Source organism: Mesorhizobium sp. M8A.F.Ca.ET.161.01.1.1 (assembly GCF_004792105.1).
GTDB lineage: Bacteria > Pseudomonadota > Alphaproteobacteria > Rhizobiales > Rhizobiaceae > Mesorhizobium.
On record NZ_SRTD01000003.1, the window covers coordinates 408,793 to 584,294 of the forward strand.

Below are 175,502 nucleotides of genomic sequence, written 5' to 3' on the forward strand. Positions count from 1 at the left end.
CGAGCGCGCCGAACGGCTCGTCGAGCAGCAACATGTCGCGTTCCTGCACGACAGTACGCAGCAGCGCCGCGCGCTGCCGCATGCCGCCTGAAAGCTGCGCCGGAAAATGCCGCTCGAAGCCGGCAAGCCCAAACTCGGCAAACAGCGGCGCGACACGCGTCCGCGCCGCCTTGCGGCCGAGGCCCTGCACCTCGAGCCCGAGCGTCGTGTTATCGAGGATGCGCCGCCACGGCATCAGCGCGTCCCGCTGCGGCATGAAGGCGAAATGCCTGCCATGATCGTCGAGCGGCGCGCCGTCGAAAAACATCTCACCCTCGCCATGCTCGGCGCCGGTCAGAAGCTGGAACAGCGTCGACTTGCCGGCACCCGAAGGCCCAAGGATCGAGACGAATTCGCTGGCATCCACGCGCAGCGAAATGTCGGCGAGCACTTCGAGCCCGCCAAAGGCCTTGCGCATATGCCGCAATTCGAGCCGGCTCATGCTTGCGGGCCTTTTCGGGCGGCTCGCCTGCCAGCGGCTCTTTCCCAGGGCATGGCAAGTCGTTGCAGCACCACCGTCAGCCCGAACAGGACGAGGGTAAGGGCGGCGCTGACGCCGACGGCGGCGAGCACCAGGTCGGGACGGAAATTGTTTTTGGCGTTGAGCATGTAGATGCCCAGCCCTTTGGCCGCGCCCGCATATTCGGCGAAGATGGCGCCGACGACGGCATAGGTGATGGAGATCCTGAGGCCAGCGAAGAAATAAGGCAGCGCCGAAGGCAACCGTGCCAGGATGAAGACCCGCCAGCGCCCTGCTCCCATGGCGCGCAGCATCTGCCCGATCTCGACCTCGGTAGCCTCGTAGCCCTGCACCAGGGCCACCAGCATCGGGAAGAAGGTGACCAGTGCCACCAGCATGATCTTGGGCGTCAGCCCGAAACCGAACCACAGCACCACCAATGGCGCGATGGCGACCAGCGGCAAGGTCTGGCTGACTATGAAGACAGGAAACAGCGCGCGCCGCAAAGGCTGGAAGAAGTCGACCAGCATCGACAGCGCGAAGGCGGCGCTGAGCGAGCAGGCAAAACCGATCAGCGTGGCGCGGATGGTGGGAATGGCGTTGTCGAGCAGCGCGTCACGATTGAGCATCGCCTGTTCGAAGACGCGCGAGGGCGCCGGCAGAACCGTCGGCTTGATGCCGGAATGGTTTGCGTAGAGTTCCCACGCCACGAGCACCAGGCCGATCGATATCACGGCCGGCGCTGCCTGGGCGAGGAAGCCCGCGAGCTGACGCGGGTTGAATGACGATGAAGCCACGAGAGGATGACCTTGACGGCGTTCGCGCGTCGGCGCGAACGGTTCAGACGGCAGTGGGACTGTTGGCCGAAACCGTGACGTCGAGGGTTACGTGGCCGGCGCCCGGTCCGAAGCGGCAGAAGGCTTCGTCGAGCGCCGAGAAGATCGCGCCAGCATCGCCGCGCAGCTTGGTGCAGAAATTCTTGGAGCGATCATAGACGCCAGACTGCTTCAGGAAATCGATGCAGCCATAGATCTCGTCCATGTGGTCGTCCGTGCCCATCACATAGAGCGAGAACTGCGCCGCCGCTGGCTGCCCAGTGGCGGGCGCGCCGCGCACGGCGGAAATGGCGGCTTGCTTGCGCGGGCCGAGTGGCCCGGCAGGTCCGCCAAACGTGTCGGAGCGGCAGATCGGATCGTCCGGCTCACCTGGGCAACCACGCGAAATGGTCGCCGACAGCACGCAATGCTTACCGCTGCCAGACGCAGCCACGAAAAGGTCGCGCAGCGCCGGGAATAGCACCTCGGGGGGCCCGACCAGCAAGGTCGAGATGTCGTCGGTCTCGATCCTGAGCTTGTCGCGATACGGATCGAGCGCGCCGAGCGCACCCAGGATGACGCCGACAAAATCGTCGGCCATGGGATATAGGGAAACCTGTGCGCCTGAAAACATCGCCCGCCTCGCTCCGCTGGTATTACCCAGATCAGCTTCTAGGGTCTGTGGGCTTGCCGCCCCCGTCTCAGCCCCGACCGTACGGAGCACCCCTGTGGATGGCGGCGTTAAAGCACCATTCGATCGGTTGGGGAAGCTGTTTTTTCAGCAAGCTGCGCCAAAAGCATTGCGCCAGCGCAGGCGCAACCGGGTGTTGACGGCCCGGAAATTTGTCTCGATCCGGGCGCAGCCAACAGCCCGACCATCACGCCGGGCGACATGAAATTCCAACGCGGACCAGAATTGCCCGACCAGCACGCGGACGGATGCCAATGGCAGGGCGACCGCGCCGACCGTGAACGACAAGAACTGCGGTAAGTAGTTTTCGCAGCAGGAAAAGCGCGGACGCAAGTTCCGCCATGCGCATTGGCTTCACTATCCGCCACGACCGGCCGGCGGTACCTCTGGCGCCGATTCGCTGGCTACTTTGCCAAACACTCTTATTTCGGGGCACGGTTTTCCGGCTTTTGGCCGTGCGAATGCGGCGTGGATTTTCATCAACCGTTTGAGCAGGCGGCCATAGGTGAGGTATCGAACCCGGCCATTGGCAAGATCGAACTCCACCCTCCCCCATCGCCTGACCGGCCTCTTTCCAGTTGCCGGACCCAGTCGCGCGATCTGAAAGGCCAACCGGACCTCGCGGCCGGCAACGTCCAGATAGATACCGGGATTACCGCCCAGGACGTGCCACAATCGGGCAACGTGCTCGATCGACATGTCGGATGAAATCGCCATGTGGTCCCGCTCAAGTCGCGCCCAGACGAAATCACCGGTTGGCTGCCGCGTCCCGGACACCAAATCCTTGCAATAGGCTGGCGCCACCTCGCGCACCAACGCGCGCATCGCGGTCGCCACGCTGTCGGCCACATCCCGCCGCGTTGCCCAGTGTGCTTCGCAGAACGGCACCTGTCCGAGGATGTCGCCGTCATCGAAATTGGCGGACATCTTGTGCAATGTCACGCCGCCATGAACGGCATGCTGGCCGTCCGCGGCCAGGCGATGGAGAGGATGCGGACCCCGGTAGTTGGGCAGCAGCGCCGGATGAAAATTAAGCCCGCCCTTGGGAAAGAGGCCGAGCAGTTGTTGTGGGATCAAGGTCGGGAAAGCGTAGCAGATCAGTACATCCGCGGCGATCTCAGGCAATTGCCGGCCAAGCTCATCCCAGTCGTAAGGCCGGCCGAATTCGATCAACTTTACCGGCGTGTTGCCGAGATAGCGCCTGAGCAGAAGCTGGCGCCTCAGCCGGCGTCGAAAATTGCCAATGCTGAAGCCTCTGGATGGGCGCTGAAAGCCAGGCACGATGATCGCGCCAATACGATTTCCCGCCTCGACCCACCCGGAAAGCAGGGGCCCGGTGTAAGCAGAAACATCCAGGATGAAAACTGCATTGAGCTGCCGGGCGCCGGCCACAGGCTCGGAAGAAATCATCTTTTCAGATCCGGCGGGGCAAGACATCGCCCGGCAATCCGAGCACCGTAACGAACCGGTCCAGTCACTACCAAAAGACCGGCCGAGCCGTCAGCCTGGTTTGGGAGAAAGCGGTCCTGCCGCGGCGACACTTGGGAGCCTTTCCCGCTTCACCAACACACGCTTCTCGTAGAGCTTCCTCATGCTCCCCCTGAAACCAATCAACCCGCGTAGTTGGTCAGCAACGCCGCGCACTGTCAACCGCCGGGCGGTGGTTAACAGCCGCTATTATAAGGGCTTGCGGCAATGGCGGGCGCTTATACCCACCCGCCGCAAAGACTGATCCGCGAGCCTTATGAAACAGCCTTTTCACGAACCGGCAGTTTCCAACCTGGCCTGACGAAATGGCAGGTGTAGCCGTTCGGATACTTCTCCAGATAATCCTGGTGCTCGGGCTCGGCCTCCCAGAACGCTCCCGCCGGAGCGAGCTCGGTGACAACCTTGCCGGGCCACAGGCCAGAGGCATCGACATCGGCGATGGTGTCCTCCGCCACACGCTTCTGCTCCTCACTGGTGTAGTAGATTGCCGAGCGATAGCTCATGCCGACATCGTTGCCCTGGCGGTTGCGCGTCGTCGGATCGTGGATCTGGAAGAAGAATTCCAGAAGCTGGCGGAAGCTGATTTTCGCCGGATCGAAGCTGATCTCGATGGCTTCGGCATGCGTGCCATGATTGCGATAGGTGGCATTCGGCACGTCGCCGCCGCTGTAGCCGACACGCGTGGCGAGGACGCCCGGCATGCGCCGGATCAGATCCTGCATGCCCCAGAAACAGCCGCCGGCAAGCACTGCACGTTCGCTCGAAGTCGTCATGTAACGTCTCCTCAAAAGGCAATTCCGGGAAAACTGTAGCGGCTTTCTCCGGGGAATTGCGCGACAACAAATTTGGATAGTCCCATAAATGGGCATTGTCGCCTGGTTCGTCCAGTCGGATGAGCGGCCATCCGGCTATACCGCTGAAATTCGCCCCCTAAGGAACTGGGGGCACCTCAGTTGCGCGGATGCCGTGTCCGGCTGCTGGCGGCGACCGGCAGATATCGGATACCAGGCGGAATGGCCGCAAAACTGATCGCCACAGGCGGCGCCTCGCGCGACCAGTTGAAAAGAACGGTCTTGACCGGAACGTTGTCCAACCATGCCCGCAGCTGCGACGGCACGTGAGGACCCGACCAAACCATCAGCATGCCATGGTCGCGCAATCGCTGCCTCGTGATCCAGGGTGCGAACCGCATATCGAGATCGGTGAAGATCGACGGCTTGTCATAGGCGTTGAGGCCCGCCAGCATGGCAAGATTGGTATCGCCGCCGACAATGTCGAGCCGGCCGGGCACCGCGGCGTGCCACACCGCCTCGGCCTCGTCCGAGATCGGCCGCGCCGGCCAGCAGACGGCGTCCATCCGCCCGCGCACATTGCAATCCGTCCAGCGGATGGCCGCATAGGCCCCCGACATGGCCACGATGCATATGAAGGCGCAGATCGCCAACCTTCGCATCTCGGGGGCACCGAGCCGGTGACCGAGAAAGGCGAGCGCGACGACGCCGACGAGATTGTACATCGGCGCGCCCCAGGCCTCGCCGGTGCCGGTGAACAAAGAGGCGACCATGATCAGCGTCGCCGGCCCAAGTCCCATCCAGGTGAGATAGACCAGCTTACCGCGCTCGACGGGGTCCTGCGGAGCCGACGTACGCCGCAGCAGCCCTGATATCGCCAGCACCAGGAGGAAGCCGGAAAACCCGGCCAGCTGGACACCGATATAGTAGAGGCGCGCACGGTGCTCGGTTACCCAGGCATCGCGGCCGGCGAAATAGGTCAACGGCAGGAAATCGATACGGTAGAGTGCGATGGCCAACGGCGCGGCGACCGCGAGACAAACCGCCAGGCCAAGCCACGGCCAGGGCGTCGCTAGCCGGCTGCGCGCGCGCGCGTCGGACAGCAGCCAGAGAGCGCCGAAGGCAAGCAGCAGGCCGGTGGAAAACTTGGCATAAAGCCCGACGCCCGACACCAGTCCGAGCGCCAGCCACCAGCCTGGCCCGCCACCGCGGCCGGCGCGCCACAGCAGCCAGCAGATCGCGGCCCAGAACGGCATCTGCGCATAGTCGTGATTGAATTGCGGCGTCGGCCAGCCGAAGAAATAGACCGATGGCATCAAAAGCACGGCGGCCAGCGCGCGGCGTTGTCCGAGCATGTCGCGGGCCAGCAGATAGACCAGGACGAACGTGGCCGAGATCGTCAGTTGGGCCAGCAGATATTGCGGCCAGCGGAACGATCCGGTCAGGAGATGGCTGGCCTCGAGCAGCCAGCCGGGGAGCTGCGGGTGCTTGTAGGTCAAAAGCACCCATTCGCGGCCCCACATGAAGCCTTCCACGACATCGCCGGGCGGTGCGGGATCGATGAGTGTTGGCACCACGGTCCAGCACAGCGTCTGCACCAGACACAAAAGTGCCAGCAAACCCCAGGGGTGCCGAAGCAGGGCGGACCAGAACGACGACGAGTCCAGCGCCACGGCAGGCAGCCCTGCCGGCACCCAACGATCGATGGAGTCGTCAATTCCCGCCATGCGCGGCTTAAACCACATTGCCCGGTTTGCCGAACAGCCCCAACGTCAAAGCTTACAAAAAAGTATACATGCCGGTCATTGCAAGACCAAGATTGAGCGGGAAGTTCGGCGTCCCGTTGCCCTTACCGGGCAGAACAGCCCGCACACCTGATCCCCCTTGAAAATCCCGGATATTCGATGCGTCATCCGCATGCCGTCATCCACCACCGCGCGCTCGACTTCTGGCTGGCGCGCGCGGCGGTCCTCGTCATCATCTGCCTGCAGCTTCTGGTCATCAACAATCTTTCATTCGGTCCCCGGTGGCTGGCGCCGGCGCTGGAGGCCGCCCTGCTCGCGCCGCTGTCCGTGGCCACCGCCTGGACGCAGGCCGCCACCCAGAAAGCGGTCGAGGAGGAGCACTGGTATCTGGTCGGACGGTTTCGCGTCATGATCCGCCGGACGGCCCTGGTGATGACCGGCGTCGTCAGCGTCATGAATTGCGGTTCGCTGGTGCTCCTGGTGCGTGCCTTGCTGGCTGGCCATGCCGGCTCCAGCGGCCAGACGCTGCTGGTCGACGCGCTCAACATCTGGGTCACCAACGTGATCGTCTTTGCCTTGTGGTTCTGGAGCACCGACCGGGGCGGGCCGCCGACCTGCGGCCTGGTCAAACGCGCCCATGCCGATTTCCTGTTTCCGCAAATGACCCTGAATGATCGCGAGATCCGCGACTGGCTGCCCGGCTTCGTCGACTATTTCTTCCTCGCCTTCACCAATGCGACGGCGTTTTCACCAACCGACACATTGCCGCTTTCCCGGCGCGCCAAGCTTTTGATGATGGCGGAGGCGATGATCTCGCTGCTGACGATCGCGCTGGTCGCGGCCCGCGCCGTCAACATCCTGGCCTAAGGCAGGTCTACCGAAGTAACCCGGCTTTGGAGCACGCCATGCATGAAAAATCCGAAGATGCGCGTTAGGCCCAGAAACACCAATAGCCCGCCCCGGCGAACCGGAGCGGGCTATTGGTTGTGTGCGATGGCTGTCGCTAGTCCAATGGCATTGCATCGCAGGCGGGCAATCCGCCGCCGTCAATCGGCGCCGAGATCCCGTTCAAAGACCACCTGGTCGCACAACGGAATGCCGTTCACGAGCAGGCCTTCGGGATAACCGGTCGATGGCCCGAACGCATCCCGAACGATGCGGTACATCCGAAAGCCCTGCCGCTGGTAGAGCCGGAACTCCTCGAACCATGCCAGCAGCGTCGAGAACACCTTGAAGCGGCCGCTCTGCATGCGGTCGAGCATCTCCATCAGCCCGGCCTCGACCGAGACCGAGCCATCTGGAAAACGCGCATGGCCGGGCAGCATGTTCAGCCCATGCGCGGCATATTGCCTGGCGAGTGCCGTGCCCGCCCCTTCCAGCGTCTCGCGGCGGCCGTCGCGCGGCCAGGCGAAGGGCAGCCATTCGCCCCAGGGTTTCAAGGTCAGCGCCTGCATGGCCGGCGTCTGCTGCGAGGCTCTGGCGGCCTTGGTGACATAGACGACATCGGCCTCCGTATCCCAGGCGAGCTCGACAGCGGCCGAAGGATGGTCCCAGCCGAAATCGAGCGCGCCGATACGCGGCCAGTAGCGCGGCAGCCGGAACGGCTCGCAGGCAATCAGCGCCTCGGCCACCGGGAAGATGCGGCCGGAACCCAGCACCGGAATGCCCCGAGCGCGGGCCTCGCGCTCATGCTCGGGATAGGCGGCGACGATCGCCGCGCGTTCCCCGGGCGAATAATGCGCGGCATCGTCGATGGTCATGAAGGTGACGTGACGGGACATGAGGGCTGTCCTTGGAAAGCTTGGTTTCCTCGCCCCGCGCGAAGCGGGGGGAGAGGTGGCTCGGCGAAGCCGAGACGGAGAGGGGCATGGCGCCGACCTGGTTAAGCGGGCGCCCCACGAAGCCCCTCTCCGACCGCTGCGCGGCCACCTCTCCCGCGCTTTGCGGGGGCGAGGAACCCAAGTCCTGAGCGGACCCGGCCGGGTCCCCGCTGCTCTGCAGCGTCCCGGCGTTCGCCGGCCTTTCATCGTGCCACCGGCACGATGAATTCGCTTACGCGAACCGGCTGCTCACCCCATCCGCTCCACCTCCCCCGCCGACAAAAACAGCAGCACCACATCGCTCATGCCGAGCAGCGGCGTGAAGGTGACGATGGTGATGCCGCCGGTGGCGTTGGTGCGGGTCAGGCCCTCGGAATAGATGTCGAGCGGCGGTTCCTCGTCGAACCAGACGCCGTGCAGCGTCTCGCCCTGCCATTTCTCGCGGCCTTTCTCGAAGCTCTTGAACGACAACACGCTCTCGCCGGCCTGTCGGTCGCCGCCGCCGCCATGGCGCACCACGACGCTGTCGAGCGCACCGGGCGCGCCGCGTCCCATGATGGCGTCGGCGATCGCGTCGGCCGGGATCATGCCGGTGCCCCATGCCGCCTGCTGCTGCGGCGGGCCGACCAGCACGCGCTGCGGGTTGTCGCGCGTGCCCTCGCCGGTGACGCCGGCGGCCCACAGCCGCACCGGCGTGTCGAAAACCTTGCCTTGCCACCACTGGGGATAGCGGCCGGTGAGGTGCATGGCCCATTCGGCGCCGCCTGCTCTGGTCTTGCCGAGCTGGTTGCCGGCCATGAACAGCCGCTCGCGATTGGTCGCGCCGGCCGCGTGAAACTCGGCCTGGCGCTGATACGGTTTGTACGCCGCCAACTGGTTGGCGCGGCGCCGGCGGTCAAGTTCCGCCAGCAGCGCCAGATATTCCGTCTTCGCGGCGATCGGCGGGGTCGTCGAGGAACGGCCTGAGGACGGTTTCGAGGCTGCGGATTCGGCTGCGGATCTCTTCATCGCTCAGCGTGTCCAGTTGGTTGATGGCGACATCGATGTCCTTGGGCAGCACCGAAAGCACGATCTTCAGATACTGGTCGGGCTTGTCGGCCCGCACCTCGGCCAGGACGCCGGCGCCATGCGCCCGGAAATCGGCCCGCACGGCGGCGAGAAAATCGTCGCCCAGCGTCTTCTTCGTCCGCTTCGGGCGGGGCGCCTTCGCGGCTGCCGGGCTGGCGGCGGCTTTGCGCCTCGCCGGCCTTGCCTTGCGGCGCTTCGGCGCGACGTCGGTTTCGTCAGCCATCGGCCTACCCCAAGGCATCGCCGGTCGCCGCTTTGGACGGCTCCGATCTGCTTCGCCGGACCGCCTTCTTCGAGCGAACGGTCTTCTTCCCGGCCCGCTTGCCACGCTTGGGCCTTGCGGCAGGTTTTGCCGCCTCGGCCCGCGCCTTGAGCTTCGCCATGGCGAGGCCGACAGCGCGGCTGTCGATGCCGGCCCGCGGAAAACAAAACCCACCGCTGGCGTCTCGCACCATCCCGATCAGCACGCCGGGCGCCACCGCCTCGACACGGCCGAGCCGCGCCTGCGGCGCCACGCCGTCGAATTCGCCGATGGCGCTGACGACCTCAAGGCCGTCATCGCCGGTGATGATGGTGGCATAGCGGGGCATGGGATTTCTCGCATCTCGCGGAGGTAGCGCTCTACGGCGCCCCCCTCTCTCCTGCCGGACATCTCCCCCACGAGGGGGGAGATTAAGCACTCGCCGGCTTTCGCCAATTTCCAACGTCTTATGGAGTGGCGGAGCGCCAAAGCTGCCGATCTCCCTCCATGTGGGGGAGATGTCCGGCAGGACAGAGGGGGCGCTGTCCCGCCAGCATTCAGATTTGCAATCGCAGCGGCGTTCCTGGCATGGCGCCAAAAAACAAAACCCGCCTCGGCGGCGGGTCGTTGGCGCAAATCAGCACCATGGACAAATATGTAGCATGGCTGCCCTCACCCGGTCAACGAGCTTCTAGGAAAAAATTCATATTTTGCTGGAAGGGGCATGACCGCGGCCCTGACATTCATCAGGCTTTTCAACAGCCGGCTCCTGTGAAATCATCAGCGGCAGCTCATGGAATGATTCCCGTCGCACGGCCTTTTAGGAGAGGACGATGGACAGACCAGCCATGGCATCCGTCTTTAGGATGCGGCACGCTCCGGCCACGGTTTCCGGTGTGCGCAGCACTGGCCAGGGCCAGGCGGATCCGATCATCCGGGTGCACTCGCTTGGCGAAGCGATCCGCTTCGTCGCCCACGCTTACCCCAACTACGACATCAGCACCGTCGCCATAGACTGCGGCGACCCCTCGATCCCGCGCCTCGGCAGCCTCGAGGTCAAGGCGGTGTGGCGCGAATATGGCGAGCGCCTGACGCAGGAATAGACGCGTCCGGCCGGCCAGCGTCCTGGGATCGGAAACGCTGCTGACGCGTTTCCACTGCGATCAATGGAGGGAGCAGTCCATGAACGTCGCCAACCTGCAACTCGAAGGCCTGCTGATGGCCGTCGCCTCGATCAACCACGTCCTGGTCAAGAAGGGCGTGCTGACAGCGGAGGAGATCGACATTGCCCTGCGCAAGGCCGAGGCCTCCGAAACCGGCGAGGAGCGATCAGGAGGCATGTCGGCGTCGAGCCGCGACGCCGTCAACTTCCCGATCCGGCTGCTGGAACTCGCCAACCAGTGCCAGCCGGAGGCGGACATGCCGTCCTTCTCGAAGCTGGCCCGCATGGCCGGCCAGATGAAGGAGCCCTACAACGACCAGATGTAAGGTCCTCTTCGCGCCTTGCCGGGCGGGCTGTTAAGCCCTGCCCCGGGCGGGCTCCTAGGCCCTGCCCCGGCGGGCTCCTAATCCCTGCCCCGGGCGGGCTGCTAAGCCCTGCCCGGCCATCCCAGGTTCAGCGCCAGAATCCTCCCCGGTCCATGGACCGCCGCGAACAGCAGCCCGGCCAGGAATGAAAAATGGTCGACGAAGAAGCCGAATTCGGCCTGGTTGCCTGACCAGTGGCTGGGTCCGTGGAAGGCAAAGGCCAGGAACAGCACATAGGCGGCGGCGACCAGGGCGGCCTGCGTGAAGAAGGCGCCGCTCAGCAGACACAGCACCAGCGCAACCTCCAGGATCGCCGCGCACCAGGCGAGGAAGAGCGGGAACGGGAAACCGGCGGCCGCGATATAGCCCGCCGTGGCCTCCATGCCCATGAATTTGAAGGTCACCGCCATCAGGAAGACGGCGGCGAAGATCAGCCGGGCAACGAGGAGGGCCGCGGTCTGCCACGGCGATTGTGCGATTTGCGACGACATGGTTGTTCTCCAGCTTCATCAGCCCCAAGGACGCGCCGCCACGCGCGGATCCGACATGGGCCAGCGATTTTTCATGAGTCGGCGATTTTTTTCTCTCCGATTTCGGAGCACGCGCAGGGCGCCGGTCGTCAGCCGCCACAACATGCGCCGGGCGTTGACGAACAATTAACGATCCTGAAACTTGTCCGTAACCGGCAACGTGATATTGTTAGCTGGGGCTAATGCATGGCGTGTCCTGTGCAGCGATTTTGGGGTGGGTCGAGTTTTGGGCGCAAGCGTCAGGTTGGGGACGAAGTCCTATCTGGTCGAGTCAGCGGTGTTGGAGTGCGATGGCTGCGGCGGCACCGGGCAGGTTTTCCAGTGCCCGCGCTGGACGAATTCAAACGGCCTTTGCTGTCCCGCCGGCACGCATTACCGCGGCTGCCCCGGCGCCAGCGCGCCCTGCGCCGAATGCGGCGCGACTGACGGCCACGGCGCCGACCCGGCCTTTCCATCGGCCTGAATCGGGGCCGGCGGCAAGCGCCCGGCGGTCGCCGCCATCCGCCATGGAACCAGCATGACCGATCCGTGTTATGTCTGACCGCGACATCTAGACGTCCGCGCAACCATGCGGCTTACAGAAAGTGAGGCCAGCCATGCCCGACGACAAATCGAAGACGAAGCAGGACCGCAAGCTGGTCTCGAGCGAGGAGACCTATGAGGTCGCCGCCTTCGCGCGCAAATACGGCATTCCGCAGAGCGAGGCGCAGACCATCATCAAGCGCTATGGCCCCTCGCGCAAGAAGCTCGACAACCACATGGCCGCGCGCGGATAGAAGAACGCGGCCCGCAAGGCGGCAACCATTTCACCTGGATGGCGTTGAAGATTGCTGCGGGCCGCGTCAACCGGGCCCGGCGGTACGGTGAACAGGATGTCTTTTTCCCGGTTCATCCTGGCCAACGAAATGGCAGACGAGCATCTGTCCCGCCCGGCCCGTGGCATGCCAAACTGACGAAGTATCGGCTGCACAGCCGTATGGCTGACAGCCAGGGTGGCGAAAACGGAGGGCCGCAACCATGTCCGAGACAACACGCAGGACCGGTAGCTGCCTGTGCGGCGGCGTGCATTTCGTCGTCACCGGCAAGCCGTCGCGGGTTGGCCTTTGCCACTGCAAGGACTGCCGCAAGGCGAGCGGTTCGGTCTATTCCGCCTTTGCCATCTGGCCGCGCGATGCCTTCGAGACATCGGGCGAAGTGGCCAGCTACGGCACACGCAGCTTTTGCCCGACCTGCGGCAGCCGCGTCGCCTGGGTCGACGACAACGAGGCCGAGGTGATGCTCGGCAGTCTCGACGTCGCGCCGACGGACCTTGAACCGCAATATGAATTGTGGACCGGCCGGCGCGAAACCTGGCTGCATGCCTTGCCCGACGCCGAGCAGTTCGAGCATGACCGGCCGCTGGCAGAGGGCGCGGATCTGCCAGCGCCGAGAGCCTTGTCGGACGCCGTCGCGAGCGATTGAGCGCAAGCTTGAAAATTGATCGTCCGGACCTGGAACCCTGCCCTGTCGGCCACGTTATCCGGCGCTTCCTCTGTGCATGTCGGCTCGCCCCCGGTTTTGACCGCCATGCGATTCATGGAGACGACCGTTGAACGACAAGATGTTTCCCCGACCGATCCGCCTGAAATTCGCCCCGGAACGGGAGCGCGTGGTGCGCAGCGCCTGGGAAGGTCTGGAATGCCTTGGTGACTGGCCGGCCGGCCGGGGCCGGCGGTACCGGGCGGCACTGCGCAGCTGCCGCGATGCCCTGGATGGCTGGACGCCGCCGGAAAAGGCGATGCGGGCGATGATCGACGCCGCGCGTGAAGCGCGCATCCTCCAATAGCGGGAAAACCAATGGCCGATTTGATGCTGTCGACACCGCTGCGGGTCAAGCCGCATGGATCGGACACGATCCGTGAGGTGGCCACGCTCCAGGACGCCAGTGAAATCCTCATCGACTGGCCGCATGCCAAGCGCGGCCCTTTCTACCAGGCCGCGCGCGAGAAGATCGAGGCGGCGCTAACCAACAATGAAGGCGCGGCACAGGCACAGGAGGCCTTTACCGCGCTGTGCGATCACGCCGGCCTTCTGGTCCGATAGGCCAAGGCAATGCCCAAACAAAAAGCAGGCGAACTCGCCTGCTTTTTTTGGACTCATTTTCGATCATTGGGTGGGCAGATCGCCGTTGACGATCGGGTGGGAACTCTCGAAGCCGAAGCTCTTCGGCGCCATCAGCATCAGGACGATCACAACAGCAATAGAGGCAAGCAACGTAGCGGTGACGGCAATATCTCTCACGATCCCATCCTTCTCAGGTCCGTCTTGTCATAGAAACGTTTCCTGGTTCGCGAGGTTCCGCTGCAGGCACTGCAATGTCGTCTAACCAACTCTACTGCTTCGGCGGCTGGGGCGGCACTTCGCCAGGCTTGATTACCGGTGTGTTGCCTTCATCGGGCGCCGGCGCGGCCATGCCTTGGTCGCCGGTAGCCGGCGGCTTCAACACGCCGCCGCAATCACTGAGCTTTTCGCTCAGGTCGCCGCTGCCGGACTGCTGCTTGCCGCCTTGATCCGTCTGCACCCGGCATTTGTCGCCCTGCTGGTTCGGTATCTGCTGAGCCGTCTGTGCCGCGGCCGGCATCGCCACGGCCAGCATCGTGGCGCATGATGCTATGGCGAGAGCTTTCATCTCGGCCTCCTTCGTTGAACAGCCGCCCGCGGCGGCCTTCCCTTCACTGGGACAACGCCCGTCGGCCCGAAAGGTTGGCCCAATGGGTTGGCGAAGAGGGCCTGCCTCTGGGGCCGAAGCGGCTGTCTGTCGCCCTCACTCCAAGGCCGGCCCTGGGTTCGAGGCAAGTGCAGCAGCCCTGCCACGATCAGCACGATCAGCATGGCGAACCCGGCCAGAGGCCAAGGCCGCGGGCGACGCCGATCGCGCCGGCGAGCCACCTTCGCGGCGCAAAGAGCCGGCGCTTGCACAAAAGGCGCTGCAACCAACTCCATTCTCCAGCCGTTGCCTGTGCCGGAGGCCAGCCATGTTCGAGCATTTCCAGCCTATCGACGTCGACATCGGGGACGTCAGCATCTTCGTGCGCCGCTCCGGTGGCGGACCGGCGGTGCTTTTGCTGCACGGCTTTCCGCAGACCCATCTGATGTGGCGCGACGTTGCGCCGGCGCTCGCCGAACGTTTCACCGTCATCTGCGCCGACCTGCGCGGCTATGGCCGCAGCACCTGCCCGGCATCGAGCGCCGATCACGCGCCCTATGCCAAGCGGGCCATGGCATCCGACATGGTGGCGATGATGGCGGAACTCGGCTTTACCAGCTTCATGGTCGCCGGCCATGATCGCGGCGGGCGTGTCGCCTACCGCCTGGCGCTCGACCATCCCGGCCCTATCAAAAAACTCGCCGTGCTCGACATCGTGCCCACGGCCGATGCCTGGGACCGGGCCGATGCCCGGCTGGCGCTCGGCTACTGGCCGTGGTCCCTGCTGGCGCAGCCCGCGCCCTTGCCGGAAAAGATCCTGGCGGGCGCCCCAGACGCCATCGTCGACAATGCGCTGGGCGGCTGGGGTTCATCGCCCGATGTCTTTCCAGCCGGCATCCGCCGGGCCTATGTCGATGCCTTGCGCGACCCCGCCCACATCCACGCGATCTGCGAGGAATACCGGGCGGCGGCAACGCTCGACCGCGAACACGACCGGGCGGACAAAGCCGCCGGCCGGCGCATCGCCTGCCCGGTGCTGGCACTGTGGAGCGGGCAAGGCGCGCTGGCCCAATGGTATGCCGGCGAAGGCGGACCGCTGGCGTTATGGCGGAACTGGGCTGATGACGTGCGTGGCCGCGCGATGTCAGGCGGGCACTTCTTCCCCGAGGAAATGCCCGGGCAAACGGCTGGCGCGCTGATCGATTTCTTCGGCGAGGTCAAGGCCGGTGCCGGTTAGCCACCGCCCCGGTTAGCCACTGCCAGTCACCTCGGATCAGCCGACTGATTGCTCCGCTGTATCGTCGCCGTCGGGTTCACCAGGCCGGAAAGGATCGGATCTTCGCGGACACTCCTCGAAACGATGGTCGCGGCCGCCGCAGAAGGAACAGCACATCGCCTCACGGCCCTCGTTTCCGGGCCACCATTGCGGTGTCTCGTAGGGTTTCCTGCCGTCCATGCCCAGCAATGCGCGACGCCCGATTTGGTTGCGCGGAACCCAACAGACACGAAAGCGGTTGTGTGCGACAATGCAAGCGGCCATTCCAGCGCCAATCCGGACCGGCCGCATGTGCAATTCAGTCAAACCAAAGAGAACCCTCATGTCCGCTCGCGTTCTGACCTTGTTGATGGCCATCGGCGCCGTGCTCGCGACGACCGGCCTGGCCGATGCCCGTCCCGACAGCCGCTCCATGAGTTGCGGCGAGATTCGCGCCATGATCCAGAGCCATCGCGCCGTGGTGCTGACCACCGGCCGCAACACCTATGACCGCTATGTCAGGCAGTTCGGCAACGAGTGCGACTGGCCTGACGTCCCGATGTCGGCCTATATCCCGTCCCGCGACGGTACCTGCCCGGTCCATCGCTGCCAGGACCCGGGCGTCGATTTCCCGAATTGACGGCCGGTGGTCCGAATTGACGGCAAGCCGCAAGGACGCCATAACGTCCCGCCTTTCCCGCTTCGTCTAATGGTAGGACAGCGCCCTTTGAAGGCGTGAATCGTGGTTCGAGCCCATGAGCGGGAACCAAACAATGACTTAGATGCAATTTTTGACGTATCGTCGAATATGCATCGATCCCCCGAAGGCCGCCACAGATGGCCTTTTGGGAACTTCCTCGACACGACGACGTTGCGCCTTTTTCCAACGAAGGAGGTTGTCATGGACTGGAATCGCGTCGAGGGAAACTGGAAGCAAGTGAAGGGCAAGGTCAAAGAACAGTGGGGAAAACTCACCGACGATGATCTCGATCGCATCGCCGGCAAACGCGATCAGCTCGAAGGCAAGATCCAGGAGCGCTACGGCATCGAAAAGGATCGCGCCCGTCGGGATATCGATGACTGGTATAGCAGGCAGGGCTGGTAGGAAAGGCACCGTGAATCCAGCCTTCGTCTTCGGCATGCACAGGACTCGCGCAACCTTCCCCGGCCTCCAAAAGCGATGGCCCGCGCCACCCAACTCTGACGCGGGCCGACCAAAGGTCTTGGAGGGACGTTGGTCAGCAGTCGACCCCGGCTGCCGATGATTCAATCAGCGTGCGCTAAAATAGTTCCAACTTTCGAAACTCCATACTCATGCAACAAAGCCTGGCAAACCACGTCGTCACCATCTGGAGACTAAGCCGCGGCCAGCCGGCCGACCAACGCGATTTGCGTCAGCTCTTCTGGCTCGAAAAGCCAGGCCACGAGCCGTTGGCCAGCGTTATTGAATTTCCTTGCCTTAAATGAAAGGCCCGCCGCGTGGCCCCCCGCGACGGGCCCTGGGCGTGGCTACATCCTAAAGAATCGACCACGATATCATTAACGCCCGCCTCCAAAGAATGTTCCAGGCATGAAAAAGCCCGCCGGGCGAAACCGGCGGGAAGAGACAGAAGTGCTAGGGATCTACCCAGCATAGGGTCAACGGGTGGCGGCAGGGTTGGTTGCGGACGGGAAATGACGCGGCCAATGTCGCGCAAGGACACCTCCTTTCGGATGACTTCGTTCTTATTCGAAGGCGGGGCATAGTCGGCCCAGCCCGGCAGGACCCCGTGGCCCCCCACAGGTACCGGCCGGCTAGGCTCGGCGCTCCCCTCCAAACTCCGGCGCCGAGCCGCCGCATTCCCGGCCCCCCGATCATACGAACCGCGAAGCGTAAAACTGTAGCCCGCCAGCGGAGCACTCGGCCAAGACCGCCAGTCAGTCTTTGCTACTGTTCCTCCGCCGATCGATCGCGCCATAATCAGGGATGCAGGTGAAGAACACCGGCCGCTGACCCCTGCCTGCACGCTTGCACAGATCGCACCGGAACACTTTCACCAAGTCGTTATGCATGGCGCCGTGGTCGAGCCCCAGGCGGGCGCCCAGCGCTTGCAAGTCGATCTGGAGGGAATGATTGCACATCGGATGCCCGCAGGTGACGTAGAACGTCTCGCGGTTGCGAATGGCATCGGCAATGGTTTTGGACATGGTGCGGCCTCAGATTGCAGAAATCGCCGCGCGAGGAATATATTCCTATCGATTGACTTGGCAAGGGCGGAGCCGGTGGCCGTCAACAACGTTCTGACGCATGCTCAAGAAAATCTCTTTGCCTCGGCCTTCATGTCGCCGCCTCCTCGGCTGACGCAAACATTCCTCCGTGGATCAACCGCCACGCAAGCCTCCGGCTCATGGGCCAATCAGGGAACAACTTCCATCCCGCGCGAGTTGTTGAGCCGGGAGGACGCGGATCATGATAAGGTGGCCATTGTCATGCAACACATCGATGACACCAAAAAGCTGGTTGACCGCTTGGATGAAACGGAGCGTCGCATCAAGGAAACTCAGGAAGTCATCGAGGGGAACCGTCGGCTTATAGAGAGGTCCCGTGAAATTCTTTCCAATGTAGCGAGCGCTGCAGCGCTTCGCGGCTTAGGCTAGTATCTGGACCTGAGAGAGAGTCCGCGCTGAGGCGGGGATAATCCAGCACACGGCATTTGTGCTGAGCATCGTAAGCCGCCGGGAGGAACTCCAGCTTGGCCCGGCTGCCGGTAGTCCTTAAAACCCCCGTGACGACATGCGATCGGGGATGTGGTTCGAGTCGATGAACGGGAACCAGGCAGAAAACCGCAAGCGAACTCTCTGAACGGAATCAGGCCGGATCGCTTCAGATCCGCTACCGATCGGCCAATCGGGATACAGGTAGGATATCGGCCGGTGCCCTGCCTGCTAGGACCGCTCGCACCGGAAAATCCAAGTCATCGTGCCTCCGTAGTCCAGCCCCAGGCGGGCGCCTGGGGCCTTGGATGAACAATTCAGAATGGCAGGAGGACGGCGACTTCCGCCCTGGACCCCGTCGCGATTGACGGCCAGTTAACGTTACGTTAACTTTAATTTAGATTACACTAAAATAGGTGACTCTAATGAAAATGGCTCTCGTTTGCCTGGCGCTTGTCCTCGCCGGTTCAAGTGTCGCTGCGGCGCACGAAAAGAAGGCAAAAGTCACTGCTGCGAACACATGCGCTGGTCTATCGATCAAGGCGGCAGTGGCGGCAAAATTGGACTGCACCGCAACCGGAACAGCAACGTCGACCCAGACCGACGCAGCGAATACCAAGCCGCGCCTCGGGTACCAGAACGCTTGGACGATATCCTCGTTTGGCCTTTGATGTTCCGGCGTTTGGTCTACCCAAAGGCGCGGACCGGGCCGGGCCTTTAAGCGCGGTCGCATCCCTGGCCAAGCAGTTTCGATTACAGCCGTCGAATACCTTTGGAAGAAGCGCAGCCGAATGCCCACGGGGCGGTGCTCGATCCCCGGCATGAAACCTTGCGGCCCGTTGCACGTTGTCGGCCAACAGGAGAGTTTCATGGACCCGGCAACCGCGGCGGTAATGATCATGCTTTCATGCAACGCATCGCTCTGCCGGCCCATGGAGTCGCAGCCCGTCGCCTATTCCTCGCTCGAGGAATGCCAAGCGGCCCTTGCAGTCAGATTGGCACCGTGGCCGGGCGGCGAAATGGTCGGCCGATGCAAGCAGGTCGACCGGACGGCGACCGGCTCGATTCCCCCGGAAGGCTATGCCGCGGTTCAAGTCACGCGTGGGATGGGCCGCGATGCGGTCACCACCAACTACTTCGTTCCGAGAGCCAACTAGAAGCCTGGAAGCCGTCGGACCGCCTGTTGGCCGCCAGGCGGACATCGGGCAGGTCTCTCGGGGTTTTGCCCCGGCCCTCCTGAAACCATTTCACGGACCCCGCGTTGACGACCGGGCACCGCCAGCCACAGGAGACATTCCATGACCGTCAATTGCCGCATATCCATCGACAACCGGCCGGACGCCACCAACGCCACCTTCCAGGCCGTGCCGCGCATTGGAGAGAGTGTTTCCCTGTCGGTCGACGGAAGCCCGCAGGATTTGCGGGTCTCGCGTGTCGTGCATGTGCCCAACGGCGGCCTGGAAGGCGCCGCGATCATCGTCGAGGTGACGACCAACATCGTCTAGGCCTTGTTTTGCCGGGAGATGCCGGGCCGAGCCTCACGCGACAGTGATCGGCTGATATGAAACCTCGCGCGGCCACGCGCGTTCCATGCGCAACATGGTCGAGGTTCCAATGCAAACCGCGTGGTTCTCCAAGCCCGTCGTGGTTTCGGTCGGCGTCACCGGAGCCACCCGCAACCTATCCAACACACAACAGGCCATCGAACTCCTCACGACACATTGGCGCGATGCCGGCAGCCTGAAACATCAGTCGGCGCTACGCCCTGCCGTCGCGCCACGAGTGGCGACGTTTCCCCGGATATCGCGAGGGAGGCCTTTGTCGAGGCCGCGCGCGAGGCGCATGTCCTGGTCGAATAGGCTCCAGGCCCCGCAACCCGGCCTGATTTCGCGCCCAGCCACCGCTCACGCTCGTTACCACCGTTCACAATTCCGTGATTGACGGAACCTCCTGAAACCACAGGCGTTTTTCTTCCGGCGTTTGTTCAGGCAACATCAGGAGGCGTTTATGCGCATCATGAACCTCGTCACCCTCGCCCTTATCATCCTTGGTGGTCTCAACTGGCTGGCCATGGGCGTAACGAGCTATGACGTGATCGGCACGGCCCTTGGAGGAGCCACCTTGGCCCGCCTCGCCTATACGGTCATCGGTCTTGCCGCCATATGGCAGCTCATGCCGGGCTTCCAGAGCTTCACGGTTGGCGAAGTCGATGCCGAAAGGCATATCCATCATCATCCGTGACCGGTAAAACGGGCGGCGGGGTCCCCCGCCGCCGCACCATGACGGCTATTTTTACGCGCACCTGCCCGGCGGCAACCAAGCTTCCTCGTTCAGGATCGAACGGACAACCTATTGAAATCTCGAATCTAAATACCCAAACCCGCCGCATCGGCGATGGGCTCGGTACCGGCTTGCGCCACGATGATGGAGGCCAGGGGCGCGCTCAATCGCCATTTCAAATGGCCAGGCGACCGTTCCAGAACGGCTGAGCCACCCAGCGACTGCGGCGCCACACGCTGCAGCACGACGGTGCCGAACCCCTTACGCGTGGTCTCGTCGCGCCGGTCGCCAGGACGAGGCTTCGATGTCTCCTCCCAGGTCAATTGGAATTCACGCTCGCCCAAGGCGCTAGAGCCTATCGTCCAGGTGATCTCGACCCGGCCGGCATCACTGGACAGGGCGCCATATTTGGACGAGTTCGTGCCGAGCTCGTGGAAAGCCATGCCGAGGTTCTGCACCGCGTTCGACTGCAGCGTCAGGACCGGCCCGGAAAGCAGGATCTGCTCCTCGCGGCCGAAGGGCTTCAGATGCTCCTGGATCAGGTCGAAGAGGCTCGCTCCCGCCCACTCCGAGGTGACGAGCAGATCATGCGAGCGCGACAGCGCCATGATGCGGGCGCGTATCAGTTCCTCGAACTCTTGCGGGTCGCTCGAGCGCTTGCTCGTCTCCCTGACCATCGACAGGATGACCGCGAACTGGTTCTTGACGCGATGGTTGACCTCGCGCATCAACAGCCTGATGCGGCGCTCGCTCTCCTTGGCGGCGGAGATGTCGCGGGCGATCTGCGAAGCGCCGATGATCTCGCCTACGCCGTTCCTGACTGGCGAAACCGTCAGCGAAACGGCAATGAGCGAGCCATCCTTGCGCCTTCTGGTCGTCTCATAGCTCGCCACGCGATCGCCGCTGCGAACCCGGCTGATGATCTCCGTCTCTTCGCCCTTGAGGTGATCGGGTATCAGCATGAGGATGGACTGCCCCACCGCTTCCTCGGGGCTGTAGCCGAACATGCGTTCAGCAGCGAGGTTCCAGCTTGTGATGACGCTGGTCAGATCCTTGCTGATGATCGCATCGAAAGAGGAATCGACAATCGCCGCCAGCCGCGCATCGGCGCTCGCGCCCAATCGTCCCTTGTCTTCAACATCACTCATCGCCGCCAGGAATTCCGTCATGGCCACCTAACTAGCCCGCAAACCAATCGAGGCAATCGCCCCCCTGACGGAATTAAGGAATCCGCAGCTCCCGGCTTACTCAGCTGTCCCGCCGTTTGGCCTTCTGCCATCGACCTCGGGCGCCAGCACGCCGAATTCCTGCGATTTGGTCCCTTGCCCGGCGGCGAGGAAGCCATCGGAGGCCAGACCCCGGCGCAATAGTTCCCTGACCGCGGCGGAGCGGCTCGGCATGCGCTTTTCGAAGCGCCAGTTTTCCAGGGCCATCAATTCGTCAACGGTGAGCATGATCTGCAGCCGTTCCGGACGTTCCAGGTCAGCCATCTAAGCTTCCTCGCTGGAGCTGAGAATGTGTCGAGTTAGTATCTACCTCGTTCAGCTAACAAATAGGGTTTGCCTCATAATGCGTCAAGTGCCGCCAGTGGGGGAACGGCGCATCTAACCCATGATGAGAATAAGACGTCGGACCCCCACTTGCATCACTATACTAACTTGTTGATTTTATTCAAGTATTTTTGAGAATTCGCTTGTCATCCGCGCCCACCTGGCGCATGCTGCGACATGGATAGAAACAAGCCCTCCAAGGGAGGTTTAAATGCGGTACGAATACTCTTCGCGGTTGCTGGACGACGTCAATTCGGCGGTCCAGAGGGCCTTTGAGATGGCAGGCATCGTCAACATCAGCGCGGTGGCGGAACAGATCAGGGTGCGAAACCTGGCCGAGAATGTCGCCCTCGAGGATGTCGAATACCTTGCCCTGCACGCTGCCCAGGTGCTTGGCGCGGCAATCGAATTCGACGCTCTGGGCAACGGCTTGGCTGCGAGTGGGAACGGGCTCGTCGACAATGGCGAGGAGAGTGCGGTCATGCCGTTCGATCTTCCTCGGTCAGCCTCGATGCAATAGTCAAAAAAGCCTGCGGACCGCCACGGCTCCAAGCGCAGTGGAACAAGTCCGGTCTCTGGAGGTTACTGCATCGCCCGACGGAGGAGAATGTTGTGAAGACCCTGCGCAGTCTGCTTGCCGAACTGTCTTCCAACTGGCTCCGGCGCCGCAAGGTTCAGGCACCGGTCGCTGGAAATCCGGTCAAACCTGTTTCCCGCCTTCCCCACCAGACCGCGAAGATGCGGCCAGCCCACAAGCCCAAGCCGCCCTCCTCCCGCGACGTTGCTTCAAATATGTAAACGACCGCGAAACCCCTACACACTTTTCCGGGAATTGCCCTAGCTCGCAGCGGTGGCCGAGGCCTTTCTTGGGGTGGCCCGCTGACGCCGCATGCGGCGTTTGGCAACGAGCTTCAGGGCGACCGGCGGCTCGTTCGACAGTGCGCCCACCACTGCATCCATCATGCCATGCGCCACGAAATCCGCGTTGATGTCCTGGGCCAGTTTGACGGCTGCGTCCTTGTCCTCATTTCCGGTCTCCGACCAGAACACGATTCCCACCCGCAGCGCTGCCTTCGTACGCTTTAGCCGGCGAACCAGAAACCGGGCGTGCTTGATGGAATCCGCGTTCAGGAAGCCAACCACGACCGTGTCGACGGTGTCGAGTTCGAGGCGGCGAATACCTCCCGGTTCCATGTCTGCAAAGCCTGCCTTCGAGACCGTCGTGCCCTGGACTTCCAGGACCTGGGCCAGCATGGCTGCTGCGGCGTCGTCAAGCTCGCCACGCCCGCCAGCGCAAAGCACCGACATATCCGTGCCGTCGGGCAGATCGGCCTCCTCCTCGCCGGCGGTCTCACCGTCGTCGCTCGCCTCCGCGGCCACGAACGTGCCATCCTCCTCATCCGCTTCCTCCTGCGCACTTTCGTCGAGGTTTGCCACCAGCGCCTGCGCACTGGCCGCCAACTGCCGCCTTTGCTGATCGCCCATGACACCGCGCGCACGGTCCTGCTCGCCCAGCAGAAGTGCGGGAATAGCCACCTTGTCGTAGAAATCGACCAGGTATTTCTCTTCCAGCATCTCTTCGGCGTGGTCCGTGGCCTCGTCCGGATCACCGGCGAGCAGACGCTGGTAGAGGCGCGCATGGGGTTCGAGCACGGGCTCGTTGCCGAAGAGCACGTCGAGGAACTCGAACTGCGGCACGTGCCTGCCCAGCACCACCAGGCACACGGTGAGCGGTGTTGACAAGACCAGCCCAAGCGGCCCCCAGAGCCACGTCCAGAAGATGGCCGCTACGATGATCGCGAGGGATGACAGCCCGGTTCGCGAACCATAAAGCCAGGGTTCGACGACATTGCCGGTAACCAGTTCCATCACCACGAACAGGGCGGCTGTCCACAGCACGAGCGACCAGCCTGGCGCCACGGCCAGCGCCAGGAACAGCGGCAGCAGCATGCCTATGGCAGGCCCGATGTAAGGAACAAACCGCAGGGCTAGCGCGAGCAATCCCCATAGCAAGGCATTTGGAATGCCGAGGATCCACAACCCGATCGCTATCGGTATCGCGTACAAAATGTTGACGACCAGTTGCATCAGCAGGTACCGGCCAACACGCTTGCCGGCATCCTGAAGCGCCTCGGTGGTGCGGTGAAGGTCGCCATAACCGACAAGCCGGATGAAGCGGTCGCGCAAGTCCTCTCGCTCGAGCAGCATGAAGATGACGACCACGATGATCAGCCCGGCCGATCCGAGCGGGCTGATCAGCGGCCCGACTATGTTCTGCAGGACCTCCAGCGGCCTTTCGCGCGAGACGATCTCGACCGGCACCGGCTCACGCGGCGGCTTTTCCGGGGTGGCGGCCGGCGGCGACGTCTCCTGCCTGTCGATCTCCTGGCCGACACGTTCGACAACCTTGCCCAACCTGGCAATGATCCCTCCGCCGACTCCGGTCTCCTTGAGCGAGCGGATCTTGGTCAGGATGTTGGTCTGGTAGACCGGGATATTCTGCGCCAGTTCGCTGACCTGCGTGGCGACAATGAAGCTGAACAGGGCAAGTGCGGCGAACGCCCCCAAAACGCTGACGATGACGGCGGCAATCCGGGGAATACCGGCCCGTTTGAGCGCGGACACAAGAGGGGCGAGCGCGAAAGTCAGCAACAGCGCGATTGCTATCGGCAGGAAAACCTCACGCCCAAAATAGAGCGCCGCCACCGTGGTGACGATGGTGGCCACGTTGGGCAATGACGTTCGAGGGTGTGGGGCGGCGGGCGAAAGAATATCCTCCAATCCATGAGACGGCGATGCCATCCCGTTTCGACGATTGGCCGCCATTCCCTGTCCCTCCTGCCGGCTCCATGATCGGGCATATAGAGCCGGCGTACAACATTAGCCAGAGGTGGAACACACGTCGTTCAAGGCGCAGTTTATCCGGCGTGGCGACCGTGCTGAAAGGGCGCACCGGCCTTCCGACTGGCTGCCTGCCCGGATCGGATCAGCGCACGCCGTGCCGCGCCAGCGCGTGCTCGATCAGCGCGTCGATGACCTCCGCGTAGCCGATGCCGATCGCCGCCAGCGCCTTGGCGTACATCGAAATGTCGGTGAAGCCGGGCAGCGTGTTGACCTCGTTGACCAGCAGGGAGCCGTCGGCGCGCAGGAAGAAGTCGACGCGCGCCATGGCCTCGCAGCCCAGCGCCTTGAAGGCTTGCCCAGCCATGTCCCTCGCTCTGTCGGCGATCGCGGCGGGGACGTCGGCGGGCACTTTGACCACCGCGCCGTCGGCATCGAGATATTTGGCCTCATAGGTGTAGAAGCCATGCTTGCCGGCCGGGATGATCTCGCCCGGCAGCGAAACCGTGAGCGAGCCGCCTGCCCGTTGCAACACCGAGCACTCGATCTCGCGGCCTTCGACGAACTCCTCGATCAGCACCTTGCCGTCGTAGCGGAAAGCCGTTTCGACGGCCGCTTCAAAGCCATCCCCGTCGTTCACCTTGCTCACCCCGAAGGACGAGCCCTGGCGTGCCGGCTTGGCGAAGAAAGGCAGCCCAAGCGCCCCGGCGATCTCCTGGAACGAACCGACATCACCTCTATGCACGGTGACCGAGCGGGCGACGGCAAGGCCGGCCTCGCGCATGAGCCGCTTGGCGACGTCCTTGTCCATGGCGGCGGCGGAAGCCAGAATGCCGCAGCCGACATAGGCGACATCGGCGACTTCCGCATAGCCCTGCACCGAGCCGTCCTCGCCGAAGGGACCGTGCAGCACGGGAAAGACGACATCGACAGGCGTAAGGTCAGCCCGTATTCCCTCGTGCGACGCCGGGATCAGCCGGCCCTTGCCGCCGGGCAGCAGGGCGACCTCCACGCCGTCCTCCGACACCGGAGCCCCTGCCCCATCGCCGCCAGCCTCGGACGAGGATTGCAGCAGCCACCTGCCCTCCCGGGAAATGGCGATCGGCACCACCTCGTAGCGCGTCCGGTCGATCGCCTTCAGCACGTTGGCCGCCGACAGCCGCGACACGTCGTGCTCGGCCGAGCGCCCGCCATAGAGGATGGCAACCCTGATCTTTCCGGTCATCGAAATCCCTCAACTGTCGAAAATCAAATGGCGACGGCAATGCCGCGATTGGCGAAGAAACGATCGAAATCGCCTGGCGCCAACACTGCGTTTGCCTGTGTGGCGCTGGTATGGCCGGATGGGTTGTGAAAGCGAAAACCCTCATCCGACGCGGCGGTGACCAGAACCAGGTGTCCGCCCTTCGATGGCGGCTCGCGCTCGGGCCAGCGGATCGAACTGCTGACCGAAGCGATGAAGTAGCGCGACCGGGCGAGGATCGCTGGAATGTCCGCCGTCGCGACATTGGTCATCACCTCGGCCTCGAGGCCGAATTCCTGCTTCACGAAGGCAACGAAAGGCGCGTAGATCAGCCCCTTGATCGAGCCTTCATTGACGACATAGCCGCCATATCCGGTGCACCGTCTTGCCAGTTCGATCGTCGGCACGATCTGGCCACGCGTCGCCAGGATCATCTTGAGACACGCCATGCCGCAGACATTGGCGGCCCAGACCGCGTATTCGTCGCGCGTGGCGGCACCCGATCCCTGCCATAGCGGATCCCGCCGCAACGCGGCCTCGGCGCCATCGGCGAGCACCGCCAGCGTCATGTCGGGCGTCTCCCACTGACTGAAAAACGGCACGGCTTCAGGCAGTGGACTCATGCGGATTCCTCGGGTAGCCAATCCATCTCGTATACGAGAATACGAGATGGATGAAAAGCCGCTCGGACCCCGTCGAATTTGCTCGGGGGCGTCGCGGGGCGCCGTCTAATCAACCTTCGTCCAGCCGAAGACCAGCCAGGCGTATTTCGATTTTTCGTCGGGTTCGGCGGTGTAGGTCATCTGGATGTCGCCGCCCTTGGCGTAGATATCGAGCCTGGGCGCCGTGTCCAGCTCGAGCCATAGCGAACTCTTGCTGAAGGACCAGGTTCCGCACCAGACGCAGGAACCCGATGTCGGGTCGCCGGGCTGATGGAAATTGTAGCGGCCATCCGCCGTGATCTCCAGATAATCGAACGCGCCGTAAAACGCGGTCACCGTCTGCTGGAACTCATTTGCGGCGGCTTCCTGTTCCGGCGTGGGCGCATCCTTCATGTCGCGCGGCGGCCGGGTGGTGGCGCCGCTGAGTTGCCATTTGCCGACAAAGTCCTTCTGGGTCGGAAGATATTCCTCCTGAGCCTGCGCCGAAGATATATGAGTCATTGGTAATATGAATGGTGCGACCATGCCCAAAATCGCAAGCAACGGCGCGGCGACCCGGATCGCCTTGGTTGATTTTTGCATGAAAATTGTTTCTCCACGGTGGGCAAGAGATGTTCTGTTCGGGATGTTGTTGAGAAAGGCGGCGCGCATTGCTTCAACGCCGATTCCCGTCCGCCTTTTTCGGTTAGCACCGCAGCCACCGATCTGGCAACGCAAGGCAGCGATCGGTAGTGGGCCGGTTTGGTTCTACGACTACAAAAGATTCGTAAAGCCGCCGCCGCGGGTGTAGTGTGCCTTGTCGTCCGCACCAACCCAGGCAAACGGACGCTTGAAAGTCAACTCAGGTGCTTTCGCCCGACGAGGGAGGAGAGCGCCATGGCTTTCTCAAAATTCACCAGCATGTTCACGTCCGACGATCTGGACCTTCTCCAGAAGGTGTTCGACCAGCTGTGCCGAGAGCGCCGTCTGGCCCTCAAGGACAAGGATCAGAGAGACCAGCTGGCGCGCGAAGTCATGGAAGCTTTCGAAGGTGGCTTCACCGAGGAAACCGAGTTGTGGCAGTCGCTTTCGAAGCGACGCACCGCCCAAGCGTGAGCGGCGGGACGCGATTGCCTCCAGTCATGCAGCCAATTGCGATGCGATCACGGCCGCGCTTTCAGCCGTGCCGCCGGCTCACTTCGTATTGACCACCGAAGCGGGCCGGTAAGTGTCCATGGTCGCGCCGTTGCGGTCCTCGTCGAAGAGGGAGTCGCTGCCGAAGCTGGCGCGCAGGCCGATGACGACCTTGTTTGCCCTGAGGTCCTGGGTGGACGTTTCGAACTTCCTCCGTTCGAATTCATAGCGTCCGAACACCGCCCAGGGCGTCTCGTCGAACCGGTACATGGCCTGGACGGCCGCACCGACCACGTCCTCGTTGGTGCCGTCGTAGTCGGTTCGGTTGAAGTCGAGTTCCGCATCGAGGCGAAAGTTCTTGCGGACGAAATAACGCGCCACGGCGCGCACGCCCCACTGGTCGCCGTGAAAGTCGCTGATGGTGAGCTGGCCGACACTGGCCTGGCCATAGAGGGTCAGGTTGCCGAGATAGAGTTGTGCTTCCGGGCCGACAGCATAATTGTTCACGGTGACGCCGCTTTCGCCGACCGATGTGTAGGCGGCGAAGATGCCGGCGGCAAAACGGTCGGGATCGCGGTAGAAGCCATGGATCGCACCGCGCGTTTCATCCAGCGCGTCGTAGTGGCCCCATATGCGGTCGTAAGTCAGGTCGCCCTGCAAATTCCAGCGCTGTGCAAACGGGATGTTGACGCGCAGGGCACCGCCGCCGGCCCGCGTCGTGTAATCGTCGCCGACGAAGCGCAGTCCGCCGAGATAGAGTTCGCCATAACCGGAAATACGCGGCGCCACCGCCGTCTCGGTGGCAAGCGGCTGCAGGATATCCGCCGCGCGAGCCGATGTCGCAACGATCAGCGACGCGAGGCAGATGGAAAAGCGATGCATTTGGAGCCCTCGAATACGAATTTCCGACGCTGCGCCAGCGGCGAAAGATAAGCACTGTTCAGAATTTGTAGGCGATGCCGAGCCGGATATCGTTCGTCTTCAGGTCGATCTCATCATGCAAGGGAACCCCGCTGGGAACCGCGATGCGTGTCGAGGGGTGGCGGCCGAAATCGGCAAAGCGGTATTCGCCCCGAACCAGCCAATTGTCGGTGACGGCGTATTCGGCACCCGCGCCCAGCGTGTAACCGCTGACGGTGTCCTCGACATCGGCATAGGCGGCTCCGCCTGGAAGGGCGACCGTAGTGTGCTTGTACTTCGCCATCGCCAGGCCGCCGGTGACGAAGGGAAGCCAGCGATCCATCGCATAGCCGGCCCGCAGGCGAACCGATCCGACTGCCTCCAGTTCGAGCACGCCGCCGAAGCCGGGATCGTCGACGCCAGCCGCCCGATAGAGTGTGGTGTCCTTGACGCTGGCAAAGCTGTAGTCGCCCTCGATGCCGAGGACCAGGCCGCCGTCGAACTGCTTGTCATAGCCGGCATAGAGACCGCCGAAACCGCCGGACGGGCCGTAGCCCCAGCCGTAGTCGTCGAAGGCCCCTGGCGCGAAAGTCTGCCCGACCCTGGCGTTCCCCCAGGCATATCCGGCCTGCGCGCCGACATAGCCGCCGGACCAGCTGTAGCTGGCAGCCACGGGCAAGGTTTGAGTGGCGTCGGCGGCGAACGCCATGCCGGCTGGCACCGCTGCAAGGATCGTTGCCAGAAGAATCGTTTTCATTGTTTGCCGCCCCAAAAGATGCCGTGTCCCGCCCGGGAAAATACTCCGGGCGGATCAGCTGTCCGAGCCACCCGTTTTGCATTGTTCGCCAGCAGCGTCTTGGGCTGAGCCGCACCGCAATTGTCCTGGAAAGCACCGTGGTATTTGCCCCGCCGATGTGGCCGTTGCGCATCAGCCGGGCGCCACAGGCAAAACCCCGGCGCGGGACGCCGGGATTTTGTTCGATCCGGCCGATCAGAATTTGTAGCTGAGCCCAACCCGGATATCGTGCGTCTGGAGATCGACTTTCGTTTCCGTTGGAAAGCCAGCGGCTACCGAGAGTTGCTGGCTGCCGAAGTCGGAGTAGCGATATTCGGCCCGCGCGATCCATCTGTCGGTGAAGGCATGCTCGATGCCGGCGCCAACGGTCCAACCGACATGGCTGTCGTCGTGAAGCGTGATTTCGCCGGCGGCGCCGCCGGCGCTGACCGCTATCAATTCGTACTTGGCCGCGGCCACGCCGGCAGTGATGTAGGGCAAGGTCGTGTCGAACGCATAGCCGGCCCGCAGCCGCGCCGAGCCCGACCATTTGAGTTCGCTCTTGAGCAGCGTGTTGACGCCACCGCCACCGGCGGCGATCGGCGTCAATCCGACTATGTTGCTGTAGGCAATGTCCGCCTCGGCGCCGATCACGAATTGGCTCTCCATCTGGTAATTGGCGCCGATATGGATGCCGCCGATAAAACCGTCCGGGTCGAGGGACGCGTTGAGGTCGGAGGCTCCGCCGAGGCCGCCGCCGGCGATGAAGAGATTGGACTTTCCGGCGCTCGATCGATGTGTCGGGTATCCCACGGGGGATCGCTGTCGGAGACGCTACCTAGCGCTACTTGGCGTCGAGCCGAAGCGGCGGCGGAAACAGCGATTGAAATAGGAGACGTCGGAAAAGCCGCTCAACAGCGCGATCTCGCTGACCCGCATGCGGTCGTTGCGCCGGTCGCGCAGCATGCGATGGGCTCTCTGCAGGCGCAGTTCGAGAATATGCTCGGCGAAACTGGAGCCCGTCTCCTGCAAGAGATCATGCACGTAGCGCGCGGAAAGCCGTAACTGCTGGGCGATGTGCTGGGCCGAGATGCCGGGATCGGCGAAGTTGTCCCGCATCTTCTGCAGGATGGCCTGCAGCCTTGCCGCGCGCAAGCCGCGCACGCCCGCCAGCTCGGCGATCTCGCCCTTGGCGCCTGTCGCCAGCCCGATCAGGTCGACGATCGTCTCGGTGGCGTGGGCGACGAGATCGGGCGAGACCAACGCCGGTCCCGCTTCCAGGAAGCCGCAATAGCGCTTGAGCATGTCGAGCGCTTCATTGTCGGCGCCGATGGTCAGCGCCAGGCGATCCTCGACATGGGCGAAGGCATTTTCCAGGATTTCGCGGGGCACCACGACATTGGTCCAGACATTGTGGTCGCCGCCGGTCATTTCCAGCGCTTCCGAAGCCGAGACCAGCGCGCCTTCGCCCCTGCCGATGCTGTAGTCGCGGCCGGTCTGCACGCCGCTCAGCCTGGTGTCGCCATCGTTGACCAGCAGCAGATAGCCGTCGCGACCGTCATCGGCGATGTTGCGTGTCTTGCGGCTGGCATGCCTGATCGTTCCGGCCATCCGCCCGAGCACCAGCGGCCCGATGGCGGTGGCTTCGATATCCGCCTGGAAAGGCACGTTCGCGGAGATGGCGTATTCGACCGACCATATCTCCGCGACGTGGATGTCCTGCCAGAGCGCGAAGCGCGCGCGGTCGTCGAGATGCGGCGGCAGGTCGACCGACGAGAAGACATTCTTTTTCAACGAGCAACCGGCCTTTCCCGCGCACGCGTCCTCCCTGAAGCCGCACCGTATGGGACCGATTTGCCTCCTGTCCAGAGGCGGCGCTATCCATGCCCTGCAGGACAATTTCAGTGCGGCACAGGTCAAGAATCGGAGCGGATTCGCCAGCGCGGGGCTCGAATTTCCAAATACCCGGAAAAATGCGGCGCGGAATCACCCGCATCGCTCGGCGCTGTGGCCGGCCGAGTGCCCTTACCTAGAATGTGATCTTCACGGAAGCCGCACTGCGGTTGGCCGGGCCGTGGTGGACGGCCTCGATGTTGTTGCCGTCGGGGTCGAGCACGAAGGCGGCATAGTAGCCGGGATGATAGGGCCGCTCGCCCGGCGCGCCATTGTCCGTGCCGCCGGCCGCCAGCCCGGCTTTGTGGAAGGCATCGACCATGGCGTGATCCCTGGCCTGGAAGGCCAGATGATGACGGCCGGTCAGCTTTCCCTGTGCGGCCCGGCTGTCGGCGCTGGAGATGAACAATTCGTCGGCCCAGAAATAATCCTCGCCGGTGCCGCCGATCGGGACACCGAGCACCTGGAAGACCGCTTCGTAGAAGCGCCGGCTGGCGGGGAGATCCCGCACCACGAGCTGGAGGTGGTCGATGAGCCGGCCGCGATGCAATTCCTGTGTTTCCATGAAAGCTCCTCCTCGCAAGGTCTCGAATTTAGGTCCGGGCGGCAGGGCGTCAACGCGCGGCACGTGCATCTGCTGACAACCAGCGACAAATCTTCGGGCGCGATGGAACCATTCGGCTGACGGCGAGTTTGGGGGCGCGGCGGGAGGACTTGCGATTGGATTGTTTTCAGAAGCTTGAAGCGCTGATCGACAGCGCCGATGCCGACGGCATCGAGGAAGCGAACGCATTGCTGCGCCGGTTCAAGGATAGGTCCGAACAGACGACGCGGGCCATCGATGAGTTCATGCTGGACTTCAAGACGTTGGTCTTCGTCGTCGAGACCGGCGTAGAGGGTTTCCAAAAGCCGATCCGCAAGCTCGCCCGCGCCAGGCTTGCGAAGCTCAAATATCTGGTGAACGTGCCGGCGTAGGCGCCGGGCGCGGGCCTAGCTCTTGAGCAGCGCCGCCAGCCGTGGAATGCCCTCGGTCACGGCGCGGCGATTGGCCAGCGTGAAGGACAGCCGCAGCGTGTTGCGCCCGGTGCCGTCGGCATAAAAGGCATTGCCGGGCACGAAGGCGACCCGCGCCTCCTTCACCGACCGCGCAAGGAGTTCGGTGGCGTCGGCGCCTTCCGGCAGCGTCACCCAGACGAACATGCCGCCTTCCGGGCGGCTCCAGGTCACGCCCTCCGGCATGTTGGCTTCCAGCGCGCCGAGCAGCCCGTCGCGGCGCTCGCGATAGGCGCCGATCAGCTTGTCCACCTGGCCGTCGAACACGGATTCAGCGACGCGGTGCATGACCATCTGGTTGACCGACGGGCTGTGCAGGTCGGAGGCCTGCTTCATCAGCACCAGCTTCTCGATCACGCGGCGCGGCGCGCAGACCCAGCCGACGCGCATGCCCGGCGACAGGATCTTCGAGAACGAGCCGCAATAGAGCGTGCGTGCCTTATCGATGCCGCCGGAGCGCGCGCAGTCCAGTGCCAGGATCGGCGGCACGCCTTCGCCGTCATAACGCAGCGCCCGGTAGGCAGCGTCCTCGATGACGGCGATGTCGAGCTCGCCGGCAAGGTCGAGCACGGCCTCGCGCTGCTTTCGGTCCAGCGTGTTGCCGGTCGGATTGGCGAAGTCGGGCACCAGATAGGCGAACTTCACACGCCCGCCATTGGCGGCGGCAGCGGCGCGATAGGCCGCCGGCGTCATGTTGCCGCCTTCGGGGCGCAGCCGGTCGTAGCGTGGCTCATAGGCGTTGAAGGCCTGCAGCGCACCGAGATAGGTCGGCCATGTCACCAGCGCCGTATCGCCCGGCGACAAGAACAGCTTGCCGAGATAATCCAGCGCCTGCTGCGAGCCGGAGGTGATGAAGATGTTGGCCTCGTCGCACGCGATGCCGAGCTTGCCCATCTGTCCGGCGAGCCACTTCCGCAGCGGCAGATAGCCTTCCGAGACCTGATACTGCAGCGCCGCCCCGGCTTCCGCCCCGCCCAGCACATCGGCATAGGCATCGCGGATGGCATCGGCCGGAAACAGCGAGGGATCCGGAATGCCGCCGGCGAAGGAGATGATGTCGGGCTGGTCGAGCAGTTTCAGCAGCTCGCGGATTTCCGACGCCTTCATGCGCGACGAGCGCGAAGCCAACAGGTTCAAAAGGGTCAAGTCACGCCTCCCCGGACGTTTCGAATATAGGTCAACTTAGCTGACCTATATCGGATCTTGCCGGCAAATTGAATAGAGCCTGAAACAATTCCCGCATGCGCCAGTCGCAAGGAGGCCTAAAGGCTCTTCTTGTAACCAATATGGCTGGCGGTGAAGCCGAGCCCTTCATAGAAGCGGTGCGCATCCGCCCGGCCCTTGTCGGTCGTGAGTTGGACAAGGCCGCAGCCGCGCGCCCGGCATTGCCCGATCGCCCATTCGAACATCTTCTTGCCGATGCCGCCGGAGCGCCTGCCGCCGGCAACGCGAACCGCCTCGATCTGCCCGCGCCACGCGCCCTTGCGCGAGAGCCCGGCAAGGAAGGTAATCTGCAAGGTACCGATCACCGCCGCGCCGTCCACGGCCACCGCCAGCAGCTGGTTTGGATCGGCGTCGATGGCGTTGAAGGCATCGACATAGCCTTGCGCCAGCGGCAACGAGGCATCTTCGCGGCTCGCTCCCAGCGGATCATCGGCGAGCATGGCGACGATGGCCGGCAGGTCGGAGGCTTGCGCCTTGCGGAATTGGATGTTGGTCATGGCGGATGAGATACGGCTAGCCGTCACCGGCGGCAAGGTTCGGCTCCCCTTCCCCCTTCGTGGGGATGTTCCGGCTTGGCAACATGCTTCTCACGACAATGGGCTAGTGGCAGGCTGACATCAGATGTTAGGATGGTGAGGCACCTTCGAAGGTTAGCCTAAGCTATCCCATCTTCGTCATCCTAGGGCGAAGCAGGAGCGCAGCTCCGTCGCGGAGACCCTAGGATCCATGCCGGGACGCCTGCAACGACCAAAGCGGGGCAGGACACAACGCTACCACCCAGTGCCGCGGAACAACTCGAACCATTCCGGATTTGCTTTTTCGATCAGTTCGATCTTCCATTGTCGCGACCAGCGTTTTAGCGATTTCTCGCGCTGAATGGCATCGGTGATGTCGAAATATTCTTCATACCAGACCAGTCGCTGCACACCATATCGACTTGTGAAATACGAGCCTTTGCCGGACTTGTGCTCGGGCATGCGGCGACCGAGATCGTTCGTGACGCCGATATAGATGGTGCCACCCTCCTGGCTCGCGGTCATGTAGACATAGCCGGTCATAAGTTAAGGCTATCGGGTAACGCGTCGGGAGAACATCCTGGTTCCGCTGTGTTCCTCGGCGAACGTCACGGCATGGATCCTAGGGTCTGCGCTGCGTCGCTTCGCTCCTTGCTCCGCCCTAGGATGACGACGGTACGGATGCTCAGCCCAATTGTAGCTGCCACAGCCGCCGCACAGTATCACCAATCAATCCCCATCGGCAGGCTTGGCCTTGCCGCACTGCGCCAGCACCTTGCCGATGGCCGCGCTCGACCCCTTCAGGGGAAAGCTGATATCGCCATATTTGGCCGCGCTGACCGACACATCTCCCTTCGAGCGCAGCAGGTCGAGCAGCGGGTCGGCTTTCGCCAGATCGACCACGAAATAATTGTACATGGCCTCCAGCTGCAGCGTCTTGGTCACCGTCTTGCCATCGGCCTTGAAGTCGAACTCGCCGCTGATGCCCGGCTCCAGTTGCTGGCCGCTGTCGCCCAGATCGTAGCTCAGCATCGGATTGTCGAAACAGGTCAGCATCAGATGCGCGTCGCCTTTCGGCCCGCCGCAGACGGAGGCGGTCAGCAGGCTGCCGCCCTCGTCTTCCTCCATCTTGGCGCTCCAGCCGCAGGACGCGGCAAGAACCGGCTGCACGCCGAGCAATGCCGTCAAGGCGCCAGCGGCAACGAGATATCTTCTCATGACTTCCCCCTCCGGGCATTTGCAGCACCCGCCGGCAGCATATAGGAAAAGCCGTTGAATGGCATTGCCGTCCGGCAAGGCCGCGCGCCTTGGAGAGAGCGGTGTCGAGAGCCTGTGTTCGCCTGTGTCTTCTGACCGCCGCCCTGGTGGCCTTGCCGCTCGCCGCCCATGCCGAATGGAAGCCGGTCGAGAAGGTCGAGACCTATGCCATTTCAGGCCAGTCCGGACCGGAGCTCTACCGCTCGATCGGCGAGAATGGGCCGAATGTCGGCGTCGGCCGCGCTATCGCCCACACCAATTTCAAGCTGACCTGGACCAGGGATTATCAGCCGCGTGCCGGAGCCTGCGTGCTGGTCTCGGCCAAGCCCAGGCTCATCATCACCTACACCTTGCCCAGCCCTTCCTCGCCGCTGCCTTCAGCCATCCAGAAGAACTGGGAGGTTTTCCTCGCCGGGGTCAGCGCCCACGAAAAGGTGCATGGCGCGACCATTGTCGACATGGTGCGCAAGATCGAGGCGGTGACAGTCGGCCTGACCGTCGCGGATGACCCCAAATGCAGCAAAATCCGGGCCGAGATGACCAGACGCCTGGCCGCGCTCTCGCAGGCGCAGCGCCAGGCAAGCCGCGATTTCGACCGCGTCGAACTCGGCCAGGGCGGCAATCTGCAGAAGCTTATCCTTGCGCTGGTGAATGGCGGCTGAGAACGGCCACCGCGCCACACGGCGCGGCGGCATGACCGCGGTCCGCTCTACCGGCTCAGGTCCAGCGCCTCGCTCAGATCCCCCATCGGCGGTTCGCCATTGGCGGCCAGCGCCTTGTCGCGGGCGACGATGCCGGTCAGCACCGGCAGGTCGTAGCGCGCGGTGATGAAGCGCAGGATCGACGTCGTGTCGTACTGGGTGTGGTCTACCGTGCCCATCCTCGCATAGGGCGAGACGATGAAGGCCGGGATGCGGTTGCCCGGGCCCCAGCGGTCGGCCTTGGGCGGCGCGACGTGATCCCAGAAGCCGCCATTCTCGTCATAGGTGACGACCACCAGCATGTTGCCCCATTGCGGGCTCTTCTCCAGATGCGCGACGACGTCGGCCAGATGCTGGTCGCCGCTCGCCACGTCGGCATAGCCGCCATGTTCATTGAGATTGCCTTGCGGCTTGTAGAAACTCACCGAGGGCAGCTTGCCGTCGTCGATCGCCTTGATGAACTCGGCGCCATCCAGGCCACCGTCCCGCAGATGCTCGGCCCGCGCGGCGGTGCCGGGTGCGTAAGCGGCGAAATAGTTGAAGGGCTGGTGGTGGTACTGGAAGTTCGGCACCGGAGTGGCGTTCTTGCCGTCCAGCGTTGCCTGCCAGGCGCCGCTATACCAGGCCCAGTCGACGCCCTTCAGCGACAGGAGATCGCCGATGGTGATGTCGTGCTGCGGCGGCAGCGTGGTCGGCGCGGTCGGGTCGGCCAGCGCCTTGTCGCCGCCCTCGGCCGGTTTGTTGGCGCTCGGCTGATAGGGCGGCTGCATGGTGTTGACGGCATGGAAATCGGGCGTGATGGCGCCGTCATTGACGAATTTCGGCACGCCGCCAAGGGCCGAGGCCGGCGAATTGTCGGCGACCTTCAAGGTCGTGCCGTCGGCCTCGACGACAGCGATTTGCGCCTTCACCGGGCTGGTGTCGGCATGCGGATAGACCGGCGTACAGGCGCAGGCGAGCTGGAAATGGTTGAGGAAGGAGCCGCCGAAGGCGCCCTGGAAGAAATTGTCGGCCAGCACGTATTTCTTCGCCACCTGCCACATCGGCAGGCTCGAGCCGTCATAGTGGCCCATGACGAGGCCGCCGGAATCGGCCCAGGCGACGAATTTGTCGTTCTTCCCGCCGTCGATCTGCATCTGCTCCTGGTAGAAGCGGTGCCACAAGTCGTGGGTGATGACGTTGGTTCCCTCATGGAAGCCCCTGGGATCGTCAATGGCGAAGGCGGCGTTGGCGAGATGCGCGGTCTCGGACTCCGTCACCACGGGCGTGACGCCCTTGCCGGTCAGCCCGCCCCAGGCCGGCGGCAATTCGGTCAGCGGCTTGCCGTCGCGGTCGAGCTGGCGCGCCTGGTCGGCCGAGACATTGGCCAGGCCATTGGCGCCGGGGAAGCCGCCATAGAGATTATCGAAGCTGCGGTTTTCGGCATAGATGACGACGACGGTGTCGATCTTGTCGAAGCCGGGAGGGGCGGCATGGGCGGCCGCCAGGGGAAGCAGGGCCGAACCGGCCAGACCGAAGGAAGTGAAGAGCTTGAGCCTCGTCATGGGAAGACCTCGTGGCTTGACTGTGGCTAGAGGGGTGCGGGAACCATAGGGCAGCTAACGTGGCTGCCTTGTCACCTTTGTGACAGCCGCCGCCACGGCGAACACGGTTTCGTGAGCACTGGAGCCGGTCATCAATCCGTTGCACTGCGTTCTTATTGCCGGGCCAAAGCGGACCATGCCCCATGACCAGAAGACGATGGAAAATTCGGGCGATCGCCATTGCCGCGATCTCGACCTTTGGCCTTGCCGCGCCCGCGAATTCGGCGGGGCCGGATGGCTTCCATCCCGGCCCACTGTCGCGCGCCGAAGCCTTCGCGCGCGCCAAGGCGCTGACCGCCTTGGGGCGAAAAATGTTCTTCGACCCCTCGCTCTCGGCCTCGGGCAAGCAGGCCTGCTCGTCCTGTCATGATCCTAGCCATGCTTTCGGGCCGGCCTCGGCCACGCCGGTCGAAATGGGCGGGCCAAACCTCGACCAGCCCGGCATGCGCGCCGTGCCATCGCTGCGTTATCTCCAGGCCGCGCCCGCCTTCACCGAGCATTTCCATGATTCCGAGGACGAGGGCGACGAGAGCGTCGACAACGGTCCGACCGGCGGCTTGACCTGGGACGGCCGCGCCGACCACGGCAAGGACCAGGCGAAAATCCCCCTGCTCTCGCCCTTCGAGATGGGCAACAAGGACGCCGGGGCCGTCACCGCCGCCTTGCGCAAGTCGGCCCATGCCGGCGAGTTCAAGACGGTGTTCGGGCAGGATGTCTTCAACCATCCCAACGATGCCTTCGACGCCGCCGCCGAGGCGCTCGGCACGTTCGAGCAGAGCGCGGCCGATTTCTATCCCTATTCCAGCCGCTACGACGCCTTCCTCGCCGGCAAGGCGACGTTGTCGACGCAGGAGCTGCATGGTCGCGCTCTGTTCGAGGACGAGAAAAAAGGCAATTGCGCCAGTTGCCACCTCAGCGAACCCGCCAATGACGGCGAGCCGCCGCAATTCACCGATTTCGGCCTGATCGCCATCGCCGTACCGCGCAACCCGGCAATCACGGCCAACACCGACCCAGCCTATGCCGATCTCGGCCTGTGCGGCCCGCTGCGCACCAATTTTCGCGGCCGCACCGACTATTGCGGCCTGTTCAAGACGCCGACGCTGCGCAACGTCGCGCTGCGCAAGAGCTTCTTCCACAATGGCGAGTTCCACACGCTGCGCGACGCCGTCGCCTTCTACGCCAGCCGCGACACCGACCCCGGCCACTGGTACCCGAAAAACGCCGACGGCACGATCGATAAATATGACGATTTGCCAAAGGCTTACTGGCCGAACTTGAATCAGGACCCGCCCTTCGAAGGCAGGAGACCTGGCGGCAAGCCGGCGCTGACGGATGCCGAGATAGACGACATTGTCGCGTTCCTGCAGACGCTGACGGATGCAGACCAGGTGGCAGCGAAATAACCTGAGACGCGGCGGGACAGCGCCCCCCTCTGTCCTGCCGGACATCTCCCCCACGAGGGGGGAGATCAGCTTTGATTGCGGCTCTCGCCCATTGTTTCAACGTTCCAAAAAAGGGCGCGGGGCGCCAACACTGCAATCTCCCCCCTTGTAGGGGAGATGTCCGGCAGGACAGAGGGGCGCGCGAAGGAACACGACGCCCCTTAATATGTCACAGCGCCCGGATAACGCCCCCATCCACGCGGATACTCTGCCCCGTAATATAGCCCGCCCCTTCCGACGCCAGGAAAGCGATGGTCGCGGCGACCTCCTCCGATGTGCCATAGCGCTGCATCGGCACGTTGTCGCGGCGCTCTTCCGTGGCCGGCAGGCTGTCGATCCAGCCGGGCAGCACATTGTTCATGCGCACATTGTCGGCCGCATAGGTGTTGGAGAAGATCTTGGTGTAGGCGGCAAGGCCGGCGCGGAACACGGCCGAGGTCGGGAACATCGCGTTCGGCTCGGCCACCCAGGCGGTCGAGATGTTGATGATGGCGCCGCCCTTCTGCTTGATCATCTGCGGCGCCACGATGCGCACCGGCCGGATGACGTTCATCAGGTAGACGTCCATGCCGGTGTGCCACTGCTCGTCCGTGATCTCCAGGATCGGTGCGCGCGGCCCATGGCCGCCGCTGTTAACCAGCACGTCGATGCGCCCAAAGCGCTCCAGCGTCAGGTCGGCGAGCCGCTGCAGGTCGTCATTCGACTGGTTTGAGCCGGTGACGCCGAGCCCTCCCAGGTCCTTGGCCAGCGCCTCGCCCTTGCCCGACGAGGACAGTATGGCGACCTTGAACCCGTCCGCCGCCAGCCGCTTGGCCGCCGCCGCCCCCATGCCGCTGCCGCCGGCAACGATGACGGCTACTTTTTCTACACTCATTGGATTTTCCTCTTCGGGTTGGCGGGAGCCGCAAACGGTGTCTTCGGGATCCGAGCGCTGACATAGCTGGTTTTTCCACGCGGTTCGAACCAGAATGCCTGAAATCAACCAGTAGAAAAACTCCTGCATGCCCGAAGCCTTCCTGAGCCTGCCCCCACTGAATGCGCTGCGCGCCTTCGAGGCCTCGGCGCGCCATCTCAACTTCCGCATCGCCGCCGAGGAGTTGAACGTCACCCAAGGAGCGGTCGCTCAGCACGTTCGCGGACTGGAGGCCGATCTCGGCACGAAACTGTTCGAGCGGCTGCCACGCGGCCTGGCGCTGACCGATGAGGGCCGCGCCTATGTGCCCAACATCCGCCGCGCCTTCGACCTGATCTCGGAGGCGACCCTGCTGTTGCGCCCCGAACCGGCGCGGCTGACGATCAGCGTGACCCCGAGCTTCGCCACCAAATGGCTGATCCCCAGGCTTCAGGATTTCATGGCGGACAATCCGCTGGTCGACCTGCGCGTGCTGGCCAGCGAAAGCCTGTCGAGCTTCCAGGCCGACGGCGTCGACATCGCGGTGCGGCAAGGCCGCGCCCCCTTTGGCCCCGGCCTGATCGTCGACCTGCTGTTCCCCCAGCAGATCATCGCCGTCTGCAGTCCGGCCCTGCTGACGGCCGGCGCAAGCGAAATCGCGGCGGCCGAAATCCAGCATCACGTGCTGCTGCACGACGCGCACAAACTGTGGCCGGAGTTCATGGAAAAGGCGGTCGGCCTGAAGATGACGACCGAGTTGAAACGCATGCGCTTCAACCAGACGGGGCTCGCCATCGACGCGGCCGTCGCCGGCCAGGGCATAGCGCTGGCCAGCCGCTTCCTCGTCGCAGCCGACCTCGCCGCCGGCCGGCTGATCCAGCCGGTGCGTGGCGAGATGCGCGGCACGCAGGATTTCTATGTCGTCATGCCGAGAAAGCAGCGCCATCCCGAACCGACGCAGGCCGTGCGGCAGTGGCTGCTGGATGCGGGGGAACGGGCGTTGTCGTGAGGTCGACGCCGGTCTGCAACGGCAGCAAGGCGTCCGGCTTCATATTGCCGATCAAGTCGCCTTGATCCGGATAGGCGAAGCCGCCGATCCTATCTCACCGTCTCCGGTGCTCGTTACTTGACAACTTTCAGAGGCCGATGACGCTGAGCAATCAAGGCCAGACGATAGTCGATATTGTCGACCGGGGCGCCGCGCTCCTTTGCTTCAAGCAGTCGTTTCCGGGCGTCCCCGAATCTGAGCATGCGCTTTTCATACAAGACGGCCAACGCCAGCCTGTGAGACCACTCAGCCGGCTCCATGTCGATCGCTTGCAGCAAGGCCTTCTCCGAATCGTCGTACCGATCGGTCATTTCGCGGAGAAAGATGCCATATTGATTGTACGCAAAAGCCGAAATGCCGCTCAGACCGAATAGCTTGTCGAAAGTCTTCTGAGTCTCTGCTGGCGTATCTGTTTCGAAGGCCATCAGCGCCACAAGATTCTCCCAAACCTTGACATAGTCCGGCTTGAGCTCAATCGCCCTTATATATGCTGCCTTGGCGTCACCAAAGCGGTTCAGATGATGGTGGTGAAGAAAGCCGAGGTTGAACCACGACCAGGCATCGTTAGGGTCGAGATCAACACAACGTTGCGCAAGACGTTCGGCCTCTTGATAGCGGCCGAAACGACGACGTAGCAATCCTGACAACTTCCCTATGGGCCAGCTATAGTGGGGGTCGATTTCGATTGCGTGGCGATAGGCGTCCTCGGCCGCGAAATAGTTCCCGACCGCGTCGAGCATCCAGCCGAAGGATGCCCAGGCAACATCCGCCTTTTCAGTAGTTCCGTCTAGGCGGCATTGCTTGAATGAGTGATAGCTCGCTTCCGCCAGTTCGCGCGCCGAGTGCCCGAGGCGATGTGTGTCAGCGACGCAATCCCATATTGTCGCGTCGCGTGGGTGAGCCACTACTCCACGCTGCAACATGGCCAGCGCCCGCGGTGCCTCCCCATTTTCTCGCATATATCCGGCAAGCCATACGCAATCTTGCGCAGTATGCTCTTCGCCCTCCGCGCGCGTGATGCACTCGTTGCAGAACTCCGAAAGATCGAACTCTTTGAATTGTTTCGCGAAGAAAATGCTTGTTGACGCACTTTGATGCGCATCGATTTTCCATCGCTCATACAAGCCGATGATGGGTTCCCGTCTAATTCCATAAACCCAGGAAAATTCATCGACCATTTGCCAAAGCCGGTCCCTGTCGGACACCGCATCAACTGCTCGCAGAAGCAGAGCAACGGCGGTGTCTACATTGCCTTCCCAGGCCTCCAGATTGATCAACTCCTCCCAAGCTGCATAGCTGGACGGATCGCGGTCGATGCTTTCGGCTAGCACCTCGCGTGATTGGAATTGAAGTACGAAAGGTTGGTCAGTAGTCATCGGTCGCTGCTGGATCATTACCGACAATACCGATGTCGGACTGAAGCTGGACAATAGACGGCATATCTACAATTGCCAGCCCGTAGGAGCAGTGCAACAAGCCGATTACCTCGATCTTGCTACCCCTCCACCGTCTCCAGCACGCTGAGCAGCGTGCCTTCCATGTCGGGCTCGTCGCCGGAGCAGACGCACAGCATCTCCGCGTCGCCCTCGCCGACCGAGAGGTAGGCATGGCCCATGGTGGAATCGATGTAGACGCTCTCGCCCGCCTTCAGCCGCACCGGCGCGTACTGGTCGGTATGCAACTCGATCTCGCCCTTGAGCACGATCAGGAATTCCTCGCCGGCGTGCCTGGTCAGCGGGCCGAACTCTTCGGGCGTTCGGGCGCGCGCATAGGCGTGGATCGGCACCATGCGCTTGCGCACCAGGTCGGTGGCCAGATACCGGTAGTCGTAGTTGCGGGTCAGCTGGCGCAGCGTGTTGGATTGCGAGGTTACCGACCGGCGGGTGCGCGCCGCCGGTTGCTTGCGGTCGCCGCTGAGCAGTTCCGTTACATTGATGCCGAGCCCCTCGCAGATCTGCAGCAGCTTGTCGTAGCTCAGCGACATCTGGTCGTTCTCGACCTTGGACAGCGTCGACACCGCGACGCCGGTGAGAGTGCTGACCTCCTGCAAGGTCCACCCATGTCTCTTTCTCAAAGAACGCAGACAATCACCGAGGTTCGGTTGCTCCGACATTGTCAGCTCCATGGCGCGGCGGTCGGGCCGTTTGTCCGCCCTAGGTAGTCGAACTCCCGACCGCCATCAACAACACCAACAATTTTCTTATACGCTAAATATTGACTGGATACGAAATTATTTTTACGACTGGAGGATGCGGTCGAACTCTCCCGGAAAGATCATCGTCATCGGTGGCGGCATTGCCGGCCTCTCGCTTGCCGCCGAGATGGCGGACACGGCCGAAGTCACCGTCATCGAACGCGAACCGCATCTCGGCTACCATGCCAGCGGCCGCTCCGCCGCCCTGTTCAGCGAGACCTATGGCAACCGCCTGGTGCGCGCGCTGACGCTGGCCAGCCGGCAGGCAATAGCCGACGGCGGCTTCGCCGCCCATCGGCGCGGCGCATTGCATGTCGGCTGGACGGGTGACGACGCTGCCATCGACCGGCTGGCCGGCGAATTGCAGGCGCTGGTGCCCAGCGTGCGCCGCCTGTCGGCGGCCGAGCTTCACGCGCTGGTCCCGGTCATAGCCAGGGAAGCCACCTGCGGCGGCGTTTACGAGCCGGACGCGGTGGATGTCGACACGGGCAAGATGCTGGCGGCAAGCGCCTCGGCGCTGAAGGCCGGCGGCGGCATCATCCGCACCGGCGAGGAAGTCCGCGCCATCTCGCCCGACGGCCGCGGCCTGCGGGTGGAAACGTGCGCCGGCGTCTACTCGGCCGACATCGTCGTCAACGCCGCCGGCGCCTGGGTCGATGTCGTCGCCGGCCTGGCCGGTCTTTCCGGCCTCGGCTTCCAGCCGAAACGGCGCACCGCCTTCCTGTTCGATGCGCCCGCCGGCGCGGACATATCCAACTGGCCGCTGGTGGTCGACCTGCACGAACAGTTCTATTTCAAGCCCGATGCCGGCAGGCTGATCGGCTCGCTTGCCGACGAGACCGATTCAGAGCCTTGCGACGCCTGGCCGGAAGACATCGACGTCGCCACCGCCGTCGACCGCATCGAGCAGGCGACATCAATGCGCATCGGCCGTCCATCGACGCCATGGGCGGGGCTGCGCACCTTCGCGCCCGACCGCACGCCGGTCGCCGGGTTCGACCCCCGCCTGCCCGGCTTCTTCTGGCTCGGCGGCCAGGGCGGCTACGGTTTTCAGGTGTCGCTGACACTGGCCAGGATGAGCGCGGCGCTGATACGCGGCGAGCCCCTGCCCGCGGATGTCACGGCACTCGGCGTCGCCGCCGCAGCGCTGGCGCCCGACCGCTTCCTTACCCCGGCGGCGACGCCATGAAGTTCCTTCCCTCAACCCGAATGTGCCATCAGGAGCGTTTGCGATGAAATCCCTGCGCGCAGTGCTTGCCTCATCCCTTCTGGCCCCATCCCTTCTGGCCTCGACCCTTCTGGCCTCGTCCGTCCTTCTCGGCGGGCAGGCCTATGCCAAGACCCTGGTCTATTGCTCGGAAGCCAATCCCGAGACCTTCAACCCGGCGATCGGCATCGCCGATTCCACCATGGACGCAGCCGCCAAGACGATCTTCAACCGGCTGGTCGAGTTCAAGCCGGGCACGACGGAGGTGGGTCCGGCGTTGGCCGAAAGCTGGGATGTTTCGCCCGATGGCAAGACCTACACCTTCCATCTCAGGCACGGCGTGAAATTCCAGTCGAACGAGCATTTCACGCCCTCGCGCGACTTCAACGCGGACGACGTGCTCTACACCTTCAACCGCCAGCGCGACGCCAACAATCCCTACCACAAGCTCGGCGGCGGCGCTTACGAGTACTTCAACGCACTGGGCATGGGCACGCTGATCGACAAGATAGACAAGGTCGACGATCACACGGTGCGCTTCACGCTGACCGCTCCCAACGTCACCTTCCTGGCCGGGCTGGCGCTCGACTATCTCTCCATCCTGTCGCTGGAGCAGACGCAAAAGATGGTCGCGGCCGGCACGCCCGAACTGATCGACAGCATGCCGGTCGGCACCGGCCCGTTCGTGCTTCAGGCCTATGTGCCCGACAGCCAGGTCCGCTACGCCGCCAACAAGGATTACTGGCGCGGCGCGCCGAAGATCGACACGCTGGTCTTCGCCGTCACGCCCGAGCCGACCACCCGCGTCGAGCGCATCAAGGCCAATGAATGCCAGGTCGCCGCGCCGCCGCCGCCAAGCGCGGTCGCCGATCTGCGCGGCGACCCCGACATCACGGTGCTCGACCTCAAGGGCCAGAACATCGGCATCCTCGGCTTCAACGTCGAACACCAGCCGCTGGGCGACGTGCGCGTGCGCATGGCCTTGGCAAAGGCCATCGACCGCAAGGCGATCGTCGAAGCGGTCTATGCCGGCGCCGGCACCGTAGCCGGCAGCGTCGTGCCGCCGGCGCAGCTCGGCGCCGTCACCGATGCCGGCATCGACTATGATCCCGATGGCGCCAAGAAGCTGCTGAAGGAAGCCGGCCACGAAAACGGCCTCAAGATCAGCCTGTGGGCGATGCCGGTGTCGCGCCCCTACAACCCCAACGCCAAGCGCATGGCCGAGATGATTCAGGCCGACTGGGCAAAGGTCGGCGTGCACTCGGAGATCGTCAGCTTCGAATGGGGCGAATATCTCAAGCGCACCGCGGCGGGCGAACAGGACACGTTCCTGCTCGGCGGCAGCAGCGACAATGGCGACCCCGACAACATGCTGAGCTATCTCCTGTCCTGCGACGGCGTGAAGGGCGGCTCCAACCGCTCGCGCTGGTGCGACAAGGATTTCGAAAAACTGCTGGACGAAGGCCGCGTCGCCGCCGACCCGAAAGAACGCGCCGCGATCTACGGCAAGGCGCAGGCGATCCTCAAGGCCGACGTGCCGGTGGCGCCGATCGCCCATTCGATGGTGGCGATCCCGATCCGCAAGAGCGTGCTGAATTATGTGCTCGACCCGTTCGGCCGGCAGAATTTCGCCGCCGTCGATATGGCGGAATAGAGCGGAGCGCCGCCCTTCCCTTCTCCCCTTGTGGGAGAAGGTGGCCTCGCGAAGCGAGGTCGGATGAGGGGTGCTCCAGGGAACGCCAACGCCTCACTCCGTCACGCACCCCTCATCCGTCTCGGCGCTGCGCGCCGATCCACCTTCTCCCACAAGGGGAGAAGGAAAAAGGAAAGCGAGACATCCATGACAAAGAACCTGACCTCCCTCCTCGACCGCTACCTCGCCGATGGCGCTGTAGGCGCCTCGCTGGCCTATGCGCGAAATGGAGAGACACCAACCGCCCTCACCGCCGGCCTCGCCGACCGCGCGCATGGCACCCCTGTCAATTCAGACCAGCTGTTCAAGATCGGCAGTTGCACCAAGACCTTCGTCGCCGCCGCCCTGGTCAAGCTCACCGAGACCGGCAAGCTCGACCTTGGCGCGCCGATCTCCTCCTGGTTCGCGGACCTGCCCGGCGCCAAAGACATTTCGGTGCGCCAGCTGATCAACCATCGCAGCGGCCTGCCGGAATTCGAATATTACATTCCGATGGACCCGACCCGGCAATGGACGCCGCGACAGCTGGTCGACATCGCCTTCGCCTCCGACAAGCAGAAGGCGCCGGGCGGACCCGCCGTCTACAACAACACCGGCTATGTCTTGGCCGGCATGGTGATCGAGGCCGTCACCGGCCAGCCGCTGGGCGCCTATGTCAGAAGCGCGATCCTTGACCCGCTTGGCCTGAAGAACACCTGGTCGCCGGCGACCGAACCCTTCCCGGAAACATCGATGGTGCGCGGCTATTACCACCGGCCGCCGCCGGCGCCGAACGCGCCCACCGACATCGCCTCGGGCGGCGAGATGTGGCGCATGGACGGCGTGCTGCCCTATTCCGACGAACTGCAGGACTCTTCGGATTCCTTCCCGTTCGGCGCCGCCTATGGCTGCGGCGACATGGTGTCGACGCCATCCGACATGGTGGGCTTCATGCGGGGCCTGTTCTGCGGCAAGCTGTTGTATCAGCCCTTCTTCGCCGAGATGTTCGAACACCGCGTGCCAGCGAGTTTTCCAGGCACGCGCATGCGCGAGACGGGTGCCGGCATGTTCCAGAGTACCTATGCCGACCGTGCCTTCTATGGACATCAGGGCAGCATTCCAGGCTATGTCGCCGTCATGCTGCACGATCCCGAGACGGACCTCACCATCGCCATGACCAGCAATGTCGGCTCCGGCAATCGCCTCTCCTTCCAGGCCAGCGGCCTGCATCCGGTCGTCGATCAGGCGATCCGCATCATTCTCGACTGACCGCGTTCAGCCGCCCTGCCCGGACGATGGATCGGGCAGGCCCGGCAGCATCTGGCTCAGCACCCGGTCGCGAAGGAAGACGTGATGGAAGATGGCGGCGGCCGCGTGCAGGCCGGCGAGCCACATGATGATATCGCCGAGCGTGCCGTGGATCTCGGTCAGCGGAGCGCCCCAGGTGCCGGAAAACGGACCGATCGCTCCCAGCCCATAGACAGTGACCGGATGGCCGCCGAACAAGGCGCCGATCATGGCTGTCGCCGGAACCGCGAACAGCAGCGCATAGAGCGCCCAATGCGTTGCCTTGGAGGCGACCTCCATCCAGGCCGGCATGACCGGAGCATCGGGAATGCGATCGAAGCGGCGCCAGATCAGGCGAATGGCCAGCAAGCAGAAAACGGCGAAGCCGAGCGACTCGTGCAGCAACAGCGTCGATGCCCTGGCCGCTGAATAGACCCGCTCCGGAGGGCCACCCGCGGAGACCAGGAAGGCAATGAGCACCAGCAGTGCCGTCAGCCAATGAAATGCCTGGGCGAGGCGTCCATAGCGGGTTGTCGTACCGGATAGCGACATGCGAGAGCTCCAAAGCTGTTTGACATCTCCCATCGCCCTCGAATGTGGCCTTATTTCATCTGTCCTCAAATGACATGGGTTGCCGCGGAGCTGGCGGTGTTGTGTTCGCTGGCGGCTGCCTGAGGCGAGGTCCTAGCCTTGCTCCGTCCAGATCAGGCGCAGCAGGCGAAGCAGCGTTGCCCGCTCCTTGGCTGTCAGCCGATGCAGGAAGCGGTCTTCGTGCCGGCGAACCTGTTGCCGCCATCCGGGCATCGCCTTGCGTGCGGCCGCTGTCAGAGTCAGCACCTGTACGCGCTTGTCGTCGGCATGGTCGTCGCGCTCGACCAGCCCCCGCCCCTCGAGTTCGGCGAGCAGCGGCGCCATGTTGGCGCTCTTCATGCCGAGCTGGCGGCAAAGTTCCGCGGCACGGATGCCGGGTTGTTCGTCGATCAGCGCCAGCATGCCGTAGGTGACCGGGCGCAGCGCCGCATCGGCCAGTTCGACCGCGAAATCACTCAAGGCCAAGGTCGAGGCACGCCTGAGATTGTAGCCGATCTGCGCATCGAGCGCGTCTTCGGCCATCGCCCCCGGCTCACCAGGATCGGGGCGCGCGCTGGGATCGGTGTGAATCTCATCCATGTTGAACCGATCGCCGCGATCAAAGTCCTTGTCAAGCAGAAAAGACTATGCGACATAGCAAATATATAGCTATGCATCATAGCAATTTCCGCATGTGAAATCCATGGGAGGACACTGACCATGACCGAAGAGCCCGTTGCCTTCGATGTCGAGAACGGCATCGCCTGGGTGCGATTCAACCGGCCGGACAAGCGCAATTGCATGAACCCGCCGCTCAACCGGCGAATGATGGAGGTTCTGGACGCGCTCGAATTCCGCGACGATGTCGGCGTGCTCGTGCTGTCGGGCGAAGGCAGCGCCTGGTCGGCGGGAATGGACCTCAAGGAGTATTTCCGCGAGACCGAAGCCAAGGGCCTCGGCGCCATCCGCAAGGCGCAGTCCGAAGCCTATGGCTGGTGGCGGCGCCTGCGCTGGTATGGCAAGCCGACCATCGCCATGGTCAATGGCTGGTGTTTCGGCGGCGGCTATGGTCCGCTCTTCGCCTGCGATCTCGCCTTTGCTGCCGACGAGGCGCAATTCGCTTTGTCCGAGATCAACTGGGGCATCCTGCCCGGCGGCGGCGCCACCAAGGTGGTGGTCGATCTCCTGTCGATGCGCGACGCCATGTATCACGCGCTGACCGGCGAACTCATCGACGGCAGGAAAGCCGCCGCCTGGAAGCTGGTCAATGAAAGCCTGCCGCTGGCCGAGTTGAAGACGCGTGTCACCGAGGTTGCGAACGTCCTTTTGAAAAAGAACCCGATTGCCCTGAAGGCGACCAAGGACGCCATCCGCCGCGTCGCCGAAATGACCTATGACAATGCCGAGGATTATCTCGTGCGGGCGCAGGAAGCGGCCAACTTCCATGACAATGACGGCCGCAAGGAAGGCATCCGCCAGTTCATCGACGAGAAGAGCTACAAACCGGGTCTTGGCGCCTACGACAAGGCCAGATGACGCAATAAACCATCGACGCAATCTGGGAGGAGATGCGAATGCCGGCCTGGACGACATCGGATCCCGTGGCCTTGCACGCCGGGACGCAGCCGGATCGTCTTGCCTGCGTCGACCTGGCATCCGGCCGGCGCTGGACTTATGCGGTGCTCGACCGGGCCATCCAGCGCGCCGTCGGCGTCCTCGAAACCGCCTGGGGCATCGAACAGGGGCAACGGATCGCCACGCTTGCCCGCAACAGCGCCGACCTGCTTATCCTGCAGCAGGCCGCGATGCGGCTCGGCGCCGTCTTCGTGCCGCTCAACTGGCGCCTCGCCGGCGCCGAACGGCAGGCGATCCTGGCCGATTGCGGCCCGGTGTTGCTGCTGCATGACGCGCCACTCGAAATGGCGTTGCCGGTAGGCTGCCTGTCGGTCGAAGTCGCGGCCTTCGCAAGGGCGGTCGAGGCCCAGGCACCTGCGCCGCGCCGTCCCTTGCCGGACAGCGATGCACCGTCGATCATCCTCTACACGTCGGGCACCTCGGGCCGCCCGAAAGGCGTCGTCGTCACGGAGCGCAACGCGTTGGCCACTGCGGTCAATTTCGGCGTGCTCGGGCGCGTCGGCCATGCCAGCGTCTTCCTCTGCGATGCGCCAATGTTCCATGTCATCGGCCTCATCACCAATCTGCGCCCGCCTTTGCTGCAGGGCGGCACGGTGCTGATCTCGCCCGCTTTCGATGCCGGCGCAACCAATCGCCGCCTGGCCGATCCGGCGCTCGGCGTCACCCACTATTTCTGCGTGCCGCAAATGGCCAGGATGCTGCGTGAACACCCCGACTTCGCGCCGGCGCGCTGGACGTCCCTCACAGCCATCTTCACCGGCGGCGCGCCGAACCCGGCCATCGATATCAATTGGTGGCTGGGGCAAGGCGTCCGCATGGTCGATGGCTTCGGCATGACGGAAGCCGGCACCGTGCTTGGCATGCCGGTCGAGGCCGAGCGGATCGCCCGCAAGGCCGGCTCGGCCGGCCTGCCGGCGCCGACGATCGGTCTTCGCATCGTCGACGACGATGGGCAAGACGTCGCCGCCGGCGAGCCGGGCGAGATATGGCTGTCCGGCCCCTCGATCACGCCGGGCTACTGGAACCGGCCGGAAGAGACGGCGCGCGCCTTCACCAGCGATGGCTGGTTGCGCACCGGCGACATCGCGCGGCGCGATGACGAAGGCTTCGTCACCCTCGTGGACCGCCGCAAGGACATGTTCATCTCCGGTGGTGAGAACGTCTATCCCATGGAAATCGAGATGGTGCTGCTCGACCATCCCGATATCGCCGAAGCCGCCGTGATCGGCGTCGCCGACGAGCGCTGGGGCGAAGTCGGCCGCGCCTTCGTCGTGGTCAAATCCGGTCGGGTCCTGGATTCGGCCGCTCTGGCAAGTCACTGCGCCGCCCACATCGCCCGTTACAAGGTGCCGAAGGAGTTCTTGCCCGCCGAGGCGCTGCCGCGCACCGCGTCCGGCAAGATCCAGAAACACGTTTTGCGTGCGTGGACTGCACCAGACGGCCAGCAAGTCTGAGGCGGGCCGCGGTTCAGCTTAACTCGTGGAGCGGAAGATTGCGGCGGCCGCGGCCACGATCTGCGCATTGTCCTTCGCCACCGTTCCGTCGGTCAGCGTCTTGCCGTCCTCCAGCCCGACCCGTGTCGACCAGCGCTTTTGCCGCGCAAGCTCCACGAACGGCCAGGCAGTGCCGTCGACGCCGTGCAGCAGGATCGGCCGCCGCACCCCGGCGCGCTCGAGCACGGCGGCGATGCCGTGCGCCTCATCGAGGGCCGTGGGCAGGTCCGGTATGTCGATCTCGATCAGGATGCGCAGCACGCGGCCATGATCGGCCAGCGCCACGAAGCGCTCGGCATCTTCCGTGGTGGCAAGCCCCGCCTCGATGCCGACGCCCTGCCCGCGCAACAACTCCATCACATCGGGTGCGTCGGCTTCCGAGAGATTTACTGAGGCGTAGTCGGGCAGTTCGCGCCAGGCCGCGATCGCCGCGCGGGTCCGCGCCACATCGTTCTCGATCCAGGCGCCGGTCGACACGCCTATCAATGTGCCCGGACAGGCCTGGCGCACGGCAAGGACCGTCATATCCACCGCCGCCAGGCTTTCGCGCCCGTCGGCGCCCCGCGGATGGATGTGCAGTTCGGCCGCACCCGCGGCAACGCAGGCCGCCGCATCGCCGGCCATCGCTTGCGCCGTCAGCGGCAGGCTGGGATGGAAATCGCGCGGACGCGCGCCGTTGATGCAGGCTTGGACGATCATCGATTTCACCTCGGACAAAAGAGCGCAGTCTAGCCACGCCGCCACACCGCGCAAAGCCGCGGCGCCGCCACTCCTGACACGGCGGCGCCATCGCCGCGCGGCATTTGCCAGCATTTGAATTAAAAGCGCCTGTGGATATTTACCCCACCTTGCGCCAGGCCGGCCAAAATACATTAGGGCGGGATCATGGAGGGACCATTGACCAGCGATTTTTCAGCCGCCCGGCTCCATCTCGAACGCGCCTACCACTATCTGCGCGGCAATGACGAGGCGAGCCGTTCGACATGCGAGGCCCTCGACCTGTTGATCGAGACCGTGGCGGAAGCACAGCACAGGAAGCCGGAACCGGGGGTACTGGAATTTTCGCGAGTGGCGGCGCGCCGGCTCGGCTGAACAGAACGCGTCGCGCTGAACGGGTCTGCGCGCATCAAGTCTTCGTCTTCACGCATGTCGCTATCCAGGTCGCTTTTGGAGCGACATGCGTTTTGTCCATCAGGACGCCATGCGTCTCGATGCGCCGCCGGCCATTCGCGCCGCCCGCGCCACGATCCGCTCCAGCGGTTCGGGCCGGTGCAGCAGAAATCCCTGGCCGAACTCGACGCCCATGTCATCCAGCATGGCCACCGTGTCCTGCCGCTCGATCTTCTCGGCGACGACTGCGCAACCGAGGCTGCGGGCAATGCTGGTGATGGCCAGCACGATCTCGCGGTCGAAGCGGCTTTCCGTGACGTGCTCGATGAAGGAGCCGTCGATCTTGATGGCATCGACCGGAAAGCGCCTGAGATATTCGAACGAGCTCATGCCGGCGCCGAAATCGTCGAGGCTGACCCTGCAGTGCCGCTCGCGCGCCTTGCGCACGAAGGTTTCTGCGGCATCGAAATTGGTGACGGCGGCGGTTTCGGTGATTTCGAAGCCGATGCCCGAATGGGGCGCCCCGGTTTCCTCGATGATGCTGTCGACGAAGTCCCATAGTCCCGGATCGCTCAGCGTCTGCGCCGACAGGTTGAAGCCGAGCGTGATCGCGCCGGATTTCATCGCCGCGCCGTGCCGCGACAGCGCGGTGCGGATGATCCAGCGATCGAGCCGCGCGGCAATGCCGAAGCGCTCCGCGGCCGGTATGAACTCGCCGGGCGGGATCAGCCGACCGTCCTTTCCGGCAAGCCGCGCCAGCACCTCGACATGGCGGTTCTCTTCCCAGGGCCTGCCCAGCCGGTGGATCTCCTGGCCGAACAGCTTCAGCCTGCCATCCTCCATGGCGTCCACCGTGTCGGCGGCGAGCCGTGCCGCGTTGAGGCCGCCCGAGCCGGAGACGGCATCGGTCGAAAACAGGGCGAAGCGATCGCGCCCGGCGGCCTTGGCCGCGTAGCAGGCATCGTCGGCGCAGGCCAGCGCGTCGGCCACCGTGGTGACGCGGTCGCGGACGATGGCGATGCCGATGCTGGCGGCCAGCCGGCGTGAGGTCGCGGCAACGCCGAGATCGGCGTCGCGCACGGCCGCCAGGATGGCGCCGGCCAGCCGCTCGGCCTGCACGGCGTCGCAATCGGGCACCATCAGCGCGAACTCGTCGCCGCCGAGCCGCGCCGCATGCGCCGATGGCGGCAGGCAGCGGCCAATGCCCGCGGCGACGCTCTTCAGCGCCAGATCGCCGGCGGCATGGCCGGCGAAATCGTTGAGCGCCTTGAAGTAGTCGAGGTCGATGTAGAACACCGCAAGCGGCACGCCCGTGGCGATATGGTCGGCGAGCAGCCTGTCGAAGGCGGCGCGGTTCCACAAGCCGGTCAGCGCGTCATGGCGGGCGGCGAAGGCAAGCTCCTGTTCGCGCAGCTTGTCCTCGGTGATGTCGCGCACCGTGCCGAGAACCAGGCCGGCCGCGCCCGCCGCGGCAACGAAGCGCACCAGCGACTCGACATGGCGGATGGCGCCGTCGCGCCTGATGATGCGGTATTGCGAGGCGGTAACCTTGTCCGAGCCGGGCGTCGGCAAATGCGCCTGCTCGGTGGCTTCCTTGTCGTCGGGATGCAGATAGGTATGCCAGAGGCCGCCCGACACTTCGTCGGTGTCGGCAACGAGGCCGAATATGTCCCGCGTGCGGGCGTCCCAATAGCTCTTGTTGGTGGCCATGTCATAGTGCCAGATACCGGTGCCGCTGGCGGCGAGCGCCAGGCGGAAGCGCACATTGACCTGTTCGAGCGCGGCCTCGGCCGCCTTCTGCTTCGAGATGTCGGTCTGCACGCCCATCAGCCTGAGCGGCTTGCCGTCGACGTCGCGCTCGACGATGCCGCCGCGGTCGAGCACCCATATCCAATGGCCCTGTTTGTGCTTGAGCCTGAGTTCGGTTTCGATGGCGTCGGTCAGCCCGGCAATGTGGCGGTCGCCGCTGGCCAGCGCCCGCTCGCGGTCGTCGGGATGGGTCAGTTGCAGCCACAGGTCGCTGGTGTTGGCGAGTTCATCCTCGCCGTAACCCAGCATTCGCGCCCAGGTCGCCGAATAGAAGCTGTCGCCGGTGCGAAGATTCCAGTCCCAGACGCCAAGATGGGCGCTCTCCAGGGCCTTGGCCCAGAACGCTCCGTTGCGATTTTTCCTGCCCTGACGAGCCATTGTCCGTTTCGCCTGCCCCATCCCGCGGGGCAATCTGCGGCAAAACCAGAGAAGAAAGCGTTACTTGTCGCGCAAGGCGGCGGAGGTGCGCCGCCATGACCGGCCGTTGCTGCTCTGCGCCTTTCGATTGGCCGGCAAGATCCGGAGTTCTGCGCGCGTCGGGTCGTCCTAGGGATGGCTGGGGATCATCGACACAGGTGATCTCCAAACCAGACAAGAAGAGGACCTCCCTATGACCAAGCAGGAAGACAACAAGGCCGTCGTCGTCAGATGGTTCACCGACTTCTGGGGTGAAACCTGCGACCTCTCAGTCGTCGACGCCGTCGCCGCGCCCGACATGCTGCTGAAATATTCGCTGCACGAGCCGCGCCGCGGCCGCGACGACATCAAGGCCTTCATGACCGATTTCCGTGCCGCTTTCCCGGATCTCAACTTCTGGGCGACCGCCGATCTCATCGCCGAGGGCGACTATGTCGTCGGCCAGTGGGAGGGCGGCGGCACGCATACCGGCCCGGCCTTCAGCGATTTCCTCACCGGTTCGCTGCCCGCCGCCACCGGCCGCGCCATGCGTTTCACCGGCACCACGGTGCTGAAGGTGATCGACGGCAGGATCGTCGAGGAAATCGGCCTCGACGACGGCGTCGCCGCCCTCACCCAGCTCGGCCTGATCAAGGCCGCCTGAGAGCCTCATGCAATTCGAGAGTTCGGCCAGGCGGCGTTGGCGCCGCCTGGCCGTGCCGTTTACTGGCTCGGTGCCATCACGTGCTCGCATGACACTTTCGGGTTCATGTCGGCGAAGGTGCCGGTCGGGTTGCCTTTCCAGGCCCAGACATGCAGTTCGTAGAATTCACCCAGGCCATAGCGGTTGGGCGCGCTGTTGAAGTTGAACAGCTGTCCCTCGAGCGACGCCGGCCCCTTCGAGGTGATGTATTCGACCGCCACCAGCTTCAGCGTGCCGTCGGCCATCGGCTCGTACATCACCGCTTCGGGACGGGCGATATCGATCTTGTCGTCCTTCAGATACCCGCCATTGACATAGTGGATGCCCATGGCGCCGCCGGTGATGCCGCTGGCGCAGGGAATGGGCGCATAGCCTTCCGCCGTCGCGGCGTTGACGTCGAGAAACCGGCTGTTGGCTGCCCGCACCTTTTCGGCCAGCGGATTGGCGTCCGGCGCGCCCGCCGCCTCCTGATGCGCCTGTGCGAAGGTCGTGCAGACAGCCAGCACGGCCCCCGCCATGAGAAGCCCGCTGCGAAAGTTTGACTTCATATCCATTCCATTCCTGTTGAAAAAGCACGGCTGGCCGGCCGCCGGCAATACGGCGGCGCGACAGGCAAGCGCCGTGGCTGTTGTTGCGTGGAGATCCCGAAAACGCGGCGAATGCCGGTCATCCCTTCGGCAGGTACGGGATCGTTCCGGCCAGATCGGTGTCGTCGATCAGCTGGAAACGGCTGTCGCTGCCGTCCTGGCGGGCCGAAACGAAAGGCGCATAGGCCGGATCGCTGGTGAAGGCGCGCGCCGCGGCTTCCGACGGGAACGCCATCAGGGCGATCAGCGTCGTGTCGAGCGGCATGCCTTCGAGCGTCGTCACATTGCCGCTTCGCGACAGATATTTGCCGCCATGCTTGTGGACGAGGTCGTGCACCGAGGCGGCGTAGGCCGGGACCCACTTCGGGTCCTTCATCTTGATGTCCGCGATAACGTAAGCAGTCATTGTGGTCTCCTGGTTGCGGCGCACAGGGGTATCCCGTGCACCGGCCAAAGGGCTCGCATGGCAGGGCCAGCGCCAGCCAGTCCGCGATCTGTACCGGGCCGGTACAGTTTCTGTACTCGCCGCTTCAATCACGAAGGACTAATGTTGGCCGCAGGTTCGAGGGAGAGGCACAGTCATGACCCAGCACGGATACAAACAGTTCTGCCCGCTATCGATGGCCGCCGAAGTGCTGTGCACCCGCTGGACGATGGTGCTGATGCGCGAGCTCGTGGCGGGATCGACCCGCTTCAACGACCTGCGCCGCGGCGTGCCGAAAATGTCGCCGACCCTTCTGTCGCAACGGCTGAAGGAGCTAGAGTTGGCGGGGATCGTCGAGCGCAAGGAGGTCCAGGGAGAGAAAGGGATCTTCGACTACCGGCTGACCGAGGCCGGCCGCGATCTGCGCCCGGTCGTCGAGGCGATGGGGTTCTGGGGCCAGAAATGGGTCGAGTCCCGGCTGTCGCTGAAGAATCTCGATCCGTCGCTGCTGATGTGGGACATGCGGCGCAATTTGAACCCCTCGCCGCTGCCGGAAGGACGCACGGTGATACAATTTCTGTATCAGGAACTCCCCGCCTCCAAACGCTCCTGGTGGCTGATCGTCGAAAAGCACGGCGAGGTCGACCTGTGCTGGTACGATCCGGGCTTCGACGTCGACCTCTATGTCTCGACCGACCTGCACACGATGACGGCGATCTGGATGGGATTGCTCACCGTCGAGAAGGCCGGCGCGAAGGTCGTCCTGACCGGCGACCAGGCCATCGGCAGGCAGATGCAGACCTGGCTCGGCCTCAGCCCCTTCGCGGTGGAGCCCAAGCGCGCGGCGTAGGACAGCGAGGCTCATCGACCGCGATCTGCGCCGTTTGGCAGGAAACGGGTGGCGAGGCGGCCTTTTGGCGGCTTCTATGCGCTTATGTTCATCACCCTGACCAAACATCTGCAACCCGCGCCACTGCCGGTGGACGACGATCCGCGCTGGGCGCGCATCGTGGCGCGCGACAAGTCGGCCGATGGCGCATTCTGGTATTCGGTGGCCACGACCGGCGTCTATTGCCGGCCGTCCTGTCCGTCCCGGCGCGCCAACCCCGCCAATGTCCAGTTGCACGACACGTTACACCAGGCGAAGGCGACAGGCTTTCGCCCATGCCGGCGCTGCAATCCGGACGGCCCTTCGCTCGAGGCCGCCAACGTCGCGATGGTCGCCGATGCCTGCCGCAGGATCGAGGCGAGCGAGGAGGAACCCTCGCTCGCCGAACTGGCCGATGCCGCCGGCCGCAGCCCCGGCTATTTCCACCGCGTTTTCAAGGCGGTCACCGGGCTGACGCCGAAAGAGTATGCAGCGGCCCGCCGTGCCGCCCGGGTCCGCCAGGGGCTGGAAGACGGCGTCAGCGTGACATCGGCGATCTACGATGCGGGCTTCAATTCGAGCGGGCGTTTCTACGAAAAGTCGACCGGCATGCTCGGCATGACGCCGACGCGCTATCGCGCCGGCGGCGCCAACGAAGAGATCCGCTTCGCCGTCGGCGAAACTTCGCTCGGCACAATCCTGGTCGCATCGAGCCGCAAGGGCGTCGCCTCCATCCTGCTCGGCCAGGATCCCGACGCGCTGGTGCGCGACCTGCAGGACCGTTTCCCCAAGGCGCGGCTGGTCGGCGGCGACGGCGACTACGAGGCTCTGGTCGCCCGCGTCGTCGGCTTCGTCGAGACGCCGGCGCTCGGTCTCGACCTGCCGCTCGACGTGCGCGGCACCGCGTTCCAGCAGCGCGTCTGGCAGGCCTTGCGGGACATCCCGGCCGGCCACACCGTTTCCTATGCCGAGATCGCGCGGCGTGTCGGCGCGCCGAAGGCGACCCGCGCCATCGCCGCCGCCTGCGCGGCCAACGCCCTTGCGGTCGCTATTCCCTGCCACCGCGTGATCAGGAAGGACGGCGCCCTGTCGGGCTATGCCTGGGGCGCGGAGCGCAAACGCGCGCTGCTCGACCGCGAGGCCGGCGGGACGGCGACGACCTACCGGTCCTCGCGGGCCTGACGAGGATTCGGCAATGCGCGCGATGGCCAGGTCTCCCACCACCGGTGCCAACAGCCAGATCGCCAACGGCGCTGCCGTCAGAGAGGACGCGAAGGCGCTGGTCATGGCCGCCATCGGCGAACTGGTCCACGGAGGCAAGGCTGAGTGGAACCGCACCGCCACCGGCGAGATCGAGCTGCGGCTGTTATCAGGCGAGGTGTTCTTGCTCGGCGAGGCCTGCGTCACACGTGTCGCCTAGTACACCTCAGCACTCTACGGCGCCCCCCTCTGTCCTGCCGGACATCTCCCCCACAAGGGGGGAGATCGGCAGTTTTGGCGCCCCGCTCATTCTTGCAACGTTGGAAATTGGCGAAGGCGATGATGACATCCAATCTCCCCCCTCGTGGGGGAGATGTCCGGCAGGGGGGCGCCGTAGAGCACCTGCCTCCGCGTCCTCAGGCGCCCGAGATTTGAATTTGAAAGCAAGCATCGGAGTGAGGAACATCCGGCCCGTGGCTAGGGTTCAGGCACACAGAAGGAGTGAAGGCAATGAACCACATGCAGACCCATATGCCGGCGACGGCCGCCAGCGCCGCCCTCGACACCATCACCTATGCCATCGGCCAGTCCGCGCTTGGACGCATCCTCGTGGCGCGCAGCCTCATCGGCGTCTGCGCCATCCTGATCGGTTTCGACGCCAATACGCTGGAACAGGACCTCGCCAACCGCTTCCCCGGCAGGATGCAGCTTGAAGACGAGGCCGGCTTGCGCGGCGATCTCGCGGCGATTGCGCGCTTCATCGAAATGCCCGGCGCCGGCCTCGACCTGCCGCTCGACATGCGCCACGGCACGCCCTTCCAGCAGCGCGTGTGGGAGGCGCTGCGCACCATTCCGTGCGGCGCCAAGGTCACCTACACCGCCCTTGCCCGGCGCCTCGGCATGCCGGACGGCGCCCGCGCCGTGGCGACGGCCTGTGCCGCCAACCCCATCGCGCTCGGCATTCCCTGCCACCGCGTGCTGCGCGCCGACGGCTCGCTGTCCGGCTACCGCTGGGGGACCGAACGCAAGCGCGCCTTGCTGGAGCGGGAGGCCGCGATATGAACGCCGACGCCAGGGTTGCCCCATCGCTGGTCGAAGCCGCCGAGACACGAATCGCCGCCTACGACTGGCCGGCGCTCACCACCGAGCTCGACGGCTTCGGCTGCGCGGTGATGGAAAAGCTGCTCTCACCCGAAGAGTGCCGGCAACTCGCCGGCCTCTACCCCCAGGAGCAGCATTTCCGCAGCCACATCCACATGGCCAGGCACGGCTTCGGCAAGGGCGAATACCGCTATTTCCGCTATCCCCTGCCCGACCTGATCGGCGGCCTGCGCGGCGCGCTCTATCCCAGGCTGGCCGAGGTCGCCAACCGGTGGAACGAGCGCATGGGGATCGCCATGCGCTACCCCGCCACGCATGCCGCGTTCCTCGACCAGTGCCATGCCGCCGGCCAGGTCAGGCCGACGCCGCTTTTGCTGCAATATGTGCCCGGCGACTTCAACTGCCTGCACCAGGACCTCTATGGCGACCTCGCCTTCCCGCTGCAGGTGGCGATCCTGCTTTCAGAGCCCGGCGAGGATTTCACCGGCGGCGAATTCGCGCTGACCGAACAGCGGCCGCGCATGCAGAGCCGGGTCGAAGTGGTGCCCTTGCGCCAGGGTGATGCGGTGGCCTTCGCCGTCCACAACCGGCCGGTGCAGGGCACGAAAGGCAATTACCGCGTCAATTTGCGCCACGGCGTCAGCCGGCTGCGCTCAGGCATGCGCCACACGGTCGGCATTATCTTCCACGATGCCAGGTGAATGCCGGCCTCATGCTTCCCAATAGGGCGGGTCGCCGAACACATCGCGCAGCCATGCGGTGAGCGCACGCAGCTTGGCGGATCCGCGCCGGTCCTCGGGAAAGGCCATGTAGATGCTGGCTCCTTCCGGCTCGGCGCCGACATCGACGCTCACCAGCCGCCCGTCGGCGATTTCCGCCTGGATGAAATAGGCGGGAAGCAGGGCCAGGCCGAGGCCGGCAAGCGCGGCATCGCGCATCAGGATCCCGTTGTTGACGCGCAACGTGGTCTGAGAGCGGACAGTCATCAGCCGCCGTGAAACCTTGAACCGCCAGTCGGCGGCGCCCCGGATCGAATAGATGATGCCCTTGTGGCGTTTCAGGTCCTCGACGGTCTCGGGCCGCCCGAATGTCTCGAGATAGTCCGGCGCGGCCACCAGGAAGCGCCGGCTGGAAGCCAGCTTCCTGACGATGACGGGGCCGTCGTCGACCACTGGCCCGTGACGCAAAATGGCGTCGTAGCCGTCGGCCACTATGCTGACGAAGCGGTCGTCGAGATCGAGCGTCAGCTCAATCCCCGGATGCTTGGCCAGGAAGCCATACAGCGCCGGGCCGAGATGCAGGATTCCGAAACTGGTCGGCGCCGCTATTCTGAGCGGCCCGGCGAGTTCACCGCGGCGCTCGGCGATCTCGGCGCTGGCATCGGCCACCTCCTGCATGATGCGCTTGGCGCGTTCATAGAAACTTCGTCCTGTCTCGGTGATGGAAAGCTTGCGCGTCGTGCGGTCCAGCAGCTTCGTGCCGAGGCCGCGTTCGAGTTCCGACAGCCGCTCGCTGATGACGGATTTCGACAGCGCCATGCGCCGGGCCGCTTCGGTGATCGAACCGGATTCCGCCACGGCGACAAAGGCGGCGGCGGCTTCGAGCTTCAGCATTGTTCGGCTTTCCCGAATTCACAATCAGGCGACCGTCGCCTAACGAAATCAAGGGCATGGTGTCATAGTTCACAAAACCGCGATACCGCGGTGATAGAACAAAATCTCCAGGAGTGCTTACATGTTTCGTCCTTTGGTCATCGTGCTCGGCTTGTTGGCAATGAGCGTTCCGGCCTCAGCCCGCGTGGTCGCCTTTCCTGCCAGCTTCAAGACGCAGACGATCAAGACCAACGGCACCAGCCTGCACGTCCGCGTCGGCGGTAAGGGTCCGGCGATCGTGATGCTGCATGGCTTCGCCGATACCGGCGACATGTGGGCGCCGGCAGCGATTGCGTTGATGAAGGATCACACGGTGATCGTGCCGGACCTGCGCGGCATGGGCCTTTCGGCGCATCCCGACGACGGCTACACCAAGAAGAACCAGGCGGTCGACATCGCCGGCGTGATGGACGCGCTGAAGATCGACAAGGCCGAGCTGGTAACGCACGACATCGGCAACATGGTCGGCTATGCGCTGGCCGCGCAATATCCGAAGCGCATCGCCAAATGGGTCGTCATCGACGCGCCGCTGCCGGGTATAGGCGACTGGGACAAGATCAAGCAGAGCCCGCTGCTGTGGCACTTCAACTTCCGAGGCCCCGACATGGAGCGGCTGGTCGCGGGTCGCGAGCGCATCTACCTCGACCGCTTCTACAACGAACTGTCGGCCGACCCGAAGAAGATCGACGAGGCGACGCGCGCCCACTACGCAAAACTCTATGCACGGCCGCATGCCATGCATGACGCCTTCGAGCAGTTCAAGGCATTCGACCAGGACGCCATCGACAACCAGGCGATGCTGGCCAGCGGCGGCAAGCTGTCCATGCCCGTGCTCGCCGCGGGTGCGGAAAAATCGGCCGGCACCAGCCAGGCCGACATCCTGCGTCTCGTCGCCACGGACGTGACCGGAGCCGTCGTGCCCGCATCGGGCCATTGGATCATGGAGGAAAACCCCGATGCCACCGTCAAGCTGATCACGGATTTCCTCTCCAGGTAACGGCCTAGCGGGTCACTCCGTCGGCGGCGATCATGTCCAGTATCCACGGGCAGGCATAATAGTCTGCGATGCGGTCGATCGCCCCACCGGTCGCATGGATTCGCACCAGATAGGCCGGCCGCCAGACCTCGCCATATTGCCTGTCGACGACCAGCATGATCTCCCCTTCGATCGTGCCTGGCCGCATGCGCCAGGGCAGCTCGCTGCGCTCATATTCGACGAAGTAGGGCGAGCGGGAGAGCAGGCCGTTATAGCAGTCCGAGACCCGCAGCCGCGCATCGGCGCTGGTCAGCGCCCGCACCCCGTCCCAGTCCCTGGCATTGAAGAGCGCGACATAGCGGTCAAGCAGCCGCTCCAGTTCCGGGTTATGTGGTGGCACCGCGACCGGTTGCGCGGGCAAGGCGGCGAGCTTGGCGCGGCCGCGATTGAGCGCCGACTTGACGCCGCCCGATGTCGAGCCGACCAAATCGGCGATCTCGTCCAGCGAATGGTCGAAGACATCCTTGAGCAGCACGCAGGCGCGCTCCTTCGGCGGCAGATGCACGACCAGCCGCTCGATGGCGCGGCCGGCGCCCGGACCGGCCGGCTCGACCGGCAGCACGATATCGTCGCCGGCATAGAAGGCTTCGGCCGCGTGCCGCGTGCGGCGATTGCGGATGAAGTCGATGCACCTGTTATGCGCGATGCGAAACAGCCACGGCCGCAGCGCCTGCGCATCGTCGAGCAGCTCGATCTTGCGATAGGCCTCGAACAGCGCCTCCTGCATGATGTCCTCGCCATCCAGCGCCGAGCCGGTCATGCGCGCGCAATAGCGATGCAACCTGGCGCGCAGATGCGAAACCGTCTCCAGGAACGCGGCATAGCGCAGGTCGAACACGCGGTCGGGCTCAGGCCAGGCCCGCATGGCTTGCGTCGTCTCGGGGGTTTTGCGGATCTGCTGGTTCATCGCGGCACATAGGTCAGGGTCACCACGCCGTTGGCGAAACGATGCGTGCCGACAAGATCGAGATCGACCGGTCCGACATCGTCGAAGGCGCGCTTGCCGTGCCCGACCCATGTTGGCACGATCGACAGATGATACTCGTCCACCAGCCCCGCGCCAAGCAAGGTGCGGTCGAGCTGCGACACCCCATATTTCAGGATGTCGCCGCCCGGTTGCCGCTTGATCGCGGCGAGCGCTTGCACAACGTCACCATCAAGCAAGGTGGCATTCCACGACACCGTCTTCAGCGTCGTCGAGGCGACCAGCTTCTTCAGGCCGTTGATGCGGTCCATGTAGGGGCTATCCCTGATGTCTGGCCAGCGTGCGAAGAACATCTCGTAGGTGACGCGGCCAAGCAGGAAGAACTCGACGTTCGAAAGCGCCTGCAAGGCATGGTCCACATTCTCCCCGACGAAGAACGGCGAGGCCCATGTCATGGGTCCCTCGATGACGCCATCCAGCGAGACGAAACTCGACACGATCAGCCGCCGCATGATCACGCCGCCTTTTCGCTGGTCTTCTCACCGGCTGCCGGCAGCCCCAGTCTCGGCCGTACCCAGGCGGCGAAGCGGGCAATGGCATCATCGGCTTCCGGCGCCCGCCCGGCCATCATCTGGAAGGAGTGCAGCATGCCGTCGAAGACGTCGAGCCGGGTCTCGACGCCTGCCTGTCTCGCCCGCTCGGCGAACATGCGGCTTTCGTCGACAAGCGTCTCGTCGGCGCCGGCCTGCAGGAAGACGGGTGGAAAGCCGGAGAGATCGGCGTAGAGCGCGCTGACCTCGGGATCGCGCCGATCGGCATCGCCGATGAAGTTGGCCGCCAGCCAGTCGACGCCAGCCTTGGCGAAGGCCGGATCTTTTTCGCGGTTGGTCTCGTAGCTGGCGGCGGTCATCGCCATGTCGAACCAGCCGGAGATGATCAGCGTGGCGACGGGCAGCGGCCGCCCCTGCGCGCGCAGCCGCTGCAGGACGCCATAGGTCAGCACCGCGCCGCAGGAGTCGCCGGCGATCACGATCCGCCGGGTGTCGAAGCCCTGGTCGACAAGCCAGTTCCAGGCTGCCATCGCGGCCTCGAGCTGGGCCGGATGCTTGGCCTGATGCGCCAGCGGATAATCGTAGACCAGCGCCCGGCAGCCGACGGCCTTGGCGAGATGGCCGACCAGCTTGCGGTGGGTGTAGATCGAGCCGCCGATGAAGCCGCCGCCATGCGCATAAAACAGCACCCGCTGCTCGTCGGCGCCCTTGGGCACGACCCACATCGCCGGCACGCCGCCAGCATCGACCTCGATATAGTCAACGCCGCGCGGCTCGCCGGTCAGCGCCGTCCAATGGACATCGTTGTGGTCGATGATCGCCTGCGGGCTGGTCAGCTTGCCCGCATTGGCCGCGATCGCCGCGTAATGGTTCCTGTTTGCCTCGCTCTCGATGCTCGCCATGATATTCTCCTGGGGTTGCGGATCGCGGAAGGCGCGACCTTCGAAGGCAGAGACGTACGGGCAGGCAAAAAGGATACGTGGTGGCGGGCGCTTTTTTGCCGACGCGCTCAGCCGCCAAACATCGCGGCATGCCGCCGGGCGAATTCGACGAACGGCGTCGGCCGCACGCCGAACATCTCATGCGTGGCCAGATGCACCCGCGATTTCGGCCGCCGCCGCCGCTCCGCCAGTTGCTCGTCGAGCGCATCGGCGAAGTCGGCAGGGACGCCGGCGGCCAGCAGATTGCGCCGGCGCTCCTGCGGGCTGATATCGACATAGCGGACCGGCTTGCCGATCCCTTGCGAAATCCGCGCCGCGATGTCGCTCATGGTCAGCGCCTCGGGTCCGGTCATGTCGAGGCTCTCGCCTTCGTGGCCGCCATCGCGCAGCAGCCGGACGGCGACCTTGGCGATGTCCTCGACATCGACCGGCGACAGTTCGGTATCGCCGAGCGCGAGATAAAAAGCGCCTTCCGTGGCAATGGTCGGCGCGTCGCGCAGATAGACCTGCATGAACTGGCTGGGGCGCAGGTGAGTCCACGCCATGCCGGCTCCCTCCAGATAGCGCTCGACCTCCTCATGCATGCGCGTGAAGCGGAACTTGGTCGCGTCATAGCCGATGTTGGATTCGGCACCGGAAAACTTCACCACATGCGTGACGCCGGCCTGCTTGCAGGCGTCGATGAAACGACACTGCGTCTCGACCATGTCTTGCGCGGCGGTCGAAATCATCAGCACGCGATCGATGCCGTCGAGTGCCGCGCCAAGCGTCTCCGCCCGGCGCATATCGCCCTCGATCAGGTCGACGCCGGCAAGTCCGCCGAGCCCTGCCGCGAATGCCCGGTCCAGATCGCGAACCAGCGCCCGCACTTGATACTTCCGCCGTGCGAACTCGCGCACGATTGCCTTGCCGTTCAGGCCGGTGGCGCCTGTCACCAGGATCATGGTCTGTCTCTCCATTCAGCATCGATGCGGCCGCCCTTTCGACGACCGCATCTTGAAGACGAAGAGAAGCGGGCAAAGGATTCCGGCCAAACGTCTTTTTTATCGGGGCGAGGCCAGTATGCGCCGGATCAGCCTGCCTGCGCGTAGCGGCTGACCACCATGCCGCAGGCATAGGCCTTCGAGCCGAGCAGCCGCAGGTTTCGGAACCCGCCCTCGTCGAAGATACGGCGGCCGGCGCCCAGCACGGCAGGATTGACGAACAGCTGGAACTCGTCGACCAGCCCGGCCGCGATCAGCGCCGACGCAAAGCCGGCGCCGCCGAAGACGGCCATGTCGCCGCCCTCGCCCGCCTTCAGCGCGTTGACCTCGCGCGGCAGGTCGCCGCTCACCACCGTCGTGCGCTCCCAACGCGAGGCTTCGAGCCTGTCGCTCGGCACCACCTTGCGCGCTTCGACGATGCGCCGGGCGAAAGCATAGAAGGGATCGGCCGGATATTTCCTCGCCGCATTGCCCCAATGGGTGAGATAGCCCTCCTCGGCCATCTTGCGGCTGAGCAGGATGGTGTCGATGCCGGCGAACACGGCGTTGAAATCCTGTTTCAGCTCGGCGTCCCAACCATTGTCGTCGCCCCACTCCCAGAGCTGCCACGGGTGATCGGCGTCGGCGCCGACGAAACCGTCGACCGACATCTGCATCTGCAGGATGAGCTTTTTCATCGGGTGTCCTCATCAGATTTGCCTAAGGATGGTTTACTTTCGGAACCATTTGACCTGTCGGGAAAAATGATGTCAATAGTAAAGTGATTTAAAATTGGAACCATAGGGATGTCGACGCGCGAACGATCCGCTTGCCCGATCAACCTGTCGCTGGAACTGCTCGGCGACCGCTGGACGCTGCTCATCATCCGCGACCTGATCTTCGCCGGCAAAAGGCATTTCCGCGAGTTCCTTCAATCCGATGAAGGCATCTCCTCGCGCACCCTGGCGGAGCGGCTGCAGACACTGCAGGACGAAGGCATCCTTACCCGCAGCGACGACCCGAGCCACGGATTGAAGGCAATCTACCGGCTGACCGAGGCCGGTATCGACCTCTTGCCGGTGCTTGCCACGCTCGGCGCCTGGGGCAGCAAGCACCGCAACGCCGATGACAAGCTGGCCCGTATCGCCGAGGAACTGGCTGCCGGCGGCGAGCCGGCGCTGGAACGGATGAAGGTGGCACTGCGGGCAGAGCATATGGTGTAGGCGGGAGCGCTGTTCTAAGGGCGAAGCAGCTTCCTTGAAAGTCGGCGCCGCGGGTCGCCGGCGGAGCCGCCGCCCTTTCTCCCCGTCACTATACGGGGAGAAATGCCCGGCAGGGCAATGAGGGCAGCACTGCCGCCTGGGTAGCCAGTCGAAGCATTTGAACTAGGTCACACTCCCCAACGAGATGCCTCCACAACCTGCCTCCCGATTGACAATGGTCCACTTTTGTTCTCTATATGTTCCGGTCTATCAGCAATCGCGGATGAGCGGAACAGGATGGAAACAACGGCCACCATCCTGCATGCCGATCTCGACGCCTTCTATGCCTCGGTCGAGCAGTTGCTCGACCCCACGCTGCGCGGCAAGCCGATCGCGGTCGGCGGCGGCGTGGTGCTCGCTGCCTCCTATGAGGCGCGTGCCTTCGGCGTGCGCGGCGGCATGCCGGGGCGCAAGGCGCGCGAGCTTTGCCCGCAATTGATCTTCGTCGGCGGCAATTTCAGCGACTACCAGCGGCTGGGCGACGCGGCGATCAAGGTGCTCGACGATTTCACGCCGGTGGTCGAGCGCATCTCCATCGACGAGGCCTTTGCCGATGTCGCCGGCTGCACGCATCTGTTCGGCTCGCCGCGAGAGATCGCCACGGTGATCCGCCGCCGTGTGCGGGCAGAACTCGGCCTGCCGATCTCGATCGGCGTGGCGCGCACCAAGCACTTGGCCAAGATCGCCTCGCAGGTCGCAAAGCCCGACGGGCTGGTGGTGGTCGACCCCGGCACCGAGCTTGCCTTCCTGCACGATTTGCCGGTCTCGCTGATGTGGGGCGTCGGGCCGGCAACCAGGGCGCGGTTGGCCGAGATCGGCGTCGAGACCATCGGCGAACTGGCCCGCACCCACAGCGGCGCGCTGACGCGGCTGCTCGGCCCCGCCGCCGGCGACAAGCTCGCGGCCCTGGCGTGGAACCGCGACCCGCGCAAGCTGGAGACGAAGCGCCGGGCGCATTCTGCCGGCGCGCAATCGGCGCTTGGGCAAAAGCCGGCCGTGGCGCGGGTGATCGTGCCGACACTGCTGCATCTGGCCGACCGCGTCGCCAGCCGGCTGCGCGCCAAGAACCGCCCCGGCCGCACGGTGACGGTGCGCGTGCGCTTCGCCGATCTCAGCGCCGTCACCCGCTCGATCACGCTGGAACAGCCGATCTCGGCAACGATCATGCTGGCCGAGATCGCGACGGACCTGGTGCGCGGCGTGCTCGCTGACCATCCACGGGAGAAAACCATCTCGCTGCTGGCGATCTCGGTCTCGCATCTGGAAGAGAGCGCCGAGCTGCAGCTCGACCTGCCGCTCGGCCTTGCCGACGAAAAGCGCCGCCCCGGCAGCCGAAAGGGCCTCGCCCGTTTCGGCGCCGACCGCGCCGTCGACAAGATCCGCGAGCGCTTCGGCAAACAGGCGGTCGGCTACGGCACGGTGGCGCTGGAGGCGGCGCGATCAGTGCCGGACGAATTCAGGAAGTTGGCGGAAAAGGAACTGTGAGCGGAGAAGCCCTCCCGTCGCTCACGCCTTGCGGATCAACGTGCCGAACCAGGCGGCGCCGCGGTCACGGCCGACAGCAGCTCGCGCTTCACCAGCACCGGCTTTTGATAGGTCTTCCTCACGGCAATTCCCCCACATCCAGGCGTCTGGCGGCAACTAGCATCCGGCAGGCACCGCTTGTCAAGAAGAGGCGAAATTGGCTAGCGGGGCAGTTTGCAGATCGCGAAAATGGTTGCAATGATCGAAGCGAAGGGAGCGGCGGCGCCGACTGTCGAGATCTAATAAAAGAGGGTTGCCGTGTGACCATCCTTGACAAGGCAAAGCAATGGGCAAGGGCCATCAAGCGTGATGTGGTCGCCTTGTGGCTGGCCGCCCGCGATCCCCGCGTTCCCTGGTACGCCAAGGTTGCCGCCGGCGTGGTCGCCGCCTACGCGCTCAGTCCTATCGATCTGATACCCGATTTCATTCCCGTCCTCGGATATTTGGACGATCTGATCATCGTACCGCTCGGCATCCTGCTTGCGGTGAAGTTGATCCCCGCCGCTTTGATGGCTGAGTTTCGCGCGGAAGCCATTCGCCGATCCAGGCCGACCAGCCGCGGCGGTCTGGCATTCATCGTTGGAAGTTGGGTTCTGATGGCCGCCGCGCTCATCTGGTTGTTCTGGCCAGATCGCTCGGCCTAGATTTCAGGCCCGGCGTTTCTCATTGCCCCGGCAGCCCCACGTCAAAGCCGCGCGGTGCCGAAAATCCGATCCCAGAAAATCGACGTCACGCCGAAATTGGCGTTCTCGTCGACATGGTGATGCACCGCGTGGCGGCGCTTCAGCATGTAGAGATAGCTCGGATGGGTCGGATGCCAATGATGGATCATGTGGTGGACGCTGATGTACCAGAGGTAGCCCAGCATCAGACCGCAGCTCACCGCGCTGGCGGTCGCGAAATCCGAGACCATCCAGACAGGCAGGAATGCCACCAGCGCATGAACGCCGAGGCTGAGCCATGTGGGCGTGCCCACCGGGCTGCGCTCCTCGATATGGTGACGGTCGTGCAGGTCCCGGATCCAGGGAACGTGGTGCAGCACGAAGCGATGCAGGACGTATTCGATCAGCGTCCACAGGCCAAGGCAGATCAGCGCCGTGCCGATCCAGTCCGGCGCGCCTTCCTCTCCGGCCTCGATCAGCCCGGCCACGCCCAATACGGCGATCACCAGCGGATAGACCACGAAGTCGCTATAGTAGCCGATCAGACCCAGCTGCATTCGGACGAATCACCTGACTTTCGACGCCGCCCCAAAAGCGATGCTATCAGATTGCCGGACTCGCGCATGAGGTGCAATCCGGATGCGCCTGACATAGCGTCGCAATTTCCCGGTGCAAGATCGGCAGTGATCAACGCAGGATCGGCCGACTTCGCACCAGCGCCGCAAACGGACATGCAAACATGGCAAAACGCAGCGCCGGCCTGCTGATCTATCGCCGCAGCGGTGGTGACATCGAGGTGCTGCTGGTGCATCCCGGCGGCCCGTTCTGGGCGAAGAAGGACGATGGCGCCTGGTCGATCCCGAAGGGTCTCGTCGACCAGGGCGAGGACGAGTTGGCGGCGGCGCGACGCGAGACCGGGGAAGAGCTCGGCACGAAGGTCGAAGGCCCCTTCGCGCGTCTTGGCGACTACCGGCAACCGGGCGGCAAGATCGTCTCGGCCTGGTCCGTCGAGGCCGACATCGATGCCGCCGTCATCAGGAGCAACACCTTCACAATGGAATGGCCGCCGCGATCCGGATCGATGAAGGAATTCCCGGAGGTCGACAGAGCCGGCTGGTTCACATTGGCCGAGGCCGAGGTGAAGATTTTGCAGGGCCAGCGCCCGATGCTGTCGGATCTGGCGGGGCAACTGGGCGTGGCATGATCGCCGACGGCAAAGCTGCCAATCTCCCCCAAGAGGGGAAGATGGCCGGCAGGCCAGAGGGGGGCGCTGTCCCGCCAACGTCTCGGTCAATCAGGTATGTCCGTCGGAGGCTTGCGTGAAAGAGGATCATACCGATAGGCAGTGATCCTTGGCGGCCCCTCTGCCCTGCCGGGCATCTCCCCACGAGGGGGAGATTGGCTGTCATCCCCCAAACCGCGCCGCCGTCCACGCCCCGCTGGCCGCGTTCGACTCCACGGCGGCGGCGACGAACTTCACGCCGCGCGCGCCGTCGACCACGTCGGGCACCTGTGCCGCGCGCGCCGGATCGACCGCGCCTCCCGAACGGTGGGCGCGGATGATGTCTGCGGCGTCGCGGTAGAAATTGGCGAAGGCCTCGATATAGCCCTCCGGATGCGCCGCCGGCATGCGCGACACGCGGCGGGCTTCCGCCGTCGAGCCATGGCCGCCGCGCACCAGCGTGCGGGTTTCCTCGCCATGGACGGAAAAGCGCAGTTCCTCCGGCCGCGTGCCCGACCATTCGAGCCCGGCTCTGTCGCCATAGATGCGCACGGAGAGGTCGTTGTAGTGGCCGGGCGACGTCTGGCTGGCCAGGATCGTGCCGCGCGCGCCGTCGGTCCAGCGCACCAGCACATGCGCATTGTCGTCGAGCCGGCGCCCCGGCACGGCGGTGAACAGGTCCGCCGAGACCGAGTCGGCCTCGCGGCCGGAGATGAAGCTTGCCAGGTTGAAGGCGTGCACGCCGATATCGGCCAGCACCGCCGACTGCCCTGCCCTCGCCGGATCGGTGCGCCATTCCGCCTGCTTCTGGCCGTCGGCATCGATCGGCTTGGTCAGCCAGTCCTGGATATAGGCGCCATGCACAGACACGATCCGGCCGAGTTCGCCCGCCATCACCATCTCGCGCGCCTGGCGCACCATGGCGTAGCCGGTGTTGTTGAGGGTGACGACGAAGCGGCGCTTTTTCGCGCGCGCCAGCGCCACCAGCGCTCGCGCGTCATCAAGCGTCGTCGACAGCGGCTTGTCGCAGATCACGTCGATGCCGGCTTCGAGAAAGGCGGTGGCGATCGGCGCGTGCAGATGGTTGGGCGTGACGATGACGACCGCCTCGATGCCATCCGGCCGCGCGGCCTCCGCCTTGGCCATGGCGCGATAATCGGCATAGCTGCGATCCGGCGCGATGCCGATTTCGGCGGCCGAGGCGGCGGCATTGTCCGGATCGGACGACAGCGCGCCGGCGACCAGCGCGATCTGGTCGTCAAGCCGCATGGCCAGCCGATGCACCGCGCCGATGAAGGCGTTGCGGCCGCCGCCGACCATGCCCACCCTCAAGCGCGTGCCCGCCGACCCGTCCGATGTTGCGTAGACCATGTTTCCTCCTCCACCTATCACTTCGTCATCCTGGGGCGGAGCAAGGAGCGCAGCGACGCGGCGCAGACCCCAGGATCCATGCCGTGGCTTCAAGGCGTTGCGACGGTGCAGAATCTTCTGATTCCGCCGCGTTCCTCGGCAACTGTCACGGCATGGATCCCTTGGGCTGCGGAGCAGCTCCAGGGGTCTCCGCGACGGAGCTTCGCTCCTGCTTCGCCCTGGGATGACGACGTTGGAAGGACTTACCGAGCCCCCCTACCACCCTCGAACAGGATTTCCAATTTCCATATTGTAAAACGATCGTATCGCGCTAGCCTGAATTCATGAGCGGGGCGAGAAAACCATCCGGACGATCCAATGCCGACGAGGCGGCGACGCGCAAGCGCGGGCGTTCGCTGGCGGCCCTTGGCTATATACAGCCGCAGACCTATGAAGAGCTGCGCGCGGTGCTGTCCTCCGGCACGGTGCATTTTCCGAAGCGCCTGCGCCAGGTGGCGATCTTCCTGTGGCAGCATCCGAGCGAGGTCGCGCTCGGCACCATCGCCCAAGTGGCGGCACAGGCCGGCGTGCAGCCCTCGACGCTGGTGCGCTTCGCGCAGATCTTCGGATATTCGGGCTTTTCCGATTTCCAGGGCCTGTTCAAGGACCACGTCAAGGGATCCTGGCCGGAAGGCCGTGGCGAGCAGCGCGCCGAGGCCGAGCCTAACGCCGCCATGCATTTCCTGCGCGGCATGGTCGGCGCCTCGCTGGCCTCGCTCGGCCGCATCGAAAGCGGCTTCGATGTCGAAAGCTTCGAGAAGATGTTGGCGACGCTGGCCGACGCCGACCTGATCTACGTCATCGGCTCCAAGCGCGCCTTCCCCGTCACCACCTATCTGTCGCTGACGCTTTCGCAGCAAGGCGTGCGCAACGTGCTGGTCGACAATGTCGGCTCGACCGCGCTCGACCAGGTCGGCTGTATCGGCAGGCAGGATGCGGTGCTGGCGGTATCCTTCAGCCCCTATAATTCGATCACGCCCGACCTCGTCGCGGTGGCGCACGAACGCGGCGCCCGCATCGTCACCATCACCGACAGCACCTTCTCGCCGCTGATCCGGCTCTCGGACAGCTGGCTGGAGGTGGTGGAATCCGACTTCGCCGGTTTCCGCTCGCTGGCCGCGTCGCTCGCCGTCGGCATGGCGCTGGTCCAAGGCGTCGCGGCAAAGCGCGGCAAGTGAATATTGGAGGTTTTGATGGAGAGTTTCGACTTGTGACGGCGACCATAAATTATCGACGCCCGCGCCGCCCCTCATCGCCCTGCCGGGCACTTCTCCCCGTATAGTGACGGGGAGAAGGGGCTGGCCTCAGCGCTGGCACCCCCTTTGCAACATTGGTGATTGGCGAAATCGGTGACGACAGCGCCCCTCTCCCCGTCACTATACGGGGAGAGGATGCCGGCAGGCAGGTGAGGGGCGGCGCAGACTTTAGGATGTCATCTGATGAACCGCCACTGGCACAATTGACTACCGGGAATTATCGTTCCATATTTTGAAAAATAGAAACTTTGTTCCGGGAGGAGGAATGGAGATCAGGCTCGAAGGCAAGGTGATATTGGTCACCGGGTCGACGCAAGGCATCGGCCGTGCCATCGCCGAGACCCTGGCGCGCTCCGGCGCGGCCGGGCTGCTGGTCACCGGCCGCGAGAAGACGCGTGGCGATGCGGTCGCGGCGGAGCTTTCGCGGCTGGGCACGCCGACACTCTTCGTCGCCGCGGACCTCGGAGACCCGGAAACTCCGGCCCTTTTGGCGCAGGCCTGCATCGAGCGCTTCGGTCGCATCGACGGCCTGGTCAACGCCGCCGGCCTCACCGACCGCGCGTCCTTCCTCGACGCCAGCCCCGAAGACTGGGCGGCGCTGTTCGCCGTCAATGCGCGCGCGCCGTTCTTCCTGATGCAGGCGGCGATTGCCGACATGCGGAAACGCGGCCAGGGGGGCGCGATCGTCAACATCCTGTCGATCAACGCCCATTGCGGCTCACCCGAGCTTGCCGTCTATTCCGCCACTAAGGGCGCGCTGGCGACGCTCACCAAGAACGCCGCCAACGCCCACCGCTTCGACCGCATCCGCGTCAACGGCATCAATGTCGGCTGGACCGACACGCCGGCCGAGCGTGTGATGCAGGCGCAGACGCTCGGTCATGGCCCGGGCTGGCTTGACGCCGCCAACGCCGCCCAGCCCTTTGGCCGGCTGCTCAGGCCGGACGATATCGCCAACCTCGCCGTCTTCCTGCTTTCCGACGCGGCCGGGCCGATGACCGGGGCGGTGATCGACCAGGAGCAGTCGGTGATCGGGGCGAACCGGTGAACGCCATCGAAACGCTTGGGCCTGGCCTGCTGGAGCGGCTTCCCGCCGCCGTGCAAAAGCCGACCTACGACCGCGCATCGCTGTCACCCGGCATGGCCCATCTCGGCGTCGGTGCCTTCCACCGCTGCCACCAGGCCGAATACACCGACGACCTGCTCTCGCTGAAGTTCGACCGCTGGGGCATTGTCGGCATCAACATCCGCCCGCCGGCGCTCGCCGACACCCTTGGCCGGCAAGGCGGCCTCTACACAAGGCTGATCCGCGAGAACGACCATGTCGAGGCGCGCATCATCGGCAGCATCGTGAAGGTGGTCGACAGCCAGGACAGCGCCGCACCGGCGCTCGCGGTGCTCGCCTCGCCCGACATCGAACTGGTGACGATGACGGTGACGGAAAAAGGCTATTGCCATATCCCGTCGACGGGCGCGCTCGATCTCGGCCATCCCGACATCGTCCATGATCTCGCCAATCCGGAAGCGCCACGCAGCCTGCCCGGCATCCTGGCGCTGGCGCTGGAGCAGCGCAGGGCCACGCATGGCCGCAAGCTGACACTGCTCTCCTGCGACAACATTCCGACCAACGGCGTCATCCTGGAAAATGTCGTGCGGAGCTTTGCCGAACGGCGTGGCAATGGGCTTGCCGACTGGATTGCGGCCAATGCCGCCTTCCCCTCCGCCATGGTCGACCGCATCGCGCCGGCTGTGTCGCCGGATGATCTCGACAGCGTCGAACAATGGTTCGGCTATCGCGATGGGGCCGTTGCGGTGGGCGAGCCGTTCCGGCAGTGGGTGATCGAGCAGAAATTCGCCGGCCGCATGCCGCGCTGGGACCTGGCCGGCGCGACCTTCGTTGACGATGTCACGCCGTTCGAGCATCTCAAGATGCGGGTGCTGAACGGGGCGCAAACGACGCTCGCCACGCTCGGCGTGCTAGCGGGGCTCGAACACACATTCGATGCCATCGCCGACCCGCTGCTGTCGGTCTTCGTCAGGAGCATGCTGGTCGAGGAGACGCTTCCGACACTGACGCCGGTGCCCGGCATGGAGCCGTTGGCTTATGTCGAGCAGAGCCTTGGCCGGCTGAAGAACACAGCGATCCGCCATCGCAACCACCAGATCGCTACCGATGGATCGCAAAAGATCGTCCAGCGCCTGCTCAACCCGATCCGCGACCGGCTGAGCCAAGGCGCCAGCATCGGCCTGCTGTCGGTGCCGGTCGCCGGCTGGATGGCCTATCTCATCCTGGCCTCGGCGCGCTTCGGCAAACGCTGGCCGGTGTCGGATCCCTATGCCGGCAGGATCGCAGCGATCGCCGACGAAAGCGGACGCGATGCGCCGGCGCTGGCTTCCGCCATCCTGGCCATCGACACGATTTTCGACCCCGGCCTTGCCGCTGACGAGACGTTTCGCAAGACGGTGACTTCAGTGCTGGGCGAACTGCTTTCGGACGATCCGATGGCGGCCGTTCGACACAGTCTGGAGCAAGACGGGGTCGCGAGGTTGAAACGATCCAAACAATCGGCATTATAGGCATCGATCGCGGGTTCGCGGTCAGGGGAGGCATGATGAAACTTGGACTGCTCACCGCACCATTCGCGGAGACTCCGCTCGGCGAGGTCGCCGGCTGGGCAAGCTCCGTCGGCTTCGAGGCGCTGGAGATCGCCTGCTGGCCGAAAACCTCCGGCGCCACCCGCCGCTATGCTGGCACCAGCCATATCGACGCCGCCGGCACCTCGGCCTCGCAGGCGAAAGAGATTGCCGCTTCGCTGGCGGAAAAGAACATGTCCATCTCCGGCCTCGGCTACTACCCCAACCCGCTGCATCCCGATCCCGCCCACCGCGAGGCGGTCATCGGCCATCTGAAGAAGGTGATCGTGCTGGCCGCCAATATGGGCGTGCCGGTCGTCAACACCTTCTGCGGCGGCGATGCCTCCAAAACCGTCGATGTCAACTGGCAGGATGCGCTGAAAGTCTGGCCCGGGATCGTCGCCCATGCACGCGACCACGGGGTGAAGCTTGCCTTCGAGAACTGCCCGATGATCTTCAGCTATGACGAATGGCCGGGCGGGCACAACATCGCCTATTCGCCGCAAGTCTGGCGCCGCATCCTGGAGAGCTGGGGCGGCGATGTCGGCATGAATTTCGACCCCTCGCACCTGGTCTGGCAGATGATCGACCAGGCCCGCTTCATCAGGGAATTCGGCCCCTACATGCTGCATGTCCACGCCAAGGACCTGATGATTGATCATGATGGTTTGTACGAGCGCGGAATCCTTTCGGCCGGGATAGGCTGGCAGGTGCCGCGCATGCCGGGGCTGGGCGATGTCGACTGGAGCGGTTTCTTCTCCGGCCTCTACCGCGCCGGCTATGACGGCTCGGTCATCATCGAGCATGAGGACAGGCGATTTGAAGGCAGCGACGAGCAGGTGAAGCGAGGTTTCCTGCTCGCCCGCGACGTGCTGCGTCCCTTCGTCAAATGACGGCAAGGCGAGCCACTTGACTCCGTTTGTGAGTGGCACGGCTTAACGGGTTGGAACTGAACTGAAAAACAATGTGGAGGAAGACTGAAATGAAGACATATCTGACCATGGTTCCGCTGCTTGCCAGCGCCGCCCTGCTCGCCTCGGTGGGCATCTCGTCGGCGGCCGGCAAATACACGATCGGCATCTCCAACACCGTGCAGGGCAATGGCTGGCGCGAGGAGATGGTCTGCGCCATGAAGGCGCAGGCGCTCGCCTCGGGCGAAGTGGCCAAGCTCAACATCGCCCACCGCAACACCGATGCCGCCGGGCAGCTCGAAGACATCCGCAACCTGATCAGCGCCAAGGTCGACGCCATCGTCGTCAACCCCGCCGATCCGGCCGGCATCAAGGCGGGCCTCGAAGAGGCGACCAAGGCCGGCATCGTCGTCGTCGCCGTCGACCAGGCGGTCACCGAGCCGTCGGCCTACATCATTTCCAACAACCAGGAGCAGTATGCCTATCTCGGCGCCAAATGGCTGTTCGGCCAGATGGGCGGCAAGGGCGAGGTGTTCTACATGCGCGGTGCGGCCGGCGCTTCGGCCGACAGCGATCGCGACAAAGGCTTCAAGAAGGCGCTGGCCGAATTCCCCGACGTGAAGGTCGCGCAGGAAGTCTTCACCGGCTGGCAGCAGGACCAGGCCAAGCAGCAGATGCTGTCGTTCCTCGCCACCGGCACGCCGTTCAACGGCGTATGGACCTCCGGCATCGACAACGTCATCGTCGACGCGCTGGTCGAATCGCAGGCGCCGCTGGTGCCGGTCGTCGGCGCCGACAATGCCGGCTTCGTCGGCCAGTTGAGCTCGGTCAAGGGCCTCGTCGGTGCCGCCGTCACCAACCCCGGCTCGATCGGCGGTGCCGGCGTGACGCTGGCCCTGCAGATCCTCGACGGCAAGAAGCCGGCCCAGCAGACCGTGCTGGTCGACCCGCAGCTCTGGGACAACGCCACCGACGAAGGCAAGGCCAAGCTGAAGGCGGCCGCCGACCCGTCGCTGAGCCCCGAATGGCCGGTCTCGATCTCGATCCCGGACTGGACGACCTACACCAAGGAGCAGATCGTGGCCTGCAAGGGGCCGGGGGAGTAAGGCTGAGGTTTGCCAACGGACCATCCGTCGGCGCTGCCCCTCACTGTCCTGCCGGACATCTCTCCCCGTAAACGGGGAGAGAGAAGCTGGCCGCAATGCCGGCGACAAGCCCCCCTCTCCCCGTCACTATACGGGGAGAGGATGCCGGCAGGCAGGTGAGGGGCGGCGCCGACATTTCTAATTATTCGACCTCATAAATCGAGAACCAATCAATTTGACCACCAGCCCCCTCCTCGACGCCACGGGCGTCGCCAAGAACTACGGCGCGGTCGCCGCCCTGCGCAATGCGTCGCTGTCCGTCCTGCCGGGCGAGGTGCATGCGTTGATGGGGGCCAACGGCGCCGGCAAGTCGACGCTGCTGAAGATCCTGACCGGGGCCATATCGGCCAATGCCGGGCGCATCCTGATCCGTGGCGAGGCGCGCGACATACGCTCGCCGGCGGCCGCGCGCCGCGCCGGGCTGTTGCCGGTCTACCAGGAGCCGTCGCTGATCCCCGATCTCGACGTGCTGTCCAATCTGCGGCTCACCGGAACGCCGGTCGAGCCGTTCCGCGCCTGGGTGCGCGAACTCGGCATCGCCGACCTCGACCTGCGCGACAGCGCGCGCGACATTCCATTGGCCGTGCTGCGGGTGCTTGATCTGGCCCGGGCGCTCGCCGTTGAACCCGACGTGCTGCTGCTCGACGAGATGACCGCGGCGCTGCCCGCCAACCTTGCCGAAAAGGTGCTGGAAGTGGTCCGCCGCCAGGGTGACGCCGGCCGCGCGGTGATCTTCATCTCCCATCGCTTCGTCGAAATCGCAGCCCTTTGCGACCGCGCCACCGTGCTGCGCGACGGCGAGACCGTCGGCGTCGTCGACATCGTGCCGGGCGTCGAGGAAAAGATCGTCGAGCTGATGCTGGGCACCCGCATCGAAAAGGCCAAGGTCGCCGCCCGAAGCGTCAGCGAGAAGGCGGCATCCGCCCCTGCCCGACCGCGCATCACCGTGAAAAACCTGCGCGTCGGCATCAAGCTCGGCGATGTCTCCTTCGATCTCGCCGATGGCGAAGTGGCCGGCGTCGTCGCGCTCGAAGGCCAGGGCCAGGACGAGCTGTTCGCCGCCCTTGCCGGCTCGATCCGGCCATCCGGCGGCACGATCGAGGTCGACGGCCAGGCAGTAAAATTCTCACATCCGATCGACGCCATCCGATCGGGGATCGCCTATGTGCCCGGCGACCGTTCCGAGGCGCTCGCCATGCAGCGCTCGGTGCGTGAGAACATTGCACTCCCTTTCAGCGCCGCCCTGCGCAACTGGGGGCCTATTCATATGCGTAAGGAGCGCGCCACGGTGCAGAGCGCCATCCAGCGCCTGCAGATCGACACCCGCGCCCAGGGCGAGGTGCAGCGCCTGTCCGGCGGCAACCAGCAGAAGGTGACCATCGCGCGCTGGATCGCGGCGGACGCCCGCACCATCCTGTGCTTCGATCCGACACGCGGCATCGATGTCGGCACCAAGCAGGAGATCTATAAATTGCTGCGCGAACTCGCCGGCCACGGCAAGTCGGTGCTGTTCTACACCTCGGAACTCGAAGAGGTGCAGCGCGTCTGCGACCGCGTCATCGTCATCTTCGGCGGCCGTCTCGTTGACATCTTTCCGGTCGAGGAAGCGGACGAACCGGCGCTGATGCGGGCCGCCTACGGCCTGCCGCGCGGCGCCAAGGCCGATATCGGCATCCTGGCCGATCCCCAGTCCCCGTCTTCGGGGACGATATCATGAACCATTTCCTGCGCCGCCAAGGCTGGGTGTCAGGCCTGTTCGCCTTGCTGATCATTCTGTTCATCGTCACAAAACTGATCCAGCCCGGTTATGGCAGTGGCGATTTCGGCTCGCTGGCGCGGGCGGTACTGCCTTACGCCTTTGCCGTCGCGGCCCAGACCGTTGTCGTCATCGCCGGCGGCATCGACCTCTCGGTCGCCGCCATGATGGCGCTGACCAGCGTCACCGCCGCCTCGATGATGGCGGGCGCCAGCGAGGAATACGCGCTGTTCGTCGTGCCCTTCGTGCTCGCCATGGGTTTTGTGCTGGGCGCCCTCAACGGCCTGCTCATCGTCGTCACCCGCGTGCCCGACATCGTCGTTACGCTCGCCATGCTGTTCGTGCTGCAAGGGGCGGCCCTGCTGGTGCTCGGCGCGCCGGGCGGCGCCGCGGCAGAATGGCTGAAGGCGATGATCTCGGGCACCGTGCCGATACCGGGCCTGCCCGACGCCATCGACGCCTGGCTGCCCAAGGCGCTGCTGGTGCTGATCGTCTGCCTCTGCGTCATCTGGGTCCCGCTCCGGCGCTCGCGCCTCGGCCTTTCCATCTACGCCATCGGCTCGAGCGAGCTGGCGGCGTTCCGCAGCGGCGTGCCTGTCGCTCGCACAAGGGTCATCGCCTACGCGCTGTCCGGGCTGTTCGCGGCCATGGGCGGGCTGGCGCTGACCATGAGCACCGGCATCGGCGCTCCCATTCCCGGCCCCTATCTGCTCGCCAGCGTCGCCGCCGTGGTGCTGGGCGGCGTTGCGCTCGGCGGCGGCAAGGGCGGCCTGCTCGGCCCCATCGTCGCCGTCTTCGTGCTGCGCCTGGTGCGCACGGACCTGACGCTGCTCGCCATCGACCCCAACGTCACCGCCATCATCGAAGGCCTGATCATGGTCGCCGTGGTGATGTTCGGCGCGTTTATCACGATGCGGGGGCGGCAATGATGGGAGAGAGAAATATAGAGCGTAGCGCTCTACGGCGCCCCCCTCTGGCCTGCCGGCCATCTCCCCCACTTGTGGGGAGATTGGCTGTTGTTGCGGCTTTCGCCAATCTTCAACGTTGCAGAAAAGAGTGGGGCGCCAAAGCGGCCAATCTCCCCCCTTGTGGGGGAGATGTCCGGCAGGACAGAGGGGGGCGCCGTAGAGCGCTACCCTCCCAGAACATCGGACCCACCCCATGAGCACATCAGCGATCACCCCCGTCCCCCTCGGCCGCCGTCTAAAACGCTTCATGGCCGACCGGCCGCTCATCCCGCTGATCATCCTGCTGGTCATCCTGGTGGTGATCCTGCAGATCCTGCGTCCCGGCATCGTCAACGAGCGCTGGATCGCCAACACCATCAAATTCGCCATTCCGCTGGCGATCCTTGCCGGCTGCCAGACCATGACCATGTTGACCGGCGGCATCGACCTGTCGGTCGGCACGGTGGCGACGATGAGCGCCTTCATCATGGCGACGCAGATCGTCAGCCAGGACCCGGCGGTGGCGTTCCTGCTGGCGATGATGCCGGCGGTGCTGATCGGCCTCGTCAACGGCATCGGCGTCGGTGTCTTCCGCGTCCACCCGCTGATCATGACGCTGGGCACCAGCCTGATCGGCACCGGCTGTCTGCAGGTCTATCAGCGCACGGTGATCGCGTCGGGTGCCAAGATCCCCGACTTCCTCGCTTGGCTGGGCACCGGCGTCACCTACGGCTTCCCCAACGCGCTGCTGCTCTTCGTGCCGCTGGCCGCGCTCATCGTCTTCACGCTCGCCCGCACCGGCTTCGGCCGCCTGCTCTACGCCGTCGGCGACAATGAGCGCGCGACGCGTCTGTCGGGCGTGCAATACTGGCAGGTCATAACGGCGCTCTACGTCACCTCAAGCGTGCTCGCCGGCATCACCGGCCTGCTCTATATCGGCCTGATCAAGGCCCCTTCCCTGTCGCTCGCCGAACCGCTGGTGCTGCCTTCGGTGGCCGCCGCCGTCATCGGCGGCACCTCCATCTTCGGCGGCCGCGGCGGCTACACCGGCACCATCATCGGCGCGCTGATCCTCACCGTGCTGACGACGCTCCTGACCATCCTGCAGATGCCGGAGGGGGCTAGAAGGATCTTGTTCGGGTTGATCGTGCTGTTCGTCACGGCGGCCTATTTGCGGATCGTCGAGGAGCGGTGAAAGGATCCCGCGAAGGCCACCGTTTTGGATCATCAAGCAATCCAGTGCCTGCGCACAAGAGATAAGCGGCGAAAGGATCGATTTTGAGAAACTCGCCGCTTCCGTATTTTTGCCAACTATATTAGTCCTTGTTGAAGTGTATTGGCGTGATGCCATTGGATACCACTATTTGTTTTCGGCCAGCGTTCACTTTGAACCATTGATTAACCGCCTATGCTTCATTCTGTGAATCGCATGCACAAGGCATGTGAAACACGAGAGCTTGCTCGATGCGGATCATGCCGGATCTCACCGTTACGATACAGAAGCTGATGTCGGCCAAGAGCGGCTTTGCAGGCGCCAACCAGCCCGCGTTCGCGAAAGCAGGCACGGCGCTGCGGACCGAGCCTCCTGTCATTCGTCCGGGTGCAACAGGTGATGAGGACGACGCCGAATACGATCCGTTCGGCAGCTTTGGCCAGGCCGCTGGGGCGCAGGCGTCTTCACCCATCAGTGCAACGTCCACCACGACGGCACAAGACCGTTATTTGCGCGCGGGCGAAGCCAACTTTGACGAACTCCAAGCGGAGTATACACGCTTCATCGGCTCGATGGTCGAGGCAGACCGCCGACACGAAGATTCCACCGTTGCGCGCAACTTCATCCCCACGGGCGAGACACCGGAAACGGTGATGGCGATGGGAGAACATGACTATATGTGGGCCGTCCAGGACGAAATGGAGGCCGCTGCCGACCGCAGCCCGCAGGCGCAGGCCAACAAGGCGATCAGCAACCAGAGCCTGACCTACGGTGATGCCGGCAGGATGACTTCCGATGCCCTGTTCAGCCTGCAGAAGGCATTGCCAGCTTTGAACAGCGCCTTGGCGAGTGTCACCCCCGAGGCCATTGAAAAGCGCCTGCAAGGCATCGGCGACGACTCGAAACGCCAGCTTCTCGCGCAGCAACTGGCCAGGAACGATATGCTCTTTGCCAAGAGCAATCTGCGCTACGTCGCCAGGATAGTCAAAGGCATCGAGGGTGGCCCCAACAAGGTGACTGGCGACATCCTGCTCAAGAACGACCAAGGCCAGTACCAGCTGGGCGATTTCTCGATTTCGTTCAAGGGCGATGTGTTGCTGACCTCCAAGGACAAGTTCAAGGCATTCACCGGCTGAGCTTGTCCGAGGCGCCGGCGTCTTGACGGCAACCAACCGATCGCTGGAACTATGGCCTGGCGCCCGAACAATATCGAAAGAAGTGGAGCTGCCTTCCAACTGCCCGATGGTGGCGCCCGGCGGCCCGATAGCCAAGTTTATCCTCGATATCTAGGAGTTCATTGCGACCACGCATGGGGCCTCCTGCAGATCGAGTATCCCGCCGTCCATGACGCGTGCTGCGTCGCGGCCGCGCGCCACCCCGAGCGCTTGGAGGGACCGCTTCACTCCGTCCACATCGCCCACCACCGGCTCATCACCCCATCGGAATGGCGAGCGGTCGACGGTGTTATCACCGTCCAGTAAGGGCGGCGTCGTTGCGCACGCAGGCCTCACCAGAAGCCGATGAACGACCTCAATATCGCCGCGGGACCGATCGCCTGCCTGCAGGTCATGCGAAATCCGGCCCGGCCCGTTGCCTCAAGCACGTCGTCGTCGATATCGCGCAGGATTCTGTGCGCATTGCGCCAGCCGATCCTGGCCAACGCGGCTGCCAGATCCGCCCGCGAGGGGTTAAACAGGCTCTCGTTGGCGGCCGGGTCCCCGGACCGGTCGATGTCATTGCTCGAGACAAGCGCGTGGCGTGGAATTGTCACGTCGGTGCTGGCTTCGAACGGCGTGGACAGATCGAGGAAACGGGAAATGGAACTCAGGCAAAGGGCCGGGGTCGCGACGAGTTGCTCATAGCATACGAAATGCACGGGCGTGCCGGTGCGGCGCAGCGCCTCCATAGCAAAGTAGAACTGGTTCCAGTAGTCGGCGGGTGCGCGGAACCTGTATTCCATCTGCGGCCGCGTGAAATCCTGCCTGATTTCGAAAGGCTGGTTCAGGAACGAACCGAAATGTTTGGCCGGCCTCAAAATGCTGTTGTGCCTGGTGAAACGGAACCAGGACAGGAGCTGAGTGATCGGGTCCTTGCTCATGACAATGATGGGCAAGTCGCCATATTGCAGCGCGCGCCCGTTCATCAGGGCCGGAAAGATCCCATGCTTCCAAAAACCCTGGTCAAAGACGACGGGCACGCCGAGATAGGCCTCGACCAGATGTTTTGCGAGATTCGTGCCCGATTTCGGCGTCCCCATGATGCGGATCCGGGCGACAGTGCCGCCGGCCTGCGTCCGCGATCCACCGGGACCTGGGCTAGTCATCGGCCCTCACAGCGCCAGGCTGCCCTGCTCCGCCGCCTCGGCGTTGGGGTCGCCCGGCGCGGTGGCCCAGGCGAGTTCGACCAGCGTCACCGTGCGCTTTCCCGTGCCATCGAGCTGGCAGACGATGAGGCCCTGCTCCTCGATATAGGTCAGCAGCCGCCGGGCCCGGCGCATGGAGTGCGACCCATAGGCGCGGGCGATCGCGCCATCGCTCGGGCACGGCCAGCCCTCCTTCGCCGCGCGCGCGATCATCATGAACACGCCCTGCATGTCCTCTGGCAGCAGTGAGGCGCGCACCGAAACATCCCGCCACGCGTCATCCTCGGCCATGTCGGACCCCACCCCGGCACGGGCGCGTGTCAGCATGCGGCGAAATTCCTGGAGATCGGGCATGACCGAAGCCAGTCCCTCGATGCGGCAGCGCACGACGAATTCCTGGTAGAGGACGCCGATGACGCGAAATCCCGCATCGGGTTCGGCCAGGATGGCGCGCAGGATGCGGTCCATCCGCTCGCGCCGTTCGGCCAGATCCTCGGCGCTGGGCGCGGGCTCGGCCGGTTCGGGCCGAATGTCGCGCGGCGCCGATTTCGCCGCCATCAGCTGCTCCAGCAGATCCGGCGACGCCACCCGGCGCGGCGCGCGCATCGTCTCGGGCGGCGGGGCGGCCAGGATGATCGCGCGGGCGTCCTCGAGAGCGGATTCCGGCATCGCCATCAGCCTGGGCGTGCCGTTGCGCGGGCTGGTGTCGGTCGGGCCGATGCGTAGGCCGAGCGGGCGGCGCGACAGCGCCGGCCCCAGCGCCATGAACTGTCCGCGCTCCAGGTCGCGAAAGGCCTCCGCTTGCCGCCGCTCCATGCCGAGCAGATCGGCGGCGCGCGCCATGTCGATATCGAGGAAGGTGCGGCCCATGAGGAAGTTGGAGGCTTCCGCCGCGACGTTCTTGGCGAGCTTGGCCAGCCGCTGCGTGGCGATGATGCCGGCAAGCCCGCGCTTGCGGCCACGGCACATCAGATTGGTCATGGCGCCGAGCGAGAGTTTTCGCGCTTCGTCGGAAACCTCGCCGGCCACCGCCGGCGCGAAAAGCTGCGCCTCATCGACCACCACCAGCATCGGGTACCAATGGTCGCGCGCGACCTCGAACAGCCCGCCAAGGAAGGCAGCGGCGCGCCGCATCTGGTTCTCGGCGTCGAGCCCTTCGAGGTTGAGCACTGTCGAGACGCGGTGGATGCGCGCCCGCTCGCCGGCCGCCTGCAGGCCGCGCTCGGTGTGCTCCTCGGCATCGATCACCAGATGGCCGTAACGCTCGCCCAGCGAAACGAAGTCGCCTTCTGGGTCGATGATGGTCTGCTGCACCCAGGGCGCGCTCTGTTCGAGCAGGCGCCGCAACAGATGCGACTTGCCGGAGCCCGAATTGCCCTGCACCAGCAGGCGGGTCGCCAGCAGCTCCTCGAGATCGAGCTTCGCCGGAGCGCCCGCCGTCGTGTGTCCCATCTCGATCGCAACGGTCATGCCAGACTCATCGGCTCCTTCGCAGACGGGCTTATCAACCCGATCGCGGCCCGTCGAGCCGCGCAGGCCAAGCGATTCGCGTTGCGCACAGCCGAGACAATGATGACGTGGCCACCATGGACGGCCGCAAACCGGCGCGCCGCCTGCCGGTTACCGCCTCGGGCCTGTGGATAGTAACCCCCTGTTCACCATGGGCCGGCGTTCCGATTGCGGGCACCAGGCATCCGCCTAACCTGACCCTGCATCGTGCCCCAACGTGATGCACCCAACGCCCCAAATGGCGGCCGGCGTCTTCAAGTTCCTCTGTGTATGCGCCGGTCGTCAGGTCTGTCCGTCACCTCATCGCATCCTGCCGTGGCACCGGCGGCAAGCGCGGTGCGGCCAGTCCCTTGAAGGGATCACGCCAGGCTTCGACGGCTTCGAGCCGGCGATACCAGCGGGCAAGAGCGGGATAATCACCGAGCGGCAGCCCGGCGACGTCGTTGAACGGCAGGAACGTCGCCATGCGGAAGTCGGCATAGGAGACCGAGTTGCCGACCAGCCATTGCCTGCCGACAAGCGCAGTCTCCAGGATCGCCGCCGTCGCTTGAAAAAGCTTCAGCCCCTCCTCGACCAACTGATGATCGATTGGGCCCAGCCCGTAGCGCTGCTTGGTGCCGCGCTCGAAATGCACCATGTCGCAGGCCCGCGCGAAATTCTCCTTGCCCCAGCTCAGCCAGCGGATCATGTCGGGCTCATCCTCACCGCCGCGCCAGAAATCCGAACCCATGTCGCGCGACAACCGGCAGGCTATGGCGTCGGCCTCCCACAAGCTGCCGCCCGGCCACGCCAGTATGGGCAGGGAAAGGTTGGGATTAAGCGGCCGGAACCGCTCGGCTTGCCCCGGCGCGAACGGCGATGCGAATTCGAAGGTCAGCCTCGCCCCGAGATGACGCGCCACCGCGACCGCCAGGCGCGGATTGGGATTGCGGCTGAAGAACAGTTTTGTTCCCACCCCAGCCGGCATCGCCTCGACCCTGTCACTCATGAATGCTCTCCTTGTCCCCGGCGACCACCGCCAGATCAAGGACGGATGCGGCTGGCGCAATCCGACAAATCATACATCCCGCGGGAGCGGGCGGAACGAACAGCCCATCGAAACAGGATGGTCGCGCAAAGTTTGGGTTGACCGTCTCCGATGGCGAGGCGACACTTCATCCCGCAGCAAGGCAGGAGGAAGAACGATGGATGAGCCCGACCGCTGGCGCCACATGTCGAACGCGCCGAAAGACGGCAGCCGGATCCTCGTTACGGTCCGCCCATCCGAACAGGGGCCGGCGGAAGTCGACCTTGCCTACTGGTCACGCGCCGATCAATTCGGTGAGGAAGGCTGGCGCGCTTCCGATTCCTCGCCTGGCCGCGTCGTCGAATATGCCGAGCCGGAGCTGAAATGCTGGATGCCGATGCCCTCGGCCAATCTCAGCCGGGGCGCCTCGATGCCGGCGCCCTGGGAAGGCGACGACGCGCAGCAGCTGGACGGCTCGGGGATTTAGCGCTCTTCCTCCCCTCTGCGATTGGCGAAATCGCCGAAACCGCCAATCTCCCCCCTCGTGGGGGAGATGTCCGGCAGGACAGAGGGGCGCCGTAGAGCGCCAACCTCAATCACAATCGAAACTGCCATGCCTCATACGCCATTGCCGCCGCAGAACCGAGCGAATGCTCGATCGATGCGCAAAGTCATGACCGACGAGGAGTTGAAGCTCTGGAATGAACTTCGCGCGCATCGGCTGATGGGGCTTGGCTTTCGAAGACAATTTCCGATTGCCGGCTATATCGCCGACTTTGCGTGCCCGCAGAAGAAGCTCGTCGTCGAACTCGATGGATCGCAGCATGGTGATGCAGATCTTGCAGTGAACGACACTGTCAGGACGAGGCGTCTGGAGCAGGACGGCTGGACCGTGCTCCGGTTTTGGAATGACGATGTCATCCGCGACATCGACAATGTCAGCCAGCATATTGTCATCATGGCGGGTTTGGGTGGTATCGAATGAAAGGCTGGCGGGACAGCGCCCCCCTCTGCCCTGCCGGGCATCTCCCCCACGAGGGGGGGAGATTGGCAGCTTCGGCGCCAGCTTTAAAACAAGAACGCCGCCGTCGCCGGGTTCGGACCGCCGCGGCCGTCGGCCGAATCCATGCCCGCGATCGTCTTCAGGTCCTGCGCGTCCAGTTCGAAATCGAAGACGTCGAAATTGGCCGCGATGCGATCCTGGCGGATCGATTTCGGGATGACGATCAGCCCCTGCTGGAGATGCCAGCGGATCATGGTCTGCGCGGCGGATTTCCCATGCTTCTTGGCAATGCCCGCAATGGTCGGGTCGCCGAGCAGCTTGCCGCTGCCCAGCGGGCTCCAGCTTTCCGTATGGATGTCGTGTTTGGCATGGAATTCCCTGAGCGCACGCTGCTGGAAACGCGGATGCAGTTCCACCTGGTTGACGCTTGGCACCACGCCCGTCTCGCCGATGATGCGCTCCAGATGATCAGGATTGAAATTCGAGACGCCGATCGACTTGATGCGGCCGGCCTGCTTCAACTCGACGAGCGTCTTCCAGGCCTCGACATATTTGTCCTGGCTGGGCACCGGCCAATGGATCAGGAACAGGTCGAGCTGCTCGACGCCGAGCTTCTTCATCGTGTCGTCGAAGGCGCGCAGCGCCGCATCGCGCTGGTGGGCGCCGTTGCGCAGTTTCGAGGTGATGAACAGCTCTGCTGCCGGCACGCCGGCGGCGCGGATCGCCTCGCCGACCCCTTCCTCGTTCTGGTAGCCCTCGGCGGTATCGATCAGCCGGTAGCCGGCCTCGATCGCCCAGCCCACCACTTGCGCGGTGATGTCGTGATCGACCTGCCACACGCCAAGGCCAAGCTGGGGAATGGCGGCGCCGTCGTTCAACGTGATCTGTTGGGGCATGGTCTGGTCCTTTTGCGGGGGGATGGTCCAGCCTATCTAGGCTCGACGCCGCGCAACGGCCAGTCGCCGGGGGAAAATTCGCCGGGGGAAAATTCGTGTCCCTTCACCTCGGCCGGCGCACCGCCCTCACCACGCCGGCGTTTCCGCTGCCGCAGAAGAGGCGGTCGCCGCCATCGGATTCCAGCCCCGAGACGCCCATGCCGGCAGGCATGTCGAGCTTCTCCAGAACCTTGCCCGTTTGCGGGTCGACGCGGCGCAGATCGCTCTCGTCGCCCTCCCAGGTGGCGTGCCACAATTCGCCGTCGACCCAGGTCACCCCTGTGACGAAACGGTTGGATTCGATGGTGCGCAGGATTTTTCCGGTCTCGGGATCGATCTGGTGGATCTTGCGCTCCCGGTGCTGCCCCACCCACAGCGTGCCCTCGGCCCAGGTCAGCCCGGAATCGCCGCCATTGCCGGGTGCCGGAATGGTGGAAAGCACCTCGCCCGTATCGGGATCGATCTTCTGGATGCGGTCCTTGGCGAGCTGGAAGAAATGCCGGCCGTCATAGGCGGTGCCGGCATGCGCGGCGACATCGATCGAACGCAACGCCTGTCCGCTCTCCGGATCGAAGGCGTTCAGCCTGTCGCCCGAGGCGAACCAGACGTTCTTGCCGTCAAAGCTCACCCCGGCCACCGTCTTGGCGCCGGGAAAAGGTCCGTATTCCCTCAGGATTTCGGCCGCCGAATGCTTCATGTCTTTGTCCTCGATGGTGGTCGTCATCCCGCTGACTTCTGGGGATCATGTTCCAAGGTGTGTCGAGATTCTGAATATCAACACACCTTAGCCATCTGGCAGCGGCGCGGGGAGTAACAAGGTGGTCGTGAATCCAGCCACCGGCGGCGTCATCCAGCGGCGCGCCCGGCCATGGCCGAACGACTGCACCTTGCCGGCCTCGGCAAGCGGCTCGAGCGCCCTCTGCACGCTGCGCTGGCCGGTTCCGAGCGCCAGCGCCAGGGCCGAGCTCGACCAGGCCTCGCCATCGGCGAGCAAGGCAAGCACGGCCGCGTGCCGCTCCTCGATCGGCCGCGCCAGCACCATCACCGCGTGCGCCTGGCGCGGCGCCAGCGTGAAGCCATGCTTGGTGGCGCTGATGCCGGCCAGTGCGCGAAGCTCGGCGCGCAGCCGCCCGATCTCGACGCGCAGGCGCGCGCGATGCGATTCATCGGCATGCTTGCCGCCGAAGGCCCTCGCCACGAGTTCCCCCCGCGACACGTCCCCCGGCCATGCTTCGGCGAGCGTCCGCGCCAAGGCGAAGAGCACAGGCCGGCTCGCCAGCGAGATCGTGACCCCGCCGCCGCGCACGGCGTAGCGGAAGGCATCGACGACCAGCGCCGGCGATCCCTGCAACGCCTCGACCTCCTCGAGCAGCAGCGGCTGCTCCCTGCCTCGCGCGATCAGCCGCGCCGCGGGCGTCTCGAGCGCCTGGCTTGCGCTCTCGACCTCCGCGATGAGACCTGGAATGCCGGCTATGCGGGCGGCATGGCGCGCCCACTCCAGCGCTGCGCGCGCCGGCCTGGTTCGCAGACGCCGCATGGCGATGCCGGCGACGGCAAGCTCGTGCGCCGCCCTGGCCGCCGGCGGAAGCGGTGCCGGGTCGAGCCCGGCCAGCACATGCTCGGCCTCGTCGAGGCGGCCGATCAAGAGCAGCCGCCGTACCTTGAGATGGCCGGCATGCGCCGCGTTCAGCCGGTCGCCATGCTTTTCCAGCGCCGCGCGTGCCGCGTCGAGCGCCTTGGCCGGCCAGCCGAGGTCACGCGAGACCAGCGCGATCTCGGCCTCCGCGACGACGCAGCGGGCGCGCGCGACGGCCTCTTTCGGGCTGAAGGCACGCGCGGCCCGTCGCAGCAGCGCCTTGGCGCGATCGAAGTCGCCAAGCTGCGCCATGGCGATGCCGCGCAGCGCCAGCGCCGGCGCATCCTCGCGCAGGGCGACGCGGTCGAGCGCGCCGAGCGCATCGCCCGAAGCCAGCGCCAGCGCCGCCGCGTTGATCAGAGAGTCCATTCAAATCCCGTCACACTTGTAACTCCCACCTCGGCGCGGCGCCGCCCTACCTTAAGTCGGTACCGTCAACCAGCAAGTCGTGCCGGCAATGACGGCACGCAAGGGAGAACCAGAAAATGCCTGCCTCCACCGACCTCGACCTCGCCACGGCGAATGATACGGCCAAGCACGCCGCACGCCACCCCTGCTGCGCCGGGCCGGAACTCTTGGATTCCGCCGCGCCCGCAATGCCCCGACATTCCCAGGCAACACCACACCGCAACGACGCCACGACTGGCAAAGGAGAAGACCAATGACCATGACGATGAAGATGCCGCCGATCGTTTCACGGCAAGACTGGGAAGCCGCTCACAAAGAGATGTTGGTGAAGGAGAAGGCGACGATGCGCGCCAGGGATGCGTTGTCGGCCGAACGCCGGCGCATGCCGTGGACGGAAGTGGACAAGGCCTATATTTTCGATCGCCCCGACGGCAAGGTCAGCCTGCTCGACCTGTTCGAAGGCCGCCGCCAGTTGATCGTCTACCGCGCCTTCTTCGAGCCCGGCGTCTATGGCTGGCCCGATCACGCTTGCCGCGGCTGCTCGCTCGGCGCCGACCAGGTCGGTCACCTCGCCCATCTCAACGCCCGCAACACCACGCTCGCCTACGCTTCGCGCGCCCCGCAGGCCGACATTGCGCGGCTGGAGCAGCGGATGGGCTGGGAGATTCCCTGGTACACCATCACCGACAGCTTCGACAAAGACTTCGGCGTCGACGAGTGGCACGGCCACAACGTGTTCATCCGTGACGGGAACCGTATCTTCCGCACCTATTTCATCAACAGCCGCGGCGACGAGGCGATGGGCACGGTGTGGAGCTACCTCGACGCCACCCCGCTCGGCCGCCAGGAGATCTGGGAAGACTCGCCCGAGGGCTATCCGCAGACGCCGCTCTACAGCTGGTGGAACTGGCACGACAATTACGATGCCGGAGCCGACAAGAAATGGGCCGAGGTATCCGCCGCCGGCGAGGCCGCGTTCCGCGACAAGGGCGAGTAGCAGCGCCTGGCGGGAAAGGGTGGCACGCCCCATCCTGCCTGGTTTCCTCTCCCTCGCGGATTGGGGGAGAGGAACCCAACTCCTTGCCAACCATCAAGGAAAAAGACCATGAGCGACATTCATTCCGGCTCCGGAAGCGCGACCCCGGAAAACACCGCCACCCCCGGCATCGCCGACTGGCTGTGCCTCGCCGCGGCGCCGACCTTCGCCCTGATGGCGCTGGTCTCCTGTCTTCAGGGCAGTGCCGCCGCCATGCTGTGCATGGGCGCCTCGCCTCTTACCGGCATGCCGGCAATGTATCTCCTGATGAGCGCCTTCCATCTGACGCCCTGGCTGCGGGTGGTTTCCGGCCGGCAGGCCCGGTAGCAGCCGCCCTGTAACCCCACCACAGGCCGGAAAGAGACAGGGCCTCGGACCCTGTCAGAGGGTCGGTTCGTGCTGGTAAAGCTCGTCCATGCTGAGCGACGCCAAGGCCGCGAATGGGGCCTGCTTCTTCACACGGCCGCCGCTCAGGATCACCACGTCATCGCAGAACGAGATGGTGCTGTGGTGATGGCTGATCACGAGGGTCGTGCGGCGGCCGGCTCTCGACTTCAACGTCTCGACGATCGCCGCTTCCGACAGGCCGTCCACGGCATTCGTGGCTTCGTCCAGGATGAGGAGATCGGGATCGCGCACCAGCGCCCTCGCCAAGGCAATCCGCTGCCTTTGTCCCGCTGACAGATTGACACCCCTGTAGCCGACGACGGTGTCGTAGCCCTGGGGCAGATGTTCAATGAACTCATGCGCTTCGGCCAGTCTCGCGGCACGCTCGGCATCGCCGCTCGTGGCGCCATCCTGGCCGTAGGTTATGTTCTCGGAAATGGTGCCGTCCACCAGTTCCAGCTCCTGGCTGGCAAGTGCGACGTGCCTTCGCCACTGGCTGGGGTCGATCTGGTCGAGCGGCGATCCATCGACAAGAATCCCTCCGGAGCTCGGCTCGACAAAGCGGCACAGGAGATTGACGATCGTCGTCTTGCCGGCGCCCGACCGGCCGATGAGCGCCGTCGAGCGGCCGCTTCGGATATCGAAAGTCGCCGAATGCAGCGCCGCCGCGCGTGCGTCCGCGCCGGAATAGGTAAATGCCACGTCGTCGAAGCTGATCCCTTGACGCAAACCGTGGAATGGCCCGTCGCCTTGCGGAGGCTTTGGCTTGTCCGCCGGATCCAGCATCCAATCGACCTCTTCGAGCGACCCGCTCAAGCCTTGCAGCTGGCTCCACGACATTTGCAAAGCCCGCATATGCGGCTGCAGCCGGTAGAGCAGGATGACGAATGCGACGATCAGCGGGAAGCTCACATTGGCGAACCATGCGCCGATCACCACCGCAAGGAACAGCATCGCATGGAGGACCTCGGTCAGCGGCGGCAATGCGCCCTGCCGGGTGAGCAGGACGAAAGCAGCCCGGCGAACCGCGTCCGATGCCTGGTCGAACACCGCCTGCTCGCGGCTCTCCTGTCCGAAGATGCGGATCAGGCGTCCGGCATGGACGAGGTGGAGCATCTGGGATGCGAGATCGCTGTTGCGGGAGGCGACGCTGCGGCTGGGCGCTTTCAGATTGGCCGAGAGAACGGCATGGACGACCTGGACGAGGGCCAGGCCCACTGTCACCAACAGTGTCATCTGCCACGACAGCAGGAGCAGAAATGCCAGCAGGATGATGGCCGCCGATGCGCTGACGATGGCCGACAGCATGATCTGGATCGCATCCGATGCCCGCCAGGATTCGTTGGAGATGATGTTGAGCAGCCGTCCGGGACTTTGCTGCAGGAAGAACGGGTAACCTATCCTGAGGAGCTGCTGCGACAGCGCGCTGCGGATCGAATGGCTTGCCTTGCCGTATATGAAGGTGGTCAGCAGCGTGTTCGCGAATGCGAAAACGTTCTTCAGGATGATCGAGCCGAGGATGGCGACCGAAATGACGATCAGCCGGTCGCGCTCGTTCAGGCCTGATCCGAAATACTGAAAGACGGCGGAGAAGCCGGCCATCCCGGCCGCATCCGCGTGTCCCATGATTATGCCCAGCAAGGGGATGATCAAGCCTATGCCGAACCCTTCGAGGGCGGCGCCGACAAGACCAAGAACCACCACGGCCAGAAGCAGTCGCAACTGCTTCGTTCCGAGCGCGCGACCCAGCATCGGCAAGCTTGGCGGCAAAAATCGCATTATGGCCTGTCACCTCGCCTGGGCATCTGCCTGCCGATCCTGCGGCACTTGCACTTCTTCCGGCCATCTTGCCAGCAAAAGAAGCGCAAATCTGGCCGCGCCGGTCAGATTCATGACGACGATCGGCCAATGCGACAGCTGGAGTTCGCGGTCGAACCGGGGACCACCCGCCAACTCCCGCAAAGCCCCTCTGGTGGCCCAATAGAAATGGCGAAGCAGCCAGGGCGCATGGCGGACATGCTTCAGGCAAAGGGCGCCATTGCCGAAGCTGTAGTCGCGGTGGAGCTTTTCGATCGATTTGCGGTCTCGCCGGCCATGATGATGGAAAACTGTCATATCGGGCACATATTCGACCGGAATGCCGAGCAGCATCGCTCGAACAAGGTAATCCGTATCTTCCGCTGACCGCAGCGGGCCGCCGGCGCCGAACCGTTCGTCGAAATGACCGATACGGGCCGCGACATCGCGGTGCATCACCATGTTGCAGCCAAGCACGAAGCCGCCCGGATGAACATCGGGGGTCAGCCGCTCGCGCACCCGCGAGCGCTTGATCGTGAACGGCAAATCCCTGGGATCGCCGAGTTCGACGCAGCCGCCACGGATGAGCCATTGTTCGCCGGAAGCATAGTGTCGTTCCAGATCGCGGAGGTAATCGCCATCGACCTCGCAATCATCATCGACGAAGACCAGCACGCGGCCGCGCGCGCGCGCCACTCCGGCGTTGCGGGCGGCGGCCAGTCCGGGGCGCGGCTCGCGCACGGCTGTGAACGGGATATCGGATATTTCGGCGATGCCGGCCAGGCGCTCCGCCGTGCGGTCGACCGAACCATTGTCGACAACCACGAGTTCGGCCGCGAAGGCGGCATGGGCGCGGCACGCGCTTTGGACCGACCTGATGCAAGCCTCGAGCACGGCGACACGGTTGCGCGTGCATATGATGAAGCTGACCGCCGGCGGCGACCGATCGGGCCGGGGATCGACGGGAACAAGCTCCGTCTGGCGATCGCGCTGCGTGGGTGGGCGGGCTTTGACGATCATCCCTGCGGCTAGCTCAACTGATGGGACGCCAGGACAGCAGCGGCAGGCGTGGATTTCAGGTACCGCGCCACGGCGTCCGCCTGGCGGCCTGCCGACATCGAGACAAGACTGAACCATGGCGCGTAGGCGGCGGGACGCAACGCGTACTTTTCGCGGCGTCGAATGAAATCCCATTTCGCGGTCCGCGTCAGGAATTCGTGCGTCAGCGGAGGTTGCATTTCGTCGCCTATGAGTTGGTAGAGGAAATAGAACAGGTTCAACGCGCCGGCCGCAAAACTCGGCCGCGTTTCCGTCGGCAGCGCGGAGATCCTCGCCTCGAGCGCAACAATGAACGCCGCGGCCCGGCGAACCGTGTCGGTCGAAACGGCCTCGCCGATGTCGCGCAGATCGCGCGTGTCCTGTGCCAGGCCTTCCCGCTCGAGGTTCTCGGCCACGATCGTCAGATGTGTCCGGCGCATCTCCTTCCTGTGCCTGCTCGTTACGCTCCCATCATGGATACGGTAGACGATCAGGTTTTCGGAGATCATCGCCGCCGGATAACGATCGGCGAGCCGCCTGAAGAGGTCGAAATCCTCGGCGTGTTTGTATTTCGGATCGTAGAATAGAACGTCGTCTTTTATGACCTTTCGGTTGTATACAACCGTGGAATGCATGAATATCGTGAAGAACATCGACAATATGCGGAGCTGGCCGAACCGGAATACCGGGTCGGGTGTACCCTTGGCGACGCGGTTGCGAAGCAAGGTGTCGAAACCGGCGCCACACAGAGCGACATCGGGCCGCCGGTCGAACAGCGCCACCTGGCGCGACAGGCGTGACGGATAGGCGATATCGTCCGCGTCCATCCTGGCGACAAGGTCGCCCCGAGCGACGGCCAAACCCTCGTTGAGGGTTGCGATGAGGCCCCGGTTTTCGCGGGAGATGATGGAGATCCGATTGTCGGCCTGCCGGTGCCGCTGCAGGATTTGCAGGGAGTTGTCCGTCGAGCCGTCGTCGATCGCAACGACCTCCAGGCGATCGTGGTCCTGCCGCAGGATGCTGCCAAGCGCGGTGCTGAGATAGGGTCCCGCGTTGTAGACTGGCAGCACAACGGATACCAGGGGAGCGGCCATGGTCAGCTCCGATCCGTTCGTTGAAGATCGCCTGTCGCCTCACGGCCGTCGAGCAATCCACCGGGATAAGCCCCTGCCGCACCTCTGGGCCATCCGGCGTCGGTCGTGTCGGTGCGTGCCCGGATGCGCGTGCCAGCTCCCGGCGCGACATAGGGAAAGTAGCGCTTGAGGCTGTTGAGCGGCTTTTCGAAAACCAGCCACGATACCGAGGCCAGGATAAGGGTGGCCGTTCCTGCGACCAGGAACCGACCCGCCCCCTGCTCCGAGACGTTGACGGGGATCCACGGCTGGGACTTGACGGCCAACGACAGGAGTATGGGGTGGTACAGATAAACGCCATAGCTGATGCGGCCAAGGGCGGTGAGCGGCGGCAGTTCGAGAAGCCAGCCTCGGTACCCGCGATGGCCTCGAGAACAACTCGCGACGATCATCACGAGAGGCCCGAGCGGAAGGACTTGCGACAGCAGCCAGCGGCCCCATTCCTGGACAGTGTCTGGCGGCGCCGGAGCAAACCACTGCAGGACGAAAAACGCGACCGCGAGCGCCGGCCAGCCAAGCCGTAGCCACTGTGGCAAGACGGTGGCCCTGGTTCGGTAGACGGCAAGCCACGCACCCGAGGCGAGCGCGTCCATGGACGCCGGCGGAAGCAGGTCGCGCGCCAGCGCGGGGGTTCCAGTGATCGGCCAGTAAAAGCGATACGACAATGACAGCACGATGACGCCGATGCAGATCGCTTCGAGGCGGCGGCGTGGCGCCAGCAAGACGACCAGCGGCCAGGCGATATAGAACTGCTCCTCGATGCTCAGGCTCCAGAAATGGCAGAGCAGCCAAGGCGACCAGTCGTTGCGCAGCGCGTACCAGAAATTCGACAGGTAAAGCGCATGCCAGATCAGCGATCCCCTGGAATGCTCCAGGTCAACCATCCAGACGACGCCCAGCACGGCGAAATAGGGCGGGAATATTCGCAATGCCCGCCTGATGTAGAAGGATCTCAGCGCGGGCGCGGCTTCAAATTCAGCCGCCGAACGCGCTTCCAGGAGAAGGCGCGTGATGAGAAAGCCGCTCAGCACGAAGAACAGCCGCACGCCGATGTGGCCCCAGAAAGAAGAGCCTCCCGCCGCGAAGAAATGGGAATACAGCACCATCGTGACGGCGATGGCCCTCAATCCGTCCAGCTGGGTATCGCGAGAGTTTCCCATCAGCCGCTTCCGCCGGCGGAACATCTCCGATGAGGCTGCCGGCTTATCATCACGGATTCCCGGCTTCGAGAGTCAAAGGAGTGGTTCGCAACGGACGACCCGCATCCTTGCCGCCGCTCATGTTCGCCAACGCGCCGACAGTGCCAAATCCGCGCTCCACGAGCCCGCCCGGGACGGGTCCGATATCGGATGTCTGCCAGCGGAAAGCTCAAGTTGGTCAACTTGACGGAACCCTTCGCCGCGCGTTTCCAGTTGGCCAATGAGTGCTTCCACGCAATGGTGCGGCGCAACACAAAAGATTTACCGCGCTGAAATAGTTTTGTGATTGGAGGGCTAAAAACGACTAAAAACCGTCCTGATTTAGCCGCTAACGCGAAGGTGATCGTTAGCCGAGCGAAGCGCGTGAGGTTGTCCGTGTAGAACCGCACATATTACCGGTTGCATCCGGGAAGAAACCTGCAAATTTCTCTATAAATCATCGAAAATTATATTTTCAATATGCGATTTATAACAAATTAGACACAGAGAATTATATGAAATGATTGGTGTTTTGCAGCGCAGCATAACCGATCACCGCTCGGAATCGAAGCCGGGGCTGGCGCGTCCTGTGCAGTCCAGGCGCCTCTTCATCCCGCCTTTACAGCCCCGAACCGCAACCCGTCCATCAACAGCTTGACCAGCCGGCGCGAGCGGTCGCGCCACTCAGGGGTGTCGGGCGCCGAATAGATGCCGCCGAGCGCGTGCAGCACGTCGGAGGCATCGACGTCGCCGCGGATCGTGCCGTCGGCGACCGCCGCCTCGACCAGTTGCCGCAGCGCCTGCGACACTCGTCCCGACGTGTCGGAAAACAGCGTCGAATTGGTGGTCAGAAGAATCCGCAGGCTGGTCGCAAGGCCGCGCTTGGTGGCGATGTAGTCGACGAAGCGGCGCATCCATTCTTCCAGCGCGACATCCGAGGGATGTTTTGCCGCAAGCTCGCCGGCCGCCGCGCACAACCCCTCCACTTCGCGGCGGTAGACCACCTCGACCAGATGCTCGCGCGTCGGGAAATGCCGGTAGAGCGTGCCGATGCCGACGCCGGCGCGGCGCGCGATCTCCTCCAGCGAGGCGTCGATGCCGCGCTCGGCGAAGACCGATGCCGCCACCTCGACCAGCCGGTCGCGGTTGCGTTGCGCATCCGCGCGCAACGGCTTGTCGGCGGCGGCGGGTTTTTGGTCGACGGTTGTGACGGGCTCAAAAGCCAATTTTTTCTCCACCAGGGATATGGGGGCTTGAACCATGCCTGGCCAGCCCCCACGTAAATAAACGGAGGCGCCTCCGTTTTAGTGGAGCACCTTTATCATATAATCAGGGAGCCCGGTATGTCACGTCTTTCGAAGCCGCAAGCTGTCAGCTTCCTCACCCCCGGTGGATTGGCTGTCGCCTGACCTTGCCCTTCCCTTCCAAAGCGCCAATTCATTCCCTCAGCGTCAAGCAACTGGAGCCAGACGCCCATGACGAAAATCCCCGTCCATCTCGATATCAACGGCCGGCATCACGAGTTGCAGCTCGAACCGCGTGTCACGCTGCTCGATGCCTTGCGTGACAGGCTCGGCCTGACCGGCACCAAGAAGGGCTGCGACCACGGCCAGTGCGGTGCCTGCACCGTCCATGTCGACGGCGAGCGCGTGCTGGCCTGCCTGACGCTGGCAGCCCAGGCCGAAGGCCGCACCATCACCACCATAGAGGGGCTTGCACGGGAGGGCGAACTGCATCCCGTGCAGGCTGCCTTCCTCGAACAGGACGCCTTCCAGTGCGGCTATTGCACGTCAGGCCAGATCATGTCGGCGGTGGCCTGCATCCGCGAGGGCCATGCCGGATCGGATGAGGAAATCCGCGAATACATGGCCGGCAATCTCTGCCGCTGCGGCGCTTATCCGCACATCGTCGCCGCCGTGCGCCAGGCAGCGCTGGAGGCCGCGTCATGAGGGATTTTTCCTATCTTCGCGCCACCTCGGCCGACGCCGCCCGCCAGGCGGCCGCGCTGCCCGGCGCCATGCTGCTCGCCGGCGGCACCACGCTGATCGACCTCGCCAAATGCGGCGTCGCCGAACCAGACACGCTGGTCGACATCACCCATCTCGAGGGGCTGGACCGGATCGAGATCGACGAGCGCGGCGCCATCATCGGCGCGCTCGCCAGGATGGGCCATGTCGCCGACCACGCGGACATCAAGAACCGCTTCCCCGCCATCTCGGAGGCGCTGTGGCAAGCGGCTTCGGCGCAGATCCGCAACATGGCGACCATCGGCGGCAATCTGATGCAGCGCACGCGCTGTCCCTATTTCCGCGATCCCTCGAACTTTGCCGCCTGCAACAAGCGCGAACCAGGCAGCGGCTGTTCGGCGATCGGCGGCGTCACCAAGGGCCATGCCGTGCTTGGCACCAGCGAGGCTTGCATCGCCTTGTATCCCGGCGACCTCGCCGCCGCGCTCGTCGCATTCGACGCAACAGTTCATCTCGGCGATCGGCGCATCCCGGTCGATGACTTTTTCCTGCTGCCCGGCACGACGCCGGGCAAGGAACACGCGATCGAGCCGGGCGAGATGATCACCGCCATCGAAATCCCCTCCTCCGCGGCCGCGCGGCGTTCGACCTATCTGAAGGTCCGCGACCGGCAGTCCTACGAGTTCGCGGCCGCAAGTGCCGCCGTCGGCCTCGAACTGGAATCCGACGGACGCACCATCCGCGACCTGCGCGTGGCGCTCGGTGGCGTTGCGACCAAACCCTGGCGGGCGCGGGCCGTGGAAGACGCCTTGAAAGGCAAGGTGCTGGAGCCGGAAGCTGTTCGCGCGGCCAGCCTGCTCGCCGTCGAAGGCGCTGTCGACCATGGCGCCAACCACTACAAGATCGAACTCGCGCCGCGCGTCGTCGCACGGGCTATTCTCAAGATGGGAGAAACGGCATGACCGTTCACAACATCAGAGTTGGTGAATCGAAACGGGGCGATGCGTCCGACGGCGGCGCGGACGCGGTCGGCGGCCGGCTGTCGCGCGTCGATGGCCCGGCCAAGATCACGGGGGCGGCCAAATACGCCGTCGAACAGCAGCTCGAAGGGCTCGCCTATGCCGTGCTGGTCGAAAGCACGATCGCATCCGGCAAGGTGCGCGCCATCGACAGCAAGGCGGCTGAGGCGGCACCGGGCGTACTCAAGGTGCTGACGCCGGACACTATCATCAGCCTGAAAACCGCCTCGGACTGGTTCGGCACGCCGCCGCCCGACAAACCCTACTGCCCGCTGGCGCGCGACATCACCTTCTCCGGCCAGCATGTCGCCGCCGTCGTCGCCGAGACCTTCGAGCAGGCCGTGGCCGCCGCGGCGATGGTCAAGATCAGCTACGACGAGACGCCTGCCATCGTCGACCTCAGCGACGGCAAGGCCGGCGACGGCATTGCGATCGATGCCATGACCAAGGAGTGGGGCGACGCCCAGGCCGCCTTCGCCTCGGCCCCGGTACGGATCTGCGCCGCCTACAACACGCCGCGCGAATACCAGGCGCCGATGGAGCCGCATGGCCTGATCGCCCGCTGGGAAGGCGACCACCTCACCGTGTGGGAACCGAGCCAATGGCTGGACGGCATGGCCCGCACCTATGCCGAATGGTTCGCCGTGCCGTTCGAGAATGTACGGCTGGTGTCGCCCTATGTCGGCGGCGGCTTCGGTTCCAAGGCGCTGGCGCTGAGCCATGGCGCGATTGCCGCTAGTGCCGCCAAAATGCTTGGCCGGCCGGTGCGGCTGGTGATGACGCGGGCGCAGACCTTCACCGGCTATGGTGGCCGCGCCGCGACCCGCCAGACGGTGACGATCGGCGCCGACCATGACGGCCGGATCCAGTCGATCGTGCATCGCGGCGTCAACGAGACCTCGATCGACGGCATGTGGGTCGAGCCGCTGGGATCGGTCACCTCGATCATGTACGCGGCGCCGAACTTCTCCTCCAGGCAGAATGTCGTGCGGGTGAATTCGGTGGTGCCGGGCGCCATGCGCGCGCCGGGCGAAAACCCGTCGGCCTTCGGCATCGAAAGCGCCATCGACGAACTTTCGTACGAGGTCGGCATCGATCCGCTGGAGATCCGGCTGCGCAACTACGCCGAGCAGGACCCGCATGCCAAAAAAGCCTGGTCGACCAGGCAGTTGCGCGAGGCTTTTGCGGCAGGTGCCGAACGCTTCGGCTGGGCCAGGCGTACCCCTGAGCCGCGCTCGATGCGCGACGGCAACCATCTGATCGGCTGGGGCGTGGCCGCCGGCACCTATCCGGTGCGGCGCGCCTATGGCGAGGCGGTCGTGCGCATCCTGGCCGACGGCTCGGTCGAGGTCGAGAGCTCCTCGATCGACATGGGCCAGGGCACCTACACCATCCTGGCGCAGACCGCCGCCGAGACGGTTGGCGTGGCCGCTGACGACGTCGTGGTGAAACTGGGGGACTCCCGCTTTGCCCGTGCCGGCGTCTCCGGCGGCTCACGGCTGGCCGGCGTGATGACCGGCGCGGTCTACAAGGCGGCGACATCGGCGCTCGACCAGCTGATCGGTCTGGCCATCAGTGATCCGCGCTCGCCCTTCAACGCGTTGCAGGCCAACACTTTGGTCGTCGCCAATGGCCGCATCACCGCGCCACGCGGCGACGGCCCCGATGTCTCGATCGCCGACCTGCTCAAAAGCGTCGGCCGCGACCGCATCGAGGCGACGGGCGACACCATGCCCGCCAATTCGACGGCGGAAGACCGCTACAAGAACTACACCACCATCGCCATGGCGCTGCCGCACACCGAGGGCGACTATTCCCGCCACTCCTGGTGCGCGCATTTCGTCGAGGTGCGCGTCGACGAGGATTTCGGCACGGTGCGCGTGTCGCGCGTGGTTTCGGCGCTGGATTCGGGCCGGCTCTACAATCCGAAGCTGGCCGAAAGCCAATGGAAGGGCGGCATCATCATGGGCATCGGCCAGGCGCTGCTCGAAGAAGGCATCGTCGACCGCCGCCACGGCCGCATCGTCAACAACAACCTCGCCGACTATCTCGTCCCCACCAATGCCGACATCTCCGACATTGAGGTGATCTCGGTCGGCATCCCCGACCTGCATTCCTCGGTACTCGGCGGCAAGGGCGTCGGCGAACTGGCGATCGTCGGCATGGCGCCGGCCATCGCCAATGCGGTGTTCCACGCGACGGGAAAGCGGATCAGGGATCTGCCGATCACGCTGGAGAAGCTGATCTGAGCACGTAATCTCCCCCCTCGAGGGGGAGATGTCGCCGAAGGCGACAGAGGGGGTCGTCTCACGTGAAGCGCTAACCTCCGATCGTCGCAAGAAAGTCGCGCCCAGTCGAACCGACCCCCTCTGGCCTGCCGGCCATCTCCCCCTCGAGGGGGGAGATCACTTTCCCTACCATTCCAATGCGAACGCCAGCTTGCCGAAATGCAGGCCGCCGGCGGCCATGTGGGCGTAGGCTTCGGTCGCTTGATCAGGTGAAAACACCTTGTCGACCACCGGCTCGATCCGGGCCGCGCCGATGGCCCTGGCGGCGTCGAAAAGATCGGACACCGATCCGGTGTTGTTTCCGGTCACCTTCAGCGCCTTGATGATGATCGGCAGCAGGTTGATCGTGGCTTCGGCGCCGGTGACGAAGCCGATCGTGAACAGCGTGCCGCCGGGCGCGGTGGCGTTGACGGCGCGGGCGAAGGTGGCGGTGCCGCCGGTCTCGACGACAAGATCGGCGCCGCGGCCATCGGTCAGTTCCAGCACCTTGCCGTCCCAGTCTGATGTCGCGCGGTAGTTGATGAGATGATCGGCGCCGAGCGCTTTTGCCCGCTCCAGCTTTTCGTCCGACGACGAGGTGATGATGACGGTGGCCCCGGCGGCTTTCGCCAGCTGCAGGGTGAAGATCGAGACGCCGCCAGTGCCAAGCAGCACGACGACCGAGCCCGGACCGACATTGGCGGCGCGAATGGCGTTCCAGGCGGTGGTGCCGGCGATCGGCAGCGTCGAGGCCGCCTCGAAGGACAGATGCGCCGGGACCGGCACCACCGAATTGGCCGGCAGCGCGACATATTCCGCCAGCGATCCGGGCAGCGAAACACCGCGCATCTGCGTCATCTCGTAGGGCCGCGGCGGCCCGCCGATCCAGCGCGGCTTGGCATGCGCGACGACGCGATCGCCGATGGCGAGCCTCGTAACGCCCTCGCCCAGCGCGACGATCTCGCCGGCGGCGTCGGCGACGGGGATGAGCGGGAAGCTCGGCCCGGGATAGTTGCCGCTCGCCACCGCCACATCGACGAAATTGAGGCTCGCCGCACGCTGGCGGATCAGCACCTCGCCGCGCTGCGGTTCGGGAGCTGCAACGGTGGCGGCGCGGAAGGCGTCCAACCTGGGCTGGCTGAGTTCGATGGCTTTCATGATTTCACTCCGGTGGAACGATTTGATGGATTGAGTGAACCTATTTGCTGCGCTATCTCTGGATAATCCTTGTTTTCTGCAATTGAGAACTGTGAATAATGCAGCAATCTCACGAACCCGCGGCCCATGCCGAGATGGCTGCCTTCGCCGCCATCGCCGAGGCGCGTTCCTTCACCAGGGCGGCGGCCCGTGTCGGGCGCGACGCGACCATCCTGTCGCGGCGCCTGCAGTCGCTGGAGGCGCGGCTGGGGGTGAGGCTGCTCTCGCGCACGACGCGCAGCGTGTCGCTGACCGAAGCGGGTGCCGAATTCCTGGTGCGTGTGCGCGCCATTCTCGCATCCGTCGACGAGGCCGAGGCCATCGCGTCCGCGCATGCCGGGGGCGGCCCGCGCGGCCTGCTCAGGCTGGCGCTGCCCGGCACGTTCGGGCGCATGTGGATCGGGCCGCTGCTGCCTCAATTCCTTGCCGAATTTCCCGATGTCCGCATCGAGGCCGAGTTCTCCAACCGCTTCACCGATCTGGTCGCCGAGAATTTCGATGTCGCTGTGCGGCTGGGCAGCCTGGAGGATTCACGCCTGGTGGCACGCAAGGTGGCGACGCGGCGCCGGCTGCTCTGCGCCGCTCCCTCCTATCTCGCCCGCAGGGGCAGGCCGGAGACACCGCAAGCGCTGCTCGACCATTCCTGCCTGGGCTTCTCGGGCTTCCAGACCTTTCCGGCCTGGGAGATGACCGACCGCGAGGGCCGGCGTGCGCGTGTCGAGGTTTCGGGGCCGTTGGTCACCGACGATGCCGAGGTGCTGGTCCAGGCCGCCGTGCAAGGCATCGGCCTGATGATGAGCACCGACTGGCTGGTCGGCCGCGAACTCGCCGATGGCCGGCTGGTATCCGTTCTGGAGGAGTGGACGCTGGCGGACGAAGGCGCGGTCTATGTCGTCACGCCCTCGGCCAAGGGAAAAGCCGCCAAGACCCGCGCCTTCGCCGACTGGATCGGCAAGCGCTTCGCGCCGGAGCCGCCCTGGCGGCGGTAAAGCCTCTGACCCGCTGGCGGTAGAGACTACGCGCTCCGCCTTCAGGGTCCGTGAGCCGCCAGCGGCGTGCCGATATCCGACACGAGTTTGACGAGGTCGGCTTGGCGTCTCGTGCCGGTTTTGGCGAAGATTCGATTGAGGTGGGTCTTCAAGGTGTTCTCACCGATGCCGAGCGACGACGCGCTCTTGGACGCTGACAATCCGCTGCCGATCCGCAGCAGCACCCGCGCCTCCGCGGGTGTGAGGTCGAACAGCGTGGTCAGAACGGCCTCCGGGAGGGGAGAAGACGATGTCGTCGTCGATATGAACACTGCCGCGCATGCCGGCCGGAAAACCGCGCGCGCCGTTCCTTCAGTCAGCGGCAACACATAGGCAACGGCGGGCGGCTGGCCCTGGGCCGAAACCGGCAGCCCTATGCCGCGCGCGCCAAGCGAAGCATCCGCGCTCGCCGCACTGGCGATCGCGTCCAGGAGGGCGCGGGCCACCACCGGATTCTGTGCCTGGAGCACGCCGTTCCTGGAGAGAATGGGACCCTGCACCGAAAACATCTGTTCGGCGGCCGCATTCGCATGGAGGATTGCTCCGTTGGCGTGGGTAAGCACGACAGGCACAGCCAGATGATCGAGCGCCTGGCGATAAAGATGGGTGGTGACGCGGCCCTGGTCGAGCAGATCTCCGATCAGCGAAGCACGGCGCAGATGCGGCGAGAGCAATGCCAGGAAATGCTGCTCTTCGATCGAAATACCTCCCCTGCTGGCGCGCGTGGTGCAGCCCAAAAGCCCGATTCGGTCCGGCGTATGAACGAATTTGGTGATGCAAGCCTCGCGCAGTCCCTGCGGTTTGGCCCAGTTCTGAAAAAACGGCGTCAGCTGGAGTTCGCTTTCGCTCATGAGCGACAGCGTCGCAACCGGCCGGTCGACATCGCCGACCACCGCTGCCTTCAGTCCGGGAATTCCATCAAAGTCATAGTCCTCCTCTAGCACCCGCATCTGCACGGGATCCCAAGGCGACTGAGCCGCGAAGCGGCCGCTATTATGGGCGGTGCCGGCAAGGGCGATGGTGGTGTAGGCCGCGTCGACGGCTTTCGTGACGCGGGTCATGACTCCGGCCCAGCCTTCCGGGTTCAAGACGCAATCATAGATATCGCCGATAATCGAACTCAGGACTTCGCTGCTCAGCCTTTCCACCACACCTCCAGGCACGCCCCGATCTCGCCTCGGAGGAATTTGTGACGTCATACTTTTGGATGACGCCAGTCGCGGCCGCTCTCGACTATGGGTTCAACTTGATCGCCTGAACGCCGGGCCGCCACTGTTGCCGGTTATTGTCGCAATGGAAAGCATCGCGTTCGATATTTTTTAAGCCGTGGATACTTGTCGAGGTTCCCCATTGTCTCGAAAGACGGTGTTTTCATCGGCGCGGCTGTCACCGCATCTTGACGAACGCGAACGATTTTCCCTGTGGCAAAACATCCATGTCGCGGAAATATTGTCGGTCGAACACGGCAGTCCGGAAAACCTGCCCTTCGAAGCGTCCATCGAGGCCACGGCTGTCGGTTCAGTGGTTCTCGGCCAGATGTCCGGAACCATCGAGCAGGCGACAAGGAAAGCGAGCAACATCGCCAATGACGGTTATCTGTTGCTGATCAACAAGGCCGACACCGTGTTGTCAGGGGTACAGGTCGGCCGCGAATATGCCGTCGGTCAGGGAGAGGCCGTGCTCGTCACTGCATCGGAAGCTCTGAAAATGACCGGTGCCGACAGCAATGTCTGGACGAATGTGGTGATCCCACGCGCGATCCTCCTGCGTGCCTTCCCGCAGATCGATGACAGGCTGGGGTTGAAGATCGGCGCCGACAGCGAAGCCCTCGATCTTCTCAAACGCTATTGCCTGCTTCTTGAAAGCGGCAGCCCGCTTGCCTCGGCGGATCTGATCACGCACGCGACGGACACGATCGTGGATCTGATCGGCCTGGCGACCGGCGCGAAAGGTCGGGCTGCCGAACTGGCCGGGCTTCGAGGCCTGCGCGCTGCCAGGCTGGAGGCCGTCCTGGCAAGGATCGCCGAGGATTTTATCGATCCCGGCATCTCCGCCCAAAGTGTGGCGCAACAACTCGGCCTGTCGGTGCGCTACGTCCACGACCTCCTTCAGGAGACGGGAATGAGTTTCTCCGAACGCGTTCTCGAACTGCGTTTGCAGAGCGCCCACAGGATGCTCTCGCACAAACACAGCGACATGCGGGTCAGTGACATCGCCCTGACAAGCGGATTCAGCGACGTATCGTACTTCAACCGCTGCTTTCGTCGCCGCTTCGGCTATACGCCGACAAGCGCCAGATAAGTTTGCACCTTTCGGTCCGATATCAGCCCGTGCGAGGCCGAATCCGCAGCGCCTGCGCGACCGATGACGCCGAACTGCCACAGTGCGCGCAAAAGACGCTGCTTTTCGCTCCAGTCCAATTCCAGTGCCGCCCTGCCCAAGACAAGGCCGGGCTCCAATGACATGTCAGCCTTCAGGGTGAAACAACTGTCATGTCAGGGGGTTAAATGCCGCGGAATGCATTTGGAGGCCGCAAGGCTAACGCGTTGAAATGCCTGGCGCTGGCCTCGACTGCGCTGGTCGGCCTTGGCCAGCCGATCCCTGCATCGGCAGCCGAGGTCTGGACCGGCGCCGCCTCCACGAACTGGTTCGCCGCCGGAAACTGGAACCCCGCCGCTGTCCCGACATCGAGCGACGACGTGATTCTCGATCCGGTGTTTCCGCACCCGGCCGTGGTCGATGCGGCGAGTGCGGCCGCCCACTATCTGTTTGTGGGCACCATTGCCAGTTACTCGGGCTCGCTGACGATTACGAACGGCGGCACCCTCTCCGACACTGCCGGCTATCTCGGCTACGTTTCGAACGCGAGCGGCACCGTGAGCGTCACTGGCCCGGGCTCCGTCTGGAGCAACAGCTCCGACCTTTTCCTTGCCTTGAGCACCGGCAGCACTGGCACCTTGAAGATCTCCAGCGGCGGCGCTGTGAGCGACACCGTGGGTCATGTCGGCTACGGCCTGGGCACCGGCACCGTAACGGTGGACGGCCCGGGCTCGACATGGACCAACAGTGGGGATCTCTACATCGCCGAATTTGGCACCGGCACGCTGGACATCACCAATGGCGGAGCGGTCAGCAATGCCATGGGCACCATCGGTTGGCACGCGGGCTCCAACGGCGCGGTGACGGTCGACGGAGCGGGTTCGATATGGACGAATTCTTCCCACCTGTTCGTCGGCGATCAGGGCACTGGTGCGCTGAACATTTCGAAAGGCGGCAAGGTCAGCAATCTGAGCGGCATTCTGGGCAATTTGGCGGGCTCCATTGGCACGGCAACTGTCGACGGTGCTGGCTCGACCTGGGCGAACGCAGCGCTCGCGGTCGGGAACGCGGGCTTCGGCGCGCTGACGATCACGAATGGCGGCGCGGTCACCAGTTCGGTGGGTTATGCCAGCTATGACGTGGGCTCCAAGGGCCTGGTGACGGTCAATGGTGCTGACTCGACCTGGACCAACACTTCCGACCTCTTCATCGGCTTCCAAGGCCAGGGCTCGCTAACGGTCTCGAATGGCGGCGCGGTCAGCAACGCCTTGGGCTACGTCGGCGACTTCGCGGGCTCGACAGGCACCGTCTTCGTCGATGGTCCCGGCTCGACCTGGAGCAACAGCGCGGATCTGTATGTCGGCAATCTCGGCGCCGGCAACGTGACGATCACCAATGGCGGCGCCATCAGCAACGACACCGCCTATGTCGGCAACTCGGCGGGCTCGACCGGCATGGTTTTCGTCGACGGTGCCGGTTCGACCTGGACGAACGCAGACCTGTTCGTCGGAAGTGCCGGCACGGGCACACTGGTGATCTCGCATGGCAGCACGGTCAGCAGCGATACTGGCGTCATTGGCTCGCAGGCGGGCTCGACCGGCACGGTGATTGTCGACAACGCCGGCTCGACCTGGACCAACAGCGCGGATCTGTTTGTCGGCGATTACGGCACCGGCACGCTGGCGATCTCGCATGGCGCGGTCAGCAACGGCTCTGCGATTATTGGCGCGAAGGTGGGCTCGACGGGCATGGCGTTTGTTGATGGCGTCGGCGCGACCTGGACAAACAGTTCTTCCCTCGTTCTCGGCGGTTACGGCGCCGGCACGCTGGCAATTTCAAACGGCGGCATGGTCACCGACGCTGCTGGTTATCTGGGTTTTGATGTCGGATCGACGGGTTCGGCAATGGTCAGCGGCGCGGGCTCAACCTGGACGAGCAGCAGCCTCCTTATTGTCGGTCAGCGCGGAACCGGTTCATTGATCGTCTCGAACGGCGGCACGGTCGCCAATGCCGATGGCTATTTGGGCTTTAATGGCGGATCCATCGGTACCGCCAACGTCAGCGGCTCCGGCTCGACGTGGACCAGTAGCGGTGATCTCAACATTGGAGGTAGTGGCACAGGCTCACTGACGATCGCGAATGGCGGCGTGGTGTCGGCCGGCGGCGTGGTCAACATCGCCCTTCTGGCGGGCTCCGTCGGCACGCTGAATATCGGTGCAGCGAGCGGATCGCCAGCGGCGGCGGCCGGCGCGCTCAATGCGGCGAGCGTTCAGTTCGGACAAGGCGCGGGTGCGATCAACTTCAACCACACCGACACAAGCTACACCTTCGCATCGGCGATCGGCGGCGCGGGCTCGATCGACCAGATTGCCGGCACGACGAACCTGACGGCCAATTCGAGCGGCTTCACCGGTGGAACCAATGTGAACGGCGGACGGCTGGCCGTGAACGGTTCGCTGGCCAGTTCGCTGGTGACGATCACGGGCGGAATGCTAGGTGGCAACGGCACGGTTGGCGGCATCGTCGCACAATCAGGCGGCGTCATCGCACCGGGCAATTCGATCGGCACGCTCAATGTCGCGGGCGACATCGACCAGGCGGCGGGCTCGATCTACCAGGTCGAACTCACCTCGACCGGCCAGTCGGACCTCATCCTGGCGACGGGCACGGCGACGATCGCCGACGGCACGGTCCTCGATGTCGTCAAGACGGACGCCGCGCCTTATGTGCCGGGCACGCATTACACCGTGCTGCAAGCCGATGCGGGCGTCACCGGCACCTACACGCTCAGCGGGGCCGGCCCCTTCATTGGCCTTATCGCCAATTACGACCCCACGCATGTCTATCTCGATGTGGTGCAGGCGAAGTCCTTCGCCTCGGTCGGCCTGACGCCCAACCAGATCGCAACCGGCGGCGGCGCCGAAAGCCTTGGCAGCGGCAATCCGCTCTTTGATGCCATCTTTGCCTTGCCGAGTGAGGCAGCCGCCCAGGACGCCTTCGACCAGCTCTCGGGCGAAATCCACGCCTCGGCCAAGGGAATGTTGCTGGAAGACAGCCGTTTCATCCGCGACGCCGCCACCAAGCGAATCAGCGCAGCCTTCGGCGATGCCGGCGCAGCCGCATTGCCGGTCATGGCCTATGGCGAGGGCGGGCCCGGGATGGTGGCCGCCGACACCGACCGCTTCGCCGTCTGGGGCCAGGCCTTCGGCTCCTGGGGTCAAACCGGCAGCGACGGCAATGCAGCCAACTTCGATCGCTCGACCGGCGGCCTCCTGGTCGGCGCCGACAGCCCGATCGGCGACTGGCGGGTCGGCATCATCGGCGGCTACAGCCATTCGTCCTTCGACGCCGACGACCGCCATTCCAGCGGCGCCAGCGACAACTATCATCTCGGACTCTACGGCGGCACCAATTGGGGCGCCATAGCCTTCCGCACCGGCGCCGCCTACAGCTGGAACAGCATCTCGACAAAACGCTCGGTGGCCTTCAACGGCTTCGCCGACCAATTGTCGGCTGACTATGACGCCGGCACGGCGCAGGTGTTCGGCGAACTCGCTTACAAGGCTGGTGTCGGCCGCTTCAAGTTCGAGCCCTTCGCCAATCTCGCTTATGTCAGTGTGCATGCTGACGGCTTCACCGAGCAAGGTGGCGCCGCCGCGCTGACCAGCGCCAGCTCAACCACCAATGCCACCTTCACCACGCTCGGGCTGCGCGCCTCGACCGACGTCGCGCTCGACGGCATCAGCGCGACCGCGCGCGGCACGCTCGGATGGCGCCACGCCTTTGGCGACGTCACGCCGACCTCGACCTTCGCCTTCGCCGGCGGCGATGCTTTTGCCATCGCCGGCGTGCCTGTCGCCAGCGACAGCGCGGTGATCGAGGCCGGCTTCGATTTGCAAATGTCGACCAATGCCACGCTCGGCCTGTCCTATGTCGGCCAGTTCGGTGGCCACAACACCGACAACGGCGCCAAGGCAGATCTCAGCGTCAGGTTCTGACAACGAGAAGGTCAGACAATTTGGCGGCAGCAAGGGCGAAGACGGGGAATCTCCCGCACGCGACCGAGATTGGCAGTTCCGATGCTGGCTCTCCTCTATTTCCCCTGCTTCAGGAACTGGCTGAGCAAATCCACCGGCAGCGGGAACACGACGGTGGACGAGCGCTCACCGGCGATATCGTGCAAGGCCTCGAAATAGCGCAGCTGCATGGCCTGCGGCTCGGCCGCCAGCATGCGGCCCGCCTCGACCAGTTTCGCCGCCGCCTGCTGCTCGCCTTCGGCATTGATCACCTTGGCGCGCCGCAGCCGCTCGGCCTCGGCCTGCTTGGCGATGGCGCGGACCATGTTCTCGTTGAGGTCGACATGCTTGATCTCGACATTGGACACCTTGATGCCCCACGCATCGGTGCGCTGGTCGAGGATCTCCTGGATGTCGCTGTTGAGCCTGTCGCGCTCGGCCAGCATCTCGTCGAGCTCGTGCTTGCCGAGCACCGATCGCAGCGTGGTCTGCGCCAGCTGGTTGGTGGCGGCCATGTAGTCCTCGACCTGGATGACCGCCCGCTCGGCGTCGACGATGCGGAAATAAAGCACGGCGTTGACCTTTACCGAGACATTGTCGCGCGAAATCACGTCCTGCGGCGGCACGTCCTGCACCACCACGCGCAGGTCGACCTTCACCATCTGCTGGACGAAGGGAACGAGGATGATGAGGCCCGGCCCCTTGACCCCGGTGAAGCGGCCGAGCGTGAAGACCACGCCGCGCTGATATTCCCGCAGGATGCGGATCGCCGCGGACAGGAAGATAACCACAAGAACCGCAAGCAGCAGGTAGGCCACATAGCCGATGTTCATTGCCTTGCTCCATTCCTTCCCGCGTCGCGCCGCCGCACGGTCAGCACGAGGTCGCTGATGTCGGTCACCTCGACGCTGTCGCCGGCCGCGACGGGTTCATCGGCCTTCGCCCGCCAGCGCTCGCCCAAGGCCAGCACATGGCCCTCGCCGCCCTGCCAGTCGAGGATCTCGGCCGGCTGGCCGCGCATCGCTTCGCCGCCGACGCGCGGCGGGTTTCGGCGCGCCGCCCAGAGATAGGTGCCGCTCAGCAGCGCCAATCCAAGCGTCAGCGCGGCGGCGGGACCGATGATCGCCCATGACAAGGCAAAGCCCGGCCCCTCGACCCGCAGCAGCATGGCGGCACCGAACAGAAAGGCGGCCACGCCGCCGAGCCCGAGCACGACGGTGGGATTGAAGGCCTCGATGATGAGGAAAACGACGCCGAGCAGCATCAGGGCAAGGCCGGTATAGTTGATCGGCAGGAGATCGAGCGCATAGAGGCCGAGCACGAGGCAGATGGTGCCGATGACGCCGGGCGCCACGGCCCCCGGGCTGGTGAACTCGAAGACGATGCCGTAGACGCCGACCAACATCAGGATGACGGCGGTGTTCGGATCGGTGATGACGGAAAGCAGCTGGATGAACCAGCCCGGCTTCAGCGTCTCGACCGGCAGCCCCTTCGTCGCCAGCACCACTTTCTTGCCGGCCACATCGACGGTGCGCCCATCGGCCAGCAGCAAGAGCTCGGTGGTGTCGCGGGCGACGAAATCGATCACATGTTCCTGCAATGCCGCATTGGCCGACAGGCTCGCCGCCTCGCGCACGGCCTTCTCGCCCCAGTCGCCGTTGCGGCCGCGCAGTTCCGCCAGCGAGCGGATCAGGGCGACCGCGTCATTGGTCACCTTGGCCATCATCGCGTCGCCCGCCGGCCGGCCGTTGGCGTCCTTCTGGTCGCCCTCGCCCTTCTGGTCGCTCTTGTCGCCGCCCGGAAGCGACGGCAGCCCGCCAATCTCCACCGGCGTCGCCGCGCCCAGATTGGTGCCGGGCGCCATGGCAGCGACATGGGTGGCGTAGAGGATATAGGTGCCGGCGCTCGCCGCATGGCCGCCGGCCGGCGCGACATAGCCGATGACAGGCACCGGCGACGCCAGGATATCGGCGATCATCTCGCGCATCGAGGTGACCAGCCCGCCCGGCGTGTCGAGCTGCAGGATGAGGACTGCGGCATCCCGCCTGGCCGCGGCATCGAGCGCTTCCTTGAGCTGCCTGCTGCTTGCCGGCCCGATGGCGCCGTCAATGGCGACGCTTAGGGCCACCCTTTCGCCCCCGGCTGAGGAGAAGGGACAAAGAACAGCCGCGACGACGAAGGCCGCGGCAAGAAGGGCCACCCGCGCGAAGGTCACGCTCAAAGCTCCATGGACTCAATATGGGTTGTATTTTTGCGAAGTCCATGAAGGAGCCGACGTCGCAGATCGGCGACGGCCGAAGAGACGGCCTTCCCTTACTCCGGTGAAGGCACCGGCGGCTTCGAGGTCAGCGCCGTGCCGGCGGCGGCCACGATCACGGCGGCGATGCCGGCAAGTTGCGGCATGGTCAGGCTTTCCCGCAGGAACAGAAACCCGGCGAGCGCGCCGAGCCCCGGCTCCAGGCAGGTCAGCGTGCCGTAGATGCGGGCCGGCATGCGGGTCAGCGCCACCATCTCGAGGAAGAACGGCAGCGCGCTGGAGAACAGGCCGACGAGCAGCGCGCTGACCAGGATCGACGGCGCGAGCAGGCCGCTTCCCGCCTCGGCTATGCCGAAGGGCAGCACCAGCACGGCGGCGATGGCCATGCCATAGGCGGTGGTGCGGGTGCCGAGCTCCGCGCCTGCCTTCTGCGCCAGCACGATATACAGCGCCCAGAAACCGCCGGCGGCCAGCGCCAGCATCACGCCCACCGGGTCAAGCGGCTGCAGCGAGTGGATGAAGGGCGACAAAAGCACGATGCCGGCGACCGCCAGCGCGATCCAGGCAAAGTCGCTGGCACGCCGCGAGGTCAGCGTCGCCACCAGCAGCGGACCGGAAAACTCCAGCGCCACCGCGACGCCGAGCGGGATCCTGGCGAGCGCTGCGTAGAACAGAAGGTTGAGCGCGCAGAGCGTCACGCCATAGGCGACGAGCCACGGCAGCGTGGCGCGCGAGGGCCGCATCTGCCAGGGCCGCAGCACCGCGATCAGCATCAGGGCGCCGATGACGAGCCTGAGCGTCGTCGTGCCTTGCGCGCCGATCACCGGGAAAAGCGTCTTGGCGAAGGTGGCGCCGATCTGGATCGACACCATGGCACCCATCAGCGCCGCGACCGGCAAGGGTGCTGCCTCGCGGCTGGCAACCGGCATTGATGTCACTTTGGTTCATCCTCCATGCCGGCAGGCGCGAAGGCCGGCCGCATGGGAGATAGAGCGAACCGGCCCGCTTGTCGTGAGGCAGCGCGGATGCCTCGATGAGGGCACGGCCAGATGGCATGAGCCAGCGGGCAACGCCGTCGGACATCACGCCTGGTCGCCGCGCGCCTCGGTCAGTCTCGGGATCGCCGCCAGCACCAGCAGCGCGGCACCGCCCAGAAGCGCCATCGCCCCGAGTGACCAGGCGATGCCGATATGCACGATGGCGACCGACAAGGCAAAAGGCGCGACGGCCGAGACGATCAGCCGGGCCGACATCACCCGGCCTTGCAGCCGGCCGTAGCCATCGCTGCCGAACAATGTGAGCGGCAGCGAGCCGGTGACGATGCTGAAAAGCCCGTTGCCCATGCCGAAGATGACGGCGAACGCCATTGCGCCGGCGATGGAAGGCGCGGTGCTATCCAGCACGACCACACCGATTGTCATCAGACTGGCCGAGATGATGGCGAGCATCAAGGGCGACAGCTTGCCGCCGAAGACCATGTTGATGAAACGGCTCAAGACTTGTGACGGCCCGAACAGCGTTCCGACGATGGCGGCGGTCGCCCCGAGGCCAAGCCCGGAAAGCAGCGGCACCATGTGCACCAGCACGGCGGCGGCGATCAGGTTCTGCAGCGAGAAGGCGATGACCATCAGCGCAAGGCCGAGCGGCCGCGACGTGGCGGGAAGCGATGCCTTGATATGCCGTGGCGGCGCGCTTGCCGACCGCCTGCCCTTGGCAAGCCCATGCGAGAGCCAGGCGTGCAGCGGCAGGCAGCCAAGCAGGTTCAGGCCGGCGAAGACAAGATAGACGCCCTGCCACGGCATATGCGCGTGCAAGGCCGACGTGATCGGCCAGAACACGGTCGATGCGAAGCCGGCAATGAGGGTGAGGTAGGTAATGCTGCGTTGCGCGGCATGCGGCCTGATCTGCACCAGCAGCGCGAAGGCGGCGCCGTACTGCACCAGGTTCGATGCCACTTCGAGGACGATCAGCGCCGCCACGAAGGCCACGGCGGTGGGAGCACTGGCGCAGCCGGCGAGTGCCGCCGCTGCCAGCACCGAGCCGGCGGTCATGATTTTTCCGGCGCCGAAGCGGTCGATCCAGCGCCCCAGCCAGGGCGCCGTCAGGCCGCCAATCAGCAAGGCGGCCGAAAGCGCGCCGAAAATCCATTCGGTGGGCCATCCCAAATCCCTGGCCATGTCGGCGGCGAGGATGCTGAAGCTGTAATAGAGCGTGCCGTAGCCGATGATCTGGGTGACCCCAAGGGCGGCAATCGCGGCTATCGGCGCGCGTTCCGAGGCATCGAGCTCGGAAAGGCCCCGATTACTTGATGCCACGGTCACCTGTCACCACCTCGCCATCTTCCTTGGTGAAGTGGGTCACCGGATGGTCAAGCAGGTCGAGCACAAGCTCGGACGGCCGGCACAGACGCGTCCTCTTTGGCGTCTCGACGATCGGCCGGTTGATCAGGATCGGATGCCTCAGCATGGCATCGAGCAGCTGCTCGTCGCTCCATTTGGGATCAGCCAGGCCAAGCTCGGCATAGGGAGTGCCCTTTTCGCGCAGCAAGGCGCGCAGCGGAATTCCCATGGCGGCGATAAGCTGGCGCAGGCGGTCCCGGCTGGGCGGATGTTCCAGATATTCGATGACCACCGGCTCCTCGCCGCTCGCCCTGATCATGGCAAGCGTGTTGCGCGAGGTGCCGCAGTCGGGATTGTGGTAGACGGTGACGGTCATGGCGCGGCCTCGACGGCAAGAGGTTGGATTTCGGATTGCGGCTGCAGCAGCCACGTCATCAACGCCAGCGCGAAGCCGGCGCCGGCGAACTCGGCGGCGATGAAGCCGGGAAGACTTGCCGGGCTGATTCCCGAATACGTCTCCGTGAGCGCCCTCGCCACCGCGACCGCGGGATTGGCGAAGGACGTCGATGCGGTGAACCAGTAAGCAGCCGTGATATAGAGGCCGACCAGCCAGGGCACGGCCGCGCGTTCGAAGCGCAAGCCGGCCAGGATGACGGCGAGCAGGCCGAAGGTCGCGACGCCCTCCGAAAGCCATTGCGCGGCGCCGGTGCGGCCATGCGTCGACAGCGCCAGCGGCGCCAAGCCGAACATCAGATGCGCGATCACCGTGCCGACAATGCCACCGGTAAGCTGGGCCAGCATATACCAGGGGCAGTCGCCGGCCGACAGCCGGCGCGAAAACGTCAGGGCGAGCGACACGGCCGGATTGAAATGGGCACCGGATATTGGGCCGAGGATTGTGATCAGCACGACGAGGCTCGCACCGGTTGGCAGCGTGTTGCAGAGAAGCGCCAGTGCGCCGTCGGCCGTCAGCGACCGCGCCATGATCCCTGAACCGACAACCGTAGCCACCAGCAGCGCCGTGCCAAGGCTTTCCGCGACCAGACGGCGCGGCAGGTCGAACTGGCGCTCGACTGTCATTGGGCCGCCTCTTGCGCATCGGCCGCACAGCAGCCCGGCGCCAGTGCCGGCGCGCAGATTTCCGGCCTTCCGGAGCAGCAATCCTCCATCAGGAAGCGGATCAGCCCGCTCAGCGCTTCATACTCGGCGCTATAGACCATGGAGCGGGAATCACGGCGCACGCTTACCAGCCCTGCCCGTTCGAGCTCCTTCAGGTGGAAGCTCACATTCGAGGCCGAGACCTCGACCTTCTCGGCGATGGCGCCTGCGGCAATACCATCCGGACCCGCGATCACCAGATGCCGCAGAATGCGCAGTCGTGTTTCTTGCGAAAGGGCTGCGAATGCGGACAGGGCTTGACGTTCATCCATATTTCAACAATCCTAGAAATGTTGAAACGAGGATTACCGCACATGCTCGCCTCTGACAATCGGGAATTTGAATCCACCCCCGCCATCGCCGGTGATCCCGAGGACATCACCATCGCTGGCCTGCTGGCGTTTCTCGCCGGCCACAAGGACAGGCAGCTGGTGTTTTTCCATGATGGCCGGCCGGTGAAGCCCGGCTACCACGTCACCGAGGTGAAGGCCGGCACATTCGCCGCGCTGGATTGCGGCGCCAATCCCGAATCCTGGACCGAGATCTTCGTCCAGCTGTGGGACGTCGACGAGGACCGCACGCATATGCCGGCCGGAAAATTCTCGGCGATCATCCGCAAGGTGACGGAGCATGTCGATCTCGACCCTTCCGCCCGGCTGACCTTCGAGGTCAGCGACGGCGTGCGCCCGATCGCCCTGTATCGGGCCGCCCTTCCCCGGCTCGTCGGCGGCGCGGTGCATGTCGACCTTTCGCCCCGGCCGGCAAGCTGCAAGCCGCGCGACCGTTGGCTCGAGGAAGAGAGAAAAGCCAAGGCCTGTTGCGGGCCTTCCGCTTCGGCGCAGCCTTGCTGCCGATAAGTCGCCCACAACCAAGCGAGGAAGGCTTCGTCCCTCAGTTCAGGGACTGGCGGCGTGGCGGCGGTGCCGGGTGTCGCTGCTCCAGTTCGGACGCGGCCGCCGCGCGGCCGGTCCGGCGCAGCCTTTCGAGATAGCCCGGCAACTCGCCAAGGCAATGGAATGGCCCGCCCTCCCTGATCACCGTCACCAGCGGATCGACATCGCTGTCGCTTCTCCTGGCCATCGTGGTGCGCCAGTCCTCGAGCAGGCGGCTGGCGTGATCGACCACGTCGCCCCGGCTGCTGGAAAGGTCATGCTGCTCGTGCGGATCCTCGCTGAGGTTGAACAGGCTGACGGGCCCAAAGTCCTTGTAGCCGTCATGATAGGTGCGCAGCATCAGCCAGTCGGCGCCGTCGAGCCGGAACCGCACGCCGCGCTGCACGGCCCACGCGCCCTGGCTCAGCACCAGGAAATCGCGGCCACCCTCCTCGCCGGCGGCAAGCGCGGTCGCGAAGGATTGCCCGTCCCACAGCGCCGGCACGCTGCCGCCAAGCCGGTCGATCAGTGTCGCGGCCCAATCGAAATGATAGTGCAGGCCGGCATTGACGCCGCGCATGTCCTTAGCGCCGGGCCAGCGGATGACCAGAGGCACGTTGCAGGTGAACTCGTCCGCCGTCTGGTGGTCGCCCCAGACATTGAGCTCGCCGAGATTCTCGCCATGGTCGGCGCCGATGACGATGATCGTGTCGTCGAACAGGTTCTGCCGCTTCAGCTCCTCGACGATGAGACCAACATGGTGATCGGCATAGAGCACGCCGGTGTCATAGCCGTCGAACCAGGCCTTGACCTTGCCCATGTCGTCGATCGGCGACGGCATGCGCGGGTATTTCGATCCGCCCGGTGTTACGTCGAAGCCGGAGGGCTCCTGCGGGCTGTGCGGACCGTAGCCGGCATGGCTCTTCTCGAACACCTCTTTCGTCATCCACTCCGGCAAAGGCTGGCCGGCGAACGGATCGCCGAACGAGTCCGGCGCACGATAGGGCGTGTGCGGATCCCAGACATTGACATGCAGGAACCATTTTTTTGCCGAGCCATTGCGCTTCAGCCAGTCGAGCGCCAGGCCCGACACCTCGTCGGCATTCTCCATGCCGGCCTTGCCCGGATTGATGATCTCGTTGAAGCCGGCATACCAGTGCCAGCAGCCATGCCGCTCGCCAAAACTGCTGATCGTCGTCGTGTGGTAGCCGAGATCGCGCAGCGCCCGCATCCAGCCCTCCTCGTAGAAGGTGCCGGCCCAGGCCCGCCCGGCGCCGTCGCGGAACGGCTCGCAGGCGGTGCCGCCATGGCCGACCACGCCGGTGCGCATGCCGTGGCGGCCGCTCCACAGCGCCGTGCGCGACGGATGACAGGGCACGTCGGAGACATAGACGTTCTCGAAGCGGATGCCGTCGCGGGCGAGGCTGTCGATGACGGGAGAGGTGTTGCGATGATAGCCGTAGCAACCGAGATGGTCGCGCCTCAGGCTGTCGATGTCGATATAGAGAACGTTCATGAAGGACTCGCCGCTTCCATGGTTGTCAAAGGCAGGCCCCGGCTCGTTACCGGGGCCCGCGGTGTTCAAGAGCCGGCATCAGGCCGAAATATATTGATCGCCGAGATAGTAGTCCTTCGGGTCGAGCGAGGTCTCGAGCTTGCCGAAGGTCTTGAACAGGTCATTCATCGTCGCGAACCAGCCGTTCACGCTGCCGTCCTTGGTGAGCTTGGTGAGCTCGGCCGAGGTCATGAAACGCCCGTAGCCGGCCTCGGTCTTCAATTGTTCGGCCGGAATGCCAAGCAGTTTCGAGGTGATCTCGATCGCCTTGTCCTGGTTGGCGGCGCGGAAATCCTGCGCGTCCTTGATGGCACGGACCACATTCTTGACGAGATCGGGATTGCCCTCGACCAGATCGTTGCGGGCGATGAAGACGCTCGGGAACGTGGTCTGCGGGTAGAAATCGTCGTTCTTGGCCAGTTCCACCAGGTCGGGAACCCGCGTCTTGATGATGCCGACGAACGGGTACCAGATGCCGGCCGCGTCGACCTGCTTGGAGGCGAAGGCCGCCACGATGGTGCTCGGGTCCATCTGCACGATGTCGAGGTCGGTCATCGCCATGTTGGCCTTGCGCAGCGCCAGCCGCAGCAGCATGTCGCCTGACGTGCCGGCCGCGATCGCCACCTTCCTGCCCTTGAGCTCGGCGATCGACTTGATGCCGGCTTGCGCAATCACCCGGTCGGAAAAGCCGACATCGTTGACGGCGATGATCTTGGCCTTGCCGGTCGCCGGCAGCCAAAGCGCGCCTGGCCCGAGATAGCCGAATTCGAGGCTGTTGGCGCCCAGCGCCTGCACCTGGATCGGCCCGTTGGTGAAGACCTTGATATCGGCGTCGACGCCATGCTTGGCATAGAAGCCTTGATCGGCGGCCACGCCGGAGATGCTCGCGCCCCAGAAGTCGCCATTGTAGCCGATGCGCGCCGGCGTCCCCGCTGCCCTGGCCTTGATGTCAGAGGCGGCGAACGCGGCCAGCGCCGCCGAGGATGCCATGAAATTCCGTCTTGTCAGTGTCACGCTACTCTCCTCCTGTTACTGGTGCTAAACGGCTTCGCCGCTACTGGTGGTACACCGCTTGCCAGACGCGGTTGCGGATGGTCATGAACTCGGCCGAAAGCCGGATTTCCTCGGTTCTGGGATAAGGCAGCGGGACATCGATGATCTCCTTCAGCCGGCCGGGCCGCGCCGCCATGACGATGACGCGGTTGGCAAGGTAGACGGCCTCGTCGACATCATGGGTGATGAACATCACCGTGCGCCGCTCGCGGCTCCAGGTGTCGAGCAACTGGTCCTGAAGCTGCACGCGGGTCAGCGCGTCGAGCGCGCCGAACGGCTCGTCCATCAACAGGATGGAAGGGTCGACCGCATAGGCGCGCGCGATGGCGCAGCGCTGCTTCATGCCCCCCGATAGTGTCTTGGGCAGCGCGTCGGCGAAATCGCGCAACCCCACCAGGTCGATGAAACGCTCGGCGATCTGCCTGCGGCGCGAAGCCTCCTCGCCCTTGATGCGCAGCCCGAACTCGACGTTCTGGCGAACGGTCAGCCAGGGAAAGAGCGCGTATTGCTGGAAGATCATGCCGCGCTCCGGCCCCGGCCCTTCGACAGCCTTGCCGTCGACCAGCACGCTGCCCTCGCTCGGCCGCAACAGGCCGGCGGCGATGTTGAGCGCCGTCGACTTGCCGCAGCCGGAGGGGCCGACGACGGTGACGAACTCGCCGTCGGCGATGTCGAGCGACAGTCGGTCGAGCGCGATGAAGCTGTTGTCGCTCAGATCGAAGCGGCGGGTGACCTTGTCGAACACGATCTTTGGAACGATCCTGGAAGCCATCACACGCGCTCCTGCCAGACGGTGAGCCGGCGCTCGATCACCAGGAGGATGCGATCCATGGCAAGGCCGAGCAGGCCGATGGTGATCAGGCTGACGAAGATGGTCGGCAGGTCGTAATAAAGCTGCGCCTGCTGCATACGGAAGCCGAGCCCGGACTGCGCGGCGATCAGTTCGGCGGCGACCAGCGTCGCCCAGGCCGATCCAAGCCCGATGCGTACCCCGACCAGGATGAACGGCGTCGACGCCGGGATGATGACGCGCAGGAAGATCGTCATGTCTTTCGCGCCAAGCACCCGCGCGGCGTTGATCATCGTCTTGTCGACGCTGATGACGCCCTGATAGGTGGCGACGACGCTGGCCAGGAACGATGCCAGGAAGATGACGAAGATTTTTGGCGTCTCGTCGATGCCCATGGTGACGATCGCCAGCGGAATGATGGCGAGCGGCGGGATCATGCGGAAGAACTGCAGATAGGGCTCGATCAGCGAACGGGCGACCTTGTACCAGCCCATGACGAAGCCGACCGGGATCGCGAGGATGACGCCGAGCAGGAAGCCGGTCAGCACCCGCGCCAGGCTGGAGGCGATATCGGTGGCAAGCTGCCCGCTGGCGATGACATCGCCGAACCGCGCCGCCACCTGCGGCGGCGGCGGCAGGCCGACCGCGCCGCCCGCCGTAAGCGCCCACCAGATGGCGACACCGGCGACGAGCCCGACGAGATTGAGCGCGAGGGCGGGATAGTCGATGCCTTGCCCTTCCGGCGGCGTACCGCCTGGGCGTGTCGTCTTGGCTGTCTCGCTCATCGCGAAACCCCCGAATAAAAGAAGTGGTCGAGCGCCGCGGCCGACGCGCCGATGGCGCCAGCGCCGGGGCCGAGGCTTGACCGCTCGATGCGCAGCACATCGCGCATCGGCGGCAGCACGCGGGGCGGAACGCCCTCGCGGATATGGTCGATGAAGCTTTCCGGCGCTTCGGCGAGATGGCCGCCAAAAACGATCAGGTCCGGATTGAGCAGGTTGGTCGCGGTCGCGATCGCTGTCGTCAGGTGCCTGAGTGCCGCGTTCCAGGGCCCGGGATATTTCTCCAACTCGGCCAGCAGCCGCTTGGGATGCGGCGCCTCGATATGCGCGTCGCGGGCCAGCGCCCGTTCGGACAGGAACGTCTCCAGGCAGCCTCTGTTGCCGCAGGCGCAGCGCTCGCCATTCTCTACCACCTGGACATGGCCGAGTTCGACGGCCCCATAGCCGCCGGGGCGGAATGGCATGCCGTTGATCACCAGCCCAGCGCCGAGGCCGGTGCGCAGGTAGATGTAGAGCAGCGCGGTGGCGTCGCGGCCGATGCCGTAGCGCGACTCCGCCAGCGCCATGGCGCTGACATTGTGCTCGACCACGGCGGGTATGCCGAGGGCCGTCTCGAGTTCGTCGGCGAAGGGCACGTCCTTCCAGTCGTAATTGACCGACTGCAAATTGCGCCGCCGCTTGGTGTCCACCGGGCCAGGCACGCCGAGCCCGAGGCCGATCAGGCGGGACCGCTCGACGCCTGTCTTGCGGATCAGTTGCTCGACGGTCCGCACCACCATGCCGATCACCGCGGCCGGCTCACTGGTGGCGGTGTCGAAATACTGCGAGGCCATGGCTTTCGAGGAAGCCTTGAGGTCGGTGATCGTGGCATGGATGGTGCCGGCGCCGATGTGCACGCCAACCACCGACAGGGCATCCGGCACCAGCGCGACGCCGATGGCCGGCCGGCCGACGGGTGCGTCGCCGGCGGCGGCCTGGTTGAGCTCGACGACCGTCCCTTCCCTGAGCAGATGCGCCGTCAGATGGGTCAGCGCGGTCGGCGAGAGCGCGGTCCGCCGCGCCAGTTCGGCACGCGACTGCGGACCGTCGTCGCGCAGGATGCGCAGGATTGCTCCGTGATGGACGCCCATCTTCTCCTCCCTATTATTTTCTAATGTTAATAAATTAATTAAGGCTGTCAAGGACACGGCCACCACCGGGCGAACGACCGCGCCGCGTCGGCTGGTCGTCGTCACTTGATCAAAGCAATTCAGAAGAGTGAGGACCTAGCGCTTTCCCTTGGAAATTGCTTAAAAACAAAGGGATAGGGTTCAGCCGGAGAAGGACACGCCCCTGTGGCGCATCCCTGCCTGCACGCCGCGCACGATGAGCCGGGACAGGATTTCCATGTCCAGCGGCATTCCCGGACGCCAGACGTCGAGCAACAGCGCAATGCGCGCCTCGTCGGCGTTGTTCATCACTTCGTGCGGGAAGGTGTCGTCCCACAGCATGCCTTCGCCATCCGTGATCCGCTTCTCCTGATGATTGATCATCATGATGGTCGCGGGGCGGCCATCGGTCTGCCGCGGAATGACCAGGCCGAGATGAAAGCGCATGATGCCGCGAAACGGTCCGCGATGGCTGGGAATGTGCTTGCGCGGCGCCAGGAACGAGATGGCCGCCGATTTGACTTCGGGACACTCGGCGAGCAACTGGCTCAGAACCGGCATCCGCGCCAGGTTTTCGGGAACCCCGATGTCGTAGGCCTTGAGCACGAACATGCGCCAGTCGAGGCCGTCATTGGCCGAGATCTCGGCCTGCTCCGGCATGATGTCGTGGAAGCGCGGCGCCCCGCCCAGCCGCACGGCGAGCGCTTCGTCGCGTATGCCGCGCCAGGCGGCGATGAATTTCGCCGCGTTCGGAAAATCGGTGGCGGCATCGAGGATAGCCGGCGCGTCTATGCGCCTTTCATAGACACGCCGGACCCCATTGGATGCAAGATCGTAGACGCGGGACATCGCATAGCCTCGATGACACCATAAACGGACAGCCGATGGTTCGGGTTGCACATTTTGGTCATCGCGTCGTGAACTACCCGGACAGCCATGGGCCAGGTCCTGTGCCGGCCACCCGGCAATCCGAGGCAATTCGTCAACCGGATCGAACGATCCCAGATGTCCCGCTCATTCCCTGAAGGCGCGGTTGAGCTGATCCTGCAGCGGTTTGACGAGGTAGGAGATCACGGTTCGGTCGGCGGTCTTGATGAAGGATTCGACCGGCATGCCCGGAACCAGCTTGACCTCGCCGAGGCGCGCGATCTCCGAGTTCGTCGTCGCGATGCGGACAGTGTAGTAGCTGATGCCGGTGCGCTGGTCGGTCGTCGTGTCCGGCGAGGTTCGTTCGACCGTCCCGTTGATCTGCGGCGTGGTGCGCTGGTTGAAGGCCGAGAAGCGCAGCGCCGCCGGCTGGCCGACCCACAGCTGGTCGATGTCGCTCGGCGCGATCTTGGCCTCGACCGTCAGGCTGTCGCTGTCGGGCACGATCTGCATGATCGTCTGGCCAGGGGTGATGACGCCGCCGACGGTGTGGGCGATGGATTGCTGCACGATGCCGTCCTGCGGCGCGCGGATGTCGATGCGCCTGAGCTGGTCCTCGGCGGCGATCTTGCGCTCCGTCAGTTCGCCGACCTTGCCGTCGATCTCGCGCAAATCCTTGTTGACGTCGGTGCTGAGTTCGAGGTCGATCTGGAGGATCTGCAAATTGATCTCGGCGATCTTGCCCTGGGCCTGCGCCAGCGCCGCCGTCAACTGGCCGCGCTCGCCATCGAGCCGCGCCGACTCGCGCTCCATGGCGGTCAGGCGGTCGATCGAGATCAGCCGCTTCTTCCACAGCGCGCGTATGCTGGCCAGTTCCTCCTCGACAAGCGCGATTTCTTGCGACTTGGCTTCCGCCTGGGCCGTGTCCCCGCCAATCTCTTTCTGCAGCTGCAGGATGCGCTCCTGCAACTGGCCCTTCCGGCCGGAACGATCCGCACGCCTTGTCTCGAAGACCTGTTCCTCGCCGGCGATGATCTCCGCGATCGCCGCATCACCGCGACGATCGAGAATATCCCTGGGGAAGGCGATGGCATCGGCACCCCGGCGCTCCGCTTCGAGGCGCGCCTCGCGTGCCGACAACTGATCGAGGGCCTTGGTGACGACGGCGAGGTTGGCCGCCGGCACGGTGGGATCGAGGCGCACGAGCAGCGCCCCGCGCTTGACACGGTCGCCGTCACGCGCCGCGATCTCGCCGACGATGCCGCCGGTCGAATGCTGTACGTCCTTGACGTGGGAATCCACGACGAGGACCCCCGACGCGATGACCGCTCCCGAAATGCGGGTCAGCGAGGCCCAGCCGCCGACGCCGCCGACCAGCACCGCGACCGCGACGAGGCCCCAGCGCATGTAGCGTTGAATGGACTGGTGGGAGGAACTCGGCATCATCCCTCCCTTTACTCGCCTGCCACCGCCGCGCCCGGCCGCGGCGCCGGCTCCTCGGTGGCGAGCCTGAGGTGCGGCACGGCGCTCACCGCCGGTTGCGGCCGCGGAAACAGCTTGGCCAAGACATCGTCCTTGAGCCCGAACGCCTGGACGCGGCCTTGGCTCATGGCGAGGATGAAATCGACCGTGCCGAGCGCGCTTGGCCGGTGTGCCACGAGCACGACGATGCCGCCACGTTGCCGCACCGACACAATAGCCTGAAACAGCGCCTGTTCGCCTTCGGCGTCGAGGTTGGAATTCGGTTCGTCGAGCACCACCATGAACGGATCGCGATAGAGCGCGCGGGCCAGCGCGATGCGCTGGCGCTGACCGGCCGAGACGGCCTCGCCAAGTTCGCCGATCTGCATCTCGTAGCCATCGCGGAAACCGACGATGAGATCATGCGCGCCGGCGGCCCTGGCGGCGGCGATCACCAATGCGGGATCGGCGTCGGGTTCGAAACGCGCGATGTTCTCGGCGATCGAGCCGGCGAACAACTCGACGTCCTGCGGCAGATAACCGATGAAATGGCCGCGGTCTTCCGGCGACCACTGATCGAGGTCGGCGCCGTCGAGCCGGATCCTGCCGGCGGCCGACGGCCAGGCTCCGACAAGCGCCCTGACCAGCGTCGACTTGCCCGAACCGCTCTGACCGATAATGCCGACGGCGTGTCCCGCTTCCAGTGCGAAGCTGGCGTCCTGCACCAGCAGCCGCTGCACGCCGGGCGCGGCGACGCTGACGTTCTGCATGAAGACGTGGCGGCTCGGCGCGGGCATGACCATCGGCTCGGCATCGGCGGGCAATGCGGCAAGAATCCTGGTCAGCCGCTGCCAGCCCTGCCGCGCGGTCAGGAAACCTTTCCAGTTGGCGATGACCAGATCGACGGGCGCCAGCGCCCGCCCGCTCAGGATCGATGCCGTGATGATGATGCCCGCGGTCGCCTGCTGTTCGATGACCAGCCAGGCGCCGATGCCGAGCATGGCCGATTGCAGGAGCATGCGTAGCACCTTGGACACGGCGCCGAAGCCGCCGGCGATATCGCTGACGCTGCGCTGCTCGGCGAGATAGTCGCGGTTGGCCTCTTCCCATCGCTTCGCCATCCTGCCGCCCATGCCGAGAGCCGCGATGACTTCCGCGTTGCGGTTGCCGGTCGTGGTCAGGCCGTTGCGGATGATGCCGGTCTGGGTGCCTGATGTGACCGGCTTGCGCGTCAGCCGCTCGGCATAGACGGTCAACAGGACGAGCACGATCGCTCCGACCAGGGCGGTCACGCCGAGGAGCACGTGGAACATGAAGATGATGGCTAGATAGAGCGGCAGCCACGGCAGGTCGAACAGCGCGGTCGGGCCGGTGCCCGACAGGAAGGTCCGCACGCTGTCGAGATCGCGCACCGGCTGCATGCTGTCGCCATTGCGCCCGACCTTGAGCGGCAGCTTGAGGACGCTGGAATAGACGCGGGCGCCGAGCGCTTCGTCGAGGGCTCCCCCGATGCGCACCAGGATGCGGCCGCGGATGAAATCGAGCACGCCTTGTCCGGCGTAGAGGATGGCTACGAGCAGGCTGAGGCCGATCAGCGTCGGCACGCTGCGGCTCGGCAGCACGCGATCGTAGACCTCGAGCATATAGATCGAACTGGACAACATCAGGACGTTGAGGACGCCGCTGAACAGTGCGATGGCGATGAAGGCCGAGCGGCAGGATTTGATTGCCGCCGAGAGTTCCGATCCCTGCTGCCGAGGATTGGGCTGCCGGGCACCGGGCCCGGCAGCCTTTCGCGCCGTCGCCGCGACGCCGGGGGCTGCGCCAGGAGCGGTTTCAGCGCGAAAAGGATTGCGTCCCCGAAACAGCAGAAGAGCGCCAAACATCGCGAACGCCAGGCAGAACAGCCAGACGCCTGGCGATGTCGTCAACATGCCACCGAGTGCAGGAAAAAGGGCGCAGGCTATCAAAACCAGACCCAAGGACCTGACCCTGGCCTGCGCCGAATTGAAGATCGTGGAGCCCCTTTCCATGCCAATCCATGTGGGCGGCGCTGCGGCAAGGCACCCGGCCGACGGCCGGAAACCAGCCTCAGGCGATGCCCGTCAGGCCCCCCACTTGATGCAGCGTGAGCCAGAATTGGTCGAGCGTGTTGGGATGCTCGTCGACGATGTTGGTTCCATCGAACCAGGCGACATGACCGCCCGGCCCGGACGTCACCAGTTGCCCCTGGTTGAACCACATCAGCGCGTTCTTGAGGCCCTCGCCATCGGCCTCCTTGCCGCCGTTCCAGTCGGTGATGCCGGAGCTCGGATCGGTGACGTCGACATAGCTTGTCCAGGCAGCCGACGAAGTCTTCACCGCCGCACCCGTAAGCGCCGTGTGAGCCCCATTCTCATCAACGACCCCGTCATTGTTGGTATCGACATTCACGCCGACAGTTGACCACGCTCCTTGCTTGGTCAGCCACATCACCGCCTCGTCGATCAGGTCGTTGGGCTGACCGACATGGTTGTCGATGTTGAGCTGGGTGGCGATCGCCTGTTGCAACATGATGACGCGTGCGTCACCGCCGGTCGAACTCGATTCGATGGACTTGGCCAGAGCGTTCGAAATCAGGAGATCGTGCGCATCGTTGGCAATGCCGTCGCCGTTGCTGTCGCCGAGCAGCAGATAGCCGTCCGTACGCGGATTGACGTCGAGGCCGGACAGAACGTGGCTGGCGACGGCGCTCTTGGTGGGATTGCTCTCGTGGCCGGTGACACCGTCCCATGCATCCGCGTGGCTGCCCCAGAATCCCTGCGTCAGCGCCTTGTTCGAGAAGCCTTCATAGTCGCTGCTGTCGGTGGCGAGCGGCGTACGCGAATGCAAGGCCGTGTCGACGAAGGCATCGGTGGTGGCCGTTGCGTTGTTGACGTAGCTACCCAGCTGCGCGACGCCGGTCGCCTGGTAGTGCCAGGTCTCGTTTGTATCGAGCAGGCCGTTCTGGTTGATGTCGCCGCTGTTGAAGCCGCCGCTGAGGATAGCGGTCGGATGGAAATCATCGCCGGCGGTGCCGGCGGTGCCGTTGTCGTCGGTCACGACCACATGGGCGAGCGCGACATTGCCGTCGTTTTTGACATCGTAGGTCCAGGTCACCGGCTGGCCCTGGAAGATGTTGAGGCCGTGGTCGACGCCGTTGGTCTTCTTGTCGAGCGTGATATGCGGATCGGCGCCGGTATAGCCGGAGTCGTCGGTGGCCGTGGCGGTGCGTGTGTGGTTGGCATCGTCGGTGAAGGAGCCGGAGGCGGTACCGGTGTTGCTGTAAGGGCCAGCCACGGAGGTACCGGTTGCCGAGAACTTCCAGATCTCGCCGGCGTCGAGCATGTTGTTGTCGTTGCTGTCGCCGATATTGGTGACATGGCCGTTGCCAAGCACCGCGACCGGCGTCACGCCGCCGTCGCTGTCGGTGACGGAGATACCCGACAGCGCGACGTTGCCGATATTGGTCACCGTGTATTCCCACGAGATCGGCTCGTTGGTCAGGATCGTCAGAGTGTCGCCCTTGACTCCGTCGTCGACCGTCACCTTGTCGATCTTGATCTCGGGATCGGCGCCGAAATAGCTGGAGCCGTCGCTGTCTGTCACGGTGAGCGCCCCGGCCGAGCCGGTCACCGTCCCGATATTGGCGTAGTCGCCGATGACGGCCTTGTCGATGCTGGTGCCGATGAAGCTCCAGTGCTCGGTGGTGTCGAGCTTGCCGTCCTGGTTGGTGTCCCCGACGTTGAAACCGCCGCTGAGAACCGCCGTCACGACCACGTCATTGTGGTCGTCGGTGACGACGATGTTCGACAATGCGACATTGCCGGTGTTGCTGACCGTGTATTGCCAGGTGATCGTGTCCCCGGAGAGAACCTGCAGATCGTCGCCGATCGCCGAGCCGTCGACCGTTACCTTGTCGATGCCGATTCCAGGCGCATCAGTGCCGGTGCCGGGCGTCGTAAGCGTGCGCCACTCCTCGAAGCCCCCATTGGCCCCTGAGAAGCTCGAAAACAGCGTCACATAGGAGTCGGGAGAGACACCGGCCGCCGTGAAGTCGCTGACCGGCACGAGCACCCGGTAGTCGTCCGTTCCCGAGCCATGATTGGAGTCAATCAAATACTGGGGGTCGTTCAGGTCAAGATGAAAGACGGTGGTGAATCCCGCAAAGTCCGCATCGTAGTCGGCAAGCGTTGCTCCGGCGTTTGAAATGTAGATGTCCAGGCCGGTCAGCGTGATGTTGCCGTTTGTCGCATTGTTGCTTTCATTGAGGTCGAGCCGGAATTCGATATAGTCGACGCCGTCGACATTGATCGACTGCATGTTGCCGTATTGCAGGTCGTGGGTGAAGGACGCCTTGTTGTCGACGACGTTGCCGTTCTGGTCGGTGTTGAAGCCCTCCTCGATACCTGTCGCCTGCAGCCTCAGGAAGGAATCGTAACTGCCGGTGCCCGACCCTACCGTCGTTGCCTCGAGAAGGACGCCACTGCCAATATCGATCGCCATGCTACTTCCTCCACATTGTTGTGCGGTCGGCGGTCGGGCCGCCCCCATCTATTCCGGCCTGATCGCAGCGCCGGCGCGCAGCGTCCGAGGGACGCGGCCGGCCAGGCGAGCAATCGTTCGTGACAAAATCGACGACTTTGAAAGGAGAAAGGTTCGGCGGGGAGACTGCCTCCCATTCGCCGACACAGCTATTGCCGCATGACGGAACTGGCCCGCCGTCGGACTGACCGTTATACCCACACCCAAAGCCCCAACCCCAACAATCCTACGATTGCCTGGACGTTAATATTTCCCAAACCATATTGCGCAGGTTGCAATGCGTCCGTCTATATAACCCCGGTTATAGGCAGAAAAGTCGATTTCAGTTCTGAAAAAGTGCTTTTGCAGACAAGAATAATTGCGTCGCTTTGGCTTAGTTATTTCACGAACCGGAGATTCACGGTCGGATCTACAAAAATTTCGTGATAGCGCCGATGAATCATCCAAGATGAAGATCAGCATCGGCACATCGGCGTGGCATCTGCTTTCAGTCCGCCGCCACGCATTTTGCACGGCGCGCCGCTTGAGGATTAACTAAGCAGTTGCTAATGTTTTGCGCAACCACGCTGCTTCTGTCAGCATGGCCTCACGCTTCGCAGGATGAGGGCCGGGTCGCGATGTTCGCTTCCGGCACGATGAAGTCGCTGATGTGTCACAAAGACACGCAAGGGGAGAAGACGCCATGACCGAGCACGGGCGCCGGCGGCCACCGGAAGCCATCGATGGCCGCACCGCGCCATGGAACCCTGGCCGAGAAGTTCGGCAGCCAGCGAACTGAACATGGTCACGGTTTTCGTCGCCGACGACCACCCGCTGCTGTTGCACGGCCTGATCGACATGATTGCCCGCGACCCGGATTTCGCGGTGGTCGGTTCGGCGCGGGACGGCGCGGCCGCCCTGACGGCCATCCAGCGCGACGTGCCTGATGTCGCGGTGCTCGACATCAGCATGCCGGGACTGAACGGCCTCGATGTCGCCGCCGAAATCGGCCGGCAAGGGCTCGCGACGTCTTGTGTGCTTTTGACGGTCGGCGCCTCTCAGGCCCAGCTTTACGACGCTGTCGCGGTTGGCGTTGCCGGCATCGTGTTCAAGGAGGCCGCCGTCGACGCCCTGCTCAAATGCCTGCACCGGGTTGCCGCCGGCGGCCGGTGGCTGCCCGCCGAGATTGTCAGCGAGGCCGTCCAGAACGAGGCGTCGCGCAGGACGAAATGGCGGAGCCTCTCGCAGAGGCTGACGAGCCGCGAAATCGAGATCGCGCGGCAGGTTCTCGCCGAAAAGCCGACCGGGCAGATCGCCTTCGACGTCGGCATCTCGAAAGGTACGCTGAAAATTCATATGAACAACATTTACCGCAAATTGCAGGTCTCCTCGCGGACTGAGCTCTCGCAACTCGCCGCCGGCCAGATCGGACCGAGTGTTGCGCATGCGGCGAATGGCGGCGCCGCGACGGTCGTGAAGGCACTGGCGGCGCCTGATGCCGGCGGAGGCCAGGCGCGCCCTGCGGCCCGGCAAACGCCAGCTCGGCGCCGGGAGTCCAACAAGGGATAGCCGTCAGGCTGGCGATCACATGTCACGCCAAAGTGGCAACCCTGCGGGACGGACGGAACAGCCCGTCTCCATGAAGCCGCTTAGGGCTCCACCTTCGCCAGCCGCGGCCCGGTCTTGACGTCGACGATCTCGGGCTTGGCGGCATCGACCGCGCCGTCCCAGCCGCCGCCGAGCGCCTTGTTGAGGGCGATGTAGTTGGTCGCCAAAAGGACGCGGCTCTGCAGCAGCGAATCCTCGGCCGAGTAGAGCGAGCGCTGGGCGTCGAGCACGTCGAGAAGGCTGGTCTCGCCCGCCTTGTAGAGCGTGCCTTCCAGCCGCGCCGCATCGCCGTAGGATTTCGCCGACGCGGCAAGCTTGCCGATGCGGATGCGCTCCTGCGCCATCAGCACCAGCGCGTTCTCGACATCCTCGAGCGCGGTCAGCACCGAAGACCGGTAGGCGATGAAATACTGGTCGCGCTGCGCGCGGGCGACGTCGGCGGCCGCCTGCAACTGGCCGGCGTTGAACAGCGGCACGCTGAGCGTCGGCCCGAAGGACCAGCCGATGGACGAATTCTTGCCGAGGTCGCCGAGATTGAGGGCCGCCGTGCTGATGTCTCCCGTCAGGCTGACCGAGGGATAGCGCGCCGCCTCGGCCTGGCCGACCTTGGCGGTGTATTGCGCGTATTGCCGCTCGGCCATCAGCACATCCGGGCGCGACAGCAGGATGTCGGCCGGAATTCCGGTCGGCATCGGCAAGCGTGGCGCCGGGATCGGCTTGCCGCGCTTCAGCCGCTCGTTGAGCGCTGCCGGCGGCCGGCCGGTCAGCACCGACAGGCGATGCACCGCTTCGGCATAGCTTGCTTCCAGCGTCGGCACAGCGGCCTCGGTGCTGGCCGCTTGGCCCATCGCCTTGGCGACATCGGCCGCCGTCGCCGACCCCGCCTGCGCCATGGTGCGGGTGAGTTCGGCGGTCTGTCGCTGGGACACGGCCGAACGCCGGGCGAGCGCGATGCGCGCCTGGTAGCCGCGCGCCTGGGTGTAATAGGACGCGACATCGCCGACCAGGGTCAGAAGGGTCGAGCGCAATTCCTGCTCGGACGCATCCACCCCAAAGCGCGCGGCCTCGACACCCCTGCGGTTGGCGCCGAACAGGTCGAGTTCCCAGCTGGCGTCGAAGCCGGCCTGGTATTCCGCGTAGATGGAATTGGCGCCCGATGTCGTCTCGGCCGACTTGTTGCGCGTGATCGAGCCGGATCCATCCACCGACGGCAGAAATGTGCCGGCGCTCTGGCGGTAGCTGGCGCGCGCCTCGCGGATCTTGGCCTTCGCGGTCGCGACATCGAGATTGCCGGCGACCGCTTCCGCGACAAGCATGTTGAGCTGCGGGTCGCGCAGGCGCTGCCACCATTGTGAAAGCCGCGCCGGCTGGGCGGACTTGGTCGGCTTCTGGCCGCTCCAGTTTGCCGGCATCGGCAGGATGGGCGTCCGATAGTCCGGACCGACGACGCATCCCGCGAGCAAGGCCGCGCCGAGAATAGGCGCAAGGAGCCGCCTCGCGGCCACCGAGCCACGTTCAAGACCTGTCATGTGAGAACCCCTTATTGCTGGTTGGCCGTCACCGGCGTTTCGCCCGTATCCTGCCCGGGATCTGGTTTAGCCACCCTGCCCTTGAAGATGCGCCGCACCGTGACGAACAGCAGCGGCACCAGGAACACGCCGATCACCGTCGCCGCGATCATGCCGCCCATCACGCCGATGCCGACGGAGTTCTGCGCCCCCGAGCCGGCGCCGGTGGCGATCGCCAGCGGCGTGACGCCGAGGATGAAGGCCAGCGACGTCATCAGGATCGGCCGCAATCGTTGTCGCGCCGCCTCCAGCGTCGCCTCCACCAGCCCCATGCCGACCGCCTGCCGCTCGATGGCGAACTCGACGATCAGGATGGCGTTCTTGGCGGCCAGCCCGATCGTGGTCAAAAGCCCGACCTTGAAATAGACGTCGTTGGTCTGGCCGAACAGGCTTGCCGCCGCCAGCGCGCCGAAGATGCCGATCGGCACCGACAGCATGACCGCGAACGGGATCGACCAGCTTTCATAGAGCGCGGCCAGGCACAGGAACACGACCAGCGCCGAAATCGCGTAGAGCGACATCGCCTGGTTGCCCGAAAGCCGCTCCTGATGCGACAGCCCGGTCCATTCATGCGAATAGCCGGCCGGCAATTGCGCGACGAGTTTGTCGATTTCGTCCATCGCCGCGCCCGAGCTGACACCGGCCGCCGCCGCGCCCTGGATTTCGACCGCCGCCGAGCCATTGTAGCGCTCGAGCCTTGGCGAACCGAATGTCCAGTGGCTGGAGGCAAAGGCCGAGAACGGCACCATGGCGCCGCTGGCATTGCGGACCTGCCATTTGTCGAGGTCCTCCGGCTGCATGCGGAAATTCGCGTCCGACTGCATGTAGACCGGCTTCACCCGTCCGCGATCGATGAAGTCGTTGACGTAGTCGCTGCCCCAGGCGCTGGACAGCGTGTTGTTGATGTCGGCGAGGCTGACGCCCAGCGCGCTGGCCTTTTCCTGGTCGATGTCGACCGAGAATTGCGGCTGGTCCTCCTGGCCGTTGGGGCGCGTGTTGGCGAGCAGCTTGCTTTGCCCGGCAAGACCCAGAAGCTGGTTGCGCGTCTGGATCAGCGCGTCATGGCCGGCGCCATTGACGTCCTGCAGGTAGAAGTCGAAGCCGTTGGTGTTGCCGAAACCCTGGATGGCGGGAGGCGCCAGCGCGAAGACCTGCGCATCCCTGATCTTGGAGAACGCACCCATGGCGCGGCCGGCGATCGCCTGCGCGGCCATTGCGGGCGACTTGCGCTGGCTGAAATCCTTCAGCCGCACGAAGCCGATGCCGACATTCTGCCCGGCGCCGCCGAAGCCGAAGCCCGACGCGGTGAAGACCCCGTCGACAGCGTCCTTTTCGTCGTTGAGATAGTGGTCGGTGACCTGCTTCAGCACGCGCTCGGTGCGGTCCTGCGTGGCACCGACCGGCAATTGGACGCTGGTGATCAGGATGCCCTGGTCCTCTTCCGGCAGGAACGAGCTCGGCAGCCGGGCAAACATCCACCCCATGGCGACGACGATGGCCAGGAACACGGCAAGGAAACGCCAGGACCGGTTGATGATGCCGTGCGAGCCGTCGCGATAGGCCGTCGTGCCGCGATCGAACATCCGGTTGAACCAGCCGAACGGACCCGTCTGCGTGGCATGGTCCTTCGGCCGCCGCAGGATGGTGGCGCACAGCGCCGGCGTCAGCACCAGCGCCACCAGCACGGACAGCACCATGGCCGAGACGATGGTCACCGAGAACTGCCGGTAGATGATGCCGGTCGAGCCGCCGAAGAAGGCCATCGGCACGAACACCGCCGACAGCACGGTGGCGATGCCGATCAGCGCGCCGGTGATCTCGTTCATCGATTTTCGCGTCGCCTCTTTCGGCGGCAGCCCCTCCTCCGCCATGACGCGCTCGACATTCTCGACCACGACGATGGCGTCGTCGACGAGCAGGCCGATGGCGAGCACCATGGCGAACATGGTCAGCGTGTTGACCGAATAGCCGAACAGCGACAGCACGCCGAACGTGCCGAGCAGCACCACCGGCACGGCGATGGTCGGGATGATCGTCGCCCGCAAATTCTGCAGGAAGATGAACATCACCAGGAACACCAGCACGATCGCCTCGGCCAGCGTCTTGACCACCTCCTCGATCGACAGCCGCACGAAGGGCGAGGTGTCGTAGGGGTAGACGACTTCGACCCCTTGCGGGAAGGTCGAGCTCAGCCGGTTGATCGTCGAGCGCACCGCTTCGGCGGTGCTGATGGCGTTGGCGCCGGTCGCCAAGTTGACGGCGACGCCGGCCGCCGGCTTGCCGTTGTAGTTGGCTTGCGTCGTATAGCTCTCGGCGCCGAGTTCGACGGTGGCGACGTCGTTGAGGCGGACCAGCGAACCGTCGGTCTGGCTCTTGAGGATGATGTTGCGGAACTGTTCGGCGGTCTGCAGCCGGCTCTTGGCGGTCACCGTGGCGTTGAGCTGCTGGCCCTTGCGCGCCGGCAGGCCGCCGAGCTGGCCGGCCGAAACCTGCGTGTTCTGCGCCTCGATGGCGCTCGCCACGTCATTCGGCATCAGCGCGTATTTTGCGAGCTTGTCCGGGTCGAGCCAGATGCGCATGGCATAGCCCGAGCCGAAGAGCTGCGTCGAACCGACACCCTCGACGCGCTTCAGCGTGTCGTTGACCGTGGCGTCGACATAGTCGGCGAGATCGGTCGAGTTCATCTTGCCGTCGCTGGAGACGAAGCCGATGACCATCAGGAAGCCGGTCGAGGACTTTGAAACCGTGATGCCGTTGCTCTGCACCACCTGCGGCAGTTGCGACTGCACCAGTTGCAGCTTGTTCTGCGTCTGCACCTGCGCGGTGTCGGGATCGGCCGTGCTGGTGAAAGTCAGCGTGATCGAGGCCGAACCGGTCGAGGTCGACGTCGCCGTCATGTAGTCGAGATTGTCGATGCCGGTCATGCCTTGCTCGATGACCTTGGTCACCGAATTCTCGACCGTCTGCGCGTCGGCGCCGGGATAGGTGGCGCTGATGTTGACCGTGGTCGGCGCGATCTGCGGATATTGCGAGATCGGCAGCGTGGTGAGCGCGAGCAGGCCGCCCAGCATGATCACGATGGCGATCACCCAGGCGAAGATCGGCCGGTTGATGAAAAATGCTGACATCGTCTCAGTTCCCGGTCGAGGCGGCGGGTTGCTGGCCGGTGCTGGCCATCTTGGATGGGGCCGGCAAGGCCGATGTCTGACCACGGTCCTTGATCTCGCCGGTCGCCTCGTCGATCGTCACTTCGACGCCGGTCGCGTCGCCGCCGGGGCGCACGAGCTGCAGTCCTTCGACGATGACGCGGTCGCCATCGCCGACACCGCTATCGACCAGCCAGTTGTTGCCGACGGTGTTGCGCACGGCGAGCACGCGCGTCTCGACCTTGCCCTGCGCATTGATGACCATGGCCGTCGCCTCGCCCTTTGTGTTGCGGGTGACGCCGCGCTGCGGCACCAGGAAGCTGTTCTGGGCGACCCCCTCCTCGACCAGCGCCCGCACATACATGCCGGGCAGAAGCAGGCGGTCGGGATTGGGAAACTCCGCTCTCAAGGCGAATGTGCCGGTGGTCTGGTCGACATTTGCGCCGGAGAATTCCAGCTTGCCGGTCTGCGCGTAGATGGTGCCGTTCTCGAGCTTCAGCTTGACGCTGACATTGGGGCCGCTGAACTTCAGCCGTCCCTCCGAGATCGCCTGGCGCAGGTTGAGCAGATTGGTGCTCGACTGCGTGACGTCGACATTGATCGGGTCGAGCGAACGGATCGTGGTCAGCACCGTCTCCTGGTTGGCGGTGACCAGCGCGCCCGGCGTCAGCGTCGACTTGTCGATGCGGCCGGCGATCGGCGCGGTGATCGAGGTGCGGTCGAGGCTGATGCGCGCGGTTTCCGCGCTGGCCTTGGCGGAAGCCACATCCGCCTGCGCCTGTGCAAGCGTGGCGGCGGCATCGTCATAATCCTGTTTGGAAACAACGTTCTGCTTCAAGAGGCCGGCATATCTGTCGAACTTGGCTTGCGCGGTGGGCACCGCCGCCGCCGCCTTCTGCTGCGCGGCGATCGCGCTGTCATAGGCCGCCTTGTAGCTCGCCGGGTCGATGAGGTAGAGCGGCTGTCCAGCCGCCACCTCGCTGCCTTCCTTGAACAGGCGCCGCTGGATGATGCCGTCGACCTGCGGTCGCACCTCGGCGATCAGCGACGCCGCCGTGCGCCCCGGCAGTTCGGCCGTTATCGCCACCGATTGCGGATGCAGCGTGACGACGCCGACTTCGGGCTTGCCGACACCGCCCATGCCCGCGGGAGCCTTGCCGCCCTCCTGTGAGCAGGCCGCCAGGAGAAGGGCCGCGGCAAGCGCCGTCCAGGGCGCGAACCGGCGAACCGGCGAAAAGGACTGGCTGGACTGGATAGACATGGGTTGAATGATCTTTCGCTGGAGGAGCGGTTACCGCCTGGGCATCGGATCGCCCAATGGGGGCGAGGCCGAATGCCGGCGGTCGGAGGCGAGGACGGTCGATGTCGTAACGAGGGGCCGCGCGCATCCAAGGGCGGCGTCGAGGGGTGCTTCGAAGCGGCTCATGTCGCGCTCCTGCTTCGCGACTGGCGCGCACTCGAGGATCGAGTGGCTGGCCGCGATGCCCCCCGCGTCATTATGCCGATCAGCGCCGACATGCCAAGCGCCTTGCCAGGTCTGACGCGATCTTGCGATCATGATTGCCGTGGCCATTGGCATGCTGCGAGACTGGCAGCGACAGGCGCGAGGCGGCGAAGGCCAGCCGGATGGCGCCCTTCAGCGTGTCGGCCGGCAGCGCCGCATGGCTGGCGCGCCCGGGCAGCGCCGCATGGCTGGCGCGCCCGGGATGGCCGAGCGAAAATTTCGGGCTGGCCGATGCGATCAGCCGCAGCAGCATCAGGGCGTCCCACATTGTCGTGCCTTCAGTCTCATGGGGAGAACCCGGGACGGCGCGATCCGCCGGCCCGGGAAGGAAACCGGCCGGCCCGGGAACGGGTTGGGTACCGGGGCCGGCCGGCGCAGCCGGTCAGGATTATCAGCCGTTCCCGGGCTGGGGTGGCGGCATCATCAGGCCATCATTGGGCGGGCCTGCCGGACTGGCTGCATCATTCGGCGGGCCGCCCCAGGGACCGGGGGGTGGTCCGAGGGGGCGTTCCGCCGAAGCGAGGATCTCGAGCTGTTCCGGCGTGAGCTTGGCGCGCAGCTCGGCAATTGCGTCCTTCAGCTTCGCGGCCGAGGCCGCGCGCGCCGTGACGTCGTCGGCCAACCTTTCCTGGAAGGCGAAGGGATCGGGCTTGCCGGCAGGCCCCGCATCGGGGCCTTTCGCCTGCGGCCCGCCATCTGGCCCCCCGGTGCCGCCCGGACCACGATCGGGCCGCGGTGGCGACAGCACCGCCTGCAGCGCGCTGGTGTAGTCGCGCCAGGCGTCGAGCTGTTCGCTGCGGATGCCGACGCGGGTTTCGAGCGCGGCCAGCCGGGCGGCCAGCATGAATTCCGGCGGCGGCCCCATGCGGCGGGGGCCAAAACCTTCCGGGCCGAAACCGTGTGGGCCAAAACCCTGTGGACCCCATCCTTGCGGCGGATGCCGCATCGGGCCGTGATCTGGTCCATCCTGCATTGCCATGACCGGCGGCTCGCCGGGCGCCGCGCCCGGACCGGGCTGCGCCGCCAGCGCGGGGTGGATGGCGGCGGCGGAAAACAGGCCGAGCGCAAGAAGTCTGCTTCGCATGACGGTGTTCCTTTCATCCATGCTTTGGACGCCGGGAGGATAGGAAGCGTGTTTGTCTGCTTCGCGTCGGCGTGTTGCCGAAGGTTTCCGCAAAAGGGCAATTTGTTTCCCAATGTTTCCCGCCCCGGGCCAGAAACATTGCGTTGCAATTTTCCATGCCGCTTGCGCGCCGCTCTCCCTATAATCGGCGCCAAGCAAAGGGCACGGCAATGCAGTCACAACCCCACATCCTCGTCGTCGACGACGACCGCGAAATCCGCACGCTGCTCGGGCGCTATCTCGACGGTCAGGGGTTTCGCGTCTCGGTGGCGGCCGACCGGCGCGAATGCGAGCAGAAGCTGGCCTCGGGCCAGTTCGACCTGACCGTGCTCGACGTCATGCTGCCGGATGGGTCCGGGCTCGACATCTGCCGCGCCTTGCGCGACCGCAAGCCGCATATCCCCGTCATCCTGCTGACGGCGCTGAAGGAGGATGTCGACCGCATCATCGGGCTGGAGCTCGGTGCCGACGACTATCTCGGCAAGCCGTTCAACCCGCGCGAGCTCACCGCCCGCATCCGCGCCGTGCTGAGACGCTCGACGCCGGAGGAAGCGGCACCCGCGCCGCCGCCCCGCGCCTACCGCTTCGCCAGCTACAGGCTGGAGCCGGACACGCGCAAGGTGACGGATGCGCAAGGTGCGGCCGTCGACCTCACCGGCGCCGAATTCGACCTGTTGCAGGTGTTCCTCGACCGCCCTGGCCGGCTCTTGTCGCGCGACCAGCTGCTTGATCTCACGCAAGGCCGCGAGCGCGACCCGCTCGAACGCTCGGTCGACGTGCTGATGAGCCGGCTGCGCCGCAAGTTCGCCGACACCGGCGACGGCCCGCTGTTCAAGACCGTGCGCAATGGCGGCTACCAGCTCACCGCGCGCGTCGAGACGGTGGAGGCGCAGGCGTGAACTCGCTGCGCCGCCGCCTCATCCTGTTGCTGGTTGCCTCGATCGTCGGCGTCGTCGGCCTGGCGACCGCCGCCGTCATCAGCGTGCGCGGCGGCGGGCCGCCGCCGGAACTCGTCGTGCCCTGGGTTGCCCAGCAGATGGAGCTCGTGGTGCGGCTGCTGCCGGGACCCATACCCGACGTGCTGCGGGTGCAATTCAGCGACCGGCCGGCCAATGGCAAGGTGGACCGGCAGGAGACGGCAATGCTCAATGATCTGCTGCGCCGTCGCGGCTTCGACGCCCTGGCCGTCATCAGCGACAAACCGGATGAACCCGGCCAGCGAGCCTCCATGCGCCTGCCAGACAGCCGTTGGGCGGTCCTGGAAATTGCCCATATCGATCCGCCCAAACGCGAATGGCTGGTGCTAGCCGGCTGGATTTCGCTGATCGTCGCCGGCGCTACCGCCGTCTCCGTCTATTTCACCGCGGTGCTGATCCGGCCGCTCGAAATGCTGGAGGCCACTGTCTCCAAGATCGGTAGCGACGGCGTGCTGGCGCCGGTGCCGGAGGTGGGCTCGGCCGAGGTCAAGGCGACGGCGCACGCGCTGAACCAGCTCTCGTCGCGACTCAAGACCGCCATGGAAAGCCGCATGCGGCTGGTGGCCGCCGCCGGCCATGACCTGCGCACGCCGATGACGCGCATGCGGCTGCGCGCCGAATTCCTCGACGAAGAGCGCGACAAGTGGCTGCACGACCTCGACGAGCTCGACCGCATCGCCGACAGCGCCATCCGCCTGGTGCGCGAGGAGGTCAACCAGGATGCCGTCGAGCCGCTGGATCTGGAAAAGATGGTGCGCGACATATCGGCCGAGATGGCCACGCTCGGCCATTCCGTCTCCATCGGCCATCTCGACAAGGTTTCGGTGCGCGCCGGCGCGCTCGGCCTGCGCCGCGCGCTGCGCAACCTGATCGTCAACGCCGCCACCCACGGCAAGGCCTGCACGGTCGCGCTCGACCTCGCCGACAGGCGCGCCGTGCTCTCCATATCGGATGTCGGCCCGGGCATTCCGCCCGACCTCATCAACAAGGCCTTCGAGCCCTTCTTCCGCGTCGACCCCGGCCGCCAGCAATTCATTCCCGGCGCCGGCCTCGGCCTCGCCATCGCCAAGGAAATCATCGAGCGCTACGGCGGCACCGTGACGCTGGAGAACCGCCAAGGCGGCGGGCTGGCGCAGACGGTGGTGTTCGCGGCGGTGTAATTGCGCGATGCCGCAAGGTGGAAAGCGGCCCAAAGCCTGGATGCTGCCAAGCAATGGGGCCGCGGCCGCGCCTGCGAGGCGCGCTACGACGTGGCGCGCAGAGTCCTGCGGATGGGCCGCCTGCCCGTGGCACGGGCTTTCTTGGCCACCACGGTGGCGATCTCGACCACCTCGCCCTCACGCGATCGGGCGTTGGTGGCCTTGTGGAGCCGCTCGTAGGGCAGCAATTCCTTGATCCGGGCATTGAGCGACGCGATTTCGGCCCGCAGATCCTCGCATTCCTGCCGCTGGACGTCTCGTTGTATGTCCTCCGATGCCTGCTGCAGCGCAAGCTGCGAAAGATTGGCGTTGGCTTTCGAGAGGTTCAGCTTGTCGGTTTCGTTCTCATTGGCGAGCGCGGACAATCTTTCCTCGGCGATCATCTTTTCGGCCACTGCGTCGTCCAGCTCGGTCTTGAGCCTGGCGATCTCGGCGGCAGCCGCGCTGTTCTCGTTCGAGGCCCGCTCCAGCCGCGTTTCCAGGTCTTGTATCTCGGAACGCAATCCGCGCATTTCCGTCTGGCCGCGAGCCCGTTCGGCTTCCCAGTCGCCTTCCATCATGCTGGCCGATTCGGTCTTTTCCGCCAGCTTCGCCTGTGTGGCCTCGAGCGACTTCTGCAGCCGCATCTCCTCTTTCTCGCTCCTTGCGAGCGCGGCCAGCAGTTCGGCGAGCCGCGCCGCTTCGCTGGCGTGGATCGTCGAAAGCTCGTCCAGCCTGTGACGCGCCTGGGTCTCCCGCTTCAACACCTTGTCGAGCTCGGCCGACAGGGTGACGTGTTTTTCCCGCAGCATCTTGCTCTCGCGCAAGCGCCTGTTGGCCTCGACCGTCCTGGCCGTCAGCCGGTTGGCGATGTCGCCGAATTCCGCGTCGCGCTTGGCGCTGGCATTGGCCGCCTCGGCAAGTTCGAGCCTTACAGCTGCAAGCGTTGCGCGAAGCGTCTCCCGGTCCTGGACCAGGCTGGTCTCGCGCTGCTGCAGCAATTCGCACGCGCCGTCACGCTCGCGCAGCTTCGCCGCCGTGTCGTGCAGCTTTTCCGACAGCGCTCTCTGCTCCGCGATCAGGCCGGCATTCGCGAGCTCCAGCTCATTGGCACGAAGAATGTCGGTGTGCAGGATGTTGAGGAATTCGCGCGTCAGATGGTGCGAGGTCGAGATTTCCGACAATTTGCCGTTGATCTCATCCAGATAGTCCCTGGCGTCGTGGAACATCCCTTCGAAGGCATTCAACGCCGCCAGCCGGGTCTGGGCATGGGGCGTCAGTCGCGGCGTGGTTTCGGCGGTGTCGGCGCTGCCCGTCCCATCCGGAACGTCCGCGGCATCCGCAGGCGCCGCGTCGGCCTGGGGCGGCGAGGCATCGGCGGCTGACGCGGCATCGGGGACATCATCGCCCGTTGGCGTCTGGTAGTCGCTGTCGAGGCTGGCATCCAGGGCGTCCGCCAGATCGTCCTGCAACTCCTGGAGTGCGTTATCTACGTCTTCAGCACGCTTGATCAGGTTCTTGAAGTTCATGGCGAACTCCCCTACGCATACTCAATCGCATATTTAACAAATTGCTAATATATATCCTTACTCCCGCTTGTTCCGCAGGGGAAGCCCCTGTTAGCGAACGTGAACTAAGCACATTGGCGATCTGGATGCCGAGCAACCCTGCCCACTTCGGTGGAGGGCTGGTCGGTTGGAGCGGCGCCGACGCCGCCGGACCGGAATTCCTCGCAGCCATGAAATGAGGGGGCCGAAGGACGGGCGAGCCCCGTGGCTCGCCCCGGCAAGGCGGCTCGGGCGGAGCCCGAGACGGAGTGGCATTGAAATGATCAGAGGGAACCCGCCAGCGCCGCGCTCTCCATCTCCGACCGCTTCGCGGCCACCTCTCCCCACTCACGTGGGGGCGAGGAACCAGTCGTGCTAACTCACCCCGCCATGGCCAGCGGCACGGCGCTCTTGTTGGGGATCTGGATGTCGATTTCCAGCGTCGACATGGTCTCGCCGCGGTCCATCGAGACCTGGAGGTAGTCCTGGTCGATCTGCACATGCTTGGCGATCACAGCCATGATCTCCTCGCGCAGGATAGAGACCAGATCGGGCTGGCCACGGCTGCGGCGCTCATAGGCGAGCAGCACCTGCAGCCGCTCGCGCGCCACCGGGGCGCTGGTGCGCCGCTTGAAGAGGTCGAGGATGCTCATGCGGCCCTCCTTCCGAGCAGACGGTCGAGGAAACCCTTGCGTTCGAAGGGCACCACCACCGGCAAATCTTCGCCTTCCAGCCGCCTTGCCGCTTCGAGATAGGCCTTGGCGGCGTTGTTGAGCGGTTCCGACAGCGTCACCGGCGAACCGAGGTTGGAAGCCCTCAGCACGTCCTGGCTTTCCGGGATGATGCCGAGCAGCGGCACCGAGAGGATTTCCAGCACGTCGTCGATCGACAGCATTTCGCCGCGCGCGGCGCGCGCCGCGTCATAGCGGGTGACCAGCACGTGCTTGGCGATCTGCTCGCCCTGTTCGGCGCGCATGGTGCGGGCGTCAAGCAGGCCGATGATGCGGTCGGAATCGCGCACCGACGACACTTCCGGATTGGTGACGATGACCGCCTCGTCGGCAAAGCGCATGGCGAGCTGCGCGCCGCGCTCGATGCCGGCCGGGCTGTCGCAGAAGACATAGTCGAAGACCGAGCGGAGCTTGTCGATCACCTCGCCGACCCCGTCTTCCGTCAGCGCGTCCTTGTCGCGCGTCTGTGAGGCCGGCAGCAGGAACAGCGTGTCGACGCGCTTGTCGCGGATCAGCGCCTGCGACAGCTTGGCCGTGCCCTGGATGACGTTGACGAGGTCGAACACGACGCGCCGCTCGGCGCCCATGATCAGGTCGAGGTTGCGCAGGCCGACGTCGAAATCGACCAGCGCCACCTTCTTGCCGGTCTTGGCGACCGCGGCACCCAGCGCGGCCGTCGAGGTGGTCTTGCCGACGCCCCCCTTGCCCGATGTGACGACCACTACCTTGCCCATGGAAAAAGCCTCCGTTGCCTGTTGTCGTTTGTTGTGCCGTGCGCCGCACGGCCGTTGTCAGAGCCTGCCATCATGCCATGCCAAACCGGTCCGAGGCTTGCGCGCGGCGCCTCGGCGCCTGTCCGGGCCGGAAGCGTGAAGCCGGGCGCCAGCATCCCGCCGCCCTAGTTCAGCGGCACGACGGCGAGCATGTCGCCTTCGAGGAAGGCCTGCACGGCCTTGCCGCGCGAGACGCCTTCCATCTCTTCCGCCGTCGTGTACCAGCCGTCGACCGAGATCAGCTCCGCCTCGTTCCTGCGGCAGAAGATGCGCGCCGACCGGTTGCCCTGCGAGCCGGCGATGGCGCGGCCGCGCAGCGTGCCATAGACATGGATCGAGCCCGCCGCGATGATCTCCGAGCCGGACGCCACCGAGCCCAGCACGATGACATCGCCATGCGGATGGAAGATCGACTGGCCCGAGCGGATCGGCGACTTGACCATCAGCGTGCCGGCCTGCACCGCGTCGGTCGCGCCGGCGTCCGTAGCCTTCGCTGCCTTGCCCTTGCCGGCCTCGGCCTTGATTTCGGCGGCCTTGCCCTCGTCGGGCTTGCCGGCGTCCTTGCCGCGATCCGAAAACACCGTTTCCAGTCTGCCGGCTTCTTCCACGGCCTCCGCCTTGCCCTTGCGGCCGGAAAGCAGGCCGTCCGAAGTCGCCTCCTTGGCGCCGGAGAGCAGCGGCGGCAGGTCAAGCCCGAGCGAAGCCCCTTCGAGCTCGATCGCATAGACCCGGATGCCGCGCGCGCCGAGCGAAGCCACCAGCAGCGCGATGTCGGCGACCTCGGGCTTCAGCACATTGAGATCGAGCACCACCGGCCGCCCGGCAAAATACCCCGGCGAATTGCCGATCCAGTGATCCAGCCCCTCCAGCCAAGCCCCGATCGGCGCCTCCGGGGTGAGCGTGAACGCCACGAACGAACGGGCGCGGAAGCGAATGGATTTTGTTTCGACGGGGGCGGCAAAGGTCACGGCCAGCGAATCCTTACTGAGAGGTAAACGCTAGGGGGCTAATGGTTAACGAATGGTTAACGGGCGTGCGCAACTCGGCAGCTGGTGCGAGAAATTGGAAGGTGGCTAGGCGCCCTGCGGAGACGGCCGACGACAGGTGCGGCTGCCGGGGAAGCAAAATATCAGCGGCGACGCGAAGCCGATCGAATGGCTGCAACCAGATGGGCATCTTCGAAAGGTTTGCTTATCAACGCCACGTCGGGAGGGCGATCCGAGATCTTCTCGGCATCGGCGTAGCCCGTGACGATGAGCGCTGGCCAATCCGCGCGCAGGCTGCGGGCGAAGCGGATGACGTCGATGCCCGAAATGAGCGGCATGGCGAAGTCGGTTACGATGACGTCGAAGCGCTCCGGTTCCCTTTCGATGGCGGCCAGTGCCTGGGCGCCGCCGGAAAACGCCGTCACGTCGAAACCTGATTGCCGCAGCGACATCGCCGTCAACTCCCGCAGGGACTGACTGTCATCGACGAGCAGAACAGTCGGCAACTGTTCCTCGGCCGTCGCCGGGAGACCCGCGCCGGAATTCGTGACGCTACCGGATTCGAAAACAGGCTCATCCTTGGCGGCGTCTTGCGTCCCGCGTGAGCGGGGCAACCAAAGCTCCATGGTGGTGCCGTGGCCAACTTCGCTGTCTATCCTGAGCGTGCCACCAGACTGCTTGGCGAAACCATAGACAGTGCTGAGGCCAAGGCCCGTGCCCTTGCCGATCGGTTTTGTCGTGAAGAACGGCTCGATCACTTTGCTGATCAGATCCGCGGCGATACCTGTCCCGGTGTCCTCGACCGCAAGCCTGACATAGTCGCCCGCGCCAAGCCCCTGGCCGGTGTGGCCGATGCTGCGATTGTCGGCCCTGACGGAGATTGTCCCTCCCGAAGGCATCGCGTCGCGGGCATTGAAGACCAGGTTCATCAAGGCAAGCTCGAGCTGTGCCGGATCCGCATGCACCGGCCATATGTCGTCACCAACGTGCCAGTCGAAGCGCACCAAACCGCCCAGGATCGGCGCCACCAGGCCGGTCATCGTGTCTCCCAGGCTCGACATGCGCACGGCAACCGGCTTCAATTCCTGGCGCCTTGAAAAGGCGAGCATGCGCTGGATGAGATCCTTGCCCTGGGAAGCGGAGCGGCGCGTCATGTCGAGAACCTGGGCCGCCTTGCCGTCGAGCGTCACTTGCCTTTCGAGCAGGCTCAGCCCGGAGAGGATCGCCGCAAGCAGGTTGTTGAAATCGTGGGCAAGTCCGCCGGTCAGCTTGCCAATTGCATCGAGCCGCTGCGATTGCAGCAATTGGCCTTCCAGATGGCGCTGCTCGGTAATGTCCTGCATGGTGCCCAGCAGTTCGAGCCCGGCGCCATTCCTGGCGACCACACCTTGGTCGAAGAATATACGGTATTCCTCATTGGCGCACCGCCAGCGGAACTCGCAAGCATAAGAGCCTGTCTCGTGGGCAGCCGAAAGCGATCTTGTCACCGCGTCCCGATCAGCGGGATGGACCCGGCCGATGCCGAAATCGGGATCCGCGATGAAACGGTCCGGAGAAAATCCCGTTAACCGCTCGACCCCTTTGGAAACATAGCTCGCGGCGTATGGCGCCTGCGCCGCGCGAGCGTGAAAGCAAATCGGCAGCGAAGCGAGGATCGTCTCCTGCCGGGCCTCGGAATGCCGCAGCGCCCGCTCGGCATCGAGTTTGTCGGACGTCGCCTTCAGCGCCCGTTCAAGCAGCAGCTGCTCCCGAGCCGCATTCCGTTCGATTTCTCTCGTCTTTTCATAGAGATCGACGAAAACCATGACCTTGGACCGCAGCATCACCGGGTCGAATGGCTTGAACAGGTAATCCACCGCGCCGGCATCATAGCCGCGCAACATATGCGCTTCTTCCTTGTTGATGGCGGTCAGGAAGATGATCGGTGTGTTGTTCGAACGCTCGCGCCTCCGGATCAGCGAAGCGGTTTCGTAACCGTCGAGACCGGGCATCAGCACATCCAGCAGAATGACGGCGAAGTCTTCCTTGAGCAGAAAGCGCAGCGCTTCTTCGCCCGACTTGGCGCAAATCACTTGCCCCACTCCGTCAAGGACCTCCTCTATGGCAAGGAGATTTCGCTCGTCGTCGTCGACAGCGAGAACGCGAACCGGCAGCGACTTTTCGAATAGTTCGCTGTTATCTGCTTCCATCGCGGCCATGGGCTAAATCTGCCGAGGCGCAATCAGATTGCGGTCACCATCGTCTATCCGGGATGTCCCTGCGCGCGAGCGCGAGCGGCCGACCCAAACCCGCAGCAGGGCCAGGAGCAGGTCGAGATCGACGGGCTTGGCGATGTAGTCGGACGCGCCGGCGTCCAGACATTTCTGGCGATCTCCTTTCATCGCTTTGGCTGTGACGGAAATCAGGGGAATGTGCGCGATCTTCGGCTGTGAGCGGATCCTGCGCATCGTCTCGTACCCATCCATCTCGGGCATCATGATATCGATCAGGGCGACATCGACGTCCGGCGCCTCTTCAAGCATGGCTATGCCGTCCCGCCCCCGCTCGGCATGCTGGACCTCGATACCGTAGGTCTCCAGCACGCTGGTCAGCGAATAGATGTTGCGAATGTCATCGTCGACGATGAGAACCCTGGCCCCAGCCAGATCGGCGTTGTCGAGTTGCTCGGACGCAGAGATCTCCTTGTCGGCCCTGTCGCCTGGAAGAGCCGCGGACATCAACAAGCCAAGCTGGGCAAAGTTGTCGGCACGCGGAACGTCGCTGAGGGGCGGATGCAAGGCGACCTGCTGCTGAAAGGCATCTGGATGGGGCGTGAAGAACAGCAGGCGCGGTACAGAATCGCCGAACTGAGACATGATCTCGTCGAGCATCTGGGCGTTGTCCTTGGCCGAACGGCCAAACCCGAACACCACGGCGTCATAGCCGGCAATACCGTTCCCGTCCGCGTTAGCCGCAACCCGGCCGATGGCGGTGACCGACGTGACGCCATCGCGAATGGCTTCGACCAGCGCCAGACGACGCTCGGAATCTGGATCGGCGACCAGCACCTTGCGCTGTATCCTGAGCGTCCTCGACTGAATGTCGTCGAAGACACGCGTAAGCTCGCCAGCGGACACCGGCTTGCTGGAAACGCTTGCGGCGCCACGGCGCGTGAGAAGCTCGATGTCCTCGGCCCCGGAGATAACGTGGATAGGTATGTTCCTGGTCTTCGGATCATGCCGTAAAAGGTCGAAAAGGACCCAGCCATCAATGTCCGAAAGGCCGAGATCGAGGGTGATCGCATCGGGCATGAGCTTGCGTGTAAGAGCCAGCGTTCCCGAGCCCGCCGTGGAAAGCACGCCTTTCAACCCCGCCGATCGCGCAAGACCAAGCAGCAGCCCGCCAAAAGTGGGGTCGTCCTCCACGATCAGCACCACCCTGTCCGACGGGTCGATCGAATCACGATCGTCGGCGAGTTCTGGCGTTCCCGCCGTGCTGGTAGCCGCAACGGACCCGGCAGCCGGCGAAAGCTCGATCTGCGGTACAACACTGCTGCTGCGGGGACCATCGAAGGGAATGACAAGCGTGAAGGTCGATCCCGTTCCAGGCTGGCTTTCGACACGCAACTCGCCGCCGAGGAGGCGGGCGATTTCCCGGCTGATCGAGAGGCCGAGGCCGGTGCCGCCATATTTGCGGCTGGTGGTCCCGTCGGCCTGTTGAAACGCCTCGAAGATCAGCTTTTGCTTGTCCTCCGGAATGCCGATGCCCGTGTCGGTGACGGCAATTGCCAGCGCCTTGGGTAGCGCTGTCGAGCCGTTCCCACGGCCGGTCCGCTCGGCATGGATGCTGAGCGTCACGTCGCCTTGGGACGTAAACTTGAACGCGTTGGACAAGAGATTGAGGACGATCTGCTGGAGCCGTTTTTCGTCCGTACGGATCGTTTCGGGCAGAGTCTGATCGATGTTGATCGTAAACCGCAGCCCCTTGTCGGCGGCCAGTTGCCGGAAGGTTCGCTCCATATGCTGACGCAGATGGGCGAGCGGCATGTCGTTGAGCTCGATCGAAACCGTGCCGGACTCGATTTTCGAAAGATCCAGTATGTCATTGATGAGGCTGAGCAAATCCGTGCCCGCCGAGTTGATCGTCCGCGCGAACTCGATCTGCTTGTCGTTCAGGTTGCCCTGCTGGTTGGTGGCGAGCAGGTTGGACAGGATCAACAGCGAATTCAGCGGGGTCCTCAGTTCGTGGCTCATATTCGCCAGGAATTCGGACTTGTACTTGGACGTCAGCGCCAGCTGTTCCGCCTTCTCCTCGAGTGCCCGTCTGGCCATTTCGATCTCGAGATTCTTGTTCTCGACCTGTTTTTTCTCATTTTCGAGGAGCTGCGCCTTCTCCTGCAATTCCTCGTTGGTGGCGTGAAGCTCTTCCTGTTTCTTGGTGAGCTCGGTCTGGCGCGACTGCAGTTCGGACGTCAAAAGCTGCGACTGCTTGAGAAGCCCTTCCGTGCGCATGGTCGCGGCGATCGTGTTGAGCACAATACCGACCGACTCCATCAATTGCTCGAGGAACAGGCGATGCGTGTCGCTGAAGCGGCTGAACGAAGCGAGCTCGATAACCGCCTTGACCTCTTCCTCGAACAATGCCGGCAGGACGATAGCGCTGGCCGGCGGTGCTTCGCCAAGGCCCGAGGTGATGCGCAGGAAGCTCGAAGGAACATCGTCGAGCATGATCGCCCGTTTGTCGGCTGCGCTTTGACCGATCAGACCTTCCCGGAAGTCCACACGCTGGCGGATCGCGGCTTTGCCTTCGGCGGCGTATGACGCGGCCAGTTCCAGATAGGATTCTTCCTCGTCGCGATTGGTCACGTAGAAAAGGCCGTACTGCGCGTTCACCAGCGGCGCGAGCTCCGAGATGATCATGCGCGACACCGTGGCCAGATCGCGCTCGCCCTGCAGCATGCGCGAGAACCGCGCGAGGTTGGTTTTCAGCCAATCCTGCTCGGCATTCTTGAGCGTCTGATCCTTCAGGTTGCGGATCATCTCGTTGATGTTGTCCTTGAGCGCCGCGACCTCCCCGGAAGCCTGGACGCTGATGGAACGGGTAAGATCACCCTTGGTGACCGCGGTCGAAACCTCGGCGATGGCCCGCACCTGGGTGGTCAGGTTCGCTGCCAGCTGATTGACGTTGTCGGTCAGGTCGCGCCACAGACCGGCGGCGCCCGGCACCCTGGCCTGGCCGCCGAGCTTGCCCTCGATACCGACCTCGCGTGCGACGTTGGTCACCTGATCGGCGAAGGTCGCAAGCGTTTCGATCATGCCGTTGATGGTGTCCGCCAGGGACGCGATCTCGCCCTTGGCATCCACGGCGAGTTTGCGCTTGAGATTTCCTTGTGCCACTGCGGTCACGACATCAGCGATGCCACGCACCTGGTTGGTCAGGTTGGTCGCCATGAGGTTGACGTTGTCGGTCAGGTCCTTCCATGTGCCGGCCACGCCCTCGACCTGTGCCTGGCCGCCGAGCTTGCCCTCGGTGCCGACCTCGCGCGCCACACGCGTCACCTCGCCGGCAAAGGAGTTGAGCTGGTCGACCATGGTGTTGATGGTGGACTTCAGCTCCAGGATCTCGCCCTTGACGTCGACGGTGATCTTCTTCGACAGATCGCCTCGCGCCACCGCGGTCGTCACATCGGCGATGTTGCGGACCTGGCCGGTAAGATTCTCGGCCATCGAATTGACGTTGTCGGTCAGGTCTTTCCAGGTGCCTGCGACACCGCGCACCTGTGCCTGGCCGCCAAGCTTCCCCTCGGTACCGACTTCGCGCGCGACACGCGTCACTTCCGAGGCGAACGAGTTGAGCTGATCCACCATCGTGTTGATGGTGTCCTTGAGTTCGAGAATTTCGCCGCGAACGTCGACCGTGATCTTCTTCGACAGGTCGCCCAGCGCAACGGCGGTCGTCACTTCCGCGATGTTGCGGACCTGGCCCGTCAGGTTGGCGGCCATGGCGTTGACATTGTCCGTCAGGTCCTTCCACGTGCCGGCGCCACCGCGTACCTGTGCCTGGCCGCCAAGCTTGCCGTCCGACCCCACTTCGCGGGCGACGCGCGTCACCTCGGATGCGAAGGAGTTCAGCTGGTCCACCATCGTGTTGATGACATCCTTGATCTGCAGAATCTCTCCCAATGCATCGACGGTGATTTTCTGGGTGAGATCGCCGGTGGCGATCGCGGTCGCGACCTTGGAGACATCGCGCAACTGCACGGTCAGGTTGCCGGCCATGGCATTGACGTTGTCGGTCAGGTCCTTCCAGGTGCCGCCGACCCCCTCGACATGGGCCTGACCGCCGAGTTTTCCCTCGGAGCCCACTTCGCGGGCGACGCGCGTGACTTCGGAGGCGAATGAGTTGAGCTGGTCCACCATCGTGTTGACGGTGTTCTTGAGCTCCAGGATTTCGCCCTTCACGTCGACTGTGATCTTCTTGGAAAGATCCCCGCGCGCAACGGCCGTGGTCACATCGGCAATGTTGCGCACTTGCCCGGTGAGATTGGCCGCCATCAGATTGACGTTGTCGGTCAGGTCCTTCCAGGTGCCTCCGACCCCTCGCACTTCTGCCTGGCCGCCCAGCTTTCCCTCGGTGCCGACTTCGCGCGCGACACGCGTCACCTCCGAGGCGAAGGAATTCAGCTGATCCACCATCGTGTTGATGGTGTTCTTGAGTTCCAGGATCTCGCCCTTCACGTCGACCGTGATCTTCTTCGACAGATCACCCAGAGCCACCGCGGTGGTCACTTCGGCGATGTTGCGCACCTGGCCGGTCAGGTTGGCCGCCATTGAATTGACGTTGTCGGTCAAATCTTTCCAGGTTCCGGCGACACCCCGCACCTGCGCCTGGCCGCCGAGCTTTCCCTCCGTCCCGACCTCGCGCGCAACGCGCGTCACCTCGCCGGCAAACGAGTTGAGCTGGTCGACCATCGTATTGATGGTGGACTTCAGCTCCAGAATCTCGCCCTTCACGTCGACGGTGATCTTCTTCGACAGGTCGCCGAGCGCCACCGCGGTCGTCACATCGGCGATATTGCGGACCTGGCCGGTCAAGTTGGCGGCCATCAGGTTCACGCTGTCCGTCAGGTCCTTCCAGGTGCCACCCACGCCCTCGACGCGGGCTTGGCCGCCGAGTTTCCCCTCGGTGCCGACTTCGCGCGCGACGCGCGTCACCTCGCCGGCAAACGAGTTGAGCTGGTCGACCATGGTGTTGATGGTCGACTTCAGCTCCAGGATCTCGCCCTTCACGTCGACGGTGATCTTCTTTGACAAGTCACCCGACGCGACGGCCGTAGTCACCTCCGCGATGTTGCGCACCTGGCTCGTCAGATTGGTCGCCATCGCGTTCACATTGTCGGTCAGATCCTTCCAGGTGCCTGCCACACCCTTGACCCGCGCCTGTCCACCAAGTTTGCCCTCGGTGCCGACCTCGCGCGCCACTCGTGTCACCTCCGAAGTGAACGAGGCGAGTTGCTCAACCATTGTGTTGACGATTTTGCCGATCCGCAGGAATTCGCCGCGCAGCGGCCTCCCGTCGATCTCCACCATCATGGTCTGGGACAGATCGCCCTTGGCAACGGCGCCGATGACCCGGGCAACCTCGGCGGTCGGCTGCACCATGTCCTCGATCAGGTCGTTGACCGACCGAACACTGGATTCCCAGCTGCCTTTGGCGTTCCTGACATGGCCGCGCTCGCTTATGCGCCCATCTTTGCCGACCACCCGGCTGAGCCGCGCGAATTCACGCGTCACCTGGTCATTGAGTTCGACAATTTGGTTGAACGTATCTGCGATTTCGCCGCTCAGCCCGTCATAGACGTTTTCGATGCGGACGGAAAAATCTCCGTTTCGAAATGCCTTGAGAGCGCTGAGTATTTGCCGAGAATCCAGATGTTCCTTTGGTAACCGAGATACGCCCAAAAACCCCTCCCCACGCGGACCCCATGGCCAGACCAAGCCGAAAGCCCAAACGCGCGGATGCTTTTTTTGTTCCACACGAGTTTCACGCCGCTTGGCGGCGTCGCAACGCTTTGGCCATAGCGCTTCTTGTCCACCGCCAATTGCAGCAACGAGACCGAGGCACGCCTCAGCATCCCTCAATGCCGCTTGAAATACTGCACCTCCTTCTCATGCTTCTCCGCCGCCTCGCGCGTATCAAACGTCCCCAAATTCCGCCGCTTCCCCGTCTTGTCGTCCTTCTTCCTCGAATAAAGCCGGTATTTTCCGTCTTTCAGCTTCCTGATCATCGGTCTCTCCCTTGGAAAAGACGAAGGGCCCGGCTGATGCCGAGCCCTTCTCATTGTCAGTCGCGGTGTTCGGGCATTTGTTTCAGCTGGTCCTTGGTCCAGCTGGTCACGGCGTGGATGTCGCCGTCCTCGTCGCGCATGAAATCGAGTTCGTTGGCCAGCACGGCCACGGGCTTGGCGCCGATGCCGAGGAAGCCGCCGACATCGATGACGACCTGGCCGGCATGCAGGTGGTCGACCGAGCCGATCTTCTCGTCGCCGGGGCCGTAGATGGTGGCGCCTTCGAGCGCATCCGGGGTCAGTTCGGCATTGGTCAGCCTGATGTGGTGGGTGTGGTCCATGGCCTGCATCTCCTGTTGGGTGGGCAGAAGGAACCTGCGAGACAGCCAAGGGTTCCGACATTGCCGTTGATGACGGGGCAGATGACGGAGGATAGCGCCCTACGGCTTCGCCCGGGTCATGGTTTCGCGCCGCCGGCTCGATGATTCATCTTCTCATCGAACCGCGCCAACGCATTGTTTCGAAAGGCCTTGCGTTCAGCGCCCGCGCTTCGCCTTGAGGCCGCGCGCGGCCTGCTCGATCGCGACGCGATCGGTGCCGAGCCTGTCGATCAGCGCCTGCGCCTCGTCGCCCGATATGCCGGTACGGGCCGCCAGCGCTTCGACCTGCAGCACGTCCGTGCCGGCGATCTCGCCGGTTTGCGGCAGCGCATCGTCGGCCGTCAGCGGCAGGGCGGCTTCCCTGTCGATCTCCATCTCAGCCTGGCGCCAGTGCCGGTCATGGTCGCCATGGCCGCCGCCTTCGCGCTGCCAGATCTCGTAGGCGCGGTCGCGGATCTTGTCGTCGCGGTCGTCGTTCATGTCAGTTCTCCCTTGGTGTGAGGGATGAACGCCGCGCCGGTGCGAACGATCCAAAAAATTTGCGTGATTGTCGGGATCACAAGCCGCGCCCTTCAGCCAGGCTTACCCGGCAACCGGCGCTACTCGCACTGGCGCCTGGGTCCGCCGGAATAGGGCTGGTAGCTGTTGTCTTCGGGCCGGTAGGAGCGATAGCGGCTGAAGCAGGAATCGACATGGTCGGCCGAAAGCCCCGTCGTCGCGGCCGAAGCGGCGTCGCCCGAGACATAGCTGACTTCGGCCGTAGGCTGCGCGCCCTGCTCGGCGCCGGCGTCGAGATAGGGCGAGACGCAGGGGCGCATCCGCCCGCTATAAGACATATAGGTGTTGTCGTCGGGATGGTAGGAGCGGTAATGGCTGGCGCACCATTTGACATGCGGCCCCGGCAGTTCGGCCGCTCCAGCCGAAGGCGCGATCGAGCTGGTCGCGGTCGGGTCGGGCGCCTGCTCCCTGGCGGCGATGTCGGGCGCCGCGGGCTGGTCGGCCGGCAGGCGTTCCAGGTTCTGCGCCGTCTTGTTCACCGGCCGCGCGTCCCTGGTCCACAACTCCGCGACGCTGACGGTCCGCCTTGCCTCATGCGGAGACTTGGCGGCAAGCAGCCAGGCGGCAAAGCCCAGCCCGCTGCCGAAGACCGCAAGGGTCAAAACAAAGCCGCCCACCAGTGCCAAAATCGCTTTCACGTCACGCTCCTTGAGCCCCTGCTTATAGAATGCGGAGCATCGAGGCTGGTTCCAGCACAGTGCGTGCAAGCGTGCGTAGGCGGGGCGCGCGGGCTCGGTTCCTCCTCAAACCGGCAGCCGCACCTCCACGGAAAACTGGTTCTCCACCGCCAGCAGCGCCGCCACCATCTCCTTGTCGCGCTGGCGCTGCCGGAGATAGCCGGCCAACAACCAGTCCACCGAGAACCTGCCGGCGCCGGCAGCGGCCAGCACGAACATGCCGCCTGATATGGCCAGATCCTTTTCGAAATGCAGCAATTCGTTCTGGCTGGCGAAATTGGTGTGGAACAGCATGGCCGTGGCCAGGCAAAACAGGCCGAGCCCGATGGCGCCAAGCCGCGTCAGCAGGCCTGTCGCGATGGAAAGCCCCGCCCCCAATTGCAGCGCCACGGTGGCGATGAACAACGGCAGGCCGACGCCAAGGGCCGCCATAGCCTTGGCGGCGCCCTCGAAATGGCTGGCGAGCGTGGCGCCCTCATGCAGGAAGATGAGGGACAAAAGCAGGCGGCCGGCAAGCAGCGCCGCGTCCCGTAGGTACAGTCTGGCGGCGAGGCCGGTGAGCTTCGCGGCGCGTTCGTTCAGGGTCATGGTCGGGCTCCAGTGTCTTGACACCGTGCAGGCGTCGTCCGCGCGTGGGGATCGCGCGCGAATGTGTGAGGCTCGAAAGGGCCGGAGCCGGCTCGAGGGAGAGGCGCCGGCTCCGGCAATGGGCGCCAGCCACGAGCGCCCGAACTTTGGTGGGTTGGGGGATGGGTTAGCGCCAAGGCCCCCTCTCCGTCTCGGCTTCGCCGAGCCACCTCCCCCCGCTTCGCGGGGGCGAGGAAATCCTAGCTGCCGAGGTCGCGGCTTTGGAGAGCTTGGGTTCCTCGCCCCCATGGAATGGGGGAGAGGTGGCCGCGAAGCGGTCGGAGCGGGGGCTGCGCTGGCCTTCGCGAGCAAGGGAACCGCCTTGCCCGCCCTACTTCGTCACCTTGGTGTCGATGGCCTTCTGCAAATCGGCAAGCTCGTCGCAGCCGGCGGGGCACAGCTTCTGCAGCGAGGCCAGTTGCTCCTGAGCCTTGGCCATGTCGCCGGTCTCGACATAGAGCTCGCCCAGATATTCGCGGGCGGCCTTGTGGTCGGGCTTCAGCTCCAGCGCCTTGTTGTAGTAGGTCAGCGCGGTGGTGGGGTCGCCGGTCTTGCGCAGCGTGAAGCCAAGCAGATTGTAGACGTCGGCCTGCTGGTTGTCCTGCGCGAGGTCACGCAAATCCTCCAGCGCGCCCTTGTAGTCCTTGGCGTCGATCTTGGCCTTGACGGCGGTGAGGTCTGGCGCGTCGGCGCCTTCGATGTCGTCGACCGCATAGGCCGGCATGATCGTGGCGACGGGAACGACGGTCAGCACGGCAATGGCGCCGAGCAGGCCGTAGAGGGCGTGCTTGCCCAGATAGGATTGTTTCATTGTCTGTCTCGCTTGTCTGGATTGGGAGCTGACGCTCAAATTTCGACCGGAGTGAAGCCATAGGCATTGCCGTCCTTGACGAAGACGCCGGTGCCCGGGAACGGGAAGTGCGAACCGGAAATGCGGATGTTGTCCGCGATCACCCGGTCGATGATCTTGTGGCGTGTGGTGATTGCGGTGGCCCCATCCTGGTCGTAAGCGCCTTGCCATTCCGGATGCGGCGCCAGCAAAGCCGGCACATACATGGTGTCGGCCGAGATCATCAGCTGCTCCTTGCCGGAGTTGGCGAGATACACCGAGTGGCCGGGCGTGTGGCCGGGTGCGGCGATGATCTGGATGCCGGGCACCACCTCGGCGCCGTCCTGAACCAGCTTCCAGTTCTTCCATTTCGGGAAGTTCTCGGCGATGCGCTTGCCCGCCGGCTTGCGGCCCTCGGGCAGCTTGGCCAGCCGGCTCGGGTCGGTCCACCAGTTGTATTCGGTGGCGTTGACGATCAGCTCGGCATTGGGGAACACCGGCGTGTTGGTACCCTTCTCCATCAGGCCCCAGACATGGTCGGGGTGGAAATGCGAGATCATGATGGTGTCGATCGCCTTGTAGTCGATGCCGGCGGCGGCCATGTTGGCCGGCAGATGCGTGGCGTTGGCCTGCCACTGGCCGACGCCGGAGCCTGCATCCATCATGATCAGCTTGCCGCCCATCTTGAGCACCACGACGGTGAGCGGAATGGGCATGAAGTCGGTGGTCAGACCCGCCTTGGCGAGTGCGGCCTTGGTGTCGTCTACCGAGACATTCTTGATGAAGGCCGGATCGTGCGGCTTCTTCCAGATGCCGTCATAGATGGCGGTGACCTCGATGTCGCCGACCGTGTATTTGTAGAAGCCGATGGTCGGCTCCACCGGCGTCTGCGCGAAAGCGGGGCGGGTGAATTCAAGCTTGCCGGCGAGGCCGAAGGCAGCGGCGGCAGTGGCGGTTCCGAGCAGTGTGCGGCGTGTCATGCTGAACATGGTGGTTCTCCTCTGTTGAGTGGTGGCTAAAGGCACGTCTTGGAATGACGGAGGGCCAAGCCCCTGGGATGTTCGAAGACCGAGCGCTCAGTTGCCCCAGATGCCCTCGTCATTGTGCCGGTTGATCATGTCCTGCACCGACTCCTGCTTCGGCCCGGTCGTCACCTTGGTGTCGACGCCATGGGTACGTGCCGTGTAAGGGATCGAAGCGGTCGCGTTGGTGTCGACCGGAGCGGCCGGCTGGTTGGAATTGTTGGCGCCATGGTCGCTGCCGGCAAAGGCGGAACTCGAGGCAAGCAACATCGCGGCCACGCTGAGAGCGAGCTTGGTCATTTCGCTAAATCCTTGTTTCGTTTCTTCGCGTCGCGGGCCGATTTGCCCCGCTGATGACAAGACCCGGAAGGGCCGCGCTTTATTCCCGGGCGCCGAAAGATTTTTTTCAAAAAGCCGGAAAACCGGCGGTTGCGGGCATGCGCAGGCCCACCCAGACACAATCCAGAAACAAGATTCAACAGTTCAGAAAAACTGGCGAAAAGATCGGATGGCATATCAATCCCTCAACGGCCGGAAATCTGGCCGCCGCACAGGCGCACGGGGTTGGGTACGGGCAATGCAACGAGGTTCGGACGGATCGATGGGTGCCCTTCCCGGCATGTCGCTCGCCGCCGGCAGCGCCCCGGCGACGCCCCGCGTCCATGCTCCCGAACATGTGAAGAGGGAGCGGCCGATTCCGTGATAACCGCGCGGCCAAAGAGGGACCCGGCGGTCAGCGATCGCCGGTCGGAATTCCGGAATCTTCCGTTTTGGAGGCTTCGGTCATTCCACCTCCATCAACAACGATCAAATTGCAGCGGCGGCACAGCCGACAATGCCTGCTCGAGCGGCGGCATGACCGAGATGTGCCCGTGACGGCTTGGCCAGGACGAGAAAGTTTGGAAATGGACCACGGTATTGATATCGCCGAACTGGACAGGGAAGCGGCAAGATCGGGCGGAGAGCCCGGGACCAGCCGCGACAGCGTCCATGCACCTGCGGAAATTGCCCTCGGAGCGCGCCGCCAGGTCCTGGCAGGCGCCGATTTTGCCCGGGCGGGTCAGTCGGACGAGCGGCTCGACAAGGTCTTCGAGCAACTCGCCGAAACATTTGCCACGCTGCCGGCGGTGATCTCCGAGGGCCGCGCCTGGACCTATCAGGAGCTGGACAGCAGAGCCAACCAGTTCGCCCGCCTGCTGGTCAAGCGCGGCGTGCGGCCGGGCGACCGCGTCGGGCTGATCCTCGACCGGTCCGCGGAAACCTATGTAGCCCTGCTCGCCGTGGTGAAGGCGGGCGCCGCCTTCGTGCCGCTGGCCACCGCCTTTCCGCAGGAGCGCATGGCGCTCATCATCGAGGACGCCAGCGTCAGCCTGGTCGTCACCATCGCCACCTATGCATCGCGGGCCGGCGAGTTGCCGGTTCCGCATCTGTTGATCGACAGCGCCGCCGCCGAAATATCCGCCCAGTCCAGCGCGCCGCTAAAGCCGCACAAGGCATCGGCCGCCACTGCGATCGAAGACATCTGCTACATCCTCTATACGTCGGGCACGACCGGCAGGCCCAAGGGCGTGGCCATCCGCCACCAGAGCTTCGTCAACTTCATCCGCGTCGCCGCCGCGTCCTACGGCTACCGGCCGGGCGATCGCGTCTACCAGGGCATGACCATCGCCTTCGACTTTTCCTCCGAAGAGATCTGGGTGCCGTTCGTCGCCGGCGCGACCGTCGTGCCGGCCCCGGGCCAGATGCCATTGGTGGGCGAAGAGCTCGCCGATTTCCTGCGCCATCACGACATCACCTGCATGGCCTGCAGCCCGACGCTTCTGTCGTCCATGACATCGGATGTGCCCAGCCTGCGCACGCTGCTGGTCGGCGGCGAGGCCTGCCCGCACAATCTGGTGGTGCGCTGGTCGAAGCCCGGCCGGCAGATCCTCAACACCTATGGCCCGACAGAGGCGACCGTCACGGCAACCATGGGTGCGCTGACGCCGGACCGGCCGGTGACCATCGGCGCGCCGCTGCCCACCTATTCGATCGTCATTCTCGACCCTTCGCTGCCGCAACTTGCCGAGCCTGGTGAACTGGGCGAGATCGGCATTGCCGGCATCGGGCTGGCGGTCGGCTATCTCAACCGGCAGGACCTGACCGAACAGAAGTTCATCGCCGACTTCCTCGGCCTGCCGAACAACCCGTCGAAGCGCATCTACCGCACCGGCGACCTTGGCCGGATCAATAACGCCGGCGAGATCGAGTATGCCGGGCGCATCGACACCCAGGTCAAGATCCGCGGCTATCGCATCGAACTCGGCGAGATCGAGGCCGTGCTTTTGGACCAGCCGGAGATCGCGCAGGCCGCCGTCACCACCTGGGAGATCGAGCCCGGCCGCGTCGAGCTCGTTGCCTATTACGCGCCCAAGGCCGGCCAGCCGGCGCTCTCGCGCGCCGACATTGCCCAGACGATGAAGCGGCGGCTGCCGGACTACATGGTGCCCTCCTATCTGGAGGAACTGCCGGCGATCCCGATGACGGTCTCCAACAAGGTCGATCTTCGCCAGTTGCCCAAGCCGACCAGCGTCCGGCTTTCGGCCGACCGCGCCATGGTGGCGCCCGGCAATGACGACGAGCGGTTCCTGGCCGACGCGCTATGCACCGTGCTGAAGTTCGAGGAGGTGTCCGTCGAGGACAATTTCTTCGACGATCTCGGCGCCAACTCGCTGCTCATGGCGCATTTCTGCGCTCGCGTGCGCACCCGCAAGGAATGGGCGACGACGTCGATGCGCGACATCTATCTCTATCCGACCGTGGCGCGCCTGGCCAAGCACCTGAGCGCGGCGGAAGAGCTGACGAGCGCCACCAACGAGCCCGTTCTCACCCGCCAGGCGTCCAATCTCGTCTACTGGACCTGCGGCGCGGCGCAGCTACTGTTTTACGCGCTCTACAGCTACGTGGCGCTGTGGGCGATCAATGACGGCCTGAACTGGGTCTATGACGCGCTCGACGAGCCGCTGCAGCTCTACATCAGGTGCGTGGTGCTCTCGGCCGGTGTGTTCTTCGGCATGTCGGGCTTTGCCGTTGTCGCCAAATGGGTGCTCGTCGGCCGCTGGAAGGCGGAAGCGTTCCCGATCTGGGGCCTGCGCTACTATCGTTTCTGGGTGGTGAAAACCTTGATCCGCACGGCACCTGTCGTGCTGTTCCGCGGCAGCCCGCTCTACAGCCTTTACCTGCAGCTTCTGGGAACCAGGATCGGCAAGAACGTGGTCATCGAATCCCGCGCCGTGCCCGTGTGCACGGACCTGATTTCGATCGGCGACCGAACCATCCTGCGCAAGGAATCGCTGATCCTCGGCTATCGCGCCCAGGCCGGCTATATCCACACCGGGCCGCTGGCCATCGGCCGCGATGCCTTCGTCGGCGTCGGCTGCACGCTCGACATCGACACCGCGATCGGCGATGGCGGCCAGCTCGGCCATTCCTCCTCGCTGCAGCGCGGGCAAAGCATCCCGGACGGCGAACACTGGCATGGATCGCCGGCGGTGCCGACCACGGCGGACTATTGCAAGGTGCGCAACGTCAATCCTCCCCGCATCCGTCGCTTCCTCTACGAAGCCGTGCAACTGATAGGGCTGTTTGCCATCATCACCCCGCTGCCGCTTCTGTTCCACAGCTATTGGGAGAATGTCGGCGACGACTATCAGGAGACGATCGGCATTGTGGCGATCGGCACGACGGTCACGCTTTTCGGCTACATCGCCGTCGCCTTCCTCGCCGCCACGCTGGTGCCGCGCCTGTTCAGCCTGATCCTGAAACCCGGCCGCACCTACACGCTTTACGGCTTCCGCTACTGGCTGCAGACGGTTGCCGAGTTCTCGAGCAACTCCCGCGTGCTCGGGCTGCTGTTCGGCGACAGCTCGGCCATCGTCCATTACATGAGCGCCATCGGCTGGAACCTCAACAAGGTGGTGCAGACCGGCTCCAATTTCGGCTCCAACCAGCAGCACGAAAACCCGCTCCTGTGCGAGATCGGCACTCAGACCATGGTGTCGGACGGGCTTTTCATGATCAACATGCACAAATCCGCTTCCGCGTTCCGGCTCGAGCCGACGCGGATCGGCGAGCGCAACTATTTCGGCAACAACATCTACTATCCGCCGGACGGACGCACGGGCGACAACGTCCTGCTCGGCACCAAGGTGATGGTCCCAATCGACGGGCCTTTGCGCGAGAATGTCGGCCTTCTGGGCTCGCCGCCCTTTGAAATCCCGCGCATGGTGAACCGCGACAAGGAACTCATCGCCGGCATCGACGAGGAAGACCGGCTGAAGCGCATTCCGCTCAAGAACCGTCACAATCTGGTGACGATCCTCCTGTTCATCGCCACGCAGTGGGTCATGCTGTTCGCCACGCTGGCGATCTGGGACCGGGCGCTGAACTACTACACCGAATGGGCGGAGATCGCGCTCTTCGTGGCGGTGCTTTTGACCTCGGCCATCACCATTCCGTTCTACATCTTCGTCGAGCGGGCAAGCCTTGGTTTTCGCAAGCTGAAGCCGCAGATGACGACGATCTACGACGTCACCTTCTGGCGCCATGAGCGCCACTGGAAGCTGGCGGATTCGCCCATCGTGCGCCTGTTCGCCGGCACGCCGTTCCGGCCGATGATCCTGCGCATGCTGGGCGTCAAAGTGGGCAAGCGCGTCTATGACGGCGGCGCCAATTTGACCGAGCGCTCGCTGGTGGAGATCGGCGACGACGTCACGCTTAACGAAGGCTGCGTCATCCAGGCCCATTCGCTGGAGGAAGGCGCGTTCAAGTCCGACTTCATCCGCATCGGCGATGGCTGCACGCTCGGGCCGTCCGCCTTCGTCCACTACGGCGTCGTGATGGGCAAGGGATCGATGGTCGATGCCGATTCCTTCGTGATGAAGGGCGAAGAGCTGGAGCCCAACTCCATCTGGCGCGGCAACCCGGCCAAGCTGCACCGGTTCGTCGAGCCGGTCAGCGAGGGCTCCGGGGCATCTTCTTGACGGACCGCGCGCCTGGCGCCGTGGACATCCGTATCGAGCCGGTGACCAAGGCCAATCGAGCCCTGGTCACGGCTCTGCGACTGGCTCCGGAGCAGGTGGACTTCGTCGCCGGCAATGCGGACTCGCTGCGCGAAGCCCGGTCCGATCGGGACGCGCGGCCGCGCGCCGTGATGGCCGGGGACCAGCTTGTCGGATTCCTGATGTACGATGCGCCACGCGACGATGACGAGGCCCGCATCTACCGCTTCATGGTCGACCGCGCCTGGCAGGGCCGTGGCTATGGCAAGGCCGCGCTGCGGGCGGTGTTGGAGGAAATCCAAGGGCTCGGCCACGTCAGGCACGTGTCGATCTGCTACGAACCGGAGAACGAGGCGGCGCGGCGGCTCTATCGCAGCGCCGGTTTCGTCGAAGAGGGGATCGACGAGGACGGGGAAATGATCGCCGATCTCGTCCTGGCGCCCGCCGACCGATGACGCCGTCAGTCGATCCGTCCGAGGAAATCGCCCTGGCGCGCGCCATGGCCGCCATGGCCCCGGCCGGGGTCCGCACCGGCTGCCGGATCATCCGCGAAGGCGACGAGACCCATCTGTTGTCGGCGGAGGCAGGTTCCATCCCCGCCCGCCAGCCCGCCATGCGGCGGGCCAGCGGCGCGGCGCGCTGGATCGCGCACCGGCTGCTGGCGGATGCCGGCTTCGACGGTTTCGCCCTCTTGCGCACGCCCTCCGGTGCGCCCGCCTGGCCGCAGGGGATAACCGGCTCGCTCGCCCATGACGACGACATGGCCGTGGCAGCGGTCGCTCCTGTTGCCGGCATCGGCTCGCTGGGTATCGATGTCGAACCGGCGCTGCCCCTGCCCGATGAGATTTCCGCCCTCGTTGCCATGCCCGCCGACCGGACGGGTACCGCCGACCGGCAGCTTGCCGGCCGCGTCCTCTTCGCCGCCAAGGAAGCGGTCTACAAGGCTGCCTATCCGCTGGACCGCGAGGTGCTGGGCTATGAGGACATCGTCGTCGACCTCGAGACTGGCCACGCGACGACGAGGACCGGCCGCAAGGCGCGGCTCGCATACTGCGTTGCCCCGCGCGTGGCCGTGCTGGCGTTTGTCGACGGTGATGGGGTTTAGGGTCAGCCCGACTATTCCTGCTGCGTTACGACATCATGAGTTTCCGGCCGAATGCAGCAATCTTTGGCGTCAGCGCCGCCCCTCACTGTCCTGCCGGACATCTCTCCCCGTATAGTGACGGGGAGAGAGGACCGGCCGCAACGCCGGTGGTTTTCCTGCAACGCATGAGATTGGCGAAATCGGCGACGGTAGCGCCCCTCTCCCCGTCACTATACGGGGAGAGGATGCCGGCAGGCAGGTGAGGGGCGGCGCGGACGCTGGCCATTATGAAATAGTCGCCATGACGCGTGGGATATCCTTCGGAAAGCACTCTGGCCTCACGAGCCGGCAGTCGGGTTCTTCGAAGACAGATCGTGCCCTGCGCCGACCACCTCCCGGTAGGCCCTCACCTTCCCATCCAGCCCGCGTATGCGCCAGCTTTCCCCGTCCTGTCCCTCGATAGGACAAGGTCCGAGCGGCACCTTGCCGCCGCCTTCCGGAAGATCCAGCACATAGACCGGATTGCAGATGCCCGAGAGCCGCGCCCGCAGCGCTTCCACCAGCGCCTGGCCGTGCTCGATCGTGGTGCGCCGGTGCGCCATGCCACGCGCGAGGTCGCCATGGTGCAGGTAATAGGGTTTGACGCCCAGCCGGTACATCAGCTCGCGGCAGAGCTCTTCCAGCGCCTCGACCGTGTCGTTGACGCCCTTCAGCAGAACGCTCTGGTTGAGCAGCACGAAACCGGCCTGTCGCAAGGTGCGGCAAGCCGCTTCGGCGGCATCGGTGATCTCGCGCGCGTGGTTGAAGTGGGTGACCACCGTCACCATCAGCCGACCCTGCAGCGCCGCGACCAGCCCTGGCGTGATGCGTGAAGGCAGCGCCACCGGCACGCGCGTGTGGATGCGCAACAGCCGCACATGGGGGATAGTCTCGACACGGACGCGGATTTCGGCAAGTGCCTTATCCGGCAGCGACAGCGGATCGCCGCCGGTCAGGATCACTTCGCGGATTTCGGGGTGGTCCGCTATATAGGCCAGCGCCGGCTCCAGCGCCTCGCGCGTATAGCCACGGCCGATCGAGGTCAGCGATTCCTTGCGGAAGCAGAACCGGCAATAGACCGCGCATTGATAGGTCGGGAACAACAGCACCCGGTCGGCATGGCGATGCGTCAATCGCGGCACCGGGCTGAATTCATGATCGGCGATCGGATCGCCGAGCTCGCCCTCGGCCTCCTCCAATTCCCCAGGCGACGGGATCACCTGGGCCCGGATCGGATCGGCCGGATCGTTCCAGTCGATCAGGTCGAGATAGCTTTTTGGCGCGCGCACCTTGTGCAGCGTGGCGGCAGCCTGCGCGGCTTCGCGTTCGGCCGGCGAGAGCGGCAGGGAAGCGAGGTCGCGCACATGGCGGACGCCGGCGCGGACGTCATCCTGCCAGGCGGTGTCGGGAGCGCGGGTTGTATCTCTGAGGTTGGGCATTAGCAGGTCTCGGGCTGTTCGCGCGGACCTATCGGCTGGATGGGCTGTTGGGTCAACCGCCGCGCTCTACGGCGCCCCCTCTGTCCTGCCGGACATCTCCCCCCTCGAGGGGGGAGATTGGCAGTTCAGACGCCGGCTCTCCCTTTATAGCTTTATAGCTTTGGAGATTGGCGAAAGCGGTCGCGACATCCGATCTCCCCCCACGTGGGGGAGATGTCCGGCAGGACAGAGGGGGCGCCGGAGAGAGCCGACTTTGCCAAGAACCCTAACCTTCACAACCTCCGCCCACCCGCGCCGGCCATCGCCACAAAAGCGCTCTCAATGCTTTCAAACCTCAGCTCCGGGTAAAGCGCGCCCGCTTCCGGAGTGGCCGTCTCGAGCGCGGTCTCGCCACGGAGCCAGAACGCCCGCAGCAATCCAAGGCCGGGAACCGCCGCGATCATCGCCTCCAACTCATCGGCGCTCATCTGCTTGACGCGCGGCGAGCGGCCACTCACCCGGCGCCACAGCTCGATCATCGCGCTCTGCGTGATCTTGTTCTGCGCGATGCGGATTTCGCTGCGAACAGCATCGGGATCCTCCAGCGCGCGCATTGTGACGGCGGCGATATCCTTCTCGCTGACAAACGTCGCCGGCACATTGCCGTCGCCATAGAGCGTCACCTCGTCGGGCGGCAGCGGCGAGGAGCCGAAGCGCGTCAGGTCTCCCAGGGTCGCCACCCAGGTCGAGAAGAAGCCGTTGGTGTAGATCACCGTATAGGGCAGGTCGGCCTCCCGGACCGCGTCGAAGACGGCCCGCTTGATGTCGAGCGGTTCGATCGAGCCGGGCGCGGCGGCGGCGAAGTCGAGGCCGAAGCCGGCGGACGGCACATAGCGGGAGACGCCGGCATCCCTGACGGCGCGCACCAGCGTCATCTCGCTGGCCGAGCCGACATGCACCGAGCTGATGACGCGATCGACCTTGCCGACGGCGCGCACAAGGCTGTCATAGTCGTCGAGATCGCCGACATGCACCGTGGCGCCGAGCTCCTTCAGCGGGCGCATCCGCTCTCCATTGGCTGATGTTGCCGGCCGGACGAGTACATGCAAGCTGTCGCCATTGCGCGCGCTGGCCTTCGCCATCTCGCTGCCGAGAAGCCCGGTCGCGCCGATGATCAACGTGCTGGTCATATCGCCCTCCCATTGCCGAGAATTGAACCGTCCCAGTCGCGTTCAAGGCCGATGTCATGCAAACGGCGGTCGGAAAGCCGGGAAACCTTGCGCAATGTGCGGCGGCGCTCGAACGCTGCCGCGCTTCGCATGGCAAGGCCGCTCACCGCGGCAGTGATGGGTCCAAGGGTCAGGTTCATGTTCGTCTCCTGTGTTCTAGCGGGCGCGAGAATGCCGATGTCGCCCACCGGGCGAGCATGACGATTGCTCACACTTGTCTGGTCAATTCAGCGCATCGATAAACCGGAAGTCCGGTGTGGATGCTTGGTATGCCTGAATATTGGGCGGTTTCGGGCTGGACGACAAACGACTCTTTGTGCAGGATTTGTGAGCAACGCTCACAGGTGGAACCCATGCCGCGCAGATTGCCGCCCCTCACCGCCTTGCCCGCCTTCGACGCGGCCGCCAGGCATTTGAGCTTCTCCAAGGCGGCGCAAGAGCTCAACCTCACCCATGGCGCCGTCAGCCGCGCCATCCGCAACATCGAGGACAGGCTGGGCATCCAGCTCTTCGATCGCGGCACGCGCTCCGTGCGGCTGACCGCTGTCGGCACGGCCTATGCGGCGGAGGTCGGCAAGGCGCTCGACCAGATCGCCGCCGCCACCATCGCGGCCATGCCCGACCGCTCGACGCGCATCCTGAACGTCAGCACGTCGGACGGCTTTGCCGGCCGCTGGCTGGTGCCGAGGCTGCACCGCTTCCATCGCGCCAATCCCGACATCGACGTGCGGCTGGCGACTTCGGGTGTGCTGGCCGATTTCGTCAGCGACGGCATCGACATATCCATCCGCTACGGCCGCGGCGGCTATACCGGGGTGACGGCGGAATTCCTCGCCGACGAGGAGGTCTTCCCGGTCTGCAGCCCGGAACTGCTGCAAGGCGAGCACCCGCTGCGGCAGCCCGGGGATTTGAGGCATCACAAGCTGATCCACGACGCCTTCCGCATCGACTGGGCGACATGGCTTGAACAGGCCGGCGTCGAAGGCATCGACCCCAAACGCGGCGTGCGCTTCGATTCCGCCACCTTCGCCGTCGAGGCCGCCGTGCATGGCGAAGGCGTGCTGCTCGGCCGCAGCGCGCTGGTCTCGGCCGACCTCGCGGCCGGGCGGCTGGTGCGACCCTTCGACCTCGCGCTGAAATCAGCGGCCAGCTACTACGTCGTCTATCCCGAAGGCGCGCTGCGCCAGAAAAAAGTCAGGGCGTTCCGCGACTGGCTGTTCGCCGAGATCGCGGCCGACTGGGTCAGCGCGCCCAAGAGCCAGGCGCCCGAAGCCAGCTGAGCGCATCCGGTTCCATCGATTGATCAGGCGCCAGGCCGAAGCGAGACAGGTGGACAACTCGGGGCTGCCCACCTGGCCCCCGCCGCGAATGCATGCCGCCCCAAAGGGGGCATCGGTTTTTCGGGAACCGACATGCATTGAAAGGCCCGCGGACAGAGTGGACGTTGGCGTTCGCGGCGACCAGTCGTCATATGACGGGTATCGCGTTCGAAGGCCTATTCCTCGGCGCGAAAAGCTTCCGGCACGATGAACACCTCGTCGGCGCGACCATAGCCGCCGTCGGCGACTTCCTCCACCAGCACCATCGTGTAGGGCCGCACGCCCTCGCCGAAGAAGTCGACGAACATGGCTGTCGTGCGATGGATGAGGTCTTCCTTCTGCGCCTTGGAGAGTGCCGCCTGCGGCATCTTGATATTGGCGAATGGCATTGTCTGTTCCTTGTTTCTGGAGGTTGGCTTCAGGGTTCGGGGATGGAGCAGGTCGGCAGACAGCAGGGGCCTGCCTCCTCAGATCACGCCGCCATTGGCGCGGATGATTTGCCCGTTGACCCAGCCACTGTCAGGCCCGGCGAGGAACGACACCACGCCGGCAATGTCGTCGGGCTGGCCGAGCCTGCCGAGCGGGATCATTTTTCCGATGGCCTCGATCTGCGCCGTGCTCTTGCCATCCGTGAACAGCGCCGTCTCGACCGGTCCGGGCGCCACCGCGTTGACGGTGATGCGGCGCGCGCCAAGCTCCTTGGCCAGGATGTGCGTCATCGCCTCGACCGCCGCCTTGGTGGCGGCATAGACCCCGTAACCCGGCTGGTAGAGGCCGACGACGCTGCTGGAGAAATTGACGATGCGGCCGCCGTCGCGCAGCCGCCGCGCGCCTTCGCGCATGCCGCGGAACACGCCGCCGAGATTGATCGCGATTTGGGTATCGAAGAAGGCGTCATCGGCCTGCGCGATCGGCGAAAGCTTCATGATGCCGGCATTGTTGACCAGGATATCGATGCCGCCGAAGGCCTTCTCGCCGGCGTCGAAAAGGCTGGCGATGCCCGTGGGATCGGCGATGTCGGCTTGCACGGCGATCGCCTTGCCGCCATTGGCTTCGATGGCGCGCACCAGCGCCTCGGCCTCCGCCTGTCCCCGTGCATAGTTGGCGACGACGGCAATGCCGTCGCGGGCAAGCCGCCGCGCGATCGCCGCGCCGATGCCCTTCGAGGCTCCGGTCACGATCGCCGCTTTGGTTTGACCCGTGCTTGTTTGGTTGGCCGTACTTGTTTGGCCGGATGTCATGGAAGTCTCTCCTTCTCGTTGGTGGGACGGATATAGGCCGCGCCAACTTCCGGATAATCAGCCATCTCTTGACATCACTATTCGGAAACTGCGAACAAAGCCCATGGACCGGCTAGACACGATGCGGCTCTTCGTCCGCGTGCTGGAGCGGCGCAGCTTCACTGCGGCCGCAGCCGATCTCGGCCTGCCGCGCTCGACCGCGACGGAAGCGATCCGGCGGCTGGAAGAGCATCTCGGCGCGCGGCTGCTGGAGCGCACGACGCGCCAGGTGAACGCCACGCAGGACGGCGAGGCCTATTATCGGCGCTGCCTGTCGATCCTGGCCGAGATCGAGGATGCCGAGGCCGCCTTCCGCAATGCCGAGCCGTTCGGCCTGCTGCGCATCGATGCCAGCACGCTGCTCACCCGCACCTTCCTGCTGCCGCGCCTGCCGGAATTCCTCGCCCGCTTTCCCCGCATCGACCTGCAGATCGGCCAGAGCGACCGGCTGGTCGACCTCGTGCGCGAGGGTGTCGACTGCGTCATCCGCGTCGGCGAACCGCCCGACAGCGGCATGATCATGCGCCGCCTTGGCATGATCCGCGAGATGACCTGCGCCAGCCCCGCCTATCTCTCTCGCCACGGCACGCCCGCCTCCCCCGACGCGCTGGACGGCCATCAGGCGATCGGATTCGTCTCCTCGCGCACCGGCGAGGTGCTGCCCTTCGAATTCACCGTCGCCGGCAAGACCCGTGAGGTCAGGTTGCCCGGCCGCGTCGCCGCCAACAATTCCGATACCGCCGCCGACCTGGCGCGGCTCGGCCTCGGCCTCATCCAGGCGCCGCGCTATCGTTTCGAGAAGGATTTGGCCGACGGCAAACTGGTGGAGGTGCTGGCCGAATACCCGCCATCGCCGACGCCGCTGTCGGCGCTCTATCCGCAGAACCGGCAGCTTTCGCCGCGCATGCGCGTCTTTCTCGACTGGGCGGCGCGCATCTTCGCCGAGGCGAACTTGTAGGGCGAAGGATGCTGGGCTGCATCAATCGTTGCCGATGGGCGCCATCTGATGCCATTGTCGCCGCGACAGCGCGCCATGGGGAGATGGCGCACCGCCAGGGAGGATTTTCATGACCACGACACAAGCCGGCTTGCCGCGCTATGAGGACGCCGTTGCGGGCTTTCGCATCGAGGACGAGATCGCCAGGCTGCAAGGCGATCCGGCGACCGGCATCAACGCCTATGTCGAATGCTGCGGCCGGCACACCGGCCAGAACCGGTTGGCGCTGCGGGCGATCTCCGCCATTGGCGAGCTCAGCGAATTCACCTTCGAGGATCTCGACGACATGTCCGGACGTGTCGGCAATCTGCTGAAGGGACTGGGCGTCGGCCCCGGCGATGTCGTTGCCGGCATGCTGCCGCGCATTCCCGAACTGGTGGCGCTGATCCTCGGCGTCTGGCGCATCGGCGGCGTCTACCAGCCGCTGTTCACCGCCTTCGGCCCGAAGGCCATCGAGCACCGCCTGGAATACAGCGCAGCCAAGGTGGTGGTGACCAATCCCGCCAATCGCGGCAAGCTCGACGAGGTCGCCAACCCTCCGCACATCGCCACCATCCTCGGTGCGGGCGAGGCCCTGCCGCCGGGCGACATCGATTTCCGCGCCGCGCTTTCCGCCGCCTCCCCCGACTGCGAAACGGTGATGCGCCGGGGGGAAGACCTGTTCATGATGATGTCGACTTCCGGAACGACGGGCCTGCCCAAGGGCGTGCCGGTGCCGCTCGGCGCTCTGCTGGCCTTCGGCGCCTATATGCGCGATGCGATCGGGCTGCGGCCCGACGACATCTTCTGGAACATCGCCGATCCGGGCTGGGCCTACGGCCTCTATTACGCCATCACGGGTCCCCTGCTGCTCGGCATCGCCACCACCTTCAACGAGGGCGCCTTCACCGCCAAAAGCACCTATGACGTCATCGAGCGGCTTGGCGTCACCAGCCTTGCCGGCTCGCCCACCGCCTTCCGCCTGCTGCTCGCAGAAGGCGCCGACGCCGCCGCGCGCGTGAAAGGCCGGCTGCGCGTGGTGAGCAGCGCCGGCGAGCCGCTCAACCCGGAAGTGATCCGCTGGTTCGACGCCCACCTTGATGCGCCGATCCACGACCATTACGGCCAGACCGAGAACGGCATGATGGTCAACAACCATCACGGCCTCGCCCACCCTGTCCGCGCGGGCTCCGCCGGCTTTGCCATGCCGGGTTACCGCATGGTGGTGCTGGACGAGGCCGGCAACGAACTCGGCCCCAACCAGCCGGGCATCCTTGCCGTCGACATCGCCAACTCGCCGCTGCGCTGGTTCGGCGACTACCACCAGGCCGAAACTCCGGCCATTTCAGGCGGCTACTACCGAACCGGCGACACGGTGGAATATGAGCCGGACGGCTCGATCTCCTTCATCGGCCGCGCCGACGACGTCATCACCTCGTCGGGCTACCGCATCGGCCCCTTCGACGTCGAAAGCGCGCTGATCGAACACCCCGCCGTCACCGAGGCCGCGGTCGTCGGCGTGCCCGACTCGCAGCGCACCGAAATCGTCAAGGCCTTCGTCATCCTCGCGCCCGCCTACAAGGGCAGCCCGGAGCTGGCCGAGGAATTGGCGCAGCATGTGAGAAAGCGCCTCTCGGCCCACGCCTATCCCCGCGAGGTGGAGTTCGTGACGGAATTGCCGAAGACGCCGAGCGGCAAGATCCAGCGGTTTTTGCTGAGGCAGGCGGAGGTGGAGAAGAGGAAGGGGTGACGGGGGGCGAGGGCGGAAGAATTGAGTCCGAATGATAGCACACGCTTTGGTGGGACATGTGAGGTCTTGAATGGGGCCGATTGCGGACAGGGTGATTCAGTCGTCGGATCTTCAGGAGCGGACTTTTAGGTCGGTACAGATCGGCCTGAGGTAACCCAAAGGCGAGTTCGAAATCAGCGTCGATTCAAATAGAGTTGCCGGGGATGGGGTGGGGTGCGAAAATCAGCGCAAGCTTTGGGCCGCGCGGCTCTTGGCAGATACCTTAGGGACCGAATTCGGTGGCCCGCTGAGAGCATGTGAAACGTAAAAATCGATGGCAAACGAAGAAACTGGGAGACCTCAAAGGCGATCAAAAGCGAAAGCCGACGCGCCTGCTGAACCGCCCCCGCCAGTCCGGAGCGCTCAGGCCCGTCCGGACGCCCCTCAGGAAACCAATGTTGAGTCTCCGACCATTTCCGTCGTCGGCATCGGCGCGTCAGCCGGCGGCATCGAGGCGCTTGGCCGCTTTTTCGATGCGATGCCGGCGGACAGCGGCTGCGCCTTCGTGGTCGTCTTGCATCTCGACCCGAAGCACGAAAGCGAGATGGCGCGCGTTCTGGCATCTCACACGACCATGCAGGTTGCGCAAGTCGTGGACGGCATGCGAATCGTTTCCGATCGGGTCTATGTGATCGCTCCCGATACCGACCTCAAAATCAGCGATGGCGGGCTGCACGTGTCCCGACCGGCAGAGGTCCGCGGCAACCGCCATCCCGTCGATGTCCTGTTCCGATCGCTTGCGTCGGACCAGCGGAAACGGGCCATCGCCATCGTTTTGTCGGGAACCGGCAGCAATGGCACCGAGGGCTTGAAGGACATCCGGGCCGAGGGCGGCATGAGCCTCATTCAAGCCCCCGAAACCGCGAAATTCGACGGTATGCCGAGGAGCGCCATAGCGGCGAATTTGGCCGACCATGTCCTTGCACCTGAACAGATGCCGGACGTGATACTTGCTTACACTCGCCATGGTTATGTCGCCGCTCCAATCGAAACCGCACCTGCCGTACTGGGCGGTGGCGAGGCGAAGATCGAGCAGGTTCTCGAAATTCTGCGCGCCCGGAGCGGATATGACTTCAGCAGCTACAAGCGCAGCACCCAGCGGCGGCGCATCTACCGCCGCTTAGGCCTGAAGAACATCGAGACGCTTAACGGGTATCTGGACGAGTTGCGGGCCAATCCCGAGGAAATCACCACGCTTGTCTCGGACCTGATGATCAACGTGACCGGATTCTTCCGCGACGCCGAGGCATGGAAAACGTTATCGGATCTGGTGATCGCTCCACTGGTCGCCGAAAGAGAGTCAGGGGCCACGATACGGATCTGGGTTCCTGCTTGTTCGACGGGCGAGGAAGCCTATTCCATTGCCATGCTGGTAATGGAGCACGCGGCTGCCGCCGGAAAGCGGTTCGATCTCAAGGTGTTTGCCACCGACGCGCAGGAAGACAACCTTCGCAAGGGCCGCGATGGCGTCTATCCGGCGGCGGCAGTGGCCGAGTTCCCGCCGGAGCGCATCCAGCACTTTTTCGAAAGACTCGATGGCAACTATCAGGTCAGCAAGGTACTTCGCGACACGATCGTCTTTGCGCAGCACAATCTGTTGCGCGATCCGCCCTTTTCCCGGCTGGATCTGGTTTCGTGCCGCAATTTCCTGATCTATCTCGAACCCGACGCGCAGCAGCGTGTCATCGCACTTTGTCATTTCGCGCTGCGTCAGGGCGGACATCTGTTCCTTGGTAATGCCGAGACGGTCGGCCACCTCGACGATCTGTTTGAGAGCTGCTCGAAGAAATGGCGGATATACCGCCGCGTCGGACCGACGCGGCATGACCTCATCGACTACCGGGAGCATCGCGGACCCGTGGGACCAGATCAGACTGACAAGCCAGCGTCACCCCCGCCCGACTCGGCAGCATCGGTCGCAGAAGCTGCGCGGCGCGCCTTGCTTGAACGCTATGCTCCGGCATCCGTCCTAATCGACCGCAAGGGCCGCGCGCTCTATTTTCATGGAACGACAAGGGATTATCTGGAGCAGCCGCCCGGCGAACCGACGAGGGATTTGCTGAGCATGGTCCGCGAAGGGCTCGCTCTCAAACTTCGATCCGCAATCCGTGACGCTTCCAGGGAAAACAGAAGCGTCACAGTCAGTGCACGCACCCGGTCCAGCAAGACCGGTGCGGTCACCATGACTGTCATGCCGCTGACTGGTCGGCCTGGAGAGAGCGGCCATCTGCTCGTGAGCTTCACACCGGAGGGGCCTCAGGCCGGCGGTGGCCCGGCAGCTCCGCGGGACGAAACGGCGGAAATTGCCGCTGGTGAACGCGCGCTTCAGGAAGAACTGAAAGCGACGCGCGCCGAGCTGCGGAGCACTGTCGAGCATCTTGAAACCGCCAATGAGGAGCTGAAAGCGTCGAACGAGGAAGCGACCTCGATGAACGAGGAGCTTCAGTCCACGAACGAGGAACTGGAAACCTCCAAGGAAGAACTCCAGTCGTTCAACGAGGAACTGAACACTGTCAATAGCCAGCTTCAGCACAAGATCGGCGAGTTGGAAGCGGCCACCAATGATCTCAACAATCTGTTGGCCGGATCCGAAACCGCGACGCTGTTCCTCGATGAAAAACTGCGCATCAAATGGTTCGCTCCCGCGACCAAGGAACTCTTCGATCTTGTTTCGACCGACATTGGCCGTCCGATCGCCCACTTCGCGCGCAAGTTCGCAGACGATAACCTGATAATTGATGCCGAAACGGTGCTGAAAAAGCTTGCCCCGATCGTTGCAGAGGTGCCAAGCGACGCCGGCCGCTGGTACTCGCGGCGCATGTTGCCCTACCGTACCCGCGACAATCGGATTGCAGGGGTGGTGGTCACTTTCAGCGATATCACCGAGCGCAAGCAGAGCGAAGACGAGACCATGCGAAGCGAAAAGCGCCTTCGCGATCTTATCGAAGCTCTCCCGAACGCGGTCTACACAACCGACGCCTCGGGTCGGCTCACTTTTTACAACCCGGCCGCCGTCGAACTCTGGGGCCGCGAGCCGAAACTTGGTTCGGATCGATGGAACGGCTCCTGGCGACTATATAGGCCGGATGGAGAGTTGCTGCCGCACGATGAATCCCCCTTGGCGATAGCCCTGAAAGAAAAGCGGCAAGTAAAGGGGGGAGCGGAGGCGGTGTGCGAGAGGCCGGATGGTACTCGTGTACCCTACATTTCCTATCCAACCCTGCTTCGCGATGCCACTGGCGAAGTCACCGGCGCGGTAAACATGTTGGTGGACATCACCGAGCGCAAGCGGGCCGAGGCGCTTGCGGAGCGGCTCGCGGCGATCGTTCAATCCTCCGATGACGCCATCATAGGCAAAAACCTCAAGGGTATGATAACGAGCTGGAACAAGGGCGCTGAACGCCTGTTCGGCTACTCGCCTGACGAAATCGTGGGCAAATCCATCATGACCTTGGTCCCCTCCAATCGCCACGGCGAAGAGGCGAATATTCTGGACCGCTTTGGCCGAGGAGAGCACATCGAGCACTTTGAAACCATCCGTCGGCGCAAGGATGACAGCCTGGTCTGGGTATCCTTGACGATTTCACCGCTTGAAGATGATCAAGGCAAGGTCATCGGAGCATCGACGATCGCACGCGACATGACCGAGCGGCGGCGCGCCGACGAACATCGGAAGATCCTGATCGGTGAACTTAATCACCGGGTCAAGAACACGCTGGCGGTCGTCCAGTCCATCGCCTCCCAGACCTTGAGTAATGCCTTGACCATGGAAGAGGCGCGAGAAGCATTCGGGTCCCGGCTGATCAATCTGGCAAAGGCACACGACGTACTCACTCGCGAAAGCTGGACCAGTGCGAAACTGGATGAGATTGTCGCCGATACCGTCAAACCTCATTCCGGGAATGGAACCCGGTTCCGGATTGAAGGTCCGGACATCCAGCTTACACCGAGTGCGGCGCTTGCGATTTCAATGGCGTTGCACGAGTTATCCACCAACGCGGCAAAATACGGCGCGCTTTCTACCCAGGACGGGCATGTCACGATCATCTGGCGCCTTGAAGGAGAAGGTCAGGACCGTCGCTTGACCTTGCGTTGGGAAGAAAGCGGCGGCCCGCCGGCAAGCACGCCGAAGCGAAAGGGCTTCGGCTCGCGCCTGATCGAGAAGGCTCTCGCTGCGGAACTGCACGGTAATGTGAACGTTGCGTATAAGTCCTCCGGCGTTGTTTGCATCATAGATGCGCCCATGCCCGCAGGACGGGAGTTCTTGGGTGGCAATAGTGGCGACGCGTCCAGCAAGCAAGATTCTGATCGTAGAGGATGAGTTCCTTATTGCCTTGCATCTGGCGGATTTGCTGGTGGAAATGGGGTACCGGATTGCAGGTCCGGTCGATAACCTGGACGAGGCGATTGTCTTTGCGCGCGATGAGGAGATCGATTTCGCGATCCTTGATATAAACTTGGCCCGCACGCGATCGTTTCCGGTCGCCGACGTTCTGAAGCAGCGCGGCATTCCGTTCCTGTTTGTGAGCGGATACGGGAGCGATGGTCTAGAGCGGTTCCTGTTTTGAGAGAATCGTAGGATTCCCAAAGCAGCTGGTTTGTGATTCAAGATGCTGGCTGGATTGGAGGCCAGCATCTGATGACGCGAGCGCTTTCAAACGATCTCCGTGAGCG

The 175,502-nt window shown here is 64.6% G+C and carries 168 protein-coding genes, 1 tRNA gene, 3 pseudogenes and 1 riboswitch (1 of these 173 running past the window's edge); of the genes and pseudogenes, 72 read left to right on the plus strand and 100 right to left on the minus strand.

Annotated features, from left to right (window positions below):
* The 6 genes from EN804_RS10610 to EN804_RS10640 form a co-directional block, all read right to left on the minus strand.
* Positions 1–481, minus strand: partial view of an ABC transporter ATP-binding protein gene (locus EN804_RS10610; protein WP_135919343.1) — the 5' portion only. 287 nt of this gene lie to the left of the window's left edge; 481 of the gene's 768 nt are visible here — the first part of the coding sequence; its start codon is at positions 479–481; its stop codon lies off the left edge, out of view.
* The gene (locus EN804_RS10615; protein WP_189343727.1) at positions 478–1,296 is read right to left on the minus strand and encodes an ABC transporter permease; all 819 of its coding nucleotides are present in this window, start codon (positions 1,294–1,296) and stop codon (positions 478–480) included. Before EN804_RS10615 ends, EN804_RS10610 begins: the two co-directional genes overlap by 4 nt.
* A 43-nt stretch (positions 1,297–1,339) precedes the next feature.
* Positions 1,340–1,948, minus strand: a complete 609-nt coding sequence (locus EN804_RS10620; RefSeq protein ID WP_135919344.1) for a YkoF family thiamine/hydroxymethylpyrimidine-binding protein — start codon at positions 1,946–1,948, stop codon at positions 1,340–1,342.
* Positions 1,939–2,052: riboswitch (TPP riboswitch) on the minus strand. (Overlaps the previous gene by 10 nt.)
* Before the next feature lie 310 nt (positions 2,053–2,362).
* Positions 2,363–3,442, minus strand: coding sequence for a formyltransferase family protein (locus EN804_RS10630; RefSeq protein ID WP_135919345.1), 1,080 nt, complete (start codon positions 3,440–3,442; stop codon positions 2,363–2,365).
* A gap of 305 nt (positions 3,443–3,747) precedes the next feature.
* The gene (gene msrA, locus EN804_RS10635; protein WP_135882012.1) at positions 3,748–4,266 is read right to left on the minus strand and encodes a peptide-methionine (S)-S-oxide reductase MsrA; all 519 of its coding nucleotides are present in this window, start codon (positions 4,264–4,266) and stop codon (positions 3,748–3,750) included.
* A gap of 176 nt (positions 4,267–4,442) precedes the next feature.
* The gene (locus EN804_RS10640; RefSeq protein ID WP_246693410.1) at positions 4,443–6,011 is read right to left on the minus strand and encodes a glycosyltransferase family 39 protein; all 1,569 of its coding nucleotides are present in this window, start codon (positions 6,009–6,011) and stop codon (positions 4,443–4,445) included.
* Positions 6,012–6,188: 177 nt separating this feature from the next.
* On the opposite strand from EN804_RS10640, the gene EN804_RS10645 reads away from it, so the two are divergent.
* A complete protein-coding gene (locus tag EN804_RS10645; RefSeq protein WP_135919346.1) occupies positions 6,189–6,896 on the plus strand; it encodes a hypothetical protein in 708 nt (235 codons plus the stop codon).
* 179 nt (positions 6,897–7,075) lie between these two features.
* Here EN804_RS10645 and EN804_RS10650 read toward each other — a convergent pair whose 3' ends face one another.
* The 4 genes and pseudogenes from EN804_RS10650 to EN804_RS10665 all read right to left on the minus strand — a co-directional run bounded on the left by EN804_RS10650 (position 7,076) and on the right by EN804_RS10665 (position 9,507).
* Positions 7,076–7,810 (minus strand): terminase family protein, encoded by a 735-nt coding sequence (locus tag EN804_RS10650; protein ID WP_135919347.1) that lies wholly within the window; start codon positions 7,808–7,810, stop codon positions 7,076–7,078.
* Positions 7,811–8,128: 318 nt separating this feature from the next.
* Positions 8,129–8,788, minus strand: a pseudogene (locus tag EN804_RS10655) (terminase family protein); the annotation flags it as partial.
* Complete coding sequence (locus tag EN804_RS10660) at positions 8,745–9,140, minus strand: hypothetical protein (RefSeq protein WP_135916723.1); 396 nt, start codon at positions 9,138–9,140, stop codon at positions 8,745–8,747. The pseudogene EN804_RS10655 and the gene EN804_RS10660, both read right to left, overlap by 44 nt.
* Before the next feature lie 4 nt (positions 9,141–9,144).
* Positions 9,145–9,507, minus strand: coding sequence for a hypothetical protein (locus EN804_RS10665; protein ID WP_135916724.1), 363 nt, complete (start codon positions 9,505–9,507; stop codon positions 9,145–9,147).
* A 484-nt stretch (positions 9,508–9,991) separates the two neighbouring features.
* Here EN804_RS10665 and EN804_RS10675 point away from each other — a divergent pair, with 484 nt between their 5' ends.
* Together EN804_RS10675 and EN804_RS10680 are read left to right on the plus strand one after the other, a co-directional pair.
* Positions 9,992–10,261, plus strand: a complete 270-nt coding sequence (locus EN804_RS10675) for a hypothetical protein (protein WP_127279405.1) — start codon at positions 9,992–9,994, stop codon at positions 10,259–10,261.
* Between the two features lie 79 nt (positions 10,262–10,340).
* Positions 10,341–10,646 carry a hypothetical protein gene (locus tag EN804_RS10680; protein ID WP_135919348.1) on the plus strand — a complete coding sequence of 102 codons (306 nt, stop codon included), beginning with the start codon at positions 10,341–10,343 and terminating at the stop codon, positions 10,644–10,646.
* A gap of 101 nt (positions 10,647–10,747) precedes the next feature.
* Here EN804_RS10680 and EN804_RS10685 read toward each other — a convergent pair whose 3' ends face one another.
* The gene (locus tag EN804_RS10685; RefSeq protein ID WP_127279403.1) at positions 10,748–11,176 is read right to left on the minus strand and encodes a DoxX family protein; all 429 of its coding nucleotides are present in this window, start codon (positions 11,174–11,176) and stop codon (positions 10,748–10,750) included.
* A gap of 635 nt (positions 11,177–11,811) precedes the next feature.
* On the opposite strand from EN804_RS10685, the gene EN804_RS10690 reads away from it, so the two are divergent.
* The 4 genes from EN804_RS10690 (at position 11,812) to EN804_RS10705 (ending at position 13,297) form a co-directional block, all read left to right on the plus strand.
* Positions 11,812–11,991, plus strand: a complete 180-nt coding sequence (locus tag EN804_RS10690; RefSeq protein WP_015317039.1) for a DUF3606 domain-containing protein — start codon at positions 11,812–11,814, stop codon at positions 11,989–11,991.
* 241 nt (positions 11,992–12,232) lie between these two features.
* Positions 12,233–12,676: a GFA family protein gene (locus tag EN804_RS10695; RefSeq protein ID WP_135916725.1), complete on the plus strand. Its 444-nt coding sequence runs from the start codon at positions 12,233–12,235 to the stop codon at positions 12,674–12,676.
* A gap of 127 nt (positions 12,677–12,803) precedes the next feature.
* Complete coding sequence (locus tag EN804_RS10700; RefSeq protein ID WP_127279401.1) at positions 12,804–13,040, plus strand: DUF982 domain-containing protein; 237 nt, start codon at positions 12,804–12,806, stop codon at positions 13,038–13,040.
* Between the two features lie 11 nt (positions 13,041–13,051).
* A complete protein-coding gene (locus EN804_RS10705; protein ID WP_127279400.1) occupies positions 13,052–13,297 on the plus strand; it encodes a DUF982 domain-containing protein in 246 nt (81 codons plus the stop codon).
* A gap of 63 nt (positions 13,298–13,360) precedes the next feature.
* Here the strand turns inward: EN804_RS10705 and EN804_RS38665 are convergent, their stop codons facing one another.
* Together EN804_RS38665 and EN804_RS10710 are read right to left on the minus strand one after the other, a co-directional pair.
* Entirely contained in the window at positions 13,361–13,495 is a 135-nt protein-coding gene (locus tag EN804_RS38665; protein WP_281404925.1) for a hypothetical protein, read from the minus strand.
* A 91-nt stretch (positions 13,496–13,586) separates the two neighbouring features.
* Entirely contained in the window at positions 13,587–13,883 is a 297-nt protein-coding gene (locus EN804_RS10710) for a hypothetical protein (RefSeq protein ID WP_127279767.1), read from the minus strand.
* Positions 13,884–14,229: 346 nt separating this feature from the next.
* On the opposite strand from EN804_RS10710, the gene EN804_RS10715 reads away from it, so the two are divergent.
* The 4 genes from EN804_RS10715 to EN804_RS10730 all read left to right on the plus strand — a co-directional run bounded on the left by EN804_RS10715 (position 14,230) and on the right by EN804_RS10730 (position 16,261).
* A complete protein-coding gene (locus EN804_RS10715; RefSeq protein ID WP_135919349.1) occupies positions 14,230–15,138 on the plus strand; it encodes an alpha/beta hydrolase in 909 nt (302 codons plus the stop codon).
* A gap of 361 nt (positions 15,139–15,499) precedes the next feature.
* Positions 15,500–15,796 (plus strand): hypothetical protein, encoded by a 297-nt coding sequence (locus EN804_RS10720; RefSeq protein WP_127279765.1) that lies wholly within the window; start codon positions 15,500–15,502, stop codon positions 15,794–15,796.
* A gap of 55 nt (positions 15,797–15,851) precedes the next feature.
* Positions 15,852–15,925, plus strand: a tRNA-Gln gene (locus EN804_RS10725).
* A 132-nt stretch (positions 15,926–16,057) separates the two neighbouring features.
* Entirely contained in the window at positions 16,058–16,261 is a 204-nt protein-coding gene (locus EN804_RS10730) for a CsbD family protein (protein ID WP_127279764.1), read from the plus strand.
* An 812-nt stretch (positions 16,262–17,073) separates the two neighbouring features.
* Here EN804_RS10730 and EN804_RS10735 read toward each other — a convergent pair.
* Positions 17,074–17,343, minus strand: coding sequence for a hypothetical protein (locus tag EN804_RS10735; RefSeq protein WP_127279763.1), 270 nt, complete (start codon positions 17,341–17,343; stop codon positions 17,074–17,076).
* Between the two features lie 75 nt (positions 17,344–17,418).
* On the opposite strand from EN804_RS10735, the gene EN804_RS10740 reads away from it, so the two are divergent.
* The 5 genes and pseudogenes from EN804_RS10740 to EN804_RS10760 all read left to right on the plus strand — a co-directional run bounded on the left by EN804_RS10740 (position 17,419) and on the right by EN804_RS10760 (position 20,091).
* Positions 17,419–17,793: a hypothetical protein gene (locus EN804_RS10740; RefSeq protein ID WP_135919350.1), complete on the plus strand. Its 375-nt coding sequence runs from the start codon at positions 17,419–17,421 to the stop codon at positions 17,791–17,793.
* Positions 17,794–18,719: 926 nt separating this feature from the next.
* Positions 18,720–19,007 carry a hypothetical protein gene (locus EN804_RS10745; protein WP_135919351.1) on the plus strand — a complete coding sequence of 96 codons (288 nt, stop codon included), beginning with the start codon at positions 18,720–18,722 and terminating at the stop codon, positions 19,005–19,007.
* Between the two features lie 141 nt (positions 19,008–19,148).
* Entirely contained in the window at positions 19,149–19,355 is a 207-nt protein-coding gene (locus EN804_RS10750) for a hypothetical protein (RefSeq protein WP_127279761.1), read from the plus strand.
* Between the two features lie 109 nt (positions 19,356–19,464).
* Positions 19,465–19,709: pseudogene (locus tag EN804_RS38810) on the plus strand (DUF982 domain-containing protein).
* Positions 19,710–19,857: 148 nt separating this feature from the next.
* Positions 19,858–20,091 (plus strand): DUF378 domain-containing protein, encoded by a 234-nt coding sequence (locus EN804_RS10760; RefSeq protein WP_135919352.1) that lies wholly within the window; start codon positions 19,858–19,860, stop codon positions 20,089–20,091.
* A 125-nt stretch (positions 20,092–20,216) separates the two neighbouring features.
* Here EN804_RS10760 and EN804_RS10765 read toward each other — a convergent pair whose 3' ends face one another.
* Together EN804_RS10765 and EN804_RS10770 are read right to left on the minus strand one after the other, a co-directional pair.
* Positions 20,217–21,278, minus strand: a complete 1,062-nt coding sequence (locus EN804_RS10765; RefSeq protein ID WP_245464335.1) for a PAS domain S-box protein — start codon at positions 21,276–21,278, stop codon at positions 20,217–20,219.
* A 96-nt stretch (positions 21,279–21,374) separates the two neighbouring features.
* Positions 21,375–21,620 (minus strand): hypothetical protein, encoded by a 246-nt coding sequence (locus tag EN804_RS10770; RefSeq protein ID WP_127277998.1) that lies wholly within the window; start codon positions 21,618–21,620, stop codon positions 21,375–21,377.
* 271 nt (positions 21,621–21,891) lie between these two features.
* Here EN804_RS10770 and EN804_RS10775 point away from each other — a divergent pair, with 271 nt between their 5' ends.
* Positions 21,892–22,200 carry a hypothetical protein gene (locus EN804_RS10775; protein WP_135919353.1) on the plus strand — a complete coding sequence of 103 codons (309 nt, stop codon included), beginning with the start codon at positions 21,892–21,894 and terminating at the stop codon, positions 22,198–22,200.
* A gap of 92 nt (positions 22,201–22,292) precedes the next feature.
* Positions 22,293–22,478 carry a hypothetical protein gene (locus EN804_RS10780; RefSeq protein WP_127278000.1) on the plus strand — a complete coding sequence of 62 codons (186 nt, stop codon included), beginning with the start codon at positions 22,293–22,295 and terminating at the stop codon, positions 22,476–22,478.
* A gap of 39 nt (positions 22,479–22,517) precedes the next feature.
* Here EN804_RS10780 and EN804_RS10785 read toward each other — a convergent pair whose 3' ends face one another.
* From EN804_RS10785 to EN804_RS10800, 4 genes are all read right to left on the minus strand, one after another.
* Positions 22,518–24,506, minus strand: coding sequence for an AI-2E family transporter (locus EN804_RS10785; protein ID WP_135919354.1), 1,989 nt, complete (start codon positions 24,504–24,506; stop codon positions 22,518–22,520).
* Positions 24,507–24,666: 160 nt separating this feature from the next.
* Complete coding sequence (locus EN804_RS10790) at positions 24,667–25,746, minus strand: D-alanine--D-alanine ligase family protein (RefSeq protein WP_135882020.1); 1,080 nt, start codon at positions 25,744–25,746, stop codon at positions 24,667–24,669.
* 23 nt (positions 25,747–25,769) lie between these two features.
* Positions 25,770–26,387: a C39 family peptidase gene (locus tag EN804_RS10795; RefSeq protein WP_135919355.1), complete on the minus strand. Its 618-nt coding sequence runs from the start codon at positions 26,385–26,387 to the stop codon at positions 25,770–25,772.
* Positions 26,388–26,492: 105 nt separating this feature from the next.
* The gene (locus tag EN804_RS10800) at positions 26,493–27,008 is read right to left on the minus strand and encodes a hypothetical protein (RefSeq protein ID WP_135916804.1); all 516 of its coding nucleotides are present in this window, start codon (positions 27,006–27,008) and stop codon (positions 26,493–26,495) included.
* Between the two features lie 294 nt (positions 27,009–27,302).
* Between EN804_RS10800 and EN804_RS37195 the strand changes: the two genes are divergently transcribed.
* Positions 27,303–27,521, plus strand: coding sequence for a hypothetical protein (locus EN804_RS37195; protein WP_189343723.1), 219 nt, complete (start codon positions 27,303–27,305; stop codon positions 27,519–27,521).
* 78 nt (positions 27,522–27,599) lie between these two features.
* Here the strand turns inward: EN804_RS37195 and EN804_RS10810 are convergent, their stop codons facing one another.
* The 5 genes from EN804_RS10810 to EN804_RS10830 all read right to left on the minus strand — a co-directional run bounded on the left by EN804_RS10810 (position 27,600) and on the right by EN804_RS10830 (position 31,672).
* Positions 27,600–28,421, minus strand: a complete 822-nt coding sequence (locus EN804_RS10810) for an outer membrane beta-barrel protein (RefSeq protein ID WP_127278004.1) — start codon at positions 28,419–28,421, stop codon at positions 27,600–27,602.
* A gap of 58 nt (positions 28,422–28,479) precedes the next feature.
* Entirely contained in the window at positions 28,480–29,196 is a 717-nt protein-coding gene (locus EN804_RS10815; protein ID WP_135882022.1) for an outer membrane protein, read from the minus strand.
* A 234-nt stretch (positions 29,197–29,430) separates the two neighbouring features.
* Entirely contained in the window at positions 29,431–30,027 is a 597-nt protein-coding gene (locus EN804_RS10820) for an outer membrane protein (protein ID WP_135919356.1), read from the minus strand.
* A 21-nt stretch (positions 30,028–30,048) separates the two neighbouring features.
* Positions 30,049–31,008 (minus strand): AraC family transcriptional regulator, encoded by a 960-nt coding sequence (locus tag EN804_RS10825; protein ID WP_127870378.1) that lies wholly within the window; start codon positions 31,006–31,008, stop codon positions 30,049–30,051.
* Positions 31,009–31,243: 235 nt separating this feature from the next.
* Positions 31,244–31,672, minus strand: a complete 429-nt coding sequence (locus tag EN804_RS10830; RefSeq protein ID WP_127278007.1) for a VOC family protein — start codon at positions 31,670–31,672, stop codon at positions 31,244–31,246.
* A 155-nt stretch (positions 31,673–31,827) separates the two neighbouring features.
* Between EN804_RS10830 and EN804_RS10835 the strand changes: the two genes are divergently transcribed.
* A complete protein-coding gene (locus EN804_RS10835) occupies positions 31,828–32,082 on the plus strand; it encodes a hypothetical protein (protein WP_245464337.1) in 255 nt (84 codons plus the stop codon).
* A gap of 15 nt (positions 32,083–32,097) precedes the next feature.
* On the opposite strand, the gene EN804_RS10840 is transcribed toward EN804_RS10835, so the two are convergent.
* From EN804_RS10840 to EN804_RS10855, 4 genes are all read right to left on the minus strand, one after another.
* Positions 32,098–33,267: a PLP-dependent aminotransferase family protein gene (locus tag EN804_RS10840; RefSeq protein WP_189524492.1), complete on the minus strand. Its 1,170-nt coding sequence runs from the start codon at positions 33,265–33,267 to the stop codon at positions 32,098–32,100.
* A 155-nt stretch (positions 33,268–33,422) separates the two neighbouring features.
* Positions 33,423–33,881: a GNAT family N-acetyltransferase gene (locus EN804_RS10845; protein ID WP_135919358.1), complete on the minus strand. Its 459-nt coding sequence runs from the start codon at positions 33,879–33,881 to the stop codon at positions 33,423–33,425.
* 273 nt (positions 33,882–34,154) lie between these two features.
* Complete coding sequence (locus tag EN804_RS10850) at positions 34,155–34,442, minus strand: GIY-YIG nuclease family protein (protein ID WP_135919359.1); 288 nt, start codon at positions 34,440–34,442, stop codon at positions 34,155–34,157.
* Between the two features lie 186 nt (positions 34,443–34,628).
* The gene (locus EN804_RS10855; protein WP_246693411.1) at positions 34,629–35,117 is read right to left on the minus strand and encodes a hypothetical protein; all 489 of its coding nucleotides are present in this window, start codon (positions 35,115–35,117) and stop codon (positions 34,629–34,631) included.
* A 101-nt stretch (positions 35,118–35,218) separates the two neighbouring features.
* Between EN804_RS10855 and EN804_RS10860 the strand changes: the two genes are divergently transcribed.
* On the plus strand, positions 35,219–35,818 hold the full coding sequence (locus EN804_RS10860; protein WP_135866162.1) for a DUF922 domain-containing protein: 600 nt from the start codon (positions 35,219–35,221) through the stop codon (positions 35,816–35,818).
* A 47-nt stretch (positions 35,819–35,865) separates the two neighbouring features.
* On the opposite strand, the gene EN804_RS10865 is transcribed toward EN804_RS10860, so the two are convergent.
* The gene (locus EN804_RS10865; protein ID WP_135919360.1) at positions 35,866–37,401 is read right to left on the minus strand and encodes an acid phosphatase; all 1,536 of its coding nucleotides are present in this window, start codon (positions 37,399–37,401) and stop codon (positions 35,866–35,868) included.
* Between the two features lie 182 nt (positions 37,402–37,583).
* Here EN804_RS10865 and EN804_RS10870 point away from each other — a divergent pair, with 182 nt between their 5' ends.
* Positions 37,584–38,846 (plus strand): cytochrome-c peroxidase, encoded by a 1,263-nt coding sequence (locus EN804_RS10870; RefSeq protein ID WP_135919361.1) that lies wholly within the window; start codon positions 37,584–37,586, stop codon positions 38,844–38,846.
* A 208-nt stretch (positions 38,847–39,054) separates the two neighbouring features.
* On the opposite strand, the gene EN804_RS10880 is transcribed toward EN804_RS10870, so the two are convergent.
* Positions 39,055–39,759 (minus strand): SDR family oxidoreductase, encoded by a 705-nt coding sequence (locus EN804_RS10880; RefSeq protein WP_135919362.1) that lies wholly within the window; start codon positions 39,757–39,759, stop codon positions 39,055–39,057.
* Between the two features lie 127 nt (positions 39,760–39,886).
* On the opposite strand from EN804_RS10880, the gene gcvA reads away from it, so the two are divergent.
* Positions 39,887–40,786, plus strand: a complete 900-nt coding sequence (gene gcvA / locus EN804_RS10885) for a transcriptional regulator GcvA (RefSeq protein WP_135919363.1) — start codon at positions 39,887–39,889, stop codon at positions 40,784–40,786.
* Positions 40,787–40,899: 113 nt separating this feature from the next.
* On the opposite strand, the gene EN804_RS10890 is transcribed toward gcvA, so the two are convergent.
* Together EN804_RS10890 and EN804_RS10895 are read right to left on the minus strand one after the other, a co-directional pair.
* Positions 40,900–42,201 carry a tetratricopeptide repeat protein gene (locus EN804_RS10890; protein ID WP_189524482.1) on the minus strand — a complete coding sequence of 434 codons (1,302 nt, stop codon included), beginning with the start codon at positions 42,199–42,201 and terminating at the stop codon, positions 40,900–40,902.
* A gap of 119 nt (positions 42,202–42,320) precedes the next feature.
* Positions 42,321–42,938, minus strand: a complete 618-nt coding sequence (locus EN804_RS10895; protein WP_135919365.1) for an XRE family transcriptional regulator — start codon at positions 42,936–42,938, stop codon at positions 42,321–42,323.
* Positions 42,939–43,074: 136 nt separating this feature from the next.
* On the opposite strand from EN804_RS10895, the gene EN804_RS10900 reads away from it, so the two are divergent.
* From EN804_RS10900 to EN804_RS10910, 3 genes are all read left to right on the plus strand, one after another.
* Positions 43,075–44,208 (plus strand): FAD-binding oxidoreductase, encoded by a 1,134-nt coding sequence (locus EN804_RS10900; RefSeq protein WP_135919366.1) that lies wholly within the window; start codon positions 43,075–43,077, stop codon positions 44,206–44,208.
* Positions 44,209–44,251: 43 nt separating this feature from the next.
* On the plus strand, positions 44,252–45,880 hold the full coding sequence (locus tag EN804_RS10905) for an ABC transporter substrate-binding protein (protein ID WP_135919367.1): 1,629 nt from the start codon (positions 44,252–44,254) through the stop codon (positions 45,878–45,880).
* 186 nt (positions 45,881–46,066) lie between these two features.
* The gene (locus EN804_RS10910; protein WP_135919368.1) at positions 46,067–47,167 is read left to right on the plus strand and encodes a serine hydrolase domain-containing protein; all 1,101 of its coding nucleotides are present in this window, start codon (positions 46,067–46,069) and stop codon (positions 47,165–47,167) included.
* A 6-nt stretch (positions 47,168–47,173) separates the two neighbouring features.
* Here the strand turns inward: EN804_RS10910 and EN804_RS10915 are convergent, their stop codons facing one another.
* A complete protein-coding gene (locus EN804_RS10915) occupies positions 47,174–47,737 on the minus strand; it encodes a cytochrome b (protein WP_135919369.1) in 564 nt (187 codons plus the stop codon).
* A 132-nt stretch (positions 47,738–47,869) separates the two neighbouring features.
* Complete coding sequence (locus EN804_RS10920; RefSeq protein WP_246693413.1) at positions 47,870–48,355, minus strand: MarR family transcriptional regulator; 486 nt, start codon at positions 48,353–48,355, stop codon at positions 47,870–47,872.
* A 120-nt stretch (positions 48,356–48,475) separates the two neighbouring features.
* On the opposite strand from EN804_RS10920, the gene EN804_RS10925 reads away from it, so the two are divergent.
* On the plus strand, positions 48,476–49,291 hold the full coding sequence (locus EN804_RS10925) for a p-hydroxycinnamoyl CoA hydratase/lyase (protein ID WP_135919370.1): 816 nt from the start codon (positions 48,476–48,478) through the stop codon (positions 49,289–49,291).
* 38 nt (positions 49,292–49,329) lie between these two features.
* Entirely contained in the window at positions 49,330–50,844 is a 1,515-nt protein-coding gene (locus EN804_RS10930) for an AMP-binding protein (RefSeq protein WP_246693414.1), read from the plus strand.
* 18 nt (positions 50,845–50,862) lie between these two features.
* Here the strand turns inward: EN804_RS10930 and EN804_RS10935 are convergent, their stop codons facing one another.
* Positions 50,863–51,582, minus strand: a complete 720-nt coding sequence (locus tag EN804_RS10935; RefSeq protein WP_127279310.1) for a 3-keto-5-aminohexanoate cleavage protein — start codon at positions 51,580–51,582, stop codon at positions 50,863–50,865.
* 198 nt (positions 51,583–51,780) lie between these two features.
* Between EN804_RS10935 and EN804_RS10940 the strand changes: the two genes are divergently transcribed.
* On the plus strand, positions 51,781–51,975 hold the full coding sequence (locus EN804_RS10940) for a hypothetical protein (protein WP_189524483.1): 195 nt from the start codon (positions 51,781–51,783) through the stop codon (positions 51,973–51,975).
* Positions 51,976–52,074: 99 nt separating this feature from the next.
* Here the strand turns inward: EN804_RS10940 and EN804_RS10945 are convergent, their stop codons facing one another.
* Complete coding sequence (locus EN804_RS10945) at positions 52,075–54,180, minus strand: EAL domain-containing protein (protein WP_135919373.1); 2,106 nt, start codon at positions 54,178–54,180, stop codon at positions 52,075–52,077.
* 232 nt (positions 54,181–54,412) lie between these two features.
* Here EN804_RS10945 and EN804_RS10950 point away from each other — a divergent pair, with 232 nt between their 5' ends.
* Positions 54,413–54,862: an ester cyclase gene (locus EN804_RS10950; RefSeq protein ID WP_135919374.1), complete on the plus strand. Its 450-nt coding sequence runs from the start codon at positions 54,413–54,415 to the stop codon at positions 54,860–54,862.
* A 59-nt stretch (positions 54,863–54,921) separates the two neighbouring features.
* Here the strand turns inward: EN804_RS10950 and EN804_RS10955 are convergent, their stop codons facing one another.
* Together EN804_RS10955 and EN804_RS10960 are read right to left on the minus strand one after the other, a co-directional pair.
* Positions 54,922–55,455, minus strand: coding sequence for a hypothetical protein (locus tag EN804_RS10955; RefSeq protein ID WP_189524484.1), 534 nt, complete (start codon positions 55,453–55,455; stop codon positions 54,922–54,924).
* A 112-nt stretch (positions 55,456–55,567) separates the two neighbouring features.
* Positions 55,568–55,894 (minus strand): DUF1330 domain-containing protein, encoded by a 327-nt coding sequence (locus tag EN804_RS10960; RefSeq protein WP_127279716.1) that lies wholly within the window; start codon positions 55,892–55,894, stop codon positions 55,568–55,570.
* 175 nt (positions 55,895–56,069) lie between these two features.
* On the opposite strand from EN804_RS10960, the gene EN804_RS10965 reads away from it, so the two are divergent.
* From EN804_RS10965 to EN804_RS10990, 5 genes are all read left to right on the plus strand, one after another.
* Positions 56,070–56,762 (plus strand): helix-turn-helix domain-containing protein, encoded by a 693-nt coding sequence (locus tag EN804_RS10965; protein WP_127279717.1) that lies wholly within the window; start codon positions 56,070–56,072, stop codon positions 56,760–56,762.
* 84 nt (positions 56,763–56,846) lie between these two features.
* Positions 56,847–57,962 (plus strand): bifunctional DNA-binding transcriptional regulator/O6-methylguanine-DNA methyltransferase Ada, encoded by a 1,116-nt coding sequence (gene ada, locus EN804_RS10970; protein WP_135919446.1) that lies wholly within the window; start codon positions 56,847–56,849, stop codon positions 57,960–57,962.
* A gap of 22 nt (positions 57,963–57,984) precedes the next feature.
* The gene (locus EN804_RS10975) at positions 57,985–58,200 is read left to right on the plus strand and encodes a hypothetical protein (protein WP_245464454.1); all 216 of its coding nucleotides are present in this window, start codon (positions 57,985–57,987) and stop codon (positions 58,198–58,200) included.
* Positions 58,201–58,490: 290 nt separating this feature from the next.
* Positions 58,491–59,042 carry a methylated-DNA--[protein]-cysteine S-methyltransferase gene (locus EN804_RS10985; protein ID WP_135919375.1) on the plus strand — a complete coding sequence of 184 codons (552 nt, stop codon included), beginning with the start codon at positions 58,491–58,493 and terminating at the stop codon, positions 59,040–59,042.
* A complete protein-coding gene (locus EN804_RS10990) occupies positions 59,039–59,782 on the plus strand; it encodes a 2OG-Fe(II) oxygenase (RefSeq protein WP_135919376.1) in 744 nt (247 codons plus the stop codon). Before EN804_RS10985 ends, EN804_RS10990 begins: the two co-directional genes overlap by 4 nt.
* A gap of 9 nt (positions 59,783–59,791) precedes the next feature.
* Here the strand turns inward: EN804_RS10990 and EN804_RS10995 are convergent, their stop codons facing one another.
* Positions 59,792–60,694, minus strand: coding sequence for a LysR family transcriptional regulator (locus tag EN804_RS10995; RefSeq protein ID WP_135919377.1), 903 nt, complete (start codon positions 60,692–60,694; stop codon positions 59,792–59,794).
* Between the two features lie 121 nt (positions 60,695–60,815).
* On the opposite strand from EN804_RS10995, the gene EN804_RS11000 reads away from it, so the two are divergent.
* Entirely contained in the window at positions 60,816–61,730 is a 915-nt protein-coding gene (locus EN804_RS11000; RefSeq protein WP_135919378.1) for an alpha/beta hydrolase, read from the plus strand.
* Between the two features lie 4 nt (positions 61,731–61,734).
* Here the strand turns inward: EN804_RS11000 and EN804_RS11005 are convergent, their stop codons facing one another.
* The 5 genes from EN804_RS11005 to EN804_RS11025 all read right to left on the minus strand — a co-directional run bounded on the left by EN804_RS11005 (position 61,735) and on the right by EN804_RS11025 (position 65,846).
* The gene (locus EN804_RS11005; protein WP_135919379.1) at positions 61,735–62,676 is read right to left on the minus strand and encodes a sigma-70 family RNA polymerase sigma factor; all 942 of its coding nucleotides are present in this window, start codon (positions 62,674–62,676) and stop codon (positions 61,735–61,737) included.
* Positions 62,673–63,206, minus strand: coding sequence for a dihydrofolate reductase family protein (locus EN804_RS11010; protein WP_135919380.1), 534 nt, complete (start codon positions 63,204–63,206; stop codon positions 62,673–62,675). The genes EN804_RS11005 and EN804_RS11010 overlap by 4 nt, the downstream gene beginning before the upstream one ends.
* Positions 63,207–63,208: 2 nt before the next feature.
* On the minus strand, positions 63,209–64,147 hold the full coding sequence (locus EN804_RS11015; RefSeq protein WP_135919381.1) for an alpha/beta hydrolase: 939 nt from the start codon (positions 64,145–64,147) through the stop codon (positions 63,209–63,211).
* A gap of 107 nt (positions 64,148–64,254) precedes the next feature.
* The gene (locus EN804_RS11020) at positions 64,255–65,130 is read right to left on the minus strand and encodes an SDR family oxidoreductase (protein WP_135919382.1); all 876 of its coding nucleotides are present in this window, start codon (positions 65,128–65,130) and stop codon (positions 64,255–64,257) included.
* Between the two features lie 128 nt (positions 65,131–65,258).
* Positions 65,259–65,846 (minus strand): dihydrofolate reductase family protein, encoded by a 588-nt coding sequence (locus tag EN804_RS11025; protein WP_127278501.1) that lies wholly within the window; start codon positions 65,844–65,846, stop codon positions 65,259–65,261.
* 108 nt (positions 65,847–65,954) lie between these two features.
* Here EN804_RS11025 and EN804_RS11030 point away from each other — a divergent pair, with 108 nt between their 5' ends.
* The 3 genes from EN804_RS11030 to EN804_RS11040 all read left to right on the plus strand — a co-directional run bounded on the left by EN804_RS11030 (position 65,955) and on the right by EN804_RS11040 (position 68,578).
* Positions 65,955–66,371: a helix-turn-helix domain-containing protein gene (locus EN804_RS11030; RefSeq protein WP_135916759.1), complete on the plus strand. Its 417-nt coding sequence runs from the start codon at positions 65,955–65,957 to the stop codon at positions 66,369–66,371.
* Positions 66,372–66,647: 276 nt separating this feature from the next.
* Complete coding sequence (dinB, locus tag EN804_RS11035) at positions 66,648–67,895, plus strand: DNA polymerase IV (protein WP_135919383.1); 1,248 nt, start codon at positions 66,648–66,650, stop codon at positions 67,893–67,895.
* A gap of 299 nt (positions 67,896–68,194) precedes the next feature.
* Positions 68,195–68,578 (plus strand): YkvA family protein, encoded by a 384-nt coding sequence (locus EN804_RS11040; RefSeq protein WP_135919384.1) that lies wholly within the window; start codon positions 68,195–68,197, stop codon positions 68,576–68,578.
* Positions 68,579–68,619: 41 nt separating this feature from the next.
* Here EN804_RS11040 and EN804_RS11045 read toward each other — a convergent pair whose 3' ends face one another.
* Complete coding sequence (locus EN804_RS11045) at positions 68,620–69,153, minus strand: sterol desaturase family protein (protein WP_127278498.1); 534 nt, start codon at positions 69,151–69,153, stop codon at positions 68,620–68,622.
* Between the two features lie 182 nt (positions 69,154–69,335).
* On the opposite strand from EN804_RS11045, the gene EN804_RS11050 reads away from it, so the two are divergent.
* Complete coding sequence (locus tag EN804_RS11050) at positions 69,336–69,800, plus strand: NUDIX domain-containing protein (RefSeq protein ID WP_135919385.1); 465 nt, start codon at positions 69,336–69,338, stop codon at positions 69,798–69,800.
* Positions 69,801–70,001: 201 nt separating this feature from the next.
* On the opposite strand, the gene EN804_RS11055 is transcribed toward EN804_RS11050, so the two are convergent.
* Entirely contained in the window at positions 70,002–71,189 is a 1,188-nt protein-coding gene (locus EN804_RS11055) for a Gfo/Idh/MocA family oxidoreductase (RefSeq protein ID WP_127870349.1), read from the minus strand.
* Between the two features lie 323 nt (positions 71,190–71,512).
* Between EN804_RS11055 and EN804_RS11060 the strand changes: the two genes are divergently transcribed.
* From EN804_RS11060 to EN804_RS11110, 10 genes and pseudogenes are all read left to right on the plus strand, one after another.
* On the plus strand, positions 71,513–72,406 hold the full coding sequence (locus tag EN804_RS11060) for a MurR/RpiR family transcriptional regulator (RefSeq protein WP_127870348.1): 894 nt from the start codon (positions 71,513–71,515) through the stop codon (positions 72,404–72,406).
* A 343-nt stretch (positions 72,407–72,749) separates the two neighbouring features.
* Positions 72,750–73,532: an SDR family oxidoreductase gene (locus tag EN804_RS11065; protein ID WP_127870347.1), complete on the plus strand. Its 783-nt coding sequence runs from the start codon at positions 72,750–72,752 to the stop codon at positions 73,530–73,532.
* A complete protein-coding gene (locus tag EN804_RS11070; protein ID WP_135919386.1) occupies positions 73,529–75,061 on the plus strand; it encodes a mannitol dehydrogenase family protein in 1,533 nt (510 codons plus the stop codon). The genes EN804_RS11065 and EN804_RS11070 overlap by 4 nt, the downstream gene beginning before the upstream one ends.
* A 35-nt stretch (positions 75,062–75,096) precedes the next feature.
* Positions 75,097–76,011, plus strand: coding sequence for a sugar phosphate isomerase/epimerase (locus EN804_RS11075; RefSeq protein ID WP_135919387.1), 915 nt, complete (start codon positions 75,097–75,099; stop codon positions 76,009–76,011).
* 89 nt (positions 76,012–76,100) lie between these two features.
* Positions 76,101–77,135, plus strand: coding sequence for an ABC transporter substrate-binding protein (locus EN804_RS11080; RefSeq protein ID WP_135919388.1), 1,035 nt, complete (start codon positions 76,101–76,103; stop codon positions 77,133–77,135).
* A gap of 214 nt (positions 77,136–77,349) precedes the next feature.
* Positions 77,350–78,891, plus strand: a complete 1,542-nt coding sequence (locus EN804_RS11085) for a sugar ABC transporter ATP-binding protein (RefSeq protein WP_135919389.1) — start codon at positions 77,350–77,352, stop codon at positions 78,889–78,891.
* Positions 78,888–79,859, plus strand: coding sequence for an ABC transporter permease (locus EN804_RS11090; protein ID WP_135919390.1), 972 nt, complete (start codon positions 78,888–78,890; stop codon positions 79,857–79,859). Before EN804_RS11085 ends, EN804_RS11090 begins: the two co-directional genes overlap by 4 nt.
* Positions 79,860–80,091: 232 nt before the next feature.
* On the plus strand, positions 80,092–81,072 hold the full coding sequence (locus tag EN804_RS11100; RefSeq protein WP_135882054.1) for an ABC transporter permease: 981 nt from the start codon (positions 80,092–80,094) through the stop codon (positions 81,070–81,072).
* A 278-nt stretch (positions 81,073–81,350) separates the two neighbouring features.
* Positions 81,351–82,226, plus strand: a complete 876-nt coding sequence (locus tag EN804_RS11105) for a hypothetical protein (RefSeq protein WP_135919391.1) — start codon at positions 81,351–81,353, stop codon at positions 82,224–82,226.
* 249 nt (positions 82,227–82,475) lie between these two features.
* Positions 82,476–82,571 (plus strand): annotated as a pseudogene (locus EN804_RS11110) (protein usg); the annotation flags it as partial.
* 26 nt (positions 82,572–82,597) lie between these two features.
* Here EN804_RS11110 and EN804_RS11115 read toward each other — a convergent pair.
* The 3 genes from EN804_RS11115 to EN804_RS11125 form a co-directional block, all read right to left on the minus strand.
* Entirely contained in the window at positions 82,598–83,413 is an 816-nt protein-coding gene (locus EN804_RS11115; RefSeq protein WP_127870339.1) for a hypothetical protein, read from the minus strand.
* 6 nt (positions 83,414–83,419) lie between these two features.
* Positions 83,420–84,922: an ATP-binding protein gene (locus tag EN804_RS11120; protein WP_135919392.1), complete on the minus strand. Its 1,503-nt coding sequence runs from the start codon at positions 84,920–84,922 to the stop codon at positions 83,420–83,422.
* Between the two features lie 334 nt (positions 84,923–85,256).
* Complete coding sequence (locus tag EN804_RS11125; RefSeq protein ID WP_189524485.1) at positions 85,257–85,949, minus strand: glutathione S-transferase family protein; 693 nt, start codon at positions 85,947–85,949, stop codon at positions 85,257–85,259.
* Between the two features lie 196 nt (positions 85,950–86,145).
* On the opposite strand from EN804_RS11125, the gene EN804_RS11130 reads away from it, so the two are divergent.
* Both EN804_RS11130 and EN804_RS11135 read left to right on the plus strand, forming a co-directional pair.
* Positions 86,146–86,454 (plus strand): hypothetical protein, encoded by a 309-nt coding sequence (locus EN804_RS11130; protein WP_135919393.1) that lies wholly within the window; start codon positions 86,146–86,148, stop codon positions 86,452–86,454.
* 126 nt (positions 86,455–86,580) lie between these two features.
* On the plus strand, positions 86,581–86,952 hold the full coding sequence (locus EN804_RS11135) for an endonuclease domain-containing protein (protein ID WP_135919394.1): 372 nt from the start codon (positions 86,581–86,583) through the stop codon (positions 86,950–86,952).
* Between the two features lie 83 nt (positions 86,953–87,035).
* Here the strand turns inward: EN804_RS11135 and EN804_RS11140 are convergent, their stop codons facing one another.
* The 3 genes from EN804_RS11140 to EN804_RS11150 all read right to left on the minus strand — a co-directional run bounded on the left by EN804_RS11140 (position 87,036) and on the right by EN804_RS11150 (position 89,910).
* Entirely contained in the window at positions 87,036–87,866 is an 831-nt protein-coding gene (locus tag EN804_RS11140) for an aldo/keto reductase (protein ID WP_135866085.1), read from the minus strand.
* Between the two features lie 103 nt (positions 87,867–87,969).
* A complete protein-coding gene (locus tag EN804_RS11145) occupies positions 87,970–88,602 on the minus strand; it encodes a PQQ-binding-like beta-propeller repeat protein (protein WP_127279056.1) in 633 nt (210 codons plus the stop codon).
* A gap of 87 nt (positions 88,603–88,689) precedes the next feature.
* Positions 88,690–89,910 (minus strand): helix-turn-helix domain-containing protein, encoded by a 1,221-nt coding sequence (locus EN804_RS11150; RefSeq protein ID WP_135919395.1) that lies wholly within the window; start codon positions 89,908–89,910, stop codon positions 88,690–88,692.
* A gap of 292 nt (positions 89,911–90,202) precedes the next feature.
* Here EN804_RS11150 and EN804_RS11155 point away from each other — a divergent pair, with 292 nt between their 5' ends.
* The gene (locus tag EN804_RS11155; RefSeq protein WP_135919396.1) at positions 90,203–90,946 is read left to right on the plus strand and encodes a thioredoxin family protein; all 744 of its coding nucleotides are present in this window, start codon (positions 90,203–90,205) and stop codon (positions 90,944–90,946) included.
* Positions 90,947–91,054: 108 nt separating this feature from the next.
* Positions 91,055–91,312 (plus strand): hypothetical protein, encoded by a 258-nt coding sequence (locus EN804_RS11160; protein ID WP_135919397.1) that lies wholly within the window; start codon positions 91,055–91,057, stop codon positions 91,310–91,312.
* 54 nt (positions 91,313–91,366) lie between these two features.
* On the opposite strand, the gene EN804_RS11165 is transcribed toward EN804_RS11160, so the two are convergent.
* From EN804_RS11165 to EN804_RS11185, 5 genes are all read right to left on the minus strand, one after another.
* Positions 91,367–93,154 (minus strand): ABC transporter ATP-binding protein, encoded by a 1,788-nt coding sequence (locus tag EN804_RS11165; RefSeq protein WP_189524493.1) that lies wholly within the window; start codon positions 93,152–93,154, stop codon positions 91,367–91,369.
* Positions 93,155–93,160: 6 nt separating this feature from the next.
* Positions 93,161–94,189, minus strand: a complete 1,029-nt coding sequence (locus EN804_RS11170; protein WP_135919399.1) for a glycosyltransferase — start codon at positions 94,187–94,189, stop codon at positions 93,161–93,163.
* Positions 94,190–94,197: 8 nt separating this feature from the next.
* Positions 94,198–95,301, minus strand: a complete 1,104-nt coding sequence (locus EN804_RS11175) for a glycosyltransferase family 2 protein (protein ID WP_135919400.1) — start codon at positions 95,299–95,301, stop codon at positions 94,198–94,200.
* Positions 95,302–95,303: 2 nt separating this feature from the next.
* Positions 95,304–96,500, minus strand: a complete 1,197-nt coding sequence (locus EN804_RS11180; RefSeq protein WP_135919401.1) for an acyltransferase — start codon at positions 96,498–96,500, stop codon at positions 95,304–95,306.
* Between the two features lie 626 nt (positions 96,501–97,126).
* Positions 97,127–97,744, minus strand: a complete 618-nt coding sequence (locus tag EN804_RS11185) for a TetR/AcrR family transcriptional regulator (protein ID WP_135919402.1) — start codon at positions 97,742–97,744, stop codon at positions 97,127–97,129.
* Between the two features lie 249 nt (positions 97,745–97,993).
* Here EN804_RS11185 and EN804_RS11190 point away from each other — a divergent pair, with 249 nt between their 5' ends.
* The 3 genes from EN804_RS11190 to EN804_RS11200 are packed head-to-tail and all read left to right on the plus strand — an operon-like array spanning position 97,994 to position 101,753.
* Positions 97,994–98,467, plus strand: a complete 474-nt coding sequence (locus EN804_RS11190; RefSeq protein ID WP_135919403.1) for a (2Fe-2S)-binding protein — start codon at positions 97,994–97,996, stop codon at positions 98,465–98,467.
* A complete protein-coding gene (locus tag EN804_RS11195) occupies positions 98,464–99,447 on the plus strand; it encodes a xanthine dehydrogenase family protein subunit M (RefSeq protein WP_135919404.1) in 984 nt (327 codons plus the stop codon). Before EN804_RS11190 ends, EN804_RS11195 begins: the two co-directional genes overlap by 4 nt.
* Entirely contained in the window at positions 99,444–101,753 is a 2,310-nt protein-coding gene (locus EN804_RS11200; protein ID WP_135919405.1) for a xanthine dehydrogenase family protein molybdopterin-binding subunit, read from the plus strand. The genes EN804_RS11195 and EN804_RS11200 overlap by 4 nt, the downstream gene beginning before the upstream one ends.
* A gap of 165 nt (positions 101,754–101,918) precedes the next feature.
* Here the strand turns inward: EN804_RS11200 and EN804_RS11205 are convergent, their stop codons facing one another.
* Positions 101,919–102,929, minus strand: coding sequence for an NAD(P)-dependent alcohol dehydrogenase (locus tag EN804_RS11205; RefSeq protein ID WP_135919406.1), 1,011 nt, complete (start codon positions 102,927–102,929; stop codon positions 101,919–101,921).
* A 98-nt stretch (positions 102,930–103,027) separates the two neighbouring features.
* Between EN804_RS11205 and EN804_RS11210 the strand changes: the two genes are divergently transcribed.
* The gene (locus EN804_RS11210) at positions 103,028–103,957 is read left to right on the plus strand and encodes a LysR family transcriptional regulator (RefSeq protein WP_135919407.1); all 930 of its coding nucleotides are present in this window, start codon (positions 103,028–103,030) and stop codon (positions 103,955–103,957) included.
* A gap of 41 nt (positions 103,958–103,998) precedes the next feature.
* Here the strand turns inward: EN804_RS11210 and EN804_RS11215 are convergent, their stop codons facing one another.
* Positions 103,999–105,144 carry a helix-turn-helix transcriptional regulator gene (locus EN804_RS11215; RefSeq protein ID WP_127281022.1) on the minus strand — a complete coding sequence of 382 codons (1,146 nt, stop codon included), beginning with the start codon at positions 105,142–105,144 and terminating at the stop codon, positions 103,999–104,001.
* A 301-nt stretch (positions 105,145–105,445) separates the two neighbouring features.
* On the opposite strand from EN804_RS11215, the gene EN804_RS11220 reads away from it, so the two are divergent.
* Both EN804_RS11220 and EN804_RS11225 read left to right on the plus strand, forming a co-directional pair.
* A complete protein-coding gene (locus EN804_RS11220; RefSeq protein ID WP_245525109.1) occupies positions 105,446–106,297 on the plus strand; it encodes an AraC family transcriptional regulator in 852 nt (283 codons plus the stop codon).
* A gap of 206 nt (positions 106,298–106,503) precedes the next feature.
* Positions 106,504–110,313, plus strand: coding sequence for an autotransporter domain-containing protein (locus EN804_RS11225; RefSeq protein WP_135919409.1), 3,810 nt, complete (start codon positions 106,504–106,506; stop codon positions 110,311–110,313).
* 95 nt (positions 110,314–110,408) lie between these two features.
* On the opposite strand, the gene EN804_RS11230 is transcribed toward EN804_RS11225, so the two are convergent.
* The 7 genes from EN804_RS11230 to EN804_RS11260 form a co-directional block, all read right to left on the minus strand.
* The gene (locus EN804_RS11230; RefSeq protein ID WP_127278988.1) at positions 110,409–111,164 is read right to left on the minus strand and encodes a slipin family protein; all 756 of its coding nucleotides are present in this window, start codon (positions 111,162–111,164) and stop codon (positions 110,409–110,411) included.
* Positions 111,161–112,546: a nodulation protein NfeD gene (locus EN804_RS11235; protein WP_135916784.1), complete on the minus strand. Its 1,386-nt coding sequence runs from the start codon at positions 112,544–112,546 to the stop codon at positions 111,161–111,163. Before EN804_RS11235 ends, EN804_RS11230 begins: the two co-directional genes overlap by 4 nt.
* A 98-nt stretch (positions 112,547–112,644) precedes the next feature.
* The gene (locus EN804_RS11240) at positions 112,645–113,526 is read right to left on the minus strand and encodes a DMT family transporter (RefSeq protein ID WP_135916785.1); all 882 of its coding nucleotides are present in this window, start codon (positions 113,524–113,526) and stop codon (positions 112,645–112,647) included.
* Between the two features lie 144 nt (positions 113,527–113,670).
* The gene (gene arsK, locus EN804_RS11245; RefSeq protein ID WP_246693416.1) at positions 113,671–114,909 is read right to left on the minus strand and encodes an arsenite efflux MFS transporter ArsK; all 1,239 of its coding nucleotides are present in this window, start codon (positions 114,907–114,909) and stop codon (positions 113,671–113,673) included.
* Positions 114,890–115,303: an arsenate reductase (glutaredoxin) gene (gene arsC, locus EN804_RS11250; RefSeq protein ID WP_135919410.1), complete on the minus strand. Its 414-nt coding sequence runs from the start codon at positions 115,301–115,303 to the stop codon at positions 114,890–114,892. Before arsC ends, arsK begins: the two co-directional genes overlap by 20 nt.
* Positions 115,300–116,007: an MIP/aquaporin family protein gene (locus EN804_RS11255; protein ID WP_135919411.1), complete on the minus strand. Its 708-nt coding sequence runs from the start codon at positions 116,005–116,007 to the stop codon at positions 115,300–115,302. Before EN804_RS11255 ends, arsC begins: the two co-directional genes overlap by 4 nt.
* Positions 116,004–116,357 (minus strand): metalloregulator ArsR/SmtB family transcription factor, encoded by a 354-nt coding sequence (locus EN804_RS11260; RefSeq protein WP_127281126.1) that lies wholly within the window; start codon positions 116,355–116,357, stop codon positions 116,004–116,006. Before EN804_RS11260 ends, EN804_RS11255 begins: the two co-directional genes overlap by 4 nt.
* A gap of 42 nt (positions 116,358–116,399) precedes the next feature.
* On the opposite strand from EN804_RS11260, the gene EN804_RS11265 reads away from it, so the two are divergent.
* A complete protein-coding gene (locus EN804_RS11265) occupies positions 116,400–116,942 on the plus strand; it encodes a DUF6428 family protein (protein ID WP_135919412.1) in 543 nt (180 codons plus the stop codon).
* Between the two features lie 34 nt (positions 116,943–116,976).
* Here EN804_RS11265 and EN804_RS11270 read toward each other — a convergent pair whose 3' ends face one another.
* From EN804_RS11270 to EN804_RS11310, 9 genes are all read right to left on the minus strand, one after another.
* A complete protein-coding gene (locus tag EN804_RS11270; protein ID WP_135919413.1) occupies positions 116,977–118,473 on the minus strand; it encodes a sulfatase in 1,497 nt (498 codons plus the stop codon).
* A 78-nt stretch (positions 118,474–118,551) separates the two neighbouring features.
* On the minus strand, positions 118,552–119,526 hold the full coding sequence (locus tag EN804_RS11275; RefSeq protein ID WP_246693417.1) for an aliphatic sulfonate ABC transporter substrate-binding protein: 975 nt from the start codon (positions 119,524–119,526) through the stop codon (positions 118,552–118,554).
* 40 nt (positions 119,527–119,566) lie between these two features.
* Complete coding sequence (locus EN804_RS11280; protein ID WP_189524494.1) at positions 119,567–120,325, minus strand: ABC transporter ATP-binding protein; 759 nt, start codon at positions 120,323–120,325, stop codon at positions 119,567–119,569.
* 11 nt (positions 120,326–120,336) lie between these two features.
* A complete protein-coding gene (locus EN804_RS11285; protein WP_127870312.1) occupies positions 120,337–121,140 on the minus strand; it encodes an ABC transporter permease in 804 nt (267 codons plus the stop codon).
* Complete coding sequence (locus EN804_RS11290) at positions 121,137–122,267, minus strand: ROK family transcriptional regulator (protein ID WP_135882075.1); 1,131 nt, start codon at positions 122,265–122,267, stop codon at positions 121,137–121,139. The genes EN804_RS11285 and EN804_RS11290 overlap by 4 nt, the downstream gene beginning before the upstream one ends.
* Positions 122,268–122,447: 180 nt before the next feature.
* A complete protein-coding gene (locus EN804_RS11295; RefSeq protein WP_127279631.1) occupies positions 122,448–123,134 on the minus strand; it encodes an aspartyl/asparaginyl beta-hydroxylase domain-containing protein in 687 nt (228 codons plus the stop codon).
* Positions 123,135–123,299: 165 nt separating this feature from the next.
* Positions 123,300–124,595 (minus strand): HlyD family type I secretion periplasmic adaptor subunit, encoded by a 1,296-nt coding sequence (locus EN804_RS11300; protein WP_246689207.1) that lies wholly within the window; start codon positions 124,593–124,595, stop codon positions 123,300–123,302.
* Positions 124,596–124,606: 11 nt separating this feature from the next.
* The gene (locus EN804_RS11305; protein WP_135919416.1) at positions 124,607–126,499 is read right to left on the minus strand and encodes a type I secretion system permease/ATPase; all 1,893 of its coding nucleotides are present in this window, start codon (positions 126,497–126,499) and stop codon (positions 124,607–124,609) included.
* A 205-nt stretch (positions 126,500–126,704) separates the two neighbouring features.
* Positions 126,705–129,137, minus strand: a complete 2,433-nt coding sequence (locus EN804_RS11310) for a hypothetical protein (RefSeq protein WP_189524486.1) — start codon at positions 129,135–129,137, stop codon at positions 126,705–126,707.
* An 819-nt stretch (positions 129,138–129,956) separates the two neighbouring features.
* Between EN804_RS11310 and EN804_RS11320 the strand changes: the two genes are divergently transcribed.
* Positions 129,957–130,724, plus strand: coding sequence for a response regulator transcription factor (locus tag EN804_RS11320; protein WP_189524487.1), 768 nt, complete (start codon positions 129,957–129,959; stop codon positions 130,722–130,724).
* Between the two features lie 80 nt (positions 130,725–130,804).
* Here EN804_RS11320 and EN804_RS11325 read toward each other — a convergent pair whose 3' ends face one another.
* From EN804_RS11325 to EN804_RS11345, 5 genes are all read right to left on the minus strand, one after another.
* Positions 130,805–132,292: an efflux transporter outer membrane subunit gene (locus EN804_RS11325; RefSeq protein ID WP_135919419.1), complete on the minus strand. Its 1,488-nt coding sequence runs from the start codon at positions 132,290–132,292 to the stop codon at positions 130,805–130,807.
* Between the two features lie 11 nt (positions 132,293–132,303).
* Positions 132,304–135,459, minus strand: a complete 3,156-nt coding sequence (locus EN804_RS11330) for an efflux RND transporter permease subunit (protein WP_135919420.1) — start codon at positions 135,457–135,459, stop codon at positions 132,304–132,306.
* Between the two features lie 4 nt (positions 135,460–135,463).
* Positions 135,464–136,738 carry an efflux RND transporter periplasmic adaptor subunit gene (locus tag EN804_RS11335; protein ID WP_127870304.1) on the minus strand — a complete coding sequence of 425 codons (1,275 nt, stop codon included), beginning with the start codon at positions 136,736–136,738 and terminating at the stop codon, positions 135,464–135,466.
* 244 nt (positions 136,739–136,982) lie between these two features.
* Complete coding sequence (locus EN804_RS11340) at positions 136,983–137,249, minus strand: hypothetical protein (protein WP_135919421.1); 267 nt, start codon at positions 137,247–137,249, stop codon at positions 136,983–136,985.
* 123 nt (positions 137,250–137,372) lie between these two features.
* Complete coding sequence (locus EN804_RS11345) at positions 137,373–138,065, minus strand: hypothetical protein (protein ID WP_135919422.1); 693 nt, start codon at positions 138,063–138,065, stop codon at positions 137,373–137,375.
* 209 nt (positions 138,066–138,274) lie between these two features.
* Here EN804_RS11345 and EN804_RS11350 point away from each other — a divergent pair, with 209 nt between their 5' ends.
* Complete coding sequence (locus tag EN804_RS11350) at positions 138,275–139,003, plus strand: response regulator transcription factor (RefSeq protein ID WP_127870301.1); 729 nt, start codon at positions 138,275–138,277, stop codon at positions 139,001–139,003.
* The gene (locus EN804_RS11355; RefSeq protein ID WP_127870300.1) at positions 139,000–140,241 is read left to right on the plus strand and encodes an ATP-binding protein; all 1,242 of its coding nucleotides are present in this window, start codon (positions 139,000–139,002) and stop codon (positions 140,239–140,241) included. The genes EN804_RS11350 and EN804_RS11355 overlap by 4 nt, the downstream gene beginning before the upstream one ends.
* An 83-nt stretch (positions 140,242–140,324) precedes the next feature.
* Here the strand turns inward: EN804_RS11355 and EN804_RS11360 are convergent, their stop codons facing one another.
* The 14 genes from EN804_RS11360 to EN804_RS11425 all read right to left on the minus strand — a co-directional run bounded on the left by EN804_RS11360 (position 140,325) and on the right by EN804_RS11425 (position 156,955).
* A complete protein-coding gene (locus tag EN804_RS11360) occupies positions 140,325–141,788 on the minus strand; it encodes a hypothetical protein (protein WP_135919423.1) in 1,464 nt (487 codons plus the stop codon).
* Between the two features lie 398 nt (positions 141,789–142,186).
* Positions 142,187–142,459: a cell division topological specificity factor MinE gene (minE, locus tag EN804_RS11365; RefSeq protein ID WP_023774842.1), complete on the minus strand. Its 273-nt coding sequence runs from the start codon at positions 142,457–142,459 to the stop codon at positions 142,187–142,189.
* On the minus strand, positions 142,456–143,271 hold the full coding sequence (gene minD, locus EN804_RS11370) for a septum site-determining protein MinD (RefSeq protein WP_127870298.1): 816 nt from the start codon (positions 143,269–143,271) through the stop codon (positions 142,456–142,458). The genes minE and minD overlap by 4 nt, the downstream gene beginning before the upstream one ends.
* Positions 143,272–143,435: 164 nt before the next feature.
* Positions 143,436–144,278 (minus strand): septum site-determining protein MinC, encoded by an 843-nt coding sequence (minC, locus tag EN804_RS11375; protein WP_135866028.1) that lies wholly within the window; start codon positions 144,276–144,278, stop codon positions 143,436–143,438.
* A gap of 161 nt (positions 144,279–144,439) precedes the next feature.
* The gene (locus tag EN804_RS11380) at positions 144,440–146,494 is read right to left on the minus strand and encodes a response regulator (RefSeq protein WP_135866026.1); all 2,055 of its coding nucleotides are present in this window, start codon (positions 146,492–146,494) and stop codon (positions 144,440–144,442) included.
* Between the two features lie 3 nt (positions 146,495–146,497).
* A complete protein-coding gene (locus EN804_RS11385; RefSeq protein ID WP_189524488.1) occupies positions 146,498–152,236 on the minus strand; it encodes a HAMP domain-containing protein in 5,739 nt (1,912 codons plus the stop codon).
* A gap of 176 nt (positions 152,237–152,412) precedes the next feature.
* Positions 152,413–152,562 (minus strand): hypothetical protein, encoded by a 150-nt coding sequence (locus EN804_RS11390; RefSeq protein ID WP_086081318.1) that lies wholly within the window; start codon positions 152,560–152,562, stop codon positions 152,413–152,415.
* A gap of 56 nt (positions 152,563–152,618) precedes the next feature.
* Positions 152,619–152,903, minus strand: coding sequence for a PRC-barrel domain containing protein (locus EN804_RS11395; RefSeq protein ID WP_135916529.1), 285 nt, complete (start codon positions 152,901–152,903; stop codon positions 152,619–152,621).
* A 195-nt stretch (positions 152,904–153,098) separates the two neighbouring features.
* Entirely contained in the window at positions 153,099–153,422 is a 324-nt protein-coding gene (locus EN804_RS11400; protein WP_135919424.1) for a DUF2934 domain-containing protein, read from the minus strand.
* Positions 153,423–153,541: 119 nt separating this feature from the next.
* Positions 153,542–154,138 carry a BA14K family protein gene (locus tag EN804_RS11405; RefSeq protein ID WP_135919425.1) on the minus strand — a complete coding sequence of 199 codons (597 nt, stop codon included), beginning with the start codon at positions 154,136–154,138 and terminating at the stop codon, positions 153,542–153,544.
* 105 nt (positions 154,139–154,243) lie between these two features.
* Positions 154,244–154,765, minus strand: a complete 522-nt coding sequence (locus EN804_RS11410) for a DoxX family protein (protein ID WP_135919426.1) — start codon at positions 154,763–154,765, stop codon at positions 154,244–154,246.
* A 370-nt stretch (positions 154,766–155,135) separates the two neighbouring features.
* On the minus strand, positions 155,136–155,615 hold the full coding sequence (locus tag EN804_RS11415) for a tetratricopeptide repeat protein (protein ID WP_127278391.1): 480 nt from the start codon (positions 155,613–155,615) through the stop codon (positions 155,136–155,138).
* Positions 155,616–155,650: 35 nt separating this feature from the next.
* Positions 155,651–156,622, minus strand: a complete 972-nt coding sequence (locus EN804_RS11420) for an MBL fold metallo-hydrolase (RefSeq protein ID WP_135919427.1) — start codon at positions 156,620–156,622, stop codon at positions 155,651–155,653.
* 87 nt (positions 156,623–156,709) lie between these two features.
* Positions 156,710–156,955, minus strand: a complete 246-nt coding sequence (locus EN804_RS11425) for a DUF680 domain-containing protein (protein WP_135916526.1) — start codon at positions 156,953–156,955, stop codon at positions 156,710–156,712.
* A gap of 605 nt (positions 156,956–157,560) precedes the next feature.
* Between EN804_RS11425 and EN804_RS11435 the strand changes: the two genes are divergently transcribed.
* The 3 genes from EN804_RS11435 to EN804_RS11445 are packed head-to-tail and all read left to right on the plus strand — an operon-like array spanning position 157,561 to position 162,799.
* Positions 157,561–161,676, plus strand: coding sequence for a Pls/PosA family non-ribosomal peptide synthetase (locus tag EN804_RS11435; protein WP_189524489.1), 4,116 nt, complete (start codon positions 157,561–157,563; stop codon positions 161,674–161,676).
* Complete coding sequence (locus EN804_RS11440; protein WP_135919430.1) at positions 161,673–162,149, plus strand: GNAT family N-acetyltransferase; 477 nt, start codon at positions 161,673–161,675, stop codon at positions 162,147–162,149. Before EN804_RS11435 ends, EN804_RS11440 begins: the two co-directional genes overlap by 4 nt.
* On the plus strand, positions 162,146–162,799 hold the full coding sequence (locus EN804_RS11445; RefSeq protein WP_135919431.1) for a 4'-phosphopantetheinyl transferase superfamily protein: 654 nt from the start codon (positions 162,146–162,148) through the stop codon (positions 162,797–162,799). The genes EN804_RS11440 and EN804_RS11445 overlap by 4 nt, the downstream gene beginning before the upstream one ends.
* Positions 162,800–163,116: 317 nt before the next feature.
* Here EN804_RS11445 and EN804_RS11455 read toward each other — a convergent pair whose 3' ends face one another.
* From EN804_RS11455 to EN804_RS11465, 3 genes are all read right to left on the minus strand, one after another.
* Positions 163,117–164,256: a KamA family radical SAM protein gene (locus EN804_RS11455; RefSeq protein WP_135919432.1), complete on the minus strand. Its 1,140-nt coding sequence runs from the start codon at positions 164,254–164,256 to the stop codon at positions 163,117–163,119.
* A 272-nt stretch (positions 164,257–164,528) separates the two neighbouring features.
* Complete coding sequence (locus EN804_RS11460) at positions 164,529–165,425, minus strand: NmrA family NAD(P)-binding protein (protein WP_135916522.1); 897 nt, start codon at positions 165,423–165,425, stop codon at positions 164,529–164,531.
* Positions 165,422–165,604 (minus strand): DUF1127 domain-containing protein, encoded by a 183-nt coding sequence (locus EN804_RS11465; RefSeq protein ID WP_127278399.1) that lies wholly within the window; start codon positions 165,602–165,604, stop codon positions 165,422–165,424. Before EN804_RS11465 ends, EN804_RS11460 begins: the two co-directional genes overlap by 4 nt.
* 213 nt (positions 165,605–165,817) lie before the next feature.
* Here EN804_RS11465 and EN804_RS11470 point away from each other — a divergent pair, with 213 nt between their 5' ends.
* The gene (locus tag EN804_RS11470) at positions 165,818–166,744 is read left to right on the plus strand and encodes a transcriptional regulator GcvA (protein ID WP_135919433.1); all 927 of its coding nucleotides are present in this window, start codon (positions 165,818–165,820) and stop codon (positions 166,742–166,744) included.
* 215 nt (positions 166,745–166,959) lie between these two features.
* Here EN804_RS11470 and EN804_RS11475 read toward each other — a convergent pair whose 3' ends face one another.
* Both EN804_RS11475 and EN804_RS11480 read right to left on the minus strand, forming a co-directional pair.
* Entirely contained in the window at positions 166,960–167,172 is a 213-nt protein-coding gene (locus EN804_RS11475) for a 4-oxalocrotonate tautomerase family protein (protein WP_127277455.1), read from the minus strand.
* Positions 167,173–167,250: 78 nt separating this feature from the next.
* The gene (locus tag EN804_RS11480; RefSeq protein ID WP_135919434.1) at positions 167,251–168,024 is read right to left on the minus strand and encodes an SDR family oxidoreductase; all 774 of its coding nucleotides are present in this window, start codon (positions 168,022–168,024) and stop codon (positions 167,251–167,253) included.
* Positions 168,025–168,127: 103 nt separating this feature from the next.
* Between EN804_RS11480 and EN804_RS11485 the strand changes: the two genes are divergently transcribed.
* The 4 genes from EN804_RS11485 (at position 168,128) to EN804_RS11500 (ending at position 175,396) form a co-directional block, all read left to right on the plus strand.
* Positions 168,128–169,021, plus strand: a complete 894-nt coding sequence (locus tag EN804_RS11485) for a LysR family transcriptional regulator (RefSeq protein ID WP_135919435.1) — start codon at positions 168,128–168,130, stop codon at positions 169,019–169,021.
* 109 nt (positions 169,022–169,130) lie between these two features.
* The gene (locus EN804_RS11490) at positions 169,131–170,789 is read left to right on the plus strand and encodes an acyl-CoA synthetase (protein WP_135919436.1); all 1,659 of its coding nucleotides are present in this window, start codon (positions 169,131–169,133) and stop codon (positions 170,787–170,789) included.
* 313 nt (positions 170,790–171,102) lie between these two features.
* Positions 171,103–175,149: a chemotaxis protein CheB gene (locus EN804_RS11495; protein ID WP_135919437.1), complete on the plus strand. Its 4,047-nt coding sequence runs from the start codon at positions 171,103–171,105 to the stop codon at positions 175,147–175,149.
* Positions 175,097–175,396 (plus strand): response regulator, encoded by a 300-nt coding sequence (locus EN804_RS11500; protein ID WP_246693418.1) that lies wholly within the window; start codon positions 175,097–175,099, stop codon positions 175,394–175,396. Before EN804_RS11495 ends, EN804_RS11500 begins: the two co-directional genes overlap by 53 nt.
* The last annotated feature ends 106 nt before the right edge of the window (positions 175,397–175,502 follow it).

Excerpts from the sequence above, each read along its gene's own strand:
- EN804_RS10680 (WP_135919348.1), top strand. The coding sequence starts at position 10,341 with ATGAACGTCGCCAACCTGCAACTCGAAGGCCTGCTGATGGCCGTCGCC.
- EN804_RS10645 (WP_135919346.1), top strand. The coding sequence starts at position 6,189 with ATGCGTCATCCGCATGCCGTCATCCACCACCGCGCGCTCGACTTCTGG.
- msrA (WP_135882012.1), bottom strand. The coding sequence starts at position 4,266 with ATGACGACTTCGAGCGAACGTGCAGTGCTTGCCGGCGGCTGTTTCTGG.
- EN804_RS10695 (WP_135916725.1), top strand. The coding sequence starts at position 12,233 with ATGTCCGAGACAACACGCAGGACCGGTAGCTGCCTGTGCGGCGGCGTG.
- EN804_RS10730 (WP_127279764.1), top strand. The coding sequence starts at position 16,058 with ATGGACTGGAATCGCGTCGAGGGAAACTGGAAGCAAGTGAAGGGCAAG.
- EN804_RS11490 (WP_135919436.1), top strand. The coding sequence starts at position 169,131 with ATGACCACGACACAAGCCGGCTTGCCGCGCTATGAGGACGCCGTTGCG.
- EN804_RS10810 (WP_127278004.1), bottom strand. The coding sequence starts at position 28,421 with ATGCATCGCTTTTCCATCTGCCTCGCGTCGCTGATCGTTGCGACATCG.
- EN804_RS11395 (WP_135916529.1), bottom strand. The coding sequence starts at position 152,903 with ATGGACCACACCCACCACATCAGGCTGACCAATGCCGAACTGACCCCG.
- EN804_RS10930 (WP_246693414.1), top strand. The coding sequence starts at position 49,330 with ATGCCGGCCTGGACGACATCGGATCCCGTGGCCTTGCACGCCGGGACG.
- EN804_RS11055 (WP_127870349.1), bottom strand. The coding sequence starts at position 71,189 with ATGGTCTACGCAACATCGGACGGGTCGGCGGGCACGCGCTTGAGGGTG.
- EN804_RS11125 (WP_189524485.1), bottom strand. The coding sequence starts at position 85,949 with ATGAGTGACAGGGTCGAGGCGATGCCGGCTGGGGTGGGAACAAAACTG.
- EN804_RS10990 (WP_135919376.1), top strand. The coding sequence starts at position 59,039 with ATGAACGCCGACGCCAGGGTTGCCCCATCGCTGGTCGAAGCCGCCGAG.
- EN804_RS10690 (WP_015317039.1), top strand. The coding sequence starts at position 11,812 with ATGCCCGACGACAAATCGAAGACGAAGCAGGACCGCAAGCTGGTCTCG.
- EN804_RS10995 (WP_135919377.1), bottom strand. The coding sequence starts at position 60,694 with ATGCTGAAGCTCGAAGCCGCCGCCGCCTTTGTCGCCGTGGCGGAATCC.
- EN804_RS11270 (WP_135919413.1), bottom strand. The coding sequence starts at position 118,473 with ATGAACGTTCTCTATATCGACATCGACAGCCTGAGGCGCGACCATCTC.
- EN804_RS10865 (WP_135919360.1), bottom strand. The coding sequence starts at position 37,401 with ATGACGAGGCTCAAGCTCTTCACTTCCTTCGGTCTGGCCGGTTCGGCC.
- EN804_RS10675 (WP_127279405.1), top strand. The coding sequence starts at position 9,992 with ATGGACAGACCAGCCATGGCATCCGTCTTTAGGATGCGGCACGCTCCG.
- EN804_RS10855 (WP_246693411.1), bottom strand. The coding sequence starts at position 35,117 with ATGAGAAGATATCTCGTTGCCGCTGGCGCCTTGACGGCATTGCTCGGC.
- EN804_RS10915 (WP_135919369.1), bottom strand. The coding sequence starts at position 47,737 with ATGTCGCTATCCGGTACGACAACCCGCTATGGACGCCTCGCCCAGGCA.
- EN804_RS11495 (WP_135919437.1), top strand. The coding sequence starts at position 171,103 with ATGGCAAACGAAGAAACTGGGAGACCTCAAAGGCGATCAAAAGCGAAA.
- EN804_RS11480 (WP_135919434.1), bottom strand. The coding sequence starts at position 168,024 with ATGACATCCGGCCAAACAAGTACGGCCAACCAAACAAGCACGGGTCAA.
- EN804_RS11320 (WP_189524487.1), top strand. The coding sequence starts at position 129,957 with ATGGTCACGGTTTTCGTCGCCGACGACCACCCGCTGCTGTTGCACGGC.
- EN804_RS10785 (WP_135919354.1), bottom strand. The coding sequence starts at position 24,506 with ATGGCGGCCAATCGTCGAAACGGGATGGCATCGCCGTCTCATGGATTG.
- EN804_RS10840 (WP_189524492.1), bottom strand. The coding sequence starts at position 33,267 with ATGAAGGCGTCGGAAATCCGCGAGCTGCTGAAACTGCTCGACCAGCCC.
- EN804_RS11155 (WP_135919396.1), top strand. The coding sequence starts at position 90,203 with ATGACCATGACGATGAAGATGCCGCCGATCGTTTCACGGCAAGACTGG.
- EN804_RS10775 (WP_135919353.1), top strand. The coding sequence starts at position 21,892 with ATGCGGTACGAATACTCTTCGCGGTTGCTGGACGACGTCAATTCGGCG.
- EN804_RS10890 (WP_189524482.1), bottom strand. The coding sequence starts at position 42,201 with ATGACTACTGACCAACCTTTCGTACTTCAATTCCAATCACGCGAGGTG.
- EN804_RS11260 (WP_127281126.1), bottom strand. The coding sequence starts at position 116,357 with ATGGATGAACGTCAAGCCCTGTCCGCATTCGCAGCCCTTTCGCAAGAA.
- EN804_RS10685 (WP_127279403.1), bottom strand. The coding sequence starts at position 11,176 with ATGTCGTCGCAAATCGCACAATCGCCGTGGCAGACCGCGGCCCTCCTC.
- EN804_RS11295 (WP_127279631.1), bottom strand. The coding sequence starts at position 123,134 with ATGTCCCGCGTCTACGATCTTGCATCCAATGGGGTCCGGCGTGTCTAT.
- EN804_RS11340 (WP_135919421.1), bottom strand. The coding sequence starts at position 137,249 with ATGTGGGACGCCCTGATGCTGCTGCGGCTGATCGCATCGGCCAGCCCG.
- EN804_RS11030 (WP_135916759.1), top strand. The coding sequence starts at position 65,955 with ATGTCGACGCGCGAACGATCCGCTTGCCCGATCAACCTGTCGCTGGAA.
- EN804_RS11335 (WP_127870304.1), bottom strand. The coding sequence starts at position 136,738 with ATGTCTATCCAGTCCAGCCAGTCCTTTTCGCCGGTTCGCCGGTTCGCG.
- EN804_RS11400 (WP_135919424.1), bottom strand. The coding sequence starts at position 153,422 with ATGAACGACGACCGCGACGACAAGATCCGCGACCGCGCCTACGAGATC.
- EN804_RS11230 (WP_127278988.1), bottom strand. The coding sequence starts at position 111,164 with ATGAACATCGGCTATGTGGCCTACCTGCTGCTTGCGGTTCTTGTGGTT.
- EN804_RS10710 (WP_127279767.1), bottom strand. The coding sequence starts at position 13,883 with ATGAAAGCTCTCGCCATAGCATCATGCGCCACGATGCTGGCCGTGGCG.
- EN804_RS11460 (WP_135916522.1), bottom strand. The coding sequence starts at position 165,425 with ATGACCAGCACGTTGATCATCGGCGCGACCGGGCTTCTCGGCAGCGAG.
- EN804_RS11485 (WP_135919435.1), top strand. The coding sequence starts at position 168,128 with ATGGACCGGCTAGACACGATGCGGCTCTTCGTCCGCGTGCTGGAGCGG.
- EN804_RS10900 (WP_135919366.1), top strand. The coding sequence starts at position 43,075 with ATGCGGTCGAACTCTCCCGGAAAGATCATCGTCATCGGTGGCGGCATT.
- EN804_RS11060 (WP_127870348.1), top strand. The coding sequence starts at position 71,513 with ATGAGCGGGGCGAGAAAACCATCCGGACGATCCAATGCCGACGAGGCG.
- EN804_RS11265 (WP_135919412.1), top strand. The coding sequence starts at position 116,400 with ATGCTCGCCTCTGACAATCGGGAATTTGAATCCACCCCCGCCATCGCC.
- EN804_RS11140 (WP_135866085.1), bottom strand. The coding sequence starts at position 87,866 with ATGCCCCAACAGATCACGTTGAACGACGGCGCCGCCATTCCCCAGCTT.
- EN804_RS11225 (WP_135919409.1), top strand. The coding sequence starts at position 106,504 with ATGCCGCGGAATGCATTTGGAGGCCGCAAGGCTAACGCGTTGAAATGC.
- EN804_RS10735 (WP_127279763.1), bottom strand. The coding sequence starts at position 17,343 with ATGTCCAAAACCATTGCCGATGCCATTCGCAACCGCGAGACGTTCTAC.
- EN804_RS10720 (WP_127279765.1), top strand. The coding sequence starts at position 15,500 with ATGTCCGCTCGCGTTCTGACCTTGTTGATGGCCATCGGCGCCGTGCTC.
- EN804_RS11105 (WP_135919391.1), top strand. The coding sequence starts at position 81,351 with ATGCCGGATCTCACCGTTACGATACAGAAGCTGATGTCGGCCAAGAGC.
- EN804_RS10705 (WP_127279400.1), top strand. The coding sequence starts at position 13,052 with ATGGCCGATTTGATGCTGTCGACACCGCTGCGGGTCAAGCCGCATGGA.
- EN804_RS10630 (WP_135919345.1), bottom strand. The coding sequence starts at position 3,442 with ATGTCTTGCCCCGCCGGATCTGAAAAGATGATTTCTTCCGAGCCTGTG.
- EN804_RS11255 (WP_135919411.1), bottom strand. The coding sequence starts at position 116,007 with ATGACAGTCGAGCGCCAGTTCGACCTGCCGCGCCGTCTGGTCGCGGAA.
- EN804_RS11350 (WP_127870301.1), top strand. The coding sequence starts at position 138,275 with ATGCAGTCACAACCCCACATCCTCGTCGTCGACGACGACCGCGAAATC.
- EN804_RS10715 (WP_135919349.1), top strand. The coding sequence starts at position 14,230 with ATGTTCGAGCATTTCCAGCCTATCGACGTCGACATCGGGGACGTCAGC.
- EN804_RS10950 (WP_135919374.1), top strand. The coding sequence starts at position 54,413 with ATGACCAAGCAGGAAGACAACAAGGCCGTCGTCGTCAGATGGTTCACC.
- EN804_RS10760 (WP_135919352.1), top strand. The coding sequence starts at position 19,858 with ATGCGCATCATGAACCTCGTCACCCTCGCCCTTATCATCCTTGGTGGT.
- EN804_RS11420 (WP_135919427.1), bottom strand. The coding sequence starts at position 156,622 with ATGTTCAGCATGACACGCCGCACACTGCTCGGAACCGCCACTGCCGCC.
- EN804_RS11415 (WP_127278391.1), bottom strand. The coding sequence starts at position 155,615 with ATGAAACAATCCTATCTGGGCAAGCACGCCCTCTACGGCCTGCTCGGC.
- EN804_RS11145 (WP_127279056.1), bottom strand. The coding sequence starts at position 88,602 with ATGAAGCATTCGGCGGCCGAAATCCTGAGGGAATACGGACCTTTTCCC.
- EN804_RS11425 (WP_135916526.1), bottom strand. The coding sequence starts at position 156,955 with ATGACCAAGCTCGCTCTCAGCGTGGCCGCGATGTTGCTTGCCTCGAGT.
- EN804_RS11310 (WP_189524486.1), bottom strand. The coding sequence starts at position 129,137 with ATGGCGATCGATATTGGCAGTGGCGTCCTTCTCGAGGCAACGACGGTA.
- EN804_RS10815 (WP_135882022.1), bottom strand. The coding sequence starts at position 29,196 with ATGAAAACGATTCTTCTGGCAACGATCCTTGCAGCGGTGCCAGCCGGC.
- EN804_RS10945 (WP_135919373.1), bottom strand. The coding sequence starts at position 54,180 with ATGGCTCGTCAGGGCAGGAAAAATCGCAACGGAGCGTTCTGGGCCAAG.
- EN804_RS10985 (WP_135919375.1), top strand. The coding sequence starts at position 58,491 with ATGAACCACATGCAGACCCATATGCCGGCGACGGCCGCCAGCGCCGCC.
- EN804_RS10745 (WP_135919351.1), top strand. The coding sequence starts at position 18,720 with ATGGACCCGGCAACCGCGGCGGTAATGATCATGCTTTCATGCAACGCA.
- EN804_RS11325 (WP_135919419.1), bottom strand. The coding sequence starts at position 132,292 with ATGACAGGTCTTGAACGTGGCTCGGTGGCCGCGAGGCGGCTCCTTGCG.
- EN804_RS11445 (WP_135919431.1), top strand. The coding sequence starts at position 162,146 with ATGACGCCGTCAGTCGATCCGTCCGAGGAAATCGCCCTGGCGCGCGCC.
- EN804_RS11210 (WP_135919407.1), top strand. The coding sequence starts at position 103,028 with ATGCAGCAATCTCACGAACCCGCGGCCCATGCCGAGATGGCTGCCTTC.
- EN804_RS11410 (WP_135919426.1), bottom strand. The coding sequence starts at position 154,765 with ATGACCCTGAACGAACGCGCCGCGAAGCTCACCGGCCTCGCCGCCAGA.
- EN804_RS11285 (WP_127870312.1), bottom strand. The coding sequence starts at position 121,140 with ATGAGCGAGACAGCCAAGACGACACGCCCAGGCGGTACGCCGCCGGAA.
- EN804_RS10660 (WP_135916723.1), bottom strand. The coding sequence starts at position 9,140 with ATGGCTGACGAAACCGACGTCGCGCCGAAGCGCCGCAAGGCAAGGCCG.
- EN804_RS10765 (WP_245464335.1), bottom strand. The coding sequence starts at position 21,278 with ATGAGTGATGTTGAAGACAAGGGACGATTGGGCGCGAGCGCCGATGCG.
- EN804_RS10650 (WP_135919347.1), bottom strand. The coding sequence starts at position 7,810 with ATGTCCCGTCACGTCACCTTCATGACCATCGACGATGCCGCGCATTAT.
- EN804_RS10895 (WP_135919365.1), bottom strand. The coding sequence starts at position 42,938 with ATGTCGGAGCAACCGAACCTCGGTGATTGTCTGCGTTCTTTGAGAAAG.
- EN804_RS10665 (WP_135916724.1), bottom strand. The coding sequence starts at position 9,507 with ATGCCCCGCTATGCCACCATCATCACCGGCGATGACGGCCTTGAGGTC.
- minD (WP_127870298.1), bottom strand. The coding sequence starts at position 143,271 with ATGGGCAAGGTAGTGGTCGTCACATCGGGCAAGGGGGGCGTCGGCAAG.
- EN804_RS11120 (WP_135919392.1), bottom strand. The coding sequence starts at position 84,922 with ATGACCGTTGCGATCGAGATGGGACACACGACGGCGGGCGCTCCGGCG.
- EN804_RS10790 (WP_135882020.1), bottom strand. The coding sequence starts at position 25,746 with ATGACCGGAAAGATCAGGGTTGCCATCCTCTATGGCGGGCGCTCGGCC.
- EN804_RS10620 (WP_135919344.1), bottom strand. The coding sequence starts at position 1,948 with ATGTTTTCAGGCGCACAGGTTTCCCTATATCCCATGGCCGACGATTTT.
- EN804_RS11455 (WP_135919432.1), bottom strand. The coding sequence starts at position 164,256 with ATGCCCAACCTCAGAGATACAACCCGCGCTCCCGACACCGCCTGGCAG.
- EN804_RS10905 (WP_135919367.1), top strand. The coding sequence starts at position 44,252 with ATGAAATCCCTGCGCGCAGTGCTTGCCTCATCCCTTCTGGCCCCATCC.
- ada (WP_135919446.1), top strand. The coding sequence starts at position 56,847 with ATGTTCATCACCCTGACCAAACATCTGCAACCCGCGCCACTGCCGGTG.
- EN804_RS10920 (WP_246693413.1), bottom strand. The coding sequence starts at position 48,355 with ATGGATGAGATTCACACCGATCCCAGCGCGCGCCCCGATCCTGGTGAG.
- EN804_RS10870 (WP_135919361.1), top strand. The coding sequence starts at position 37,584 with ATGACCAGAAGACGATGGAAAATTCGGGCGATCGCCATTGCCGCGATC.
- EN804_RS11195 (WP_135919404.1), top strand. The coding sequence starts at position 98,464 with ATGAGGGATTTTTCCTATCTTCGCGCCACCTCGGCCGACGCCGCCCGC.
- EN804_RS11010 (WP_135919380.1), bottom strand. The coding sequence starts at position 63,206 with ATGCGGCGGCTGATCGTGTCGAGTTTCGTCTCGCTGGATGGCGTCATC.
- EN804_RS10955 (WP_189524484.1), bottom strand. The coding sequence starts at position 55,455 with ATGGATATGAAGTCAAACTTTCGCAGCGGGCTTCTCATGGCGGGGGCC.
- EN804_RS11020 (WP_135919382.1), bottom strand. The coding sequence starts at position 65,130 with ATGATCCTGGTGACAGGCGCCACCGGCCTGAACGGCAAGGCAATCGTG.
- EN804_RS11025 (WP_127278501.1), bottom strand. The coding sequence starts at position 65,846 with ATGAAAAAGCTCATCCTGCAGATGCAGATGTCGGTCGACGGTTTCGTC.
- EN804_RS11005 (WP_135919379.1), bottom strand. The coding sequence starts at position 62,676 with ATGAACCAGCAGATCCGCAAAACCCCCGAGACGACGCAAGCCATGCGG.
- gcvA (WP_135919363.1), top strand. The coding sequence starts at position 39,887 with ATGCCCGAAGCCTTCCTGAGCCTGCCCCCACTGAATGCGCTGCGCGCC.
- EN804_RS10640 (WP_246693410.1), bottom strand. The coding sequence starts at position 6,011 with ATGGCGGGAATTGACGACTCCATCGATCGTTGGGTGCCGGCAGGGCTG.
- EN804_RS11305 (WP_135919416.1), bottom strand. The coding sequence starts at position 126,499 with ATGTTTGGCGCTCTTCTGCTGTTTCGGGGACGCAATCCTTTTCGCGCT.
- EN804_RS10975 (WP_245464454.1), top strand. The coding sequence starts at position 57,985 with ATGGCCAGGTCTCCCACCACCGGTGCCAACAGCCAGATCGCCAACGGC.
- EN804_RS10925 (WP_135919370.1), top strand. The coding sequence starts at position 48,476 with ATGACCGAAGAGCCCGTTGCCTTCGATGTCGAGAACGGCATCGCCTGG.
- EN804_RS11130 (WP_135919393.1), top strand. The coding sequence starts at position 86,146 with ATGGATGAGCCCGACCGCTGGCGCCACATGTCGAACGCGCCGAAAGAC.
- EN804_RS11015 (WP_135919381.1), bottom strand. The coding sequence starts at position 64,147 with ATGGCGAGCATCGAGAGCGAGGCAAACAGGAACCATTACGCGGCGATC.
- arsC (WP_135919410.1), bottom strand. The coding sequence starts at position 115,303 with ATGACCGTCACCGTCTACCACAATCCCGACTGCGGCACCTCGCGCAAC.
- EN804_RS11150 (WP_135919395.1), bottom strand. The coding sequence starts at position 89,910 with ATGGACTCTCTGATCAACGCGGCGGCGCTGGCGCTGGCTTCGGGCGAT.
- EN804_RS10800 (WP_135916804.1), bottom strand. The coding sequence starts at position 27,008 with ATGCAAAAATCAACCAAGGCGATCCGGGTCGCCGCGCCGTTGCTTGCG.
- EN804_RS11090 (WP_135919390.1), top strand. The coding sequence starts at position 78,888 with ATGAACCATTTCCTGCGCCGCCAAGGCTGGGTGTCAGGCCTGTTCGCC.
- EN804_RS10880 (WP_135919362.1), bottom strand. The coding sequence starts at position 39,759 with ATGAGTGTAGAAAAAGTAGCCGTCATCGTTGCCGGCGGCAGCGGCATG.
- EN804_RS11160 (WP_135919397.1), top strand. The coding sequence starts at position 91,055 with ATGAGCGACATTCATTCCGGCTCCGGAAGCGCGACCCCGGAAAACACC.
- EN804_RS11290 (WP_135882075.1), bottom strand. The coding sequence starts at position 122,267 with ATGGGCGTCCATCACGGAGCAATCCTGCGCATCCTGCGCGACGACGGT.
- EN804_RS11080 (WP_135919388.1), top strand. The coding sequence starts at position 76,101 with ATGAAGACATATCTGACCATGGTTCCGCTGCTTGCCAGCGCCGCCCTG.
- EN804_RS10910 (WP_135919368.1), top strand. The coding sequence starts at position 46,067 with ATGACAAAGAACCTGACCTCCCTCCTCGACCGCTACCTCGCCGATGGC.
- minE (WP_023774842.1), bottom strand. The coding sequence starts at position 142,459 with ATGAGCATCCTCGACCTCTTCAAGCGGCGCACCAGCGCCCCGGTGGCG.
- EN804_RS11065 (WP_127870347.1), top strand. The coding sequence starts at position 72,750 with ATGGAGATCAGGCTCGAAGGCAAGGTGATATTGGTCACCGGGTCGACG.
- EN804_RS11175 (WP_135919400.1), bottom strand. The coding sequence starts at position 95,301 with ATGGCCGCTCCCCTGGTATCCGTTGTGCTGCCAGTCTACAACGCGGGA.
- EN804_RS11075 (WP_135919387.1), top strand. The coding sequence starts at position 75,097 with ATGAAACTTGGACTGCTCACCGCACCATTCGCGGAGACTCCGCTCGGC.
- EN804_RS10965 (WP_127279717.1), top strand. The coding sequence starts at position 56,070 with ATGACCCAGCACGGATACAAACAGTTCTGCCCGCTATCGATGGCCGCC.
- EN804_RS37195 (WP_189343723.1), top strand. The coding sequence starts at position 27,303 with ATGGCTTTCTCAAAATTCACCAGCATGTTCACGTCCGACGATCTGGAC.
- EN804_RS10795 (WP_135919355.1), bottom strand. The coding sequence starts at position 26,387 with ATGAGTCCACTGCCTGAAGCCGTGCCGTTTTTCAGTCAGTGGGAGACG.
- EN804_RS11345 (WP_135919422.1), bottom strand. The coding sequence starts at position 138,065 with ATGCGAAGCAGACTTCTTGCGCTCGGCCTGTTTTCCGCCGCCGCCATC.
- EN804_RS10960 (WP_127279716.1), bottom strand. The coding sequence starts at position 55,894 with ATGACTGCTTACGTTATCGCGGACATCAAGATGAAGGACCCGAAGTGG.
- EN804_RS11380 (WP_135866026.1), bottom strand. The coding sequence starts at position 146,494 with ATGGCCGCGATGGAAGCAGATAACAGCGAACTATTCGAAAAGTCGCTG.
- EN804_RS10845 (WP_135919358.1), bottom strand. The coding sequence starts at position 33,881 with ATGACCAACATCCAATTCCGCAAGGCGCAAGCCTCCGACCTGCCGGCC.
- EN804_RS10850 (WP_135919359.1), bottom strand. The coding sequence starts at position 34,442 with ATGACCGGCTATGTCTACATGACCGCGAGCCAGGAGGGTGGCACCATC.
- EN804_RS10830 (WP_127278007.1), bottom strand. The coding sequence starts at position 31,672 with ATGGAAACACAGGAATTGCATCGCGGCCGGCTCATCGACCACCTCCAG.
- EN804_RS11200 (WP_135919405.1), top strand. The coding sequence starts at position 99,444 with ATGACCGTTCACAACATCAGAGTTGGTGAATCGAAACGGGGCGATGCG.
- dinB (WP_135919383.1), top strand. The coding sequence starts at position 66,648 with ATGGAAACAACGGCCACCATCCTGCATGCCGATCTCGACGCCTTCTAT.
- EN804_RS10750 (WP_127279761.1), top strand. The coding sequence starts at position 19,149 with ATGACCGTCAATTGCCGCATATCCATCGACAACCGGCCGGACGCCACC.
- EN804_RS11475 (WP_127277455.1), bottom strand. The coding sequence starts at position 167,172 with ATGCCATTCGCCAATATCAAGATGCCGCAGGCGGCACTCTCCAAGGCG.
- EN804_RS11360 (WP_135919423.1), bottom strand. The coding sequence starts at position 141,788 with ATGAACTTCAAGAACCTGATCAAGCGTGCTGAAGACGTAGATAACGCA.
- EN804_RS10935 (WP_127279310.1), bottom strand. The coding sequence starts at position 51,582 with ATGATCGTCCAAGCCTGCATCAACGGCGCGCGTCCGCGCGATTTCCAT.
- EN804_RS11300 (WP_246689207.1), bottom strand. The coding sequence starts at position 124,595 with ATGCCGAGTTCCTCCCACCAGTCCATTCAACGCTACATGCGCTGGGGC.
- EN804_RS11470 (WP_135919433.1), top strand. The coding sequence starts at position 165,818 with ATGCCGCGCAGATTGCCGCCCCTCACCGCCTTGCCCGCCTTCGACGCG.
- EN804_RS11135 (WP_135919394.1), top strand. The coding sequence starts at position 86,581 with ATGCCTCATACGCCATTGCCGCCGCAGAACCGAGCGAATGCTCGATCG.
- EN804_RS11330 (WP_135919420.1), bottom strand. The coding sequence starts at position 135,459 with ATGTCAGCATTTTTCATCAACCGGCCGATCTTCGCCTGGGTGATCGCC.
- EN804_RS11190 (WP_135919403.1), top strand. The coding sequence starts at position 97,994 with ATGACGAAAATCCCCGTCCATCTCGATATCAACGGCCGGCATCACGAG.
- EN804_RS11435 (WP_189524489.1), top strand. The coding sequence starts at position 157,561 with ATGGACCACGGTATTGATATCGCCGAACTGGACAGGGAAGCGGCAAGA.
- EN804_RS11045 (WP_127278498.1), bottom strand. The coding sequence starts at position 69,153 with ATGCAGCTGGGTCTGATCGGCTACTATAGCGACTTCGTGGTCTATCCG.
- EN804_RS10770 (WP_127277998.1), bottom strand. The coding sequence starts at position 21,620 with ATGGCTGACCTGGAACGTCCGGAACGGCTGCAGATCATGCTCACCGTT.
- EN804_RS11050 (WP_135919385.1), top strand. The coding sequence starts at position 69,336 with ATGGCAAAACGCAGCGCCGGCCTGCTGATCTATCGCCGCAGCGGTGGT.
- EN804_RS11180 (WP_135919401.1), bottom strand. The coding sequence starts at position 96,500 with ATGGGAAACTCTCGCGATACCCAGCTGGACGGATTGAGGGCCATCGCC.
- EN804_RS11465 (WP_127278399.1), bottom strand. The coding sequence starts at position 165,604 with ATGAACCTGACCCTTGGACCCATCACTGCCGCGGTGAGCGGCCTTGCC.
- EN804_RS11205 (WP_135919406.1), bottom strand. The coding sequence starts at position 102,929 with ATGAAAGCCATCGAACTCAGCCAGCCCAGGTTGGACGCCTTCCGCGCC.
- EN804_RS11100 (WP_135882054.1), top strand. The coding sequence starts at position 80,092 with ATGAGCACATCAGCGATCACCCCCGTCCCCCTCGGCCGCCGTCTAAAA.
- EN804_RS11115 (WP_127870339.1), bottom strand. The coding sequence starts at position 83,413 with ATGACTAGCCCAGGTCCCGGTGGATCGCGGACGCAGGCCGGCGGCACT.
- EN804_RS11170 (WP_135919399.1), bottom strand. The coding sequence starts at position 94,189 with ATGATCGTCAAAGCCCGCCCACCCACGCAGCGCGATCGCCAGACGGAG.
- EN804_RS11000 (WP_135919378.1), top strand. The coding sequence starts at position 60,816 with ATGTTTCGTCCTTTGGTCATCGTGCTCGGCTTGTTGGCAATGAGCGTT.
- EN804_RS11390 (WP_086081318.1), bottom strand. The coding sequence starts at position 152,562 with ATGATCAGGAAGCTGAAAGACGGAAAATACCGGCTTTATTCGAGGAAG.